This is a genomic window from Paenibacillus sp. FSL H8-0280, assembly GCF_045040665.1.
GTDB lineage: Bacteria > Bacillota > Bacilli > Paenibacillales > Paenibacillaceae > Paenibacillus > Paenibacillus xylanexedens_A.
Map to the genome: position 1 here is coordinate 2306856 of NZ_CP150296.1, position 230686 is coordinate 2537541.

At 46.0% G+C, this 230686-nt stretch carries 200 protein-coding genes (1 of these 200 running past the window's edge); 183 read left to right on the top strand and 17 right to left on the bottom strand.

Annotated elements, in window-relative coordinates; translation table 11 throughout:
- The 3 genes from MHI12_RS10425 to MHI12_RS10435 form a co-directional block, all read left to right on the top strand.
- Positions 1-484 carry the 3' portion of a polysaccharide deacetylase family protein gene (locus tag MHI12_RS10425; RefSeq protein WP_051449686.1) on the top strand. Its footprint begins 305 nt before the window's first position, so only the last 484 of its 789 coding nucleotides appear in the window; its start codon lies beyond the left edge, outside the window; its stop codon occupies positions 482-484.
- Positions 485-698: 214 nt separating this feature from the next.
- On the top strand, positions 699-905 hold the full coding sequence (locus tag MHI12_RS10430) for a YwbE family protein (protein ID WP_026081155.1): 207 nt from the start codon (positions 699-701) through the stop codon (positions 903-905).
- 20 nt (positions 906-925) lie between these two features.
- A complete protein-coding gene (locus MHI12_RS10435; RefSeq protein WP_405172321.1) occupies positions 926-1507 on the top strand; it encodes a DUF4269 domain-containing protein in 582 nt (193 codons plus the stop codon).
- 222 nt (positions 1508-1729) lie between these two features.
- Here the strand turns inward: MHI12_RS10435 and MHI12_RS10440 are convergent, their stop codons facing one another.
- The gene (locus tag MHI12_RS10440; protein ID WP_341006838.1) at positions 1730-3172 is read right to left on the bottom strand and encodes a hypothetical protein; all 1443 of its coding nucleotides are present in this window, start codon (positions 3170-3172) and stop codon (positions 1730-1732) included.
- 524 nt (positions 3173-3696) lie between these two features.
- Here MHI12_RS10440 and MHI12_RS10445 point away from each other — a divergent pair.
- From MHI12_RS10445 to MHI12_RS10545, 21 genes are all read left to right on the top strand, one after another.
- Entirely contained in the window at positions 3697-5496 is a 1800-nt protein-coding gene (locus MHI12_RS10445) for a sensor histidine kinase (RefSeq protein WP_405172322.1), read from the top strand.
- The gene (locus MHI12_RS10450) at positions 5471-7084 is read left to right on the top strand and encodes a helix-turn-helix domain-containing protein (protein ID WP_405172323.1); all 1614 of its coding nucleotides are present in this window, start codon (positions 5471-5473) and stop codon (positions 7082-7084) included. The genes MHI12_RS10445 and MHI12_RS10450 overlap by 26 nt, the downstream gene beginning before the upstream one ends.
- Positions 7085-7264: 180 nt before the next feature.
- Entirely contained in the window at positions 7265-8251 is a 987-nt protein-coding gene (locus MHI12_RS10455) for a sugar ABC transporter permease (RefSeq protein ID WP_076208980.1), read from the top strand.
- Between the two features lie 17 nt (positions 8252-8268).
- Entirely contained in the window at positions 8269-9177 is a 909-nt protein-coding gene (locus MHI12_RS10460) for a carbohydrate ABC transporter permease (RefSeq protein ID WP_017689303.1), read from the top strand.
- Between the two features lie 133 nt (positions 9178-9310).
- Positions 9311-10840 (top strand): ABC transporter substrate-binding protein, encoded by a 1530-nt coding sequence (locus MHI12_RS10465; RefSeq protein ID WP_405172324.1) that lies wholly within the window; start codon positions 9311-9313, stop codon positions 10838-10840.
- 243 nt (positions 10841-11083) lie between these two features.
- On the top strand, positions 11084-11557 hold the full coding sequence (tnpA, locus tag MHI12_RS10470; RefSeq protein ID WP_307536646.1) for an IS200/IS605 family transposase: 474 nt from the start codon (positions 11084-11086) through the stop codon (positions 11555-11557).
- Positions 11558-11779: 222 nt separating this feature from the next.
- Positions 11780-12478, top strand: coding sequence for a hypothetical protein (locus MHI12_RS10475; RefSeq protein ID WP_341006841.1), 699 nt, complete (start codon positions 11780-11782; stop codon positions 12476-12478).
- A 300-nt stretch (positions 12479-12778) separates the two neighbouring features.
- Entirely contained in the window at positions 12779-14533 is a 1755-nt protein-coding gene (locus MHI12_RS10480; RefSeq protein WP_405172325.1) for a sensor histidine kinase, read from the top strand.
- A gap of 73 nt (positions 14534-14606) precedes the next feature.
- On the top strand, positions 14607-16235 hold the full coding sequence (locus tag MHI12_RS10485; protein ID WP_405172326.1) for a response regulator: 1629 nt from the start codon (positions 14607-14609) through the stop codon (positions 16233-16235).
- Between the two features lie 123 nt (positions 16236-16358).
- Positions 16359-18050, top strand: a complete 1692-nt coding sequence (locus tag MHI12_RS10490; RefSeq protein ID WP_405172327.1) for a sugar ABC transporter — start codon at positions 16359-16361, stop codon at positions 18048-18050.
- A 190-nt stretch (positions 18051-18240) separates the two neighbouring features.
- Entirely contained in the window at positions 18241-19131 is an 891-nt protein-coding gene (locus MHI12_RS10495) for a sugar ABC transporter permease (protein WP_074094500.1), read from the top strand.
- Between the two features lie 29 nt (positions 19132-19160).
- Positions 19161-20039 carry a carbohydrate ABC transporter permease gene (locus MHI12_RS10500; protein WP_091032085.1) on the top strand — a complete coding sequence of 293 codons (879 nt, stop codon included), beginning with the start codon at positions 19161-19163 and terminating at the stop codon, positions 20037-20039.
- Positions 20040-20071: 32 nt separating this feature from the next.
- Positions 20072-21157, top strand: a complete 1086-nt coding sequence (locus MHI12_RS10505) for an arabinogalactan endo-1,4-beta-galactosidase (RefSeq protein ID WP_341006845.1) — start codon at positions 20072-20074, stop codon at positions 21155-21157.
- Positions 21158-21246: 89 nt separating this feature from the next.
- The gene (locus MHI12_RS10510; protein ID WP_338593722.1) at positions 21247-23319 is read left to right on the top strand and encodes a beta-galactosidase; all 2073 of its coding nucleotides are present in this window, start codon (positions 21247-21249) and stop codon (positions 23317-23319) included.
- 211 nt (positions 23320-23530) lie between these two features.
- Complete coding sequence (locus MHI12_RS10515; RefSeq protein WP_339300573.1) at positions 23531-24970, top strand: NAD-dependent malic enzyme; 1440 nt, start codon at positions 23531-23533, stop codon at positions 24968-24970.
- Between the two features lie 52 nt (positions 24971-25022).
- Positions 25023-25694 carry an HD domain-containing protein gene (locus MHI12_RS10520; protein ID WP_405172968.1) on the top strand — a complete coding sequence of 224 codons (672 nt, stop codon included), beginning with the start codon at positions 25023-25025 and terminating at the stop codon, positions 25692-25694.
- 300 nt (positions 25695-25994) lie between these two features.
- Positions 25995-27062, top strand: a complete 1068-nt coding sequence (locus MHI12_RS10525) for an aromatic acid exporter family protein (protein ID WP_017689291.1) — start codon at positions 25995-25997, stop codon at positions 27060-27062.
- Positions 27063-27167: 105 nt separating this feature from the next.
- Positions 27168-27659, top strand: coding sequence for a pyridoxamine 5'-phosphate oxidase family protein (locus MHI12_RS10530; protein WP_341006847.1), 492 nt, complete (start codon positions 27168-27170; stop codon positions 27657-27659).
- Between the two features lie 244 nt (positions 27660-27903).
- Positions 27904-30279, top strand: coding sequence for an RNA polymerase recycling motor HelD (helD, locus tag MHI12_RS10535; RefSeq protein WP_405172328.1), 2376 nt, complete (start codon positions 27904-27906; stop codon positions 30277-30279).
- A gap of 326 nt (positions 30280-30605) precedes the next feature.
- Positions 30606-32465 carry an adenine deaminase C-terminal domain-containing protein gene (locus MHI12_RS10540; RefSeq protein WP_341006849.1) on the top strand — a complete coding sequence of 620 codons (1860 nt, stop codon included), beginning with the start codon at positions 30606-30608 and terminating at the stop codon, positions 32463-32465.
- Between the two features lie 385 nt (positions 32466-32850).
- On the top strand, positions 32851-33771 hold the full coding sequence (locus MHI12_RS10545) for a hypothetical protein (protein ID WP_405172329.1): 921 nt from the start codon (positions 32851-32853) through the stop codon (positions 33769-33771).
- Between the two features lie 167 nt (positions 33772-33938).
- Here the strand turns inward: MHI12_RS10545 and MHI12_RS10550 are convergent, their stop codons facing one another.
- The gene (locus MHI12_RS10550; protein ID WP_405172330.1) at positions 33939-34859 is read right to left on the bottom strand and encodes a helix-turn-helix domain-containing protein; all 921 of its coding nucleotides are present in this window, start codon (positions 34857-34859) and stop codon (positions 33939-33941) included.
- A gap of 172 nt (positions 34860-35031) precedes the next feature.
- Between MHI12_RS10550 and yicI the strand changes: the two genes are divergently transcribed.
- The 4 genes from yicI to MHI12_RS10570 all read left to right on the top strand — a co-directional run bounded on the left by yicI (position 35032) and on the right by MHI12_RS10570 (position 42791).
- Complete coding sequence (gene yicI / locus MHI12_RS10555) at positions 35032-37350, top strand: alpha-xylosidase (RefSeq protein ID WP_405172331.1); 2319 nt, start codon at positions 35032-35034, stop codon at positions 37348-37350.
- A 75-nt stretch (positions 37351-37425) separates the two neighbouring features.
- Positions 37426-38436: a phosphotransferase family protein gene (locus MHI12_RS10560; RefSeq protein WP_405172332.1), complete on the top strand. Its 1011-nt coding sequence runs from the start codon at positions 37426-37428 to the stop codon at positions 38434-38436.
- A gap of 19 nt (positions 38437-38455) precedes the next feature.
- Entirely contained in the window at positions 38456-41407 is a 2952-nt protein-coding gene (locus MHI12_RS10565) for a glycoside hydrolase family 3 C-terminal domain-containing protein (protein WP_405172333.1), read from the top strand.
- An 82-nt stretch (positions 41408-41489) separates the two neighbouring features.
- Positions 41490-42791: an MFS transporter gene (locus MHI12_RS10570; RefSeq protein WP_405172334.1), complete on the top strand. Its 1302-nt coding sequence runs from the start codon at positions 41490-41492 to the stop codon at positions 42789-42791.
- A gap of 154 nt (positions 42792-42945) precedes the next feature.
- Here MHI12_RS10570 and MHI12_RS10575 read toward each other — a convergent pair whose 3' ends face one another.
- Both MHI12_RS10575 and MHI12_RS10580 read right to left on the bottom strand, forming a co-directional pair.
- Complete coding sequence (locus MHI12_RS10575; RefSeq protein ID WP_405172335.1) at positions 42946-44289, bottom strand: MFS transporter; 1344 nt, start codon at positions 44287-44289, stop codon at positions 42946-42948.
- A 30-nt stretch (positions 44290-44319) separates the two neighbouring features.
- Positions 44320-44766, bottom strand: a complete 447-nt coding sequence (locus MHI12_RS10580) for a MarR family winged helix-turn-helix transcriptional regulator (RefSeq protein WP_405172336.1) — start codon at positions 44764-44766, stop codon at positions 44320-44322.
- Positions 44767-44997: 231 nt separating this feature from the next.
- On the opposite strand from MHI12_RS10580, the gene MHI12_RS10585 reads away from it, so the two are divergent.
- The 3 genes from MHI12_RS10585 to MHI12_RS10595 all read left to right on the top strand — a co-directional run bounded on the left by MHI12_RS10585 (position 44998) and on the right by MHI12_RS10595 (position 46873).
- Entirely contained in the window at positions 44998-45471 is a 474-nt protein-coding gene (locus MHI12_RS10585) for an RbsD/FucU family protein (RefSeq protein WP_036609525.1), read from the top strand.
- Between the two features lie 245 nt (positions 45472-45716).
- Positions 45717-46175, top strand: a complete 459-nt coding sequence (locus tag MHI12_RS10590) for a GNAT family N-acetyltransferase (RefSeq protein ID WP_405172337.1) — start codon at positions 45717-45719, stop codon at positions 46173-46175.
- Between the two features lie 77 nt (positions 46176-46252).
- Positions 46253-46873 (top strand): TraX family protein, encoded by a 621-nt coding sequence (locus tag MHI12_RS10595; protein WP_237176010.1) that lies wholly within the window; start codon positions 46253-46255, stop codon positions 46871-46873.
- A gap of 115 nt (positions 46874-46988) precedes the next feature.
- Here the strand turns inward: MHI12_RS10595 and MHI12_RS10600 are convergent, their stop codons facing one another.
- Together MHI12_RS10600 and MHI12_RS10605 are read right to left on the bottom strand one after the other, a co-directional pair.
- Positions 46989-50663, bottom strand: coding sequence for an amino acid adenylation domain-containing protein (locus MHI12_RS10600; protein ID WP_405172969.1), 3675 nt, complete (start codon positions 50661-50663; stop codon positions 46989-46991).
- 79 nt (positions 50664-50742) lie between these two features.
- Positions 50743-52485: a methyl-accepting chemotaxis protein gene (locus tag MHI12_RS10605; RefSeq protein WP_264930698.1), complete on the bottom strand. Its 1743-nt coding sequence runs from the start codon at positions 52483-52485 to the stop codon at positions 50743-50745.
- A 510-nt stretch (positions 52486-52995) separates the two neighbouring features.
- On the opposite strand from MHI12_RS10605, the gene rpiA reads away from it, so the two are divergent.
- The 13 genes from rpiA (at position 52996) to MHI12_RS10670 (ending at position 67010) form a co-directional block, all read left to right on the top strand.
- Positions 52996-53667: a ribose-5-phosphate isomerase RpiA gene (gene rpiA, locus MHI12_RS10610; RefSeq protein WP_405172338.1), complete on the top strand. Its 672-nt coding sequence runs from the start codon at positions 52996-52998 to the stop codon at positions 53665-53667.
- A gap of 25 nt (positions 53668-53692) precedes the next feature.
- Positions 53693-54292, top strand: a complete 600-nt coding sequence (locus MHI12_RS10615; RefSeq protein WP_341006862.1) for a GNAT family protein — start codon at positions 53693-53695, stop codon at positions 54290-54292.
- A gap of 15 nt (positions 54293-54307) precedes the next feature.
- Positions 54308-54769, top strand: a complete 462-nt coding sequence (locus MHI12_RS10620; RefSeq protein ID WP_017689273.1) for a MarR family winged helix-turn-helix transcriptional regulator — start codon at positions 54308-54310, stop codon at positions 54767-54769.
- 286 nt (positions 54770-55055) lie between these two features.
- Entirely contained in the window at positions 55056-56144 is a 1089-nt protein-coding gene (locus MHI12_RS10625) for a B12-binding domain-containing protein (protein ID WP_405172339.1), read from the top strand.
- 15 nt (positions 56145-56159) lie between these two features.
- Complete coding sequence (locus MHI12_RS10630; protein ID WP_405172340.1) at positions 56160-57857, top strand: ATP-binding protein; 1698 nt, start codon at positions 56160-56162, stop codon at positions 57855-57857.
- 36 nt (positions 57858-57893) lie between these two features.
- The gene (locus tag MHI12_RS10635; protein ID WP_405172341.1) at positions 57894-58847 is read left to right on the top strand and encodes an alpha/beta hydrolase; all 954 of its coding nucleotides are present in this window, start codon (positions 57894-57896) and stop codon (positions 58845-58847) included.
- A gap of 68 nt (positions 58848-58915) precedes the next feature.
- Entirely contained in the window at positions 58916-59629 is a 714-nt protein-coding gene (locus tag MHI12_RS10640; protein WP_405172342.1) for a class I SAM-dependent methyltransferase, read from the top strand.
- Positions 59630-59697: 68 nt separating this feature from the next.
- Complete coding sequence (locus MHI12_RS10645; RefSeq protein ID WP_405172343.1) at positions 59698-60684, top strand: N-acetylglucosamine kinase; 987 nt, start codon at positions 59698-59700, stop codon at positions 60682-60684.
- A 63-nt stretch (positions 60685-60747) separates the two neighbouring features.
- On the top strand, positions 60748-61185 hold the full coding sequence (locus MHI12_RS10650) for a GNAT family N-acetyltransferase (RefSeq protein WP_405172344.1): 438 nt from the start codon (positions 60748-60750) through the stop codon (positions 61183-61185).
- Between the two features lie 219 nt (positions 61186-61404).
- Complete coding sequence (locus MHI12_RS10655) at positions 61405-61863, top strand: MarR family winged helix-turn-helix transcriptional regulator (protein ID WP_307413774.1); 459 nt, start codon at positions 61405-61407, stop codon at positions 61861-61863.
- On the top strand, positions 61860-65027 hold the full coding sequence (locus MHI12_RS10660; protein ID WP_405172345.1) for an MMPL family transporter: 3168 nt from the start codon (positions 61860-61862) through the stop codon (positions 65025-65027). The genes MHI12_RS10655 and MHI12_RS10660 overlap by 4 nt, the downstream gene beginning before the upstream one ends.
- Before the next feature lie 202 nt (positions 65028-65229).
- On the top strand, positions 65230-65856 hold the full coding sequence (locus MHI12_RS10665; protein ID WP_091032011.1) for an SGNH/GDSL hydrolase family protein: 627 nt from the start codon (positions 65230-65232) through the stop codon (positions 65854-65856).
- 92 nt (positions 65857-65948) lie between these two features.
- Positions 65949-67010: a phosphotransferase gene (locus MHI12_RS10670; RefSeq protein ID WP_405172346.1), complete on the top strand. Its 1062-nt coding sequence runs from the start codon at positions 65949-65951 to the stop codon at positions 67008-67010.
- A gap of 113 nt (positions 67011-67123) precedes the next feature.
- Here the strand turns inward: MHI12_RS10670 and MHI12_RS10675 are convergent, their stop codons facing one another.
- From MHI12_RS10675 to MHI12_RS10685, 3 genes are all read right to left on the bottom strand, one after another.
- Positions 67124-67801 carry a lipopolysaccharide assembly protein LapB gene (locus MHI12_RS10675; protein ID WP_026081149.1) on the bottom strand — a complete coding sequence of 226 codons (678 nt, stop codon included), beginning with the start codon at positions 67799-67801 and terminating at the stop codon, positions 67124-67126.
- Between the two features lie 14 nt (positions 67802-67815).
- Positions 67816-69804 carry a GTP-binding protein gene (locus MHI12_RS10680; RefSeq protein ID WP_405172347.1) on the bottom strand — a complete coding sequence of 663 codons (1989 nt, stop codon included), beginning with the start codon at positions 69802-69804 and terminating at the stop codon, positions 67816-67818.
- Positions 69805-69945: 141 nt separating this feature from the next.
- Entirely contained in the window at positions 69946-70821 is an 876-nt protein-coding gene (locus MHI12_RS10685; RefSeq protein WP_405172348.1) for a helix-turn-helix domain-containing protein, read from the bottom strand.
- 191 nt (positions 70822-71012) lie between these two features.
- Between MHI12_RS10685 and MHI12_RS10690 the strand changes: the two genes are divergently transcribed.
- Together MHI12_RS10690 and MHI12_RS10695 are read left to right on the top strand one after the other, a co-directional pair.
- Positions 71013-72530: a tagaturonate reductase gene (locus MHI12_RS10690; protein WP_405172349.1), complete on the top strand. Its 1518-nt coding sequence runs from the start codon at positions 71013-71015 to the stop codon at positions 72528-72530.
- On the top strand, positions 72527-74041 hold the full coding sequence (locus tag MHI12_RS10695) for an altronate dehydratase family protein (protein ID WP_340936308.1): 1515 nt from the start codon (positions 72527-72529) through the stop codon (positions 74039-74041). Before MHI12_RS10690 ends, MHI12_RS10695 begins: the two co-directional genes overlap by 4 nt.
- Positions 74042-74141: 100 nt before the next feature.
- Here the strand turns inward: MHI12_RS10695 and MHI12_RS10700 are convergent, their stop codons facing one another.
- The 3 genes from MHI12_RS10700 to MHI12_RS10710 all read right to left on the bottom strand — a co-directional run bounded on the left by MHI12_RS10700 (position 74142) and on the right by MHI12_RS10710 (position 78285).
- On the bottom strand, positions 74142-74828 hold the full coding sequence (locus MHI12_RS10700; protein WP_405172350.1) for a hypothetical protein: 687 nt from the start codon (positions 74826-74828) through the stop codon (positions 74142-74144).
- Between the two features lie 34 nt (positions 74829-74862).
- Complete coding sequence (locus tag MHI12_RS10705) at positions 74863-75819, bottom strand: helix-turn-helix transcriptional regulator (RefSeq protein ID WP_405172351.1); 957 nt, start codon at positions 75817-75819, stop codon at positions 74863-74865.
- 438 nt (positions 75820-76257) lie between these two features.
- Positions 76258-78285: a beta-galactosidase gene (locus tag MHI12_RS10710; protein WP_405172352.1), complete on the bottom strand. Its 2028-nt coding sequence runs from the start codon at positions 78283-78285 to the stop codon at positions 76258-76260.
- Between the two features lie 128 nt (positions 78286-78413).
- On the opposite strand from MHI12_RS10710, the gene MHI12_RS10715 reads away from it, so the two are divergent.
- The 16 genes from MHI12_RS10715 to coaD all read left to right on the top strand — a co-directional run bounded on the left by MHI12_RS10715 (position 78414) and on the right by coaD (position 98395).
- Positions 78414-79247: an AraC family transcriptional regulator gene (locus MHI12_RS10715; protein ID WP_341006878.1), complete on the top strand. Its 834-nt coding sequence runs from the start codon at positions 78414-78416 to the stop codon at positions 79245-79247.
- Positions 79248-79390: 143 nt separating this feature from the next.
- Positions 79391-80179, top strand: coding sequence for an alpha/beta hydrolase (locus MHI12_RS10720; protein ID WP_405172353.1), 789 nt, complete (start codon positions 79391-79393; stop codon positions 80177-80179).
- Between the two features lie 82 nt (positions 80180-80261).
- The gene (locus MHI12_RS10725; RefSeq protein WP_405172354.1) at positions 80262-80924 is read left to right on the top strand and encodes an SGNH/GDSL hydrolase family protein; all 663 of its coding nucleotides are present in this window, start codon (positions 80262-80264) and stop codon (positions 80922-80924) included.
- Between the two features lie 15 nt (positions 80925-80939).
- The gene (locus MHI12_RS10730) at positions 80940-81821 is read left to right on the top strand and encodes an SMP-30/gluconolactonase/LRE family protein (RefSeq protein ID WP_405172355.1); all 882 of its coding nucleotides are present in this window, start codon (positions 80940-80942) and stop codon (positions 81819-81821) included.
- A 403-nt stretch (positions 81822-82224) separates the two neighbouring features.
- Positions 82225-85305 carry a X2-like carbohydrate binding domain-containing protein gene (locus MHI12_RS10735; RefSeq protein ID WP_405172356.1) on the top strand — a complete coding sequence of 1027 codons (3081 nt, stop codon included), beginning with the start codon at positions 82225-82227 and terminating at the stop codon, positions 85303-85305.
- A 273-nt stretch (positions 85306-85578) separates the two neighbouring features.
- On the top strand, positions 85579-87126 hold the full coding sequence (locus MHI12_RS10740; protein WP_405172357.1) for a response regulator: 1548 nt from the start codon (positions 85579-85581) through the stop codon (positions 87124-87126).
- A gap of 18 nt (positions 87127-87144) precedes the next feature.
- A complete protein-coding gene (locus MHI12_RS10745; RefSeq protein WP_405172358.1) occupies positions 87145-88914 on the top strand; it encodes a sensor histidine kinase in 1770 nt (589 codons plus the stop codon).
- Between the two features lie 352 nt (positions 88915-89266).
- Positions 89267-90550 carry an extracellular solute-binding protein gene (locus tag MHI12_RS10750; RefSeq protein ID WP_347400007.1) on the top strand — a complete coding sequence of 428 codons (1284 nt, stop codon included), beginning with the start codon at positions 89267-89269 and terminating at the stop codon, positions 90548-90550.
- 141 nt (positions 90551-90691) lie between these two features.
- Positions 90692-91582: a carbohydrate ABC transporter permease gene (locus MHI12_RS10755; RefSeq protein WP_036610887.1), complete on the top strand. Its 891-nt coding sequence runs from the start codon at positions 90692-90694 to the stop codon at positions 91580-91582.
- Positions 91575-92405, top strand: coding sequence for a carbohydrate ABC transporter permease (locus MHI12_RS10760; RefSeq protein ID WP_036609483.1), 831 nt, complete (start codon positions 91575-91577; stop codon positions 92403-92405). The genes MHI12_RS10755 and MHI12_RS10760 overlap by 8 nt, the downstream gene beginning before the upstream one ends.
- 157 nt (positions 92406-92562) lie before the next feature.
- A complete protein-coding gene (locus MHI12_RS10765; RefSeq protein ID WP_405172359.1) occupies positions 92563-95610 on the top strand; it encodes a glycoside hydrolase family 2 TIM barrel-domain containing protein in 3048 nt (1015 codons plus the stop codon).
- Positions 95611-95779: 169 nt separating this feature from the next.
- Positions 95780-96085, top strand: coding sequence for a hypothetical protein (locus tag MHI12_RS10770; protein ID WP_017689244.1), 306 nt, complete (start codon positions 95780-95782; stop codon positions 96083-96085).
- Between the two features lie 42 nt (positions 96086-96127).
- The gene (locus tag MHI12_RS10775) at positions 96128-96412 is read left to right on the top strand and encodes a hypothetical protein (protein ID WP_101313430.1); all 285 of its coding nucleotides are present in this window, start codon (positions 96128-96130) and stop codon (positions 96410-96412) included.
- Positions 96413-96541: 129 nt separating this feature from the next.
- Positions 96542-96976: a hypothetical protein gene (locus tag MHI12_RS10780; protein WP_405172360.1), complete on the top strand. Its 435-nt coding sequence runs from the start codon at positions 96542-96544 to the stop codon at positions 96974-96976.
- Between the two features lie 302 nt (positions 96977-97278).
- Positions 97279-97887, top strand: a complete 609-nt coding sequence (gene rsmD, locus MHI12_RS10785; RefSeq protein WP_036609474.1) for a 16S rRNA (guanine(966)-N(2))-methyltransferase RsmD — start codon at positions 97279-97281, stop codon at positions 97885-97887.
- Position 97888: 1 nt separating this feature from the next.
- Positions 97889-98395: a pantetheine-phosphate adenylyltransferase gene (gene coaD / locus MHI12_RS10790; RefSeq protein ID WP_085981453.1), complete on the top strand. Its 507-nt coding sequence runs from the start codon at positions 97889-97891 to the stop codon at positions 98393-98395.
- On the opposite strand, the gene MHI12_RS10795 is transcribed toward coaD, so the two are convergent.
- A complete protein-coding gene (locus MHI12_RS10795; RefSeq protein WP_405172361.1) occupies positions 98373-99701 on the bottom strand; it encodes a nucleoside recognition domain-containing protein in 1329 nt (442 codons plus the stop codon). The two genes, coaD and MHI12_RS10795, sit on opposite strands and share 23 nt — an antisense overlap.
- 314 nt (positions 99702-100015) lie before the next feature.
- On the opposite strand from MHI12_RS10795, the gene MHI12_RS10800 reads away from it, so the two are divergent.
- Positions 100016-101056 (top strand): SepM family pheromone-processing serine protease, encoded by a 1041-nt coding sequence (locus tag MHI12_RS10800; RefSeq protein WP_405172362.1) that lies wholly within the window; start codon positions 100016-100018, stop codon positions 101054-101056.
- Positions 101057-101407: 351 nt separating this feature from the next.
- Here MHI12_RS10800 and MHI12_RS10805 read toward each other — a convergent pair whose 3' ends face one another.
- Together MHI12_RS10805 and hmpA are read right to left on the bottom strand one after the other, a co-directional pair.
- Positions 101408-102640, bottom strand: a complete 1233-nt coding sequence (locus tag MHI12_RS10805; protein WP_405172363.1) for a nucleotidyltransferase — start codon at positions 102638-102640, stop codon at positions 101408-101410.
- Positions 102641-102944: 304 nt separating this feature from the next.
- Positions 102945-104180 carry an NO-inducible flavohemoprotein gene (hmpA, locus tag MHI12_RS10810; protein ID WP_405172364.1) on the bottom strand — a complete coding sequence of 412 codons (1236 nt, stop codon included), beginning with the start codon at positions 104178-104180 and terminating at the stop codon, positions 102945-102947.
- A 462-nt stretch (positions 104181-104642) separates the two neighbouring features.
- Here hmpA and MHI12_RS10815 point away from each other — a divergent pair, with 462 nt between their 5' ends.
- The 21 genes from MHI12_RS10815 (at position 104643) to MHI12_RS10915 (ending at position 124620) form a co-directional block, all read left to right on the top strand.
- Entirely contained in the window at positions 104643-105149 is a 507-nt protein-coding gene (locus MHI12_RS10815; RefSeq protein ID WP_338593788.1) for a DUF177 domain-containing protein, read from the top strand.
- 67 nt (positions 105150-105216) lie between these two features.
- On the top strand, positions 105217-105390 hold the full coding sequence (gene rpmF / locus MHI12_RS10820) for a 50S ribosomal protein L32 (protein WP_017689233.1): 174 nt from the start codon (positions 105217-105219) through the stop codon (positions 105388-105390).
- A 372-nt stretch (positions 105391-105762) separates the two neighbouring features.
- Complete coding sequence (fapR, locus tag MHI12_RS10825; protein ID WP_047842457.1) at positions 105763-106311, top strand: transcription factor FapR; 549 nt, start codon at positions 105763-105765, stop codon at positions 106309-106311.
- Positions 106308-107303, top strand: coding sequence for a phosphate acyltransferase PlsX (gene plsX / locus MHI12_RS10830; protein WP_017689231.1), 996 nt, complete (start codon positions 106308-106310; stop codon positions 107301-107303). The genes fapR and plsX overlap by 4 nt, the downstream gene beginning before the upstream one ends.
- An 8-nt stretch (positions 107304-107311) precedes the next feature.
- Complete coding sequence (locus tag MHI12_RS10835) at positions 107312-108301, top strand: beta-ketoacyl-ACP synthase III (RefSeq protein WP_405172365.1); 990 nt, start codon at positions 107312-107314, stop codon at positions 108299-108301.
- A gap of 25 nt (positions 108302-108326) precedes the next feature.
- On the top strand, positions 108327-109268 hold the full coding sequence (fabD, locus tag MHI12_RS10840) for an ACP S-malonyltransferase (protein ID WP_076249833.1): 942 nt from the start codon (positions 108327-108329) through the stop codon (positions 109266-109268).
- 210 nt (positions 109269-109478) lie between these two features.
- On the top strand, positions 109479-110228 hold the full coding sequence (gene fabG, locus MHI12_RS10845) for a 3-oxoacyl-[acyl-carrier-protein] reductase (protein ID WP_017689228.1): 750 nt from the start codon (positions 109479-109481) through the stop codon (positions 110226-110228).
- A 152-nt stretch (positions 110229-110380) separates the two neighbouring features.
- Complete coding sequence (gene acpP / locus MHI12_RS10850) at positions 110381-110614, top strand: acyl carrier protein (RefSeq protein WP_024630176.1); 234 nt, start codon at positions 110381-110383, stop codon at positions 110612-110614.
- Between the two features lie 176 nt (positions 110615-110790).
- Positions 110791-112029, top strand: coding sequence for a beta-ketoacyl-ACP synthase II (fabF, locus tag MHI12_RS10855; protein ID WP_036609459.1), 1239 nt, complete (start codon positions 110791-110793; stop codon positions 112027-112029).
- Positions 112030-112042: 13 nt separating this feature from the next.
- Entirely contained in the window at positions 112043-112747 is a 705-nt protein-coding gene (gene rnc / locus MHI12_RS10860) for a ribonuclease III (RefSeq protein WP_036670338.1), read from the top strand.
- A gap of 217 nt (positions 112748-112964) precedes the next feature.
- On the top strand, positions 112965-116534 hold the full coding sequence (gene smc / locus MHI12_RS10865; RefSeq protein WP_405172366.1) for a chromosome segregation protein SMC: 3570 nt from the start codon (positions 112965-112967) through the stop codon (positions 116532-116534).
- 108 nt (positions 116535-116642) lie between these two features.
- Positions 116643-117656 (top strand): signal recognition particle-docking protein FtsY, encoded by a 1014-nt coding sequence (gene ftsY, locus MHI12_RS10870; RefSeq protein ID WP_091031943.1) that lies wholly within the window; start codon positions 116643-116645, stop codon positions 117654-117656.
- Positions 117657-117804: 148 nt separating this feature from the next.
- The gene (locus MHI12_RS10875; protein ID WP_017689222.1) at positions 117805-118452 is read left to right on the top strand and encodes a hemolysin III family protein; all 648 of its coding nucleotides are present in this window, start codon (positions 117805-117807) and stop codon (positions 118450-118452) included.
- 262 nt (positions 118453-118714) lie between these two features.
- Positions 118715-119065: a YlxM family DNA-binding protein gene (ylxM, locus tag MHI12_RS10880; protein ID WP_017689221.1), complete on the top strand. Its 351-nt coding sequence runs from the start codon at positions 118715-118717 to the stop codon at positions 119063-119065.
- A 62-nt stretch (positions 119066-119127) separates the two neighbouring features.
- Entirely contained in the window at positions 119128-120504 is a 1377-nt protein-coding gene (gene ffh / locus MHI12_RS10885; protein ID WP_062833767.1) for a signal recognition particle protein, read from the top strand.
- A 53-nt stretch (positions 120505-120557) separates the two neighbouring features.
- Positions 120558-120830 carry a 30S ribosomal protein S16 gene (gene rpsP / locus MHI12_RS10890; protein ID WP_017689219.1) on the top strand — a complete coding sequence of 91 codons (273 nt, stop codon included), beginning with the start codon at positions 120558-120560 and terminating at the stop codon, positions 120828-120830.
- A 23-nt stretch (positions 120831-120853) separates the two neighbouring features.
- Positions 120854-121084, top strand: coding sequence for a KH domain-containing protein (locus MHI12_RS10895; RefSeq protein ID WP_017689218.1), 231 nt, complete (start codon positions 120854-120856; stop codon positions 121082-121084).
- Between the two features lie 292 nt (positions 121085-121376).
- Positions 121377-121889: a ribosome maturation factor RimM gene (gene rimM / locus MHI12_RS10900; RefSeq protein ID WP_405172367.1), complete on the top strand. Its 513-nt coding sequence runs from the start codon at positions 121377-121379 to the stop codon at positions 121887-121889.
- Between the two features lies 1 nt (position 121890).
- Positions 121891-122658 carry a tRNA (guanosine(37)-N1)-methyltransferase TrmD gene (trmD, locus tag MHI12_RS10905; protein WP_036670343.1) on the top strand — a complete coding sequence of 256 codons (768 nt, stop codon included), beginning with the start codon at positions 121891-121893 and terminating at the stop codon, positions 122656-122658.
- 187 nt (positions 122659-122845) lie between these two features.
- Positions 122846-123220 carry a VOC family protein gene (locus MHI12_RS10910; RefSeq protein ID WP_405172368.1) on the top strand — a complete coding sequence of 125 codons (375 nt, stop codon included), beginning with the start codon at positions 122846-122848 and terminating at the stop codon, positions 123218-123220.
- Positions 123221-123372: 152 nt separating this feature from the next.
- The gene (locus MHI12_RS10915) at positions 123373-124620 is read left to right on the top strand and encodes a hypothetical protein (protein WP_405172369.1); all 1248 of its coding nucleotides are present in this window, start codon (positions 123373-123375) and stop codon (positions 124618-124620) included.
- A gap of 3 nt (positions 124621-124623) precedes the next feature.
- Here the strand turns inward: MHI12_RS10915 and MHI12_RS10920 are convergent, their stop codons facing one another.
- Entirely contained in the window at positions 124624-125589 is a 966-nt protein-coding gene (locus MHI12_RS10920; protein WP_405172370.1) for a polysaccharide deacetylase family protein, read from the bottom strand.
- Between the two features lie 348 nt (positions 125590-125937).
- On the opposite strand from MHI12_RS10920, the gene rplS reads away from it, so the two are divergent.
- From rplS to MHI12_RS10965, 9 genes are all read left to right on the top strand, one after another.
- Entirely contained in the window at positions 125938-126279 is a 342-nt protein-coding gene (gene rplS, locus MHI12_RS10925; protein ID WP_024630190.1) for a 50S ribosomal protein L19, read from the top strand.
- Positions 126280-126636: 357 nt separating this feature from the next.
- Complete coding sequence (lepB, locus tag MHI12_RS10930; protein WP_036609449.1) at positions 126637-127257, top strand: signal peptidase I; 621 nt, start codon at positions 126637-126639, stop codon at positions 127255-127257.
- 30 nt (positions 127258-127287) lie between these two features.
- Positions 127288-128151, top strand: coding sequence for a ribosome biogenesis GTPase YlqF (gene ylqF, locus MHI12_RS10935; RefSeq protein WP_017689210.1), 864 nt, complete (start codon positions 127288-127290; stop codon positions 128149-128151).
- 462 nt (positions 128152-128613) lie between these two features.
- Positions 128614-129315, top strand: a complete 702-nt coding sequence (locus MHI12_RS10940; RefSeq protein WP_091017327.1) for a ribonuclease HII — start codon at positions 128614-128616, stop codon at positions 129313-129315.
- A 30-nt stretch (positions 129316-129345) separates the two neighbouring features.
- Complete coding sequence (locus tag MHI12_RS10945; protein ID WP_405172371.1) at positions 129346-131403, top strand: DNA ligase; 2058 nt, start codon at positions 129346-129348, stop codon at positions 131401-131403.
- A complete protein-coding gene (locus MHI12_RS10950) occupies positions 131400-131711 on the top strand; it encodes an EscU/YscU/HrcU family type III secretion system export apparatus switch protein (RefSeq protein ID WP_405172372.1) in 312 nt (103 codons plus the stop codon). The genes MHI12_RS10945 and MHI12_RS10950 overlap by 4 nt, the downstream gene beginning before the upstream one ends.
- Complete coding sequence (locus MHI12_RS10955; RefSeq protein WP_405172373.1) at positions 131705-132103, top strand: YraN family protein; 399 nt, start codon at positions 131705-131707, stop codon at positions 132101-132103. The genes MHI12_RS10950 and MHI12_RS10955 overlap by 7 nt, the downstream gene beginning before the upstream one ends.
- A gap of 542 nt (positions 132104-132645) precedes the next feature.
- Positions 132646-133824, top strand: coding sequence for a carboxypeptidase-like regulatory domain-containing protein (locus MHI12_RS10960; RefSeq protein ID WP_405172374.1), 1179 nt, complete (start codon positions 132646-132648; stop codon positions 133822-133824).
- 285 nt (positions 133825-134109) lie between these two features.
- The gene (locus MHI12_RS10965) at positions 134110-134661 is read left to right on the top strand and encodes a nitroreductase (protein ID WP_405172375.1); all 552 of its coding nucleotides are present in this window, start codon (positions 134110-134112) and stop codon (positions 134659-134661) included.
- Between the two features lie 241 nt (positions 134662-134902).
- Here MHI12_RS10965 and MHI12_RS10970 read toward each other — a convergent pair whose 3' ends face one another.
- Positions 134903-136513, bottom strand: coding sequence for a YifB family Mg chelatase-like AAA ATPase (locus tag MHI12_RS10970; protein ID WP_405172376.1), 1611 nt, complete (start codon positions 136511-136513; stop codon positions 134903-134905).
- 435 nt (positions 136514-136948) lie between these two features.
- Here MHI12_RS10970 and MHI12_RS10975 point away from each other — a divergent pair, with 435 nt between their 5' ends.
- From MHI12_RS10975 to MHI12_RS11420, 90 genes are all read left to right on the top strand, one after another.
- Complete coding sequence (locus MHI12_RS10975) at positions 136949-137404, top strand: MarR family winged helix-turn-helix transcriptional regulator (protein ID WP_036609387.1); 456 nt, start codon at positions 136949-136951, stop codon at positions 137402-137404.
- Positions 137405-137647: 243 nt separating this feature from the next.
- Entirely contained in the window at positions 137648-138808 is a 1161-nt protein-coding gene (sucC, locus tag MHI12_RS10980; protein WP_036609384.1) for an ADP-forming succinate--CoA ligase subunit beta, read from the top strand.
- Positions 138809-138871: 63 nt separating this feature from the next.
- Complete coding sequence (gene sucD, locus MHI12_RS10985; protein WP_074094556.1) at positions 138872-139801, top strand: succinate--CoA ligase subunit alpha; 930 nt, start codon at positions 138872-138874, stop codon at positions 139799-139801.
- 243 nt (positions 139802-140044) lie between these two features.
- Positions 140045-141175, top strand: coding sequence for a DNA-processing protein DprA (dprA, locus tag MHI12_RS10990; protein WP_341006905.1), 1131 nt, complete (start codon positions 140045-140047; stop codon positions 141173-141175).
- Positions 141176-141291: 116 nt separating this feature from the next.
- Entirely contained in the window at positions 141292-143391 is a 2100-nt protein-coding gene (gene topA / locus MHI12_RS10995; RefSeq protein WP_124114065.1) for a type I DNA topoisomerase, read from the top strand.
- Positions 143392-143442: 51 nt separating this feature from the next.
- Complete coding sequence (gene trmFO, locus MHI12_RS11000; protein WP_370511405.1) at positions 143443-144786, top strand: FADH(2)-oxidizing methylenetetrahydrofolate--tRNA-(uracil(54)-C(5))-methyltransferase TrmFO; 1344 nt, start codon at positions 143443-143445, stop codon at positions 144784-144786.
- Between the two features lie 26 nt (positions 144787-144812).
- Positions 144813-145355: an ATP-dependent protease subunit HslV gene (hslV, locus tag MHI12_RS11005; RefSeq protein ID WP_405172377.1), complete on the top strand. Its 543-nt coding sequence runs from the start codon at positions 144813-144815 to the stop codon at positions 145353-145355.
- A 116-nt stretch (positions 145356-145471) separates the two neighbouring features.
- Positions 145472-146872, top strand: a complete 1401-nt coding sequence (hslU, locus tag MHI12_RS11010) for an ATP-dependent protease ATPase subunit HslU (protein ID WP_338593802.1) — start codon at positions 145472-145474, stop codon at positions 146870-146872.
- 980 nt (positions 146873-147852) lie between these two features.
- The gene (flgB, locus tag MHI12_RS11015; RefSeq protein WP_036670359.1) at positions 147853-148260 is read left to right on the top strand and encodes a flagellar basal body rod protein FlgB; all 408 of its coding nucleotides are present in this window, start codon (positions 147853-147855) and stop codon (positions 148258-148260) included.
- Positions 148261-148266: 6 nt separating this feature from the next.
- Positions 148267-148716 (top strand): flagellar basal body rod protein FlgC, encoded by a 450-nt coding sequence (gene flgC, locus MHI12_RS11020; protein WP_017689191.1) that lies wholly within the window; start codon positions 148267-148269, stop codon positions 148714-148716.
- Positions 148717-148774: 58 nt separating this feature from the next.
- On the top strand, positions 148775-149086 hold the full coding sequence (gene fliE, locus MHI12_RS11025; protein ID WP_017689190.1) for a flagellar hook-basal body complex protein FliE: 312 nt from the start codon (positions 148775-148777) through the stop codon (positions 149084-149086).
- A 137-nt stretch (positions 149087-149223) separates the two neighbouring features.
- Complete coding sequence (fliF, locus tag MHI12_RS11030; RefSeq protein ID WP_074094559.1) at positions 149224-150807, top strand: flagellar basal-body MS-ring/collar protein FliF; 1584 nt, start codon at positions 149224-149226, stop codon at positions 150805-150807.
- Between the two features lie 11 nt (positions 150808-150818).
- Positions 150819-151835: a flagellar motor switch protein FliG gene (gene fliG, locus MHI12_RS11035; protein WP_047842476.1), complete on the top strand. Its 1017-nt coding sequence runs from the start codon at positions 150819-150821 to the stop codon at positions 151833-151835.
- Positions 151828-152691, top strand: a complete 864-nt coding sequence (locus MHI12_RS11040) for a FliH/SctL family protein (protein WP_340020007.1) — start codon at positions 151828-151830, stop codon at positions 152689-152691. The genes fliG and MHI12_RS11040 overlap by 8 nt, the downstream gene beginning before the upstream one ends.
- A complete protein-coding gene (gene fliI, locus MHI12_RS11045) occupies positions 152678-153997 on the top strand; it encodes a flagellar protein export ATPase FliI (protein ID WP_036609365.1) in 1320 nt (439 codons plus the stop codon). Before MHI12_RS11040 ends, fliI begins: the two co-directional genes overlap by 14 nt.
- Positions 153998-154008: 11 nt before the next feature.
- Positions 154009-154461 (top strand): flagellar export protein FliJ, encoded by a 453-nt coding sequence (fliJ, locus tag MHI12_RS11050; RefSeq protein WP_405172378.1) that lies wholly within the window; start codon positions 154009-154011, stop codon positions 154459-154461.
- Between the two features lie 43 nt (positions 154462-154504).
- Complete coding sequence (locus MHI12_RS11055) at positions 154505-155446, top strand: MotE family protein (protein WP_405172379.1); 942 nt, start codon at positions 154505-154507, stop codon at positions 155444-155446.
- Between the two features lie 39 nt (positions 155447-155485).
- Positions 155486-156874, top strand: a complete 1389-nt coding sequence (locus MHI12_RS11060; protein ID WP_405172380.1) for a flagellar hook-length control protein FliK — start codon at positions 155486-155488, stop codon at positions 156872-156874.
- Positions 156875-156893: 19 nt separating this feature from the next.
- The gene (locus MHI12_RS11065; RefSeq protein ID WP_405172381.1) at positions 156894-157451 is read left to right on the top strand and encodes a flagellar hook capping FlgD N-terminal domain-containing protein; all 558 of its coding nucleotides are present in this window, start codon (positions 156894-156896) and stop codon (positions 157449-157451) included.
- Positions 157448-157831 (top strand): TIGR02530 family flagellar biosynthesis protein, encoded by a 384-nt coding sequence (locus MHI12_RS11070; RefSeq protein WP_405172382.1) that lies wholly within the window; start codon positions 157448-157450, stop codon positions 157829-157831. The genes MHI12_RS11065 and MHI12_RS11070 overlap by 4 nt, the downstream gene beginning before the upstream one ends.
- Before the next feature lie 81 nt (positions 157832-157912).
- Complete coding sequence (flgG, locus tag MHI12_RS11075) at positions 157913-158731, top strand: flagellar basal body rod protein FlgG (RefSeq protein ID WP_036609361.1); 819 nt, start codon at positions 157913-157915, stop codon at positions 158729-158731.
- 68 nt (positions 158732-158799) lie between these two features.
- Positions 158800-159021, top strand: a complete 222-nt coding sequence (locus tag MHI12_RS11080; RefSeq protein WP_017689179.1) for a flagellar FlbD family protein — start codon at positions 158800-158802, stop codon at positions 159019-159021.
- On the top strand, positions 159021-159482 hold the full coding sequence (locus MHI12_RS11085; protein ID WP_133384320.1) for a flagellar basal body-associated FliL family protein: 462 nt from the start codon (positions 159021-159023) through the stop codon (positions 159480-159482). The genes MHI12_RS11080 and MHI12_RS11085 overlap by 1 nt, the downstream gene beginning before the upstream one ends.
- Before the next feature lie 40 nt (positions 159483-159522).
- Positions 159523-160521, top strand: a complete 999-nt coding sequence (fliM, locus tag MHI12_RS11090; protein WP_074094566.1) for a flagellar motor switch protein FliM — start codon at positions 159523-159525, stop codon at positions 160519-160521.
- Positions 160511-161785, top strand: a complete 1275-nt coding sequence (gene fliY, locus MHI12_RS11095; RefSeq protein WP_405172383.1) for a flagellar motor switch phosphatase FliY — start codon at positions 160511-160513, stop codon at positions 161783-161785. Before fliM ends, fliY begins: the two co-directional genes overlap by 11 nt.
- Before the next feature lie 28 nt (positions 161786-161813).
- Positions 161814-162179 (top strand): response regulator, encoded by a 366-nt coding sequence (locus MHI12_RS11100; RefSeq protein WP_017689175.1) that lies wholly within the window; start codon positions 161814-161816, stop codon positions 162177-162179.
- Between the two features lie 11 nt (positions 162180-162190).
- Positions 162191-162727 carry a flagellar biosynthetic protein FliO gene (locus MHI12_RS11105; RefSeq protein WP_100529395.1) on the top strand — a complete coding sequence of 179 codons (537 nt, stop codon included), beginning with the start codon at positions 162191-162193 and terminating at the stop codon, positions 162725-162727.
- A complete protein-coding gene (gene fliP / locus MHI12_RS11110; RefSeq protein WP_036609355.1) occupies positions 162724-163479 on the top strand; it encodes a flagellar type III secretion system pore protein FliP in 756 nt (251 codons plus the stop codon). The genes MHI12_RS11105 and fliP overlap by 4 nt, the downstream gene beginning before the upstream one ends.
- 25 nt (positions 163480-163504) lie before the next feature.
- Positions 163505-163774 carry a flagellar biosynthesis protein FliQ gene (gene fliQ / locus MHI12_RS11115; RefSeq protein ID WP_047842485.1) on the top strand — a complete coding sequence of 90 codons (270 nt, stop codon included), beginning with the start codon at positions 163505-163507 and terminating at the stop codon, positions 163772-163774.
- A 10-nt stretch (positions 163775-163784) separates the two neighbouring features.
- On the top strand, positions 163785-164573 hold the full coding sequence (gene fliR / locus MHI12_RS11120) for a flagellar biosynthetic protein FliR (protein ID WP_017689171.1): 789 nt from the start codon (positions 163785-163787) through the stop codon (positions 164571-164573).
- Positions 164574-164596: 23 nt separating this feature from the next.
- Positions 164597-165679 (top strand): flagellar biosynthesis protein FlhB, encoded by a 1083-nt coding sequence (gene flhB, locus MHI12_RS11125; protein ID WP_405172384.1) that lies wholly within the window; start codon positions 164597-164599, stop codon positions 165677-165679.
- Between the two features lie 25 nt (positions 165680-165704).
- Positions 165705-167738, top strand: a complete 2034-nt coding sequence (flhA, locus tag MHI12_RS11130; protein ID WP_036670372.1) for a flagellar biosynthesis protein FlhA — start codon at positions 165705-165707, stop codon at positions 167736-167738.
- Positions 167735-169087, top strand: a complete 1353-nt coding sequence (gene flhF, locus MHI12_RS11135; RefSeq protein WP_405172385.1) for a flagellar biosynthesis protein FlhF — start codon at positions 167735-167737, stop codon at positions 169085-169087. The genes flhA and flhF overlap by 4 nt, the downstream gene beginning before the upstream one ends.
- Positions 169084-169971, top strand: coding sequence for a MinD/ParA family protein (locus MHI12_RS11140; protein ID WP_017689167.1), 888 nt, complete (start codon positions 169084-169086; stop codon positions 169969-169971). Before flhF ends, MHI12_RS11140 begins: the two co-directional genes overlap by 4 nt.
- A gap of 32 nt (positions 169972-170003) precedes the next feature.
- On the top strand, positions 170004-171446 hold the full coding sequence (cheB, locus tag MHI12_RS11145; RefSeq protein ID WP_405172386.1) for a chemotaxis-specific protein-glutamate methyltransferase CheB: 1443 nt from the start codon (positions 170004-170006) through the stop codon (positions 171444-171446).
- Between the two features lie 32 nt (positions 171447-171478).
- Positions 171479-173551 carry a chemotaxis protein CheW gene (locus tag MHI12_RS11150; RefSeq protein ID WP_405172387.1) on the top strand — a complete coding sequence of 691 codons (2073 nt, stop codon included), beginning with the start codon at positions 171479-171481 and terminating at the stop codon, positions 173549-173551.
- A gap of 41 nt (positions 173552-173592) precedes the next feature.
- A complete protein-coding gene (locus MHI12_RS11155) occupies positions 173593-174054 on the top strand; it encodes a chemotaxis protein CheW (RefSeq protein WP_036609340.1) in 462 nt (153 codons plus the stop codon).
- Between the two features lie 10 nt (positions 174055-174064).
- A complete protein-coding gene (locus MHI12_RS11160) occupies positions 174065-174685 on the top strand; it encodes a chemotaxis protein CheC (protein WP_091017763.1) in 621 nt (206 codons plus the stop codon).
- Positions 174678-175175: a chemotaxis protein CheD gene (locus MHI12_RS11165; RefSeq protein WP_017689162.1), complete on the top strand. Its 498-nt coding sequence runs from the start codon at positions 174678-174680 to the stop codon at positions 175173-175175. The genes MHI12_RS11160 and MHI12_RS11165 overlap by 8 nt, the downstream gene beginning before the upstream one ends.
- A gap of 4 nt (positions 175176-175179) precedes the next feature.
- Entirely contained in the window at positions 175180-175623 is a 444-nt protein-coding gene (locus MHI12_RS11170) for a hypothetical protein (RefSeq protein ID WP_405172388.1), read from the top strand.
- 15 nt (positions 175624-175638) lie between these two features.
- Positions 175639-176427 (top strand): FliA/WhiG family RNA polymerase sigma factor, encoded by a 789-nt coding sequence (locus MHI12_RS11175; protein ID WP_017689160.1) that lies wholly within the window; start codon positions 175639-175641, stop codon positions 176425-176427.
- 62 nt (positions 176428-176489) lie between these two features.
- Complete coding sequence (locus tag MHI12_RS11180; protein WP_076249810.1) at positions 176490-177899, top strand: DUF342 domain-containing protein; 1410 nt, start codon at positions 176490-176492, stop codon at positions 177897-177899.
- 52 nt (positions 177900-177951) lie between these two features.
- Positions 177952-178266: a hypothetical protein gene (locus tag MHI12_RS11185; RefSeq protein WP_339784550.1), complete on the top strand. Its 315-nt coding sequence runs from the start codon at positions 177952-177954 to the stop codon at positions 178264-178266.
- Between the two features lie 65 nt (positions 178267-178331).
- A complete protein-coding gene (locus tag MHI12_RS11190) occupies positions 178332-178916 on the top strand; it encodes a hypothetical protein (RefSeq protein ID WP_405172389.1) in 585 nt (194 codons plus the stop codon).
- Positions 178917-178919: 3 nt separating this feature from the next.
- Complete coding sequence (locus MHI12_RS11195; protein WP_405172390.1) at positions 178920-179546, top strand: hypothetical protein; 627 nt, start codon at positions 178920-178922, stop codon at positions 179544-179546.
- Between the two features lie 295 nt (positions 179547-179841).
- Positions 179842-180540: a 30S ribosomal protein S2 gene (gene rpsB / locus MHI12_RS11200; RefSeq protein WP_047842496.1), complete on the top strand. Its 699-nt coding sequence runs from the start codon at positions 179842-179844 to the stop codon at positions 180538-180540.
- A 115-nt stretch (positions 180541-180655) separates the two neighbouring features.
- Positions 180656-181306 (top strand): translation elongation factor Ts, encoded by a 651-nt coding sequence (tsf, locus tag MHI12_RS11205; protein WP_036609326.1) that lies wholly within the window; start codon positions 180656-180658, stop codon positions 181304-181306.
- Between the two features lie 232 nt (positions 181307-181538).
- Positions 181539-182267, top strand: coding sequence for a UMP kinase (gene pyrH, locus MHI12_RS11210; protein ID WP_017689153.1), 729 nt, complete (start codon positions 181539-181541; stop codon positions 182265-182267).
- Complete coding sequence (frr, locus tag MHI12_RS11215; protein ID WP_341006916.1) at positions 182267-182821, top strand: ribosome recycling factor; 555 nt, start codon at positions 182267-182269, stop codon at positions 182819-182821. Before pyrH ends, frr begins: the two co-directional genes overlap by 1 nt.
- Positions 182822-182910: 89 nt before the next feature.
- On the top strand, positions 182911-183678 hold the full coding sequence (locus MHI12_RS11220) for an isoprenyl transferase (protein WP_017689151.1): 768 nt from the start codon (positions 182911-182913) through the stop codon (positions 183676-183678).
- Between the two features lie 16 nt (positions 183679-183694).
- Positions 183695-184489: a phosphatidate cytidylyltransferase gene (locus MHI12_RS11225; RefSeq protein ID WP_047842497.1), complete on the top strand. Its 795-nt coding sequence runs from the start codon at positions 183695-183697 to the stop codon at positions 184487-184489.
- Between the two features lie 70 nt (positions 184490-184559).
- Positions 184560-185699 carry a 1-deoxy-D-xylulose-5-phosphate reductoisomerase gene (locus MHI12_RS11230; RefSeq protein WP_405172391.1) on the top strand — a complete coding sequence of 380 codons (1140 nt, stop codon included), beginning with the start codon at positions 184560-184562 and terminating at the stop codon, positions 185697-185699.
- A gap of 113 nt (positions 185700-185812) precedes the next feature.
- Positions 185813-187084: an RIP metalloprotease RseP gene (gene rseP, locus MHI12_RS11235; protein ID WP_405172392.1), complete on the top strand. Its 1272-nt coding sequence runs from the start codon at positions 185813-185815 to the stop codon at positions 187082-187084.
- Between the two features lie 62 nt (positions 187085-187146).
- Positions 187147-188601: a proline--tRNA ligase gene (gene proS, locus MHI12_RS11240; RefSeq protein WP_091031854.1), complete on the top strand. Its 1455-nt coding sequence runs from the start codon at positions 187147-187149 to the stop codon at positions 188599-188601.
- 382 nt (positions 188602-188983) lie between these two features.
- A complete protein-coding gene (locus MHI12_RS11245) occupies positions 188984-193303 on the top strand; it encodes a PolC-type DNA polymerase III (protein WP_405172393.1) in 4320 nt (1439 codons plus the stop codon).
- A 255-nt stretch (positions 193304-193558) separates the two neighbouring features.
- A complete protein-coding gene (gene rimP, locus MHI12_RS11250) occupies positions 193559-194020 on the top strand; it encodes a ribosome maturation factor RimP (protein ID WP_047842499.1) in 462 nt (153 codons plus the stop codon).
- A 123-nt stretch (positions 194021-194143) separates the two neighbouring features.
- Positions 194144-195241, top strand: coding sequence for a transcription termination factor NusA (nusA, locus tag MHI12_RS11255; protein ID WP_036609309.1), 1098 nt, complete (start codon positions 194144-194146; stop codon positions 195239-195241).
- A gap of 25 nt (positions 195242-195266) precedes the next feature.
- Entirely contained in the window at positions 195267-195572 is a 306-nt protein-coding gene (rnpM, locus tag MHI12_RS11260; protein ID WP_017689143.1) for an RNase P modulator RnpM, read from the top strand.
- Positions 195565-195894: a ribosomal L7Ae/L30e/S12e/Gadd45 family protein gene (locus tag MHI12_RS11265; protein WP_017689142.1), complete on the top strand. Its 330-nt coding sequence runs from the start codon at positions 195565-195567 to the stop codon at positions 195892-195894. Before rnpM ends, MHI12_RS11265 begins: the two co-directional genes overlap by 8 nt.
- Positions 195887-198472: a translation initiation factor IF-2 gene (gene infB, locus MHI12_RS11270; RefSeq protein ID WP_047842501.1), complete on the top strand. Its 2586-nt coding sequence runs from the start codon at positions 195887-195889 to the stop codon at positions 198470-198472. Before MHI12_RS11265 ends, infB begins: the two co-directional genes overlap by 8 nt.
- Before the next feature lie 25 nt (positions 198473-198497).
- On the top strand, positions 198498-198857 hold the full coding sequence (gene rbfA, locus MHI12_RS11275; RefSeq protein ID WP_017689140.1) for a 30S ribosome-binding factor RbfA: 360 nt from the start codon (positions 198498-198500) through the stop codon (positions 198855-198857).
- A 19-nt stretch (positions 198858-198876) separates the two neighbouring features.
- Entirely contained in the window at positions 198877-199854 is a 978-nt protein-coding gene (locus MHI12_RS11280; protein ID WP_076318527.1) for a bifunctional oligoribonuclease/PAP phosphatase NrnA, read from the top strand.
- Positions 199848-200771 (top strand): tRNA pseudouridine(55) synthase TruB, encoded by a 924-nt coding sequence (gene truB, locus MHI12_RS11285; RefSeq protein WP_036670396.1) that lies wholly within the window; start codon positions 199848-199850, stop codon positions 200769-200771. The genes MHI12_RS11280 and truB overlap by 7 nt, the downstream gene beginning before the upstream one ends.
- 70 nt (positions 200772-200841) lie before the next feature.
- Complete coding sequence (locus MHI12_RS11290) at positions 200842-201780, top strand: bifunctional riboflavin kinase/FAD synthetase (RefSeq protein ID WP_036671020.1); 939 nt, start codon at positions 200842-200844, stop codon at positions 201778-201780.
- 159 nt (positions 201781-201939) lie between these two features.
- Entirely contained in the window at positions 201940-202209 is a 270-nt protein-coding gene (rpsO, locus tag MHI12_RS11295) for a 30S ribosomal protein S15 (RefSeq protein WP_036609297.1), read from the top strand.
- A 259-nt stretch (positions 202210-202468) separates the two neighbouring features.
- Positions 202469-204571: a polyribonucleotide nucleotidyltransferase gene (pnp, locus tag MHI12_RS11300; RefSeq protein WP_315936305.1), complete on the top strand. Its 2103-nt coding sequence runs from the start codon at positions 202469-202471 to the stop codon at positions 204569-204571.
- A 175-nt stretch (positions 204572-204746) separates the two neighbouring features.
- Positions 204747-205742, top strand: coding sequence for a polysaccharide deacetylase family protein (locus MHI12_RS11305; protein WP_127543747.1), 996 nt, complete (start codon positions 204747-204749; stop codon positions 205740-205742).
- Positions 205743-205841: 99 nt separating this feature from the next.
- Positions 205842-207125 (top strand): pitrilysin family protein, encoded by a 1284-nt coding sequence (locus MHI12_RS11310; protein ID WP_076318531.1) that lies wholly within the window; start codon positions 205842-205844, stop codon positions 207123-207125.
- Positions 207085-207531, top strand: coding sequence for a dUTP diphosphatase (gene dut / locus MHI12_RS11315; protein WP_017689132.1), 447 nt, complete (start codon positions 207085-207087; stop codon positions 207529-207531). Before MHI12_RS11310 ends, dut begins: the two co-directional genes overlap by 41 nt.
- A gap of 157 nt (positions 207532-207688) precedes the next feature.
- Positions 207689-208588, top strand: coding sequence for a dipicolinate synthase subunit DpsA (dpsA, locus tag MHI12_RS11320; RefSeq protein ID WP_017689131.1), 900 nt, complete (start codon positions 207689-207691; stop codon positions 208586-208588).
- Positions 208585-209181, top strand: coding sequence for a dipicolinate synthase subunit B (locus tag MHI12_RS11325; protein WP_341006923.1), 597 nt, complete (start codon positions 208585-208587; stop codon positions 209179-209181). Before dpsA ends, MHI12_RS11325 begins: the two co-directional genes overlap by 4 nt.
- 378 nt (positions 209182-209559) lie before the next feature.
- On the top strand, positions 209560-210780 hold the full coding sequence (dapG, locus tag MHI12_RS11330) for an aspartate kinase (protein WP_036670402.1): 1221 nt from the start codon (positions 209560-209562) through the stop codon (positions 210778-210780).
- A gap of 47 nt (positions 210781-210827) precedes the next feature.
- Entirely contained in the window at positions 210828-211706 is an 879-nt protein-coding gene (dapA, locus tag MHI12_RS11335; RefSeq protein WP_036670403.1) for a 4-hydroxy-tetrahydrodipicolinate synthase, read from the top strand.
- Between the two features lie 477 nt (positions 211707-212183).
- Positions 212184-213863 (top strand): ribonuclease J, encoded by a 1680-nt coding sequence (locus tag MHI12_RS11340; RefSeq protein ID WP_076208870.1) that lies wholly within the window; start codon positions 212184-212186, stop codon positions 213861-213863.
- Positions 213864-214084: 221 nt separating this feature from the next.
- Positions 214085-214858 carry a ClpP family protease gene (locus tag MHI12_RS11345; protein WP_405172394.1) on the top strand — a complete coding sequence of 258 codons (774 nt, stop codon included), beginning with the start codon at positions 214085-214087 and terminating at the stop codon, positions 214856-214858.
- The gene (locus MHI12_RS11350; RefSeq protein ID WP_036609282.1) at positions 214855-215085 is read left to right on the top strand and encodes a YlzJ-like family protein; all 231 of its coding nucleotides are present in this window, start codon (positions 214855-214857) and stop codon (positions 215083-215085) included. The genes MHI12_RS11345 and MHI12_RS11350 overlap by 4 nt, the downstream gene beginning before the upstream one ends.
- A 90-nt stretch (positions 215086-215175) precedes the next feature.
- Positions 215176-217914, top strand: a complete 2739-nt coding sequence (locus MHI12_RS11355; RefSeq protein WP_405172395.1) for a DNA translocase FtsK — start codon at positions 215176-215178, stop codon at positions 217912-217914.
- A 198-nt stretch (positions 217915-218112) separates the two neighbouring features.
- The gene (gene sleB / locus MHI12_RS11360) at positions 218113-218940 is read left to right on the top strand and encodes a spore cortex-lytic enzyme (RefSeq protein WP_341006927.1); all 828 of its coding nucleotides are present in this window, start codon (positions 218113-218115) and stop codon (positions 218938-218940) included.
- 127 nt (positions 218941-219067) lie between these two features.
- Positions 219068-220348: an EF-P 5-aminopentanol modification-associated protein YfmF gene (yfmF, locus tag MHI12_RS11365; RefSeq protein WP_405172396.1), complete on the top strand. Its 1281-nt coding sequence runs from the start codon at positions 219068-219070 to the stop codon at positions 220346-220348.
- Positions 220349-220351: 3 nt separating this feature from the next.
- A complete protein-coding gene (gene yfmH, locus MHI12_RS11370; RefSeq protein ID WP_405172397.1) occupies positions 220352-221632 on the top strand; it encodes an EF-P 5-aminopentanol modification-associated protein YfmH in 1281 nt (426 codons plus the stop codon).
- 1 nt (position 221633) lies between these two features.
- The gene (gene ymfI / locus MHI12_RS11375; RefSeq protein ID WP_076326809.1) at positions 221634-222404 is read left to right on the top strand and encodes an elongation factor P 5-aminopentanone reductase; all 771 of its coding nucleotides are present in this window, start codon (positions 221634-221636) and stop codon (positions 222402-222404) included.
- 162 nt (positions 222405-222566) lie between these two features.
- On the top strand, positions 222567-222830 hold the full coding sequence (locus MHI12_RS11380) for a DUF3243 domain-containing protein (RefSeq protein ID WP_017689119.1): 264 nt from the start codon (positions 222567-222569) through the stop codon (positions 222828-222830).
- A gap of 197 nt (positions 222831-223027) precedes the next feature.
- A complete protein-coding gene (locus MHI12_RS11385) occupies positions 223028-223795 on the top strand; it encodes a DUF3388 domain-containing protein (protein ID WP_047842510.1) in 768 nt (255 codons plus the stop codon).
- Positions 223796-223861: 66 nt separating this feature from the next.
- Complete coding sequence (locus MHI12_RS11390; protein WP_405172398.1) at positions 223862-224923, top strand: helix-turn-helix domain-containing protein; 1062 nt, start codon at positions 223862-223864, stop codon at positions 224921-224923.
- Between the two features lie 67 nt (positions 224924-224990).
- Positions 224991-225161 (top strand): hypothetical protein, encoded by a 171-nt coding sequence (locus tag MHI12_RS11395; RefSeq protein ID WP_017689116.1) that lies wholly within the window; start codon positions 224991-224993, stop codon positions 225159-225161.
- Between the two features lie 155 nt (positions 225162-225316).
- Complete coding sequence (locus tag MHI12_RS11400) at positions 225317-225808, top strand: YajQ family cyclic di-GMP-binding protein (protein WP_017689115.1); 492 nt, start codon at positions 225317-225319, stop codon at positions 225806-225808.
- 319 nt (positions 225809-226127) lie between these two features.
- The gene (pgsA, locus tag MHI12_RS11405) at positions 226128-226715 is read left to right on the top strand and encodes a CDP-diacylglycerol--glycerol-3-phosphate 3-phosphatidyltransferase (protein WP_017689114.1); all 588 of its coding nucleotides are present in this window, start codon (positions 226128-226130) and stop codon (positions 226713-226715) included.
- 107 nt (positions 226716-226822) lie between these two features.
- Positions 226823-228079 carry a competence/damage-inducible protein A gene (locus tag MHI12_RS11410; protein WP_036670416.1) on the top strand — a complete coding sequence of 419 codons (1257 nt, stop codon included), beginning with the start codon at positions 226823-226825 and terminating at the stop codon, positions 228077-228079.
- 243 nt (positions 228080-228322) lie between these two features.
- A complete protein-coding gene (gene recA, locus MHI12_RS11415) occupies positions 228323-229387 on the top strand; it encodes a recombinase RecA (protein WP_307413638.1) in 1065 nt (354 codons plus the stop codon).
- 283 nt (positions 229388-229670) lie between these two features.
- Positions 229671-230408 (top strand): regulatory protein RecX, encoded by a 738-nt coding sequence (locus MHI12_RS11420; RefSeq protein WP_076208863.1) that lies wholly within the window; start codon positions 229671-229673, stop codon positions 230406-230408.
- The last annotated feature ends 278 nt before the right edge of the window (positions 230409-230686 follow it).

A 230686-nucleotide genomic window follows, 5' to 3' on the forward strand; every position in this document is an offset into this window, starting at 1 on the left:
GCATGAAATCGCCAACCATACGTATGCGCACACGTATGCAGTTCGATCAACACGTGCGGACAAGTACATGAAGGATATGAACGAAGCAGAAAGTTCCATTATTAAAGCTGGCGCGGAGCGTCCCCTGTTATTCAGACCACCGGGCGGCTATTACAATGACATGGTCATCCAGGCTGCCAAACAAAAAGGGTATACCATTGTACTCTGGTCTTGGCATCAGGATACACGGGACTGGGCTTCTCCAGGTGTATCGGCTATCGTTAACAAAGTGTTGAAGAACGCACGTAATGGGGATATTGTACTTTTTCACGATAAGGTGGAAGGCAAGTCGCATACGGTAGCAGCACTCAAAACGATTCTGCCGAAGTTACAGCAGCAGGGGTACCAATTCGTTACGGTGTCTGAGCTACTTGCTGTAAAGGCACGCGAAGCCGCGAAGGATGGAACTTCGCCCTCGTCTATTTTGAAGCATGTGCAGCCCTGAACATGGTAATCCAATTAGAAACCGTAGGTCTCAGTTGAAGAGACCTGCGGTTTCTTTATCTTGGTCTTCATATCAACCATGGAATCAGGCGTAGGAGGTTATTGCCGTGTCCCTTTTGTTTTGAAACCAAAACGTCTACAATAGATGGAGCTTTGAGTTTAAGGGTTATATAGTATACATGGTATGAATTACGACATAGAGGAGAGTGAACATAATGAATGGACAACAACGTGTAAATATTAAGCCAGGTCTGGAAGTGGACATTGTGCTGAAGCAGGATCAAGCTACAGGTAAGCTGACACGTGGCATTGTGAAGGATCTGTTAACCAAGTCACCTACACATCCACACGGAATCAAAGTACGACTAACGAGTGGTCAAGTGGGACGTGTGAAACAGGTCATTACAGGAGGCTCGAACTAACTGTGGTCCAAGGCGGGGAGATGAGTACTACCGCAGAAGTAATGGCACATCTGGCATCTGGTAATAAACGTCAGCAGGACGCCTATCATGTGTTACAGAGCAGTGGATTACTTGATATATTAGCTGACTATCACCCATATCCAGCAGGAACGGTGCCAATTGATATTGATATTCCGGGCAGTGATCTGGATCTGCTGTGTTATGCAGAGAATCTGGACGTGTTTGAAGCCGAGATACACAATCGAATCGGAACCGTTGCTGAGTTTGAATGTGTACGTGGTGGGGATCTTCCAGACCAACGTCCTTATGTGACTTGTAACTTGCAAGTGGGACATTGGCCTGTGGAGATTTTTGCCCAATCCGTGCCAGTTTACAGGCAGAATGCATACCTACATATGATCGTAGAGTGGAGATTGTTGCAACTGTGGGGAGATGCGGGACACCGTGAGATCCGCAGACTGAAACAGGCAGGGTGGAAGACGGAGCCTGCTTTTGCTTCTGTACTTGGATTACAGGGAGATCCATATGTGGACATGCTGCATCTGGCAGAGATGAAACGTGAAGATCTCTGGAACTGGGCGCGTTCACGCACGTGTTTTTAAAATGTCTATTTGAGATGAACTAATCATTTACACGATAACGGAGAGGACAGAAAAAACCTGAAAAAGCGAAGCGGTCGCCTAAAAGCTTTCTGAAAGAAAGCTGCATCGGAAGCATACGCTATTACCGGATTTTCCCTTGAGAAAGGGGATCAAAAAAATCTGGGAATAACAGCGATTGGAAGGTGCTTCTGTCATCGTAGTGTCAGTGTAAATAACCTTTGGTCAGATCAGAAAGATGGCTACAATTGTTGTTACCGTGAGTCCCAGCAGTACAGGCTTCAGGTTGCGTCTTGCAAGTTCAAAAGGATTCACTCCGCAGATTGCAGCAGCAGGGATCAATGCCCATGGAATCAAGGTTCCGCCACCTACCCATATGGCTGCAACCTGACCTAATGCTGTCAGTACAGGTGCGGAATCTGCCGATCCTGCAAACATGGACGCAATCGAGCCAACCAGGGATATCCCCGAGAACCCCGAACCATCCATTCCGGTCACTGCTCCGGTCACCGTCATTGTAATGGCGCCCACCGTATCATTCAGTGGCACCAGTCCAGCAAGTGCGACCCCGAGATCATTCACAATCCCGTGTGAACCTTCAGGCAGAGGGTTGATGAACAACTCCGTAATCGCAGCATCTCCCAGATAAAAAAATGCGGCTATGGGAATAACCGGTCCAAACACCTTGAAACCAAACTGAAATCCTTCTATTAAATAATTGGTCGTTTCCTCTGGTCCCGCATGTCGATGTGAGGCAAGGGTAACGGCGATCAGTATAACCACAGCGGTTCCGCCAATCAGAGCGGTTGCATCGCCGCCCTGCAACTTCAATACAAACATCAGAATCACATCAACTGCGAATAACAGAGGGATAAGCATAGCGAACGTCTTTTGCAAACGGGGCGACATGACTTGACGTTGAACAGGCTGATCAGTAGGTAGGGAGGTGGACACAGGCTCTGATGAGGAAGAAGGTTCCGTGCTCGCGGTACCTGATGTAACGTTTGGGGAATGAACAGGTGTACCTGATTTCATCTCTTTGCGCAGCATCCAGAAGGCTGTAAGTGTAGATACCGTTCCCATGACAATGACCAAAGGAATGCTGGCCGTCATGACGGAAGTAACGGGTAGACCGGCTGCATCGGCTGTAAGTTTGGGAGCCCCCTGAATAATGTAATCTCCCGACAATGCAATCCCATGTCCGAACAGGTTCATGGCAATAGCAGCTCCAATCGGAGGAAGACCTACACGCACGGCTACAGGAAGCAGTACTGCACCGACAAGTGCTACGGCTGGGGATGGCCAGAAAAATAGTGATACTACCATCATGATCAATCCGATACCCCAATACGCGACCTGAGGAGAACGGATAAACCGGGTGACGGGTGTTACCATGACCTCATTAATGCCGGTTCTGATCAGAACACGGCTCATCGCCACAATAATCGAGATGATGAAGATCGTACTCAACAATTCTTTTGTTGCATAGATAAAACTGCTGAAGATCCCGGCAACTGACCCGCTTAAGGTTTCGGTTGCCAGAAGTCCAATGGTCATAATACCTGCGACACAGATGATCGTGGTGTCCCTGCGCCGGATCATAACTGCGATGATCAAGACGATAAATGCCAGATAGACATAGTGTAACGCAGTGAGTTGAATATTCATCGAACAGGCCTCCCTACATCCTAGTGACTAACCCGAGGAGTGATATATCGTATGCATGTCAAGATCGGGCGTTCGTGGAGTCCGGGGCTTGCCGCAGCATTTATTTTTAGGGAGAAGCTTCTGAGTAATAATGAAGGATTTTTTTTACAACTGGAGAATTTATTACTACATGAAGCTTGTTACTCTTGAAATTGGAGTGGATGGAAGTCACCAGAATTGATATGTGAAGGTCACGGGACACCATAGACAATGGCAAGCAGGGGTGATTACAATAAACATGCCATCATAAGGAAGAAAATAGAAAAAACTATGTTGAAATAAAGTGTGTGTTCAAAAAGTCTGGTTTTCAGTACCGAGAAGATGGAATGAAGATAGAAATGGAGTAGCGGAGCGTAGGGAAACTACGTGAGCAACGGACATTTCGGCTGAATTTCATATTCGAAGCTGATGATGCCGCTAGGCATAATTCGTAATCAAAAGCGGACTTTTTTAACTACCTCTAAAAGGGCGGGAATCCATAATCCATGAATTTGATCCGTTCACTTCGTTTTAAATTTATAGTGGGTCTTACATTGATCATGCTACCATTATTCATGCTGCTTTATTACAACAACGTCTACGCCATGAAAGTTGTACGTGACAAAGTATCCCTCACCAATATGAATCATCTCGCCAAGAGTGTGGAACAAAATGAACGTATATTACAGGAGACGAATCGGTATTTATATAGTTTGGGCGAGCGGGACCCAGATATTATCTCTCTGTTTTTTCTGAAATACGGCAGCGGTGATTATATCATTGCAAAGCAACGGATTATGAACAAATTCATGACAGATATCGGTTTTTATAATCTAATCGATTCTTTTTTTCTATATGATGCCGTGAATGATGATCTGCTGCTCGCGACTTCAGGCAATTATGATGTCAAAAAGTCGGTTGTGCAGGAGAGTATGCCAGTCCAGATGCAGCAATTGGAAGGGGATATCCAGAAGCCGGAATGGAGCATCGTGCGTGGCGGGACGTGGAATGCACTGGTGAAAACGGTGCGAATCAACCAGCAGTTCTATGCAGGTGCACTTGTTGATATGAATGCACTGAATCATACACAACAATTCACTGAATCCGGAGATCGGGGAGGCGCAGTCATTGTTGGAACAGACGGTGGGGCACTATCGGATTCCACATTAAATACTGCACAGATTCAGCTGGCTGCAGCGCATCTTCCCGGCCTGAAGAATCCGTATCAGGTTATCTCTGAAGTTGTGAACAAGGGAGAAGCACGTCAATATTTGATGTTGGGTATTGCCTCGGCCATGTCCGAGATGAATTATATCGTGCTGCTGCCTGAGGAAGACATGATGCGTAACCTCCCGTTTTTCCAGCAGATCATTCGTCTGCTTCCCATTGGTGCGGCAGTAATTCTGGTTACTGCACTGATCTTTTTGCGACATCTGTTATTCCGCCCGATGAATGCGTTAATCCGAGGCATGAGAAGGGTCAGCCGTGGAGATCTCGATGTGAAGCTGGACCCGCCATCTTCCTCGGAACTTGAATTTATGACACGAAGTTTCAATCAAATGACCAGTGAGATCAGGCATCTCAAGATTGATGTGTATGAGGAACAACTGCGGACCCGCGAGGCAGAGTTCAAACAACTACAGATGCAGATCAATCCTCACTTTTACCTGAATTCACTCAATATTATCCATAGTCTGGCTTCCTTGCAAAAACATGAGTTGGTGCAGCAGATGGCTGGTCATCTGGCCGATTATTTTCGATTCAGTCTGCGTGCAGGCAAACGTGTTATTCGTCTGGATGAAGAGCTCGAGCACATTCGTCATTACTTAGAAATTCAAAAGCTGAGGTTTCCAAGCAGATTCGATTTTGAACTGGATGTTGAACCGAATCTGGGACATCATGTGATTCCGCCATTAACCATTCAGCCTTTTGTGGAAAATGCCATTATTCATGGATTTCAGCGCCGGACACAAGCCTTTGTCATTCGGATCGTGGCGCGCCTCAGCGAGAAGTCATTCGGTCAGGTCGATGGGACGGTGCTTCAACTGATGATTGTTGATAATGGTGTCGGATTTGATGAGGAATTGTTAGATCGTCTGCAACATGGACAATACGCTGAAGACCCGAGTGGACAGCATATCGGTATATGGAATGTGGCTCATCGGCTTTTAGTGAAGTATGGTGATCAAGCCAGTTTGCAGTTTGGCAATGAAGTGGATCATGGCGCCAAAGTCATCATTGATTTACCCGCTCAGACCGAAGAGGAAGAAGGGGGAGCCTATGCGGAACCTGTTGATCGTGGATGATGAAGTGTATGCATTACAAGCAATGGTGGAAGGAGTCGATTGGCAAGCAGCAGGCATTGACCAGATATACAGTGCTTGTGATGCCGAAGAGGCAAGAATGATTTTAAGAGCAAATGCTATCGATATCATGATCTGTGATATCGAGATGCCTGGTGAAACAGGTCTTGACCTGCAAAGCTGGGTGTTAAAACATGATCCAGGCATACTGACCATTTTCCTGACAGGGCATGCTTTATTCGATTATGCTCAGACAGCCATTAAGCTAAGCAGCTTTGATTATGTGTTGAAGCCTGCTCCAGCGGATCAATTGATTAAGGTAGTAACCCAGGCGGTGGAGAAGATCAAGGATGGGGAACAGCGTACCCGTACAAACGAAGTTTATGAGACCGTATACAAACGCTGGAAAACCCATAAACCGCTGCTGACGGAACGCTTCTGGAAAGATGCCACCTCTCAGCGTATCACGTTAACCGAACAACGGTTGCAAGAGCTGGCAGAATTGTATGGTGCCGAGATTGATCCGCAGGCTCGTGTGTTACCCATTGTGATATCGGTAGAGGAATGGGTGCGTGATTTTGATTTGCGTGACGAAGAGGTATTGGAATATGCCCTTCGTAATGCAGCCAAAGAGATGCTGCTTGGCGACAAGCCCGGTGAGGTGTTTCAGGATCAAAGTGGATTAAATATTGTGCTTGCTTACGAGCAAGATGGCATCATTCCGAGTGCGAGCGAAGTGGCACAACGTTGTCAGGGATATATTCAGGAATGTGGTACGTATTTCTACTGTCGGTTGTCCTGTTATGTTGGTGCCCCGGTTGCTGTAACTGAGTTGCAAGGTATGTTAAATGAACTGATGGATATGGAACGGCGCAATATTAAGGAGCTTGAAGAAGTTTTTGTCTATGATGAGCGGGGAAGAGATCAGGAAGATCGCTTTTTGCCTATTCCATGGTTTTCGGAATTATCTATTCTTTTTGAGACAGGTAAAGTAGGGGATTTGCGAGAACGTGTGGATGAGATTTTTGAGTTGCTTGCTGCACAGGAGGGTTTGTCTCCTGAAATGCTGCATCTCTACTATCATGCCATGCTGCATGTGGTCTACCCGTTGCTTCATCAGAAAAACGTGTCAATACGGAGTCTTTATCCGGGTGAACGGGAGCCGGAAGAGGGTATGGTGACAAGGTCGTTGCCGCAGTTGAAACAGTGGACGTCGGATCTGATTAATCGTGTTATCCCGGTGTTGTACCCGGACGATCATAGCCCCATGACCATTGTGGATCAGTTGTGCGTTTATATTGAAACTCATATTGGTGAAGAACTTATGCGAGAGGAGCTTGCAGCTTTTGCCGGATTCAATCCCGCTTATCTATCACGTCTGTTTCGGAAAGAGAAGGGGATGTCCCTATCTGAGTTTATCCTGCAGGGCAGAGTAGCCAAAGCGAAGACATTGCTGTCCCAGTCCACCGTCAAGGTGACGGATATCGCTGGCAAGGTGGGATACTACAACTACTCGCATTTCACCAAAATGTTCAAAAAGTGCACGGGTATAACGCCACAGGAGTTTCGAAAACAGTCACGTACTGTATAGTTCAGGGCGCAGCATGCTGCGTCTTTTGTTTTTTATGGATCTAAAGTCATAATTTGATGAGTCAACAGGTCACCACAGCAGATAGAGGTCTTACTCGCCCCGCCGTATACTTGAACCACAGGAGCCGCAACGGAGCTTCATCCTGAGGAAGAATTCAAGAGGAGTGAGGGAGAACAAGTTATGAAGACACAACCCCAGGCGGGTAAGGGAGTACGGATATCGGAAATACCGGGAGAAACAGTCCGAAAGCGCAAGTCTGTGTGGCACAATCTTGGCAAATTCAAGGTGCTGTATCTCATGTTCTTGCCAGGCGTCTTGTTTCTGCTGGTGAACAACTATATGCCGATGTTCGGCGTTCTGATCGCATTCAAAAATGTAAACTATGCTGATGGTATTTGGGGTAGCCCATGGAGTGGGTGGGACAACTTCAAATATTTGTTCTCAACCAGTGATGCATGGGAAATTACCCGAAATACACTCGCGTATAACACCGTGTTTATTGCACTGAATCTCTTTGTAGGTGTCGGGCTTGCTATTCTGCTCAATGAAGTGAAGAACAAGGCAATGTCCAAGTTATATCAATCACTTATGTTATTACCGTATTTCCTGTCCATGATTGTGGTCAGTTATCTGGTACTGGCTTTCCTGGGCAAGGATTCAGGTTTCATGAACTCAACGATTCTACAGATGTTCGGCGGTCAGCCGATCGATTGGTATTCAGAGCCGAAGTATTGGCCGTATATTTTGCCACTGGTGAACACATGGAAGAATATTGGATATTATGCCGTCATTTATCTGGCAGCTGTCGTGGGTATCGATGAAGAATATTATGAAGCAGCTGTACTTGATGGAGCAACAAAATGGCATCAGATACGTTTCATCACCATTCCGTTTCTCGTCCCATTAATCGTCATTATGACGTTATTGCAAATTGGCCGTATATTCTATGCAGACTTCAGTCTGTTCTATCAGGTTCCATTGGAATCGGGAGCGCTGTTCCCTGTAACGAATGTACTGGATACCTACGTATATCGTACGTTCCTTATCGGTGGAGATATCGGGATGTCATCAGCAGCCGGTCTATACCAAGCAATCGTTGGATTTGTGCTGGTTCTTGTATCCAATACCATCGTAAGGCGAATAGATAAAGATAATGCATTATTTTGAGAGGAGGCAAGTCAGCTGTGAAATCACGTGATCCACTAGCCGTATCGAAGCGTTCCGCATCCGTTATTCATGCGATGTTTCTATTCTATGCCATTGCCTGTATCGTGCCGATCCTGCTTGTCTTCGCCATCTCATTTTCGGACGAGACAACAGTCATTGCCAATGGATATAAGCTTATTCCAGAGAAGTTCAGCCTGACGGCTTATGAGTTTCTGTTCAGAGATATGGATCAGATCATTCACTCGTATGGTATATCCTTTATCGTTACCGTTGTAGGTACCATTACAAGTGTTGCGCTGACCGCATTGTATGCGTATCCGCTCTCACGGAGAGATCTGCCTTACCGGGGCTGGTTCGCCTTTTTCATCTTCTTCACGATGTTGTTCAACGGGGGTCTGGTACCTTGGTACCTGGTCTATGTCAACGTATTGGATCTAAAAAACTCCCTACTGGCACTCATTATGCCGCTACTGCTATCTCCATTCTTTGTACTGGTCATGCGTACATTCTTCGCGAACTCCATTCCGGTGTCTATTCTGGAATCGGCTCGGATTGATGGTGCGGGAGAATTGAGAACGTTTGCACGTATCGTGCTTCCGCTCTCTCTTCCCGTAATGGCAACCGTTGCGTTGTTCAGTACATTGAATTACTGGAATGACTGGTACCTTAGCATGATTTTTATATCAGATAACCGGACGATCAGCCTTCAGTACCTTATGTACCGGACGCTGCTCGATATTCAATATTTAACAACCAACTCCAACGTCTCTTCACAGATTTCGTCGCAGGGTGGATTGCTCAATCTGCCTAACAAAACTCTGCAAATGGCGATGGCTGTAGTCGGTATTGGTCCAATTGTACTGGCATATCCGTTCTTCCAGCGTTATTTCATCAAAGGTCTTACGGTTGGCGCTGTGAAGGGATAACTCTGAACCGGTTAGCGGAGTGGGCAAGGTAAATGAAGATGGACTGAAAGGGCATATACAGAAGTAGTTATCGGTTTATTTGTGAATTGGGGAATTCGGTTGAATGTTTCAACACATGACAGGAGGGGTTCAATTGGTTAGATCATTAAAGGTATGGTCACGCATGATGGCAACGGTTATGGCGCTGAGCCTGATGCTGGCAGCTTGCTCATCAGACAAGGGTGGAACAACAACACCTGGCGCAGAAGGCGGAGGAGCAAGTGAAGGTGGGGGCAAACCCTATGAAGTGACACTGTTCTACCCAGGGACACCACAGAAGGATGTCGCTCTGGTGGAAGCCGAGATTAACAAAAAGATGGAACCAAAGATCGGGGCCACGCTTAAGATCAATGCGATTGACTGGGGACAGTGGGATAACAAGCTGAATCTCATGATTTCCTCAGGTGAAAAATCAGACATTATCTTCACAGCAGCTTGGCAGAACTACACGGTGAATGTAGCTAAAGGCGCATTCTTGCCCTTGAATGATCTGCTTGATGCACATGGTCAGGATATTAAGAAAAACCTGGACCCTGCCTTTCTGGAAGGTTCCCAGGTGGACGGCGTGAATTACGGCGTTCCTACGAATAAGGAACTCGCTGCCACACGTGGTGTGTTGGTACGTAAAGATCTGGCTGACAAGTATAAGCTGGACCTGACAGCTGTAAAAACTTGGGCTGATCTGGAGCCTCTGCTCAAAACAATCAAGGAAAACGAGCCAGCCATCACACCATTCTATATGTCCAATACCAACGGTAACGGGCTGTTAGAGAATCTGGATTGGGATTATCTCGGTGATGCTTCCGTACCTGGAGTCATCTCCAAAACAGCAGGCGGAACAACGGTGCTGAATGAAGTGGAGACCCCAGAATTCAAAGAAGCGGCTGAACTCGCTCGCAAGTGGTATCAAGCGGGATATATCAACAGTGATGCTGCTACTTCTAATGTGTTCCCGAAAGACCAGGCGAAGGCTGGAAAAGCGTTTCTCTGGACAGATGGCATGAAGCCAGGCAAGGATAAAGAAGAAGAAGGGTATGTGGGTTTCCCACTCACTCAGATTGAGATGACACAGCCAACAATCACGACGGGTGATGCATCTGGAGCGATGCTTGCAATCTCCCGTTCTTCCGAGCAACCGGAGAAAGCGATGCAGGTCATTAACCTGCTGCATTCCGACAAGGAAATTAACAACTTGCTAAACTTCGGAATTGAAGGTACACATTATGTGAAAAAAGACGGACAGGATAATATCATTGCTCTCCCTGATGGCGTAGATGCCAACAGTCGTACCTACAATCCAGGTGCACAATGGCAACTGGGTAACCAATTCCTGAACTTCCTCTGGGATAATGAAGATCCACAGAAATGGGAGAAGTTCAAAGAGTTTAACGCCAAAGGTGTGAAGTCGCCAGCACTGGGCTTTACGTTCAACAGCCAATCTGTCAAAAATGAAATTGCTGCGGTCAACAACGTGAACAAACAGTTCAAGCCGGGTATGACATCGGGCGCAGTTGATCCAAATGAGATGATTCCGAAATATCTGGAGAAATTGAAAGCAGCGGGAATTGATAAAATTATTGCAGCCAAACAGGAACAACTCGATGCATTCTTGTCTAAGCAATAAATGATCGTCAGCCATGACAGAGAGACTTGTGTTATTACAAGCTCTTGTCAGCGGTGAAAATGGAGGACGTTTTCGGTGAACAACCGAAGACGTTCTTTTTATTATGGCTTTAGCCAGTTGAGTGCGTGTAACGCGCGAAACAAAAAACCACCCGCTATGCGGGTGGAGGAATCGAGGGTTTGACCACTAAGACCATTCCGATAAAATTGAGATGTTCAGGCTCAAAGAAAGGAATGGTCTTAGATGGCAAACAAGAGCTATAGCCTAGCTCACACAAAGTGGATGTGCAAATACCACATTGTATTCACCCCGAAGTATAGACGGAAAGAAATCTATAATCAAGTGAGAAAAGACTTAATCGAAATTTTTAGACGTCTATGTAAGTACAAGGGAGTAGAAATTATAGAAGGTCATATGATGCCCGATCATGTTCATATGTTGGTAGCGATTCCACCGAAAATAGCTGTCTCCACGTTCATGGGATATCTAAAGGGAAAAAGTTCGCTAATGATATTCGAGAAGCATGCCCAGCTCAAGTATAAATACGGCAATCGAAAGTTTTGGGCAGAAGGGTACTATGTGAGTACAGTGGGTCTAAATGAAGCAACGGTAAGAAAATATATTCGTGAACAAGAAGCACATGATCAAGCGTTAGATAAGCTGAGTGTAAAAGAATACGAAGATCCATTCAGCAGTAATCGGAGCAAAAAGAAGTAAAACCAGTTTAACTGGTGAGTGAAAGTGACAAACAACACTGAGCCTGAACAGCCCTGCTGTCAGGCTAGCGTCTTTAGGCGCAGTTTGGCAACAGGGGGTTATACCCCCAGAGCAAACCACCCGTTGGACGGGTGGTCCTGATTGTTGTTTTTTTGATTTGGATTGTTAATCATAAATAGGAAAAATATGATATAATAAGGTGGTTGATTAGGGGGTGTTCGTGTGTCGAGAACCAGACTTGTGTTCTCAGGGGCTTTATTGCTATTTGCTATCATCTTTACATTTAACCATCATCTTGGTTTTTCTGTTGGAGATACCATGCTGTCAGCAATAGGTATATCACCGTATACTACATCTTACTTGAGTGGAGTTCATATCACACTTTTCCTCGGATTGGGGATATTCGCGTGTGGATTCTACCTTACTCGCAAAGAGATTGGGAAATCATTCCCCGGTCTTGCAAAAGGGTTATGGATCGTAGTTATCGCTATCGTTCTCAGTTATTCGTACATGACGGATAAATTCATGTATGTAGCCAAGTGGGGAGCTTCAGGCATTAATGCGGTATCCTATGTACAGAATGCAAGCTCTTGTACCTTTAATGTGCTGAAAACGGGTGAGACCCGAGCAACCTGTGACCTGACACTCAAAAATTACGGCAGAGATTCCGTATCCGCCGTGTTATTGCCTGATCTCGCACGCAGTTATAAGTTTAAGGACGATCCACTATTGGAAGCCTTGCAGTCTGTCCAATTAAGGCCCGTACATGTTGAGATTGAACGCCGAGGAACGTTTACAGGTAAGTTGGAGTTTTACGGGAAAGCGGAGTCCCCTCTGTTCGTCAATGGGAAACTTATGGATATTGTGCTGGATGTAGGCGTGGATGGAGCGAATACGGTATTTGATTATGATATTCCATAGTTGATATTTTCATAGAAAAAAAGAATAATTACATAAACAAAAGTGGAATAAAGTTTGAGTTGAATAGAACGATTAAAGATATATACTGAAATTAGATAGAGAGCTGGCTAATCGCTGGCTCTTTTTGTGCGTGGAAGTTGCATTTAGTGCAGAAATATTGGTTTTATCTCCTTCCCCCTTGAATTGGTAACGCTTACGCTAGATAATGAATCGGTTTGTCTCAAAAAAAATAGTTTGTCTTTACCGCTTACATCATTACAATTAATGTCACGACAAATTAAGACAAGGTGAGATGAAAAGATGTCATATCGGACAAACCTGTTTTCCAAAATGGTCATTCTTATTCTGATTATGCTGATTCCTGTAGTGCTTTTGTACTGGTACTCCAATCACAAAACAACAGCTGTTCTCAGAGATGAGTTGAATCGATCGAATAGTAACCAGCTTGAATTTTTCCAAAATCAAGTGAACACACACATCGAACTGTTATCCTCATGGCCGAATCTGCTCATACATGATCCTGATATTGCCAGCTTCAAGCGAATCTATGCGGACAGTAACTACTTTGATCTGGATGCGATCAACCTGGTCAAACGTATTCAGAATAAGCTAAGTATTCAGGAAAGCTCATCCAATTGGGCCACAAAGTTATATCTGTACTCTCCTTCGCTGGGCAGGGTGGTTTCCGAAAGGGACGCACGTTCTTACGATAAACAAGCGCTAAGGCAGAATATCAGTTCCGGCTGGGATGTACGCAAAATTCAGGATGGGGACGATGATCGGTTCATGTTTAGCTGGATTACGGTATCTCCATACGGTATTAAAGACCCGGCTAATAATGCGGAAACGATTATTAAACTGGAATTTGATAGTGATAACATTCGGGATATGCTCGACAAATTCAAGGACGATGGCAGGCATGATCCCTTCTATTTCCGAGAAGAGTCGGGGGTTATCTACAACCGGACTTCAGATCGTTCATTAACGAATCAGTTGATGGAAGAACTGTCCATCCATAAAATTCAGGACGTTGATAATCGTACAGTGGTGATCGGGAACGAGCCTTACATGGTCAACACTGTGAAATCCAGTACAACAGGCTGGTATTTGGTGGACTACATGCCCCTGTCAGATATTCTGAAGCCCATTCATCAATCCAATATGCTGTTTTATTCTTCCATGATTTGTTTGTTGTTAATGAGTTTTGGTGTGGCGTATTTGTTCTATGTTCAGGTGCAGGTACCAGTGAAACAACTCATTCGTGGGTTTCAGCGGTTGAAGCAGGAGGATTATTCCGTGAGGATTAAGCCAAAGGGCCGCAATGAATTCAGTTTCCTGTCCGAACGTTTCAACTTGATGGTGGAGCAGATCCAGCAGTTATTTGAACACGTTTACCTGGAACAGATTCATGTGCGTGAAGCCCGGTTGAAGCAGCTGCAATCGCAGATTAACCCGCACTTTTTCTATAATTGTTTCTCCTTCATTACGAGTATGGCGAAACTCAAGCGTATGGACGCTGTTGTAGCGATGTCGCATAACCTATCGCGATATTATCGGTATACAACAAGGCAGGAGCGGGACGTGGTACCGTTGACAGAAGAGATTGAATTTGTCAGCTGTTATCTGGAGATCCAACGGATGCGTATGGACCGCATTCATTACAAAATTGATCTGTCTGATGAGATGTTAAGACAGGAGGTACCGCCACTCATCGTGCAACCACTAGTGGAGAATGCGGTGATTCACGGTATCGAAGCGGACGCGGAAGCCGGAGAAATAAGAGTATCCGGGGAAAAACAGGGCGGTGTCATGGTTCTTGTGGTTGAAGATGATGGACAAGGCATGACACAGGAGGCACGTGAGGCGCTTCTGAATAAGCTCAGGGGAACTATGGATCAGGAGATGGGCTGTGGCCTGTGGAATGTGAATCAGAGACTCCAGCTTCGATATGGGGAGCAGGCAGGGCTTGATATAACGGAATCGGAACTTGGTGGATTACGGGTTACACTGTCATGGCCTGCTGAGCGGGAGTTTCTTCTGGAGAATGAAGGATAAGCACTTGGAATGTGTAGCGCATGATGAACGATGGAATCCATTTGCAGAATGAACGAAATAGGGAGTGAATCACTTGATTGATATATTACTGGTAGATGATGAGACATACGTAACAGAAAGTCTGGAACTTACGATCCCCTGGGGAGAGCTTGGAGTAACGACCGTGCTGCGTGCCGCATCCGGTAAGGAAGCGTTGGAGATTATGGAGGAAAATGCAGTAGACATCGTAGTTACCGATATTCGCATGCCTGGCATGTCCGGACTGGATCTCATTGCAGAGGTAAGCAAGCGCTGGTCTCATATTCGCTGTATTTTACTAACGGGTCACAGTGATTTTGATTATGCTAAAAAAGCCATTCAATTGCAGGCAGCGGATTATATCCTGAAACCCGTAAACGATGATGAGTTTATGGGATCGGTGTCGGCAGCCATCACGTCTCTTCGTGATGAGTGGGATGAATTCGATAAATATCATCGGCTTTTATACAGTCGGAAGTCTGACTATAAAATTTTACGGGAAAATCTCATGCATGATCTGCTGTTGGGGCGTGAGATCACGGTGCGGGCACTTCGGGAACAACTGCAACAATATGAGATTCATATTGACCCGGAACAATCGGCTGTGATGATGCTGATTCGCCTTACAGGACGTTTCTCATCAATGGACCAGCAGTCTCTGGATCTGATGGATTTTGCGGTAGGTAATATTGCAGAGGAAGTACTCGGAGAGCAATTTAACGTGTGGTTTGGTCGCGGACCCCATGAGTGTCTGGTTATGTTCTTGCAGAATCAAGATCAGATCGAAGCTCCACAGATGGACTTGGAGACGTTGAGAATCCCAGCTGAAACTTTCCGTGAACATGTCATTCGATATTTGCAGGGAGACCTGTCCATGGTAGTTACACCGTCATTTCCCTTTAATGAATTGACAGTAGCTTATCGAAAAAGTTTGGGTTCGCTTGTCCTTTCAGGACCAGAAGAACACAAGATTATATATATGGACATGGATCAGGCACTCGGCAAAAGACCGGAGAATGATGCAACGCAGGCGCTCGAAGAGCTGTACAAACCACCTGTACTTCCACAATTGCTTGAGACCAAGCAATGGGAAGCGGCGGCGCGTAAGCTGAACACGGTTTTTGACGAGGCAGAACAGGTGCGATTGTCCAGAGAACACGTGTATGAGATGTATCTGTCGGTAACCAATGCATTTATGTATATCGCCCATAAACAGGGGCATCTGGTGCATGAGATTGACCATGCGGGATTCGATCTGCTCCTTGCTCATCAGTTGATTCAATCCCCCGAGAAGCTGCGGCGCTGGGCAACCGAGATGCTGGCGAAGCTTCAGGAAGAGTTGTCCGATCAGGAAGGTGTGCAGAGCCGCAGACATGTGATCAAGCAGGTTCAGGAGTTGGTTACAAGAGATACAGGACAGGATCTGTCAGTGAAGATGATTGCGGACAAGGTATATTTACACCCCGTATATCTATCGAAAATTTACAAGGCAGAGACAGGGGAAGGTCTTGGGGACTACATGATTCGTATGCGCATGGAGCGTGCTCTGTATCTGCTTAAGAATAGCAACAAAAAAATATACGAGATTACGAGTGAACTTGGCTATCAAAATCCGCAATATTTCAGCAAAATGTTCAAAAAACATTATGGTATGACACCAAATGAATTTCGGGATCAGGCATAATTACAACAACATTCCAGAATATAGGTTGGCAAAGGTGCAGAAATCTTGATTTCGTATCATAGGCTCAAAGGCCTGGTCAGCCTATAATGAAAGGGTAACCAAAACGATTTAAGGGGGAACAACATGAGAGCGCAATCAACGAAAAAGAGATTCTTGACGCTTCTCGCTACAACGCTGAGTCTGACTGTCGTTCTTGCAGGATGTTCAGGCGGCAGTGGGGGCGGAGATAGTGCAACACCAAGTACATCTGGAACCCAAAACGAATACAAAGAAAAGTATGATCCGGAAGTAACCATTACAACAGCATGGGGAATCGATCCTGAGCTGAAGTTTAAAAATGGCGAATCCATGGAAAATAACGTGGCAACCAAGTGGGCCAAGGAAAAATTCGGGATTAATGTCAGCGCGCTCTGGTCAGTAACAGACACAAACAGTGCGTTTGCAACTAAACTTCGTCTGGCTATGTCCTCTGGACAGGAAATGCCAGATATCGTGACGATTGGTAGTGCGGACAATCTCGTTGCTCAAGACTTGATCGACTCTGGCATGTACGAAGAAGTCGGTCCACTGTTCGACAAATATGCTTCAGACACATGGAAAAAAGCGATGGAGCAAGATCCTAACGTTTGGAACCAATATAGTCGTGATGGCAAAAGAATGGGTATCCCTGTTCTGGACTACGCATACAACAATGATTACTTGCTCTGGATTCGCCAGGATTGGCTGGACAAGCTGAATCTGAAAGCACCAAAAACAATCGATGAGTTGGAAACCGTTATGGAAGCATTCAAAAACAATAACCCGGACGGCTTGGCTCCTGATAAAGTCACTCCGCTCAGCGTTGGTTTCAAAACATCCATGAACACATGGATGGGAGATGTATCCTGGATCTTTGGTGCATATGGCACCTTACCTCAACAATGGAATCTGGCTTCAGATGGCAAGCTCGAGTATGGCTCCATTAATCCAGGCATGAAGCAAGGTCTGACCAAATTGAGCGAATGGCTCAAAAAAGGATATATCCCGCAGGAAGCAGCTCTATGGGATGAGAACAAAACAGCAGAGCCAGCAGTTGCAGGAACTGCCGGCATTATTCCAGGACCTTACTGGATGAGTGGGTGGCCACTTCTTGATACAGTGAAAAATGTACCGAGTGCGGTATGGAAACCGATTGAAATTCCTACCGGTCCTGAAGGCAAAGCGATGCGTCACGGAACACAGTTCGTTAATGGTGTTACATTGATCAAAAAAGATATGGCACACCCAGAAGCATTCTTTACGTACCAGAACTACCTGTTTGACAATTATGCAGACCCGGCACCAGGTAGCCCTTATGATAACGGTCTGTTTGCAGGCTATGACTATCAATTGGATGCAAATGGAAAACAAATGCCGATTGACCAAATCGAAGGCGGATACGTGAACGTTGTACGTTATTTGCTTGTTCGCGACGGTGCTCGTATTCCAGATGCCCAGATGAAAGCACTTCTGAACTTAGCGGACGGCAAAGAGCCTGAAACGAAGCTTGAAAAAGATGTTGCTGTCAATTACGGTAAAGAAACTCCAGCAGCAGCGAAAGTGTTGTTGAGCCAAGAAGAAATTTCCTTCAAGAACATGTTCACAGGTCCGACAACACAGACGATGAAATCCAAGTTGGACTATCTGAACAAAATTGAGAATCAGGCATTTAACGAAATTATCTATGGCAAAAATCCGGCTGATGCGTTTGATACCTTTGTACAAACGTGGAAATCGGGCGGCGGTGACCAAATCACCCAAGAGGTCAATGATTGGTATGACAGTGTGAAAAAATAGTTTTAAGTAGCGCTCAGACGACTAACGTCTGAGCGCTTTTTTGTGTTTATTCAAGCTGAGGCAAAGTGGTTGAATTTGTGCCATTTATATTGCTTTTATGTGCTGTTTGGACCCCGTAAAAGGTTGATATAATCGCATTATAAGCCACTCAGGGAGTACTTGAGTAGGAAGAAATACAGGGGGAGCAATCATGAGAACTTTGAAACGCACTTGGCCATTCCACGTTATGCTGTTGCCAGCCATTATCTTTCTGATTATCTTCAGTTATGTGCCTATGGGCGGGATTATTATGGCATTCCAGAACTACAAGCCATGGCTTGGGATTAGCGGTTCTGAATGGGTTGGGCTGGACAACTTTAGATATTTGTTTGAACGTGAAGACAGCTTACAGGTTATCTGGAACACATTGATTATTGCTGTACTTAAACTGATTTTTAATTTATTTGTTCCATTTGTTTTTGCCATTCTTTTGAATGAGGTTCGCAAGATGGCTATACAGCGAACGATTCAAACACTTGTCTATTTACCTCACTTCTTGTCCTGGGTCATTCTGGGCGGGATTTTGATAGATCTGTTGTCAACAGGCGGCTTGGTTAACCGGGTTCTGGGAACCTTTGGACTCGGGCCATATTTCTTCCTGGGAGACAACAGTTGGTTCCGATCTACGGTCATTCTGACAGATGTGTGGAAAGAATTTGGCTATAACATGATTGTCTTTCTTGCTGCCCTTGCCGGAATTAATCCAGCTTTGTACGAAGCAGCGGAAATTGACGGAGCAGGACGCTGGAAACAGACACTGCACATTACAATTCCTTCGCTTGTGCCGATGCTGATGGTTGTAGGAACACTGGCACTTGGTAACGTACTGAATGCCGGATTTGACCAGATATTTAACTTGTATAACCCGCTCGTATATCAAACGGGTGACATCATTGATACATTCGTCTATCGTTCCGCAATGCAGAATGGTGAGATGGGCTTTGCAACCGCGATCGGATTATTCAAATCGGTCATTAGTATGATCTTGATTCTTGTATCGTACAGCTTAGCCAAAAAATACGCTGGATATCGGATATTCTAAACGAATGAACAGAGAAAGAAGGGACCACGATGTATCATAAATCATTGCCTTATCGCGTGTTTAATATAGTCAATACCTGCTTTCTGATTTTGATCGCCATTATGTGTATCATACCGATGGTTCATGTACTGGCTGTATCCTTTAGTACAAAGGCAGCTGCCGACGCCAATCTGGTCAATCTCTGGCCCGTAGGATTTTCACTTGAGGCTTACAAAAAAACGATGAACAATCCAATTTTCTTGAACTCGCTCTGGATCTCACTTCTACGTACGGTAATCGGTACAGCTATTACCTTGCTGATTACGTTCCTGGCGGCGTATCCGTTGTCCAAAGAAAATAGTGAATTCAAAGGCAGAACGATCTACTCCTGGATTTTTGTGTTCAGTATGATTTTCAACGGGGGACTGGTGCCATTCTACATGGTTATCCAGAAGATCGGGTTGATGGATTCCTTCTGGGTACTGGTACTCCCTGGGGCAGTTAACACATTCCTTGTCATTCTGATGCTGAACTTCTTCCGCGGTATTCCAAAAGAGCTGGAGGAAGCGGCACTGATGGATGGAGCTAACCATTTCAGAACATTGTTCAGTATCTTCCTTCCCATCTCGATGCCGTCCATTGCAACAATTGCATTGTTCAGTATGGTGTTCCACTGGAATTCCTGGTTTGATGGATTGCTCTACATGAATAACGCCAAGGATTACCCACTTGCTACATTTATGCAAACGGTCATTATTGGACGTGATATGAGTAGCATGAGCATGAATCCAAAAGAAATGGAAGCTCTCTCTCAAACCACGGTAAGGGCAGCTCAGATCTTCATCGGAAGTGCACCGATCTTGATTGTGTATCCTTTCCTGCAACGTTTCTTTGTTAAAGGTATGACATTGGGCTCAGTTAAAGGCTGAGCCTGTACCCCAAATTAATGGAGGTTGATACAGTGAGCAACTTGACGGAAAAGACATTCATTCTGGGAATGGATGTGTCCTTTATGGATGAAATCGAACAGCATGGCGGGAGTTATAGTGATGTGGATGGCAAGGAACAAGACTTGCTGTCCATCCTGAAGATTAATGACGCTAACGCGATACGACTTCGAATCTGGAATGATCCTGTTGGTGGATTCTGCAATCTGGAGCGGACGGTGGAGATAGCCAAACGGATCAAGGAACAGGGCTTGAAATTTTTGCTTGATTTCCATTATTCTGATCGCTGGGCTGATCCAGCCAATCAGTGGAAGCCGAAAGCATGGGAGCATCTGTCCTATGAAGAGCTTCAACGTGCGGTATGCATGTATACGGCTGACGTTCTGAGAACCTTGAAGGAACACGATGCGCTTCCGGACATGGTGCAGGTGGGCAACGAGATTACACCAGGCATGTTATGGAGTGAGGGACGTGTTGGTGGAGAAGAGCATGATACGGATGAACAGTGGGAGCGTTTTGCAGGCCTTGTGAAGTACGGAATTGCTGCGGTCAAATCCGTTGACGCGGATATTCAGATTATGATACATATTGATCGCGGTGGAGATAACGCCGAGAGCCGCAAGTTTTACGATCGCTTTGAAGCACTGGGTGTTGAGTTTGATGTCATTGGTCTCTCGTATTACCCTTGGTGGCATGGCACACTCGACGCGTTACGTGACAATCTTCATGATCTGGCTGAGCGTTATGGCAAACCGATCAATGTAGTTGAAACCGCTTATCCATGGACGCTGGAGCAGCCGGAAGGCATTGAATGGATTTTGAATCAGGAAGATATGTTGTTACCAGGATACCCTGCAAGTGTAGAGGGACAGACCAAATATCTGAAGGATCTATTGCAGATTATTCGCGAAGTTCCTGGTGGTTTGGGGCACGGATTCTATTATTGGGAACCTGCCTGGATACCAAGTAAAGAAGAATGGTCCGTCGGTCATCCGAATAACTGGGGCAACCTCACCATGTTTGATTTTAAAGGTCGCAAGTTGGAATCGTTTACAGCACTTGCTACTGTTGAAGAATCAGATGTCGTGACATACGTGTAATCTAGCGTAATACGTATCGTTCTGTAAAGTCGTTGTTATCGTATATAAACTAAAAAACAGTAATTAATTAATGCAAGGGAGTTGTCCTTATGACATACAAATTTCCACCTGTAAGTTCCAAAGCCCCGCACATGTTGCATGGTGCAGACTATAACCCGGAACAATGGCTCCGCTATCCTGAAGTTCTGGAAGAAGATATTCGCTTGATGAAGCTTGCCAAGTGTAACGTGATGTCCATCGGTATCTTCTCATGGGTATCCCTTGAGCCGGAAGAGGGCGTATACACGTTTGAATGGCTGGATCAGGTGTTGGATCGTTTTGCAGCAAACGGCATCTATGCATTCCTCGCTACACCAAGTGGTGCCAGACCTGCCTGGATGTCCGCGAAGTACCCGGAAGTGCTCCGCGTATCCGAGAAGCGTGTCCGCAATCTGCATGGTTTCCGTCACAACCATTGTTATACTTCCCCGGTATACCGTGAGAAGGTTACTGCGATCAACACAAAACTGGCAGAACGTTATTCGGATCATCCGGCTGTAATCGGCTGGCATATCTCGAACGAGTTCGGCGGAGACTGTCATTGTGATTATTGTCAGGAAGCGTTCCGTGGTTGGGTTCAGAAGAAGTATAAAACACTCGATGAATTGAATCATTCGTGGTGGACGACATTCTGGAGCCATACGGTTACAGACTGGAGTCAAGTGGAATCTCCGGCTCCACACGGTGAGACACAGGTACACGCGATGAATCTGGACTGGCGCCGTTTCGTTACGGATCAGACAGCTGATTTTATCGTGCATGAAACAAAACCGTTGAAAGCTAAGAATCCCGATCTGCCAGTCACAACAAACCTGATGGAATTCTATGGCGGTCTGAACTATTGGAAGTTCGCTGATATTCTGGATTTCCTCTCTTGGGACAGTTATCCGACTTGGCATGATGCAGATGACGACGCGAAACAGGCATCCCGGATCGCCATGATGCATGATATCGTTCGTTCCATCAAAGGCGGTCAGCCGTTCTTGCTGATGGAGAGTACTCCAAGTTCGACGAATTGGCAAGATGTCAGCAAGCTGAAAAAACCTGGCATGCATCTGCTCTCTTCTCTTCAGGCTGTGGCACACGGTTCCGATAGTGTTCAGTACTTCCAGTGGAGAAAAAGCCGGGGGTCCAGTGAGAAACTTCATGGTGCGGTGGTAGACCACGTAGGAACGGAACACACTCGAGTGTTCCAAGATGTCACCGACGTAGGAACGGCTCTTGAAGGCATGGAAGCTATTGTAGGAACAGCGGTTCCGGCAGAAGTTGCAATCATTTTTGATTGGGAAAACCGCTGGGCCGTTAATGATTCCCAGGGTCCGCGTAATATCGGTGTGAAGTATGAGCAGACCGTGGAAGAGCATTACGAAGCGTTTTGGAAAAAGGGAGTCGCTGTAGACGTTATTGATATGGATGCAGATCTGTCCAAGTATAAGTTGCTGATTGCGCCAATGCTCTATCTGGTACGTGAAGGTGTCGGGGAACGTATTGAGAAGTTTGTAGAACAAGGTGGTACGTTTGTAGCAACTTACTGGTCTGGTATTGTTAACGAAAACGATCTGTGTTTCCTGGGTGGATTCCCAGGCCCGCTGCGTAAGACACTTGGCATCTGGTCCGAGGAAATTGACGGATTGCATGATCGTGATCTGAACGGAATCATTCCGGAGAAGGGCAATGAGCTTCAGCTCAATACAGCGTATGATGCAATTGAACTGTGTGATCTGATTCATCTGGAAGGCGCGAAGTCCCTGGCTACGTACCGTTCTGACTTCTATGCCGGACGCCCTGCATTGACGGTTAACCAGTTGGGTTCAGGGAAAGCATATTATGTAGCGACACGTCTGAAAGCACCATTCTATGATGATTTCTATGCGAAACTAATCGCTGACCTGAACATTGAGCGTGGACTTGAAACCGAGTTGCCTGCCGGAACAACGGCACATACACGTACAGATGGTACAGCAGATTATGTGTTTGTACAGAACTACACGCCAGATGAGAAGCTGGTTGAACTAGATGGACAGTCCTATACCGATCTGCTCAGTGGTGATGCTGTGGAAGCAAGTCTCAGCTTGAAGCCATATGACATTTGTGTTCTGCGCAGACCGGCTGCTCGAAAATAATATAGGTTCTATATGTTACTAAATAAATGAAGTTAGTAATTAGAAGAGAGTGCCCTGAACGCCTGCATTGGTGTTCAGGGCATCTTTTTTATTTTATGCATTTGGGCTGTTGAACCACTTTTTCTGGACAAGATAAAGGATAAACGTGTCCGCGTAGCGAAGACAAACACGTAACATGTAACTCAAGACTTTCAGTCTGGGAGGAATGGAAATGAATCAAAGGAATCTGGATGGTAACAGCATTATTATTCGACTGGAAATGACAACTAAGGATATCAAGTTTGGCGAAGTGGCTTCGGCCATCTCGGAAGCTGGGGGAGACATCATTGCCATCGACGTGATTTCCACCAATCAGGATGTAAGCGTGCGCGACTTGACGGTCGCAGTTACAGATGCACAAGATAACAGTAAAATTATAGAAGGGGTACGCCAGCTTAAAGGTGTGTCCATTATTAATGTATCGGATCGGACGTTCCTGCTTCATCTGGGCGGTAAGATCGAAGTAACACCAAAGACCCCGATTCAAAACCGGGAAGATCTGTCACGTGTGTACACTCCGGATGTGGCTCGTGTATGTTCAGCCATTTCAGAAGAACCCGGCAAAGCCTTCTCATTGACAATTAAACGGAATACAGTGGCCGTCGTATCTGATGGCAGTGCAGTGCTTGGGCTTGGTAATATTGGGCCTCGTGCAGCGATGCCTGTCATGGAAGGTAAAGCGATGTTATTCAAACAGTTTGCAGGTGTGGATGCTTTCCCAATCTGCCTGGACACACAGGATACCGAGGAAATCATACGTACTGTGAAAGCGATATCACCTGGTTTTGGCGGCATTAATCTGGAGGATATCTCGTCACCGCGTTGTTTCGAAATTGAGCGTCGTCTGAATGAGGAATTGGACATTCCTGTATTTCATGATGACCAGCATGGCACAGCGGTTGTATTATATGCTGGTCTGATCAATGCGCTCAAACTGGTGGGCAAGTCCATTGAAGATGTGAAGATTGTGGTCTGTGGCATCGGTGCAGCAGGTGTAGCATGCAGCAATATATTATTGTCCGCGGGAGCCAGCCGGCTTATAGGTGTCGATCGTGAGGGTGCGATTGTACGGACACAAACCTATGAGAATGAAGTCTGGAGTGATTATGCAGCTCGTACTAATCCCGAACTGGAGACTGGCTCACTGCGTGATGTCATTCGTGGAGCCGATGTGTTCATTGGCCTGTCCCGCGGGAATCTGTTAACTCGCGAAGATGTTCAAACCATGGCAGAAGATCCAATCGTGTTTGCAATGGCAAACCCGGTACCTGAGATTATGCCTGCCTTGGTGGAAGATATTGTAGCGGTAATGGCAACAGGACGATCCGATTATCCGAATCAGATCAACAACGTTTTATGTTTCCCAGGCATCTTCAGGGCAGTTCTGGATTGCCGAGCCACCGAAATTAATGAAGAAATGAAGCTGGCAGCCGCTCAAGCGATTGCTTCGGCCATAACGGATGAAGAGCGTACACGTTATTACATTATTCCGAGTGTGTTCAATGATAAAGTGGTCAAATCGATGCGCAGTCGCGTGATTGAAGCAGCTGTTAAAACGGGTGTGGCACGACGTATTCCGCGTGAACAGGCCCGTGAAGGCGGGGAATCGTAAGATGTCAGAGAACCCTCTTCAACCTGGTGGGAATCTGCAGGAATTAGGGCACATGCATAAAATAGATGGAATAACGGCAGGAGAGGCTATTCTGCGCGCCGCCCGATCCTTTGTTCAAGGGGACTCATCCAAGCATAGTGATGGTCATGACTGGCCGCACATTGAACGGGTAACGGCACTTGCGGTTGAACTCGCTCACCGCATGGGTGCAGATCCATTTGTCTGCGAACTGGCTGCATTATTACATGATGTACCGGATGAGAAGCTGAATGAGAGCTTGGAAGCCGGGATGGCCAAACTGAATGACTGGCTGGATACCCAGCCTCTTGACCCGGATATACGTAACAAGGTTGTGGGTATTATTAGTACCATCTCATATGCGGGAGGACAGCGTCCTGCGGTCAGTTCGCTTGAAGCACAGGTTGTTCAGGATGCGGATCGACTGGATGCACTGGGTGCGATTGGGATCGCGCGAACCTTTGCCTTTTCAGGCGCCAGAGGGCGCGAGATGTACGATCCGTCCCTTCCCCCACGGGAGCAGATGACCCGTGAGGAATATCGCAATGGGCGTAGCACAACGATAAATCACTTTTACGAGAAGTTGTTCAAGCTCAAGGATCTGATGAATACCTCCTATGGCAAGGAGCTGGCGGAGCTGCGTCATGATTATATGGTGCAGTTTGTGGACCAGTTCAAAAGGGAATGGGAGGGTACGGACCGTTAGGCAGGCATAATAAGCATGAGCATTCCACAGAAGTATCATAAGTAACAGAGGCGAATCTTTGAAGTGGCGAAAATCCATTTTGAAGATTTGCTTCTTTTTGGGTTAATAATGTGTATTAACATACATAAAGAAATCAATTTCATAATACCTCTGACTTATGACATGGCAACGGAAGACCTTACATGGTACAATAAATCGTTCTCCTGAATGAATTCAGGCAAAAAAAGAAATATGGGGTAATAATGAACATGATTATCAAATGTAAAATTTCAGGTTCGGTAAAGAGGAGGGGTCACCACCATGTCGTTTGGTGCACGTGTACTTAAGACGGGGATCGCGGTCACGCTTGCCTTGTACCTAAGCAGCCTGTTCTTGAACCCGCAATCTCCCGTGCCTGCCGCAATCGCGGCTATATTCGCCATGCAGCCTTCCATCTATCGTTCCTGGAAATACTTCCTGGATCAATTGCAAACGACCACGCTGGGAGCTATTGTGGCCTTGGTGGGAGGCATGGTGTTGTCTAATGAGCCAATCGCCGTTGGATTAATTATTGTACTTGTCATCATGATCTGTCTTAAATTGAATATGGGTGAGACGGTTGGCCTGACACTGGTCACGGTTGTATCCATTATGGAAGCCTCGGGTGACTGGCATTTTGCACTCAATCGTTTTCTGTTGACACTGGTTGGTATTGTATCGGCGTTTCTCATCAACATTACCGTATTTCCTCCGAAACCTAAGGTTCAGTTCGTGAAGCAGATCCATAGTGTATTCAGCGGTATGTCGTTGCTTCTGCGAACTTCGATCTCGGATGAGATCAAGGAAGTTGTATTCCGGGAGGAGAAAAGCAACCTGGGCGGTTCCATTAAGTCTTTGTCCGACAAGTATAACTTGTTCGAAGAGGAACAGAAAAAGATGAAACGTTCGAAATTCAGCGAAACTCGTCAGATGGTGGTCTACAAACAAATGCTGCTGAGTCTGCAAAAAGGGTATGAGGTGCTGGATTCGGTGGAACGCCACTATTTCCAGGCACCGAGGACAACGGCCATGGATCAGTTTTTTGACTCACATCTTGAACTGGTTATCAAATTCCATGAGCATGCACTGCTCAAGTTCGAGGATAAGCTGAAACCTAATGGGGAAGAGGCCGCACAGTTTGTATTGGATAATGACCGTTTCATGGAGCAGGCGATCACCCAATTTGATATCGACAAGGAAGGGATGTTACGATTGTCCATCGTGGCTGCTGCCATTTATGATTACGGATATCAACTGGAACGTCTGAATCGACTTGCCGAACATGTGCATAGCGCCAGTGAAGACAAAGAATCACAGGACAAAATTTTGAATTGGCTTAAGTGGCCTTGATAACGAATTGCGCACCTGGTTGGCGATCATATACAATGTAGTTACAACATAGCCCGGACAATCGTGTCCGGGTTGTTTTGTCATACATATGGCTGAAGGGCATGAATGAATATTAACGAACTGAGGGATAGAGACATGATTATAGAGGAATTGGACGCTGAACTAATGGAATGGTTGAGTGGGACAAATCTGGAGCATAAACAGCATGAAGCCATGCAACTGCTGACCGTATCTGAGGATCAGTGGCCGCATCAGGCGATGATCAGTATGGGGGAAGTGATTGCGATAAATCCGCATAAGCTCAGACTTGCTTTATGGCAAGGAACACAGACCAGTATGAACATGAGCAAAACAGGCAAGGCTACCTTGATTGCGGTTCAAGGACATCGATTGTTGCATATCCGTATAGAAGTAGAACGGCTGCCTGAGATGAAGGGGGCTGTTCATCCGAGAGATCGTTTTGAAGCACAAGTGCTCCAGGTACGTGTAGATCACGCGCCATATGCGGAGATCACTTCAGGAATAACCTTTCAATTAAAAGATGAACTTGGAGCAATTACACGCTGGAAAGAGACGATTGAAGAATTACGAAAGTAGGCAGGAGTAGCCAGGTCAGTTGAGGACCCGGTGATTGGGTAATAATGAAGAAGAAAACAACAAAAAACGCCTCCGCTTGCATCGGGACGTTGTCACTGGTACAATAAAAAATGGTTTTCAGAAAATTAGAACTAATTAACATATAATTAAAATGTTTACTTTCTAATAATTATACCATTGCCTTTTCGGGCTTGTCAAATGGGATTTTGAGGACACAATCCGGGGAAAGAGGGGCTATTAACATATGAGTACAGATCAGCAATGGAATGAGGAACAACAACGGGTCAATACCGTGACCGATCAGATTGAACGCAAGATCACAACGCTGGAAGATGAAGTTGGTTCCTTCCGTGACGAAGTGGTTGGCATGAGAAAAGACTTCTGGGACGAAGTCACGATGAACTTTAGCGAAGCGGATGATGTCGGGGAGACTTCAACCAGCATGCGGCAGCAGTCACAGGTATTGTCCGATCGGGAGCGTAGCCATCTCAATACAGCGGCTGCGTTGGATAAAATGAAACGACTGCATCATTCACCGTATTTTGGGCGCATTGATTTCAAAGAAGATGGGTATCCAAATGCAGAACGTATTTATCTCGGCATTGCATCGTTGCTGGATGAGAAGGAAGAATCTTTTCTGGTCTACGACTGGCGTGCGCCAATCTCCAACCTGTATTATGACGGAGCACCGGGTCCAATCACGTATCATACACCAAGCGGGGAGATCAGCGGTGATATAGAGATGAAGCGGCAGTTTGTCATTCGGGACGGTCGTATCCGGTTTATGTTTGACACAGGGGTTACGATTGGTGATGAGTTGTTGCAGGCCGTGCTCAGTCGAACTTCGGATGCACAGATGAAGAGTATTGTAGCGACCATTCAGAAGGAGCAAAACCGGATTATCCGTAATGACCGGACACGTATGCTCATTGTGCAAGGCGCAGCCGGCAGTGGCAAAACATCCGCGGCGCTCCAGCGTGTGGCATATCTTCTCTATAAATACCGCGAGCATCTGCAAGCGGATCAGATGGTTCTTTTTTCACCAAATCCAATGTTCAACAGTTATGTCTCCACGGTACTGCCTGAGCTTGGGGAGGAAAACATGTTGCAAACGACCTTCCAGGAGTATCTGGAACGCCGTTTGGGTCGTGAATATCAACTGGAAGATCCGTTTATTCAGCTTGAATATGTACTTACGGGGACGGAAGATCCCGATTACGATGTTCGCATGTCCAGCATTCGCTTCAAGTCGTCCGAAACGTTCCTCAAGGTGATTACACGTTATAAGGAAAGTATGTTGTCAGGTGGCATGAAATTCAAGCCGGTTCGCTTCCAGGGCCGAGCGATTGTCACGTCAGAGGCTATGGCTGAGAAATTCTACAGCTTCGAGTCATCCGTTAAGCTGGTGAGTCGACTGGAGCTGTTACGGGACTGGATGCTGAAAGAACTGTCTGCCTTTGGTAAAGGTGAACTGGATGCGCCTTGGGTTGATCAGCAGCTTGATCTGATGGAGCCGGAGGATCTGCAACGTGCGTATCAACGGTTGAAGCGTAAGCAAAAAGGAAAGACCCATACGTTTAATGACTTTGAGCAGGAAAGAGAAATTCTGGCACGTATGGTGGTCAGTGACCGACTCAAACCATTGCGGAAATGGATCAAGTCCTTACGATTTGTTGATATAAGACAATTATATGCACATCTGTTCAACGATCAGGCTCAGATGGAGCGATTGCTGGGTGACGAAGCGCTGCCTGCTCAATGGGATGAAATCTGTAAGATGACTTTACGCAGATTGAAGCTTCAGGAGTTGGCATATGAAGATATTACGCCATACTTGTACTTGCGTGAGCTTATGCTTGGATTCCATATTAACTCCAATATCCGCCATGTCATCATTGATGAAGCTCAGGATTATTCCGCGTTTCAGTTGGCATTTATGAAGAGATTGTTCCCACGGGCGAAAATAACAGCACTTGGTGACTTTAATCAGGCCATCTATGCCCACTCTTCAGTACTTAGTGGAACAGGACCCTTGACTAACCTGTACGGACCAGACAACACGGAAGTCATTGAGCTGACCAGAAGTTATCGATCTACCCGGGAGATCGTGGAGTTTACACGTGGCATGGTGCCTGGTGGGGAAGAGATTATTCCATTTAACCGCAGCGGTGAGAAACCTAAAGTGATCGTTTCTTCTGATTCAGAGCGTCATATGAATGTCATCACGACAGACTTGAAGCACTTGATTAAGGAAGGGTACGAATCGGTTGCAGTTATCTGCAAGACCGCAGAAGAGAGCAGAGACGTCCATGCTGCATTGAGTAAGGCGCTGCCCACAGCACCGAAGTTAATCAAGAAAACAACGCTGGCTTTTGAGCAGGGTGTTCATGTGATCCCGGCGTATCTGGCCAAAGGTGTGGAATTCGATGCTGTCCTGATCTATGACGGCTCTGCGGAGCAGTATGCTCAGGAGCATGAACGCAAGTTGTTCTATACGGCTTGCACACGAGCGATGCATCTGCTGCACGTTTACTGCGTGGGCACACCGAGTCCGTTCATTACCGCCCAGTCGGAAGAACAGTATGATCTTGGCAAGGTGTCTACTGCGCAAGTGGACTGACATATCACTTCATATGCATGAGGAAGGCTTCCGTTCAATGGAACGGGAGTTTTTCTGTATATGATACATATATCGGGAAGAAGCTAGCATTGCGAGGGAATTATACGTGATGAGGTTACAGCCATATAGGTGATCGTATTAAATGAAAACGTATTGAATGATAATACCTAACGTGAATTCGTAAGGATTGGGTCCCGTGGATAAATATGACTTGATAATTTGTATTCAAGCACAATGGATGTGATTTTTCTTTACACATGAGGTCTGGACTCATATAATCGTAACAATATATTTTTTTTGGATCGTTTATTAAAGGAGGCAACCATATGAACAAATCATCTTTTGAACGGCCACTTATGGCCGATTGTGTACCTGACCTGGTCGCTACAGCACGGGGAGATTTGCCAGCGACTTTGGTCATTCGGGGAGGTACGCTGGTCAACGTGATATCAGGTGAGATTTTGCCTGAGATGTCCATAGCTGTACAGGGAGCTCGAATCGCTTATGTCGGCAAAGATGTAAGTCACACCATTGGAGAACATACCCGGATTATAGAAGCAAACGGCAAGTATATCGCTCCTGGTCTGCTGGATGGACACTGCCATATCGAAAGTACACAGATGAAAGTAACCGAGTTTGCGAGAGCGGTATTGCCTTCAGGCACGACCGGAGGTTTCTTTGACCCGCATGAGATCTCTAACGTGCTTGGTCTCAAAGGTCTGAGACTGATGCTGGATGAAGCGCGGACCACACCGATGGCAGCTTATATGCAGGTGGCTTCCTGTGTGCCTTCCACACATCCAGGATTGGAGACAACAGGTGCTTATATCGGGCCTGAAGAGGTAGCTGAGGCTCTTTCCTGGGGTCCGGACATGATTGGCCTTGGTGAAGTGATGAACTTCCCTGGGGTAGTCTATGGGGACGAGACGATGATCGGTGAGATACAGGCGACCCTCCGGGCAGGTAAAGTGGCAGATGGTCACTTTACCTGGGCAGCAGATGACTGGCGTCTGCCAGCTTATGCAGCGAGTGGTGTTACAGGGGATCATGAATGTGTGACCAAGGAAGATGTGGTCGAACGTCTGCGACTCGGGATGTACGCGAAGATGCGCCAAGGTTCGGCATGGCATGATGTGGCTGAGACAATCAAAGCTTGTACCGAGCTTGGACTGGATACACGCCGGATGATGCTGGTGACCGATGACCGAAGCTCTGAATCCCTTCTCAAAGAAGGACATATGGACTTTGTTGTTCGTCTCGCAATCTCCCAAGGTGTGAAGCCGGTCACGGCTTTCCAAATGGCTACCATTAACACGGCTGAGCGCTTCGGGGTTGCGCGCGACATCGGTGCGGTTATTCCGGGCAATATAGCTGATATTATTCTGCTGGACGGCCGTCTGGCGGATGTACGTGTGGGAATGACGATTGCTGCCGGGCAAGTTGTGGCCGAGAATGGGAAAATGACGGCGGTCTGGGACAGCTTCACGTATCCTGAGGAAGCACTGAACACGGTGAAGTTGGAAGCTAATATTCAGCCAAAGGATCTGGAGCTGGCTGCACCCATCACAGAGGGTACGATTGGTGCCAAAATCATTCATGTGACAGAGAACCATGTGGATACGAAGGAGAAACACCTGCCTGTTACCGTAGAGAACGGCAAGGTTGTGGTTTCAACTTCAGGGGAAGTATGCAAAATTGCGGTATTGGAGCGTCACAAACAAACCGGGAATCGGGCGGTAGCGCTTGTTGGAGGCATCGGCTTCACATCACCTGCGGCGATTGCGATGACAGTTGCTCATGATAGTCACAACCTGTTGATTATCGGTAATGATGATGCGCTAATGGCTGAAGCCGGTAATCGCGTCATTCGTATGCAGGGCGGGGTCGCGGTGGTAACGGCGGAAGGTGTAACCGAATTCCCGCTGCGGATTGCAGGTTTGATGTCAACCGAGCCCTTCGAAGTCGTTGCAGCCCAATCGGCAGCAGTCAGTGAAGCTTTACAGTCGGCAGGATGCACGTTGAATAATGCGTTCATGACGCTTTCGTTGCTCGCGCTGGTTGTGATTCCAGAATTACGTTTGTCCGACAAGGGGCTTGTGCGGATCTCGGCAGAAGGTATTGAACTGGTGTCTCTTTTCGATGAAGTGGTTGACAATACACCGGTAGCTACATCGGGTAATGAATGAACGGAAATGTCGACTAGACATCATTAAATAGGGTTCCATATAAAGCCGCCTTAGGGCGGTTTTTTGGTGTGTTTTGAGAGAAAACGCTTTCTAGGTCTTCTGGAGCTTGGTGTACATATGGCAATAATGACTGAAGTCATGCTGAAATAAGGGATAATTTAGAAAATAGTGAATAATTGTGACTTTTGAACTATACATACAGAACTATGAATTCCCGAAATATAGTTATATGATTCTTTCGTAGTGAGTCTTAAAGATGATATTGCATATAGAAGCAATCCAAATTCGTCGTACCTAATAAATATCCATTAAATGAATATGAAACGACACAATTTCATCCAGATTTGCACGTCAGAGCTGATAACTTCAGAGGGAGTGTACAAATATGAAAAGCAAAAGGGGTTACCGTTTTATCTTATTATTGAGTTGTTTGATCCTGTGTGCGAGTACAGCCTGTTCTTCCAAAGCCATAGCGGATGGTTCGGTCGACAGTTATGCAACGATTCATGGAAAACTTGATGTACCGGTGAGAGCGACTTGGGTGTGGGATACCACCCAGATCCGAAGTAATCCTCAAGAGGTGTTAAATTACGCTACAGCGAACAAGATCAATACGATCTATCTGCAGATGAACCGGGATATAAAAATTCCTGAGTATAAAAGTTTTATCCGCCAGGCGAGAGCTAAGAACATTGCAGTTGACGTCATGGATGGAAGATCAGCCTGGGGGTTGACGGAAAGTCGGGAGCAGATTGCATCTTTCCTGGACTGGGTCGAGGCATATCAGGCACAGGCGTTGTCCAATGAGAAATTTGCTGGTATTCATCTGGATATTGAGCCACATGTGCACCCGCAGTGGAAAATCAATCAGGCCAGTGTGATTACCCAGTGGCAAGGAAATGTGGAGTACATTGTTGAGCGAGCATCACGGATGAAAATGCCGGTAGCGGCTGATCTGCCTTTTTGGCTGGATAACTACAAGATTCCGAATTCCACGATGGCCGTAAGCAGCTGGATGATTCGCAAGTTTGATTCCATCACCATTATGGCTTACCGCGATACAGCTGCTGCAATCTATAGTGTAGCGAAGGATGAACTTGCAGAAGCAGCTCTGCTTGGCAAGACGATCTCGATCGCCGTGGAAACAAAGCAAAGTAAGGAAGGCGATTTCATTACTTTTTATGAAGAGGGATCTGCTTATATGGAAGCACAATTAAAGTTGGTCGAAAAAATGGCTTCAGTACATGCGTCCTTTAACGGTTTCTCCGTACATGAGTACACTTCATGGAAGACGCTGAAAAAGTGAGGCCAATGTTAAGCTTCAAAGCGTAAGACTGATAGCAGCGAGTGAGATGATTTCTAACTGAGCCAATGTGGCTCAGATCAGATCGTTACCTCACTCGTTAGCAGGAAAGTTGATGAAGAAGATAAAGAAGGTGCTTGCAGCTGAATAGCTGTGAGCACCTTCTTCTTTTACACCTGAACTAGGGCAGACTCCATTCCTACGTTCTCATAGAACATTCTGCGATACTGTGAAGGTGTGGTGGCTTTATGCTTTTTAAATGTAGTGATGAAGTAGCTTAGATGCTCAAAACCCACATCCATGGCAATATCTACAATCTTGTGATCCGTATTCTCAAGCTGAACGCAGGCCTGTTGAACACGGTAATAGTTAATGTAATCAACAGGTGTTTTCTGCACCATCTGTTTGAAGAAACGACAGAAGTGCCCTTCACTCATATTGGCCTCATCAGCAAGTTCTTTCAGCTTTAATGGTTCAGGATACCGTTTGTGAATATAACCGAGCACGGATTTCAGGCGCTCTACCTTGTCATGACTCCCTGTAGCCACAGTGCCTTTGAGCGGAGCAGGTCTCATATGTTCGAACATTCGGGCAAATATGAGGTACAGGTAGGCTTTTGTTGACATTTCACACGTTTCGGTTCGGCTAGCATGGTCTGCAAATATACGTTTCAGGAGATCCAGAATTTCTTGTCCCCAATCTTCATCTGCCTTGATATGGCTGGGGGGAATCACCATTTTGCGTACCAGTGGACCGATGAATTTCTCTTGGACCGTATCAAAGGTACGGCTGCCAAGCAGCTCGGGATTAAATACAATGGAAGAGAATACGCAGGGCACATCGCCCTTCAGATACCCCGCATGAATCTCACCTCGATTGATGAAAATGGCTTCTCCAGCTTGAACTTCAACGGTGTTCATATCAATCTGAAAGACGGCGCAGCCCTGGGTCACCATGGTGAACTCCATCTCATCATGCCAGTGGCAATCGAGAATGCTATCCCCGTTCAGTTGTTGAATATCCGGGTACACACTGACGGGATACATGGCATTGCCGTGAATCCGGTCTTCCCGTAATCGTTCACGTTCCATATCAGATTCTCCTTTTGTATCATTATTAATGTAATCGTTTCCATAGATTGGTGATGATGTTCAAGAATCGGATGTTTATTATCAAAATAGTGATATATTTAGTCAAAATAAGAGAAGAAATTCGTTATTAATATCAATATTATTATAATATAACCAAAGGGGGAAAGAAAACATGAAATTTACTGATGGATTCTGGATGACTCGTGAAGGGTACCAGATTCAAAACCCGACTGACATTCGTGATATTGTGCAAAAAGAGAATTCTGTGACCGTATATGCGGCAACTAAATATATTCGCAGCAAAGGCGACACGTTGAACGGTACATTGTTGAAAGCAACGTACAGCTCACCAATGCCTAACGTTATTCGTGTAACTCTGAATCACCATAAAGGCGGAGTGAAAAAAGGGCCTGAATTTGAGCTTAACACACAAGAAGCCAACGTTGAGATCTCAAAACATGAACAAGGTGCTGTTTTGAAAAGTGGTAATCTGGAAGTTCAAATCGACAAAACAAACGGTTGGGACATAAGCTTCCTGTATGGAGGAAAACGGATTACAGGTAGCGGTCAAAGAGCGGCTGGTTATATTACAGGTCCAAGCAAGGAAGCATACTTCCGCGAGCAGCTTGATCTCGGTATTGGTGAATACGTTTACGGACTCGGTGAGCGCTTCACACCGTTTGTTAAGAATGGCCAAATCGTCGATACCTGGAATGAGGACGGTGGTACAAGCAGTGAGCAGTCCTATAAAAACATTCCATTCTACCTGTCCAATAAAGGATATGGCGTATTTGTAAATCATCCTGAACGCGTATCGTATGAGATTGCATCCGAGAATGTATCTAAAGTGCAGTTCAGCGTAGAAGGCGAGACGTTGGAGTACTTCATTATCGGCGGTGACAATCCAAAGGATGTACTTGATAATTATACGAAATTAACTGGTAAACCAGCGCTTCCACCGGCATGGACTTTTGGTCTGTGGCTGACAACGTCATTCACAACGGATTACGACGAAGCAACGGTTAATCATTTCGTAGATGGTATGGCTGAACGTGATCTGCCACTTTCTGTATTCCATTTTGACTGCTTCTGGATGAAGGAATACCAATGGTCTGATTTTGTATGGGATGAAGCGATGTTCCCGGATCCAGAAGGCATGCTTGCACGTCTGAAAGAGAAGGGCCTTAAAATCTGTGCTTGGATCAATCCATATATCGCAGAAAAATCCTATTTGTTCGATGAAGGTATGGAGAACGGTTATCTGGTGAAAACAGCCGATGGCAGCGTATGGCAATGGGATATGTGGCAAGCAGGTATGGCTCTGGTTGACTTCACAAATCCGGATGCTGTGAACTGGTATAAGAGTAAGCTGGAAGTCCTGCTGGATCAAGGTGTAGATTCCTTCAAGACCGACTTCGGTGAAAGAATTCCGACAGATGTTGTGTACTTCGATGGTTCTGATCCGGTTAAAATGCACAACTATTATACACAGCTCTATAACAAAGCTGTATTTGAATTGCTCGAAGAGAAGATTGGCAAAAACGAAGCTGCCCTGTTTGCACGCTCTGCAACAGCAGGTGGGCAACAATTCCCGGTTCACTGGGGCGGTGACTGCTCTTCCACGTATGAATCCATGGCTGAATCGCTTCGCGGTGGCCTCTCGCTCGGACTTTCCGGTTTCGGATTCTGGAGCCATGATATCAGTGGTTTTGAAAGCACAGCGAGCCCTGACGTATACAAACGCTGGGTACAATTCGGACTGTTATCTTCACACAGTCGCCTGCACGGAAGCACTTCGTATCGTGTGCCTTGGCTGTTTGACGAGGAGTCCGTGGACGTTGTTCGTGACTTTACCAAACTCAAAATCAGCCTGATGCCGTACCTGTACAATTCTGCGGTAGAGTCAACGGTAAAAGGTATTCCGATGATGCGCGCTATGCTGCTGGACTTCCCAGAGGACCCAACAACATATAGCCTGGATACGCAATACATGTTCGGTGATTCAATTTTGGTGGCTCCAATCTTCAACAAGGAGGGTGATGTTCGTTATTACCTGCCTGAAGGAACTTGGACGAACTATCTTACAGGAGCGAAAGTACAAGGTGGACGCTGGATCAGTGAAAACCATGACTTCAAAACACTGCCAATGATGATTAAGCCAAACAGTCTGATCGCTGTGGGTGCGGTGGATAGCAAACCGGATTACGACTTTGCAAATGATGTGTCCTTGCACTTGTTCGAACTGGCTGATGGCCAAACGGCTCAAGCGGTCGTTGTGAACCAAGCGGCAGAGAAGGAGCTGACAGTTAACGTTACACGTAATGGATCAGTGCTGGATGTTCGTGCTGAAGGTGCAGGTAAACCTTGGAACATCGTGCTTCGCGGTATTGAAAGTGTATCCAGCGTTGAAGGTGGTTCCCAAGTGTCTGGTGCAAATGGTGTCGTTGTTACAGCAGCCACAGGCGCAAGCGCGCTTACAATCCAACTTTAAAATGATATAGTAAAAGAAAAGGACGGTGCCGAAAGGTGCCGTCTGTTTGTCTACGATGATAGGAGATTGAATGAAATGAGTACAATGAATTCCGGTTTGCATTGCACGATATCAGCAGAGAAGCTGCATCATCTGGTAGAAATTAATTTTGGAAGCGATACCAAAGTGAAGCAGTTTGGTCTCCTGCAAGGTGGACTTTTTAATACAACCTATCGGATTCAACTTGAACATACATCCTATACGGATGTGATTTTACGTTTGGCTCCAGAGCGGGGAGAGATGGCGGCTGGTTCTGCGAGTGATCCCCTATTTTCGTTCGAACGTACAATGATGGCGGCTGAACCGAGTGTGTATGAATATTACCGTAAGGCAGGTATTCCTGCTCCCAACATTATCGCCTGTGATGACAGCGGATCCATCATTCCAAGAACGTACATGTTTATGGAGTTTATCCCGAGTAAGCAACTGGATCACGAATCGATTTCAGATATAGACAAAGAGCGATTGTACCATCAGCTTGGCGTCTATACCGCCATCATGCATCAGATCGAGGGTGCAACGTTTGGCTGGCCGCAGGTGGACGGTTCAATTAAAGGCTCGGATCAATGGTCTGAGGTGCTGCACTCTTTTGCAGAAGAAACGGCACTTAAAGCGGCACAAGCCAATTACATGTCAGGTGTGGGAGAAGAGATCGCTGCTATTTTCATCCAAAATAAAGACTTATTTGATCAAGTGACCCGTCCGGTACTCGTTCATAATGACCTGTGGGAAGCAAATGTACTTGTTCATCAGGAAAATGGTGAGCTAAACATTGCGGCCATCATTGACGGAGATCGTTCCATGTTTGCCGACAGGGAGTTTGAAGCCATATTGTCAACAGAATCAGCGGCTTTTCATGAAGGATATGATCGTCCACTGGACTCATCCGCTGAAGGACAGGCACGCAGGCTTGCGTACCGAATACTGTCTTCGTATTTTAATGCCTACGTTCATGAACATCAGGTCAATCAACCTGAAGATGGTCAGAAGTATCACCAGCGCACGCTGGATTTACTGGAGCAATGGAAGCAACTTGGACTTAACTAATTCGCAGGGGGAATGAAGGATGAAGGAGTATCATCAATACCCGATGTGGGATGCGTCACTTTCACTTGAGGAAAGATTGGATGACCTGATTGCACGATTGACAACGGAAGAGAAGATCCGACTAATTCCTACACGCGAAGCAGCTATACCAAGACTGGGCATTCCAGCCTACAACGTTGGGGGCGAAGCTGCCCACGGGGTTGCATGGAAAGGGGAGGCAACGGTATTTCCGCAACCGCTCGGTCTATCAAGTACCTGGAATACAAGGCTCATGTGGGAGATTGGTTCCGTCATTGGCGATGAAGCGAGGGCATACCATCACCGTGATCCTGAGGTTCACGGGTTAACATTATGGGCACCAACGGTTGATCTGGAACGTGACCCACGCTGGGGCAGAACGGAAGAGGGGTATGGCGAGGACCCAGTCCTCACGGGAGAAATGTCGGCAGCTCTCGTCAAAGGTATGCAGGGAAATGATCCTTTTTATCTGAAAATGGTCGCGACCTTGAAACACTTTTTTGCCAATAATAATGAGAAAGATCGGCTAAATTGTTCATCCAGCATCGATCCGCGCAATCTGCGGGAATATTATTTAAAAGCATTTGAGACACCATTTGTGGAAGGTGGAGCCTTGTCCATGATGACAGCTTACAATTCCATTAATGGTACACCTGCCATTGAAAGTCCATATGTGAATGATGTGGTTAAGGGTGAGTGGGCGATGCCGGGTTTCATTGTATGTGATGGTGGAGACCTGTCACAGACGGTGGACTATCATGGTTATCATACCAGTCATGCCGAGTCAGCAGCAGGTGCGTTGAAGGCAGGAGTGGATTGTCTTACAGATGAAGTTGATCTTGTTGTATCTGCTCTGGAGGGGGCTCTTGACCGGAATCTGTTGGAGGTCGCTGATTTGGACCGAGCAATCCGTAACATCTTTGGTGTGCGAATGCGACTTGGACAACTGGATCAGTCCGGGCTCAATCCATATGCGTCTATTCCCGAGTCGGTATTATGTGCACCGGAACATGCCAAACTTAGTTATCGTGCCGCTGCCGAATCGATTGTTTTGCTCCAAAATGATGGATTGCTTCCGTTGCAGCCAGAAGTGTTGCAGAAAATCAGTGTGATTGGACCACTTGCCGATGTTGTCTATACCGATTGGTACAGTGGCACACTGCCTTATCGTGTATCCGTCCTTGATGGACTGCGTAATCGACTACCCCAAACAGACGTAACGTATACAGATGGGAATGACCGTATTCAGTTGAAGACAACAAACGGTCAGGTTATAACCTTGGGTGCGGAAGGTACACTCGTTGCTATACCGGAGGGCAGTGCATCCACAGCCGCCGAATTTATACATCAGGATTGGGGTTGGGGAAGTCATACGCTGAGAAGTGTGTACAATAACCGTTATGTTAGCTTAACCGAGCAAGGCATCTATCAGGCAAACGCACCGGAGATTGGTGGCTGGTTCGTGAAGGAAGTTGTTCGTATAGATCCTCTAACGGATGGAAGTAACACCTTGCGAACGTGGAACGGTACCCCTGTTGGACTGAGCGAATATCAGGGACAGTCTGCTGTATCACCACTCCGGCCACAAGGAGAACAAACTACAGCTACAGATACAAACCCGAATGATATTGGTGACTCTGGACACGCAAGTCAATCACCAGGCAATACACAGATACCTTCTGCATTCAATATTGATATTGTGACCAGCGGAATACAACAAGCCGTAGAAGCTGCACGTAGCAGTCAGGCATCTGTCGTTGTTGTTGGCAACAGCCCATATATCAACGGCAAAGAAGAAATCGATCGCCCAAGTCTGCTGCTTCCGCCGAGTCAGGTCGAGCTGGTCAAAGCTGTGTGTGAAGCCAATCCCAATACGGTAGTTGTGATTATGGGCAGTTATCCATTTGCTTTGCAGGAGTTGAAAGGTATTGCCCGCGCAATCGTGTATATGACACATGCAGGTCAGGAATTGGGGAACGCTCTTGCAGATGTGCTGTTAGGTCATTATGCCCCGGCAGGCAGATTAAACATGACATGGTATGAAGATGAATCACAGCTTCCTGACATGATGGATTATGACATTATTCAGAGTGGCATGACCTATATGTATCATGAAGGACCTGTTCAATATGCATTTGGTCATGGCCTGACGTATTCCGAATTCGAATACGAAGCGATTCGTGTAAGTCGCAGTGCTCCGGCGGAAGCCACCACCACAGATCAATTGAAGATTGAAGTGGAGGTACACAATACAGGTGAACGTGACAGTGATGAAGTTGTACAGATCTATGGATCTTCACATACCTCGCGTGTGAAACGCGCTCAGAAGCAGCTGCTTGCTTTTCGTCGTATCCATGTGAAAGCAGGGACGCGTGTTACGATACGTTTCGAGATTCCTGTTCAGAAGCTGGCGCTATGGGATGTTACCCGAGATCGATACTGCCTGGAGACAGCGACCTGGGCCATTCTGGCAGGGCGTTCTTCCGCAGATATACGCCAGTCGGCTGATATTGAGATTGAAGGTGAGACGATCCCTGATCGTCCGCTGCACGTGCTTACCTTTGCCGAGAATTATGATGCTTGTGCAGGTGTTCTGTTGGATGAATGTCTGGAAGGACGTTCGGCAGTTCGGGCATTCACTCCGGAGGAACCTTTATATCGAGAGGGTCAGTCATCCTGGATCGCTTTTCACCATAATGCTGTTCAGGAAGTAAAAGGATTTGAAGCCAGAGTGGCAGCTTTTGGGGAAGAGGGCAGACTGGAGATTCGTTCCGGAGGACTGGAGGGCGAACTGCTCGGTGTGTGTGAAGTTTCTGGACCTGCAGGCAGTGTGAATGGAAAAGATATCAAGTGGACAACGGTCCAGTGTTCGCTTGAGGCGTCACATAAGGTGAATGAGCTATATATTATTTTCAAAGGTGGAGCAGCGTTACGGCACTTTAGATTGTTGTAGTTGTAGCATGTCCTGCATAATCAACCTCCGAAACAAGCACAATAATGCTGTTGTGTGTAGAATCTGTAAAGGTGGTTGTGGTATGAACGATAAAAAGTGGGACCTCGTCGCACTTGCTTCCATCCCTTTAATTATGACCTTGGGTAATTCCATGCTTATACCGATCCTGCCACAGATTGAACGTGAGTTGAAGGTATCTGCATTTAAGGTCAGTATGCTCATTACAGTCTACGCTGTAGTTGCCATCCTGCTTATTCCTCTTGCAGGGTACTTGTCGGATCGTTTTGGCAGAAAAGCAGTTATCATTCCCAGCCTCGTTATTGCAGCCGTCGGAGGTGCTGTCGCTGGTGTGGCAGCATGGATGATGAACGGAAACATAGCCTACTGGACCATTCTGGGTGGCAGGTTATTGCAGGGAATAGGTGCTGCCGGCGCATTTCCTATCGTTATCCCGTTGGTTGGGGACATGTTCAATGATGAAAACGAAGTTAGCAAAAGCCTGGGTATCATTGAGACCTCAAATACGTTCGGTAAAGTCATAAGTCCGATTCTGGGTGCAGCGCTGGCGGTCTGGTTGTGGTATGCGCCATTCATGGCTATTCCTATACTTTGTGTGCTTTCGCTGGTTCTTGTTATTTTTCTGGTGAAGACTCCCCGGAAAAAAGAAAAGCCTCCCACCTTTCCTGAATTTGTGGCATCGATTCGTGACGTATTGAAAGAAAAGGGACGCTGGTTGTATGCGTTGTTTGCAATCGGCGGTATTTGCATGTTTGTCATCTTTGGTGTGTTATATTATCTATCCGAGACGCTGGAGAGCGAATTTGCCCTGAAAGGTGTTCTTAAAGGACTTGTCCTTGCGATTCCGCTGGCAGCGTTATGTCTGTCTTCTTTCCTGGCAGGGAAGTGGATTGGCAAGAACAAAACACGAATGAAATGGCTTGGCTTCACAGGACTTGCGCTTCTGACGGTATCCCTTGGCGTTATAGGTTTATTCGATAATATCTATGTTGTAGTAGGTCTTTTCACATTGGGAAGTGCCGGAATAGGTGCCACGTTACCATGTCTGGATGCCTTGATTACAGAAGGCGTGGACAAAAAACAGCGGGGCACAATCACGGCTCTGTTCAGCAGCATGCGATTCATTGGGGTATCTCTCGGTCCACCTGTCGTTTCTTTGCTGATCGGTTCTCATCATTTTTTGCTTTTTGGTGTGCTCGCTGCGTCTGGCGCAGTGGGCGGATTGCTCACATTATTCGCAGTTAAGCCGGATAAGGGAGACCAACCTACTTCAGGAAGCAAGCAGAAACAGGATGAAACATCTATGGATGTGATCGAGACGAGTAGAGGGTATGCTTCCATAGGTCGCAAGAGAAGTCCATTTTAGATAGATGGTGCTGTATGCTACATTCATTTCCATGGTGTCTTCACTTTAACATTCAGATCTGTTCCAATAAAATAACGCGTTTACGCCTAAGAAAGCGGATGAATTTGCTTTCTCGGTGTAAACGCGTTTTTATGTTCAGAATGACGTTAACCAATCATTCGTGTTTGCTTATATTCGACTGGCTAGTTTCGGTGTTGCCGGCTCCAGATTCTGAATTCTTGGATTGATCTTGAGGTGGTTCCGTTGCAGTGATATGAGTATGAGCGAGCAGAGCATGAGGTTCAATGGAGAAGCTACCGCTTCGTTTTCCCTGAATCAGATATATAAGCAAGAACAGAATCATAAACATTACGGAATATCGATACATATCGGTGTAACTGGTTATGGCCGCAATGGCGCCAAGAAGAAGGGCGCCGGTTGCAATACCCAGATCCAGCGAGTTCAAAAACATACCGTTAGCCATACCCCGCTGAGTAGGAGATACAACTTGAATCATCCAGGTCTGCAGAGACGACTGCATGGAACCATAACCGATCCCGTAGACAAAGGCAGCAATGAACAAGACGGACATGGAGGTTGCATACGAGAGCAGAATAAGGCCGACAGCAACGAATATTGCCCCTGGAATGAGCAGTGCTTTTGGACCTTTATTGTCATAGATCCGTCCTGCAAATGGTCTAACCAATAACACGGCGAGTGCATTGAACAAAAAGAACAGCGCAGGATTGGCCAGATTGGCTTCCTTACCATACAAAACGATGAATCCGACAAGTCCACCATAGGTGATGGATAACAGGCAGTTCAGCACACTTGGCAGAATCAGCTTACGATTGAAAGGTGTCTTCTGTTTTGGATTGGACCCTGAAGCACTTGTTGTAGCTTGTGGCATGATATTTTCACTGTTATCGGTTCTGACTGCTTTTTTGCGTGTCAGCGAATAACTCAGTGGATAGATCACAGCGAGGACACCCGCAGTACATAACATCAAGGTTACAAAACCAGCACCCTGTAGCAGAGTGACCCCAATGATTGGTCCCATAGACATAGCCAGGCTAGTCGATAGACCAAAGTAACCCATACCTTCACCCATTCGTTTGACGGGCACAATGTCCGAGGCCATCGTTGGAAAAGCGGTACTGCTCATACCAAACCCGATACCAAACAACATTCTCAGCAACAAGAGCACAGCTATACCAGCAGCAAAATAATAGCCGAGTGTTGCCAGCAGGGCTACGGACAGGCCTATATAGATCATGGCGTTACGAAGACCCTTCTCCAGTGCTTTCGCGGAATAGAGACGGGCTGCAATGGCACTTAGTGCAAACAGACAGGTGAATAAACTTACTTCAAACGCATTGGCGTGAAATCGCTCCTGAACGTAGGACGGAAGCGGAGAGACAATCATGTGCAGCTGCAAGAACAACAAGAAGTTGCACAGCATCAGTAGTATAAAATCGGTAGTCCATAGTCTAACTTGTTGTGTAGATTGTTCTTTCATGATGATGTATTCCCCCTGAGTTGTGATTCATTACAAGTTGCGGTTAATGAGGGAAAGAGTATGTTTAAATGCTTCCATCTGGTCTTCGGATATACCTTCAGCAAGTTCTTTATTCATTTCTCTTTCAATCGGAACGAGGATATCAATTAACGCTTTGCCTTCCGTGGTGAGATATAACAGATAGGCTCTGCGATCCTGTTCGCTGGTCCGGCGTTCTACCCAGCCTTTTTTCTCAAGCAGATCAATAATCCGCGCAGTGGTGGGTTGGTCTTTGAAGACACGTGCAGCGAGCTCCTTCTGATTCACACCTTCACCGCGGTCAACATTAAAGAGAACAGAAAATTGCTCTGTCGTAATATCATAAGGTTTGAATCGCGTTGCAAGTAAAGCTACTGCTTTACGATGTGTGAAACCCAGCATGAATCCAACAGATTGTTCCAGTGTATAGTCCATGTGATTGCTAGACCTCGTTTCCATAATAAAATGTCCCAATTAATTAGTTGTTACAACAACTATATGTCAAACAAGTATTTTTGTCAAAATGAAATATTCTCATATCGAACGTACATGTGCGCTGTGCAATGATCCAAAAATACTGTTAGAATAGTGATGAAACCGCTTTTATATAATCCATGTCTAGCGTGCTTGAAGAATGGAGAAAACCAATTTGCTCTAACTGATGTTGGAGATGACCAAGGAGAGCTGTGTATGCTAAAGAATATACCCGCAATAATACCTCCAGAGTTACTCAAAATCATGTCCGAAATGGGCCATGGAGACGAGTTGGTTCTGGCGGATGGCAATTTCCCCGCAGCCAGTCATGCCAAGCGACTGGTACGCTGTGATGCACTGGGAGTCGTTGAACTGCTGGATGCCATCCTGCAATTATATCCACTGGATACCTATGCTGAGCGTCCCGCTGCTGTCATGCAGGTTGTGAAAGGGGATCAGGTGATCCCGATCATATGGGAAGACTATCGCCGGTTGATTGAAGAATACGAAGGCATTACGGATGCTTTTGATCATGAAGAGCGATTTGATTTTTATAAACGTGCTTCGAATGCCTATGTGATTGTTGCAACTGGTGAGCGAGCGCAATACGCCAATCTGATTTTGAAGAAAGGTGTCATTTTCCCCGATGCTGATCCTGGTCAGGAACAGCAGAATGCTGAATCGAACTGAATAATTACGGCGACGGAGCAGTGGATGCTTTGGTCGCCTTTTTATTTTTGCCAATACGAAGTAAATATAACAAAACGTACAGAATTGGTATGGACTAGATAAGCAAGATGCAATCTGGAAGCGCGCATGAACGAATGTCAGCTCACTGCTCAAGATACTACAAACTTTGATGCAGATGATGAATGGGGAAAAGGAAAGGACTGTTTTACAATTGAAGAAAAATATAAACGAAGGAGTTGAGTGAAATGCAGCACCGCATCAGACAAGCAGGTCTTCCTGATAGTAACGAAGTGGGACAATTGTTCAATGAGTACAGGATGTTCTACAACCAAAATGCTGACATTGAGGCAGCACGTCAGTATATTAGAGAACGAATGGAACGCCATGAATCGGTGATTTTGGTAGCAGAAAAGCCAATCTCGAATGGCTTAATTTGCACCGGATTCGTTCAGCTGTATCCCAGTTTCAGTTCAGTATCGATGGGGCCTGTCTGGGTGCTAAATGATCTATATGTGCATCCGGATTATCGTCAGCAAGGCATTGCCAGGAAGCTCTTGCAAGCAGCCAAGCAATTGGCATCTGAGCGAGGAGTTCTTCGTATATCACTCTCAACTGAGTTAAGTAACAAACAAGCGCAGTCTTTATATGAATCCGAAGGATATGCACAGGATACCAAATTCATGTATTATGAACTTAATGTATAAGAGGTTGCTCAAAAAGACGCACTATATGAATGAATGGCACACTCGTGTCGTCGGCAACAAGGGAGGGGAGTCGCAACATGATGCAGTGGATTGCCATGATCACGATGTTAATTGATCATATAGGGGCTGTCTTTTTTCCACATATTATAGAGTTGAGGATCATAGGTCGTATCGCCTTTCCAATCTATGCTTTTGCAGTGTATATCGGTTATAAACATACACGAGACGTACAAAAATACATATGGCGGCTGTTCTGGATCGCGATCATATCACAGGTGCCGTTCATGGCTGCGTTTAATCATTATTCTCTAAACGTGGTGTGGACATTGTGGTCAGCCCTGTTGGTATTATTCGTTATCGATAAATTGCCATCCAAACTACTGGGGATTCCGATTGTAATTGGAGCAGGTTGGTTCATGGAAATTAGCCAAATGGATTACGGGATGTACGGGTTGTTATTGGTTCTGTTATTCCGTTATTTCCAGGGTCCTGTGCTTGTCGTGGCACATGTCTTGTTAAATGCACTATATCTTCTGCTGCATAACAGCTCTGTGCAAATGTATAGTGTGCTCGCAACCGCCGGCATTGCTATTGCTCAGTATTACCAGGCGGGATTCCGTATGAAGGGGCCACGTTGGGTCTGGCGTTATTTCTATCCAGCTCATCTTGCCATCATTGCAATTATCCGATGGGTCTAAAAAATGATTCAGAAATGCGAAGTAAAGAAGCCATCTTATCGTCAGTGAATGACGATAGATGGCTTCTCTTTGTGTGACCTTATTTATTAATTAATTGTTAATGACAGAGTGAACTTTATTCCATTGCTGTAGAAGTGCCCTTATGGTCCCGAATTGCGGCGGGGAAGTACCCAATCTGAACAGCGTAGTCTAACATGGCGGAGATGAAGCGATCATCTGTTCTCGCACATGAGATACCGGCTGGTTCCACATAAGCCGTTGTGACAGGGCAGGCATAGACATAAGCTGAATCCTTCGCACCGTCGCCTTCAAGCTGTGCAATAGCCAACTGAAGAGCCTCAGGCTCCTTGCTAATGCTTGCATCGAACAACCAACGTGTGTAATCCGCAAAAGGTAGCGTTTCGACTTCATAACCAGCCCGATTTACAGAACGGATCAGCTCATCATAGCGGATGGGCTCTGGATTACAGATGTGGAATACACGGCCAGCTGTATCCTGACGTAAGGCCAGATGAACGATAGCTTCACTCGCATAGTTAATCGGTGTAAAATCAACCATCCAGTCAGCCGCAGGAGCCTTGCCGAGCAATAACATCGCTTTGATCATACGATAGAAGGCGTTGCTATCAATATTGGACTGGAAACGTCCAGTTTCGGAGTGGCAAGTGAGATTACCTGCACGATAGATGCTCACAGGTACACCTTGCTCGGCGGCAATCATGAGCACTTTCTCGGCTTCAAGCTTGCTGTCCGAATACAGGTTGTCCACATGCAAGTCAGCCGGGAACCGATCATATTGCAGGGAGGATTCCCATTGTCCGCTGAGTGCGAGGTCTTCCGGAATCCCCATCGTGGATACATGGTGGAAGGAGGCCCCAGGTTTGCTGCGAATCAAGTCTAGCAATGCGACCGTTCCTTCCACGTTTGTTTTGGCGAACTGATCGGCATCTCCGAAATGACGTACGTCTGCAGCGCAGTGGATGACACGGTCAATTCGTTCTTGGACATAAGCCCTTTGTTCAGCAGACAGACCGAGATTAGGTTGTTCGAGATCCCCTTCAATAATCTCCAGGCGAGTGGAGAGTTGGTCAGTCAGTTGTTTGCCGAAATAACCTTCAAGCACGTTAGTCAAACGTTCCATTGCAGTTATTCCATTGGATGGTCGACGAACAAGGGTGTAGATTCGTGTACTGGAATTCAGAATTAACTGTTGCAGCACATGAGAGCCCAGATAACCGGTTGCTCCAGTCAGCAACACATGCTCAGGTTCACGAATGAGCGGATACCCCAACTGGGATGTTAGCTCCACAGGGTGTTCGGATAATTGTGTAATCATACCTTCGGTCATCACTGAATCCGTAACTTCTGCAGCACTGAGAGACAATACTTCCACACGACGAGCGAGAGCACGGACTGTTTTCTCGGCAAAGAAGTCGGCAATTTTCAGTTGCGGATAATGTGGCTTCAGAATGACCAGTACATGAATGACCCGGAGTGAATCCCCACCGATATTGAAGAAGCTGTCTTCGACACCGAAGTCATCGTGCTGAAGGATTTCTTTCCATGCGTCCAGGATAATGGATTCCGTCTCCGTCTCAGGCATGACCCGGTCAGGGCGATCTTCATGTCGTTCCACATGAGGCAGGGATACCATCGCTTTGCGATTGATTTTTCCAGTCGGTGCAATTGGCATTTCATCCAGCTGACAGATCCACTTCGGTACAAAATAAGAAGGAAGTTTCTCCGTCAGTTCAGCCTTGATGTCCGAAACAGAGAGGGTACTGCCATCTTTCGATGTAAAGTAACCAACCAGCATATTTTGTCCATCGGATTCTTTCTTCGGAATGACGGCAACGTTCTGGATCTGATCAAGCCGTGCAAAGTGATCTTCAATCTCCCCGATCTCAATCCGATGACCACGAATTTTTAGCTGAGAGTCACTGCGACCAACATATTCGAGCAACCCGGTATCCAGCAATTTGGCAATATCGCCAGACTTGTAGATTTTCTCACCTATCGCAAACGGGTTCTCAATGAATGCTTGCTCAGTACGTTCTGGTTGATTCAGATAACCTTTGGCCAGTGCAGGGGTAGCAATATATACCTCACCAGGTACACCTGCCGGACAGAGCTGTTGTTCTTCATTCACAATGTATACTTTGTAGTTATGAATCGGCTTACCGATAGGGATGTTCACCACATGTTCGGGAACTTGCTCACTGATGCGGTGAGTAGTTGTGGCTACCGTACATTCGGTAGGTCCGTACACATTAACAATATCAATCTGGTTTCCAAACTTGCGCTGGAAGGCACGAACTTGTTCACCATAGAGTGCTTCTCCGGCTACAGTAATGATTCGGACTTTGGCCAGCTTGTGGAAACCTTCATCGGATAAGTAGGAAGCAAGTTGATTGAAGAAAATCGTAGGCAGTATCGTAATGATGTTTGTTCCTGTTCGTTCAATTGCACTTGCGAATTCTTCAACGGATACACGTTCTTCCGCAGACAACAGATATAATTCTGCTCCATAGAACAAGGCGCCAATGGTATCCCACACGGATGCATCAAAGCTGTATGTAGCAAACTGGGTTAATACATCACCTGGTTGAATGTCACAATCACGCTGAACCACACTGCCAAGATTGGTTACACCCCGGTGGGCAATCAGTGCACCTTTGGGTTTACCGGTCGACCCTGACGTGTAGATAATATACGCAAGATCGTCTGGCTGAATATCCAGATTGGGGTTACTTGCTGCAAAGCCGGCTAAACGACCATCCACAGCGAGAATCTGACGGACCGTAGCTATACTGGAGAACAAGCTAGAAGCTTGGGCATAAGAAGCCTCCGTTGTCAGCACGAAGGAGGACGCCGTATCTTCCACGATATAACTGTTACGTTCTTGTGGATGCTCAGGGTCGATCGGAACATATGCACCACCTGCCTTCAGAATACCAAGCAGGGAGATGATCGTCTCCAGACTTCGATCCATAAAGATACTGACGAATTCACCTTTCTGCAATCCATTGGATAACAGAACACGTGCAACCTGATTAGCTCGTTCATTCAATTCCCTGTACGTATAACTTTTGGATGGCGATGTTATCGCCGGTGAATCCGGATATGCCGCGGCCGTTGCTTCGAACCAGCCATGAACCGTTTGATTCTCTGGTTCGAGAACAGAAGTATCATTCATTTCACGGTAAAGCAATCGATCTGAGGCGGAAAGTATATCTACCGTACCGATTGCTTTCTCACCGTCACGCACAAGGGCGAGTAGAAGAGTCTGATAATATTCTGCATATCTCAGCACGGTAGACTCTTTTAACAGTGAACTATCATAGAACAGATCGAGGATGAGCATGTTCTGATCATCTCGAACGTTCCAATTTAATATTTGAGGAGCTTGAGGCAACTGTACACTATTCAGCATAAAAAACGATTCAGGGTATCCACCGTTTTGCAACGTGTATTCAATCTTGAGCTGCTCTGAAACCAGATGACATAGTTGGCTGAAGGTCAATTTCCCATGAATCTGTAATGAAAGGTAGGAAGCTGCCTGATCGGGGGAAAGTATACCTATGGCAAGTTCCTGTTCAGCTGACAATCGGAATAACAAGGCTGCATAAGCTGAGAGGAGTACCGGGTACACCATCTGTTCTCCATACTTCTGTTTAAGTTCACGGCTCAGAGAAGCATGTAATGTGATTTGAGCAGACTGATAAGAGAATGATTGTTGACGTCGCCCAAAATCCAGTGGAATCTGCAGAACTGGCAAGCTAGATTCCATGGAATGGGAAGAAGATGGTTGGTTTTCAATCACTTCAGTTATTCCTCCTTGGTTCAAACCGAATGTTTGTGGATTTGAATTATTGTTTGCTTACATTGAAATGAGAGATCAGTTCTTGGAGTTCCTCAGACATGCTGTTAAGGCGTGTGGAGGAGTCTACCAGTGTAATCAAAGATGCTTTTTGCTCATCAACAGATGAGGAAATTTGTTCACTGCTGTTTGCTGTCTTACTTACGCTTGAAGACAAGTCATCTGCTGTAGCGGTCATTTCCTCCGTACCCGCAGAGATTTCTTCCGTCGCGCTTGATACTTCCTGAATCTGATTAGATACTTTTTTCGCTGCTTCTAAAATATCTTCGAACAGTTGTCCTGTTTGATCGGCTACGCTGAGTCCTGTATCTACTTCTGACGTACCTTGTTCCATTGCACGTACAGCTTGTTTAATTCCAGCTTGAATCTCTTGGATCAATACGCCAACCTGGCTCGTTGCTTGTTCAGACTGCTCAGCAAGTTTGCGTACTTCACCTGCAACAACTGCAAATCCTCTTCCTTCTTCACCAACACGAGCTGCTTCAATGGAAGCATTAAGAGCAAGCAAGTTAGTCTGGCTAGAGATTCCCGAGATGATATTGAGAATATCTCCGATTTCCTGTGAACGACTCTCCAGAACCTCAATGGCAGAAGCGGTATTCTTAACCGATTCCGTAATCAGATTCATCTGTTCAGATACCTGACGGACAACGCTGTTACCTTGTTGCGAACGACGTTCCATCTCATAGGCTTCATCCGCTACACTTGCCGAGCTGCTGGCAATCGTCTGGATTACGGTAGCCATCTCGGACATGGCACGTGCACTATCCCGGGTTGCCTGTTCCTGTGAACGAATGTTGGAAGTGATTTGAGTCACATTATTATTGATAGAATCTGCATTCTCACTGTTGCGCTCGGAAACTTCATATAGCTCTTTTGCAGACTGATTTACTTCTTGTGATGTGATTTGCACTTTAACGATAGTGTCGTTGATTTTGCGAACCATGGTGTTGAACTTCTCGTTAACGAGTCCCAGATCGTCTTTGCCTGTCGGAATGTTGACATTCAAATTGCCCCGACTTACGTCATCAATTCCTTTGATCAAGTGACGGATAGGGGAAAGTGTGTTTTTAACTACAAGGTATTGAATAATCAGGAATAACAGCAAGAAGGCCACAAGGATGATAATTCCGTTTTTGAGCAAGGAGTTTAGTCCCGCAGGTACGGCTGATGCATCTGCATCAATGGCAAAATATGAGAAAATCTTTCCGTTGCTGTCTTTGATTGGATATGCAATGGTTGTCCATGTTCCGAAATCATCGGAATAAAATGTTGTGAATGTTGGGCGATCCGTATTAAGCATTTCTTTCAGTGCATTGGCTACAACGACCGGCTGCTCATACATGTCACCAATATTTACGTTCTCACTTTGAAAAGCCTCTCTTAGGTTGGTCGGCATCGCTACAAGGGAAGTTAATCTCTTGTTATCGCCACCGAGCTCAACACCGAAGATGTAGGCTTGTGCAATGTTAGGATAATATTCTTGCATCTCATCGAAATACGCTCGTAATTTCGTTTGTGTTGCTCCATCATAGCTACCTTCCGCAATAGCAGCTTGTACCTCGGTAGGATTGATATCTTCAGCCCACTTTTTGGTAATTTGTTCCACCTGTCCATGCAGCTGATCAACAAGAACTGTTTTTTGAAAGTAGTAACTGCTTGCGATAAGTGCTACCCCGATGATGATGATATTAGTAAATGAGAGTAACAAATTTTTGGAGAAAAACGACATGCTTTTCCAACTTAATGATTTCACTAAATTCCACTCCTGATCTTCTTTAAATTAAGAAACTTTAGGGTTGCTTTGGTACAGTGAACTAGATCATTCCGTGATCCCCTCCAAAGGAAATTTATGCGACCATGGTCTTGGTTTATCAGTCGCTTTCGTAGAGACTTATGTACCGTATGAACCATAGGTGTCTAATTATTAAAACACATCTATAATTAATATGTCGTATAAAATGTCGTTAAATTGAATAGTATCGTTAAATTTTTTTTAATATTTTACGTATTTATGGACATATCAGATGGTTTATAGGTATTTAGAACTGTTTATTTTAAAATTTCCCATTTTTTAGCTTCATTCTGTATTCTATAACATGGTGGGTAAAAATACATCCTTCAACAAAACAAAAATATGATGGAAAAGATGCAACAGAAGGCACGGATATACATCGGAAGCGGTTTTATCTATAATAACTACATATGCATTTCTCAAATTATGAGCAGCGGGGGTTTATAGATGAATCTTAAACAGATAGCAGCAGAGCGTGCGGCAGAATATGTTGAAGATGGAATGAAGGTTGGATTGGGTACAGGTTCAACAGCTTATTATGCCATCTGCCGAATCGGTGAGCGGGTACGTGATGGATTGAACATTCAAGCGGTTGCCACTTCAGAGGCTTCGGACAAGCTTGCCCGTGAATGGGGGATTCCCATCGTCCCATTTGACCAGATTGGACGTCTGGATCTGACCATTGATGGCGCTGATGAAGTAGATCCCGATTTTAACCTGATTAAAGGGGGGGGCGGGGCTCTTTTGCGTGAGAAAATCGTAGCAGCCAATAGTGACAAATTGATTATTGTAGCGGATGGCAGCAAAGCCGTGCAAAAGTTGGGAAAATTCCCGCTTCCAGTTGAGGTGGTTCCATTTGCTTCTGAGTGGACCTTCCAGGCGCTCGAAAAATTGGGGTGTCAACCGCAATGGCGGATGGATGGACAGCAACGTTATCTGACAGACAACGGAAACCTGATAGCAGATTGCCACTTGGAGGCGATTGATCACGCTGCGGATCTTAATGTTCGATTGAACATGTTACCAGGTGTTGTTGATAACGGACTATTTGTGGATATGGCTAGTACACTCATTCTTGCCAATTCGGACGGAAGTATCGAAGAGCTTCATCGTTCTTAATATGGAAGAGGGTGCTTTGCATCGTATGAAAGAACTGCCAATCGTTGATGGTGAACTTGTACTCAGGTGTGTGGAGAAACAGGATCTGAAAGAACTCTATGAATTGATCTACAGTGATGACGTACCTGAATGGAAGCAATGGGATGCACCCTATTACCCACTTAAACACGAAAGTTATGAAAGTTTTGAACAAGGTATGCTCAAACGTATGAACGTTGATCCAGGCGATTCCAAACCCGTATCAATCCGTATTATTGAATCCGACAGACAAATTGTGGGTACAATCAGCTATTACATAGAAGATGAGTTATCCATGTGGCTGGAAATGGGGATTGTAATATACAGATCTGTCCAGTGGGGACGCGGGGTTGGCACACGCTCACTTGTCATGTGGTCAAGTCATTTGTTCGAACAGATGCCTTTGGTTCGGGTTGGATTGACTACTTGGTCTGGGAATGAACGTATGATGCGTGCGGCTGTGAAAGCAGGATTACAGGTGGAGGGGCGAATGCGGAAGTGTCGTATCGTTCGCGGGCAGTACTATGATTCAATTCGTATGGGGATGCTCCGTGAGGAGTGGGAGCAGAAGCTGGCCTCTCATACGAGCCGAAATGTAAACAACTGATGGAGGATTATTGAAATGCTGAACACGGAGGACAACCGGGAACTGTCTTTACAATTATTCGTGGTTCTTGTTCGGGCCTACAATTCTGTGACCTCACGTTCCAATCGGGACATCCAGAGTCACGGACTGAATACGACAGAATTTGGTGTGCTTGATTTGTTATATCATAAGGGACCGCAGGCATTGCAAAAGATTGGTGAAAAGGTGTTAATGTCCAGTGGTAATATTACGTATGTTGTAGATAAGTTACAAAATAAAAATCTGCTATTTCGTCGACCATCCAAGGAAGATCGGCGTGTCATTTACGCTGAGTTAACCGAGGAAGGAAGAGAATTATTCACACAGATATTTCCTCAACATCATCAGGTCATCATTGATGCTTTGGAAGGACTCGACCCTTCCGAGAAAGTGGATGCGATTAAGATGTTGAAGAAGCTGGGATTGGCGGCAGAAGGGAAAACTGACTTGCGTTCATAACGCAGGTCAGTTTTTTTTGTGGAACTCGAAAAGTACAGGCATATACTGGCTGACTGACTTGCAAGGCCCTCCATAATATAGGAAGATTGTTCTATACATTCATCGTGTGTAAAACATGATCATCGAAAGTTCATGTATAATGGAACAGAACGATTAAGAGCGGAATGGATGGATTGGATCAAGTAGAAGAACCTATCCCGATTGCAAGTTAGCTAACATCGATCTCATTCTGGATTATTCACGAATGATGATGGAGATGTGATGCGGGTAGAGGAGAGGTGCATCTATGAGTCATCAAGAAGCAGGAGAACGTTTGCTCCAAGAATCTGCGAACTTAGCTGATAAAATAACGGAGAAACAGTATCTCAGACAGCCCGATTTACTTGAGCGATTTGGCGAGAATGGAAAAATGCGCACCAAACAGGATTCGGAGTATAGCTTGAACTATTTGGCAGAAAGTGCGCTCGTACAGAGTCCAGGTCTGTTTACTCAGTATATTGCCTGGCTGAAAGTTCTACTTGAGGGTTACAAGGTATCACCAGAAGACCTGGTGATTAATCTCAATCTGATCAAAGAGACATTGGAAGAAGAATTTGACCATCCGTCAAAGGCACTTCTGCTCGAGTATCTGGAGATGGGAATATATAGAACAACACATATGGAGTCACAGGCGGGTTACATCAACGAATCCATGCCATATGGAGATGCCGCGCAATCGTACTTACAGTGCTTGCTTGAGAATAAACGGAAAGAAGCCTTTGAGATCATTGAAGCCCAGTTAGAAGCCGGGGTGACGATTCGTGATATTTATCGATATATCTTTCAGCCTACCCAATATGAAATTGGACGATTGTGGCAATGCCATCGTATCAGTGTGGGGCAAGAACACTTTTGTACGGCAGCGACCCAGTCATTCATATCACGTCTTTATTCCCGCTGGCTGATTCATACGGGTCAGGATAAAAAACTAGTGGCTACCTGTGTAGGTAGTGAGCAACATGAGATCGGACTGCGTATGCTCACAGATGTGTTCGAGATGGAAGGTTGGGATACGCACTATCTGGGAGCCAATGTTCCCAATGGAAGTGTCATAGAGGCTATAGAGCTGCATCAGGGCGATGTTGTTGCGATATCGGTTACGATGACGTATCACCTTCATCTGGCCAAAGAGTTGATTCATCTGATCCGTCATCATCCGGCAACGGCACATGTGAAAATTATGGTTGGGGGATATCCCTTTAATATTGATCAGGAGTTGTGGAAAACGATAGGAGCAGACGGTTATGCTCCAGGAGCCGATGAAGCGGTAGCGGTTGCAGAACAATTACTGGCTCAGCCAGCTACATGCAATCAGCTTGATATGGTTAGGGATTAAGAGAGGGATGATGTGATGTCTAATGAGAGCGGAGAGATACAGAGGCTACGCAGAACGATTGAGCAGTTATCGGATCAGATGATTCGGAGTAAAGAGCAAGAGGAACGGACACTTGCAGAATTCTCGGATATGAATAATGAACTGGTGACACTCCAGCGTCTGCTTGCAAAAAACAATAACAGTCTTGAAGCTGCACGTCAGCAAGCAGTAGATGCAGGTGATTCAAAAATCGCATTTATTGCAGGCATCAGTCATGATTTTCGTACGCCATTAAATGGCATATTGGGGATGGCTGAGATGCTGAAGTTGTCTCCCTTGTCTGAAGAACAGGAGAATTCAGTTTCCGTTATACAGGATGCTGCCAAACTGCTGCTTAAGCTGATTCAGGATCTTCTGGATCTGTCCAAACTTGAGGCGGGTCAGATGCGACTTGAACTGGGAGAAGTGGATCTGCAAGAGACGATAAACTATATTGTTCGTTTGCTCGAACCCCAAGTCAGAAAGAACGGAAATCAGTTATCCATAGACTGTGACCCCAGAATCTCTACTCCTCTTGAAGGGGATCCAACGAGGATTACACAGATACTGATCAATCTAATTCAGAATGCGAACAAATTCACATCAGAAGGTACGGTGCGGATACGAGTCGCCCTTATGAAAGATGATGAGATTACACAAATGATCCGATTTGAAGTCGAAGACACGGGCATTGGTATCTCGGAAGAAGATCAGAACCAGTTATTTCAACCCTACGTGCAGACTGAACGAGGACGCTCAAGTGAGTATGGAGGAACGGGCCTTGGATTATCGATCTGCAAGTCGCTCGTTACACTGATGGAAGGTCAGATTGGAGTAGACAGTCAGGAGGGTGAAGGATCAACATTCTGGTTCGAACTTACACTTGGTAAGAAAGACGGTAACCAGTCTGTTGCTTCCGCTCAAGAGCATCAGGGGCAGGATACGGATGATGAAGCTCCTTCTGTATCTGTATTGCTGGCCGATGATAATGTCATCAACCGACAGCTTGTTATGTTACAGCTCAAAAAACTGGGAATAACCCAAGTGGACGCTGTAGTGAATGGGGAAGAGGCAATAGCTGCTTTTCTCAGCAAAAAATACAGTTTGGTTCTCATGGACTATATGATGCCATTGATGGACGGTTTGGAGGCAACACGCAAAATCCGCTCGATAGAAATGGATGAAATGCGCCATACCACACCCATTATTGCAATGACAGGTAATGTCATGCAGGGAGAGAAAGACAAGTGTATGGAAGCCGGAATGAATGACTTTATTGGCAAACCCTTCACACTGGAAATTCTGAGTAAGATGATCGAGAAGTGGCAGCAATCCTCCGAACCGACAGAGGTACTAAATATGAGCATCGTACATGAGATTGCGGAATTAAACACCGATGGCGATCGTACACTCCTTGGTATGTTGTTGGATATGTATCGTACCGAGACACCCGGCAAGATTGAGGTGCTGCGCAGACATATTGTCTCTGGTGACCATGTTGCTGCAACCGAGGTAGCTCATGATCTGAAATCAGGGAGTCTGAGTCTGGGGATTCGTTATTTATCAACTTTATTTGCCCGGATAGAGCAGTTCGCGAAGGAAGGTCAATCACGGAAAGCAGAACCTTTGCTGGATGCTTTGTTACCCGCCTATCAAGCAGCATGTGCATCACTGCAACGAGTAAGTAAAGAATGAACATATCTTAATAAGGAAAGAGGGTAGGGCTCGTTCATGTTATTCTACGTACTTGCAGCACTGGTACTGATCGTTCTTGCTCTTCTGTGGGCAGGAGGGCTTTATTTTTTCAAAACGGCCATTCGCCGTACACCAAAAACGTTTTTGGTAGATAATCCAAATCTGATGCCTGAACCGGACAATGAAATCATTAGCAGTGCTTCTGACCTGAAGTGGCTGGATGCTCAGCCTACAGAAGAGATATCTCTTCAATCACATGATGGATTAAAACTGTATGGTACATGGCTCGGTTCCAATAAAGGGTCGGATCAGACGGTTATTCTGGCACATGGTTATTCGGGTAGAGGCAGAGAAATGGCTGGATTTGCCCGGTTTTATGCGGAAAAGCATGGTTATAACGTACTCATGCCAGATGATCGAGGTCATGGACAGAGTGAAGGTGATATCATCGGTTTTGGCTGGTTAGATCGGAAGGATTATGTCCAGTGGACCAACTGGGTGCTTGAAAAAGTGGGTACACAAGGGGAAATCATTATGCACGGCATATCCATGGGAGGAGCAACCGTACTGATGACAGGTGGTGAAGCCCTGCCGACTCAGGTTAAAGCGATTGTGTCTGATTGTGCGTATACATCCGTGGAAGAAGAACTGACGTTCCAGTTAAAGCAATTATACAAGCTACCTGCATTTCCGTTTATACCTGTCACAAGTCTGATCTCCCGGTGGAAAGCAGGGTATTCCTTTAGAGAGGCTTCGGCTCTCAAGCAGCTTGCCAAAGTTAACGTTCCCGTGTTATTCATCCATGGAGAGGCTGATACGTTTGTACCAACGAAAATGGTGTACAGGTTGTATGAAGCCTGCCCAACCGAAAAGGAATTGCTGACCGTCCCCCGTGCGGGTCATGGTACAGCGTTTCAAGTCGATCGCACCGGATATGAGGCGGCACTGGAATCCTTTATGAAGAAAAATCTGTCACCTGCTTTTAATTGATTTTTTTGTGACAATCTGGGTATTAAGTAGAAGATGCAAATCATTTACTAAACGATGGGGGTGTTTTAATGGGAAACGAACAATTTGAGGCTGCGCGAAAAGCAGAGGCAGGTTATCATTCCAATTTCTATCAGAATAATGAATTATTCGCCTCCGGTACCTGGATGTCGAGGCCCATGCCTATGGTGATGGATATGCTGGAACGTCTACTTGCTCACAAGGAGGAGTTGCGTGTCCTCGATCTGGGATGCGGAGTGGGAAGGCACACGATACCGATTGCACAGCGCCTTGCAAAAACGAACAGTGAAGTCATCGGTGTGGATTTACTGGATGAGGCCGTAGACGGACTTCGCAAGTATGCGAAAGAATATCAGGTTGATCATATCGTACAGGCAGTGAAAGCAGATGTTGAACATTATGCTGTGGAGCCAAACTATTTTGATTATATCGCTGCTTGTTCTTGTCTGGAACATGTCTCAAATAAACAAGCCTTCATGGAAGCGATAGACCGGTTACAGGCCGGAACTCGCACAGGGGGCATTCATTGTATTACGATGAGTACCAATGTGGAGGAAAAAGAAATCAATTCAGGCAAGGAGATTGAACCATTAATTGAACTGAACCTGCCCACAGCCGAGGCGATTGCTATACTGGAGGAAGCCTACAAAGGCTGGAATATTCTGCTTCAGGAACATGTTACACAGACGATTGAAGAGGAAAAGTATGATGAACCGACACAATTTCGTTGTGAACTGCTTCGTTTTGCTGTACAAAAGCAATAAACTCTCTGCCGGGACCTGACAATGGACCCGGCACTCTTAATGTGTGGTCTGAAGGGAGATGGTTAAGGATGAATACATATGTAATAGGGATGGATGGAGGAGGGAGCCACACGCGTGTGGCTGTCGCAGATCAGAACGGGAAGATTTTATCCTATGTGCAAAAGAATGGTTGCAACCGCTATCACGATACTAATGCTGAGCAAAATGTGCTGGAGGGTATCGCTGAAGCGATAACTCAAGCCGGGCTCAAGTCGAGTCAGATCGCCTCCATTCAGGCAGGAATGGCGGGTCTGAATCGGCCTGAAGATACAGTTTGGGCGGAGGCATTACTCGCTCGTACGGGGATTACAGGCAGGATCAGTGCGGTAAACGATACACACATCGCACATACAGCGGCCTTCGACGGTGAGCCAGGCATTGTCGCTATTGGAGGAACAGGATCTCTGATCCTTGGCAGAACCGAACAGGGAGCTTGGCTCCGCAATGATCAGTTCGGACATTACGCGCCTACAGCAGCACGTTTTTTAGCTTACGACACAGTTCATTCCATCCTCGCGGGACGTTATGAGTTGCAGGATGAAGAATGGATTGAGCAGGTTTTAACGTATTGGAATGTTGCCTCAATTCGAGAGCTCGCTGCGCTGGGGATAGCCGGTTTTGCCGAAGATAAACAGGCGACCAACCGGAAATTTGGTCAGATGGCGTCTATGGTGACTGAAGCTGCTGATCGGAATATTCCCCTCGCAATTAGGGTGTGCGACTCGGCTGCTGACACGGCCGTTGTGGGCATCCTGATGCTGGCATCCTGTTTCGATCAGCCCACAGTGTCCATGACGCTTACCGGAAGCTGTCTGAGTTCACCATATATGGTGGAGGCTGTTCAGAAAGGACTGGATGCTGCCTATATGCGCGAAGGCAGAAGAATTCAATACATAACCAGTAACTTGCCGGCAGTTGGGGGCGCACTGCTGGATGCCTATCATTTGGCGCAGATCAACGTATCGGATAACGTCTTAACTGTGCTTCAATCGGAGCTGAATCGGCACACGACTTGAACTTTTAGAGGCTAACGACTACAATACGATAACGGAAACAAGCAAGGTATAGGAGGAATCAAGGTGTTAATTAATCTGAAAACACGCATACAGGAGCCGGAAGTACAGGAACTATTGTCCTACTCGGTCTTTCCTGATCCGGATCACTTGAACCGTGCGTTGCAACAATATGTAGAGAAAGACGAATTGCAAATGGGCGGTTACGAAGATGAGGGACAATTGATCGGTCTGATTGGATATGAGAAGACAGGAACAAGTGAGGTTACCATTCATCATATCTCGGTTTTGCCTGAGAACCGCTTTAAAAATTATGGACGTGGTATGATCTCACAACTGTTGGCAACATACAATCCTGATAGACTGATTGCTGAGACCGAGCTGGAAGCCGTCGAGTTTTATCGGAATACGGGGTTTGTGGTATATAGTCTGGGTGAATTATACCCAGGTGTGGAGCGATTCCGTTGTGTGCTTGAAAAAGAGGAAGATACGGACGAAGAGTAGCACAGAGACCTTTTATTACTTTAAGAAATATATGGATTATCATCAGTACAGGATGTTGGATTTGGCAATGAGCTGAGTCGGACGTCCTGTTTTTTTGTCGTTTTCATCAAAAAAGCAGGAAAAAAGTATTGCTTTGTAAGATTGTTTCATTATAGAATAGTTTCACAGAAGAATAGTTCGTTAAGTGAACTATGTAGATTCGGGAAAGGAGAATGAAGAATGAATACACCGGATGCAAAAAGTTTGGTGAACCGCTATTTGGATGCTTCCTTTATGGTCAATAAGCGGTTTGATACGCGGATACGCGAACAAGTGGGGCAGACCATAACGACCGATCAGTTCTGCGCACTTCGTCTGATTGAAGAGAAACCTTCCTGCACGCCCTCTGATCTGGCAGAGCTTTTGTGCATAGGCAAGAGCAGCATTACCGCTTTGGTCAACAAGCTGGTGGATCGCGATCTGGTTCATCGGGCCGGAGATGAACGTGACCGCCGCGTTGTATATCTGACACTGACGGATACCGGACGACAAGTATACAGGGAAACAGAACAGGAAATACAGCAGATTCTGGAGCCGTACCTGGTTCATTTTAAACCGGAAGAAGTCCGAATTTTCATTGAATCTTTTGAGAAGCTTGCAGCTTTGCTATCGCATGAAGGAGGACGGGAGAACGAATGAGAACGATACTAAAAGCAAGATGGTGGTTAATGGGGCTATGGGTTGTTGTAGCTGCCGTGTTGATGTTTACCGCCCCTAACATGAGTGAACTGATTCGGGAAAAGGGACAGTTTTCGGTTCCGGAAGGGTACTCTTCCACCCAAGCAGCAGCAATTTTGAATGAAGCTGCAGCACAAAAGGGAGAGCAGCAAGGCAGCCAGATCGCTCTTGTATTTTATAATCCGGATGGTCTGGGTACCACGGGAAAACAAGAGGCAGAGAAGGCTATTAAAAACTTGGAGGCCGACAAGGAGAAGTTGGGCATTCTGTCCATTCTGGAACCTTTCTCTCAGCCTGAATTGTCCGAGAAGATGATCTCAGCTGATGGCAAAACGATTCTAACATCGCTATCCATTGATCAGGGAGATCGTACGGTCAAGGAAATGCGGGAAGACCTGAATGAAGCATTGAAGTCCGTCAATGTGGAGCACTACATAACCGGTAAAGGTCTGATTGATGAGGACACCATTGAAAGTTCCCAAGAGGGGCTTAAGAAATCGGAATATATTACAGTTGTCTTTATTTTACTCATTCTGTTCCTGGTCTTCCGTTCGTTTGTAGCTCCGTTTGTACCGCTGCTGACGGTAGGGATCAGTTACATTGTATCGCAACAGATTGTTGCATTCCTGGTGGATGGGCTGGACTTCCCGATATCCACGTTTACACAGATCTTTATGGTCGCCGTCATGTTTGGGATTGGTACGGATTACTGCATCCTGCTGATCAGTCGGTTCAAGGAAGAACTGGCTCATCATGAGAATACGTGGGATGCCATCATTGCTACCTATCGTACTGCCGGTAAAACGGTACTCTTCTCAGCACTAGCTGTGCTGGTTGGATTCATTGCGATTGGCTTTGCCCAGTTTATGTTGTACCGTTCTGCGGTTGCCGTAGCTGTAGGTATTGCAGTGATGATGCTTGCCTTGGTGACCATCGTACCATTCTTCATGGCAGTGCTGGGCAAGAAGTTATTCTGGCCGTCGAAGGGTTCACTTGAACATGCGGAGAGCAAGATCTATGGTGCAGCTGGTCGCTTTTCACTTAAACGTCCATGGGCTGCGCTGCTCATCGTTGCAGCTGTCTGTGTGCCTCTTCTGGCAACCTACGATGGCAAACTGTCGTTCAATAGTCTCGATGAGATTGGTGAGAAATATGATTCCGTAAAAGCGTTTAACATTATCTCTGACAGCTTTGGTCCGGGTGAATCGCTGCCGGGTCAGATCGTTATCCAGAACGATGAAGCGATGGATAATGCGAAATATATGGCCGTTGCCAAGAAAATTAGCCGGGAAGTAGAGAAGGTAGCCGGAGTCTCTGGTGTCCGTAGTATGACACGACCTACGGGTGATGAGATTAAAGATTTTGAAGTTACACAGCAAGTGGGAACATTATCGGATGGACTGGGTGAAGGCAAGACGGGTCTGGACAAAATCCGTGATGGCCTGAGTGAAGCCAGCAGTCAGCTAAGTAAAAATGAACCACAGTTAAAAGAAGCTGCTGATGGAGCAGGTGAACTTACCAAAGGAACCTCCCAGTTGCAATCGGGTATCACGCAACTCAGTGAGGGACTAGGGCAGATTGAAAAAGGTATTCGAGATGGTTCCGCAGGTGCAGGGGATCTGAAAGCCGGACTTCAGCAAGCGAAAACGAGTGCAGATCAGCTTGCGCAGGCGAACAATCAGTTGCTTGAAGCCTATCGTCAGGCGGGAGCAGGGGTCGCTGCACTGGGGGATGGAACCCGCGAACTGGAACAACAGCTGAACGGGGTTTCAGCAGCTCTAACCAGTCTGTCCGAATCCTTCACAGCACTTGAAGAGCGTTATCCTGAATTGCAGCAAGATGCTGATTACCAGCGTATCAAAGGCACGATTGGTGAAACAGGTTCTGGCACAGCGCAGCTTGCTCAAGGTTTGGGTCAGATTAAGACCAAGCTGGGAGACGCCGCTGCTGGAATTAATCAGGCCAATGAAGGGTTTGCCTCCGCAGCAGCCGGACAAAAGGCGCTTGCCGATGGCCTGGGCCAGATTGTAACGGGAATCGGTCAGTTGCAATCCGGTCTCAAACAGGCTGCGGATGGTCAGGGCAAAGTGATTAGTGAAATTCCTTCCATTCAGGATGGACTTGGCCAGCTTCAGGGTGGTCAGAAGAAAATCCAACAAGGCTTCTCGGATCTGAGTGGTCAGCTGACACAACTGACAGATGGCTTGAATCAAAGTGTCGATGGTATTAAACAGGTATCCGGGGGGCTGGATTCAGCGCAGGACTACCTGACGCAATTGCAAAATTCACCAGATTCCGATCTGGCAGGCTGGTACGTTCCTGATGAAGCACTGAACAGCAAAGACTTCACACAGGTATTTGATACGTATCTGTCTGAAGATCGGAAAACGATGACGATTGATGTTATTTTCGCCGAAAATCCATACGGAACAGAAGCCATTGATCGTGTTCCTGACATTGAGGCGGCAGTACATCGCGCGGTACAAGGCAGTACGCTTGAAAAAGCAGACATCGCCATAGGTGGCGTTACGAGTACGTTTGCAGATTTGCAGGAGATCTCGAATAACGACTATACACGTACTGTAATGTTGATGTTGGCAGGTACATTCATTATTCTGGTCGTGCTGCTTCGCTCGGTCATTATGCCATTGTATCTGATCGTTTCCTTATTACTGGCTTATTTCACATCGATGGCGTTAACCGAAGTGATCTTTGTTAATATCCTCGGATTTGCAGGCATTAGCTGGGTTACTCCGTTCTTCGGATTTGTTATGCTGATTGCACTTGGTGTGGATTATAGCATCTTCCTGATGGACCGTTTCAATGAGAACAAAGGCATGAAAGTACAGGATGCGATGTTGTACGCGATGAAGAACATGGGCACCGTTATTCTATCTGCCGCGGTCATTCTGAGCGGTACATTTGCTGCGATGTATCCATCCGGTGTTCTCTCAATGATGCAGATTGCCACAGTAGTCCTTAGCGGACTGATCTTGTACTCTCTGCTGTTCCTGCCATTCTTCGTCCCAGTGATGGTGAAGATGTTTGGCCGGGCCAACTGGTGGCCATTCCCGAACAAGGAACAATCAGATTCCGTTGATTCGGATCGGACCATAGGCATGTAATGCATTGCAATGGATTAGGCTCTGCCGCGTTATACGGCAGGGCTTTTTTCTTTTTTTACCTCTACAGAGAAGAAATATGGTTTTATGCAAAAGAAAGGTACATGCCTAAGGACACCATCCCGCGCCTTGTCTTGCCACTCATCATAAGATATAGAGCAGTTCATTATTGTTCAGAGAAATCACAGCAGAGAGGGGCGACGGGATGGTATATCGATATGTGGCTATAGGAGATTCATTAACGGTAGGTACAGGAGCGTTGCTGGGCACCGGCTTTGTTCCTTTATATCGGCGAATGGCGGAAATGAATGTTCGTACGTTTGTATCCATGGAAAATATGGGCGTGAATGGACTGACGTCGGGGGAAATGTTGCAGATGATCTCTTCGCATCCCCGAGTGCGGCAATCGCTCCGTGAAGCGGATATCATTACCATATCTATTGGCGGGAATGATCTGATTCGTACGTTTAAAGCAAGTAATGGCATTCCAAATGCCAGCAAAATGACACAGGTGCTCGGAGAAACCCGCAGTAATGTATCCCAGATCATGCGGCACATTCGGCAGTTAAAGCGCAACAATGAGTATATGGTCCGATCCATCGGATTGTACAACCCGTACCCACAAGCGACGGAAGCTGCGTACTGGGTGCGCCAATATAATTCGTTTCTGAATGGAGCGGGATCGGGCAACTATGCGTGTGCTCAGGTGTATGACAGGTTTGAAGGTCGTGAGCGTGAACTGTTGTTCTGGGACAGAGTACATCCCAATGCAAGAGGATATCGTGTCATTGCAGAGCAGCTTAATCGGACTGGATACTATCCATTCTCTTGATAGTTTCGGAACTGAACTAGACCGAGCGATGGACTTCCTTTAAGATAAATAGAAGACAGTTCCATTTTGTGAGATAAAGGGGTTAATTTTTGGTGCAAAACATCGATTCCGGTTCCCTCCATCCTTCAGAGCAGCAGCGTATATCCGAAGTGTTGGCCTTATATGGTTTCACATCGGACTGGAAAGGCGAGCGTGGAAAGGGTGGGATGAATAATTCTACTTACATGCTCCATGTAGACGGGACTAATTACGTCATGAGACAATATGAAACACATAATGATCCGATGAAAATCACCTTTGAACACGAGGTGCTGGCAGCCCTCCAACGTTCGAACTTTAAGCTTGATACACCTTCACCTGTAAGGCGGTTATCTGGTGAGGGAGGTACATTCCTCCCTGTAAAAGAACCCCTCACAGGTCATACCAAAATCGTGACTCTGTTTCATTATAGGGAAGGTGTCAATCCCATCTGGCTTACACCAGATCAATTGATAGGGCTCGGTAAAGCGGCGGGGGCCCTGTCTTCTGTTATGGTTACGTTGGATATACCACTTGAACCTGTATACCCACCGTACTATCGAATTCAGGATGCGTATCCGCTCTGTTCACCAGAACGATTATTACAGCTATGCACATCGCCGCCGGAGCAATTGGCCGCATGTGCGAATGAGCTGAAGCAACTGAGAGATGAGCTGCCAGATCTGTTTGAAGCCCTGCGGGGTATGGAACATCTGCCGCATCAATTGGTTCATGGGGACGTGAATGCCTCGAATGTATTGGCCGATCAGCAGGATGGTGAAATCTGTGCCATTTTGGATTTTGAATTTGCGACATGGGATTTGCGGGTAATGGAGCTGGCTGTTCCGATGTCTGACCTCCTTACCATGGACAAGAGTGAAGATTGGATGTGGCAGGCACAGGAGGGACTGATCAGGGGATTTCGGGAACAGGTCAGCCTGAAACCGGAAGAGTTGCTGGCCATACCTCGATTGATTTTACTGCGTAGTCTGGATGTGGTCATGCATTTCATCAGTCGGATGTTCGAGGGTACAGATGAGCCGAAAGTGGCTGTGGAGCAGATTGTGAAACTCAAACAGCGGATTGACTGGATGCGTCTTCATGAAGAACGACTGCGTGAGATATTGGTGTATTAATATCGTTGTTAAGAATAAAGTGCACTGTTTCTGCTCATACGAGGGCAGAGATCAGTGCACTTTTATTGGTTAGAAAAGTGATATATGAAGATTACGGCGTATAGCGGATGACATTACAATCCACGTTTGCGGAACCAACTGCGGACAGCCCAGCGGCGCTCCTGACGTTTTTTGTATTTGGGTAACGAACGATAAACGTTCAAAGATTGCTCGTATGCCTGTTTTGCATCAGCATTGCGCCCAAGGGAACGGTGAACCGAGCCGAGCAGATAATAAGCTTCACTGGAAGAGGAATGAATCTCCTGAAACTGATGCACATAATCCAGCGCTTTGTCCTCATGCGTATCTTTGAAGGCTCCAGCAAGGGTTAGGTACGGGCGTCCGTACTTAACTCTGGGGTTGATCTCGAGGGCTTGCAAAATATGACGTTCGCCTTTTTCGATGTTACCCAGATGAAGCTCAGTTGTCCCTAATGCCTCCCAGTACTCAGCCGATTGTTCGTATGGGCGCTCCAGTTCAAGCAATAAGGCATGTGCCTCACTGTAACGCTTGCGCTCAATTAACAGGCGAGCCAGTTCCAGCTTGGAAGAAACTTCATTGGGACTCATGGCAAGCTGTTGCCGAAGCCGTGAGATGTTACGCATACGTTTGAGAGGTTTCGTGAAGCTTGGGAACACCCCAACGTAACGACGATCCAGAAAATACAGTATAACGAGTAAAATGAGGATGGCAATGAACGGATTACCTACAATCCGCCATAAAAGGCCAAAGATAAGAAATTTAATAAGCACAGGTTCAACTCCATTTATGATGTAATCGCGTTTCGTACACTTAAAATATATTTCGACTGATCCAGCGGGTTAACTCCTCTGCGTTTGCGAGTATGATTCACATCCGCAGGACAATCTTGGTATCCGGCAAACGAAGTCGTAAGCACTCCGCGGCCGCTTGTCTCGGAACGCAGTTTCACCGGATAATCCATTGAGGTAGCAAGAGGCATAACTCCTTCAATAATACAACGTCCGCTACCAATGACGGGGGCTTCGAAGGTTGCCCGCATATGTACCAGATCGCTAAGGGCCTTACCGCCGTATTCTTCCGGGACCGTCAGCCGGAACTGAAGAAGGGGTTCCAGCAACGTGGTACCTGTTCTCGACAATCCATCCATGATTCCCATAGGCGTGGCTACAACAAAATCCAGCGGATGTGTATGCCAGACATGATGTTCCCCTTCTACCAGCGTGATGCGCAGATCGGTTACTTCCCAACCGAGCATACCTTGAGACAAGGCTTCCGGAATTCGTCGTTCAACTTCATTCTGATAACGTAACAGCAGATCATCTGTCCTTACGGTTGAGGCATAGATCAGACCGCTTCCGCGAGGCAAAGGTTCAATCTTGAAGCGGAGGATGGCCCAGCAGGGCTTAGGCATCGTATAGGCGATGTAACCTTCTCCGGCTGTACGGGGTGTCTCCTTATAGATGACGGATGGCGGATCGAATACAACATCCAATCCGAAACGACTCAGCAACAGGCTGGATAAAATCTCAAGCTGAATGGTTCCCATGACCTTGAGATGCAGTTCTCGTTCCTCCGGCAACCATTGCAGGTCGAGTAAGGGGTCTTCATCCGTCAACTCTTGCAATGCTGCGACAAGATCGGGGTAACGTGCCGGGTCCTTGCCATGTACTTGTACGGTCAGCAAAGGCACAGCCATCTGTGGCAGAGGAGGTACGCCTTCAGGATTGCCGATAATGTCACCCACATGGGTGTCACTCAGTCCATACAGCACAGCAATCTGCCCCGCGTGAACGGCACCGGTATCCGCCCATTTCGACCCATCCATGCGGCGAATCTGCGTCACTTTCTCTTCAAGCTCCCGCGTCGAATTACGGATGGTATCCCGATTGTGTAAGCTGCCACCATACATACGGACGTAAGCCGTACGTCCCATCGTGCGATCACGTTCAATTTTGAACACAACACCGGATACGGGAGAATCCACTGGTTGTGCAGGTGGGGGCAGGAATGCAAGGACTGCGTCCAGCAATGCCGTGACGCCAATTCCTTTGCCGGAAGCACCATAACACACAGGGAACATCTCACCCTGATGTACATACCGCAGGAATGCTTCATTCAGATCCCTTTGCGATAACGGAGTCTCCTGGATGTAGGCTTCCATGACCTCTTCGTCCAGCTCGGCAAGTATCTCGACCAGACCTGGAATGGAAGGTGTGCCATTTGACAGAGAATCTTGATTCGGGTTCCATAGGGAGTCGATGCCATGAAATGAATCTTCATGGAGCTGATACGCTTGGATTTCGCATGCGAAAGGGGACAGGGTGGAACGAATCTGCTCCATTACCGCTGGTGCAGACGCGCCAATCCGATCCATTTTATTGATATAGATGATGGTAGGAATGCGAAGTGAACGAAGTGCATGCCAGATGGCTTCACTCTGGGACTGAATGCCTTCAACAGCCGACAGAATGAGAATAGCGCCATCCATTACCCGTAGCGTTCGCTCTACTTCGGAGCTAAAATCAATGTGACCAGGCGTATCAATGAGGTCAATGATGGTGTTCTTCCAGATCAGAGAGGTCATGGCTGCCTGAACGGATATGCCACGTTCTTTCTCAATGTCCAGGGAGTCTGTGGCTGTTGTTCCGTCATCTACACGTCCCGGACTGCGGACGACACCACTCTCAAATAACATATGCTCGGTGGTGGTTGTTTTCCCCGCATCCACATGGGCGAAGATGCCAATATTCCTGCGATTCAATTCGTTTAACATGGAATGCTAAGCTCCTCTGACAACGGAATGCAATGTTTCCGACAAGTAATAATCCAGATTATCATACCACATCTTCCATATGGAAGAATATGTGGATATATATGATTAGACCCAGGAACCTACGTCCAGTCTGGTTCTATTTTAACGAGAACTGTTCATGGTTCTGCGGTAAGCTGCGGGCGTTGTACCAGTTAATTTTTTGAATTGACGGTAAAAGTGGGGCAGGCTGTCGAACCCGCAAGCATCGGCAACGGCTGCCATCGTCTCATCACTTTGCACCAGATGCTCTTTCGCCATAATGACCCTTCGCGCTAATGCGTAATCCGTTAGAGTCATACCCGTGTATCGTTTGAAGGCACGACTGAAATGGGCAGGGGATACAGAGGCGTACTGCGCCAGTTCAGGGAGGGAAAGGCCATTCCGAAGGTTATCGTCAATATGAGAGATCGTAGAAGAGAGCCATGAGGGACCCGGAGCGGATTTACCCGGATTCGCAGGTCCTGCTGCTTCCAGACGTTCCAGAAAAATGAGTAACAGTTGCAGCCTTAACAGGGCCGCATGTGCGCTTAGATGATGACCGAGCTGGAATTCGGACTGAATATCATCAATGAGGGCGGCGACCTGTGATTGCTCCTCTGTGTTCAGATGCCTCTTATACACGCGTTGTTTACGACAACGTTCAAACAGGCTTAGCAAAGAAGAAGAAGCACCTCCGGCGGTGGATGCCAGCAATCCCGGGCTGAAGAACAATGCGGAAGATGTGACAGGATTGCCTGCATCCGGCAAGGCTCGATGAACCGTGCTCCCCGGTATAATGAACAGATCTCCTTCTTGCATATTCTCAAGTCCCGTATCAATAAAGATGCTTCCCTGTCCACGATATACATAGATAATTTCATGCCAGTCGTGAAGATGATCTGGCAATTCGTTCTGAGGGGATTTGGTGTCGCTGTACACCAGGCGGAATGGAATACCGGATTCTGCCTGAATAGTCGTACGAACAGGTGAACGTTCCATAAAGCTCCTTTCCAGACGATCGTCTTCAACGAGATGTTAAGCCTGGTCATTAGAGAGTATATTTACCGCAATATAAGCAATTTAATTTCCTTTTATTGATGATACAATGAATTTAAAGCGTTTACAATAAAAGGGTGCAGAGACTATGAGCTGCATTCCGACAGTACAAATAATCGATGAGGTGAGTGTCCATGTCGGCAAGCACAAAACGGCCAAGGTTGAAGCTGAATTTACTGGGGAGCGATGGTCAGCGCAAGTGCAAGGAGATTATGGAGCGTCCCGTGAAGGTTTTGCAGATTGGAGAAGGTAATTTCTTGCGGGGATTTGCAGACTGGATGCTTCATGAGAGTGCCAGACAAGGCAAATTCCATGGAAGTGTAGCTGTTACCCAACCACGACCAGGAGGCAAAGCCAAGCTGGAGCAGATTCGCGATCAGGACGGATTATATACGATGATTACGCGAGGGCTTTCTCAAGGGAAGCCAGTTGAGCGGACAGAGTTGATCTCCATTTTTTCACAGTGTATCAATCCGTATGAGGAATGGGATGCCTTTCTGAACTTGGCGGAACTGCCTTCACTTGAGTTCGTTATTTCCAATACAACCGAATCAGGATTGAAATATACGTATGCGGACTATATCGAGGGTGAACCCGTCCAATCATTTCCGGGGAAATTAACGGTTTTCCTGCATCAGCGATATTTGAAATTTGATGGTGATCCATCCAGAGGTTTGATTCATCTGCCATGCGAGCTGCTTGAAGGCAATGGTGATGTACTTCGCAGTTGTGTTCTCCGTCATAGTGAGGATTATGGGTATTCGGAAGGCTTCCGCTCATGGATCGAGAACCATAATTACTTCTTGAACAATCTGGTAGATCGAATCGTCACAGGTGCGCCGACCCAGGAGGAAGCCGATTCCATGACGAATCGCTGGGGGTATGAGGACCAGTTGATTAATACGGCAGAGCCATATCATTTCTGGGCCATTCAGGGTGATGAATCATTGGACAAAAAACTTCCTCTCAAGCAGGCAGGTCTCAATGTACATTGGGTGAAAGATCTGAAGCCTTTTCAGGTACGCAAGGTTCGTATTTTGAATGGGGCACATACCTTAATGTCATCCCTCGGCATTCTGCAAGGCAAGCAGCATGTGAGAGAAACGATGGAAGATACACATTTTGGCTCATGGATCAGGGAAGCTGTGCATCAGGAGATCGTGCCTGCTCTTGATATGCCCGATCATCAGCTGGACCAGTATGCAGAAGAAGTGTTCGAACGGTTCCTTAACCCGTATATTGATCACAAATTGCAAGATATTGCTTTGAATACGATCGGAAAATTCAAGGTTCGTGTGCTGCCAACACTTTTGTCTTATGAGCAAAATCAGGGAAGTTGGCCAGAACGTTTAATTCAAGGGTTTGCTGGATTATTGTGTCTCTATCGTCCGGTAAATACGCCAGAAGGTTACAAGGCACAACGACTGAATGGAGAGGACATTTTGCTGCGGGATGACCCGGATGTCCTGGCTGCTTTGGCTGCACACTGGGACGGTTATGACACGCTTAACAGGGATCAGAACCAATTGGATGACCGGGTAGCGGCTGTGTTGTCGGATACCTTGATCTGGGGCGAAAATCTGGATGCAAGAGAAGGGCTGCGTGCAGCTCTTGTTCGTGAAATCGGATTGTTGGAAGGTGAAGGGAAATGAACACAACAAGTACAATCAATGACTGGATTGCCATTCAACCACAGGATGATGTCATTATAGCGCTTCGGGATTATGCCAAAGGAGAACGTATTACATTGCCAGACGGTGTTTCCTTTACATTGCTCGATGACGTGCCGAAGGGGCATAAGATTGCTGTGCATACGCTGGCACCAGGTGATGATGTAATGAAGTATGGTTTCTCCATCGGGATTGCCCAAGAGCAGATCGAGCAGGGAAGCTGGATTCATAGTCACAACCTGAAGACGGGGCTGCACGGATTGCTTGAATATGAGTACCAACCGGGAGCCCAGGTTCAGACAGACATGCCTCCGGAACATCTGCGCTCATTCGATGGATATTTGCGCCCCAATGGTGACGCAGGTATTCGTAATGAGATCTGGATTGTGAATACGGTTGGATGTATCAATAAAGTGTGTGAAGCATTGGCACGTATGGGGCAGTCCCAGTTTGGAAGCCGGGTAGATGGTGTATTTCACTTTCCACATCCATTCGGGTGTTCACAGCTTGGTGATGATCTGAAATATACACAACAGTTGCTGGCCTCCTTGGTGGAGCATCCGAATGCAGGAGGCGTGCTCGTCATCGGTCTGGGCTGTGAGAACAATCAGGTCGATGAATTCCGTGAGTGTATTGCTCCGGAATACCGCGGTAAAGTACGGTTTCTCAAAGCACAGGAAACGGATGACGAGCTTGAGGAAGGGCTTCGACTGATGGAAGAACTTGTGGAGATCGCTGAACATGAACAACGGCAGCCGCTTCCGCTCAGCAAACTCAAAATTGGTTTGAAGTGTGGCGGTTCCGATGGTTTATCTGGCATTACAGCCAATCCACTGGTCGGTGCAGTTGCTGATATGCTGGTTGCTGCCGGGGGTACGGCTATTCTGACGGAAGTTCCGGAGATGTTTGGTGCGGAGACGATCTTAATGAACCGGGCTGCCAATGAACAGGTATTTCACGATTTGGTGGACCTTGTGAACGGATTCAAGCAATATTTTGTGAACCATGGCCAGAACATCTATGAGAATCCTTCACCTGGGAATAAGGCTGGTGGCATCACAACGCTGGAGGAAAAGTCACTTGGATGTACGCAAAAGGGAGGACGTTCTTCCGTAGTCGACGTTCTGCGTTATGGCAAACGTGTGACTCAAACCGGTCTGAACATTGTAGAAGCACCGGGTAATGACCTGGTATCTGTAACGGCACTGTCTGCGGCGGGTGCACATATTGTGCTCTTCACAACAGGGCGGGGGACTCCCTTCGGAGGTCCGGTACCTACCGTCAAGATTGCAACCCAATCCGATCTGGCGAATCGCAAAAAACACTGGATTGACTTCAACGCAGGCCAGCTGTTGGAGGGGCAGACGATGGATGAGGTGAAAGTACAGCTGTTCAGCCAACTGATTGATATTGCTTCAGGACGGTCACACACACTCAGTGAGCAGCATGGATTCCGGGAGATTGCCATATTCAAGGATGGCGTAATTCTCTAAATCGTTCTGGATGGAGGCTGTTTATCGTCTGGGTTACATTATATGGTGAACCACAGCCAATTCCGGTTGAAATTTGCACTACAACCGGGATTGGCTTTATTTAGATTCCACGGATGCCAAGCGCTTTGGCGATGCTTGATAATGCGGCTGGTGAGGCATGTTGTTGCAGTTGTGCAACCAGCAGTTCACGCGCCGCTGCAACGCTACCTTCAAACGGCTTAATGCCGTGACGTTCCATCCAGTGACCAGCAGTCTCGTATGCGGAGCTGTTCCATGCAACTTTGCCTTCTGCTAGCCCTTCTTTTTCTTTGGTGCCACTGATCACAATGGCTGCACAGCCCTGAAGGTCCAGAAGTCCACGTTCAAAAGTTTTTTTGTCCTCTTTTGCCCCGAAACCAGCTTGTGATCGCAAGGCACGTCCATCGATGCCTTCCTGTTCTGCAACTAACGCATGGAGTTTGAACGCTTCACGGGAGAGCAGACCCGCTTCATACTGTTCCTTGATGGTTCTGGAATCGGCAAGCAGTCGGTGTACCCAAGGGAAGTACTCAGATGAGACAAGAAGCGCTTTCTTTTTGATAAACTTTCCATAAGCAGCAATGCCCTCTTCAGCCAGACGTGAGCGCCATAACCAGGGATCCAATTCATCATCCTTGTGCCAATGTTCTTTGGGGGTTAGCGATGACAGTGAAGGGTATTCGGCAAATAGTGGTGCCAGAGGCAGCAGCCCTATAGACTGGATACGCTGTACTGCTTCTTCGTACGTTATAACGGCTTCATATGTCATGATATCAGTAGGCTCCTTTTTGTGTGCAGTCATGCTACGACTTGGTTGATGCAAGGTATCTCCGGCTCACTTCCTCGGCATGCTGACGAATCTCACTGCGAAGTTGGAGGGGTTCGATCACTTCGGCTTCACGTCCCAATCGGTAAAAGAATCGTACGGCCCAGTCCCATTCCCCTGGTGGACAAAGGAATGACAATTCCCAGAGATCAGGGGCAATTTCAGTCATCTTTTCGCCAATATGCTCGTCCTGTTCAGCTTCAATCATTCCCCGATAACTCAGTTGTGCCTTAACCAGGGTTGGCGGCTGTTCTGGAGGGATCGGCTTGCTCTGCTGTTGCTCCGCCTGTTCGTGAAGCACCAGTGCATCCTGTGGTTCGATCACTTTGACTTCGATAATTCGGTCAACCCGGAACAGACGTTGTTCACCATGTTCGAGGGAATATGCTTCACAGTACCAGAAGCCAGAGGAAGCATATACCCGTGTGGGACAGATATGCAACCATCGCTGACGTGATGCGGAGCGATACAGCACACTAAGCCACCCGTGTTCGGGTATACATGCCAGCAGTTCGTCCAGATGAGGAAGAATGTAATTGCGGTCTGGAATATGATGATACAGCTGTTTGAGCATGGGATCCATTCGCGACATGATATCATCCGGAATGATGGCCTTAACTTTGTTCATCAGGGTCCAGCGTTTCTCATGAAAGGGTGTGTCGGCGTAGCGACTTAGACCTTCAAGAGCGAATAGGAGCGTCGCTGCTTCTACCGGGTCCAGCTGTAATGGGGGTAATACGTAACCCTCCATAAGACTGAAACCGCCTCCCGGACCGGAAATGGCAATAATGGGCACATTCATCTCGGAGAGGGACTGAATATCCCGGAGAATCGTGCGACGGGAAACCTCAAATTTCTCGCCTAATGAGTGTGCCGTTTCGTGACCATGCTGTAATGCCATTACAATGGCAGCAAGCCGATTTGTTCTGTTCATGTCAGCCACTCCGTTTCGATCTGCGCCGCCGGAAAGTGATGTCGTAGTTATATTTCTATTGTAACAACGATTAAGTGACATCATGAGTGTCACCAATATTTCAACTGTTCATTAATTTATAATGGATCAGCATCAGGATTCACAAGCGTGTTCCGGCAGGCTTTGTTAAAATGTGTTTCTCGTCCAATTCGCTTTCCATACTGATATTTCCTTCTATCAAAAAGACCACAGATCATGCCAAAAACCCGTATCCGGTGTAGACGGATACGGGAAGTAGCAGCTTTTGGCTTACAGAAGACGATAAAGGTCTGAAATCTATACCAATATCCTCGCTGAAGACAATAACAAGTATAAAAGGAATGAATATGTGACACTTTGTATCACGGGTATTTCTATTACATTATATTATTCCGAATGATTCCAATTAAGCGAAATCGCTTATTTCATTTCGAGCAATTGCACTCCACGGGCTTCAATCTCAACACTTCCCAAAAGCTCACGATTGGTGAGCAGATCATGTGCCTTAGCTGTTCCCAGATCATAGGATTGTGTGGTTGCGTTATGGTTCATGACAAACAGGTAGGGTTTGCCGTCTTTGGTTCGTGCGCTTACTTCAACACCTTCTGGTGTCTCAAGCAAGGATTCTACGTTCTTGGCTGCTGCAAGCTGTCCCAGCAAACCATCCAGGAAGCGCTCATCCGGGTCGGATGCAACGTACCAAGCTTCACCTTGGCCAAAGGTATTACGTGTCACAACAGGCATGCCTTTATAAAAGTCATCTCCATACTCCGCGATGACTTCGGCTCCTTCACTGTGCAGCAGGTCACACAGCATGCCGCAGCCATACTCTCCTTGAAGATCACCGTAGGTTTCTTTGAGGACAATGCGGTTCTTTTGCTCAGGTAGCAGGGCATCAATCTCTTCCACCCAGATTCCGAGCAGTTTACGGAGTTCTCCCGGATATCCACCTGTAGTCACGAGGTCGTTCTCGTTGACAATGCCACTGAAGAAGGTCGTCAGGAATGTTCCACCTGCTTCAACATACTTCTCCAGTTTGGTGGCAAACCCTGGTTTAACCATGTAAAGAACAGGGGCGAGGACAATGTCGTATTTGCTCAAATCCGTATCCACACTGACGATATCTACCTGTATGTTGCGACGGAAGAAGGCTGCGTAGTATTTATGGATCTGATCCACATAGTTCAGGGCAACCGTTGGTCCGCTTGATTTTTCGATGGCCCACCAGTTATCCCAGTCGAACACAATGGCTACTTTGGATTCAACAGATGCATCCAGCGTGGTATCTCCAAGGATCTGCAATTCCTTGCCCAGCTCAGCGACTTCGCGGAATACACGTGTATTCTCATGCCCAGCATGCTCAATAACTGCACCATGATACTTCTCACAGGCACCGATGGAGCGACGAAGCTGGAAGAACATGATGGTATCGGCTCCGTGCGCAACAGATTGATAACTCCACAGACGCATAACACCTGGACGTTTCAGTGAGTTATATGGCTGCCAGTTCTGCTGACTTGGTGTTTGCTCCATCAGCATGAACGGTTGACCATCCTTCAGTCCGCGCATAAGGTCATGAGCCATTGCCGTGAAGCTGACAGGAGTGGCGAGACCAGGATAACTGTCCCAGGAGACAATATCCAAATATTTTGCCCATTTGAAATAGTCCAATTGCTTGAAGAATCCCATCAGATTGGTAGTCACAACGGAGTCCGGAATATGTTTTTTGATTGCATCGTATTCCAACAGATAACAATCCAGCATGCTGTCGGAGTTGAAGCGAGAATAGTCCAGCGAGATTCCCTGGAAGGTTGAATTGTTGTTACCCCAATGCTCGCTCAGGTTGCTCGGTAATACAATCTCGTCCCAATCGTAGAAGGTATGCCCCCAGAAATTCGTGTTCCATGCTTTGTTGACCTGTTCCAGAGTCTGATAGCGTTCTTTCAGATACACGCGGAATGCTTTCTCACAGTTGTCACAGTAGCACTCACCGCCATATTCGTTGGAGATGTGCCATACGAGAACCGCGGGGTGATCCTTGTATCGTTCGGCCAGTTTATCCGCAATCTTCTCAGCGTATTTGCGATAGGTCGGGCTGTTGGGGCAGGAATTATGGCGCCCACCGAATTTGCGTTTGTGTCCATCGGCATCTACACGAAGCACGTCTGGATATTTCTTTGCCATCCAGGCCGGATGGGCAGCAGTGCTTGTTGCAAGGCATATATAGACACCGTTTTCATATAAACGATTAATTAGTTGGTCGAGTTCTTCAAAACGGTAAGTAACTTCATCAGGCTGAATCAGTGCCCATGAAAATACGTTGATTGTGGCAATATCAATGCCTGCCAATTGGAACATGCGCAGGTCTTCAAGGTGGGTTTCGTGATCCCACTGTTCCGGGTTATAATCGCCCCCGTAGAACATTTTGGGGAGTTTGCTACTAATCAATGTGTTCACCTCTTGTATAAGAATAATCCTATACTATATGATACATATGACTTTTAAAATATAATAAAAGTAATGACTCATATAAGAATACGGAAGTGTATTTCAGCTTATATCCAAGGAGGCATCCCATGTTTATCTCACCCCGACATCAACGATATTTCATGACATCACGTGATCAGCCGCTGCCCCTTTATATTGAGAGCCTAGGTTATAACGGCAATCAGGAGAAGGTGTCCAGACCTGTGGGGTATCCCTGTTACCATTGGCTTCAGACAGTAAAGGGAGCCGGAGAATTCAAGTTTGCCGGGTCCACGGTCATACTGGGGGAAGCATCCGGTATTTTGCTGCCGCCGAACGAACCGCATGAATATGTGCGCGCCCAAGGAGAGTGGGAGACATTCTATATTACATTTGGCGGTTCCCAGTGTCCGGCAATCTTGGAGTCACTTAGTCTGGGTGAAGCAGCGTTGCATCAGTGGGAGCAGAGCAGTCCGTTCAATGATTACGGCCAGGAAGTGCTGGATTCGATCAGAAGTGATCAGGATTTGTCGGGACTCGAGGCGTCAGCGGATATATATCGATTTCTGATTTTGCTCAAAAAACATGGCATGACGGGCAATCGTTCTTCCATCTCACATGCCGTGGAGAGACTCGCTCCGCTCATTGCATTCATGGAACAGCATTATGCGAATCCCGAGATTGGTCTCGAACATATGGCTGTCGTAACGGGGATCTCATCCAGACATCTGAACACCTTGTTCAAACAATCCTTTGGCATGACAGCCTATAGTTATTTCATTCTGCTGCGTATCCGCAAAGCCAAGGAAATCATGACCGGGGATACCGCACTGACGATTAGGGAAACTGCAGTTAGGGTAGGGTTTCGAGATGCAAGCCATTTTGTAGCAACCTTTCGCAGGATTGAGGGGGTGACTCCTGAACAGTTTCGTAATTTGTACTAACATGTACCCAAATGAACAAAAAGTGATGCCAGGAAGGTATTGATGCGTTAGGGTCATTACCGTTATGATGGTATCGATTCCTGAGATTCGAAAACGTTTAAACGGACCCATGGTTCCGTTCTACTTGGAGAGGATGATTGAAGATGACAACAACTATACCTTTATGGGATCATGCTGCACCTTATGCAGCCCAGGGCCATGAAGACGAAATGCCACATTTGATTCCATTTATTCAGCCCGGTTCCGAGAGCGCTGTCATTGTATGTCCAGGGGGCGGTTATGGATTTTTGGCTGATCATGAAGGTGCTCCAATAGCCGAATTGTTGAACCGTGCAGGTATAAGTGCATTTGTCCTGAAATATCGGGTGGCGCCTCACCAGCATCCTGCACCGATGACAGATGGTCAGCGTGCCATACGTTATGTTCGTGCTCATGCTGAGCAGTACGGCATCAACCCTGCCAAGATTGCAGTACTTGGTTTCTCCGCAGGCGGACATCTCACAGCAACACTGGGAACGCTGTATGACGAGGGACAACCGGATCATGAGGACCTCATTGAACGCCAGAGTTCACGCCCGGACCGAGTTATTCTCTGTTATCCGGTCATTACGATGGAGTCCTACGGACATGCTGGTTCCCGTGAGAATTTGCTTGGGTCTGATGCGTCTGCCGAGCAGATCAAGGCTTTCAGTGCGGAACAGCAGGTAAGAGCGGATGCTCCTGAAGCGTTCATCTGGCATACCAGCGATGACCAGGCAGTGCCTGTAGAGAATAGCTTGCGCTACGCACTTGCATTGGGCGCGCATGGCATTCCCTATGACTTGCACGTTTTTGAGAAAGGCTCACATGGACTTGGATTGGCTGAGGACAACCATGCGGTTCGGGTATGGTCAGATCTGTGTCTCACATGGCTCAAGAATCAAGGCTGGTAATCACTGATTGGATAACAACTTAACGGTCCTGATTAATCAATTATTCTTATATTAGCGCCTTGGAGCGAAGGAGAAAATAACGATGAAATTGCAAAAAAATGACAAGCTTTTGTTTATCGGTGATTCGATTACAGATTGTGGCCGGGAACATCCTGTAGGCGAAGGCAGTTCAGGTCTCGGCCATGGTTACGTAGCGCAAGTCTATGCCCTCTTGCGGTCCATCTATCCGGAATTGATGTTGCGTGTCCAGAATGTGGGTAATGGTGGAAATACGATTCGTGATCTGAAACAGCGCTGGGATCGTGATGTGCTGGACCTTAAACCGGACTGGCTGACGATCATGATTGGCATTAACGATGTATGGCGTCAGTTCGACAACCCATTGTCAACAGAATCACATGTGTTTCTTGAAGAATACGAATCCACATTGCGTGAACTGGTGGCTTCGGTTCGTCCCAACCTGAAAGGTCTGGTACTGATGACACCTTATTATCTTGAGGCCAATCCGGAAGATCCGATGCGGGCAACGATGGATATCTACGGAGAAGCGGTACGCAGGGTCGCGGGTGAGTATGATGCGGTGTATGTGGATACACAGGCTGCATTTGCTCCATTTTGGGATCATTTCTATACGTCTGTGCTGACTTATGATCGGGTACATCCGGATGCAACGGGCCATATGGTACTGTCCAAAGCATTCTTGGATGCCATCGGATTCGAATGGTCAGGCGGCGTCAAATCTTAATAAGGACGTGATGGCATGAGCAACGTAACTGTAGCAGTACAAACCCCGGCATTACTGGGGGAAGGTCCAAGCTGGGATACGGAGAACAATCGATTATTGTGGGTAGATATTGAAAGCTTCAAGGTACATGTGTATGATCCGGCTACAGGGCAGGACCAGGCTTATGATGTCGGTGAACATGTCGGCGCTGTTGTTCCTTATCGTGGTGACGAAGTTGTGGTTGCTTTGCGCAGTGGATTTTACACGTATAACTTGCTTACGGGTGCGCGTCATGCCATTGAGGACCCTGAACAAGAGAAGGATACCAATCGATTTAATGATGGCAAGTGTGATGCGCAGGGCCGCTTCTGGGCAGGCACGATGAGCATGAATAATGAAAGCAAAGCCGGATCGTTGTATTGTTTGGAGCAAGGGCAACCCGTTCGCACAATGGTACAAGGTGTATCTACATCCAACGGCTTGGGCTGGAGTCCGGATCGGCAGACCATGTATTACATTGATACCCCGACACGTGCTATTGACCGATTTGATTTTGATCTGACGGCAGGTACGATACAGAATCGGACAAGTGTCATTCACATACCGGAGGAATTTGGTTTTCCGGATGGGATGACGGTAGATGCTGAGGGCATGCTGTGGGTTGCGCACTGGGGCGGAGGAAGAGTCACGCGTTGGAACCCGCATACATCAGAACTGTTGCAACAGATCGAGGTGCCGGCAGATCAGGTAACATCCTGCTGTTTTGGTGGACCGGATCTCGAAGAGTTATACATTACAACAGCACGTATAGGGATTAAGGAAGAACGTCTGAAAGAGACACCGGATGCGGGCTCACTTTTTGTCATCAGACCGGGAGTTAAAGGGCAGGAAACTCACGCTTATGGTAGCCAGAAATAAACAGGTGCCAATCATGTAGTGAACCTTAGTGAACCTCTGTCTGGTTTGTCAGGTAAGAAACGATTCCATTTTTTAATCTTATATAAACCGTCGAAAGGTGCTGTTCTAACAGCATCTTTTTTTGTTGCATAAACGAGTTTAAACACTGAAAATATTTTACAAAAATCGGAATTTCGACAGAGGGGTTTGGAGATTGCCAGCGAATGTTATTTATTTAAAGTATTATCCAGATAACCGCGAATCAAGAACAATTATGTAAGCGCTTAACAATATGACTGGAAGGGGGTGAGGCTTCTTGTATCAAAAGATGCATTGATTCGTCTGGCACGCCATCATCAGCACGATGAGACAGCGGGGATAGACCGAAATGCAGTAACGAAGTAGAAGAGGAGGATAAGTTGATATGAGAACGTTTATGGGGAAATTACGAATGATGAGCCTGACGGTTGCCGTAGTAACCGCCTCGCTGGGAGGACTTGCTGGAACGACAGCGGCGGCACCAAGTGAAGCCTATGAGTGGAAAAATGTGGTGACGGGTGCAGGAGGCGGGTTTGTACCGGGCATTATTTTCAACGAGTCGGAAAAGGATCTGATCTATGCCCGTACGGATATCGGGGGAGCCTATCGCTGGAATGCGGCTGACGAGAGGTGGATACCCTTAACGGATTTTGTCGGCTGGGATGACTGGAACAAGAATGGTGTGGACGCACTGGCTACGGACCCGGTTGATCCCGATCGGGTGTATATGGCAGTTGGGACGTATACGAATTCGTGGGACCAAAATAATGGCTCCATCTTGCGCTCTACGGACCGGGGAGATACATGGCAGACCACAACACTTCCGTTCAAAGTGGGCGGCAACATGCCGGGACGTTCAATGGGAGAACGCCTGACCGTGGACCCAAATGATAACAGTATTCTGTATTTCGGAGCACGAAGTGGTCATGGGTTATGGAAAAGTACCGATTACGGTGTGACCTGGAACGAAGTCACAAGCTTCCCGAATCCGGGAAATTATGTGCAAGATCCTTCGAATGAATATACCAGTGACATCGTAGGTCTGGCATGGATTACGTTTGACAAAACAACAGGTTCGGCAGGGCAAGCAACCCAGACAATCTATGTGGGTGTTGCGGATAAAGCTCAAAGCGTGTATCACAGCACAAATGGCGGCCTGACCTGGTCAGCTGTTGCTGGTCAACCTACAGGTTATATCCCGCATCATGGTGTGTTTGATTCAGACGGAAGCCTCTATATTACGTACAGCGATGGTGTTGGACCCTATGATGGGGAAAAAGGTGACGTTTGGAAACTGAATACATCGACAGGTGTCTGGAGCAACATAAGCCCTATTCCAAGCAGTAGCACGGATAATTATTTTGGATATGGCGGATTGGCTGTTGATGCACAGAATCCCGGTACATTGATGGTTGCGACATTAAATTCCTGGTGGCCGGATGCTACCTTGTTCCGCAGTACAGATGGCGGAGCGACGTGGACACGCATATGGGAATTTGAAGGATATCCGAACCGGAAGTTACGTTATACACAGGATATTTCGGCAGCGCCATGGCTCACATTTGGCACCAATCCTGCCCCACCCGAAACAACCCCAAAACTGGGCTGGATGATTGGTGATCTGGAGATTGATCCGTTTGATTCGGATCGCATGATGTATGGAACAGGTGCTACGATCTATGGTACGAAGAACCTGACAGACTGGGATGATGATGAAAAAATCAATATTTCAGTGATGGCGAAGGGGGTTGAGGAGATTGCCGTACTGGATCTGATCAGCCCGCCAAGTGGTGCACATTTGATAAGCGGAGTGGGAGATGTCTCCGGATTCCGTCATAACAATCTGGACCAGGCTCCAGCTACCATATTTACGAGCCCGAACTATCCTTCCACAGAAAGTCTGGATTTTGCAGAGTTAAGTCCAAATACGATGGTTCGCGTAGGTAAAGCAGATTATGCTGCTGATCCAAATGCAAAATCCATTGGTTTGTCCAGTGACGGAGGCACTACGTGGTATAAGGCCAATGCAGAACCTGCCGGCACAACCGGAGGGGGGACCGTAGCCATCTCTGCGAATGGTAACCGACTCGTATGGAGCACGTCAGATAAAGGCGTACATTATTCGACTGGCGGCAATTCCTGGACGGCAAGTACGGGCATACCTGCACAGGCGAAAGTGATTTCGGATCGTGTCAATCCAAACAAATTTTATGGATTTGCAGCAGGTAAAATCTATGTGAGTGTGAACGGTGGTGCTACCTTCACGACATCATCTGCGACCGGACTTCCGATGGAAGGAAATGCCGATCTGGATGCCGTTCCAGGTGTTGAAGGCGAACTCTGGTTTGCAGGTGGTAGTGAGGAAGAAGGTCCTTACGGATTATGGCATTCCACAGATTCAGGAGCAACATTCACAAAGCTTGCCAATGTTGAGGAAGCAGACAGTATCGGATTTGGTAAAGCGGCCCCTGGGCAAAACGTTGTTGCGTTATACACGGTTGCACAGATCGATGGAACACGTGGATTCTTCCGCTCCGATGACGGTGGTGCCAATTGGGTTCGTATCAATGATGATCAGCATCAGTATGCTCGTGTAACCACAATTACGGGTGATCCGCGTTTGTATGGAAGAGTATATCTCGGAACAAATGGCCGCGGAATTTTGTATGCTGATCGTGTTGGAGGTAACAATGGCGGAGGAGACGGCGGGGGTACTCCAGTGACCAACTCTGCGATTACACCGGTTACAGCGGAATTTGATCGCAAAGCAGGCAATCAGGTTAATATTCCAGTCACGTTAACACTTAACGGCAATACACTTGCATCCATTCGCAACGGGAATGCAACGCTGGTTTCAGGTACAGATTACACGTTGACAGGCAATGAGGTCGTATTAAGTAAAAACTACCTGGCTTCACTGCCAAATGGCGCAGCGACGCTAACCTTTCAATTCAGCGCAGGCGCTCACGCGACCTTGAATCTGCTCATTAAAGACACGACAGCTGCACCTGTTGGAACCATACGCATTGAGATGTTTAACAGCAATACCTCGGCGACGGGCAGTTCGATTAGCCCCAAATTCAAACTGACAAATACGGGTACTACAGCCTTGAATCTGTCTGATGTAAAAATCAGATACTATTACACGATAAACGGTGAACAGCCTCAGAACTTCTTCGCTGACTGGGCGACTGCCGGCAGTGCGAATGTGACAGGCACGTTCAGTGCACTCAATCCGGTACGGACAGGTGCTGATCACGTGCTTGAGATTGGATTCACAGCTTCAGCTGGAACTCTGAATGCGGGACAAAGCACGGAAATCCATACGCGCATCTCCAAGAACAATTGGACCAACTATACGCAAACGGATGATTATTCTTTTGCAGGTAGTCAGACTTCCTATACGGACTGGTCCAAAGTCACTGGTTATATCGCGGGAAGTCTCCAATGGGGAATTGAACCATAAGTGAGTGATTTAACGAAATAAAGGATTGAAATAGGGGTCCTGATTCGCCAGATGATCAAATGGCGAATCGGGGCTTCTTATTTTGTCGAAATATAGTGTAAACTATAGATAGTTACCATTGCTTAAAGGATCGTTTTAGGATATAAAAAGATGTACAATTAATTTAGAATTAATGTAACCGCTAACACTGGAAAGTGTTTATAACCGATATATATAATAGTTGGTATAGCCTATACAGATATAGAGGAAAGATTAGACAAGGGGGTCGCGATCATGAACCGGTTGTGCAAGGTGCTGATTGTTGACGATGAGTTTCTGGTAAGACAGGGCATAAAGCACCATATGAACTGGGAAGCGGAAGGATTTATCATTGTGGGTGAAGCTTCCAACGGTGAAGAAGGATTACAGCAGGTGAACCTGTTAAAACCGGATATTGTGATCACCGACATTGTCATGCCTGTCATGGATGGCGAAACGTTTGTCCGTACACTAAAAGCCAGTAATCCGCAGATTGAAGTTATTGTACTTAGCAGCTTCAGTGAATTCGAGTATGTACGTTCAACGCTTCAGCACGGGGCAGCCGATTATATACTGAAACCCAAGCTGGATACAAATGAATTATTGCAGGTCCTTCAACGCACAGCGGGTAAAATTCCGGAGCTACAGTTCGAGCCGTCGCACGATGGCTGGAGACTTGGGCAACTGATGGAGAAGATGCTGTCCGGATTTACATTGGATGAAGATAGCGAAATGTCGATCATCCGAGATACCTTTCCGTATGAATCCTTTCGCTTGCTTGTGTATAAACCCGTGGGTGCTGGAGGGAATCCACTGAAGCTGGATCAGGAACAGATTGAAACCAAGCTCCGCAGTGATCTGCCTGAAGTAGAATGTGCAATGCTTCCTGCAGAGGGTACATTACCTGTGATGCTTCTTAATGTCGATCCTGCGAGAGATGAATGGATGCTTGAACGGATCAGACAGTTGGCCAGTGAAAATGCAGCAGGAGAAGGCAGTCCTGGTTGGGTGCTTAGTGAAAGCTTTACTTCATTTGAACAGATGGGTGTTGTTTACCGGGAACATCTGATTAAGCTGATTGAATATCGCTTCTATTATAAGGATCGACCAATCCTGGTGTATGGTGAACTCCCTCCAATGCATCCCGCAGGTTACCAGTTTAATGTGAATATGTTTTTGCAGCATGTGAAGCGTAACCGGGTCGAAGCGGCAAGGGAATATTTACAGGATCATGCAAAAACACTTGGACGGGATTATATTGCCGATGTGTTTGAGATCAAATCATTTCTCGGTAACTTGATCTTCAACGTGACCATTACCCTCGCGGATATGGATGTCCAGTCTGCCGGGCTGGAAGAGAGCAAATATACGTATTTTAAAAATGTGGACGGGGCTTCAAGCCTGGACGAAGTCATGACTGTGCTTGACCAATTCATGACGGAAGTTCAGGAGTGTACCGTTGGTGCGGGTGGAAAACGAAGTGATCCCAACATGAAGATGCTGCTGGATTACATGCATGAGCACTTTGATCAGCCGCTCGGGCTTGCTGAAGTAGCCAAGCACTTTCATTTTAATCCATCGTATTTATCCAGTTATTTCTCATCTCACAAAAAAGAAGGATTTAATGAATACTTGAACAAAATTCGGATTGAAAAAGCCGAGGAACTGCTCCGATCCGATAATGTAACGATCTCTGAGATTAGCAGTATGGTAGGTTATTCCGATCATAGTTACTTTTGCAAAGTGTTCAAAAAATTCACCGGACTATCACCAAGCCGATACCGGCGCAAATTCTGGGCATAAAGTCAGAAGGATAAGATCATGAAGAAATGGATGAACCAATTATCACGTCTCGGATTGTTTCCCAAGTTGTTTCTGGTTATGGTGGTCAGTATTGTCCTCGTTTCTGTACTCATCTTATGGACGACCATTCACATGTCAACCAATCTGTTTACTGAGACGTTCAGTATCACAAACTCCAAGGTGCTTAATCAGATCAAAACAAATTTTGAATCCTTTAATGAGGCCATTGCTGCCGTATCGAATAATGTGACGCAGAGTGGATCGATCCGAGGATTCCTGTCCGAAGGAGATGCCGATTCCCTCACGATGGCCAAATCCTTCTATAACATGAGGGAAACGATGGATCGAGTTCAATCCATCACAGAATCCTACGAAGTCGGGATAACAATTATGGGGATTAATGGACGGAGCTATTCCACGAATCGTGCTCACCTTCAGTTGTCCGTGGATGAATTGAAGCAGGAGCCAATTACGATGGAAGCCGCTGAGACGCCGAGTCGTCTTATCTTTGATGTTTACCAAAACGAGGCAACGCTCGGGAGTCAGCAGATGATCTCTGCGACGAAAGCATTGACGGACCGAACACGCAGCCGGATATACGGTACGCTCTATGTCACGATGAGAGAAGACATATTCCGGCAATTTTACAGCAGCTTTACAAGTCGTGGCAATGATGTGGTCATTATGAATGAAAAAGGTGAGATTGTATCATCGAATCGTGAAGACTGGATCGGAACAACTCAGCTGGATTTGCTATCGTATGCCCGGGATATGAACAACAACTCTCCGAGAAGTATTAATGCTCGTGTGATGGATCAGGATAGCGTTGTGTTATCCGAGTATTTACCGTTTTATCGGTTTTATATTGTCAATGTAGTGGATAGGGATCTGGCGATGGGTCAACTTATCGACATGAAGACGGTTGCCCTGATCTGTGCAGCTATCGTTGTGGGGGCACTCATCCTTGTGTTTCTCATCACCAGCCAGATTACCAAGTCACTGCGCAGACTTGTGAAACAGATGTCCAACATTACAAAAAGTGATCTGGACAACTATATTCCAGTGAGCGGAAGCTACGAGAGCAGGCAGCTTGGTCATGCTTACAATTACATGCTTGATGAACTGCATGATTATGTGGATCAGTTAGTACAGACACAGCATGAACAACGGAACGCAGAGCTTGCGGCATTACAGAGTCAGATTAACCCTCATTTCTTGTACAATACACTTGCATCTGTCAAAGTTCTGGTGCAACAAGGCAACAAAGACAGGGCTGCGGAGACGATTAATGCATTAATTGGATTGTTGCAAAATACGATCAGTGATGTGAGCCAGACTGTTACAGTGGAACAAGAAGTCGAGAATTTGAAAAATTATGTCTTCATTAATCACGTCAGATATGGTGGCCGAATTAAAGCAGCTTTCTACGTGGCTCCGGATTGTACACACTATCATGTACCCAAACTGGTAATCCAGCCGTTTATCGAGAATGCATTTTTCCATGGATTCATCAAGAAAGAAACGGGTACGATTCATGTCATGGTTTCCAGAGCGGGAGAATCACTCATCTGTGAGATTATGGACAACGGGGATGGAATTGAAGGGCTTGTCATGGGAGAAACGTTGCCCAATCCAAAGAACAATCGTCAACTATTCAGTGGGATCGGTATTCGCAACGTACATGACCGTATTGAGTTATTATATGGTTCACCTTATGGTGTCACCATTATGAGTACGGTTGGGGAAGGAACGAGAGTCACCGTTACACTACCTTTAATCACGAGTTGAATCGAAACCCGATTCGATTGAATACACTTAAAATCGAGATCCCTCGCTTCTGTTTTCTACAGAGGCGGGGGATTTTCACGTGTCAGAGGTAAAGCGGGTGAAATCATTTTTGTACTATTTCAAGATCAAGAAATTACAAAATCAAAAGAAATTACAAAAAGCCAAATTTAATGCAAACGGTTTCTGTAAAGGTTTTCATTGTGGCAATAAGATGACAAATCCGTACAAAATTATTACTAACGAATGGAGATATGGGAATGATAAGATGAATACATCGAAAGCAACCGCTTTCAGAAAACGCAAACAAATTACACACAAAGAGGTCGAAGGGGAGTTGAATATTTTGAAAAAAATGTGGGTATTGATGCTCGTTACAGTACTGCTGTTGTCCGCATGTTCATCCGGTGGCGGAGGTAATTCCGCTAGTGGTGGTGACGAAAAAACAAACGAAATTACGGTCTGGGCTTGGGACAAAGCTTTTAACGTAGCTGCAATGGAAACAGCAAAAGAAGCATATCAAAAAGCAAATCCTGATGTGAAAATCAACATCATTGAATACGCTCAAGCTGATATCATTCAAAAACTGAACACAGGTCTTAACTCCGGAACTGCCAGTGGTCTTCCAAACGTAGTTCTGATTGAAGACTATCGTTCACAAAGCTTCTTGAATGCATATCCTGATGCGTTCAAAGATCTGTCTTCCAGTATCACGGCTTCCGATTTTGCAGATTACAAACTCGGACCAACAGCGTTTGATGGCAAACAATACGGAGTTCCATTTGACTCCGGCGTTGCTGGTTTGTACTACAGAACAGATCTGCTGGAGCAAGCTGGCTACAAAGCAGCTGACCTGCAAGACATCACTTGGGATGACTACATCCAAATTGGTAAAGACGTAAAAGCTAAAACAGGTAAAGAGCTTCTTTCTCTTGACCCGAATGACCTTGGTTTGATTCGTATGATGATCCAAACTGCAGGTAAATGGTATTCCGCAGAAGATGGTAAAACACCTGACATTGCTAATAATGCTGCTCTGAAAGAAGCGTTTATTACTTACAAAGCAATGATGGATGCCAACATTGTTAAATTGCACTCTGACTGGAGTCAATTCGTTGCCAACGCCAATAACGGTAGCGTAGCAACAATCCCTACAGGTAACTGGTTCTCACCATCTGTACGTCAAGAAGCTTCCCAATCCGGTAAATGGGCTGTAGCTCCAATACCGAAAATGGCTGGTCAAGCAAACTCTGTTCACGCATCCAACTTGGGTGGTAGCTCTTGGTATGTTATGAACAACGTTCCTGGTGCAGATCAAGCAGCTGATTTTGTAGCAAAAACATTTGGTTCTGACAAACAATTGTATCAAGATCTGTTGAACAACATCGGCGCAATTGGTACGTACAAACCAGCAGTTGATGGTGACGCGTATGCCAAAGCAGACGAGTACTTCGGCGGACAAAAAATCTTCACAGACTTTGCAAATTGGACGAAAGAAATTCCAAGCGTAAACTATGGTATCAACACATATGCCATTGAAGATATTCTGGTTGTAGAAATGCAAGCATTCCTGAACGGTAAATCAATCGATGACGTTCTGGCTGATGCACAAAAACAAGCTGAAGCACAATTAAACTAAGATACCCAAGGTAACTTATAGAACCCTAGGAAACATCGGAGCCGTCTCCCATGTCCGGCGCAAGTCGAACCGGATATGGCGAGAGGCTCCGTGGGTTCTACCCATGTTCCATGGAGAGAGAGGAGCCATACTGTGAAAGCCATGAATACAGGAGACAGTCTCCAAAAGAAAAATAATTTGACTGGATGGGCTTTTGTTTTGCTGGCTGTTGTCGGGATTGTTGCATTTTACTTCTACCCGATGATCCAAGCGCTGCTCTTATCGTTCAAGTCTGGTGTAGGAGCCAATCTTGAATTTTCGGGCCTTTCTAACTACAAAAGATTGTTAGTTGATACAACGTTCCGTACAGCATTATCGAATACATTTATCTACTTGATTATTCAAGTGCCTGTAATGATTATCCTTGGTTTGTTTATTTCCGTATTGCTGAATGACAGCACACTGCGCTTCCGGAGTTTCTTCCGTACAGCGATTTTCTTGCCTTGTGTAACTTCATTGGTAGCGTACTCTGTTGTATTCAAATATTTGTTTGCACCAGATGGAATGGTGAATCAATTCCTTATGGGCTTGCACATTATTGGCGATCCAATTCAATGGATCACAGACCCGTTCTGGGCTAAAATTACGATCATAATCGCCGTTACTTGGCGTTGGACCGGATATAACATGATTTTCTATCTGTCATCCCTGCAAAACATCGATCAATCGATCTATGAAGCTGCAAGAATTGACGGAGCGAATGCTTTTACACAATTCTTCAAAATCACTGTACCTTTGCTTAAACCGATTATCCTTTTCACGTCCATCACATCAACGATTGGTACATTGCAAATCTTCGATGAGATCATGAATATTACCAAAGGTGGTCCAGGTAATGCGACCATGTCGATTTCACAATACATCTACAACCTTTCGTTCAAATATTCACCGGACTTCGGTTATGCAGCAACAGTGTCGTATTCCATCGTAATCTTGATTATTGTATTGTCCATCATCCAGTTTAAAGTGGCAGGTGATAATAAAAATGGCTAAAGCTAAAGCAAAACGGATTTTCACGTATGTGTTCCTATCCATCGTCGCCTTTGTATCCATTTTCCCTTTCTTCTGGATGCTGGTCAGTTCAACAAATGCATCAGTCGATGTCACCAAGGGTAGACTGCTGCCCGGTTCAGCTTTTATTGATAACTTCAACAAACTGATTGATTCGACAAATCTGGTACAGGCTCTTGGAAACTCGGCGATTATCTCTGTGGTTTCCACTCTCTTGGCACTGTTTATTGGTTCCATGGCAGGTTATGGTTTCGAGGTATATCGCACGAAGTCCCGTGATATCGTGTTTAATATCCTGTTGTTATCCATGATGATCCCGTTTGCAGCGATTATGGTACCACTGTATCGTATGTTTGCAACAATCTCGGGAGTTGCACCGGTTATCGGTATTAACACGATGGCAGCAGTGATCTTGCCAACCATCGCAACAGCGTTCCTGATCTTTTTCTTCCGTCAGAACACCAAAATGTTCCCGAAAGATTTGCTGGAAGCTGGACGTATTGATGGTTTGAGTGAACTCGGCATCTTCTTGAAGATCTATATGCCAACCATGAAAACAACATATGCAGCGGCAGCAATCATTACATTCATGAGTAGCTGGAACAACTATCTGTGGCCACTCATTGTATTGCAAACACCTGACCAACAAACGATTCCACTGTTGATCTCAAATCTGGGTGCTGGTTATTCTCCGGATTACGGAGTAATCATGACAGCAATCGTGATTGCAACACTGCCTACAGCAATCGTTTTCTTCATCATGCAGAAACATTTTGTTGCAGGTATGGTAGGTTCCGTGAAGTAATGAAAACAGCATAATCCGTGCAAATGACGGATGCAGGAAAGAAGAGAGGGCGCTGTTATGGCGTACCTCTGTCTTTTTTGTTTATGTAAAGCAAAAGGAAATCCAGAGTAAACCTTGAATAAGTCAAACTATAACGTTTTAAAGGGAGAGAGAGCCGATGAAAGCAACAAAGGCAGATATCAACTGGTTGGGGGACGTAAGTGTATTTGAGGTGAACCGTCTTCATGCCTATTCCGATCACCGTTATTACCAAACGATGGACGAGGCTGTAGGTTCAGGCGCGATGTCCATGCGTTATGATCTGAATGGTACGTGGAAATTCAACTATGCAATTCGTCCAGACAGCCGTTCTGAGTTTCTCTATACATCCGATTTTTCCAGTGAAGGCTGGGATGATATTGAAGTTCCGGGGCATATCCAACTTCAAGGATACGGACAGATTCAATATGTAAATACACAATACCCTTGGGATGGCTTGAACGACATTCGTCCACCAGCATTACCACAGGATAAAAATCCGGTTGGAAGTTACATTCGCACATTCCACCTGCCAGCAGGTTGGGAGTCTAATCCGGTATATATTTCTTTCCAAGGTGTAGAGTCTGCATTTTATGTATGGCTTAACGGACAATTCGTAGGATACGGGGAGGACAGCTTCACGCCATCTGATTTTGACCTGACGCCATACCTTCAGGATGGAGAGAACAAACTCGCAGTTGAGGTGTATCAACGCAGCACAGGCAGCTGGCTGGAAGACCAGGATTTCTGGCGTTTCTCCGGCATTTTCAGAGATGTATATCTGTATACCGTCCCAGCTGCACACGTACGTGATGTTCATGTTCGCACAGATCTGGACAAGTCCTATACCAACGGTACGTTGCAACTAGATTTGAAACTGGAAGGAAAAGCGGTTGCTGGAGCGCGAGTAGAGGCTGAACTTCGTGATCGTGATGGCAATACCGTTAAAACGTTTGAGTCCAAAGTTAACGATGGACAAGTAAGTCTTCGTGAAGACATCGGCACAGTGAACCTGTGGAGCGCAGAGATTCCATACTTGTACCGTCTCTATATTCGTGTATATGATGCTGCGGGTGCACTGGTTGAGGTTGTTCCTCAAGCCGTTGGTTTCCGTACATTTGAAATGATTGATAAAGTGATGCACATCAACGGTAAACGTATCGTATTCAAAGGTGTGAATCGTCATGAGTTCAACCCGCGTCGTGGACGTGCGGTTACGAAGGAAGACATGCTGTGGGATGTTCGTACCATCAAACAGAACAACATGAATGCCGTACGTACGTCACACTATCCAAACCAAAGTCTTTGGTATGAGTTGTGTGATGAATACGGACTATATGTTATTGACGAGATGAACCTGGAGACACACGGATCTTGGCAGAAACTTGGTGCTGTTGAGCCTTCATGGGTTATTCCAGGTGACAAACCGGAATGGCATGATATCGTTATGGACCGCGCTGTATCCATGGTGGAGCGTGACAAAAACCATCCGTCCATTCTGATCTGGTCTTGTGGTAATGAATCACATGGTGGTGAAGTCATCTACAAAGTATCCCAATACTTCAAATCGGCTGATCCAACACGTCTGGTACATTATGAAGGTGTATTCCATGATCGTCGTTTCGATGAAACAAGTGATATGGAGACTCGCATGTATGCCAAACCGGCAGACATTGAGGAATTCCTGAATGCAAACCCGACCAAGCCTTATATTAGCTGTGAGTACATGCATGCCATGGGTAACTCTATTGGTGGTATGCACAAATATACGGAGTTGGAAGACAAATATCCGATGTATCAAGGTGGATTCATCTGGGATTACATCGACCAATCCATTTATAAAAAAGATCGTTACGGCAAAGAATTCCTCGCTTATGGCGGAGATTTTGGGGATCGTCCATCAGACTATTCGTTCTGTGGTAACGGTATCGTCCATGCTGACCGTAAAGTAACTGCGAAAATGCAGGAGGTTAAATTCCTGTACCAGAACATCAAGCTGTTCCCGGATCGTGAAGGTATTAAAATTGTGAACGGTAATCTGTTCGCAGATACGTCTGCGCTGGAACTGGTATACAGCCTGGAGCGCGAGGGACATGAAGTGCTGCGTGGAACATTGGAAGTCAACGTGGATGCCCAAAGCGAGACGGTAGTGAAACTTCCGCTTGGTGCAGAAGCTCTGGCTGGCGGCGAGTACGCTGTGAACACTGCATTTGTGTTAAAAGAAGCTACAATGTGGGCTGACAAAGGCGAAGAAGTGGCATTTGGACAGTTTATTTTCACACAGGATCAGGTCAATGATGTAGTTGAAGTCGACTTGAACCTTGTAAGTGATGTACAAGTTATCGAAGGTGACGTTAACATCGGTGTTCGTGCCGGCAAGACACATGCGCTGTTCTCCAAACAGTTTGGGACACTGGTTTCCCTGAAATTGTCTGGTCGCGAGACGATTGCTGTACCACCTGCACCGCTCTTCTGGCGTGCAATGACGGATAATGACAAAGGTATGGCGATGGGCTTCGAACTGGGAGCCTGGTATGCAGCGAGCCTGATGCCACGTTCTGTAGAGTGGAAAGCGGAACAGAAACCGGATCAATACCGGATCGAGTTCACGTACAAGCTCAACATTTCGGAGGATGTACAAGTGAAAGTGGTATATACCGTTCATGCAGATGGAAGCGTACGTGTGCATAATGCGTACAAAGGTACAGCCGGATTGCCAAACCTGCCAATTCATGCATTGTCCTTCAGAACATCACCTGACTTCGAAAACGTGGAATGGCTCGCAATGGGACCCGAAGAAAACTATGCAGACCGCGCATTTGGCGCACGTCTCGGTATCCACGGCAGCAAGGTAGTTGATACTGTAGCTCCATATCTTGTACCACAGGAATCAGGCAACCGTACTGGCGTGCGTTGGGCCAAATTGACGGACAATGCAGGACGTGGCTTCAAAATCGAAGCTTCTGGAGCTCCGGTTGAGCTGAATGTCTCACCATATACGGCATTTGAGCTGGAGAACGCACAACATGCGTACGAATTGCCACCTGTGCACTATACGGTCGTGACTGTAGCAGGTAAACAAATGGGTGTTGGCGGTGATGATAGCTGGGGTGCTCCGGTTCATCCGGAATACCTGATCCCTTCAGACGGCGAACTGACATTTGAATTTGTCATTCGTGCACTGTAAGTAAAAAAATCGTACAGAATAAAGAATGTATTCTATAAAGAACAGAGGTCTTCGCTATCGGAGGCCTCTGTTTTGTTATGTCAACGAACAGCTTGAGAGGCTTGGTATGAAACCGTTCTCTCTCCAACCTCGTAATGTACGAGACAGGAAACATAAGAGGGGGTTCAAGATGAGTAAAAAAGCAAAGACAGGTATATGGGTGACGGTGTTGGTCTTCTTGGGTATCATAGTTGGATGTTTCATATGGTATTTCAATACCGCTTCGGGTGAACGTGCACTCAAAACGATGAGGTCCAATAACTCGGGTGGCCTGGAGAGGGTTGTTAAAGTGTACAGCAATAACGGTGAATTGATTCAGACCTATGATGGTAAGATTGACGTGGAAGATACGGAATACGGCAATAAAGTATTATTTGATCTCAATGGGAAACGTGTTGTGATCTATAATGCAACGATTGTTGTTGAAGAGAAGTAAAGCAAAATTAAGGAAATGATATAAGGGTCGGGTGAGATTTTTATGGTGGATATGTACCTCATAATCCTAGTTGCTATCTTGGGAATGATCCTGTTCTATAGCTTGATTGCTTATTTCTTGATTCGTTTCATTTCGAAAAAAGCATTCAAGCTGACGTTAACCAAATATGAAATGATGGAGATTATGACTTGGCTCGCCGTGTTGTTTATTACCTTCATGATGATTAAGAATGGTTCGGTGAATCTTCTCTTGCCGGTTGTTTTACTTATCATTCCATTGATCAATTTGCGACTTTCCAATCGGAAACATAGAGAGCTGAACTCGTAAGCTCTTGCTACGTTGGGGTAAGGTACAAGAAGGATGAACATAGGAAAGGTTGACGGAGATTACATCACTAGTCAACCTTTTCTAGTTGTATGATTATGAATGGTGAAAATGAACGGGAGGATTTCAATAATGATCTTCGGAAAATCAACGGATACTTCAGGTGTAACGCAGGTTGCCAATCTTTCGGATGAGTTGCAGTCTGTTTTTGATCAAGCAGAAAGCAAATATAAAATAGTTGATATTGAACTCTTCTTTGTTTTCAGGTGTCTTCCTGAAGAATATGAGAGGAAGTCGACGGTCAGACATGTGAAGAAGGAGAATGTCATCTATTTTGATCTGGTGGTCAGCGAGGATCGTTATAAGACATTAAGCAAAAGCAAACAACGGTATGTCTTAAGCCATGAGTTTTATGCTTTTTTAAGTGAAAAGATCCAGAAATACAAGATTGAACATTTAAAAGTGAATGAGTTTATTGCAGATATGGGCATGTGGCTGAGGGAGATTGAATGGTTGCAGACCGAAGAGGAAGCAGAAAAAAGTGAATTTGAAGAAAAGTATATCTAGTAAAATAAATTAAAACATAAACAACAAAAAGAAGCCCTCTTTCGAGAGCTTCTTTTTCATGGGAGAGGAGAAACCGGACGAAGAGCTTATGGGGAAACGTAAGTCTTCTCCGCGGTTGTCTACGACACTTGTGATGTCGATAATTATAGAATCGCCTGATTGTTTCCTTTTTATACATATGCGTCAATAATTCGTAAACAATTTTCCAAGGAAAATGAAGACCGCACATTTTTCAAACTGAACCCGAGTGTGGTACGATAGTCGTATCAATAAACTTACATAGAGAAAAGGTGACTCGTCAAGTGAGAGTGGTATCTGGGAGTGCAAAAGGCAGGCCGCTGAAGGCTGTTCCTGGCACGGGTACGCGGCCAACCACCGACAAGGTGAAGGAAGCGTTATTTAGCATGGTTGGTCCTTATTTTGAGGGCGGCACAGCATTGGATCTGTTTGCAGGCAGTGGAGGTCTCGGTATTGAGGCGCTGAGCCGCGGCATGGACAAGGCTGTTTTTGTTGATTTGGAATCAAAAAGTATTGAAGTCATCCGCATGAATCTGAAGGCAACCAAGCTGGAAGACCAGGCGGCCGTATATCGTAATGATGCAGGTCGGGCATTGAAGGCACTCGCCAAGCGAGGCACAACGTTTGATCTGGTATTTCTCGACCCGCCATATCGCATGAAGAACGGGCACGAGTTGATGCTGACCATGCACGAATTGGAACTTCTGGAACCCGAAGCAACCATCGTGCTTGAATATGAATCCAAACATGATTACCCTGAGCAATTCGGCCCGTTTGAACAAACGCGCAAGGCTTTGTATGGGGAGACGGCAGTATCCATCTATTATTATGCGCCAGAAGCAGTTGAAGATGGAGAATCCATTACACCGGAAGAGGAGGCTCCTCATGACTGAAATGATACACCGACAGGAACGGATCGCCGTATATCCTGGAAGTTTTGATCCCGTAACGATGGGGCATCTGGATATTATCGCCAGAGCGTCGAAGCAATTTGATCGCGTCATTGTGGCTGTGTTGAACAATATGAGCAAAAATCCGCTGTTTACGGTGGAGGAACGCAAAGAACTGATTACGGAAGTAACCCGCCATCTACCGAATGTCGAAGTGGACAGTTTCCGCGATCTGACAGCCAATTACGTCCGGCAAAAGGAAGCTCAGGTCATCGTTCGTGGTATACGTTCGGTAACTGATTTTGAATACGAGTTGCAATTGGCATCGACCAACAGCAAGTTGAATCCGGATGCGGAAACGATATTTATGATGACAAATCCCAAGTATTCCTATTTAAGTTCCAGCATCGTCAAAGAAATCGCTCATTATCATGGAGATGTTACAGATCTTGTCTCACCTGAAGTGGAAGCTGCGCTCCGTCAGAAAATCAGCGAGAAAACCGGCGGTTAAACCAGAAGGTAAGACCCGATAGACTAATCATCACTGCAAGAAGTAAGGCAAGACCTATGCATGCAGCAGGGAAGATACTCCAAATGGTGTTGATCGGGTATGTGTTACTTGGACTATGTATGAATAACCAACCGAATGGTGTCGAGAGGTCTTGCTCTGCATTCGTCTGTAATGTGGTCCAGACTTCTGTGCTATAACGGCTGAACGGCATCCATAGGAACAGACTGATGAAAAAGGCAATTAATCCATGAGTCAGACGAACTCCGGCAAAGTACAACATCGATTTGCTGCTTGGACCAGTTGTTTTCAGGACAGCAGAGACTTGCAGATGGGAGCATAAACCACCCCATCCAAGAACGGCTGCAAGTAGAGACATGAGCAGTGCGGGTGTAAGTGAAGTCTGGCTCAAATGGTAGGTGCCCAGATGAAGCTCAAAGAAGGCTGGCCACAACGCAGCAGAGGACCCGGGGGTCAGATAAAGGGAGACCAGCCGGATAAATACGGCAAAACCGATCATGTATCCACCAGTCATCATCAAGGTCTGTACAGCCTGGGATACGGTGTCACCGAGCAGTTTGCCAAATCCTCTTCCATCACGACGATGGGCTTCTCTGGCTGCGATCATCATATCAGACCATATACTGCGTCGTTTGAACGTTGCGTGGTGGGGTGCAGATGAGCGACTTGTGGAACTTGCAGGCTGAGAATCAAGAGAGCTCTTGTCTGCTTGTACGGCGGTCGAGCCAACCCTGTCTTTCTGGTTACCCGGTGCGGGCAGGAGACGCGTGGCAAGAATGGCAGCAATCCAGCCGCTGATCCAGTGGACCATGAGTAGAAAATATCCGGCCGCTGGCTGGTGGAGAAAAGCAGCACCAACGACCAGTATGATCATCATTGGATTGGCAAAATGAGATGCCGCCGCAAGGACAACCGCCTGCTTGGCGGTAATTTGTCTATCCTGAAATAAACGGGATACCGCATCTGCTCCTGCAGGGAATCCGCCGCACATGCCAACGGCAATTGCCAGACCTGCGTTGCCTGGGAGTCTAAACCAGCGTTGCATTAACGGTCCGAGCAAGGCGCCGATCGCGTGGGTGAAGCCAAACGCAGTGAGCATTTGGGATAACATGAGGAACGGGAGCATGGCAGGGAAGATGATTTTCCACCATATATCCAGACCTTGAATAGAGGCGTCAAACGCTTCTTTGGGGGAAGCAACTACCGCAATGACCAACATTAAAGCGCCGGTACTTAGGATTATCGTTCGTAACGGGCCAGAATCTCTAACCTCGCTCTGTAATGTCATCGTTTCACCTCATATCAGATAACGCCGATTCGGCATCTGAATCGTTATGGACGGCCGAATGACGCCCGAAGGGCGGTTCGGCCTTGACCGGACAGGCTATTGTATACAGCGGCCTATCCGGCCTGTACCATTGTATGCACAAGGACCAGAGTGTTAGACTTGAAAAAAATGATTCAACAAGATGAGCTGAGTATCTGCATGACAAAGAGCGTGAATTTAACCGACGAATGGAAGTATTCACAAGGTGGAATTACGATTGCTGATTAGTGTAGAGTTCAGCTTATATAGAGATACAAAGAACGGAGGCTCATGCGATGAATCGGATTCGGAAATCTGGCGGATTCAGAGCTTCGATCTTTGTGATCGTGGTGGCTCTGGTCGTCTATGTTGCCGTGTACATGCCAACGCCGTATATCATATATTTGCCTGGCAGTGCAGATGAAGTAAAACCAATGGTGACCGTTAAGGGTGGGGACCAGGAAGAACGCGGTGTGTTCATGATGACAACCGTGTCGGCAACATATGCCAATGTGTTTTTGCTAGGAACCTCTCTGTTCAATAAAAATGCTCAAGTGGATAAAAAGGAAGACCGACTGCGCGGCAAAAGCGAAGCGGAATACTCTGCCGAACAGGTGTGGTTCATGAGTGACTCACAATCCTCCGCAATGGAGGCTGCATATGAGCAGGCTGGTGTGACTTACTCTATTGTACCTGAACATATCTTTGTATTTGGACTGTCCGAAGACCCAAAACCGGAAGGAGACATTGCTCCGGGAGATATCATTCTGGGAGTGAACGGAACAGCTACGCCGGATAATACGGTGCTTTCTGCCCAGTTAAAAGATAAAAAGGTCGGGGATACGGTCGAAATGCAATTGGAACGTGGTGGAGAGACCATTAGCCGGGACGTGAAACTGATCCAGGTAAAAGACAATAAAACAGGTGAAACCCGCCCGGGACTCGGAGTAATGATTGGTGCGGTTCAGAAGGTGAAAGCTGAAGATCCGGACAAACAGATCTCCTTCACCGATACTCAGGTTGGTGGTCCGTCTGCCGGCTTGATGTTTACGTTGGAGATCTATAACCAGTTAACACCTGGAGATCTGACCAAGGGGCATCGAATTGCGGGTACAGGTACCATTACCAAGGACGGTGTGGTGGGTGCCATTGGTGGTGTAGTGCACAAGATTGTAGCTGCTGATCGAAAAGAAGCGGAGATCTTCTTTGTACCCAAGGATAACTATAAGGAAGCAGCAGCCAAGGCTGAACAGATCGGCACCAAAATGAAACTTGTGCCTGTGAGCACGGTGGATGATGCGCTGGCTTATTTGAAAACCTTGTCCGTAAAATCATAGGATTTTAAATGGGCGGGAAGAGATCGAGCCAACGTTGAACCGGATAGATAAAGAACGGATAAAATCGGAATAATTGATTACAGTGGAATGAAGTGTGATCAAGAGATTTGAGAAGATCAACAGACTCACTAGACCCAAAGGGGTAGAGATACCCAAAAGATTTAAGAGAAAAAGAATTAAGAGAACAAGAGAAGTGAATAAGGAAATCCCCTTGTTGCGAGGTGCTTGAGAGGCGCGCAGCAAGGGGATTTTTTAATTGTATATTTGATTAACGAATAGTGGATATCAATGATCAGTTTGATGATGGAATAAAAAGCTCTATAGAGATGAAGCCTTATGGTCAAAAGCGGATTACAGTCTGACAGGTGACTCATAGTAGTCACTGAACATCTTGCGTGTGTCCCTATGCTCGCAAGCGAGCCCATACGCAACCTGAGCTTGTATATCCAGTTCCAGCTGATTGTGTGTGAACGTCGACGGTTTCAGCACAACAGGCAGTGACGCGGTTTTCTTCATTTGTTTAAGCAGGCTCTGCCCTTGAGCATTAAATCCGAGGACTCGGAGATATCCAGGTCCGGCAGCCAATTGCTCTGGTGAACACTCGGCTTTGGTGTGATTCAGGAGCAGGTGGGCGAGCATACGCTGGAGTTTGGTGCGTGTGTATCGTTTGGTCTTCAGTGCATTCAGGAGTGTTTCGACTGAAGGCTCCGGGAGCTGAGCGAGTGCACGGCTCAGCCGGTGTTCCAGGCCTTCCGTGACTTCGGCGATGCGTTCCAGCTCGGAGGCACGGCGGGTGGCCGCAAGGTGCAACAGCGGCTGTGCAAAGCGCTCCCAGTGTATGGGAGCGTGCCCTTCCTGCCATTCGCGATGCAGAATGGCAAGGGTTGCCGCCGGCACGTATGGCGCGGCGGCGTTGGGGCCGTCCGCCATCAAAAGGCGGCGGACGGCTGTTGCACTGGCGATCGCCCCCGGCCCGGGCGTCGCCTCATGATACGCGGCACCGGTACGCGCCGCCGTAAAGGGCTGGATCGCGCTGCCAAGTCGTTGCAGCGCGATCAGGTAGTGCAGCCCAAGCGAATTGTTGGGCTGCTCCAGCAGTGCAGCGGCGTCGTGAGCATCGACGCCGCCGGGCGCCAGTGCCGCCGCCGCGCCTGCGTACGCGGCGGGGTAGCTGGCGCCTTCCCGCAGGCGGCGCGCGATGTCCTCGCGCATCCCTGCGGGCTCCACAGCCAGCACGCGCGCAATGCGCTGCAGGCTGTCCAGGTCGCCGGACTCGCTGCCAAAGCACAGCGAGTCCACAACGCCGGTGCGGTGCAGCAGCGATACCGCACCGAAGGCAAACCACTCCGCCGGTTGTACCGCGTACGCAACCGGCAGTTCAAGCACGAGATCGGCGCCTGCGTGCAGCGCCATCTCGGTGCGCGCCCTTTTACCCACGATGGCGGGCTCGCCACGCTGGAGAAAAGGGCCGCTCATGACCGCAACAACGGCGTCTGCACCGCTTAGCCGCCGAGCTTCTTGCAAATGATAAACATGCCCATTGTGCAAGGGGTTATATTCAACAATGACGCCTACGGCTTTCATGATTAGACGTACTCCTTTCAATTGGATAACCGAGTATGTATAACATCCATTCCATCATAGGGGATGTCATGTATTAGATCAAATCATGCACCAATTCAGACAAGAAAAAGGCACAAATCCAACATCAACGGATGTCAGACTGTGCCTGCAAATCTATTGTATATTACACATTTTCGATATATGGAGAACGACCTCTTCATCATAATAAATCATCTTAATAAATCATCATAATAGGACACTTACCCATACACTTATATACATTAGGAAGAAGTTAGGCTAATCACATCTCACAATCTCAGTACGTTTAGACACTCTCCGGCACGGGAGAAAGACTTGCTTTAGGCCCGAAAAATTCATAATGAATGTTGTCCGCTGCCACACCAAGCGCCAAAAGCTCTGTATACACTACCCGCATGAACGAAACCGGTCCACACAGATAATAGGTGGCATCCAGTTCATCAATCACCTGGCGAAGCCAGACCGCATCCATATAACCTTCCTTATGAAAATACTCATTTTCATGATCAGAATCCTCAGGTTGAGTATAACAATAATAAGCTTTAACGCCCTGATTACGTTTGGCCAGACTGTTCACATGATCACGGAACGCGTGCGATTGACCATTGGGACTTGCATGCAAAAATGTAATGGTACGATTCTCATTCAAGTTAACCAGCGTATTTAACATGCTGATCATAGGCGTTAAGCCAACACCACCACTCAGGAGAACAACAGGTCGTTTATCGTCTGCATTCAGCGTGAAGTCACCAGCAGGAGCGGATAGCTCCACCAGACTACCTTCTTCAATGTGATCGTGGAGATACGTGGATATAACTCCGTCAGGGCGCTCTAACACACCTCGCTCACGCTTAACGGAAATGCGATAGTAAGGTTTACCCGGGGTGTCTGAAAGGCTATACTGACGAATCTGGGTAAATGTCTGTGCCTCCGGCTGGATTTTGATACTGATGTATTGTCCCGGTTCATAACTGGCAATGGGCTGACCATCCTCTGGAACGAGGTAAAAGGACGTGATGATTTCACTTTCCTGCACTTTCTTGGCAACCTTGAAGGTACGAAATCCTTCCCAGCCACCCGTCTGGTTTACCGCTTCCGTGTACATGTCCTGCTCGATCCCGATAAAGGCGTCTGCAATGACATTATAGGCTTCGCCCCACGCGGTGATAATCTCATCCGTTGCCGCGTCTCCGAGTACATCTTTGATGGCTCGAAGCAGATAGGTGCCGACAATCGCATATTGCTCGGGAACGATACCCAGGCTGCGATGTTTATGTGCAACTTGCCGGACGGCAGGCAGGATGGAGGACAAATTATCGATATGCAAGGCAGCGGTGTATACCATATTGGCGAGAACGGCTTGCTGTCGTCCCTGTTTTTGATTTGCGTGATTGAAAATATTCAGCAGTTCCGGATGTGCTGTAAACATCGTTTCATAGAAATGGCGTGTGATCGCTTCGCCGTGGACTTCAAGTACGGGTACTGTAGACTTAATGACTCTAATGGCGTGCTCACTTAACATACATTTTCCCTCCCGATATGATATGAAATAGTTGGATAATAAACAGTTATGGAGCAGATCGTGCTTTGGTTTATAGCAAGTATAGGTAGGGGGCAAAAGGGTCTGTGTGATATAGATCACACTAAACGTTAACGAAATGTGACCGCAGTTTGCAAGGAACTGCAACTAAAATGACGACTTGTGATTTATCTTGAAGTGAGTCTATAATAGACCAGATGGAGTAAACGTCTGTGCGGTCAGTGTTTTTAAAAAGGGTGTAAAGTTAAAAGTGTTGACAAACGTCTTGAAAAATCGGTATAATGATTTTTGTTTGTTAAGTCAATTTCATAATACTTTTAACGATGAATCGTCAGAATACATACAGTCAGGATATATTGCTTTACAAAAGCAGGCTTGACCTGTATAACTGTCGTGATACGTTTGACATGAATTATGAAATTGGTTTCGTTTGGAGTGATGGAAATGTTAATGCCATTTCGCAAAGTGGCTACCAGTGATGGTCCCCTGAAGTTTAACGAACAGTGGGATATCAAGGAACTGGTTTCTAACCGACAAGATATCACAGCCGTTACCCCGCTGACTGCGGACTTATCTGCAGAATTCAGAGAAGGTGACGTTGTGGATGTTCATGGCAAGCTGACAGTAGGAATGGACATGTTGTGCTCCCGTTGTCTTAAGCCGATCAATGAACATTTTCATATTGATTTTCATGAGCAATTCAAGCAGGGAAAACAGCCAGAGGAATTACATGAAGACGACGATACGCTCTATGTGGATGGGGATAGCGTTGATCTGAAAGGTTATGCCGAGGAAGCTTTTCTGCTGGATCTTCCGTTTATACCGCTATGTAGCGATACATGCAAAGGGTTATGCCCCAAGTGTGGCCATGAGCTGAACGAAGGTGACTGCGGTTGTGATAACCAGGTTATTGATCCGCGGCTTGCAGGGCTCAAGGATTTTTTTAAATGAGCATGATTGAAAATCGAACATTTTAAGACTACCTGCAAAGGTTGATTTTGATAAGGAGGTGGGAATAATGGCAGTACCTCAACGGAGAACGTCCAAGACGCGTCGCGACAAACGTCGCACTCACTTTAAATTGGCTGTACCGGGCATGGTGAAATGTGAACAATGTGGCGAACTTAAACTTAGTCACCACGTGTGCAAAGTGTGCGGAACGTACAAAGCAAGAGAGATCATCTCTCAATAATAGTTGGACATTAAGTAGCACTTCATTTCGATGAGGTGCTACTTTTTTTGGATTAGAGAGTGTAGGTAGAGTGAGCTAACTAGCATGGAATCCTTGCTCCACAAGGGTGAATTGTTTTTGTTAGGCCAGTCTTTCTTTTTGACACGGGATGAGATATACTATAGTTTAGTACCAGGTTCTAAGATTTGACGTTACATATAGAAGAACCATAATCCGTTTGAGAACGACCCTGGTGACCAGGGATGCAACTATAGAAGCAACACGAAAGAATGGTTGAACTGGCCGGACGGGACGGTTCCGTAAACGATACAGCGGGGGGTGTCAGGCATCGAACGTGTACCGAAGAGACAGAGGCAACAGCAGTTAACCAAAATGATAGAAGAGAACCCGTTTGTGACGGATCAGGAACTTACACGCCAATTGAAGGTGAGTATTCAGACGATTCGTCTTGACAGGCTGGAACTTGGAATACCCGAACTTCGGGAGCGGATGAAACTGATGGCAGAGCTCTCGTATGATCAGGTACGCTCGTTGCCCTTGCATGAGATAATCGGTGATATTGTGGATCTGCAACTGGACAAAAGCGGGATTTCCCTGTTTGAGATTAAGGAAGAACACGTGTTTTCCAGAACAGGCATTGCACGTGGACACTATGTCTTTGCGCAGGCTAACTCCTTGGCTGTAGCGATTATTAATGACGAGATCGCGTTGACTGCATCAGCAGACATTCGCTTTGTCCGTTCGGTTCATTTGGGAGAGAAATGTATTGCAAAGGCTTATGTGCGATCGATTCCGGGTCAAAAGGGCAAAGCCAAAGTGGAAGTATTCACTTATGTAGGTGAAGAAATGGTGTTTCAAGGCAACTTTGTAATCTACCATTCAGGTGGAGAAGACAGCGGAGAAGGAGGTCATTTGGAATGAAAATCGTCATTGATGCCATGGGAGGCGACAATGCACCTGCATCAACGGTAGAAGGTGCGATTGCCGCAGCCACGGAATGGGCGGATACACAGATCGTCCTGATCGGCGATGAAGCCAAGCTGGAGCCTCTTTTGAGTCAGTCAGGTGTGAGACCTGCCAATCTTACGGTCCGGCATGCTTCCGAAGTTATTGGTTCGGATGATGAACCCGTCAAAGCAGTGCGTCGCAAGAAGGATGCCTCCATGGTGGTCGCTGGCCGCATGCTGAAAGAGGGCGAAGCGGACGCGATGATCTCGGCGGGAAATACTGGAGCGTTGATGACAGCGGGTTTGCTTGTTGTAGGTCGCATGGAAGGCATTGAACGTCCGGCGCTAGCGCCTATGATTCCAACGATTGATGATGTAGGTGTGCTTGCGCTGGATCTTGGAGCGAATATGGATGCCAAACCGGAGCACCTTGCACAGTATGGCCTGATGGGCAGTTTGTATCGGCAAAAAGTACAGGGCATTGAGTCCCCGCGAGTGGGCTTGCTCAATGTAGGAACAGAGCCAGGCAAGGGAAATGAGTTAACCAAACATGCATATCCTTTACTGGAACAACTCCCAATTCGTTTTGTCGGTAATGTTGAGGCACGTGATGTGCTGACTGGTGCTTGTGATGTGCTTGTATGTGACGGTTTTGCAGGAAATATCCTGCTGAAGTCGCTGGAAGGCACAGCAGGTGCCATTTTCGCCTTGCTTAAGGAACAATTTTCATCTTCTCTCAAAAGTAAACTGGCTGCAGCTGTACTAATGCCTGAGCTGCGTGGGTTGAAACGAAAGCTGGATTATACGGAGCATGGCGGAGCGCCACTCCTCGGTTTGAGCAGACTGGTTGTGAAAAGTCATGGATCTGCTGATGGCAATGCCATCAAAAATGCTGTGCGCCAAGCTCGGATTGCAGTGCAGAATCAGCTGGTAGAGAGCATATCTAAGGAAATTAGCGGGAAGTGAGTGACGATATGAATAATTTGCGCCCAGTAGGGATTATTGGTACAGGGAAATATGTGCCTGAGAAAATTTTGACAAATAGCGATCTGGAGAAAATGGTCGATACCAATGACGAGTGGATCGTCAGTCGTACAGGAATCAAAGAGCGTCACATCGCCGCACCCGATCAGGCAACTTCTGATCTGGCTTATGAAGCGGCTATTAAAGCCCTTGAATCTGCAGGTATGACAGGCAGTGATCTTGATCTGATTATTGTTGCAACCATTACCCCGGATTCTTCGTTCCCATCGACAGCCTGCATCTTACAGGACAAATTGGGTGCAAAAGGTGCCGCGGCATTTGATCTGTCGGCTGCTTGTTCCGGATTTGTATACGGTTTGGCTAGTGCTACGAGTTTCATCCAAAGCGGTATGTACAACAATGCACTTGTGATTGGTGCGGACTGCTTGTCTCGTATTACGGATTATACAGACCGTAACACTTGTGTCCTCTTTGGTGATGGAGCAGGGGCGGTAGTCGTTGGTGAAGTTCCGGAAGGTCGCGGATTCAAAGCGTTCGATCTCGGTGCCGAAGGTTCTGGCGGTAGTCTTCTTCAGATGGAAGGCGGCGGTTCCCGTCTGCCTGCTACTGCAGAGACCGTTGAAAATAAAAAACATTACATCAACATGAACGGTCGTGAAGTGTTTAAGTTTGCGGTACGTGTCATGGGGACGGCTACCATTGAGGTATTACGCAAGGCTGGTATGGAGCGTACGGATGTGGATCTGTTTGTTCCTCACCAAGCGAATATTCGGATTATTCAATCTGCGATGCAGCGACTTGAACTTCCTGAAGAAAAGGTTGTAGTCAACGTGGATAAGTATGCAAACACATCTGCTGCTTCCATACCGCTTGCTCTGGTAGAAGCAGCGGAGGAAGGTCGCATGAAAGCCGGAGATACCGTTCTGATGGTTGGATTCGGTGGCGGTTTGACATGGGGGGCATCGGTACTCGTTTGGTAAAATAGACATCTGGGAGATGAATGAGATGGGTAAAATAGCATTTGTATTTCCCGGACAGGGATCACAGGCTGTAGGCATGGCCAAGGACGCGTATGAGTCCGTGCCTGCGGCAACCGAAATTTTTCGCACAGCAGATGAAACATTGGGTTTCTCGCTGAGTAACCTTGTATTTGAAGGACCGGAGACCGAGTTGAAACAGACATCAAATACACAACCGGCTCTGTTGACAGCAAGTATTGCCTTGCTTGAAGCTTTCAAAGAAAAAGGAATTCAGCCTGACTATACGGCTGGACACAGTCTGGGAGAATACAGTGCACTGGTGGCAGCGGGCGTTCTTTCGTTTGCTGACGCAGTGAGCACTGTGCGGGCGCGTGGTCAGTATATGGAGCAGGCAGTACCGGGTGGACAAGGAGCGATGGCTGCTGTGTTGGGTGCGGATCGGGAAGCGCTGGGGGTGCTTTGCCGTGACGTATCTGAAAGTGGTCATGCGGTTGAACTTGCCAACATTAATTGTCCGGGACAAATCGTCATTTCTGGTGTGAAGGAAGGCGTAGCTGCTGTCGCGGAACGAGTGAAAGAAGCAGGCGGTAAACGCGCCATTGCATTGGAAGTAAGCGGTCCGTTCCACTCTTCATTGATGAAGGGTGCAGCTGAGAAGCTGGCAGAGAAACTGAAAACCGTTACGTTCTCACCGGCAGCGGTCCCTGTAGTCGCTAATGTGACTGCAAGACCTGCAGAGGATGGACAGGTTCAGGATTTGTTGACAGCTCAGGTCTATTCTCCTGTATTATGGGAAGACAGTGTGACATGGCTTATTGAGCAAGGCGTGGATACGTTCATCGAGATTGGATCTGGCAGTGTATTGACCGGTTTGATTAAAAAAACAGATAAAACCGTAAAACTGTACAATGTGAACAGTCTTGAAACGCTCGAAGCAACGGCAAGTGAATTAGAAGGAATTATATGAGTTAAACTAAACTTTTTACACGAGAACGGAGAGGACAGAAAAAACCTGAAGAAGCGGAGTGTTCGCCTTTATCACCGGATTTTCCCTTTAGAAAAGGGAATCAAAAAATCTGGGGATAACAGCGATCGGAAGGTTATTCTGTCATCGGAGTGGCAAGTGTAAACATTCTTTGGTTGAACTGATATAGATTTGGGGAAAGGAGGAATGATTATGTCTAAACCATTAGAAGGTAAAAATGCACTCGTTACCGGGGCATCCCGGGGCATCGGGCGCAGTATTGCACTGGCACTTGCAGAAGCTGGAGCGAACGTAGCCGTGAATTATGCGGGTAGCCAAGCGGCAGCTGAGGAAGTGGCGGAAGCGATTCGTGCCAAAGGAGTCAAGGCGATTACACTTCAAGCCAATGTTGGCCTGATGGATGAAGCTGAACAAATGGTCAAAGCTACACTCGAAGCATGGGGCAACGTTGATATTCTGGTGAACAATGCTGGAATTACCCGTGATAATCTGATCATGCGTATGAAAGAGGAAGAATTCGATCAGGTTATTGAAACCAATCTCAAAGGTGTGTTTAACTGCCTTAAGGCGGTTACACGTCCAATGATGAAACAACGGTCGGGAAGAATTATCAATATCTCCTCGGTTGTAGGTGTGCTCGGTAATGCTGGACAAGCGAACTATGTTGCTGCCAAGGCAGGAGTCATTGGCCTGACAAAGGCATCTGCTCGTGAACTGGCTTCTCGTGGAATCACAGTTAACTGTGTTGCACCAGGTTTCATTGAGACAGATATGACAAAAGAGTTGTCCCAGGAGCTGGTGGACGGTATGCTAAGTGGTATTCCGTTGTCCCGTTTGGGTCAGCCGGATGAAATCGCTGGTGTAGTCACGTTCCTGGCTTCACAGGCTTCATCTTATATGACAGGGCAGACACTGCATGTCGATGGTGGCATGTACATGTAATTCTTCCCGGACTTGAACAATAGTCGGGGAACAGGCGCTGGACGATCCGAAATGCCGGAAAAAGGCCGGGTTCCCCGGCCGGGAGCCGCATATGTCTTCTATGGCATTTTGCCTGCGATTCTCGTATAATACCAAAGAAGGAGGTGAACCGGATGTCCGATGTATTGGAGCGTGTAAAACGCATCGTCGTCGACCGCTTGGGCGCAGACGAAGCTGAAGTTACACTTGAAGCATCTTTCAAAGAAGATTTGGGTGCTGATTCTTTGGATGTAGTGGAATTGGTCATGGAATTGGAAGATGAATTTGATTTGGAAATCTCTGATGAAGATGCAGAAAAAATCACGACCGTAGGTGAAGTTGTAAACTACATACAATCTCATACCTAAAGTCATTTTAGTCCCGCACATGTTTTCGAACAGGCGGGACTTCTCATCATTCATTGGTTTTTCTCATTCCGCAAGCAGCTCTACTCAAGCAAGCCTATCTTGGTTGAGTAGATGTCTGTTTGCGGATATTCCCACAAAATACTTGCGTAATGCAGTCGATATAGAGGTGACTCGGTTTGAAACAAAGAGTAGTAATTACCGGAATGGGCGTAATGACATCGCTCGGAAAAGATTTGGAAACGTTCTGGGGCAGTTTAATGGCAGGAAAGTCCGGAATTTCTCAGATTGAGGCGTTTGATGTTAGTGAATACACGACACAGATTGCAGCCGAGATCAAGGATTTCAACCCGGAAGAATATATGGATCGCAAGGATGCTCGCAAAATGGATCGTTTTGTACAGTTCGCTGTGGCAGCCGGCTTCAAAGCCGTTGAAGACAGTGGTCTGAAAATTAACGAGAATATTGATGCAGAGCGTTTCGGTGTATCTATCGGATCAGGTATTGGTGGATTGGGTACGTGGGAGGACCAACATAATGCATTGTTGCAAAAAGGTCCAAAACGGGTAAGCCCATTCTTTATTCCCATGATGATCTCGAACATGGCTTCAGGCCAAATGTCCATTTCCCTTGGCGCCAAAGGTCCTAACATTAACGTTGTTACTGCTTGTGCAACAGGTACACACTCCATCGGAGATTCCTTCAAGCTGATTGCCAATGGTGATGCAGATGCCATGATCTGTGGTGGTGCGGAAGCAACAATCAGACCAACGGGTCTTGCAGGGTTCTGTGCGATGCGCGCAATGTCTACACGTAATGATGATCCTGCGAAGTCAAGCCGTCCTTTTGATACAGAACGTGATGGTTTTGTTATGGGCGAAGGCGCTGGTGTTATGATTCTGGAATCCCTGGAGCATGCTCAAAAACGTGGTGCACGCATTTATGGTGAAGTGATCGGTTACGGTCTGACAGGCGATGCACATCATATGACAGAACCAGATCCGGACGGAGCAGCACGTTGCATGAAGATGGCACTTCGTAATGCGGGCATTGAGCCTGAAGAAGTGGACTACATTAATGCACACGGAACTTCGACGCCTGTAGGCGACAGATCCGAAACGCTTGCGATCAAAAAGGCGTTTGGTGATCATGCGTACAAGCTCGCCGTGAGTTCCACTAAATCCATGACGGGCCACATGCTTGGCGCTGCTGGTGGTGTAGAAGCGGTTATCTGCGGATTGTCACTGACACATCAGACACTGGCTCCTACGATTAACCTGGAAAATCAGGACCCGGAATGTGATCTGGATTATGTACCAAATGTTCCACGTCAAACCAAAGTTAATATTGCCATGTCCAATTCATTTGGATTCGGCGGTCACAATGCCACCATTATTCTCAAAAAATTTGAAGCATAAGGGGCTAGTTCGTTTGAGTGAAGATCTGAAGCAGTTACAACATAAACTTCAAATCAAATTTGACAACAGGCAGCTTTTAAAACAAGCGTTTACCCATGCTTCTTATGTAAACGAACACCGGTTCAGTCAGCATCAGGACAACGAGCGCCTGGAGTTTCTGGGCGATGCCGTGCTGGAACTGACTGTATCGGAGTACTTGTATCATTTGTATCCTAACCGTCCGGAAGGTGAATTAACTAAGCTGCGGGCATCCATTGTCTGTGAGCCTTCCCTCGTCAAATTTGCTGAAGCGTTGGGTTTTGGGCAGTATGTACTTCTTGGTAAAGGTGAGGAACTAACTGGAGGACGGACACGACCGGCTCTGCTGGCGGATGTGTTTGAATCTTTCATTGGTGCATTGTATCTGGATCAGGGGCTTGCGCCTGTTCGGACATTTCTTGATCAGCATGTCTTCCCATTAATCGTATTGGGCAGCAAGCTGCAAATGAGTGATTACAAAACGGAACTGCAGGAACTTACTCAGCATCACAATATGGGAGCTTTGGAATACCGTATCGTTGAGGAACGGGGACCTGCCCATGAACGTGAGTTTGTCTCGGAGGTCCATATGGGTCAAGAAAGGCTTGGCAGAGGTACAGGACGTTCCAAAAAGGAAGCGGAACAACAGGCTGCATCTGCAGCACTTGATCGACTGAAGCTTCCGGAAGCCGGAGCTTAACCGATAGCGCATAGACAAACGAAGAGCAAAGAGCAGCCCGCGGGTCCGCCCCGGCGGAAGTAATCGGCCGGACTGCTTTTTGCTCTTTTTTTGTAAAGAGGTTCAGGGGGAGTTAGCCTGATCGTTAACTAAATAAGTGAACTTTATTTTAGTTCAATTTATTTAGGCGCTTGAATGCAATACTTGAAATTTGCAAGAGGAGGTGACGAGAAACCCTATGTTTTTAAAACGGATTGAATTGGGTGGATTCAAGTCATTCGCCGACAAAACGGAGATGGAGTTCGTTCGTGGCATTACGGCTGTTGTAGGTCCGAACGGAAGTGGAAAGAGTAATATATCGGACGGAATCCGTTGGGTTCTGGGTGAACAAAGTGCCAAGTCGCTGCGTGGTGGCAAGATGGAAGATATCATCTTTGCAGGCAGTGACGCACGGAAGGCCGTTAATTTCGGTGAGGTGTCGCTAACGCTTGATAACGAGGATCACGCACTTGCATTGGATTTCGGTGAGGTGACAGTGACTCGTCGTGTACATCGCAGCGGAGATAGTGAATATTTTATCAACAAACAATCTTGTCGTTTGAAGGATATCACGGAGTTATTTATGGATACCGGCATCGGTAAGGAAGCCTACTCGATTATTGGACAGGGGCGAATCGAAGAGATTCTGAGTACCCGTTCAGAGGATCGCAGAGGTATCTTTGAAGAAGCTTCAGGTATCGTTAAATATAAATCCCGCAAGCGGGATGCGACGCGCAAACTGGATGAGACAGAGCAGAATTTGCTGCGTATTCATGATCTGGTGACCGAACTGGAAGATCAGATTGGTCCGCTGAAGGAACAATCGGAGAAAGCGATCCATTATAAGGAACTTCGTTCTCAGCTCAAATCGCAGGAAATTTCCATGTATGTGTACCAGATCGAACAGATTCATGCGTCCTGGAGTAAGGCGAACGAGCGCCTGCAATCGCTAAAACAGGAAGAGGTTGGACTCGCAGCGATTGTCTCTACGCATGATGCCAAGCTGGAAAATGATCGGAATGCGCTGCGTATCCTGGAAACAGAGACAGAGCAACTGCAAGCCGCTTTATTACAATTCAGTGAAGCGACAGAGAAAAGTGAAGGGCTTGGAGAATTGCTCAAGGAGCGCTCCCACCATCTGCAAACAAATCAGGAGCAGCTCAAAGTAACGCTTGCCGCCAGTGAAGAGAGACATCGCGAACGGGAAAGCGAACTGCTTGCACTGCGTGAGAAGTTTGGCAAACTTGAGCATGAACTGAATGATGTGAAAAATCAGTTGTCTCAGGAAGAAGCCAAACTCATCGGTGTTACAGGCGGCATTAGTCAGCAGCAAGAGGAAAGTCTCAAAGGAAACTTGCTGGAACTGATGAATCAGATGGCTCAGACACGCAATGAAATTCGTTATGTGGATCAGCAGAAAGAAACGCTGGAGCGCAGAATGAATCGCGCTGCTGAGGAATCGGGCAAATGGGAAGATCAAAAAGAGACACTGGAAAGTCGTAAAGCGGACATTGAGAAAAAAGTTGTTCGTTTGGGCAAAGAAATCAGTGATCTACGTGGTGGATATATTACGGAAAGTGAACGACTCCAGTCGCTGCAGAAGCTGCTCGAAGAAAGTCGGGGTACGGTCCGTAAATGGGAACAGAAGCGTGAAGCTCAAGTTTCCCGCCGCGATACGATGAAAGAGATGCAGGATGATTTTGACGGATTCATGCTGGGTGTCAAGGAAGTCCTCAAGGCTTCACGTAAAGGTACGCTGAGCGGTGTTCATGGAGCTGTAGCTGAACTCGTCAAAGTTCCCGAGAAGATCGAACTTGCGGTAGAAACAGCAATGGGAGCATCCTTGCAGCATGTAGTCATGGAAAATGAATCAGTTTCCAGACAGGCAATCGCTTTCCTGAAGCAACGCCAGTTGGGGCGTGCAACGTTCCTGCCTCTGGATGTCATTCGTCCTCGTGCCATTGGAGCAGCTGAACGTTCCATGATCGAAGGTATGGAGGGTTTTGTGGGGATCGGTGCTGATCTCGTTCAATTCGAATCCAAGTACGCTTCGATCATTGGTAGCTTGCTCGGTAATGTTATTATTGCCGAAACGCTGGAGGTCGCCAATAAAATTGCGGCGCGCTGCCAGTATCGTTTTCGGGTTGTGACACTTGAAGGTGACGTGGTCAATGCGGGTGGTTCCATGACGGGTGGTAGCCAGCACAAGAAAAATGTGAGTCTGCTCAGTCGGAAACGGCAGCTGGACCAGCTCGATCAGGATATTTTGGATACGGAAAATCAGATCGTGAAACTGCATCGCAGTGTGGATGAGGTAAAAGTTCAGCTGAAGCAGTGTCAGGACAAACTGGATGAACTTCGTCAGTCCGGTGATGATACCCGAAATGCAGAACAGCAGGCTTCGATGGAAATGAAGCAGGTAGAGCATGAGCTTCGCCATGTGCTTGAACAGGTTGCTGTTGCGGGGCAGGAGAAGAGCGGCTTTACCGAAGAGATCAAAGAGCTGGATACGGCTCGCATCGTCGCTGTGAAGAAGCTGGAGCAGCTTGAAGAGGAAGAAAAAGCGACTCATCGTGCCATTCATGCAGCTGAGTTTGCTCGGAAAGCCAATGAATCCGCGAAGGAAGAATTGCAGAGCCAACTCACCGAATTGAAAGTGCGCGAAGGTAAGCTCGATCAGGAGCGATTCTCCAATGGGGAACAATTGCGACGTCTGGAGCGAGAAGTGGAGTCGTTGGTGAAAGATCTTCGTCAGAATCGCACGTTGCTGGCTTCGATGGAAGCAGATCTCAAGAAAACACAGACCGAGAGTGTCAAGCAGATTGAAGATCTGAACCAGTACAAGCTGAAAAAAGCGGAAGCTTCCCAAGAGCTGGACTTCAAACGTGCTGCACGAAGTGAGTTGTCGAAAAAGCTTGAGCTTGCAGAGAGCGAAACGAAGGAACAGCGCACGCAGTTAAAAGCTGTGGAAGAGCAGATGCGACAGACGGAAATTTCCGTGAACCGGCTGGATGTTGAGCTGGAAAATATACTGCGGAAACTGACGGATGAATACGAACTGGGCTATGAACTGGCCAAAGAGCGTTATCCTGTGCCGGAAGATGTGGAGCATACACAGGCAGAGGTACAGAAGCTGAAGCGCAGTATATCCGCCCTGGGTGATGTTAACCTAGGAGCGATTGAGGAGTTCCAGCGAGTCAATGAGCGATACGAGTTCCTGAGTGAACAGAAGAATGACCTGGTGGAAGCTAAAACAACGTTGTATCAGGTTATTCGGGAAATGGAAGACGAGATGGCGAAGCGATTCAAGATTACGTTTGATGCCATCCGCCGTGAGTTCGGTACCGTGTTTACCAAGCTGTTTGGCGGGGGACGTGCTGACCTTGTTCTCATGGACCCGGAGCGCTTGCTTGAAACGGGAATAGATATTGTGGCTCAGCCACCAGGCAAGAAACTGCAAAACCTGCAACTGTTATCCGGTGGCGAGCGGGCTTTGACGGCGATGGCTTTGTTATTTGCTATTCTGCATGTCAAACCGGTACCATTCTGCGTGCTGGATGAAGTAGAGGCAGCACTGGACGAAGCTAACGTGGTACGTTTTGCTCAGTACTTGCGTGAATTCTCCGAACAGACACAGTTTATCGTTGTTACCCATCGTAAAGGTACGATGGAAGAGGCTGATGTGCTGTACGGTGTTACAATGGAAGAGGGCGGAGTATCCAAGCTCGTTTCGGTTAAATTGGAAGATGAGGAAGCAGTAATTGCCTGATCTGATCCAAACCTGCGAGACAAATGAACTCATTGTAATCATTGAAAATCATTCAGATTGAGCATTTTTGCAAAAACGCTTAGATTATGTACACGATGGAGGGGCTTTATGAGTTTTTTTAAAAAGCTTAGAGACAGCATTGCAAGCAAAACGGAGTCGGTCACCAAACAGTTCAAAGATGGATTGGAAAAGACACGTAAAGGGTTAGTGGAAAAAGTGTCGGATCTCGTAATCCGCCGCAAAAAAATCGATGAAGAGTTCTATGAAGAACTGGAAGAGATTTTAATCGGAGCAGACGTTGGCGTGAATACAGTCATGAATCTGATCGAAGACCTGCGCGTTGAGGTGAAAAAACGCAAAATTGAGGATGCGGCTGAGCTGCAGCCTGTATTGTCCGAGAAACTGACGGATCTTCTTCGCGGTGAACAGAACAATGAATTGAAAATGAATCCGGATGGCATTACCGTCATTTTGTTCGTTGGTGTTAACGGTGTGGGTAAAACAACAACGATTGGCAAGCTGGCACATCGATTTAAACAACAAGGTAAAAAAGTCATCATGGCAGCTGGAGATACGTTCCGTGCCGGAGCCATTGAACAGCTGGAAGTATGGGGGCAACGTGCCGGTGTTGATGTGATCAAACAGCAATCTGGTTCTGATCCAGCAGCGGTTATGTATGATGCGGTACAGGCAGCGAAACAACGGGGTGCGGATGTTCTGCTCTGTGATACAGCAGGTCGTCTGCAAAACAAATCTAACCTGATGGACGAGCTTAACAAGATCTATCGTGTCATTCAGCGTGAAATTCCGGATGCTCCGCATGAAGTACTGATGGTACTGGATGCAACAACAGGTCAAAATGCTTTGAACCAAGCCAAACTTTTCGGTGAGAAAAGCGGTGTAACTGGCCTCGTACTGACGAAACTGGATGGAACAGCCAAAGGGGGGATCGTTGTTGCGATCCGTCAGGAGCTGGACTTGCCTGTGAAGCTCGTAGGACTTGGTGAAAAAATTGATGATCTGCAGCCGTTTGATTCGGAGCAATTTGTGCATGCTTTGTTCGCCGGATTGATCCAGGAACAGCCAGCGGAAAGTGCTGAAGAAGAGGAAGCTAATTCCTAGAATCATTAATAATAGAATGAATTAATATAATGTTAACCGTATTGCCAGTGATATACGTGATAAGTGTCACGTGTAATGTCACTGGCAATACGTGTATAATGGAGGAATAAAGAAGGCAATGTTAAAGGGTTAGAAAGGACGGTTGAAAATGGCCAATACGTATACCTATTCTCGCCGTGAAGAAGTCGCCAATGCGGTGACACATGGAATCGGCGCTGCACTCAGTGTAGCTGCACTGGTGATATTGATTGTATTTTCAAGTATGAAAGGCACGGCTTGGCATGTGGTCAGTTTCACGATCTACGGAATCACCATGCTGCTGCTCTATACAAGTTCTACACTCGTGCATGCATGGAAAGATGGAAAAGTGAAAGATTTATTTGAGATTTTCGACCATTCTTCCATTTATTTGTTTATTGCGGGATCGTACACTCCGCTTTTGTTTATTGCTGTTCGCGGTACACTTGGATGGACCCTGTTTGGTATAATCTGGGGTATCGCATTATTCGGCGTGATCTTTAAGGCATTTTTTACGAAAAAGTTTCTATTCATGTCCACGATTTTTTATATTGCGATGGGCTGGCTGATCGTTATTGCCTGGCAACCGCTTATGGCTGCCATTCCTACAGGCGGTATTGTGCTGCTGGTTGCTGGAGGCCTGATGTATACACTGGGTACGCTCTTTTATGTATGGCGTGGATTTCCGTACCACCATGCGATTTGGCATCTCTTTGTGTTAGCAGGCAGTATTCTTCATTTCTTTATGGTACTGCTGTACCTGACACCACTTCGTTAGAACACCATAAACGGATGCATCTCCACGGACTGAGACGCATTCGTTTTTTCTTCTACATAGAGGTGAATCGCAGAGATACAGACAGGATTTGCTTGTTGTAAAAAAGGGTATAAACCACCCGTTAAACATCGAAATAACATATCATCAGAGCTGTTTTTATTGTGACAAGTATTTTTGCTTGACAACCTGATTTGTTTTAGGTATTATTAGGAACGTTGCAAGAGTGTAAAGTGTTTTTCCTTGACGAAGGGAGTGCCCCGATGTGAGTCAAGAAAATCGGCTTGAGAAGACAAACCGGATTAACTTGCTGTTTGCTTTTTATGAATTGTTACTTACCGAGAAACAGCAGACTTTTCTAAAGTATTACTTTCATGACGATTTCTCACTTGGTGAAATTGCAGCCGAGTTTGAGATCAGCCGCCAGGCGGTATACGAGCATATCAAGCGTGCCGAACAAGTGCTTGAAAATTACGAAAGCAAGCTGGGCTTGCTGGAAAAGCATGAACGGCGTAATCGCAATCTTGAAGATTTGCAAAATGCATTGGAACGCGCAGGCGTCTCCATTGATAACAACAAACAAATACACGATATCGTTGCTCAGCTTAGTGAATGAAAATTGGCTGAGCGGAACGTATCGGTCTTGAAAACAGTATTAAAGCTTAAGGAGGTGGGATCATGGCATTTGAAGGATTAACGACCCGATTACAGAATGTATTCAGCAAGCTGCGCGGCAAAGGCAAGGTGTCTGATGAAGATGTAGCCGAGGCTATGCGCGAGGTACGTCTGGCATTGCTCGAAGCGGATGTAAACTTCAAAGTGGTCAAGGAATTCATCGCCAAGGTGAAAGAGAAGGCTGTTGGCAAAGAAGTGATGGAGAGCTTCACGCCAGGAATGGTCATCATCGACATCGTTAACAAGGAACTAACGGATTTGATGGGTGGAAGCCAAGCGAAATTGGCTAAAGCGAACAAACCGCCTACGGTGCTGATGATGGTTGGTTTGCAGGGTGCTGGTAAAACAACCACATCGGGTAAACTGGCTAAAATGCTGCAAAAGCAAAACAGCAGACCATTGCTTGTTGCAGGCGATATTTATCGTCCGGCAGCGATCAAACAGTTGCAAGTACTTGGAGAGCAGATCAAAGCGCCGGTATTCACACTGGGAGATCAGACAAGCCCTGTTGAGATCGCACGTCAAGGTCTACAACATGCCAAAGATAATGGTAATGACTATGTTATTATCGATACAGCTGGACGTCTGCATGTTGATGAAGAACTGATGGAAGAACTTCGCCAGATTCACAGCGTAGTGAATCCGGATGAAGTACTGCTTGTTGTAGACAGCATGACAGGTCAGGATGCGGTTAACGTAGCAGAACACTTTAACCAGCAGCTTAATCTGACCGGGGTTGTCCTGACCAAGCTGGATGGAGATACTCGTGGTGGTGCTGCGCTTTCCGTCAAAGCAGTTACGGGTTGTCCAATCAAGTTTGCTTCCCTTGGAGAGAAACTTGACGCGTTGGAGCCGTTCCACCCGGAACGTATGGCTTCACGGATCCTGGGTATGGGTGATATGTTATCTCTGATTGAGAAAGCACAATTAAACATTGATACCGATAAAGCCAAGGAAATGGAACGGAAGATGCGTAATGCAGAATTCACGTTTGAAGATTTCCTGGAGCAGATGGATCAAGTGAAAAAGCTGGGACCAATCGATCAGATCATGGATATGATCCCCGGCATGGGCAAGATGAAACAAGCCAAGGATCTGAAGGTTGATGATAAACAGATGGGCCGGATCGAAGCGATCGTTTACTCAATGACGACCGAAGAGAAACGTAACCCGGACATGATCAACCATAGCCGTCGGAAGCGTATTGCTACCGGAAGCGGAACATCTCTGGCTGAAGTAAATCGTCTGATCAAACAGTTTGATGAGATGCGCCGCATGATGAAACAGTTCTCGGATATGATGGGACCTAAAGGCGGTAAAAATAAAGCGATGAAGCAGCTTAAAGGTATGGGTAAAGGAATGAAGTTTCCTTTCCGTTGATTTAAGCGAAGCTGGATCATATACAGATTTCATTGAAGGAGGTGAATTTTCAAATGGCAGTTCGTATTCGTCTGAAACGTATGGGTGCTCACAAAGCTCCTTTCTACCGCGTAGTGGTATCGGATTCCCGTTCCCCACGTGACGGTCGTTTTATCGAGGAGATCGGTTACTACAACCCGGTTGAACAACCGGCTGTTGTTAAGATCGATGAAGATAAAGCATTGGCATGGCTTCAAAACGGTGCACAAGCATCTGACACTGTCCGCAACTTGCTTAGCAAAGCGGGCGTGATGAAGAAGTTCCACGAGTCTAAATTATCTAAATAAAGTGCTGATTCGGAGGGTCATCTATGGAAGAATTAGTAAGCATAATTGCTAAGGCTTTAGTCGATCATCCGGAAGATGTGACGGTTCGGACGGTTGAGAAAGACCGGCTTGTCGTTTATGAGTTAACCGTTCATCCTGACGATGTCGGGAAGGTAATTGGTAAACAGGGACGAATCGCGAAATCACTTCGTACGGTCGTCACATCAGCAGCAGTTAAGATGGATAAACGGGTTACCGTTGATATCATATCTTAAAGATATACGAAAGGGGGTTAGGATGCATGTCCTAGCCCCTTTTCGTGCATGCTGAAACTTAAATAATATGATTGAAATAGCTCGTTAAGTATGATTATTTGCGGAAGTAGTGAAGGGTACGGAATCGATTCTGAAGAAGCGTCAGCGCTCGCCTTTATCACCGGATTTTCACCTTTAAAAATAATTAAAAAAATTAGGGGATAACAGCGATCCGAAGAACGATCCGTAACCGGAACGGTCGCATGGAGATCATCAAATATGAGTACCATATGAATGGATTTTAGGAGGATTTATGGCAGAGTTTATGAATGTAGGTAAAATCGTTAATACGCATGGAATTCGTGGTGAGGTGAGAATCATGCCTATAACGGATTTCCCAGAAGTGCGTTTCGCGAAAAATGCAGAGTTGTTTTTCTTTACACCAGATAATCATCCAGTCATGGTTAACGTGGAATCTGCACGTTTGCATAAAAATATGTATATTCTTCGTCTGAAAGAGTATGGTAATATTAATGAAGTAGAGAAGTTTAAGGGCGGCATGGCCAAAGTGTTGAAAGAGAATCTGGCTGAATTGGAGGAAGGTGAATACTACTTCCATCAAATCGTTGGGTGTTCGGTTATCACCGAAGAGGGTGAAACGCTTGGAACCATCTCTGAAATTTTGACTCCGGGTGCCAATGATGTATGGGTTGTCAAAACGCCAGCAGGTAAAGAAGTGCTGATTCCCGTTATTGATGATGTAGTACTTGATGTGGACATCGAACAAAAGCAAGTGAAGATTCACCTGATGGAAGGGCTGCTGTAACATGAAAGTGGATGTATTAACACTCTTCCCGGAGATGTTTGATGGCGTATTCGGAGCAAGCATTCTGGGTAAAGCCCAAACGAAGGGGCTGGTGTCCCTCGGTGCAACCAACTTCCGTAATTATGCGACAAATAAGCACAATACGGTCGATGATGCTCCTTACGGTGGGGGTGGAGGCATGGTGCTGAAACCAGATCCGATCTTTGCTGCTGTTGAAGATGTACTAGAGCAACGCGGAGAAGCCGCGGCAACCATGAAAGCTCCACGTATCATTTTAATGTGTCCGCAAGGTGAGACGTTTACACAGAAAAAAGCAGAAGAACTTGTACAGGAAGATCATCTGATTTTTATATGTGGACATTATGAAGGTTACGATGAGCGAATTCGCGAATTTCTCGTGACGGATGAACTATCCATTGGTGATTACGTGCTCACTGGTGGGGAATTGCCTGCTATGGTTGCGATCGACAGCATCGTACGCCTTATTCCCGGTGTGCTTGGCAATGAGACAAGTGCTGTGACGGATTCATTCAGTACTGGACTCCTCGAATATCCACACTACACACGTCCACCCGAGTTTAGGGGCATGAAAGTACCGGATATGCTGTTGTCGGGACATCATCTGAACATTGAGGCATGGCGCAGAGAACAGTCGTTGCTTCGTACGCTGGAGCGCAGACCGGAGATGTTGGAAACCGCTGATTTGACGGATAAAGAACGTATTTGGTTGAAAAAGATACGCTCAAACCGTAAACATAGCACAGAATAAGTATATGTATCGTATAAACACGTAAATATATCTTTTTATAGAGTTTGAAAAAGCCAACCTTGATACCAAAGGTTGGCTTTTCTTATGTGTTTTGTAAAGAAAGCTGGATATTCATTGGGTAATTCTATAAAATGGAGGTATATTTTAAAACTCAGTTTCACTAAATGAAACTAAAGGCGGTGTAAGAATGAATTACAATATTATTGGTCTTGATCATATTCAGCTCGCAGCACCAGAAGGCTGTGAAGAGGAGGCACGTCATTTTTTCAATAAAGTACTGGGCTGGACGGAGATTCCCAAACCTGAAATTCTGAGAAAACGGGGTGGTGTATGGTTTGAGTGTGGTGGACACCAAGTGCATATTGGCGTACAAAAAGATTTTATTCCCGCCACAAAAGCTCATCCGGCTTTTTATGTACAACATTTGGATCAGTTGCGTGATCATCTCATTCATAACCAAATTCATATTGTCGATGACGAAGCAAGGGCAGATGAAGGTGTAAGGCGTTTTTATATAAATGATCCTTTTGGCAATCGTCTTGAGTTTTTAGAGTGGGCTTAAATCATTCATTTAAATCGTTTAATTACGTAGGCACTTTTTTGCAGCTTTGAACATTTTTGCATGAGCACATAATAGGGTTGTAAAAAACAGGGGTTTTCTTTATGGTGAACTCAGCTGGAATTGAATAATAAAGATAGCTGAGGAGGAAGGTTATGAATCATCAGCCTTATGAAATCGCCAGAGTAGATATTAGCGAGGCCGGAGAACGCTGCAAAATGCTTTTGGGAGATCTGAACGGGGATGGCAGACTTGAAATGTTGCTTGTACAGGCAGATGGGGGTATAGACGATCGGTATGTACCGCATCAGGTATGCTGTTTGACTGCGTTTGATCTGGAAGGAACATTACTATGGCAGGTCGGAACTCCCGATCCCGATGCAGGTGGTCCGGGTTCAGACTATCCCGCTCAGATCGCAGATTGGGATGGGGATGGAATTAATGAAGTATTGTGTGTCATGGACAAACAATTTCTCGTGTTGGATGGCCGGACCGGAGAGATCAAAGAAACACGTGATCTGCCAGGTGATGAAGCACATGACTGCATTATTCTCGCCAACCTGACTGGTAACCAGCAGAGAATGGACATTATTCTGAAAGACCGCTATAAGACGTTATGGGCACTTGACCATGATTTTAATTTGTTATGGAAGCATGAAGGGAACCCAGGACATTTTCCATGGGTATATGACATCGATGGAGATGGGAAAGATGAAGTGATGGCCGGATATGACATGCTGGATCATGATGGGACGTTGTTATGGTCTTGTCATAATCTCGAGGATCATGCCGACTGTATATGGTTTGGCGACGTTGACGGTGATGGGCAAGTCGAGGTTGTTATCGGTGGCAGTGTCACGGTCATGATGGACCGATATGGTAATGAGAAGTGGCGTTATGAAGACTCGATTGAATCACAGCATATTGCGTTAGGCCATTTTTGTACTGGAATGGAAGGTTTACAGATTGCAGGTCTGGACCGGATTGTCCGGGGGGATGAGCATGGTAAGGATGGAATGTTCATGCTGGATAGCGCTGGGAAGGAAATATGGAAAGAAAACCGCACGACTCGTGGCTGGTTAACCATTATAGAGCCTGTATGTAACTGGGATGAGGGTGGACTCGATTATATTTTGGCGTATCGCCGAGGTGGAGATGTGTTGCCTTCTTTGGTAGATGGAGATATGAAAACGGTTACTGAATTCCCGAAAGAGGGATATGCGGTGCATGCAGACTTGGTTCAGACGGGGAAAGAACAGATCATCATCTATGACGCAGAGGAAGCAGTGATTTATTCCAGCTCTCCGATGACATTATCACTTACCGATGCAAAAAGAGCCAAGCCACAGCTCAAAAGGCTGTATAGCTCGACTCTGTATCCAGGCGGTGAAGTTACAATCTAGGTTTCACTGGTCATTCTCCGATGCAGATGATTCGTTCTGTGGACTGGATTCGGGTTGAAGCAAGGTCGCCAAATCAGTACCTGTCGTGACCGTCAAGCGAGGCAGCTTCATGGGATAATCTCCTGGATGCACAAATCCAGACTTTACGGTAAAGGCCATGCGATATCCATGTTGCTGTAACTTGTAGATCATCTGTGTACTGGTATAACCAAAAGGATAGGCCAGATAAGGTGTGTCTATTCCGGTTTGCTTCATATGCTGGATATCATCATCCAGAAGACTGGTGTCCAGACCGACAGGTACGCTGTTCCCACAGCGCATAAATCCTTTATGATGCAGGTTATAGGTATGGCTGTTGAATTCAAATACGTCGGTTGCTGCCTGCATCTCTGGTTTGGAGATGAAACTGTTGATGGCGGGCTCAAATACCGAAGGTTGATCTTGAATTTTACTGCCTATGACAAACAGCGAGGCATGAAAATTATATTTTTGAAGCACAGGGTAAGCTAATGTATAATTGTTCTGGTATCCATCATCAAAGGTAATCACAATGGACTTCTGTGGTAAAGATAACTTTCCTTTAACATATTGTTCAAGCTGATCCAGTGTAATCGTTTGGTAGCCTTCATCATGCAGGTATTTCATATTTTGCTCAAAATCCTCCAGATTAATGATGGATTTATTATCTGTCTCGTGATTATTCAGTTTGGGCTCTATGTAATGATACATCAGTACAGGAACTTCTGTAGCAGTACCTTGTTCGATCTTGAAGGTAGAACGATCCAGCGCAGATTGGTTAGAGAAGTCAGTGTGTGACAGCTCGAATGCTTTGCGTTTGACTATGTCCCAGGATGTGCAGGCTTTATGTGACATTGCATTCGTTGGATGAGTTACGGCATATGCATACAATGTAATGGAGCATATGAGCATGGCGAGTAGGGCAAGTGTGATCTTTCTCCAATATTTCATGAGTCTTGGGATTCTCCTTTTAAAGTGGTCAATAAGTTATATCATAGACGATATTACTACATCGGAAGTTACAGTATTTTTTCCTGTATCAGGTTGACTTGCAGATGAGAGCGTTGATTCACGGTCCATATGAGAGAATGTATTTTAGAATGAAGTCAACATGTGATGGATGAGTATCAGCGATGCTGATGATCAATAGGCATTTGTTTAATTTCTCTTGTGTTTTGATATGCTGCGTGATACAATAAATCTGTTATGTGGAATACGGCGGTCCTCTATGGATAATGAAGGAGACAAGGTGATCTCTGGAAGAAGTATGAACGCCTGTACGGAAGGAGGGAGTCATAGATGAATATCGTTCAAGCGATTACACAAGAACAACTTCGTAAGGATATTCCGAGTTTTCGTCCTGGTGACACTTTGAAAGTGCACGTTAAGGTAATCGAGGGAACTCGTGAGCGTATCCAATTGTTCGAAGGTGTTGTGATTAAACGCCGTGGTGGTGGAATCAGTGAGACTTTTACAGTTCGTAAAATTTCTTACGGTGTAGGTGTGGAAAGAGCTTTCCCGCTTCATTCCCCTAAAATCGATAGAATCGAAGTGGCTCGCCGTGGTAAAGTTCGTCGTGCGAAGCTTTATTATCTTCGTGAACTACGCGGTAAAGCAGCGAGAATTAAAGAAATTCGTTAATATAACGGATACCGGGAAGGGCTTGGAGACAAGCCCTTTTCGTTTTTGTCCGGGAAAAGTTGAACCGGAGGTACACTTCCGAGTAAAATGGTATGGCAACACATGCGGTGAATAGTCCGGGAGGCTTGTAAAATCAGTTATTGAAGTGCGTGTTCAAAAGACCGGTTTCAGTACCGACTTTTTGAACAACCTCTTGAAGGCATTTGAATTGTGGATTAAATGTACTGTAATGCTTGGTGTAAGATTACATAACTGATGTGAATGTTTTGTATCCATCCATTGAGTTACTGGAACGATACAGAATGCTGGATGTGTGTACTGCTATAAACATGTACTGTGAAGAGAGGAAGATCTTGAATGGAACAAGAAGTTCAACATGACCGGGGCAATCCTGCCGAAGAGAAAGACAGTCGATCCAAAAAAGCCAAAAATGAAATTGTTGAATGGCTTAAAGCCATTGTTATCGCATTAGTTCTCGTCATTCTGATTCGGTGGTTGCTCTTCAAACCGTTTGTTGTGGACGGTCCGTCCATGCAGCCGAACTTTGAAACGGGTGAACGTGTGATCGTCAACGAGATCTTATATGATATCAGAGAACCGAAGCGCGGTGAAGTTATCGTCTTCCACGTACCATCCGAAGGTCGAGATTTCATTAAACGTGTTATTGCTGTAGAAGGTGATACAGTTGAGGTTCAGGACGATACCGTGATGGTTAACGGTAAAAAGGTTGATGAAACGTATATTCAAGGAGCCATTGATGCAGCTGAAGCAAATGGTGGAACCTATAACGTGAAAGATTTCCCGAATGAACAGTTCCCTGATGGCAAAGTGCCGGCAGGTCATGTGTTTGTAATGGGAGACAACCGTCCAAATAGTACAGACAGCCGTATGATCGGTTATGTTTCGTTAAAAGATATTATTGGTCGTGCAGATGTGATTTTCTGGCCGATTGGTGAGATTAAGTGGATCAACCACTGAAATTGAAGTAAATAATGAGGTGAAGACAAGTTGACGATACAATGGTTTCCAGGTCATATGACTCGAGCCAGACGCCAGATTCAGGATAAGTTAAAGCTCATCGACGTGGTCATCGAACTATTGGATGCCCGTCTGCCTGTCTCCAGCCGTAATCCGATGATTGACGAAATATTGCTGGATAAACCCCGGATGATTTTGTTGAACAAATCGGATTTGGCAGATGCTAAAGTGACGCAAGAATGGATTGAATATTTCAAAAAAGAAGGAATTACTGCTTTTCCTGTAGATGCTTCGACGGGAACCAATGTTAAAGATATTCCCGTGCAGGCCAAGCTTCTTCTTAAAGAAAAAATTGACCGTCAAATTGCTAAAGGGATTAATCCTCGTGCGGTTCGCGGGTTGATCGTAGGGATTCCCAATGTAGGTAAATCAACACTGATTAACCGACTTGCTGGACGGAGTATTGCGTTAACAGGAGATCGTCCTGGTGTGACGAAGGGGCAACAGTGGATCAAGGTAGGCAAAGAAATGGAGTTATTGGATACTCCGGGTATTCTTTGGCCTAAGTTCGAAGATCAAAACGTAGGTTATCGTCTTGCTGTAACAGGTGCAATCAAAGAGGAAATTCTGAATGCAGAGGATATCGCCTTTTTTGGAATCAGTTACCTGATGCGTTATTACTGGGACGCTTTGGAAGAGAGATATGGACTTCAGGAGTTCTCCAAGGATGCAGATGATTCAGACAGTGTTATTGCGATTATGGAGCAGGTCGGCCGTATACGTGGTTGCATTGTAAGCGGTGGACGCATTGATCTGGAAAAGGCATCACGAGCATTTCTGCGTGAACTGCGAGCTGGTAAAATGGGACGTTTTTCTATGGAAGCTCCCTATTAAAAAATGGACTCTACATGATGAAGATCATTATCTTCATTTGTTCATTTCATATATACAAGTGCCGAAAGAAGCGGCCGTTACCGGATTACCGGGAGCGGTCGTTTTTTGTGTATACAAACGCGGAAGTAGAGCTGGAACATACGTCGAAAACGATAAAATGGAAGAGGTTTGAAGAACAGTACGCTTTATGGAATTGGCTGACCCATATATCAGGTGTATCTAAATCGTGCTATGATGAATGGTGGTGCAATTTAAATTAGACGAGGTCTGATATATTCAATTTAAACCATCAAATACCGATAAATGAAGACATCACTATCTTTATATTGTAAATCTCAAGGAAAAGTTTTGTTGAGAGTGACAGGTTGTACAGAACAAAAGACAGAGAATCTACGTCTATATTATAAAAAAGTTGTAAGTGATACGCATGCTGAAAAAGCGTGGGTAGAGGAGATGAGTATTATGTTTGAAAATAATGAAGAGATCGGGTTGAATCTACTGGATACCCCGATTGGACCAAAGAAGAAAAAAGAAGCCAGTGAACCTCGAGACCTGTTGCTCTACGAGCGGGAGTATTGGGACAGTGGATTTGAACGTATTGCTGGCATTGATGAGGTAGGGCGGGGCTGTTTGTTTGGGGATGTTGTTGCAGCGGCGGTTATTTTACCGAAGGATCTCATCCTGGAAGGTGTGAATGACTCCAAGAAATTAACGGAGAAAAAACGTGATGCATTATATGACATCATTATGGAAAAAGCGCTGGCGGTAGGTATCGGGTACGCGGATGCAGAGACAATTGATCGGCTTAACATCAAACAGGCTGCGAGACTTGCGATGAAACGTGCTGTTGAAGCATTGGGAGAAACGCCTGATTATATGCTGGTGGATGCCGAGAAGGTGGATGTGAATGTACCTCAGCTGTCCATTATTAAAGGTGACGCCAATAGTCAATCGATCGCAGCGGCATCGATTATTGCCAAGGTAACGCGAGATCGACTATGTAAGGAAGAATGGGATACGTTATATCCGGAATATGGTTTGTCGATACATAAAGGATATGCAACAAAAGTTCATCGGGAGCAAATTATGGCGTTGGGGGCAACCCCGATGCATCGGCGCAGTTTTCTGGGCAACCTGCTTGGAGAGCAGCAATCTTTGTTTTAACACAGGTTTGAAGGAAGGAGGGGGAGAGATTTGAATATCGGTTCCATGATTAAGGGGTTAATGGGAGATAGTAAGCCCGGCAATGCCAAACCGCTTGAATTAAAGGAAGGTCAGGTGGTTCGTGGCTCCGTCGTTAGTGTGTCCGATGATGGAGGAGAAGCAGTTCTGCAGATTCAAGGTGTGCAGGTGCGCGCCAAGTTGGAGACTCCACTCCGTCCGGGTGAGACCACGTTGCTTCAAGTGCAACCTCCAGGTGAAAATGGCATTACGGTAATGAAACCTATGGCTGGAACACTTGCTGAGCTGCCACAAGCTTCGCTGAACAACCTGCTTAAGGATGTAGGACTGCCGGATACAAAAGGGAACCGGGAACTGTTACTTGCCATGCAGCGTAGCGGTTTGCCGCTCACGAAGGATAATGTGGCTATGGTCCAGAATATGATGACTGCCAAACCTGCACAGGTCCCTGTGGAAGAATGGGTGCAGGCGACAGGGATTGCTTTTCAACGTGGGCTTCCGGTTACGGCGGAAACAGTAAAAGGATTACACCAGACGGTGTTTGGCCCCCCTCTGCATCAGTTGTTAAGCGGGTTGGCTGACCAGTTGGAAACGATGCTTACTCAAACAACAGGTAAACTGCTATTGCCTGGAGAACAATCTGCTACGTTGAAACCAGCAGTCATGGCTGGTGCACCTGTTGTACCGAATGCTTCACAGACGGAAGAAGGATTGGCTGCATCAGGCAATGGTCGTCAGGTGACTGGAACCGGAACTCCTGCTTTGTCAACGCAACAAGGACAAGCGGTATTGGCAGGAGCTATATCCATGACGGATGGCGGGGCAGAGGATGCAGCTAATGCGGTGAAAGGAAACCTGCAGACCGGCGGAGGAGCAGGAAATGCTGAAGCCGCGACGAAGGCAGTTGCCAGCAACGTTGAAACGGCTGGCAAAGGGGGCGCAGGTATTCCGTCTGGAACCGGAATACCTGGAGAGGGTCCGCGCGGGGCTGACGCGGGCCAAGCCGGGAGCCGCCCGGGTACACTAGGGGCGGCGGCAGAATCAGTGGCTGGCCGTGTAAGTGCGGGCCAGCCTGAAGCAGGCGCGGCCGGTCGGACTGACGGTCGCGCTGAAACGCCTGCTGCTGCGGGGACTCCGTCCGCAGCAGGCCAGGCGGCGCCAGCAGCGCCTACGGCAGCGCAGCTGGCGCCCAAGCTGCTGGCGCTGCTGGACGCCTTGCGCAGCGCGTCCACTGCCGCACCGGCACAGCCTGGTGCGGCAGCACAGGCCGCCCCTGCATCGCAGGGCGGCCAGGCGGCTGCGGCTGCCGGAGGCGTGCCGCAGCCGTTGCCAGCCGGCGCTGATGCGCCGCCGGCTGGCGGTAGTGCAGCAGCAACTGCGGGAGCTGCTGCAGTGCCTGCGCCTGTCACCCACGAGGGGGACCCGTGGGTGGGGCGCGTGCTGAAGCTGCTCGGTGCGGAGCACGAGCAGCAGGCCGTTCACGGCGCGGCTGCGCAGCCGCGCGTGGGGGATGCGGCGAGTCCGGCAAATGCGGACACGCTGAAGGGCTTGCTGCTGCAGCTTGCCAGCAGCGAAGGTGCACCGGCGGCGCTTAAGGATGCCGCCGGACAGGCTGTGCAATATCTGACAGGTCAGCAGTTATTGCTGACAACAGATCGCAGTGCTACATTTGCACAGATGCACTGGTTTATTCCGATCACTGGACCGGACGGGGAAGAAACGGCGTCTGTTCAGATTCAATCACGTCGTGGATCTCGTGGAGAGCTGGATGCGTCCAACTGCCGTCTATGGTTTGATCTGGACATGAAAAGTCTTGGGCCTACTCTGGTAGATGTCCATGTGGTTAATAATATTGTCAGTCTGCGTGTATTGAATGATCGCGAAGGGATGGGACCGCTCCTGGAGAGCGGACGAGAGGTAATCCATCAGGCATTGGACAAGTTGGGTTATCAATTGCTGACCTTCAAGGCGGAACCGTGGCCTGCGGGCCAGGAGCCGGGCGCGGAACGAAAAACGAGGGCCTCGGACTATAGTCCTGAACGATACAAAGGGGTGGACTTGAAGGTATGAAAGACGAGTCGTCACAACCGGACCTGCTCTCCAAAAAGGCGGTTGCCCTAAAATATGTCCCTGGAGAGAGCGAAGCGCCTGTTGTTGTAGCCAAGGGGCGCGGCAAAGTGGCAGAAGCCATTCTGGATAAAGCCAGAGAAAACGGCGTGGCTGTTCAGGAGGATGCAGCACTTGTGGAGGTGCTCTCCAAGTTGGATCTGGATGAACAGATTCCAGCTGAACTGTATCAACTGGTCGCAGAGGTGCTAACGTACGTCTACCGTGCAGATCGCATGGCCTCAGGACATGAGGAAAATGAGTCATGGTAGAACGTAGATTGGGCCGGGGGCCGGATCTGAAGCTCACACGACAGCAGAAGGGTCAATTAGGTGAAGAGGCTGCCTGTCAATGGCTGCGAGAGCACAATTATCGAATCATTAGACAGAACTGGCGTTGCCGTAGTGGTGAGATTGACATCATTGCTTCCTGCGAGGGCCTGATTGTCTTTGTGGAAGTAAGAAGCAGAAGTGGAGCCGCTCAGTACGGTACACCTCAGGAATCGGTGGATATGCGTAAAATGCAGCAGGTACGTTCAACCGCATCCGTGTATTTGCAAATGACGGGAGAGACGGAACTTCAGATCCGTTTTGATGTAATTGCCGTAATGCTTGATCAAGCAGGAGAGACTGTCTCTGTGAATCATATTGTTAATGCTTTTTAAGAATTACACTAGAAGTTATTGTTGTATTATGTGATACGAAATGTATCTTTTTAATGTGGGTTGGTCAGTAATTTCGAAGTACAAGTTTAATTATGTCTTATCTTTTCATTTGTTTTAGTTTTGAAATTAGTTAATATACTAAAGCCGTAGTTCCTATTTATACAGGAGCTGCGGCTTTTTTTGATTTAACTATGAAATCACTAAACATAGGATAGAGCATTGATAATAAAATCATTGTATTTCAGAAATTTATAGATACAAAATGTATCATTTGTAATAAACTAAGAAAGTTGAAATTTAAAGAGAGGTTGGTGGGATGTATGAAAGAGCTTCAGAATACTTCGAACAACACAGTAAAACAAGTATGGGAGTGCCCTCGGATGGATGTGCTGGATATCAGCGAGACCATGAACGGTGGACAGGGGATTTGGCAATATGTTTGGGACGGAGAATTCTGGAAGCTTGAACTTATGGTCAGTTAATTTAAGAGGCTAAAGAGGAATATTTGATCAATAAAATAAATGGTGAGGTGTAGTGAGAAGATGCAGACAAGTATCAAATGGATCATTCGACTAAGTGTACTATCTTTATGTTTCATTTTGTTTGGAATCATGTATTCCGGAGTTTCTTATGCAGCCGATCCGTCTACACAGACAAAAATATCAGGTAAAGTTACTGATCTTGAAGGCTTTCCTATCCAGGATGCAACCATCAAGTATTCCCTTAGATATCAAGGGGAAGAAACTGAAAATAGCGTAAAGACAGATGGCACTGGAAGTTATTCTATACTTGAGTCTGTCCAGGATTACACGGAAATTAGTTTTATAATTGAAGCAGAGGGCTATGTGACAGACAGGCACCGTAATACCTACTATTTGTCAGAAGGGGAACAGATTCTGGTTAATTTCGAGCTATATGAACCTTCTACGATTGTAGGGTCTGTAACCGATCAAACAGGCAAACCGATTCCAGATGCCTTGGTCAAAGTAACAGGAGCCTTGGATCGCCCCGTTAAAACAGATCAGCAAGGCCGGTATGCCGTTACTGGGCTTGATTTTGACTACAATCCAAACATTGCGATCTGGGTAGATTCTGCGGATTATATGCTTTATGAACAGGATCGTTTGAATGTTCAGGCTGGAAAAACCTTGATCGTAGATGTTGTTTTGACAGAAGCGGCTCACGTGCGAGGAAAAGTCGTAGATGAGGCGGGCACTCCAGTATGTGGAGCTAAAGTTAATGCTGGAGGTTCGGCAACAACAACGGATGCTCAAGGAAATTATTTCATAAAACGCGTGCCAACAGGTACCAAAACAATAACGGGGGAAGCAGCAGGATACTTAAAATCGACTCAGAACGTTACCCTCGTACAAGGAGATCATAATACGTTTAATATCGTACTTAAGAAAGATGCAGATATTACACCTCCAGTAACCAAGTACAGATTAGTTCCTATTACAGATACTGTGAACGGGAAAATATACATCAAAGGATTTACATTCAGACTTCAGGCAACAGACGAAGTCAAAGGTTCGGGCGTAAAAACAACGCAATATCGAATCAATGGGGGAGAATGGAAGAACTATGAAGGACCCGTAAAGTTTTATGCTCCCGATGTCAAGGTGGTAGAGTACTACAGTACAGATGTTGCAGGTAACCAGGAGAAGTACAACAAAATGGATTTTGTTAATGGCACATTTGAAGGCGCAGGTTCATATTGATTCATCATTGATATGATAGTGTGCTTTGTATAAGATGCTAATCTAATTAGACGGCTCCGACATGATGATCGCCCTCGGTAGATCAGGATTCGGAGCCGTCTTTACCGTTTTTAATGCCTGTAACCCTAGTAGTCGACGCCTTCCCTTTGAATCTCGTGAACAGAAGGGTGTATAATCAAGGATGTAATCTGGAGGTTTAATCTTTTGATTTGTCATAAACGAATTGTTCCAGACCTAAACCATCGTTAGGGTTACAAATCATATAATATACAGGAGGTACGGCCGATGAGTAAAACTACGAAAACAACAAATGAAGTCAGAAATGCGATTCAAAACCGTCGTACGGTGAAAAAATTTAAAAAAGAAGCTGTTCCTACACAGCAGATTATAGAATTGCTGGACACCGCAGTCTGGGCTCCTAACCATAAACTGCGTGAACCTTGGAGATTTTTGTTGTTTACCGGAAATGGACGGAAGAAACTGGCTGAGGCTATTGATGCAGAAATGGGAGAAGACAACAAATTCTCAGCCAATATTATGCAAGTTCCATCCGTTATGCTTGTTGTTCTGGAAGAAGATCCCAGACAGAATATCTGGGACGAAGACTTCGCTGCGGTCAGTGCATTGGTTCAGAACTTTATGCTTGCAGCCTGGAGTGAAGACATTGGAACGTTCTGGGTGACCAAGCCATTTTTGTACGCTCCCAAATTCCGCAAACCGCTTGGAATAGAGGCGGGAGAGAAGATTGTAGGTATGATTTATATGGGATACCCTGATGTTATTCCTTCTGCCAAAGAACGCACACCAGCCAAGGAGAAACTCACTCTTTTTGAATAATATATTATTGTAGACCTTAGCTATATACGATCCCTTATGTTTCAGGGAGATCCACGTACAAGTACCTTTCTTCACAGAAGAGAAGGGCTTGTACGTTTTTTGTCATGTTGGCGTATCCGCATTGTAGAATCTGCATAAGAAATCCTTCTCGATCTTCCTCTGCTGTCTGCAGTTTCATGCCCATTTCACTGCCTTTGGGTAAATCGGCCTGTTCTTTCCTCCATATGCTTCTAAAATAGCTTCAAAATAAATTAAGATCCAATTGACGATACTGGATGGCTTCAGCCACATGAGCGGTCACAATTTCACCTTCATGGTCCAGATCGGCAATGGTCTGTGCCATCTTGATAATCCGATCATGTGCACGCATGCTCAGGTTTAACGTTTGCAGCGTTTGCTCTAACAGTTGCTCTGCCTCTTGGGGGAGATGGATCGTTCGTCGCAAAAGCGTGCCAGAAAGCTGGCTATTCCAACGAACCGAACTTTTGGCATAACGTGTAGCCTGAATTTGATGAGCGTGGATCACTTTTGACTGCATTTCTTCAGAGGAAGGGGAAGCAGCAGACTTGCGCCACTCGCCTGGTGGAGGAACCTCAACCTGAAGATCAATGCGGTCCAGCAGTGGTCCTGAAATTTTGGCTCGGTACGCGGCAACACGGGCTGGACTACATATGCAGCGTTGCTCCTCCGAATGAGCGGACAAATATCCGCAGGGACAGGGATTCATGGAACATGCAAGCATGAACTGGGCCGGAAAGGTGAATGCAGCGCGAGCCCGACTAATTGTCACTGTGCGATCCTCTAACGGCTGCCTTAATACCTCAAGCACTTGGCGCTGGAATTCAGGTAATTCATCCAGAAACAATATGCCCCGGTGGGCAAGACTTACTTCACCCGGTTTTGGGATACCACCGCCTCCAATCAGACCAGAGGTGGATATCGTGTGGTGAGGCGAGCGAAAAGGTCTATCTGCAATCAGGCCTTGAGGAGCTTCTTTCAATTTGCCTGCGGCACTTAATACTTTGGTTACTTCTAACGCTTCATCTTCTGACAAAGGTGGAAGGATGGAGGGTAGACGTTTGATTAACATCGTTTTGCCCGTGCCTGGCGGTCCAACGAGCAGTATATTATGCATGCCAGCTGCAGCAATCATAAGCGCGCGTTTTACATGGTGCTGCCCCAGAACATCACTATAGTCATCTGCAAATAATAGTGTTTGTCTTGGCTTCCTATCCGCCATCTTATGAGTCTTATCTTTTATAGGAGCAGCGAGGTGAGCATAATTTTTCAACACGACTGGTCCTGCATTTGTATTATTTGGTATTCCCACTGAACTAGCGGGTTGATCTGGATTTTTCGGAGTAATATCCTGTAAATGACGAATGCCAAACACCTGGATACCTCGAATCAGTGACGCTTCCTCCACGTTATCCAAAGGCAGGAGCACGGAAGTAAAGCCTTGTCGTTTGGCCAGATCCACCATGGATAAAATGCCCGGCACGGACCTGATCGAACCGTCCAACGCCAGTTCGCCAACCACTAGTGTTCGTTCCCGGGGAGGAAGTACAAGCTGGCCGCTTGTCATAAGTAAACCAATAGCGATGGCTAGATCAAAGGAAGATCCTTCCTTGCGTAGATCAGCGGGGGCCAGATTGATTGTGATCCGCTGTAAAGGATACTGATATCCGCAGTTTTTAATCGCTGCACGGACACGTTCAACGGCCTCACGAATGGCTGAATCCGGTAAACCGATGATGGATGTCTGTGGCAGACCATTGGATAAATCGGTTTCCACCTCGATCAGAACACCATCGATTCCGTACAAACACGCACTGTGTAATTTTCCGTACATAACAAAGAAACACCTCACTCGATTCTTGACTCCGCATAATACGGGCCAGTCTACGAATTAAGGTGCTTCCTCAGCTTCTACTAAGCATTTTATATAAAAGGAATCATGGAGTCAACCTGTCATTATCATTGCTGTAGTCATCTTTCCTGATCCCTGAATTTTATTTCTGGAAGGAAATCATTAAATAATTTTGGAGAAAATGGTGCGTGAATCTGTTCGATGGACTTATCTATTATTGTTGTTAAATCATGGGGATGAACTACTGATTATCTACCTATGTTTATATTTTACACAATCTAATTTATCATAATTAAATTGAATAGTAAAATCATTTGTGCTCAATTATTCTGTTTTTTTTCTATTTTGTGATAGTATAGATCTATAGTTCCTGTATTATTAGGAATAGATTGCACAATAGGCAGGTGAGAAAGACATATGCAGACTGACAGTTTGAAGCTGGATAACCAATTATGCTTTGCCATATATGCTTGTTCACGTGAGATTACGAAGATGTACCAGCCTTATCTGGAGGTACTTGGCGTAACGTATTCCCAGTATTTGGTGTTAATGGTTTTGTGGGAACGTGAAGAATGTACGGTTAAGGAGATCGGGGAGGCTCTCTATCTCGATTCGGGAACGTTGACACCACTTCTCAAACGTTTGCAGTCAGCAGGACTTATTAATCGCGAACGCTCGGCTCAGGATGAACGAAAAGTATTAATTACATTAACCGACTCCGGCCGTGAGTTACGGAACAAGGCATTATCCATACCTGAATCCATTCAGGGAGATGCGTGTTTGAACAGTACAGAGTTTGAAACATTGCTGGGTCAGTTCAAAGGATTACTGGAGAAAGTTCACGAAACCAACACTAACGCAGCCAAAAAATAAAATGTAGTTTTACATCAAGAAAACCTCAGTTTTTAGCTGAGGTTTTTTCCATATATACCCAAGCATTCACAATATGGGATCATACTCATATCAAAATACTGTCTATTAAACATTAATTTTTTAAGGAAAGCGTTTTAAAAACGTGTTACAATGAATTGGGTTTAAGTGAAAATAGTCAACATTTGTCTTTTGTTAGTCTACCAACCCGCCTTGTTGCAGTCATGTTGATAGGAGGATTCGAGAATGAATATCCATGAATATCAAGGAAAAGAAGTACTGAAACAGTATGGAGTTACCGTTCCAAACGGAAAGGTTGCTTATACAGTCGATGAAGCGGTTGCGGCCGCAGAGGCACTGGGCAGTCCGGTGACTGTTGTTAAAGCGCAAATTCACGCAGGTGGCCGGGGTAAAGCCGGCGGCGTAAAAGTGGCAAAGAGTACGGATGAAGTTCGTGCCTATGCTTCCGAAATTCTGGGCAAAGTATTGGTAACACACCAGACTGGACCAGAAGGTAAAGAAGTGAAACGTCTTCTGATTGAAGAAGGATGCGATATCCGCAAAGAGTATTACGTGGGTGTTGTTGTGGACCGTGCCACAGGCCGTGTAGTTATGATGGCTTCCGAAGAAGGCGGTACTGAGATTGAAGAAGTAGCTGAAGCTACACCTGAGAAAATTTTCAAAGAAATCATTGACCCTGCCATTGGGTTGCAAGTGTTCCAGGCCCGTAAACTGGCTTACAGCATTAAGATTCCGAATGAACTGGTGAACAAAGCTGTTAAGTTCATGCTGGCGCTGTACACTGCATTTGTCGAAAAAGATTGCTCTATTGCCGAGATCAATCCTCTCGTTGTTACCGGAGATGGAAACGTTATCGCGCTAGATGCGAAATTAAACTTTGACTCCAACGCCCTGTTCCGTCATAAAGACATTTTGGAACTGCGTGACTTGGATGAAGAGGATGAAAAAGAAATCGAAGCTTCCAAATACGACCTCAGCTACATAGCACTTGATGGCAACATCGGCTGTATGGTCAATGGTGCGGGACTTGCGATGGCAACGATGGACATTATCAAATACTACGGTGGAGACCCGGCCAACTTCCTTGACGTTGGGGGCGGTGCGACAACGGAGAAGGTGACTGAAGCATTTAAGATCATCTTGTCCGATGCCAAAGTAGCTGGAATCTTTGTTAACATCTTCGGTGGCATCATGCGCTGTGATGTTATCGCCAATGGTGTTGTTGAAGCCGCGAAGCAGCTTGGCCTGACCAAACCGCTGGTTGTTCGTCTTGAAGGAACTAACGTGGAGCTTGGCAAACGTATTCTGGGTGAATCTGGCCTGAATATCGTTCCTGCTGATTCCATGGCCGATGGTGCACAGAAAATTGTTGCCCTCGTAAAATAAGTTCATTCCTTAGTACCGGAGCTGTCCGGGAATTGAAAAATAACCGTAAGGATGTGAAGCAACGTGAGTATTTTGATCGATAAAAATACAAAAGTCATTACGCAAGGCATTACGGGTTCAACGGGAATGTTCCACACGAAGGGCGCATTGGACTACGGAACCCAGATGGTAGGCGGAGTTACACCGGGTAAAGGCGGAACTAATGTGGATATCACGTTGGAAGACGGCACAGTAGCTAGTCTGCCGGTGTTCAACACTGTGCAGGAAGCGAAGGAAGCTACAGGCGCAACAGCGAGCGTCATTTACGTTCCTCCTGCATTTGCAGCAGATTCCATTATGGAAGCTGTTGATGCTGAGCTGGACCTCGTAATCTGTATTACAGAAGGTATTCCGGTTCTTGACATGATCAAGGTTGACCGCTTTATGGAAGGTAAAGATACTGTCCTGATCGGACCAAACTGTCCAGGTGTCATTACACCAGGAGAATGTAAAATCGGTATCATGCCTGGTTATATCCATATGGCAGGGCACGTAGGCGTTGTTTCCCGTAGTGGAACACTTACCTATGAAGCCGTTCATCAACTGACGACACGTGGCATTGGACAATCTTCTGCTGTAGGAATCGGGGGAGACCCTGTAAAAGGCTCCGAGTTCATTGATATCCTCAAACGGTTCAATGAAGATCCACAGACTCATGCGGTCATCATGATTGGTGAGATTGGTGGTACAGCTGAAGAGGATGCTGCAGATTGGGTACGTGAAAACATGACCAAACCGGTTGTTGGCTTTATCGGTGGCGTAACAGCGCCTCCAGGCAAACGGATGGGCCATGCTGGCGCTATTATCTCTGGCGGTAAAGGTACAGCCAAAGAGAAGATTGCGAAGCTGGAATCATGTGGAATCAAAGTAGCACCAACTCCTGCTGAGATGGGTTCGACTTTGGTGAGTGTACTTGAGGAACGCGGTATTTTGAATTTGTGCACGACACATTAATTCTTTTTCGTTATAATAGAAGAAACGGCTCGGAAATGATTTATTTCTGGTAGACCGACTATTATGGTTACGGAAAAGGTAAGCAACCTTTTGTCCTTAAACAGGGCGAAGGGTTGCTTTTTTGCGTTTTTTTACGGGAAAAGGGGGAGGAATTGTCCCTCATCTGCGTAAACGCTTGCATTCCGTGGTCACTTAACACACAATATGAGGGAAGATCTCTTCCCGCTTTGGGAGGTTTATGGTATGGAAGAAAGATGGATCTTGTTTGGGTTACATGAGATGGAGGGTATTGGCAAGAAAACAATCTCGAAACTTATTCTGGGACAACATGAATTACCCGATCTATTGAATTATGGGGAAAGCGACTGGGTCGCAGCAGGCTTGCGCAAAGATCAAGCTGCACGTTTGACTAGCCAATTTACTATCGACTGGATTGAGAGTAAAAGAGAACACGTTTACAATCAGGGGATAGAGGTTATTACTTATCTGGATCAGAATTATCCCATATTAATGAAGGAAACCGTTCAGCCTCCCTGGGTAATGTATGCTCGAGGGGATGTTAGTTTGCTACACGATTCGTCTATTGCCATGGTGGGAACTCGTATGCCGACCGTGTATGGACGCAAAGTTGGAGAAAAGCTGGCAGAGCAATTATGCAATGCAGGACTGACGATTGTAAGCGGGCTTGCCCGCGGTATTGATAGCGTATGTCATGAGGCAGTACTACGTGCTAAAGGAAAAACGATTGCAGTATTCGGAACAGGGATTGATAATATATACCCACCCGAAAATACAAGCCTTGCTGAGCGAGTTGCGGAGACGGGGTTGCTTTTGTCGGAATATCCACCAGGTACGAGAGCGCGCCAAGGATTATTTCCGGAACGGAATCGAATCATTGCTGGCCTGACACTGGGAACATTGGTTGTTGAGGCTGACATTCGCAGTGGTTCACTCATTACAGCAGATGCTGCGCTTGAAGCAGGCAGGGATGTATTTGCAGTCCCTGGACCTATTACATCGCCGAAAAGTCGGGGAGCACACAATCTTATCCGTCAAGGAGCCAAATTGGTCACTTGTGCAGCAGATGTATTGGAAGAGTATCGATTGGGCTTGCCAAATGCAGAACAACTTCCTTACAATAGAGGACGTTCGACCGAAACAACCGAGCCTTCCGAGCGAGGGATATTCGCTGAGGTTAAGCTCTCTCCAGATGAACAACGCGTAATTTATCTGTTGGAACAGGGAGAACAATCATTGGATCAACTGGTTGAGCTGCTTGGTTGGGATTTTGGACATTTGCATTCAGTTCTGTTATCTTTAATCATAAAAAAGCAGATTAGCCAATTACCAGGCACCAAATACGCGAGGGTATGACGAAGCTACAACCTACGTAGTGCGTGGAAATATATAATTAGCAGAAGTTATTAACTATGCATAAGCTTACAGAAACAGTTTCATGACAGTTTCATGACTGAGAGGAGGATGAACCTATGGCGGATGCACTCGTAATCGTGGAGTCGCCCTCAAAGGCGAAGACGATAGGCAAATATTTAGGCAGCAAGTTCATCGTAAAAGCTTCGATGGGGCATGTTCGCGATTTGCCAAAGAGTCAGATCGGCGTTGAGGTAGAGAATGATTTTAATCCGAAATATATTACGATCCGCGGCAAAGGTTCAATCTTGAAAGAACTGAAGGATGCACGGAAGAAAGTGAAAAAAGTGTATCTCGCAGCTGACCCGGATCGCGAAGGTGAAGCTATCGCATGGCATTTGGCCCATGCCCTTGAACTGGACGATACGGCAGATTGCCGGGTTGTATTTAATGAAATTACAAAACAGGCGGTCAAAGATGCGTTCAAAACGCCGCGGAAAATCAATATGGATTTGGTTAACGCGCAGCAGGCAAGACGTATTCTGGATCGACTCGTTGGATATAAAATTAGTCCGTTATTATGGAAGAAAGTGAAAAAAGGTTTGTCTGCAGGCCGGGTTCAGTCCGTGGCTGTTAAAATCATTTTAGATCGTGAAAATGAAATTGATGATTTTGAGCCGGAAGAATACTGGAGCATTACCGCCAAACTGACAGCAGACGGCAATCCGTTTGAAGCCAAGTTTCATAAACTGAACGGGGCCAAAACAGAGCTGGGCAGTGAAGCGGAAGTGCAAGCGATCCTGAAACAGATCGAAGGTGCAGACTTTACGATTAAGGAAGTTAAAGAGAAAGAACGGAGCCGTAACCCGTCCGCCCCGTTTACGACGAGTTCTCTGCAACAGGAAGCGGCGCGTAAATTGAATTTCAGAGCTTCCAAGACGATGTCGGTCGCCCAACAACTATATGAAGGTGTAGACCTTGGAAAAGAAGGCACAGTAGGTCTCATCACGTATATGCGTACGGACTCCACACGAATTGCAGCATCTGCACAAGAAGAAGCCAAAGAATATATCGTTGGTAAGTATGGTGAGCCATTTGCACCTGAGACTCCACGAAACTATTCCAAAAAAGCAGCTAATGCTCAGGATGCGCATGAAGCGATTCGTCCAACTTCAATTCTGCGTGACCCTGACTCAATCAAGTCGTTCATGAGTCGTGATCAGTTCCGGTTGTATAAACTGGTATGGGAACGTTTTGTAGCGAGCCAGATGTCTTCGGCTATTCTGGATACACTCTCTGTCGATATTGCTGCGGGGGACACCATTTTCCGTGCAGCAGGTTCGAAGGTACGATTCCAAGGTTTCATGAAGGTATATGTTGAAGGAAACGACGATGGTACAACCGATGAAGATCGTCTGCTGCCTCCGTTGAAAAGTGGAGATGTACTTGAGAAACAGGAGATTGAGCCAAAACAGCATTTTACACAACCGCCACCCCGTTATACGGAGGCAAGGTTGGTTAAGACGCTTGAGGAATTGGGTATAGGGCGTCCGAGTACATATGCGCCAACACTGGAGACCATTCAGAAGCGCGGATATGTTGCAATTGAGGAAAAGAAATTCATGCCGACCGAGCTGGGTGAACTGGTCATCGAACAGATGGAAGAGTTTTTCCCTGAAATCCTGAATGTAGAGTTCACCGCAAACATGGAAGGTGATCTTGACCATGTGGAGGAAGGTTCCGAGGATTGGGTCAAAGTACTCGCAGAATTCTATGAATCTTTTGAGAAACGGCTTGAATTTGCGGAAGAAGAAATGAAAGAAATCGAGATTGAAGACGAAGTATCGGATGAGATCTGTGAGAAGTGCGGCAAACCGCTGGTTTATAAACTCGGACGTTTTGGCAAGTTTCTTGCGTGCTCTGGCTTCCCTGATTGCCGGAATACCAAACCGATTATCAAGGATATCGGCGTGACTTGTCCGAAGTGTAAGGAAGGTCATGTTGTTGAGCGTCGTAGCAAAAAAGGACGTATTTTCTACGGTTGCGACAAATATCCTGAATGTGATTTTGTCTCATGGGACAGACCTTCAGCCAAACCATGTCCAAGTTGCGGATCGCTAATGATTGAAAAGCGGAACAAAAAGGGAGCACGGTTGCAGTGTACTTCATGTGATCATCAGGAGCCGGTGGATGAACCGGATGACGAATCAGCAGATTAATATATATGCGAATCAAATTTAGTGAATTTTGAAATTGTTTTATGGGGGTAAATGATTTTGACGAATGAACAACAAGTAACCGTTATTGGTGCCGGGCTGGCAGGAACAGAAGCGGCCTGGCAGATTGCAAGTCGCGGCGTACGCGTGAAATTATACGAGATGAGACCTGTTGTGAAAACGCCAGCTCATCATACGGATAAATTTGCAGAACTGGTATGTAGCAACTCACTGCGTGCGAATGGATTGACCAATGCAGTAGGTGTGTTAAAAGAAGAAATGAGAATGCTCAATTCTCTCGTATTGTCAGCAGCAGACAAACATGCAGTTCCCGCAGGTGGGGCGCTTGCTGTGGACCGGGATGGATTTTCAGGTGAGATTACATCCACGTTGCACCAGCATCCGCTCATCGAAGTGGTGAATGAGGAATTAACTTCTCTGCCGGAAGATGGCATCGTTGTTGTTGCAACGGGGCCGCTGACTTCACCAGCATTGTCTGAGCAAATTAAGGCATTAATGGGGGAAGAGTATTTCTACTTCTATGATGCAGCTGCACCGATCATCGAAAAAGATTCAATTGATATGAACAAAGTGTATCTGGCTTCACGTTATGATAAAGGCGAAGCGGCATATCTGAACTGTCCGATGACAGAAGAAGAGTTTGATGTCTTCTATGAAGCTCTCATTACTGCTGAAGTCGCTCAATTGAAAGAGTTCGAGAAAGAAATCTACTTTGAAGGCTGTATGCCAATCGAAGTGATGATGAAACGCGGAAAACAGACGGCTCTGTTTGGTCCAATGAAACCGGTAGGTCTGGTTAACCCTCATACAGGGGAGTTGCCACATGCGGTTGTTCAGCTTAGACAGGACAATGCAGCTGGAACCCTGTATAACTTGGTGGGCTTCCAGACGCATCTGAAATGGGGAGAACAGAAACGTGTCTTTTCCCTTATTCCTGGACTTGAAAATGCAGAGTTCGTTCGTTATGGCGTAATGCACCGTAATACATTTATTAACTCTCCTAAACTACTTCTTCCGACGTATCAGTTTAAAGAGCGTCCAAACCTGTTCTTTGCAGGTCAGATGACGGGTGTAGAAGGATATGTGGAATCTGCTGCATCAGGGCTGATTGCCGGTATGAACGCAGCCAAAGCAGCACTTGGGCAGGAACTGGTAGTATTGCCGGTAGAAACAACACTTGGCAGTATGGCTCAGTATATTACAACTGCTGACTTCAAGCACTTCCAACCAATGAACGCAAACTTTGGTTTGTTGCCGAAGCTTGAAACAAAGATTCGTAACAAAAAGGAAAAAAATGAAGCTCTTGCACAGCGTGCCCTGGATGGCATCACCAGTTTTGCTGCGGCAGAAGGTCTAACTGTTCCGGAACGCGTATAAATTATTCGTGGGAGGATGCTGATATCATGGATATGTCATTTCATGCTACAACGATCTGTGCTGTTCGTCATAATGGTAAGGCTGCAATCGCAGGAGATGGTCAGGTGACCATGGGCCAAAGTGTTGTGATGAAGAATACAGCCAAGAAGGTAAGACGTTTGTACCGCGGACAGGTTGTTGCTGGCTTTGCTGGTTCTGTGGCGGATGCGATCACCCTGTTTGAGAAATTCGAAGGTAAGCTGGAGGAGCACCATGGTAACTTGCAACGTGCTGCTGTAGAGCTTGCCAAGGATTGGCGTCAGGATCGGATCTTGCGTAAGCTTGAGGCACTGTTGATTGTGATGGACAAATCAGGTATGCTGCTCATTTCAGGCGGTGGGGAGATTATCGAACCGGATGATGACGTTATTGCTATCGGATCAGGTGGAAACTTTGCCTTATCTGCTGCGCGTGCGTTGAAACGTCATGCAGTAAGCCTGGAAGCGAAAGATATTGCGCGTGAATCACTTCAGATTGCCTCGGAGTTATGTGTATATACCAATAATAATATTATTGTAGAAGAGTTATAAGCCAAAGAAATCTCCCGTAGTGGAGCATGATTCTGTAATCTGCTCCAGGACGTCTAGGGGATTCTTTGTCCTTGTTAGGAAAAATAAATTCAACATACTGGTAGGAGGGAAGCAATATGAATACTCAAGCGTTAACACCGAGACAGATTGTTGCAGAGCTTGACAAGTATATTGTAGGTCAAAAGAAAGCTAAAAAATCGGTAGCGGTAGCTCTTCGTAATCGTTATCGGCGTAGCCTTTTGCCTGAGCACACTCAGGACGACATTGTGCCCAAAAATATCTTGATGATTGGACCTACCGGTGTGGGTAAAACGGAAATCGCCCGTCGCCTCGCTAAACTGGTAGGTGCGCCATTTGTGAAAGTGGAAGCTACCAAGTTCACTGAAGTAGGTTACGTTGGCCGTGACGTTGAATCGATGGTGCGTGATCTGATTGAGACATCACTGCGGATGGTGAAGCTGGAGCGGACTGAAAAAGTGAAAGACAAAGCTGAAGAAGCTGCCAATGAGCGAATTGTACATATTTTGGCTCCTTCACAGTCTAAGTCCAAGAATCAGCGTAATCCCTTTGAAATGATCTTTGGTAATAATGGCAACAACGTTCAGGAACAGGATGAGCCAGAACCGGATACTGGGGTTGCCGAACGCCGCCGTAAGATCAAGTTTGATCTGTTGTCCGGCAAGTTGGAGGATGACATCATTGAGATTGATGTCGAAGACACTGCGCCTAACATGATGGACATGTTTGCTGGACAAGGTAATGATCAGATGGGCATGAACATGCAGGAGATGTTTGGCAGCCTCTTACCTCGTCGTACGAAAAAGCGCAAGCTCGCCATCAAAGAAGCGCGCAAAGTGTTGACCCAGGAAGAAGCAGGCAAATTGATCGATATGGATGATGTTACCCAAGAATCCATTCGCCGGGCGGAGCAGACAGGTATCATTTTCATAGATGAAATTGACAAGGTCGCCAGTCAAGGGCGCGGTAGTGGTCCTGATGTATCCCGTGAGGGTGTGCAACGTGACATACTGCCTATCGTAGAGGGCTCTACAGTAATGACGAAATATGGCCCTGTCAAAACGGATTATATTCTGTTTATGGCAGCTGGCGCATTCCATGTCGCCAAACCCTCTGATTTGATTCCTGAGCTTCAGGGACGCTTCCCAATTCGTGTGGAACTAAGCAGTCTAACACTGGAGGAGTTTGTATCCATTCTGACTGAACCCCAAAATGCACTGACCAAGCAGTATGTTGATCTGTTACGCACAGAGAATATTGAGATTGAGTTCTCGGATGAGGCCATTCGCGAGATTGCCAAATTGGCTGAATCCGTCAATCAAAATACAGAAAATATAGGTGCACGTCGATTGCATACGATTCTTGAAAAGCTTTTGGAGGATTTATCCTTTGAGGCACCTGAGCTTACACTGGAACGTATGGTGATTACTCCGGAGTATGTCCGGGAGAAATTAAATGATATTGCGCTTGATCGTGATTTGAGTCAGTATATCCTGTAAAATGCCGCTAGCCATGTAGTTGTTAAAATGATGTTATAAATGAACGGTATGCAAGAGAGTAGAGAGCATTTGTGTGATCCACAAAGGGAAGCAATCCTTTAGCGAATCACAAACGCCCTCTACTTAACGCATATCGTTTATTTTTGTTTCTATCTAAAGGATTTTGATGTTACAACCGATAAAAGATGTGTGGTTGTTATACGGATCGACAAAACCTAGGACTTGTGCCGCATGTATACGGAGTTAAAACCTATCGGAGTGGTAGTTACTCTTCCATTCCATACCCAATGATTTCCATTAAAAGAATTTTCCTTATTCCAAGTCTGGTCATCGGTTTAGTCGATAGATTGGTAAATGTTGCGTAAATGCGCAAAATGATGAATTGTTGAAAAGTGTGAAGCCACTAATTGTTTTCTTAAAATTAAAATATATAGACTCCACTTAATTGTTAAGAAAGTGTTGTGTGGGAAAGACGAGTTTCCTTCATTCTTGAAAGATTACTTGTCAATTGATTAATATACAGCTTTGTATGTATACCTATCATAATGTCCATAAACCCTTAGTATAACGGCAAAAAATTCTAACATTATCAACTATGAAATATTCGGAAATATACATAATTACGTGCGGTATAAGCTCATGTTGAGACTTGAAAGTTTTTTTTTATTTTAAGAATGTTTAAGAACAATAAGGAAGAGTATTAACATACTTTTGTTTTGGGCCCGAACATTTACGAAAAAATTCATAATTTGCAGAAAATACACAAAAAGCCCTGTCTTTCAGAAAAGATAGGGCTTTTTTCTTATTGTAATAAATCCCAAACTCGAAGAAACTTATGTTATACGACAACATCAGAGTTAATTCTACTTAAGTCCTAGAAAACCGTGTAAAGACGAATGTTTTTGTCGAAAAAAACATAAGAATTTTCAAGGGAAAAGATACAATCTTTTTCCATAACTTCTAAAGAGAGGAGGGGGATTGTGAATCTTTTAAACGATATCAGCTTTAAAAGATTGCAAGGTGCACTCGATGCGTCCAATATCAGACAACGAACAATTGCTGACAACATCGCGAACGCCGATACCCCGTATTTCAAGCGCTCGGACGTTTCTTTTGAAGAAATGTTGCAAGGGCAAATGAATGGAGATATGCCTGTTCTTAAGGGGAAAGTAACTGATGCAAGGCATTTTGTCATAGGTCCTTCCTCTTCCGTACCCACGCCAGTAGTTAATATGGACCAGTCAACCTCCATGAATAACAACGAAAACAATGTCGATATAGACAGAGAAATGAGTCTTCTGGCGGAGAATCAGTTGCGTTATAACGCTTATATTCAGCAAGTGAATGAACAAATTAAAATCATGCGTGTTGGCGTGGAAGGGAGATAACCTAAATTGAACATTAGTAATAGTTTTAGTATCAGTAGCTCAGCTCTGACAGCCCAACGGTTGCGGATGGACGTTATATCTTCCAACATTGCCAACGCAGAGACGACGCGCGCGAGCGTATCCAATGGTGAAGCGGTCCCTTACAAACGTAAAATGGTTGTGCTTGAGCCGAATAAAACGTCATTTGGTACGATGCTGCAAAATCAGATGAGAGGTAGCGGTTCAGGAGATGGCGTAAGAGTAACGGAGATTCGCGAGGATCAGTCACCTTTGAAGCCTGTGTATGACCCTTCTCATCCGGATGCCAATGCAGAAGGATATGTATTTATGCCTAATGTGGATATTGCGAAAGAAATGGTCGACATGATCTCTGCTTCGCGTTCATATGAAGCAAACGTAACAGCACTGAATTCAACCAAAGCGATGATCTCCAAAGCTTTGGAGATTGGAAGATAATCTGCTTAGAAATGAAAATAAGAAAAATACAAACCAGGGATGAAGGGGAGGGACATTAATGATTCAGAACAACATGTTTAGCACACAGGGGATACAACCGCTACAGATGAAGAGTGCAACCGAAAGTAAGCCTTCTACACCAGCCGAAACCATTCAGAGCTTCGGTACATACTTACAGAATGCATTAGGGTCCGTTGCAGCACAGGAGGCTCAATCGCATGAAATGTCGAATCAATTTTTGGTCGGCAAAGCGAATGTGGATCAGGTGATGATTGCCTCCGAACAGGCCTTGTTAAGCCTACAACTCACAACTCAAGTCCGAAACAAAGTGGTCGAAGCATACCAAGAAGTTATGCGAACGCAGTTATAAAATAACCTACTTGCGCTTCGATAATAGCGCTGATCATTACAACAAAGCAGCTGCGATGCTGCTCCTGATCGTCAACCTATGAAACGGCTAGGGTTGAGTAAGGACAGACTAAGCAAAGTTTCGGATGGGGTGACAGAGTGAATGAGAGAATCGCCCAGTACAGGGATAAGGCATCCCAGTATTGGAATAGTTTTAGCAAAAAGCAAAAAATATTATTTATATCCACCTTCCTGTTCCTGATTTTGGCTGCAGTTGTACTCACGATGCAATTGTCCAAGACAGAATATGAAGTTGCTTTTACAGATTTGAATGCAAGTGATTCAGCGGGCGTGATCAGTTATCTCGATTCATCTAGCATTCCGTACAAATTAAGTTCAGATGGCAAGACCATATCCGTACCGAGTACAAGTGTTGCAATTGCAAAGGTGAACGTTGGATCTCAAGGGATTATTCAGAATGGTTCATTAGGGTATAAGTCATTCGAGGAGTCATCATCCCCCATCGGGATGACGGATAAAGAGTTTGATGTAAAGTACAACAACGCTATAAACGGAGAAGTTGAACAGTTACTTCAGCGGATGCAAGGGATACAGGATGCTAAAGTACTCGTGAATATGCCGAAAGATAACATCTTTGCTGGTTTAGAAGAACAAGACAAAGCATCAGCGTCGGTAGCTCTCCAATTCAAACCGGGTTATCACCCAAATCAGGCAGCGGTAGATGGCTACTTTAACTTGGTCAAAACTGCAATTCCTAATCTGCCTGTTGAGAACATCACGATTACAAACACAGATGAAGCAGAATTGATTCCAACTGCCCGAGGTGGCAGTGGCGGGTTGTCTTCCGAAGTTCAAGAGAACATGGCACTACAGAAAAAGTTTGAGAACGATGTCCGTAATAACGTAAAGCAATTCCTTTCTCAGATTGTAGGCGAAGACAAAGTTAATGTTTTGGTAGCCTCCAAGCTTAATTTTGACAAAGAAACACGTAAGGAAAATCTGGTCACACCTGTTGATGTAGATAATATGAAAGGCATCGAGATCAGTGTGCAGGAGATTCAAAAGAGCTACACTGGCGCAAGCAATCCAACAGGTGGTGTTGCTGGCACAGGACAAGAGGAAGTTCCGGGTTACCCATCATCTGATGCAACCGGTAACTCTACCTCCGAAGAATCATCAAGCACTATAAACTATGATGTTAATCGAATCGCCAAGGATATTATTTCCAGTCCGTATACTGTAAAAGACTTAACCATTAACGTTGCGGTTGAACCACCGAATGGAGAAACAGAATTACAGGGACCGGTTCAGGACGCAATTGAGAATATTTTGGTTAACATTGTTCGTGCTTCACTGGCAGACTCAGGCACTGTAATAAGTGACGCCGATCTGACAAAGAAAGTTTCAGTCATGTCACAAGGCTTCCAGACTGCCTCTGCAGACAATACAGGTTTCCAACTTTCCTCAACGATGATGTGGGGTGGAGGCGCACTCATAGCGGCATTGATCGCAGCGGTAGTTATTTTGTTAGTACGCCGTCGCCGCAAACAAAACGAAGTCGAAGAAGAAGAGATTCCTCTTCCAATAGCAACAGAGTTCCCGTCCATTACGCTGGACAGTGTAACGAACGAAAGTCAGGTGCGCAAACAATTGGAGAGTTTGGCCAAGAAAAAGCCAGACGAATTCGTCAATCTGCTGCGTACATGGCTGGCTGACGAATAGAGGTGAGCGCATTGGCAAAGGCAAGCAGTCAAGGTTTGACTGGCAGACAAAAAGCAGCAATATTGTTGATTACATTAGGTCCGGAAGTATCGGCTCAGATTTTCAAACATCTGCGTGACGAAGAGATCGAGCAACTTACGTTGGAGATTGCCAACGTTCGCAAAGTTGATTCTTCCGAAAAGGATATGATCATGGCCGAGTTTCACCAGATCTGTCTGGCGCAGGAATATATCTCTCAGGGCGGTATCAATTACGCCAGAGAAATCTTGGAGAAAGCTCTGGGTTCATCAAAAGCACTTGAAGTCATTAATCGTTTGACAGCTACGCTGCAAGTCAGACCATTTGACTTTGCGCGCAAAGCAGATCCGAACCAAATTTTGAACTTTATTCAGAATGAAAGCCCGCAAACGATTGCCCTGGTTCTGTCTTACCTGCAATTCGAACAGGCAGCAGCGATTCTATCATCCTTGCCGCAAGAGAAACAGGCAGATGTCGCTCGCCGGGTGGCTGTTATGGATAGTACTTCGCCGGAAGTCATCTCTCAAGTGGAGCGGGTTCTGGAACAAAAACTATCTTCTACCGTAACGCAGGATTACACCAATGCGGGTGGTATCGAATCGATCGTTCAGATTCTGAACGGAGTCGATCGGGGGACAGAGCGTACCATTTTGGACTCACTCGAGATTCAGGATCCGGAGCTTGCAGAGGAAATCAAAAAACGCATGTTTGTATTCGAAGATATCGTCAATGTGGATGATCGTTCGATTCAGCGCATTATTCGGGATATCGACAACGCAGATCTGCAACTCGCACTCAAAGTGGCAAGCGAAGAAGTTCGGGATGCCGTGTTCCGGAATATGTCGAAACGGATGTCGGAGACATTCAAAGAAGAGATGGAATTCATGGGACCTGTGCGATTGCGTGATGTTGAGGAAGCTCAGACACGTATCGTAGGAACGATACGCAGATTGGAAGAAGCCGGTGAGATCATTATCGCACGCGGTGGAGGAGATGATATCATTGTCTAATTTGATTAAGTCTTTCCAGTATGTACCCGTTGATGACCGTAAAAAACTTGAAAATCATCATCATTATGGTGGTACTGAGGAGTCTGAAACGGAATTATACGGTGATAGTGCTGAAGGTTCTGAAGCAGAAACGCTTCAAGCACGCGTGGACGAAGAAACACAACGTCTCACCGCAGAGATGCTGGAAGATGCCAAGGAGTTTGCAGAAAAGCAAGTACGTGAAGCTTCAGAAGAAGCGGAGCGCATGCTTCAAGAAGCCCGTGAACAGATCGATAGCTGGTGGCAGGAACAACGACAACAGGATGAACATCTGACCGAAGCACTACGTTCACAAGGTTTCCAACAGGGTTTTGAAGAAGGCAAAGTACAAGCTGAACTGGATCTCCAGGTGCAGATCGAAAAGATGATGAATGAAGCCCAAGAAGTGCTCAAGGAAGCTTATGTAGCTAAAGATCAGATCATTCAGGAAGCCGAACCGTTCCTCGTGGAACTCGCTTGCGGGATCGCTGAGAAAGTCATTGATAAGCAACTTACCATTGAACCCGATCATACATTGGAACTGATTCGTCAGAGTTTGTCACGTAAGCGGGAGCAGGGTTTGATCACACTTTGTGTGGCACCTGATCAGTTTACATTTGTACAGGCAGCTCGTGAAGAATTGTCTCTTTCCATTGACTCTCAGGCAGAATTGCAGATTTTGCCTGATTCAACGGTCAAAGATAAGGGATGTGTCATTCGTTCTTCGTTCGGAAGTGTAGATGCGAGAATTGATACACAGCTTGCTGAGATTAAAAAAGAACTGGTCCGCATAGCACTTGAGGATGAGGAGCGAAAAAATCAACATGAAGGTTCTTAGTTCACAGCGATATATGGAACATTTGCGCCAATTCGATCCTGTTCGTATTAACGGCAAAGTTACTCAGGTCATTGGTCTTATGGTGGAGTCAGAAGGGCCAGATGCAAGTATCGGTGACGTATGTTATATCTATCCTGGTAAATCGGCCAAGCCTCTTCAGGCCGAAGTTGTTGGGTTTCGAGATAACAAAGTGCTGCTTATGCCACTGGGTGAACTTCAATCCATCGGTCCTGGTTGCGATGTAGTAGGTACGGGTAAACCACTCGGCGTTCAGGTAGGCTCCGAATTGCTCGGTAAAGTATTGGACGGACTTGGACAACCGCTGGACGGTTCCCTCCTTCCATCCAGAATGCCGATGTACTCTACCTCCAATACACCGGTTAATCCAATGGATCGTCCGCGTGTACTTGAAACGATGGGTGTTGGTGTAAGAGCTATCGACGGATTGTTGACCGTAGGTAAGGGACAGCGTGTAGGTATTTTTGCCGGTTCTGGTGTTGGTAAGAGTACATTGATGGGCATGATCGCTCGTAATACAGCAGCAGATGTCAATGTCATCGCGCTTGTGGGTGAGCGTGGACGTGAGGTACGCGACTTTATTGAACGGGATCTGGGTCCGGAAGGACTGGAACGTTCAGTAGTCATTGTTGCAACATCAGATCAGCCTGCCCTGATTCGGATTAAGGGAGCAGTTATTGCGACCACTATTGCAGAGTATTTCCGAGATCGTGGAATGAACGTGATGCTCATGATGGATTCGGTAACCCGATATGCGATGGCACAAAGGGAAGTGGGTCTTGCCGTAGGTGAACCTCCGGCAATGAGAGGATATACGCCATCGGTTTTTGCAAGTTTGCCCAAACTGCTTGAACGGGCGGGTACAGGGCCTACCGGCTCGATTACAGCCTTTTACACCGTTCTGGTCGATGGGGATGACATGAATGAACCGATTGCGGATGCGGTAAGGGGTATTTTGGATGGACACATTGTGTTAAATCGATCCATTGCAAATAAAGGTCATTTTCCAGCGATTGATGTGTTAGCCAGCATAAGCCGTGTTATGAAGGATATTGCTCCAGAAGAGCAGTTGGAAGCCGTTAATAATATGAAACGTTTGATGGCTGTGTACAAAGAATCGGAAGATTTGATCAATATTGGAGCTTATCAGCGAGGTTCAAATGCAGCGATTGATGAATCAATAGACCAGATTGATAGTATATGGAACTTTACCAAGCAGAAAGTCGACGAGAAAGTCACTTTAAGTGAAGTACAGGAACGTTTGATTCTTGAATTTGCAAGGAGATGAATGGTTAAGCGATGAAATTTCGATATCATTTCCAGAAAGTTGTTGACCTGAAGAGTAATGAAAAAACACAGGCAGAATGGATGTTATCCACAGCGATCGGTAAACTTCAGACGGAGGAAGAACATCTGATACAACTTCTGAACGATAGAAATAATCTGATCGGCATTATCCAATCTGCTACGGAAAATACAGCGTCTGTAAACAGTCTGCAGGAAATGCAGCGTTATGTACATCACCTTGACGAGTGCATTTCACGTAAAAACAATGATGTTAAACATGCTCAGGTCAATGTGCAGCGGAATCAGACGTTTCTGAACGGTAAGATGGTTGATGAAAAAGTATGGCTTGGAGCGAGAGACAAGGCCAAGATCAAATTTCAGCAGGAGATGCTCCTCCGGGAACAGAACGATCTGGACGAGATGGCTACTGTACGCTTCGCTGCCAAAGCCGGACGCGCGAATTGATGTGAGCCGGACGCGAAGTTGTCTCGTGAAGGAGGAATGAACGATGGCTGTTAAAGACGATAGCGACATGGAAAAAGAATCGGGAGGCGGCTGGGAAAAATTTCTCATGATTTCCATCCCAATTGTGTTCACCGTAGTATTGCTGGGCGTATTGCTTACGCTTTTTAATGTAGATATTCGTAATAATTTGTTTGAATTCGCCAACAAGATCCCGGTAGTCAAGGAATGGGTACCTGATCCTGTGCTGGACCCTGAGAAAGATAAGCTGGAGAAAAGTGAGCAGCAGGTTGAAAGTGCTGAAGCCACAATCGAAAAGCTGAAATCCCAAGTAACTGCCAAAGAAACAGAGCTCAAGGCAGCACAGGAAGCGACAACAACCGAAGCAAAGAAGGCCACGGACCTTCAGAAAAAGTTGGATGATGCGGAAAAAGCGGCTGAAACGGCTACAGCAGCAACGCCCGAAACGGAATCTGATTATCAGAAACAAATCAAAGATTTGGCTAAAATGTATGCTGACATGAGCCCAAGCAAAGCTGCACCGATTTTGCAAAATATGACGAATGAGGAAATGGTACTGTTGTTGAATGCCATGCAGTCATCTGCTCGGACCAAGGTACTTGAAAAGATGGACCCGAAAACAGCAGCCGATGTCACCATGATGATGAAGGATGCTAAACCGTCCGGAGATCTGGCACTGGATGCGCTGCAATCCAGATTGAAGAAAGAAACCGCAGCAACTTCAACTGCATCCACAACCACAAGCAAAAACCTAGATAAAAACCAGCTTAGTCAAACATTTGCTTCGATGTCTGCTTCAAGTGGTGCCAAGCTTTTATTGGAAACATACAAGTTAAGTCCTGACAAAACATTGACCATCCTGAATTCAGTAGATGATGCAACACGCTCTCAATTGCTTGAGAACATGTCTTCAGAGGATTCGGTTGAAACTGCAAAAATTTTGAACAGATTAATGGGTAACAAGTAGAGCTGATTACACTGTATAACCGAGAGGAGGTGAAAATAAATGTCGATTGTATATCAAATGGCATCCACAGCATCTGCAAAAGCAACGGGAACAGGTCAGACAACCGGAGCACAATCGAAAGGTTCAGCTGCAGGTGCTAGCGGTGAATTTCTCCAAACTCTTGCACAATCGTTATCTGGAGGAAACACAGAAGGTGATAGTTCAAGCGCTACTGGAAGTTTAACTGCCAATCCGTTGGTTTTTTCCTTTGCTACAAGTGAAGAAGGAGAAGCGGCATCAATCACAGATATACTGAATTCGTTGTTCACGGACTTGGATTCACTTGACGAAGCTTTGGAAAATGACCCAGCTCTACTTGCAGGTTTGCAAACTCTGATACAACAGATGTATACACAATTAAGTAATCCTTCAGGTACTAATGCAGAAGGTTCCGACGAGTCTTCGAACGGAGCGGAAAGCGTAAAAACAGTACCCGCAATTGAACTGTCGCAGCATCCGGCAGCAGTACGTTTTGTTCTGCAAGATATGCTTACACAATTAGTAGCTGGAATGAATGATCCTGAGAGTAACGTTGCGAAGAACGCTCCTGAATTCAAACATTTGTTACAATCTCTGCAGAGTCAGCTTCAAGAGGCTGGAGTGGATACCACTAGTAACAAAGGATGGACTGAACTGAAATCCATACTGGATACATTGACTGCAGTTAAGGATCAGACTGCACAAGTCGCTCCAAGTACTTCGCTTCAAACATCCAAACAGGATTCGGTCGTACCACAAGTTCTTGTTGCGGCAGTGGCGAATTCTGGAACCCAGGTGAAAGCTGAGGCTGAGACAACATCTGCTTCAAATGCAGGTGGAGAAGTGGAACACTCAACCATCATTACTGCAGGAGAGCTATCCTTGCGTTCATCAGGTACAACAGCAGGAAAACCGGCTGAACCTGTAATGCAAACATCACAGTTTGCCAAGGAAATGACACAGTTTGTTGTTAACAAGCTGGATATTGTCCAGCAAAAAGGATTTTCCGAGGCGACCATCTCACTTCGGCCTGAGCATCTAGGTAAATTGGATGTTCAAATTACCTTGCAGAACGGGCAGTTGGTTGCACGGTTTATGACTGAGCATACGATGGCTAAAGACATGCTTGAACAACAAATGACGCAGCTGCGTTCTTCACTTCAAGCCCAGGGAATTCAAGTGGAACGACTTGAGGTTACCCAGAACAGTTCAATCGGATCACAGATGTATCAGGACGGAGGCCGTCAGCCGGGAAGTAACTCTCAGCAACAACGCCGTTCGCGTGAACGTGAGGAACAATCAGATGATGCTGTAGCTACAGCAGGAATTCAAGAAGAATTGCGTAACTGGCGTAGCGAGCAAGTCGAAGGAAACGAATTACAGAGAGATACGTTTAGTGCTGAGGCTTAAACAGAAATGAGGTGAGTAAATGGCTAATGAAAATGTTTCAATGAATAATACCTGGCCGAACTATTCGGCAGCCAATAAAGCAACCACAAGTGCTGCAACAAAAGAATTGGGTAAAGATCAGTTTCTAAAAATCCTGATTACCCAGCTGCAAAATCAAGACCCGATGCAGCCGATGGAGGATAAGGAATTTATCGCTCAAATGGCACAGTTCAGCTCAGTGGAACAACTGGTCAATATTTCTACGCAGCTTAAAACATTGAACCAGTCCCTTGGTGCTGTATCCGGTATGATTGGCATGGAGGTAAGTTGGCTTTCTTCTAATAAAGATGATAACGGAACTCTTCGTCAGGGTATTGTAGATTCCATCATTGTAAGAGATAGTGTTCAATACGCAAAAGTGGGCAACGACGAGATTAAGCTGGATGAGATCATTCAGGTGAATTATCCAAAACAGGCAGAAGAGAGTCAAACTCCGGTACAGAACGTTCAGGATGTAACCCCTGAAACGAACGAGAGCCAGGAAGTTGAAACATCCGCTGAAACGGGTGATCCGGAAGATAGCGGGAAAACGATATGAGTGATCGCATAACAGTTGGACAATTATACGCAGGCCCGATTACACCGAATATGCTTCAAAGACCCAAAACGGGAGAAGCTTCGGCTATACCCGAAAAACCTTTTGCAAAAGTGCTGGAAGATAATCTTCTGAAATTGAGCAATCATGCTGCCAAACGATTGGAACAGCGTGGTATTGAACTCAAGACCGAGCAAATGGAACAGATTGGTTCTGCTTTGGACAAAGCTGCTGCCAAAGGAGCCAAAGAGTCATTGATTTTAATGCAGGATATGGCTTTTATCGTCAATGTCAAAAATCGTACTGTGGTTACAGCTATGGATACTGAGAGCATGAAGGATAATGTGTTCACTCAGATTGATAGTGCCGTAATCATTTCTTGACCGGCTGGCCCTTCTCGGGAGCCGGAATGCCGCTGACCGACTGATGCGGTAACCAAATGAAGACTGGGAGGATTTTTAAAAATGTTGAAATCAATGTACTCAGGCGTTTCCGGGATGCGGGGTTTCCAAACAAAACTCGACGTAATTGGTAACAATATTGCGAACGTAAACACGGTTGGCTTCAAAGGCAGTCGGGTTATGTTCAAAGATATTATGAGCCAAACAACGGCAGGGGTAACTGCCCCAACTGATGCTCCATCTGGTGGTGTGAATGCAAAGCAAATCGGTTTGGGTGTATCTGTGGGATCTATAGATACACTGCATCTCGCAGGAAGCCCAATGACTACAAACAATCCGACAGACTTGCGTATTAACGGAGATGGCTTTTTTCTTGTCTCCTTGGGTGGAGATCAGGAAATTCCTTACTTGACACGTGCAGGGGATTTCCATGTTGATGCTGCTCGAAATCTTGTAACTTCAGATGGTTTGTTCGTCTTAAGTAGTGAGGGAGAGCCCATTACAATTGGGGATGATGTTGTTTCATTCACTATCGGACAGAACGGTATGATTAATCAGACAATGGCTGATGGAACAATCGAAGGCGATACTCAAATTGGAATAGGGAAGGTAGTTAACCCTGAAGGATTGGAAAAAATAGGGGGTAACCTATACCGGATGACAGCTAACGCAAATCCTGACGGTACTCTTGATCCTTTAACAGCGAACAGTGCTGAGGACGGAACAGGAGCAATCATTGCTGGACAGCTCGAGATGTCTAATGTGGATCTGACAGGAGAGTTTACTGAGATGATCGTAGCTCAACGTGGATTCCAGGCAAACTCCCGGATCATTACAACGTCGGATGAAATACTTCAGGAAGTTGTTAACCTGAAACGTTAATAACTGATTAATGAGTTTTTAAAACGTGGGGGAGCTTGCTCCTCCCACTCTGATTAAGGGGGCTTAGCATGATTTCGGTTACGCGGTTAAATGGTTCTCCCATGTGGTTAAATGCGCTGATGGTTGAAATTGTGGAAGAGACGCCGGATACGTATATTACTCTGGTAACTGGAAAGAGACTGATTGTGCTTGAAAAAGCCGCTGACGTTATTTCCAAGATTAAAGATTACAACCGTGAAATCGGGGTTCAGGCAGCCACTATTAAAGTGCAGCAAACGGAGGAATCCTGATGAAAAAAATGATGCCCTGGCTTGCAACAATGTTGCTGGCGATAACACTCATTGTGGTGGTTGTGTTTGTATTTATGCAAGGACAGAACGGGAATAAGGACGACACACATACGGCGGCAGCTGCTGAAGAAAAAAAAATGACTGCGGATGAAATTGTAGAAGTATCGTCAGAGCTTGCACAGATTAAAACGAATCTGGCCGATCCGGATCGTATTATTATGGTTAGTTTTTCTTTCAAGTTATCTGACAAAACAGCCAAAGAAGATTTTGAAAAAATCAAAAGTATTACGGTGAAGCCCATTATTATTCAGGCACTTGCAGACACCAAGGCTGAGGAACTGAGTTCGGCCAAGGGTATGAAACAATTCAATGAGAAACTGACAGGTCTAATTAATGAGGCATTGCCTGAGCCGAAATTGAAAAGCACTAGTTTTTCAGACATTGTTATAGCACCAATGTAAATGAACAGAACACGCTGTAGACCTGTAAGGGGGTGAGAACATGGTGGATGTATTATCACAAAATGAGATTGACGCCCTATTAGCAGCCCTTTCTTCTGGTGAAATGGACGCAGAAGAATTGAAGAAGGAAGAAACTCAGAAGAAAATCAGATCGTACGATTTTAAGCGGGCAGTGCGTTTTTCCAAAGACCATATCAGAAGCTTGACTCGTATTCACGAAAACTTTGCACGCTTTCTCACCACTTATTTTTCAGCCCAACTGCGGACGTTCGTTCAAATCAATGTCGTTCAGGTCGAACAGTTGCCTTATGATGAGTTTATCCGTTCTATTCCTAAGATGACGATATTGAACATTTTTGAAGCGGAGCCACTACAGGGACGAATGGTGATGGAAGTCCATCCAAACGTGGGATATGCGATGTTGGATCGCCTTCTTGGTGGAACCGGAACTGCTCCAACCAAGATCGCATCCATGACGGAGATTGAGACGACCATCATGGAGCGGATATTCAGCCGAGCATTTGAAAGTTTGCAGGAAGCATGGAAGACTGTGTTGGATATTTCCCCAAGGATGGAAGCGCTCGAGACCAATCCGCAATTTATGCAGATTGTATCTCCCAATGAGACCATTGCTCTGATCTCGCTCAGTACCAAAATTGGTGACACGACAGGCATGATCAATCTATGTATACCGCATGTCGTTCTTGAACCTATTATGTCACGGTTGTCAACTCATCAGTGGTTTGTTTCGGAGAAGAAAACGAGAGCTCCGGAGGAGTATGATGCTCTAAAAGAGCGTGTGAACAAAGCCAAGTTACCAATCGTTGCGGAATTGGGAGAATCGAGAATTTCAATTGCAGAATTTCTGGGTCTGTCCGTTGGTGATGTCATTACATTGAACAAACCAGTTGATGAGGGACTTTCCATTAAAGTGGGTGACAAACTGAAATACATGGGCAGTCCGGGGACAATCAAAGACCGTGTGGCTGTGCAAATAGACAAGATTGTCACCGAAGGAGTTGAAGAATTTGACGAGTAAGGATTATTTATCCCAAGAAGAAATCGATGCTTTGCTCAGGCAATCGGAATCGATAAACAGCTCGGAACCCGCTGAAAAGACGGTTGATGATTTTTTGACCGAGCTGGAGCAGGATGCCTTGGGGGAGATTGGTAACATTACATTTGGTAGCGCGGCAACAGCCTTGTCCACGCTATTAGGCCTCAAAGTAGATATTACAACACCTAAAGTTTCTATCATTAGTCGAACGCAGTTTGAAGAAGCTTTTCCTAAGCCGCATGTTGCCGTTCATGTGAATTACGTGGATGGATTCGAAGGCATTAACTCACTTGTTATCAAGAAGAGAGATGCTCAAGTCATCGCTGATTTGATGCTGGGTGGCGAAGGAAATCCGGTCGATGAAGAACTGAATGAAATCCATATTAGTGCAGTACAGGAAGCGATGAACCAGATGATGGGTTCCTCTGCAACCTCAATGTCCACGATTTTTAATCGTTTTGTGAATATTTCCCCTCCGGGAATCGATATTCTCAATCTGGAGAGTGGAGAGGGTGTAAGTAATCTTCCAGCAGATGAGACCCTTATCCAAGTTTCATTTCGTTTGTTAATCGGGGATCTGATCGATTCCAATCTGATGCAGTTGCTTCCAGTACATTTTGCCAAAAACATGGTAGATATGCTGATTGGAGGCGCTCAGGAGTCAACTGCCAGCGCACCAGTGGCATCAACACCTGAACCTGCGCCAGCAGCTGTACCAGCAACGCCACCACCGGTTGCGGAGCAGCCGCCCGTTCAGCACCAACAGGCTCCACAGGCTCCACAACAGCCTGCTCAGGACTATAACGGATATGGACAGGCCCCGATGGGTATGCCGCAAGGAATGCCGCCACAGCAGCCGTATGGCATGCCACCGCAGCAACCTTATGGTGCACCTCAACATTACGGTGGAATGCCAAATAGGAATGTTAACGTACAACCAGTTCAATTCGCCAATTTGCAAAATGGGGCGTATGGTCAGGTAGACGAAAACAATTTGAATTTATTGATGGACATTCCCCTTAAGGTCACCGTAGAATTAGGAAGGACCCAGAAGCAAATTAAAGATATTTTGGAAATGTCACAGGGTTCGATTGTCGAACTGGATAAGTTAGCCGGAGAACCTGTCGATATTTTGGTGAATAACAAACTGATCGCCAAGGGAGAAGTTGTCGTTATTGACGAAAACTTTGGTGTTCGTGTTATAGATATCGTTAGCCAATGGGACCGAATTCAGAAATTACAATAAGCACAATTTAGGGAGGACTTGAATCAAGATGGCAAACCGAATTTTAGTCGTAGACGACGCTGCATTTATGAGAATGATGATCCGGGACATTTTGTCCAAAAATGGATATGAGGTTGTTGGTGAGGCACAGGATGGCTCACAAGCAATTGAGAAATTTAAAGAGCTTCGTCCGGATCTGATCACAATGGATATTACGATGCCTGAGATGGACGGCATTGCAGCTTTGAAAGAAATCAAGAAGATTGATGCTAACGCTAAAGTAATTATGTGCTCCGCGATGGGTCAACAAGCGATGGTAATCGACGCTATCCAAGCAGGTGCCAAAGACTTTATCGTTAAACCGTTCCAATCTGACCGGGTTATCGAAGCGATCAGCAAGACACTGGGCGTTTAAGAGACATGATGATGGCTCAGGGTGATATTCCAGGAGGAGCTGGCGTGGGAAGTAATTATTATTTACAGCTTGTATGGGTGATTGTTGTCCTGGCCGTCATTCTGGCCCTTATTGTTTATCTGATCCGTTTTTTAAACAAACGGAATCAGCAAATGTTCCGGCACGGCACAATTCGTACCCTGGGCGGAGTTGGATTGGGGCAAAACAAGTCGTTGCAAATTATGGAAATTGGTGGATGTGTATATCTGCTTGGTGTAGGTGAAGACATCCAGTTGATAGATAAGGTTTCGGATCTGGAAGAGGCCCAAAGAATCATTGATTCCTTCGAACGAGATGCTGCTGCACAACAAGGAAATCTCTCACCTCTCATTGCCAAGCTCACAAAACGTTTCCGTAAAGAAGAACCGCCGCGGGAAATGGAACTAGAGGACACAACTTCTTTTCACGAAATGTTTGAATCCAAACTTCGGCAGATGCCTAACCGTAAAGAGAAGATGGAAAAGCTCCTGGATAAAGACAATACTACAGATCGGTCGAGGGATTCATGAAGAAAAAGATTTGGTTAGCGTGTTGTTTATTAGGACTTATCAGTCTGGCATCTGTAACGGTTGCCTTTGCCGAACCCATTCCGAATATTGATATTCAGATTGGAAACGGTGATGGAGGGACACCAAGCACGAGTTCACTGTCCATCATTCTGTTAATTACGGTGCTTAGTATTGCTCCAGCAATGCTTGTACTGATGACCAGTTTTACTCGGATTGTGATTGTGCTCGGTTTTATACGTACATCTTTGGGTACACAACAAATGCCACCCAATCAGGTGCTGGTCGGGTTGGCGCTATTTCTGACACTTTTCATTATGTCGCCGACGTTGTCTTCCATAAATCAGGTAGCGCTTCAGCCCTATCTTCAGGGAGAGCTTACGCAAACCGAGGCACTTGAAAAAGCAGCGGATCCCATGAAGAAATTTATGTTTAGTCACACCAGAGAAAAAGATCTTCTGCTGTTTATGAAGTACAATCAGACTGAACAACCAAAGACCTATCAGGATATCCCAATTACTGTTATGGTGCCGGCATATGTAATCAGTGAGTTGAAGACAGCATTCCAGATGGGGTTTATGATTTTTATTCCGTTTCTGGTTATAGACATTGTTGTCGCGAGTACACTCATGGCAATGGGGATGATGATGCTTCCGCCGGTCATGATCTCATTACCTTTCAAAATACTGCTCTTTGTCCTTGTGGACGGGTGGTATCTGGTTGTCAAGTCACTGTTACTGAGTTTTAACACTTGATCCGGAAAGTTAAAGGAGGACGGTCATGACTTCGGAATTTATTATCGGTCTGGCCGGGAAAGCGGTATACACGTCATTGCTGGCCAGCGCACCCATGCTTATACTAGCTCTGGTTGTAGGACTTGCAATCAGTATTTTTCAAGCGACAACTCAAATTCAGGAACAAACATTAGCTTTTGTGCCCAAGATTGTTGCCGTACTTCTGGCAGTACTTTTGTTTGGACCTTGGATCTTAAATATCTTGGTCGATTTCACGTTTAACATTCTCGATAATCTATACAGATACATAGGGTAGGCTTTAGCAGATGGAGACATTGTTGCAAAGTTTCCCTGTCGCTCTGCTTATGTTTTGTCGAATCACATCATTTTTTGTAACTGCGCCAGTTTTTTCGGCTCGAAATGTGCCGACTTCAGTTAAAATAGGTATCTCTGCATTTGTCACCTTATCTGTCTATCTGATTTACGGAATAGACCAGACCGTACCCACAGACCTGAGTTATGTCTTATTGATCATCAGAGAGATTCTAATTGGCCTGCTTTTAGGTTTTGTGGCTTATCTGTTGATGACGGCAGTTCAGACTGCGGGGACCTTTATCGATCTACAGATTGGTTTTGGTATGGCCAATGTATACGATCCAATGACAGGTGCTTCAGCTCCACTTACGGGTAACTTGAAGTATGCATTTGCTATGCTTCTGTTTCTGACGATGAATGGTCACCATTATTTGCTGGATGCGATAGTTTACAGTTACCGGTGGGTACCATTATCTAATGTGTTTTTCCTACGGTTGGCAGATGGAAGTATTGCTGAATTTTTGATTCAGACCTTAGGTCAATCATTTATGCTGGCTTTTCAGATGTCGGCTCCGATTGTAGTTGCGTTGTTTTTGACGGATGTTGGATTGGGTTTTTTGGCCAAAACTGCTCCTCAATTTAATGTATTTGCAGTTGGGTTGCCGCTTAAGTTACTCGTTGGTCTTGCTATTTTGCTTTTGCTGGTTCCCAGTTTCTCCTTTGTATTTAGTCAATTGTTCGAAGCAATATTCAGATCGATGGAAAAATTGCTTGGAACCATTGGACAAAGGCCCGGCTGAGTGAAACGGAGGAAAAGACACGGATGAAATTTCAACTCGACCTCCAGTTGTTTTCAGGGGAGAAGACGGAGAAAGCTACCCCGAAAAAGAGACAGGATACACGAAAAAAAGGACAGGTTGTAAAAAGCGCTGAACTATCTGGCGCATCCATTCTCCTAATCGTGTTTTTGATCATGATGGTATTCAGCAATTTCTATAAAGAACGTATAGTTCGTCTGTTTACAGATATCTTCATCAATCGATTGAGTATGGATATCACCGGAGAGAATGTGATGGCGCTTATGATGCGCTATGGCATTGAAGTTTTGTTATTGATCGCTCCCATTTTGCTGGGTGCGTTCCTGGTTGCTTTGATCGTTAACTACATGCAAGTCGGTTTTCTTCTTGTAGGGGAAGGATTGAAGCCAAAACTTGAGAAACTGGACCCCATTAAAGGTTTCAAAAATATATTCTCTCTCCGCTCATTAGTGGAATTTGCTAAATCCATTTTGAAAATGTCGATTATCGGTTATCTCGTTTACAGTACAATTAAAGGCTACCAGTCAGATATTGCTTCACTTTCTCATTTTTCATTGGATGCTATTTTACATTTTGCTGCGTCGATCACTTTAAGTCTTGGTATCAAGATTGCAGTGGCATTAATGATACTTGCGATATTTGATTACATGTATCAGAAGTATGACCATGAGAAGAAGATTCGTATGTCCAAGCAAGACATCAAAGACGAGTACAAGAAAATGGAAGGTGATCCGCTGATCAAAGGTAAAATCCGGGAACGCCAGCGTCGTATGGCTATGCAGCGTATGATGCAGGAAGTGCCAAATGCGGATGTAATCATCACGAACCCGACCCACTTTGCGGTTGCACTAAAGTATGAAGGTTCCGAGATGGAGGCACCACAGATTATTGCCAAAGGTCAGGATTATGTCGCCTTGCGTATTAAGGAAATAGCCAAAGAAAACGGTGTTATTACGATGGAAAACAAGCCGTTGGCACGGGCATTGTTCCAGAGAGCCGAGATTGGTGACGCTATACCGGCCGATTTGTTTCAAGCGGTAGCTGAAGTGCTGGCTTATGTATATAAACTAAAGGGCAGAACGAAATAAAAGGGGATCGGAGGCCGTACATTCATTGAAGATTAAAGATATAGCTGTCCTTGCGGGTATCATTGGCATTGTGTTGATGATGATTCTTCCGATCCCGACCTGGCTGTTGGACTTGTTGCTGGTCGTCAATATTTCAATTGCACTGATGATACTCCTTGTTGCAATGAACAGCAAAGAAGCGTTGCAGTTTTCTATTTTTCCAGCTTTGCTGTTGATCACTACACTATTCCGACTGGCTCTGAACATTTCGACTACCAAGCTAATTCTTGGTGAAGGGGATGCTGGAGCTGTAGTTGCTACCTTTGGTAGCTGGATTGCTGGAGGGCAAATTGCGATTGGATTTATCGTGTTTTTGATCCTCGTTGTTGTTCAGTTTATCGTTATTACAAAGGGGTCTGAGCGCGTAGCTGAAGTTGCTGCCCGATTCACCCTCGATGCGATGCCTGGTAAACAAATGAGTATTGATGCGGATCTGAATGCGGGTCTGATCAACGAGCAACAAGCTCGTGAGCGTCGTTCCAAAATTGAACGTGAAGCCGATTTCTATGGAGCGATGGATGGAGCAAGTAAATTCGTAAAAGGTGACGCAATTGCAAGTATTATCATCCTCCTGATCAATCTCATTGGTGGATTTATAATCGGTATGACTGTGCATGGGATGGCTTTTGCAGATGCAATGTCAACGTACTCTGTACTGACTATCGGAGATGGATTGGTAAGCCAAATCCCTGCTCTGCTTATTTCCACAGCAGCAGGACTTATCGTCACCAGAGCGTCTTCAGAAGGAAACCTGGCAGATGATATTACGGGGCAACTGTTTACATATCCAATACTAATTTATATCGTAGCTTTCGTTATTGCCATGCTCGGTTTCTTCACACCAATTCATGTTATTACTACGCTTCCGTTGGCAGGTGTGTTGGCATATGCCGCGTGGCGTATGCAGAATAATCTGAATTTGAAACAAGTAGCGGAAGAACAGCTGGAAGAAGAACAGCAGATTGAAGAGGTTAGAAGTCCTGAAAGTGTAATTAACCTGCTTCAGGTGGACCCTATTGAGTTTGAATTTGGTTATGGTTTAATCCCGCTTGCTGATAATCAGCAGGGTGGGGACTTATTGGATCGGATCATTATGATTCGTAGGCAGTGTGCTCTTGAACTGGGGTTGGTCGTTCCGGTCATACGGATTCGAGATAATATCCAGCTCAGACCCAATGAGTATGTTATCAAAATCAAGGGTAATGTGGTAGGCGGCGGAGAACTGTTGTTGAATCATTACCTTGCCATGAGTCCTGGCTATGATGAGGAGTCTGTGACAGGTATTGAAACGACAGAACCTGCTTTTGGACTTCCGGCACTATGGATTGATGAAGTAACCAAAGACAGAGCCGAACTTGCAGGATATACGGTCGTTGATCCGCCTTCCGTAGTGGCTACACATCTGACGGAACTGATTAAGAAACATGCGCATGAGTTACTTGGAAGACAAGAGACAAAAGCACTTGTGGATAATCTCAGAGAGAACTATTCTGCCCTTGTGGATGAACTGATCCCTTCTCTGCTTTCCATTGGTGATGTACAGAAAGTGCTTGCCAAGTTATTGCGTGAGAAAATATCTATTCGGGATATGGTGACCATCTTCGAGACACTGGCTGACTATGGTACGTATACGAAAGATCCTGATGTGCTGACTGAATACGTCAGACAATCCCTCTCACGTCAGATTACTCAGCAGTTCTCACAGAAAGGTGAGACACTTCGAGTAATCACGGTTGGACCTGGTCTTGAGAAGAAAATTGCTGAAAGTGTGCAACAATCGGATCAAGGCAGTTACCTTGCGCTAGACCCTGTATCTACACAAAGTGTATATCAGAAGCTCAGTGAACAAGTGAACCGTTTGATTCAATCAGGTCAACAACCTGTTGTATTAACTTCTCCAACCATTCGGATGTATCTGCGTCAGGTTATTGAACGTACTATGCAGGACATTCCTGTGCTTTCCTACAGCGAGTTGGAGCCGAATGTTGAAATTCAAAGTATCGGGGTGGTGAACTTATGAGAGTAAAACAATACGTTGTTGAGACCATGCCCGAAGCTATGCTTCAAATTCGCAAAGACCTGGGAAGTGATGCCGTTATTCTGTCCACCAAAGAGATTAAGGTGGGCGGTGTAATGGGAATGTTTCGCAAAAAACGGATCGAAGTTGTAGCTGCAGTGGATAAGGAAGAAAACAAGCAAACAACAAAGCCAGTACAAAATCAATTCACACCTGTACCTCGTGCATTTGTACCTGAGGCTTATCGGCAAACAGCTCGTTCGTTTGTTGCGGCTTCTGATGAGTCGGTGACAACGAATACAGCTGATCAAAGTGTACAGGACCAATCTGCGGCTGCACCGTCTGTGTTTGAATCGCGTAATATCGGTTCAAACATAGACAGCGGCTCAGGTTCTTCAAGCACGGATCATAAACCGCGACCGCAAGGGGCGGATTTTTCGGGTTCAACAACTGGTCCTAAGCCAACAGGGTCAGACCTGCAGCAGGATAAGTTGATGACTGAATTGCAGGATCTTAAACAGATGGTGACCAGGCTTTCAAAGCAAGGTACTTCTGCAGACCCTGTGCCAGAGGAACTGCATACGATCCGAGAACGTTTGACAGAACAAGATGTTTGGCCTGAAGTATGGGAATCCTGGTTTGATTCAATTCAAGCAAAATCGTCTGAGAATGGATTAAAAGAACAGGATGTTGAGCAAATAGTGAAGCTTGAGGTCATGCACTTTTTGGAGCAACGTATTGAAGAAGGCATTCTTCCTACCACGCGAATCGTCTATGTAGCTGGACCAACCGGTGTAGGGAAAACTACGACAATTGCAAAATTGGCTGCTGAACAAATGTTCAAAAAACAGCGTAAAGTTGGATTCATTACATCAGATACGTATCGGATCTCGGCGGTAGAACAGCTTAGAACGTATGCATCTATACTGAATGTTCCACTTGAGGTGGTACAATCGCCCGGTGATACACAACGTGCCATTTCTCGATTAGAGAATTGTGATTTGATCTTTATGGATACAGCGGGTAGAAACTACAGAAATGAATTACTTGTTTCAGAACTGCAAAGTTTGCTTGCTCCTGTAGAGAATAGCGAAACCTTTCTGGTCATGAGCATGACTTCCAAAAGTGCTGATATGGTTCAGATCACGGAACATTTCAGTAAATATGGACTGGATAAGGTGATTTTCACCAAAATGGATGAGACTGGGAGCTGCGGTCCGCTATTTAACTTGTTACACCGTTTTCCACTCAAGCTCGCATATGTGGCAAATGGACAAAATGTTCCGGACGATTTGTTGAAACCAGATGCAGATTCGTTGTCTAAACAGTTGCTGGGAGAATGGTCACAATGAAGGATCAGGCAGCTGCACTTCGAAGTATGGTCTCCGCGCCATTGGAATTGGAAGGCATTGAGCGAGATATTCGATCCTCGAAAATCATTACTGTGGCCAGTGGCAAGGGAGGTGTTGGCAAATCCAATTTCACACTGAACTTTGCCTTGGCATTGCAGGCTTTGGGGCAAAAGGTACTTGTATTTGATGCCGATATTGGAATGGCTAATATTGATGTTCTTATGGGTACGTCTTCTTCCTATAATCTTTACCACCTGTTGTACCGACAAAAATCCATAAGGGAAATCATACAACTGGGTGCCAGTGGCTTGCCTTACATTGCTGGAGGATCGGGCATGAAAGAGTTGTTCTCATTGTCTGATCGTGATCTGGAGTTTTTCGCCAGTCAAGTCGAGGATATTGCCCAGGAAATGGATTATGTCATCTTTGACACTGGGGCAGGACTCTCCAGAGAGAATATGAAGTTCATCGGTGCTGCTGATGAATGCCTGATTATAACTACACCTGAACCGACTTCAATAACCGATGCTTATGCTTTAGTCAAAGTTATGCACGGCCAGGAAAATGCTACGCCCTTTCGAATGATCGTTAACCGGGTGGAAGACGAACGAGAAGCGGAACGGGTGGCAGAAAAAATAGCTGGAGTGGCGAGGCGGTTTTTGCAGACGGATATTCCGCTGCTTGGGTATATTTCAGAAGACGCCCAGGTAGTCAAGGCGGTTAAAAGGCAAATGCCCTATAGTCTGGCTTATCCGAATGCCAAAGCCTCCAAAGATATAGAGAAACTTGCTCTTCGTTATCTGGCTGTACCTGCAACTCCGGGATCCGGAACCTTGACAGGAATCAGGGGATTTATGAATAAGTGGCTTAAACGGACAACATGATTTCTGAATAAAGGAAACAGGGGTGACACAACATGGCGGCGTATCAAGTATTGGTTGTCGATGATTCCGCTTTTATGCGTAAGATTGTTACGGATTTGATCCAAGCGGATCCGGAATTCAAGGTTACGGCAACGGCATCAAACGGTAGAGAAGCGATTCAAAAATCACTAGAATTGAAACCCGATATTATTACAATGGACGTTGAGATGCCAGAAATGAATGGGTTGGATGCATTAAAATCAATTATGAAGGAATCTTTCGTTCCTGTGATTATGCTCTCTGGTATCAATGAACAAGGCATGAAAGAAACCATTATGGCGCTTGAAGCTGGGGCATTTGACTTCATTCGCAAACCATCTATTTCACATGACCAGGATATTGCTCAAGTTGGTAAAGCCTTGGTTGAGCGCATGCGTGCTGCGATGAATGAGATCAAAAGAAAAGCTGATCGTGAGTTATCCATGAGAAATAGAGACATGTTGCGAGGAGCAGTTGCTCCCCCAACTCAGCCAGTGCAGAAAGAACTGCCGGCTAGGGATCGAGCGGAGCCTGTGAAAAAAACGATCGAACCTGTCGAGACGATTCAACGCTCTCTTCGAGAGCGGACTGAAGCCTTTCAGGCCAAAGCAAAGAAACCAATTGAACCATTGTCACCTTCAAAACCAGGTCGCGTAGAGAATAAACCGGAGCCTTTGCCAAAGGCTGAGCGTAATTTGGGGACGAAGGCAGAAAAAGCAGTGAGGTCAGCTAATCCAGTACAGACTCCAAAGGAAGTTCGACTACCTAATGCAGCTAGAGTGGCAGCTGATCAAATAGCGGCAACTTCTGCCTCTGCAAAAGCCAAGGATGTAATCAAGCCTAATCCTGTTCCCAAAGGTGGAGGGGGGCTGGAAGGACCATTCAACAAACTTGTGGCAATAGGTTGTTCTACGGGTGGACCGAGGGCTCTCAAGACATTGCTCGAGCAGTTGCCTGCTGATTTGCCTGCACCGGTCATTATTGTACAGCATATGCCGCCCAATTTCACACGTTCTCTGGCTCAACGATTGAATACATTCAGTCCACTGCATGTGGTTGAAGCTGAAGAGGGCATGGTTCTGAAAAAAGGAACCGCCTATATAGCACCCGGCGGATTCCATGTGAAAGTTAACAAAACAGCAGACGGGAAGTTTATCGTGAAGTTGACTGAAGATCAACCAGTGAATGGACATAGACCTTCAGTGGATACGATGTTTGAGTCACTTCTGCCGTTTACATCTTTACAAAGGCATCTTGTTTTGCTAACGGGAATGGGAAGTGATGGAGCACGTATGATGAAGAGATTATACGAAGCTGGAGTTACATCAACCTTTGCCGAGAATGAAGAAACATGTGTTGTATATGGTATGCCGCGTTCTGCTGTAGAGCTGCAATGCGTTCGTCATCTTCTGCCATTGCAGGAGATTGCTTCTAAACTTGTTCAAGCAGTGAAATAACGGAGTGTAACTCACGGAGGAGGTGCCTCACAATGGACATGAACCAATATTTATCCATGTTTATTGATGAGTCTAATGATCATCTGCAATCGCTTAACGAAAACATGCTTCAACTTGAAGGCAATCCGGAAGACCTGGGCATAGTTCAGGTTATATTCCGCTCTGCTCATACCTTGAAGGGTATGGCAGCAACTATGGGCTTTGAAGATTTGGCATCACTGACACATAAAATGGAAAATGTGTTGGATCTGGTTCGTAATGAGAAGTTGAAAATGCAGGATTACATTTTTGATACCATGTTCAAGAGTCTGGACGCTTTGGAAACCATGGTTCAGGATATTACCGAAGGTGGACAAGGTAAAGCAGATGTGTCGTCAATCGTAGCTTCACTCCAGGCCATTGAAAATGGTGAAATGACAAACGGAGATGGACCTGCTAAAGAAACAAACAAGCCGGCTAACGCTTCAATCTCTTCGGCTGTGGAGCTGGATGAATTCCAATATTCAGTGCTGGATCAGTCGATCGCCGAAGGTCATCGTGTGTTCTACGTGGATGTGCTTGTTAGCGAGCATAGCCAGTTAAAAGGTGTACGGGCTTATATGGTCTTTGATATGCTGGAACGTTCAGGTGAAGTCGTTAAGGCTTACCCATCCGTTCAGGATATTGAGCAGGAGAAGTTTGAGCGCAGTTTCTCGTTGTATTACATAACAACTAAAGAGGCGCACGAACTGGAAGAAGGCATCATGAGTATCTCTGAAATTGAAAGTGCAAAGCTCATTCAACTGGATCAGGAGACTCTTCAGCAGATGGCCAATCAGGTAGCAGCTACAGTTGAAGCGCCACCCGCACCAACAGCTGTAGCTGAGGTTGCTTCGCCGGATAAGAATTCTGTACCCAAAGAAGAAGCCACAACGGCACCAGCTAAAACAGCTGCACCGAAGCAAGCTGCTGCACCTTCACGTACCATTCGTGTGGATATTGAACGTCTCGACGTATTGATGAACCTGTTCAGTGAATTGTTGATTGACCGTTCACGTCTGGAGCAACTGGCCAGTGAAACAGGCAACAATGATTTATCCGATACAGTAGCTCATTTAAGTCGAGTTAGCACAGATTTGCAAAACATTGTACTGAAATTGCGGATGGTTCCGGTAGATACCGTATTTAATCGATTCCCGCGTATGATCCGTGATCTGGCTAAGACACTTGATAAAAAAATCGATCTGGTGATTACAGGTGCTGAGACGGAACTGGATCGTACGGTAATTGATGAGATTGGTGATCCGCTTGTTCATTTACTGCGTAACGCGGTTGACCATGGTGTGGAATCCATTGCAGAGCGTGTAGCTGCAGGTAAACCAGAGATGGGTACAGTAAACCTGCGTGCCTTCCACAGTGGAAATCACGTATTTATCGAGATTGAAGATGATGGTAAAGGTATCTATCGCGACAAGCTTTTGAAAACCGCGATCAAACGTGGTGTTGTAACCGAAGAGCAAGGTGCCAAAATGAGTGACGATGAAGTGAATCAACTGTTGTTCGCACCTGGTTTTAGTACTGCTGATATTATCTCGGATATCTCTGGCCGGGGTGTTGGCTTGGATGTAGTAAAATCGAAGATCACTTCGCTTGGCGGTAATGTAACGATTCATTCAACTCCAGGCAAAGGCACGAATTTCTCTGTTCAGCTTCCGTTGACTCTATCTATTATTGCTGCAATGCTTGTACGACTTGGTTCAGAGAAATACGCTGTTCCGTTGTCCTCCATTGTAGAGACGGCCATTGTACAACGTGAGCAAGTTCGTAATATTCACGGCAATAAAATGATCACGTTCCGTGAGTCACTGATTCCGTACTTGTCTTTGAGCGAAGTTTTCTCGGTACCGGATTTCAATGACGCTGATGAGCAAGAAACAGAAATTGTCGTGATTCGCAAAGGCGACCGTCTTGCAGCCGTAGCTGTTGAAGAATTTATTGGACAAAGTGAGATTGTTCTCAAATCAATGGGAACCTATCTTCCTGCTATTGAAGGAATCTCTGGAGCAACCATTCTCGGAGATGGACAAGTAGCCCTGATTCTTGATCCTAATGCATTTATTAAATAAGTATAGAGCTAAGTCTTACATTTAATAGGGAGGTTTTTTACATGGAAGAAGAGTTGAAAGTCATCGTCTTTAAATTGGGTTCCGAAGAGTATGGTATTGAGGTAGACAAGGTTCAGACGATTGAGCGCATGATGCCAATTACCCGTGTTCCCAAGACACTTTCCTTTGTAAAAGGAGTTATTAATCTACGCGGTGTTGTCATTCCGGTCATTGATCTACGCGGTCGTTTCTCCCTTCCGGAAACGGAATACACGGATCAGACTCGTATTGTTATCGTAGGTGTAGACGACATGCAAGTTGGCTTTATCGTAGATTCTGCCAATGATGTTATTGATATCAAGAGCAGTGCGATCGATAGCCCACCAGAAGTGGTTGGCGGCGTCAAAGCGAGATACCTGCGAGGTGTTGCTAAATTGGAGGATTCACGCTTGTTGATTATGCTAAACCTAAACGAAGTATTAAATAAAAGCGAGATTGTACAGCTGGAAAGTGTTGAGGGCTAGTACCGTGGAGATGTTCAACCGATTTGAGGTATTCCAGATGGATGTGCTCAAAGAGGTCGGTAACATTGGAGCAGGCAACGCCGCAACGGCGTTGTCTCAACTCCTCAACAGACCGATTGACATGGGTGTACCTACAGTACAAATGCTCCCTTTTGAAGAAGTTGCCGAAAAAGTGGGCGGAGATGAACGCATCGTGGTTACCGTGTTTCTTCGTGTAGAAGGCGAAGCACCGGGAAATCTTTTCTTTATGATGACACCAGAGGCTGCTAAAATGTTGTTGAATAGACTTGCCGGGTTTGATCTGAAAGAAGGACTCGATTTTACAGATATGGAACAATCAGCGCTTTCCGAGATTGGAAATATTTTGGCTGGATCCTATCTTTCTTCTCTGGCAGATTTCACGAAGTTGTCTATGTATCCAACTGTCCCTGGGCTTGCCATCGACATGGCAGGTGCCATTCTAAGTTATGGCTTGCTGCAATTTGGCGAGATGGGTGACGCTGCATTGTTGATTGACACATCATTCTTTGAAGGTGAAGATCAAGTTGAGGGTCAGTTTTTCCTCATTCCGGATCCACCATCCTTTGCAAAGATATTTGAATCGCTAGGGGTGCCACTGAGCCATGATTGAGGACAAAAGCGTCGTTAAAGTCGGTATGGCGGATTTAAACATCGCTCATCTTCCTGGTGTAATCCGTACGACTGGCTTGGGTTCGTGTGTGGGATTAACAATGTATGACCCACATTTGAAGCTGGCTGGAATGGCGCATGTCATGCTTCCTACTTCAGAGATCGCCCGTGAAGGGAAACTGAACACTGCGAAATATGCGGATACGGCGTTGCCTGAGCTTTTGGAAAAGATGATTAAACTAGGCGCTTCTCACTCACGTATTGTGTCTAAAATGGCCGGAGGCTCTCAGATGTTTGCCTTTGCTGGCGCTGGAGATACAATGCGTATTGGACCAAGGAATGCAGATTCTTGTCGAGAGTGGCTTCAAAAACTCAATATCCCTCTTCTAGCAGAAGATACGGGTGGGAATTATGGACGAACGATTGAGATGGATTGTGAAACTGGACTTTTGACTATTCGAAGCGTACAAATGGGTGTAAAGGAACTATAAGACTATGATAGGAAACTACCGCATTAATCTTGGAGCAGGCATCGTTGGGTTTATTCTTACTTTTTTTGTAGCATACAGCAGCAATGTGCTGATGACCAGTTTAATTCGCGGATTGATCGGATTCGTAGCCTGGTTTGTCCTTGCATATGGTTTACGCTGGGGATTGGGATTGCTGCTGAACCCTCAGATCGAGGGAAATGGGTATGGTTATGATTCACCAAGTGCTCAAGATCAAAGAGGTTCACAGGTGGACATTAAAATCGAAGACGATGGACAAGAGCTGAATGATTTGCTCAAGAATGGACCGAACGCTTCATCTGGGGACGATCTTCCGCCATCTGAGACGAAAGCTCCAACGGGATTCGCCCCTTTGGATCCGCCTAAACTTGTCCGGACCAAGGATCCGGAGGAATTGGCGCAGGCCGTTCGTCACCTGACAGACAAATAAGGAGGGTGAAAGCAATTGAACGAGCGTAAAGCTTCACATTTGAACCATTCTGATCTGTGGGAAAAGTGGAAAGAACATGGAGATCTTGAAGCCAAGAAAACTTTGATTGAAAAGTATCTTCATATTGTAAATTATGTATCCGGTCGACTGGCTGTTGGTTTGCCCAAAAATGTTCCCAAGGATGACTTGGAGAGCAATGGCGTTATGGGGTTAATTGATGCATTGGAGAAGTTCGACTATGAACGTGGTCTGCAATTTGAAACTTATGCATCATGGAGGGTCCGCGGAGCCATTCTTGACGGTCTACGTCAAGGTGATTGGGTTCCGCGTTCTGTGCGGGAGAAGGCCAAGCGAATTGAAGACGCCTACCAACAGCTGGAACAAAGTTATCTCAGGTCTGTTAGTGATGAGGAAATGAGCGAGTACTTGGACGTATCCACTAAAGATTTTCAACATATGCTTCAGGAAGTGGCAGTCATGTCACTTTGCTCGTTGGAGGACCCAATTCGTGAGGAAGAGTCTGAGACTCGTCTGTCTTTGATGGTGGATGAGAAAGCCAAAAATCCGGATTATAAAGTGAATGAGTTTTATTTGAAGGAAGCTTTGGTGCAAGGGCTTGACAAGTTGACGGTAAAAGAGAGAACGGTTGTTTCACTCTTGTATTACGAAGATCTTTCTCTTAGTGAAATTGCTGAGGTTATGTCTCTTTCTCCGTCTCGTATATCCCAGTTACATTCCAAGGCAATATTACGATTACGCGGCACGTTGGACAAACAGAAAGATTTGTTGATGCGTAAAGATTAATAGAGAGAAGTAATATCATTGGAGTTTGGGGAGTGGAAAGTCTAAAAGGGGGAAGAATTGCGGTGACACAGCGGACTGCTTTGGAACAATGTTTAAACATTGTTTTATCGGACGACAAATGCACAGCCTACCTTGAATTTTCCAAAGAGGAAGAAGGCTTTGCCTGCACGATCGATGAACTTGAACAATTTGTGGCAAACAAGGGCATCAAACAAGGTGTATCGCGAGAGGCATTATTACTTTTTGTGAACAACCCTGAAACCTATTTGAAAGATAAATACAAGATTGCAGAAGGTGTCGCTCCCATTCAAGGAACAGATGGCTTCATCAAGGTTCTGGTTGGAATGGACGATACGAATGAACGACGACCACTGGAATCGGAAGATGGAACTGTCGATTACAAAGAAGTGACCCGGTTAAACAATGTCCGTAGTGGTCAGATTATTGCAGAGCGGATCGCTCCTAGCGATGGCATACCAGGCAGGGCAGTAACGGGTGAGGAAATTCCTTATCGACCGGGAAAAGAAGCTCGGTTTAAAGTTGGGAAAAACGTTGTGATTAACCCGGATGGTTCTGCGATGTATGCTGCACTGGATGGGCTGGTTACCAAAACGGACGGTAACAAACTGAATGTGTTTCCGGTTTATGAAGTCAATGGTGACGTTGACTACAATAACGGTAATATCGACTTTGTAGGCACAGTTGTCATACGAGGCAATGTACTTACCGGATTTAAAGTAAAAGCAGCAGGTGACATTCGTGTCGTCGGAGGTGTCGAAGGAGCTGAACTGGAAGCAGGCGGCTCAATCGAAATTACCGGTGGTATTATTGGTTATAACAAAGGACTGGTACAAGCAGGCCATAATGTTAAATGTACTTTCATTCAAGAAGGCAACGTAGATGCCGGTGAAGATGTTCTGGTTTCCCAAAGTATTATGCATTCCAATATTCGTGCTGGCCATGGTGTCATCTGTGCGGGAACCAAGGGTCTTATCGTTGGTGGCTCGATCCAGGCTGGTCAGAACGTCTCAGCGCGTGTTGTGGGCAACAGCATGTCCACGGTCACTTCCATTGAAGTTGGTGTGCTGCCAAAGCTGCGTAACGAACTCAATGATTTGCGCAAGGAAGTCAGAGAGCAGATGGATTCCTTGGACAAAACGAAGAAAGCTTTGACATTGCTGGATCAATTAGCTGCCGCTGGACAACTAACTCCAGATAAGATGTCGATGCGAATCAAGCTGAATGCTACGCAGAAATCTGCTCTTCGTATAAGTGAAGAAACGAAAATGCGTATCTTTGAAATTGAAAAGGCACTTGAAGATACAAGTAATGCTCGTGTTGATATTCTGAAGATGATTTATGGAGGCTCTAAAATAGTTATCGGCAGATACACGAAATTTATTAAAGATCCAGTGAGTCGAATTTCATTTTATTATCACGATGGTGATATTACGATGGTTCCATACGTTTAAGTACAGCATTCAGGCACAGGAAGAAATCCATTCGAAACCGTGAGGTGAGCGTATGAGTTTCAAAGCAGTGGAGTTGCAGATTGCGGTACCACGAACAAGTGAAGCGGGACGTTATCAAAGTGAAGCCCAGCAGCGACCGATTACGGATCAGAATCTTTTGGCAGAGCAAACGTCGAAAGAAGCAAATGAAGCAAGGCAACGAAGTGAAGCAATGGACGAAACTTCACAGACTTCGGTGCGTGATGGTCATACCCATGATGGGGATCAGCAGAGTGGTTCCGATGGACAGGAGACTGCTCAGGCTCAAGAAACTGTTAAACCTGCAGAGCACCCGTACAAAGGAAAACACATAGATCTGTCTTTATAATAAATGGTTGTTATGGACATGCAGTCTTTCGCACCGATGGTTGAATCAGAAGGAGAGAACCCAATTTGTCACCATGGATCATTATTGTCATATTAGGGGCTTGCGCCATCGCCTACGCTTATATCATGCCTCGTAAAAACAAGGCGCAAGAGCCTGGACATCAACTGGTGCAGGAGATGGAATCTACGCTTGAACACTACATGACCGAGATCGAAAATGATAATGATGCTCTTATTCAACGTGTGGCTGAAATGAAGGGAGAAGCGACAGCAGCCGATCAACGTATGCAATTGCAACTTCAGGAATTACAGCAGCGGTTGGATCAGCTGGAGCAGAGCAAAAAAAACGAACCTGTTGCATCACCTGTGCCATACTCAGGTAGTGTACCGGTACAAGCTTCCGAAGGTTTGCAAGCACAAGCGCTCGTTAAAAGTGTACAAGCAGAGGCTGCCCAGCAGGCGTTAGAAGCAGACGTACAGACCAGTGAAGTCGAATCTTTGCCTGGGCGTGAGTCGATTAAAGATCGATATGCAGAACTCTTTACTCTACATGCTGAAGGTAAGTCGATGGATGCCATATCCAAGCAGACAGGCATTCAGCGTGGTGAGGTACAGTTAATACTGCAATTGGCAGAACGGGAGGAAAGCTAAGTCATGGACAAGCGATCCTTATGGATTGGTCTGGGGAGCGGCATGATTATTGGTGCAGTTTTGCTTCAACTGGCCACAGTCGGACAAAATGCATTATCCGATAGTAATCTGGACCCCGATCAGACTGCCAATATGACCAAAGAACAGCTTGAAACGGCCGCAAAAGCCTTGGATATGAAGTTGGTCGGTTCTGAAGAGGAACTATACACAGAAGCAGAGTGGGTAGCAAAGAAAAAGCAGGAGAGCAGTGAGTTGCAGGGGAATACAGCAACGCCACCTGAGACAGTAACCTCTACGGAGACACCTGCAGAGCCTGAGAAGCCACAAGAGCCTGCTGCAAGTGAAGTTGAAGGGCAGAAAGAGATAACTGAGCCGAAGACAACAGAACCTGTAACGCCGAGCAATCCGAAAGGCGCAACAGTATCATTCAAAGTACGTTCAGGCAATAGTCTGGCGATCGTTGCAGCAAATCTAAAAACCGCGGGAATCGTAGATGATGCTCAAGCATTCATAAAGGCTGGCAAAGCTGAGCGAATCAATACCAAAATCCAAGTGGGTACTTATGCGCTTGAAAAAGGTGAAAGTTTCAAATCCATTATCACAAAAATTACGAAAGAACCGTCAAACTGAGCATGCTCGGACAGGGCGGTTTTTGCGTATTAAACGGTGCATTTTCAAAGCTTGATAATAATTAGTGTTGATTTACATATCAAGTTTAAAATGATTCGATACTAGCAAAAAGTAAAAAGTAGATTTTAGCTTCAAAGACTGTTGCATCAGACAATCAGTTGTGATATATTAGATAACGGTGTTAAAACACACGCATGTGCTAATTTTGTTGAGGGTGCTTTCCTTATGGAGAGTCTTGGCGAAAAATGATGCCGGCGGAGGACACAATAAAAACCATATTAGGAGGTGTGTGAAGATGGCAGTAATCTCCATGAAGCAGCTTCTCGAAGCTGGGGTACACTTCGGTCACCAAACTCGTCGTTGGAACCCAAAAATGGATCGTTATATCTTCACTGAAAGAAACGGAATTTATATCATCGACTTGCAAAAGACGGTGAAAAAAGTCGAAGAGGCTTACAACTTCGTTAAAGGAATCGCAGGAGAGAATGGTACAATTCTTTTCGTGGGTACTAAGAAACAAGCTCAAGATTCCGTTAAAGAAGAAGCTGAACGTGCTGGTCAATTTTACATTAACCAACGCTGGCTTGGCGGTACCCTGACTAACTTCCAAACTATTCAAAAACGTATTGATCGTTTGAAACAGTTGGAAGCTTGGGAAGAAGACGGTACATTCGCTGTATTGCCTAAAAAAGAAGTTATCTTGCTTCGCAAAGAAAAAGATCGTCTGGAGAAATTCTTGGGCGGTATTAAAAATATGAAAGGCCTGCCAAGCGCCCTGTTCATCATCGATCCACGCAAAGAGCGTATCGCTGTTGCGGAAGCTCGCAAATTGGGTATCCCAATTGTTGGTATCGTTGATACTAACTGCGATCCGGATGAGATCGATTATGTTATCCCAGGTAATGACGACGCGATCCGCGCTGTTAAATTGCTGACAGGTAAAATGGCTGATGCTGTAATCGAAGCTAACCAAGGCGAAGAAACTTCCGCTTAATAGATTCGAACATATGTTATAAACTAAATGAAAAGGGTGGTTGGCAGGTGGATAACCTCTCACTGCCCTTTTTTTAGAGTGTACGTACAATACTTAATGTTGGAGGGAATTTATAATGGCAGTTAATGCGAGTGCAGTAAAAGAACTTCGCGAAAGAACGGGCGCTGGTATGCTCGATTGCAAAAAAGCATTGGAAGAAGCAAACGGTGATGTAACAAAAGCAGCTGAATTGTTGCGTGAGAAAGGTCTTTCTGCAGCAGCAAGCAAAGCAGGCCGTGCAGCAACTGAAGGCGTTGTTGAATCTTACATCCACGCTGGTGGACGTATTGGTGTCTTGGTTGAAGTTAACTGTGAAACAGACTTCGTTGGTAAAACGGATCAATTTAAGGATTTCGTTAAAGATGTAGCTATGCAAATCGCTGCAGCTAATCCTAAATTCGTTACACGCGAAGAAGTTCCTGCAGATGAGCTGGAAAAAGAAAAAGAAATCCTGAAAGCTCAAGCTCTTAACGAAGGTAAACCAGAGAAAATCATTGAAAAAATGGTTGAAGGCCGTATCGGTAAATACTACGAAGAGTACTGCCTGCTGGAACAAACTTTTGTTAAAGATCCAGACAAAACGATCTCTCAATTGCTGAACGAAAAAATCAGCCAAATTGGTGAAAACATCTCCATCCGTCGTTTCGTTCGTTACGAACTGGGTGAAGGTCTTGAGAAAAAAGTAGACAACTTCGTAGAAGAAGTAATGTCCCAAGTAAACAAATAAGACGGTTTCTATAAACCGGCGAGCAGAATTGATTTTCGAAGATATAAGAATGATGAAACTTCGAAGCGTAAACTCCCTTATATCTCAGGAAAACAGTGCCTTACCGGTTAAACGTTTTTCCTAAAAGAGCGGAACACAACTGTGTTCCTTTCTTTTTAAGCAGGAGGCCATGCGCGAGAAGTTTTGTTGGTTGAACACCAAGCGTGTTCGATTCAAAGTGGAGGGTGAATAATTGGAACAGCCAGTATTTAAACGTGTTGTCTTAAAGGTCAGCGGAGAGTCTCTTTCCGGTCAAAACGGCTACGGTATTGATGCAGATACGATCTCGTCGATTGCCCAACAGGTAAAAGAGGTTGTTGCACTTGGTGTACAGGTTGCTATTGTATGTGGCGGCGGAAACATCTGGCGTGGAATTGCCGGTAGTGAAAACGGCATCGATCGTGCAACTGCCGATTATATGGGTATGCTGGCGACAGTAATGAACTCGCTGGCACTGCAGGATGCTTTGGAACAGATTGAAGTGCCTACGCGTGTACAGACATCTATTGCAATGCAACAGATTGCAGAGCCTTATATTCGTCGTAGAGCTATTCGCCATCTGGAAAAAGGCCGGGTCGTTATTTTTGCAGCAGGTACAGGTAACCCGTTCTTTTCCACGGATACAACAGCAGCACTGCGCGCAGCGGAGATTGAAGCAGAAGTTATCTTGATGGCCAAAAATAAAGTTGATGGTGTATACTCAGCAGATCCGTTTAAGGACAGTACAGCTGTGAAATTTGATCAGTTGACTTACATGGATATTCTTAACAAAGACCTTGGTGTAATGGATTCAACGGCATCCTCGCTTTGTAAGGACAACAACATCCCGTTGATCGTATTTGCCATTACGGAACAAGGTAACATCAAACGTGTTGTTCTGGGCGAACGTATCGGAACAATCGTTAAAGGGAGTGTAGATTAATGCCACAAGCGGTTAAACAACATGCCGAAGAGCGTATGGAAAAAGCAATTCAAGCATTGCGTCGTGACCTGGCTACTTTGCGTGCAGGCCGTGCAACTCCAGCTCTTCTGGACCGAATTCAGGTAGAGTATTATGGAGCAATGACGCCATTGAATCAACTCGCTAATATCAGTACTCCGGATTCCCGTACACTGATGATTCAGCCTTGGGACAAATCCTCCATGGGTGACATCGAGCGTGCCATCATGAAATCAGATCTGGGTCTTACTCCAGCCAATGATGGTAGCATGATCCGTTTGTCTATTCCGGCATTGACGGAAGAACGTAGAGCGGAACTTGTTAAGCTGACGAAGAAGTTCGGTGAAGAAGGTAAAGTAGCGATTCGTAACATTCGCCGTGATGCGAATGATGACATCAAAAAATTGGAAAAGTCAGATATTTCCGAGGATGAATCGCGGAGACATCAGGATGATATCCAAAAATCGACCGACAAGTTTATTGCTGAAGTCGATAAGGTACTCGCTGCCAAAGAAAAAGAAATCATGGAAGTGTAAGACAAGCGCAGCCCCTCCAATACGGTGGGGTTTTGTCTCTTTTTCCAAGCTTCAGATAAAGAAACTTCAGGGATTTTGGAGGAACAGGAATGATCAAACGGGTTCGGTCGTGGTGGAATGGGGCTGACAAGCAGGAAACGCTGACTATATCCGAGGACAATATCCCGCAGCACGTCGCCATCATCATGGACGGCAATGGACGATGGGCCAAACGTTTGGGACTCCCGCGTATAGCCGGGCACCAAAATGGCATGAAGGCGGTCAAACGTGCGACCATCGCGGCGGATGAACTGGGCATCAAATATCTGACGATGTACGCTTTTTCGACAGAAAACTGGACGCGTCCAAAAGAAGAAGTGGATTTTCTGATGCGACTTCCGCAAGAATTTCTAGCCATAGAGCTGGATGAACTTATAGAAAAAAATGTGCGCATTCGCATGATGGGTCAAGAGGAACATTTACCTTCTCATACCATTAATGCCTTGCGGGAAGCCATTCGTCTTACGGAACATAATACAGGTCTCGTTTTGAATTTTGCAATGAACTATGGAAGTCGTCGTGAAATGACGGACTGTGTTAAACAGATCGCTCTGCAGGTGAAATCGGGGGAACTATCGGCAGAGGATATAACACCTGAACTCATCGATAGACATATGCTGACGGTTGACATGCCTGATCCGGATCTGCTGATCCGGACGAGCGGAGAGTTGAGATTAAGCAACTTTATGCTTTGGCAGCTTGCATATAGTGAATTATGGTTTACGGATATATACTGGCCCGAATTTGGCAAAAAGCATTTGCTTGAAGCAGTAGCCGAATATCAGCGCAGAACAAGGCGTTACGGCGGTTTGAAATAGATGGAGGATGAAGCCGTTGAAACAGCGACTAACGACAGGAATCATAGCAGGTGTGTTGTTTTTAGGTTTTTGCATGCTGGGCGGACCCTGGTACCATGGTTTGGTATTGCTTATGGCTCTCATCGGTTATTATGAATTTGTTAAAATGACCGGGGTGATGCCTTTTTCAGGTGTGGCCCTGATTGGATATGCTGGTGTGTTTGCCATTGTGTTTCCTTGGGAAATGCTTTGGGAGGCAAGACCGCTATCCTTATTTCAGGTCATCTGGATAGTAATGCTTGTACTGATGACAGCTTCGGTTGTCACCAAAAATAAGGTTCCCGTGAATACAGTAGCGATGCTTTTCCTTGGCGTATTGTATATAGGGATCGGTTTCTATTACATTGCAGAATCCAGACATCTGCTTCATGGGTTGTTCTGGACGTTCCTGTTGCTGGGCTCCATATGGGCCAGTGATGCAGGAGCTTATTTTGTAGGGAAACTCATTGGTAAAAACAAACTGTGGCCTTCCATCAGTCCAAACAAGACTATAGAGGGTGCACTGGGTGGCATCGTAATTGCAATTGTTACTTCTGTTATTTTTGCATTAGTATCAGATGGTTTGCTTTCCTGGCAGAGAGCGATTGTGATCGGAATTGCCTGTGCAGTTGTAGGTCAGATGGGTGACTTGATCCAGTCTGCATACAAACGTGTATATAATATCAAGGATTCAGGCAGTCTTCTCCCTGGGCATGGAGGCATTCTTGATCGGTGCGACAGCTGGATTGTTGTTTTTCCATTCGTACATATACTAATGCTACTGCCCTACTAAAGAAGAACATGAGTCTGAGATAACAGCATTGTTCGCCGTAGGCATTGGATAATTAAAGATGAGGTGCAGCATGAAAAAAATTGCGATTCTCGGGTCAACCGGTTCCATTGGAACCCAGACACTGGATGTAGTTGACATGCATCCAGAACTCTTTCAAGTGGAGGGACTGGCTGCCGGAGTCAATACAGACCTGCTGATCGAACAAACCAAACGTTACCGGCCGAAGAAAGTATCAGTGGGGTCCAAAGAACTGGCGGAGAAGATAGCTCCACATTTGCCAGCAGGAACGCAACTATTTTATGGCAACGAAGGACTCGTAGAAGTTGCGGCAGGAACCGATGCGCATACGGTTGTTACAGCGGTGGTGGGCAGTGTTGGATTGGAGTCAACGCTTGCTGCCATAGATGCAGGCAAACAGATCGGACTGGCCAATAAGGAGACATTGGTTACAGCGGGGCATATCGTTACGACAAGAGCGGCTGCCAAAGGAGTCTCTTTACTGCCCGTTGATAGTGAGCACTCTGCGATATTCCAATGTTTAAATGGTGAAAACAGAGAACGCCTGACAGGCATCACGCTCACCGCTTCAGGTGGATCATTCCGTGATCTTACCCGTGAACAGTTGAAGAACGTGACTATAGAGGATGCACTTAAACATCCAAATTGGTCAATGGGCTCCAAAATCACGATAGATTCGGCAACAATGGTTAACAAGGGTCTCGAGGTCATTGAAGCACATTGGTTATTTGGTCTTCGATATGATCAGATTAATGTATTGCTTCACCCAGAGAGTGTTATTCATTCATATGTGGAATTTGATGACACAAGCATCATCGCACAACTGGGGAATCCGGATATGCGAGTTCCAATTCAATATGCACTGACTTACCCCGACCGCTTGCCATCACCGGCACAGCGTCTGTCTCTTGCTCAAGCTGGGAAATTACATTTCCGTGAGATGGATATGGAACGGTTCCCGTGTTTAAGAATGGCGTATGAGTGTGGTAAAATGGGAGGAACCGCAACAACGGCTTTTAATGCAGCCAACGAGGTTGCTGTAGCCCGTTTCTTGCGTAAAGAGATTTCATTCCTTAAAATAGAAGATATTATTGCTTCTGTGCTGGAAGCACACCACAATGTGGACGAGCCTGATCTGCAGGAGATCGCACGTTGTGATCAAGAGAGCCGTAAGCTTGCGGCCAGTCTGTAATCTCTTTTTTCATTACAAATTGGAAGAAGTGATTCTCTTGTGCGGCATCAGAGAATAATGATAATCTAGAGGGACAGACTGCGGTATGTGCCGTGAAGGAGGATGGATAGGGATTGGAAACCATACAAGTGGTATTTCTAACGGTGCTCATGTTCTTTGTCATCGTGACGGTTCATGAATGGGGGCATTATTATTTTGCCAAACGCGCCGGTATTCTTGTACGGGAGTTTGCGATCGGTTTTGGTCCCAAATTGTTCTCATATAAAAGAAACGAGACCCAGTTTACATTGCGTTTGTTGCCTTTTGGTGGATATGCACGGATGGCAGGGGAAGATCCGGAACTGGTAGAGATCCAGGAAGGACAGACCATTGCGGTAAGATCAGCGGATGACCAGGTGAAGATGATCTATCTGGACCAGCTGGATAACCGTAAAAATGTAATACGTGGTGAAGTCATCTTCATTGATATGGAGAGAGCGCTGAAGCTTCAACTCGATGTAGATGGAGAGATTCAGGAGTATCGTATTCATCCTCAAGCAATGTTGGTAAGTCGTGGTAAACAAACGCAGATTGCACCGAAAGATCGTCAATTCGGCAGCAAAACCGTTGGACAGCGTGCATTGGCTATTTTTGCGGGACCTCTGATGAACTTTATTTTGGCCTTTGTGCTGTTTGCTGTATATGCGCAGATGGCAGGAGTTCCAGTGGAAAATCCAAAAAATCTTGTAATTGGTGAAGTGCTTGAAGGTGGGGCAGCCGATCAGGCGAACCTGCAAAAGGGCGATATTATCGAAACCATCAATGGTACTGCAATTGGTACGGATTCACAAAAAATGGTGTCGATGATTGCCGATTCCAAAGACAAGCCGATGGAATGGACGCTGCGCCGGGGTTCGGATACGTTTAATATAACGATTACTCCACGTGCTGTAGAAGGACAAGAGGGCGGTAAAGTGGGAATCGTACCTACGTTACCAACCCGATCTGTTGGATTTGTAGAGACATTTAAAGTCTCAGGCGTGGCTATGGTTGATACAACCAAAATAATATTTGAAGGTTTTAAACATCTGATCAATCAATTCAACATGGATGATATTGGTGGCCCAGTTCGTACATTCGAAGTGACAGGGCAAATTGCTAAACAAGGGATTGAACAGTTAACGAGATGGGCAGCAATTTTGAGTCTGTACCTTGGGATTTTCAATCTGCTACCAATACCTGCACTGGACGGCAGCCGTCTGGTATTTTTGGGAATTGAAGCGCTGCGCGGCAGACCTGTTGATCCCAATCGCGAAGGCATGGTGCATTTCATCGGATTTGCGATGTTGTTTGTGTTGATGCTGGCAGTAACTTACAATGATATATTACGTTTAATTAACGGATAATTACGGTTGGACTACGCTCTGTACATTCAGAGATAGTCGTTATGGGAGGACGCTGGAGTCTTATGTCAAAGGAAAATGATAAACAGTTCGTGACTGAAATCACACCACAGGGTGAGGATTTCTCGCGCTGGTACATTGATGTTATCAAAAAAGCTGATCTCATGGATTATGCACCCGTACGCGGTTGTATTGTGTTCAAACCAGACGGATTTGAAATCTGGGAACATATTAAGGATGAGTTGGATCGTCGTTTTCGGGAAACGGGTCATCGCAACGCATACTTCCCGATGTTCATTCCTGAGAGCTTCTTTCAAAAGGAAAAAGAGCACGTGGAAGGTTTTAACCCTGAATTACCATGGGTTACGGAAGCTGGCGGAGAGAAGCTGGAAGAACGTCTGGCAATCCGTCCTACATCCGAAACGATTATTGGTCACATGTATTCCAAGTGGATTCAGTCTTATCGGGATCTTCCGGTACTGATCAACCAGTGGGCTAACGTAGTTCGTTGGGAAAAAAGAACGTTGCCATTCCTTCGCACAAGTGAGTTCCTGTGGCAGGAAGGTCATACAGCGCATGAGACGGAAGAAGAAGCACGTGAAGAAACGATGAAAATGCTGGAGATTTATCGTGAAGTGGTTGAGGAATACTTGGCTATTCCTGTAATTGTGGGTCAGAAAACCAAGTCCGAGAAGTTTGCGGGTGCGGTGGATACCTACTCGATCGAAGCCATGATGAAGGATGGACGTGCTGTACAAGCAGGTACATCTCACTACATGGGGACGAACTTTGCAAAAGCATTTGAAATCCAGTATCTTAGCCGGAATAATGTGCTCGAGCTGGCTTACACCACTTCATGGGGAGTAAGCACACGTTTGATCGGTGCATTAATTATGGTTCACGGAGATGACCGTGGTCTCGTACTTCCTCCTAAAGTCGCACCAACACAAGTGGTCATGATTCCAATTGGACCTCCGAAAACACGTGATGCTGTTGTTGGGCGTGCAGATGAGTTGTTCACTGAGTTGAAAAAAGCTGGAGTTCGTGTGAAAATGGATGATCGCAGCGATGTTCGCCCAGGTTGGAAATTCAATGAATACGAGATGCGCGGTGTTCCCATTCGTCTGGAGATTGGTCCACGTGATATGGAAAATGGCGTTTGTGTGCTCGTATCACGGATCACAGGTGAGAAGAAAGTGGTAGAACAAGCGAACCTAGTAGAAGAGATCCAGGCTATGCTGACACAGATCCAGGTAGATATGTTAGAGCGTGCTCGCACATTTATGTCGGATAACTTCTATTCCGTGGATACACTCGATGAGATGAAAGAACTGATGGAAAATAAACGCGGGTTTACACTGGCCGGATGGTGCGGTTCAGAAGCTTGCGAAGATAAAGTAAGAGAAGTTACAGGTGCAACAAGCCGGAACATTCCGTTCCAGCCTGCGGAAGAAAAGCATACGTGCCTGGCTTGTGGTGAACAGGCAGAACACACGGTTGTGTTTGCAAGAGCATACTAAGTCAGGATAACCTGACTATATACATTGAACTAAACATTTACATGAGAACGTAGAGAACAGAAATAACCTGAAGAAGCGGAGCTAAAAGCTTTCTGAAAGAAAGCTACATCGGAAGCATACGCTGCGCCTTTATCCCCGGATTTTCCCCTTTGTTAATGGGAATCAAAAAATCTGGGGGTAACAGCGATCGGAAGGTTGTTCTGTTATCGGAGTGGTAAGTGTAAATATCTTTTTGTTCAATGTATATAACGGCACGTACGGACTGTAAGAGTAATGAATGGAGAGCTTCTGTCGGATAAAATGAGTCGGTGCGAGTTCGGATCGGTGACATTTTTGAATGCAGGGGCTTTTCATGCTTTAAGGGGGTACAAGGAGGAACACGATGAGCGGATTCGAGGAGAAAAGAAAACGGTTTGAGTTGTTGATGAAACAGGCAGAGCTTCCGGCTGGTCTGTTAGAGCCCTATTTTTTGGATGGATGGATTGAACAAGTAGAGACCAATCGAAGTAATCGGGAATGGAATATTCTGATTGCAAAGGATACGTTGGTACCCGCTCCAATCTATCGCACATTTTGCCTGCATATTCAAGAGAAAATGAATCATATCGCCAAAATTTCATTTGGCTTCAAATACACGGACCGAGTACAAAATGGTGATATCGTCAGTGAATATTGGAATCTGTTTCTGGAGTGGGTTACCCGTGAGATTCCATCTGTAAATGGTTGGATGAACCGGACAACCTTTGAATGTGAAGAGGATCTCCTACAACTGACAATGAGTGATGCAACGTCGATGGAATTGGCTCGTAAGAAACAGATTGATCAGGCGATTACAAAATTCTATGAAACATACTTTCATCTACCTCTTCGCATCAAGATGCAAGTGGGTGAAGTGGGCAGTAATAAAGAGGCCATGGAACAGTTCCAGGCCCAAAAACGTGTAGAAGAACTTGAGGTCATCGAGAAGATGATGAGTGAAGTGGACACAGAAATCCCGGTGGATGAGGAGCAGGGTGATCTGCGTTTGCAAATGGGTTATGACATCAAGGAGCCGGCAGTACCCATGCAGGAAATCCAGGATGAAGAGAAAAAGGTTACGCTTCAAGGTTCGGTGTTTGGACTGGATCGTAAAGAACTGCGAAACGGAAATACGTTGTTTACCTTCTACCTGACCGACTTCACGGACTCCATGCAAATGAAGATGTTTGCCAAAACAAAAGAGGACGTTAAAATTCTTAGTTTGCTGGCTAACGGTAAATGGGTAAAAGTGCGTGGTCGTGTAGAATATGACCGGTTTATGCAAATTCCTGAACTGGCCATGATTCCATCGGACCTGATTGAAGTTAAAGCACCGCCGTCTCGTAAAGATAATGCACCAGAGAAACGGGTGGAGTTCCATTTGCACTCTACGATGAGTACCATGGATGCTGTAACTTCAATCGACAAATACGTGAAAATGGCAGCGGAGTGGGGACATAAAGCGATTGCTGTCAGTGATCATGGTGGGGTGCAGGTATATCCCGAGGCTTCCAAGGCTGCTAAGAAAAACGGGATTAAAATGATCTACGGCCTTGAAGCCAATGTAGTGAATGACTCCGTTGCGGTCGTAATGGCTCCACAGCCGTTGGATCTCCAAACAGCGACATACATCGTATTTGATATCGAGACCACAGGTTTGTCGGTAACACAGAACAAAATCATTGAGATTGCAGCCGTGAAGATGCAAGATGGTAAAGAAATCGACCGATTTGCAACGTTTGTGAATCCGCATGAACGCATTCCCTACAACATTCAGCAATTGACCAATATTAATGATGACATGGTAAAAGACGCACCTGAGCTGGAGCCTGTCATTCGTGAGTTTGTGCAGTTTGCTGGTGATGGTGTGCTTGTTGCGCATAATGCACGTTTTGATATGGGCTTTATCCAGGCTTCCCTGAAGCAAATTGGAATGCCAGAGCTTCCTAACCCTGTCCTTGACACGTTGGAACTGGCGCGATTGTTATTTCCAAAAAATAAGAACCACCGTCTGAATACGATGGCAGATAAATATAAGGTTGGACTTGAAAGTCATCACCGTGCCATTGATGATACGATTGCACTCGCGGGTATACTGATCGGATTATTAAATGATGCTGCTCAGATGAAAGGTTTAACGAGGCTTGATCGCTTGAACGATTATGTAGGTGTCGACTTGTCGAATACAAGACCTTTCCATTGTGGAATCTATGCATTGAATGATGTCGGTAAGAAAAATCTATACAAGCTGGTATCTCTCTCTCATACGGAACATTTCAAGCGGGTACCGTGCATTCCCAAATCAAAACTGATTAATTTGCGTGAAGGCCTTGTTATTATATCGGGCTGTGAAAAAGGGGAGTTTTTCGAAGCGGTGCTTAACAAATCGCTCGAAGAAGCGGAAGAGATCGCTGAGTTTTATGACATACTGGAGATTCAACCACTTACCATGTATATGCATTTGGTGGATAAAGGGTTGGTGGCTACACCCGAAGAAATCAAAACAGCGATCCGTAAAGTCATTGATATAGGTGCAAAATTTAATAAACCAGTTATAGCCACAGGTAACGTGCACTATTTGGAACCGCGTGACAAGTTATATCGGGATATCACCATTCACGGAATTACAGGTTTTAGTCCACTCAAAGATCAACGTAAACCGGATGCACATTTTAGAACGACAGAGGAAATGCTGGAAGAGTTTCAGTTCCTGGGCCAAGATAAGGCTTACGAAGTCGTTGTTACAAATACGATACAGTTATCTGATCGTTTTGAGGAAATTAAGTTATTCCCGGACAAACTGTTTACTCCGATTCTGGAAGGTGCGGACGAAGAAATCCGTAATACCTGTTATGACACTGCCAAGTCCATCTATGGCGAGGAATTACCAGAAGTAATCGTGGCACGACTAGAAAAAGAGCTCATTCCAATTATTAAATACGGTTTTTCTGCCAACTATCTGATCTCGGAACGCTTGGTTAAAAAATCGAATCAGGATGGTTATCTCGTAGGTTCGCGGGGATCGGTAGGCTCCTCTGTTGTTGCTACATTTTTGGGTATATCCGAGGTTAATCCACTACCTGCTCATTATATTTGTGTGAATTCAGAATGCAAACACAGCGAGTGGTTCCTGGACGGCAGTGTTCGGAGTGGATTTGACCTTCCAGAGAAAGAGTGTCCGGATTGTGGTGGCACACTTAAAGGAGAAGGCCAGGATATTCCGTTTGAGACCTTCCTTGGATTTAAGGGAGATAAAGTTCCCGATATTGACTTGAACTTCTCTGGTGATTATCAGCCTCATGCTCATAACTATACGAAAGTACTATTTAGTGAGAAGAGTGTTTTCCGTGCGGGGACCATCGGTACGGTGGCTGAGAAAACAGCATTTGGTTTTGCCAAGAAGTACGAGGAACATCATCAGAAGAAATGGCGTGGAGCTGAATTGAATCGTTTGGCCTCTGGCTGTACTGGGGTGAAACGGAGTACTGGACAGCATCCCGGCGGTATTGTCGTAGTACCTGATTATATCGAGGTCGAAGACGTTACACCTGTTCAGTTTCCGGCTGACGACGTTAATGCGGAGTGGAAAACGACACACTTTGATTATCATGCTTTTGAAGAAAACTTGCTGAAACTTGATATTCTGGGGCACGATGACCCAACTATGATGCGGATGTTGCAGGATTTGACAGGTGTCGATCCAACGACCATTCCGATGAATGATCCGAAAGTCATGAGCATGTTTAACTCAACCGAAGCTCTGGGTGTTACACCGGAACAGATTAGGTCGCCAGTCGCAACGTTTGGCGTGCCGGAGATGGGAACGAAGTTTGTACGTCAGATGCTTGTTGAATCCCAGCCGACGTCTTTTGCCGATTTACTGCAGATTTCCGGATTGTCCCATGGTACAGGGGTATGGCTTGGAAACGCTCAGGATCTGATTAAGAACGGAACGTGTAACATTAAGACGGTAATTGGTTGTCGGGATGATATCATGTTGTTCCTGATCTATAAAACGGGAATGGACGCAAGTCTGGCATTTAAGATTACCGAGAGTGTTCGTAAGGGACGAGGTCTGCCACAGGAATGGATTGACGAGATGAAGAATTGTAAAGTGCCTCAATGGTACATTGATTCGTGCCTCAAAATCCAGTACATGTTCCCGAAGGCTCACGCGGCCGCTTATGTTATTTCCGCAGTACGTACGGCATTCTTCAAGCTATATCATCCGATTGAATATTACGCAACCTACTTTACGGTACGGGCGGATGAGATCGATATCGAACTGATGTGTCAGGGATATGACGCAATCTACCGGAAAATTACGGAGATCGAGCAATTAGGTTTCCAGGCACCGCCGAAAGAGAAAAACATGCTCCCTGTCCTTGAAATGGGTCTGGAAATGGCAGCTCGCGGATTCTCGCTGAAACCTATTGACTTATATCGTTCGGAAGCGACGAAGTTCATCGTTGACGGAAAATCACTAATCCCTCCATTTTCAGCTTTGGCAGGAATCGGGGATAACGCTGCTCGCAATATCGCTGCGGCAAGAGATCATGGTGAATTCCTGTCGGTGGAAGACTTCCAGCAGAAGTCGAAAGCAAGTAAGACCATTGTTGAACTCCTGTCGAATATGGGATGTTTCCGTGGCTTGCCAGAGAGCAATCAGCTTTCCCTTTTCTAGGATTGAATTTGGATCTAACCTTAGCGATTGTTGGGGGACGTAATTTTTCCTTCATTAGTAAGTAAACTGCCTGAAGCATCGCTTACTTGTCACTATTACCAGACTATGTTATAATTTTTGAAGTGAACGAGATAGTACGAATTTCTAAAGAGTGGGGAAACCCACTCTTTAGTCTTTGGTATACAAGAATCTTGGGTATTGAATAATCTGCCAGTGCTTTTTTGCTGGTGTAACCTAAGTTGGAGGTTATTGGTTTTGAGCACAACGAACATTAAATCTACCGTGGAAGAAATGATCCAACCCTACTTGAACGAACAAGGCTTCGAGCTGGTTGACATCGAATACGTCAAAGAAGGCAGCAACTGGTTTTTACGGGTGTATGTCGACAAAGAGGGTGGCATCGACATCGACGATTGTGTCTTGATCAGCGAAAAGCTGAGCGCCAAGCTGGATGAGAACGATCCGATTCCAACCATCTATTTCCTTGAAGTGTCTTCTCCCGGTGCGGAGCGTCCCCTGAAAAAACCTGAGGACGTTACCAAAGCTGTAGGCAAAAATGTTTTTGTTACAACCTACGAGCCGGTGAACGGATTGAAGGAATTTGAAGGCAAGCTGCTTTCCTTTGATGACGAGGAACTCGTGATCGAAGCAGGCAAAAAACAGCATGCCATTTCTTATGATAAGGTTGCCAGTGCGCGCCTAGCTATTTTGTTTTAAGTGCCTTGTTCACTTTATTAATGAAAAAGACACATCTCACGATAACGGCAAGGTGCTCATGAGTTCAGAGCCTTTCGCCGTTTTACGTATGAGATGCCATGTTTGAAAGGGGGATCAACATTCATGAGTACGGATTTTATTGAAGCAATGAATGAATTGGAACGGGAAAAAGGGATCAGCAAGGATGTGCTGTTTGAAGCGATCGAGGCTGCACTAATTTCCAGCTACAAGCGGAATTTCAACACGGCCCAGAATGTGCGTGTTGACATGAACCGTAATACGGGAGTTATTCGGGTGTATGCCCGTAAATTGATCGTGGAAGAAGTCCTGGATTCACGTACCGAAATTTCATTGCCTGCTGCACGAGAAATCAACCCACACTTCCAGCTGGAAGATATTGCGGAGATTGAAGTTACGCCGCGTGATTTCGGACGTATCGCGGCACAAACTGCCAAACAGGTAGTGACCCAGCGGATTCGTGAAGCCGAACGCGGCCTGATCTACAACGCTTTCGTAGATAAGGAAGAAGATATCGTTACGGGAGTGGTGCAGCGTCAGGATTTGCGCAATATCTACATCGATCTGGGCAAAATCGAAGCGGCTTTACCGCTGACCGAATTGATGCCGAACGAGAAGTTTGTTCATGGTGACCGTATTAAGGCGTATATCACCAAGGTCGAGAATACGACAAAAGGGCCGCAAATCATTTTGTCCCGTACCCATCCGGGCCTCTTGAAACGTCTCTTTGAACTGGAAGTGCCTGAGATCTTTGACGGTGTAGTTGAAATTCGCTCCGTCGCTCGCGAAGCAGGGTTCCGCTCCAAGATTGCCGTTCACTCCCGCAACGAGGAAGTTGATCCAGTTGGATCTTGTGTAGGTCCTAGGGGAATGCGCGTGCAGACCATTGTGGGTGAGCTGCGCGGTGAAAAAATCGACATTGTTCGTTTCTCCGATCAGGTAGACGAATATGTTGCTAATGCACTGAGTCCTTCCAAAGTATTGGAAGTTCATGTATTTGAGGAAGAAAAGATGGCTCGGGTTATCGTTCCGGACTATCAACTGTCGCTCGCAATTGGTATCAAAGGCCAAAATGCCAGATTAGCAGCCAAATTAACCGGCTGGAAAATCGACATTAAGAGCGAGAGCCAGGCGGAACAGGAATTCGGCAGAGAAAAAGATTCTTCTTCTGAAATGCATCAGGATTCCGTCTCCGTCGACTAAAGTAAAGTACGGGGGGCGCTGACGTATGAAACCAAAAAAAGTGCCGCTGCGCAAATGTGTGGCATGCCAAGAAATGATGCCCAAAAAGCAGCTGATTCGCATTGTTAAAACGCCAGAGGATGAAGTGCTGATCGATTTGACTGGCAAAAAATCCGGACGTGGTGCCTATTTATGCGGCAAAGAGTCCTGTTTTAAGCTCGCACTCAAAAACCGGGCTTTGGATCGGGCGTTAAAAGGCAAAGTCTCACCTGAAATTTACGAGCAATTAGCAGCTGATTTCATCGCGGTTGAGGATGAATTCAAAGCAGCACAGGAGCGTGAACATGACTAATATTAAAACGCTGTCTTATTTGGGACTCTCTATGCGTGCAGGTAAACTTGTAACAGGTGAAGAAATTGTACTTAAAGCGATCCGTTCTTCCGAAGCTAAAATGGTTATTGTTGCGGGTGACGCCTCAGCCAATACACAAAAGAAATTTCGCGATAAATGCGGAACTTATAAGGTTCCTCTGTTGATCGGATTTGACCGGGATAGTCTGGGTTCAAGTATCGGTAAAGACACGCGTGTTGTTCTTGCAGTAACGGATCGAGGGTTTGCAAAAATGATCTCCAAGCAAGTCGGTATAATGTCGGAGGTGGAGTATATTGAGTAAACAGGAAAACAAGGATAAATTGCGAGTTTATGAATATGCGAAGTCCCTTAATATGAGTAGTAAAGAAATTATAACCATTCTTAAAAAGCTGGAAATTCCCGTAAACAATCATATGAGTGTCATGGAGAATGGTTCAGTCGGTAAGGTGGAACAATTTTTTAAAGATATAAAATCCACTGCTGCTTCGAAACAAGGCAACGATGCAAAACCAGTTGCTACTTCGGCAGTGCGCAGTGACAAACCAGTGGACAGCAACAAGCCGGCCGGCGGAGTGAACACGCCGAAGAGCAGTAACCCATCCGGTAGTCCCGTACAAACAAAAATACAACAGGAAAAGCAGGTAGGTATGAACAATAGACCAAATTCCAACAATAACAATGGCACCCAAAGACCCAGCGGCCAAGATAGCCGCAACAGAACGAACTCTTCCCAAGGCTCAAGCCAAGGAGGACAATCAACTAACCGTCCAAGACCAGCTCAAGGTGGACAAAGCAGTACTGCATCCCGTCCGCAAGGAACGGGTCAACGTCCGAATAACAGCGGTGGCGGTCAAGTAAGAACTTCAGGCCCTAACAGCGGTGGTAATACAGGTACTGCTGGCAACCGTAGTGGTGGCCAAGGTCAGAGCCAAGGACAAGGCCAACGTAGAAGCGGCCCAGGTGGTACTACTGGCAGCAACAACAATAGTGGTAACCGTTCGAACAGCGGTGGCGGTGGACGTCGTTATGATGACAACCGTGGCGGCAACTTCCGTGGTAACCGTGGTGGCAAGAATAACCGCAACAGAAATCAACAACAGTACCAACAACGTGAGAAAATTGATAACACACCTAAGAAAATCATCGTTCGTGGTGATATGACCGTTGGTGAAACAGCGAAGTTGCTCCATAAGGATGCTTCCGAAGTTATCAAAAAGCTTATCGCTATGGGTGTTATGGCAACAATCAACCAAGAGCTTGATATCGAAACGATCCTTCTGCTTTCAGGTGAATTCGGTGTTGAGGTTGAAGTGAAGATTGTGCTTGAAGATGACCGTTTCGAAACACTGGAAGAGAATGATGATGCTGCTGACTTGCAGGCTCGTCCACCAGTAGTTACGATCATGGGTCACGTTGACCATGGTAAAACTACTTTGCTGGATGCGATTCGTTCCACGAATGTATCCGATGGCGAAGCAGGCGGAATCACGCAACATATCGGTGCATATCAAGTTGAAATTAACAACAAAAAGATCACGTTCCTGGATACTCCGGGTCACGAAGCGTTTACAGCGATGCGTGCACGTGGCGCACAAGTTACGGATATGACGATTATTGTCGTAGCTGCGGATGACGGTGTTATGCCACAGACCATTGAGGCGATTAACCATGCCAAAGCTGCTGGGCTACCAATCATCGTGGCTGTCAACAAAATTGACAAGCCGGGCGCTGATCCAGACAAAGTGAAACAAGAATTAACCAGCTATGAACTCGTTCCTGAAGAGTGGGGCGGAGATACCATCTTTGTTAACGTGTCAGCAAAACAAAGAATGGGTCTGGAAGGTCTGCTTGAAATGATTCTGCTGGTTGCAGAAGTGAACGAATACAAAGCGAACCCGGACAAACGTGCCCGTGGTACAGTGATTGAAGCCGAGTTGGATAAAGGACGTGGCCCAGTTGCACGTATCCTCGTACAGCACGGTACATTGAAAGTCGGCGATGCTTTCGTTGCAGGTAACTGCTTCGGTCGTGTTCGTGCGATGGTCAATGACAAAGGTCGCAAATTGAAAGAAGCTGGACCTTCAACACCTGTAGAAATCACAGGTCTGACTGAAGTTCCAGGTGCGGGAGATCCATTCATGGTGTTTGAAGATGAGCGCAAAGCGCGTTCCATCGCTGACAAACGTTCGATCACGCAACGCGAATCCGATCTGGGTACGCATACTCGTGTGACGTTGGATGATCTGTTCCAGCACATCAAAGATGGCGAGATCAAAGATCTGAACGTAATCATCAAAGGTGATGTACAAGGTTCGGTTGAAGCATTGAAAGGTTCCCTTGCGAAGATCGAAGTTGAAGGTGTACGCGTGAAAATCATTCATAGCGGCGCTGGTGCAATCACAGAATCCGACATCATTTTAGCTGCAGCATCCAATGCTATCGTGATCGGTTTCAACGTTCGTCCTGATAACCAGGCGAAATCAACTGCAGATCAAGAGCAAGTAGACATTCGTCTGCATCGCGTGATCTACAGTGTTATCGAAGAAATTGAACAAGCGATGAAAGGTATGCTTGATCCGATCTACAAAGAAAAAGTTATCGGTCATGCTGAAGTTCGGAGCACGTTCTCCATCAGTAAAGTGGGTACCATCGCTGGTTGTATGGTTACCTCGGGTAAAATTACGCGTTCTGCGGAAGCACGCCTGATTCGTGATGGCATTGTCCTTTACGAAGGTAAGCTGGATTCCCTGAAACGTTATAAAGATGATGCCAAAGAAGTAGCACAAGGTTACGAGTGCGGTATCACACTTGATAAATATAATGATCTCAAAGAAGGCGACGTTATCGAAGCTTTCATTATGGAGACCGTACAACGATAAGCAAGGAAGCATGAGGTGAACAACAATGGCTAAGATTCGTACAGGTAGAGTGGGCGAGCAGATCAAGAAAGAAATAAGTCTGCTCATCCAGTCTGAACTGAAAGATCCACGTATCGGCTTTATTACGGTAACGGGAGTCGAAGTGACAGGAGACTTGTCGCAAGCCAAAGTTTATCTGAGTGTCTTCGGTGAACAGGAACAAAAAGATAACACGCTGAAAGCTCTGGCAAAAGCAAATGGATTTTTGCGTTCGGAGTTGGGCAAACGTATCCGGTTCCGGCATGTTCCCGAGTTGATATTTAAGATTGACGAATCCATCGCTTATGGCAGCCGAATTGAGAAGCTGCTTGGCGATATTGGTTCCGACAAGAACGAATCCCAGTAACAGAATAGAGGAGACGGCAATGCACACTTATGAACAGGCGCTCCAGGCCGGAAAGCAATTTCTGCTGGAGCATGATGATTACCTGGTCGTGTCGCATGTACAGCCGGACGGTGACGCAGTCAGCTCGACGGTAACGGTGGGCTGGCTGCTGTCATGTCTGGGTAAGACATTCACGATGATTAATGAAGGTGAAATCCCCGGGCGCATGCAATTTTTGTGGGAAGCAGGCAACATTGTGAACATGACCGAACAACCACCGCAGCGAAAATATAAAGCTGTTATCTGTGTGGATTGTGCTGACTTTGCCAGAGTAGGTTTGACACGTCATTATTTTGAAGATGATGCTGTTATCTTGAATATTGATCATCACCCTACAAATGACGGTTATGGTACAGTCAACATCATTAAGTCTGATGCTGCTGCAACGGCTGAAATCTTGTTCGATTTTCTTAACCTGTTCCAAGTAACATGGGATAAAGATGTTGCGACGGCAGTTTATACAGGATTGCTTACCGATACAGGTGGATTCCGCTATGCGAACACCAGCCCAAATGTAATGACAACGGCCTCCAGACTGCTTGAACATGGCGTGGATGGACCCTATCTCGCCCAGACCTTGTTGGAGCAGGTGACCCTTCCGCAAGTTCGGATTTTGAATCAGGCACTATCAAGCCTGCAGATGACAGATGATGGTAAGATAGCCTGGGTTGTTATCACACCAGATGATATGGTGGCTTGTGGAGCAGCTAATGAAGATCTTGAAGGGGTAGTGAACTATCCGCGCAATATTCAGGGCGTGGAAGTTGGTATCTTTTTCAAAGTCATCAACGAGAATGCAGTCAAGGTTTCTTTGCGTTCAGCTGGTAAGATTGATGTTGCTGCACTAGCACAGACCTTTGGCGGAGGCGGGCATGTGCTCGCAGCCGGATGTCGTCTGGAAGGCAGACTTGATGATATTATCGCAAAAGTACTGAAGCAGGTGAATTCACAATGGTAAAGCCATTTGAAGGTGTACTTCCGGTATATAAACCGGCGGGATTTACTTCTCATGATGTTGTAGCCAAAATGCGTCGCATTCTCAAAATGAAGCGCATTGGGCATACGGGCACACTTGACCCACAAGTTACAGGGGTTCTGCCGCTCTGTCTTGGACGGGCGACACGTGTGGTGGAGTACATGCAGGAGCTTCCGAAGGAATATCTGGCTACGCTGAGATTGGGACTGTCTACTGACACAGAGGATATGACAGGGGAAGTCATTGAGCGGGCTGAGACGACTGTGGAAGTAACACAGGAACAGGTTCAACAGGTGCTTGAGCAGTTCCTGGGCACGATCTCACAGGTACCACCCATGTATTCTGCGGTAAAGGTAGACGGCAAACGTCTTTATGAGCTTGCTCGTGAAGGTAAAACGGTAGAGCGTAAGAGCCGTGAGGTCACAATCTATGAGCTCGAACTTACAGGGATTGAGACTCAGGGTGAGACCACCGATATATCCTTCCGGGCCTTATGTTCAAAAGGTACTTATATTCGGACATTGTGTGTAGACATTGGCCGGCAACTCGGATATCCATCAACCATGGTTCAACTGGAGCGTACGATATCGGCAGGTATCTCTGCAGATCGTTGTCTTCGTATTGAAGAAGTGGAACAACTTATGGCTGACGGGACTTTGGCGGAGGCGCTGATTCCTGTTGACGAGGCTATTGCTTCAATTCCTGCCCATAAGGTTGGAGAAGAACAGACCAAAGGAGCACTTCAAGGTCAGAAACTGTCTGCACGTCTTCTGGAACCGCCTGTAGAGCAACCTGGTTTATTGCGGTTGTATGCTCAGGATGGTACGTTTCTGGGGATATTTGAACGGGATGAACTAAAACCAACGGTGAGGGCAGTTAAAGTCTTTTTGCCGGAATAAAGAGGTTTCGGGCTTGGAGTTGTGGTGATGCTCTAGCTTGGCCTATCTAGTGAAATGCAGGTGAATGATTGTGAAAACCGTAATGCTAACCTATCCGCAGACGTTACATTCGACTGAGCTGAGCACACTGCCCCAAGTGCTTGCGATTGGTCAATTCGACGGACTGCATCTCGGACATGCAAGTGTCATTTTATCAGCTGTCCGCATTGCGCGGGAAACGGGCATGCAGGCAGCGGTCATGACCTTTCATCCACATCCGAAGGAAGTTATGCGCAAAGGGGATTACGAGGGTTATTTAACTCCCTTGAGAGATAAAGAAGACATCTTGGCAGGAATGGGCGTTGATGTACTCTATGTGGTGGAGTTCAATGAAGATTTCTCACGGTTGACGCCGCAACAATTCGTACACGACCTGTTGATTCCTCTTCAGACAAGAACAGCGGTGGTTGGTTTTGACTTCCGTTTTGGTCACAAGGGTGCAGGGGATGAACAACTTCTTCGTACTTTGGGAGAAGGAGAGATGACGGTGGAAACCGTTCCTCCTTTCTTGTTAAATGGTGAAAAAGTGAGCAGTTCTCTCATTCGTGGCCTGTTGAAGCGTGGGGAGATGGATGAGGCCAGTCAGTGGCTTGGCCGACCTTACAGCATCAGAGGAACCGTCATTCACGGGGAGAAGCGTGGACGAACGATTGGATTTCCTACAGCGAACCTTGAACTCACGGATCATTACGTTACCCCGTCGAAGGGTGTTTACGCTGTTCGTGTGCAGTATGGCGAACAGGAACTGCATGGCGTAATGAATCTCGGTGTGAAACCTACGTTTCATGAAAGTGGGATGAAACCTACGTTTGAAGTGCATCTGCTTGATTTTGATGGACACTTGTATGACCAGGAACTAAAGGTTGAGCTCGTTCACTATATTCGTGCAGAACGAAAGTTTGACTCCATTGAGGCATTGATTAGCCAGATTCGTGAAGATGCATTAACTGCCGGCCGCCTGTTATCTTAAAGGTTCAGGATTAAATGCATGTTTACATTTACTTTAACTAGGCAATTATGATATACTGTACTACGTTGTCGATTGAGGCAACATTAACCTTGGCTTGGTTGCTTGCTCTCACCGGCGGTGACGAGGCTAATGGCGATTATATTGAAGGAGGTGAACAGGATGGCATTGACTCAAGAACGTAAACAACAACTGATCGACGAGCACAAAACTCACGAGTCCGATACAGGATCTCCAGAGGTGCAAGTTGCTATCCTTACGGAAAACATCACAAGTTTGACAAACCACTTGCGTACGCATAAGAAAGACCACCACTCACGTCGTGGACTTTTGAAAATGGTAGGTCAACGTCGTAAGCTTTTGGCTTACGTGAAAAACAAAGATGTTAAACGTTACAGCGCACTGATCGAAAAACTCGGATTGCGTCGTTAATTATCGTACATGTTTTCAAAATCAACCTGGCTGTTATCCGTCATTCTTTTGTCTAAAAGGACAAGCGGAACTTACAGCCGGGTTGTTTTGTAGATGAACATGTTGCCATATATTTGTAGATGGGGCTCCGTGAGGAGCTTTTGTTGTGCAGGTTAGCATGTTGAAAGTTCCATACATAGCTAATGAATGCAGGACAAGCAGGAAATACTGTGAATATGCAGAATCCATTGAATTAGGAACGAATAAAAGGAGGGGTTTCATGGAACAGCGTGTTGAAATGCAGCTTGGTGGAAGAAAGCTTACGCTTGAGACCGGGCGTTTGGCCAAGCAGGCTAATGCTGCCGTTAAGGTAACATACGGGGATACCGTGGTATTGTGTACCGTGACAGCATCAAGTGAGCCGAAAGATCTGGACTTTTTCCCATTAACGGTGAACTATGAAGAAAGATTGTACGCCGTAGGTAAAATCCCGGGAGGATTTATTAAACGTGAAGGCAGACCGAGTGAGAAAGCGATTCTTTCAAGCCGTCTGACAGACCGTCCAATTCGTCCTTTGTTCCCGGAAGGCTTCCGGAATGATGTACAAGTTCTGAATATCGTTATGAGTGTGGATCAGGATTGCGAACCGCAAATCGCTGCAATGATTGGTACATCAGCAGCATTGAGCATTTCGGATGTTCCATTCAGCGGACCGATTGGTGGCGTGAAAGTGGGACGTATTGATGGCGAGTTCATCATTAACCCAACGATTGCACAGCTTGAAGTCAGTGATATTGAACTGGTCGTTGCAGGAACCAAAAATGCCATCATGATGGTTGAGGCCGAAGCAAACGAAGTGCCGGAAGAAGTGATGCTCGAAGCAATCATGTTTGGACATGATGAGATCCAAAATATTATTGCTGTAATCGAACAACTTGTGCAAGTTGCTGGAAAAGAAAAAATGGCTGTTAAGTTGCGTACCGTTAATGCTGAAGTTAACAGCAGTGTGCGTGAATTCGCCAGCGCTCGTCTGGTCGAAGCGGTTAAAATCGCCGAGAAGCATGCTCGTCAAGATGCAATCGATGTAGTGAATGACGAAACCGTTGCTCACTTTGAAGAGAAATATATTGAAAGTCCGGAATTGTTCAAAGACGTGAAGGAAGTTCTGCACGATATCGTCAAAGAAGAAGTGCGTCGTCTGATCACGCATGATAAAGTTCGTCCGGATGGACGTGGACTTGCTGAAATTCGCCCAATTGAATGTGATACATCTCTGTTGCCACGTGCACATGGTACAGGACTGTTTACGCGCGGTCAAACGCAAGCACTTAGCGTTTGTACACTTGGTGCACTGGGTGATGTTCAGATTTTGGACGGAATCAGTCTTGAAGAAACGAAACGATTCATGCATCACTATAACTTCCCACCATTCAGCGTAGGCGAAGCGCGTCCATTGCGTGCTCCAGGTCGTCGCGAAATCGGACATGGTGCTCTGGGTGAGCGCGCGCTTTCCAAAGTGATTCCTTCCGAAACGGATTTCCCATACACGATTCGTTTGGTATCTGAAGTTCTGGAATCCAACGGCTCATCATCTCAGGCAAGTATCTGTGCCAGCACTTTAGCCATGATGGATGCAGGTGTACCAATCAAAGCTCCAGTTGCGGGTGTAGCTATGGGTCTGATCAAAGATGGAGATCATGTATCCATTCTGAGTGATATTCAAGGTATGGAAGATCACCTCGGTGACATGGACTTTAAAGTAGCTGGAACACCTGAAGGTGTAACTGCAATCCAAATGGACATCAAAATTGCTGGTATTAATCGTCAAATTTTGTCTGATGCATTGGCGCAAGCCAAAGAAGGCCGTATGCACATTTTGGGCAAAATGAACGAAATTTTGAAAACTCCACGTGAGCAGTTATCACAATATGCGCCTAAAATTACAACGATGCATATCAATCCGGACAAAATCCGTGATGTTATCGGTGCAGGTGGTAAAATTATCAATAAAATCATCGAAGAAACCGGTGTTAAAATTGATATTGAACAGGATGGACGTGTCTTTATCGCTTCTTCTAACCAAGAGATGAATGATAAAGCCAAAGCGATCATCGAAGGTATTGTGCGCGAAGTATTGGTCGGCGAGATTTATGTCGGCAAAGTAAAACGCGTAGAAAAATTCGGTGCATTTGTTGAAGTACTTCCGAACAAAGAAGGTCTGGTACACATCTCGCAACTGTCAACTGAACGTGTTGCCAAAGTGGAAGATGTTGTAGCTATCGGTGATTCCATTACGGTAAAAGTAACGGAAATTGACCCACAAGGTCGAATCAACTTGTCCCGTAAAGCAGTTTTGACTGCTGAAGCTCCGGCTCAATCCTAGGATACCGAAGCGACAGGTTATAAATGGATAGATTGAATGAAGAGACAGAATGTGAATTTCTGGCTCTTTTTTTAACGTTTAAATACGTAAAGCAAGGATGAAACCATGGCTTAGCATTCATATTTTTGCCCTTGTCCTCATATGATGGGGACAAAGACGGCGGGAGGATGGAGCTGTGGGAAACCAATCCAAAAAGCTGGCGGCTGTTCTGGCGGGTGTGACTGCGGTCATATTGATCGGACAAGTTGGCAGTGTACGTACATACATTACGGAGATCCGTGATGGGCCAGGTACGCAAAATGCTTTTGACATGTTTAAGGAGGCAACTGGAGAAGATGCGCTGTTGTCTGCGATTAGGGATAAAGCGGCTGAAACGAAAATTGCTCCGGTAAATGCCAGAGTGGATCGGGTATGGAAAGCGATTCCTGGTTATAATGGCATGGAGATTGATGTGGAAGCGACATACCGTAAGGCGCTTAGTGGAACGTTGAATACCAAAATAGCGTATGTCTACCGTCAGATTGAGCCGGAGATCCAGCTTAAGGATTTGGGTGCACATCCGATCTATCGGGGGAATGCAAACAAACCGATGGTTTCTTTTATGATTAATGTGGCCTGGGGGAACGAATACATTAAACCGATGCTGGATACGCTCGATGCCGAGAAAGTGAAGGCTACTTTTTTTCTGGATGGAAGTTGGTTAAGCAAAAATGTTGAACTGGCCAAAGAAATTCAGAAGCGTGGGCATGAGATGTCCAACCATGCATATTCTCACCCTAATATGAGTCGACTGAGCGCAGAACGGGCCAAGCTGGAAATTAGCAAAACCCAGGATCTGCTCCATAAAACACTGGGCGTAGAGAATCGTTGGTTTGCTCCGCCTTCCGGTGACTTTAATCAGAAGACCGTTGACATTGCTTCATCCATGGGACTGCACACCGTGTTATGGACAGTAGATACTGTGGATTGGCGTAAGCCAAGCCCGGATGCCGTTGTTGCCAAAATTGCAAAAAATACCGAGGCTGGAACGTTAATTCTAATGCACCCTACAGCTGCTTCTTCGGGAGCTTTAAAGGGCATGATTCAATCCATACGGGCCAAAGGTCTTGTGCTCGGAACAGTAAGTGAGACGCTGTCTTCGGAACGTGTAAATACCTCTGCGGTTGAGTGAACGTTGTTTTTTTGTTAATATCAAACAGTTGGAACCAAATGTCGATTTCAATTTCAAGGTTGAGATCAAGGCAATTATAGAGATGTAGGAGGGCCAACCATGAAAAAAATTCAGCTGGGCAATGGCCTCAGAGTTGTCATGGAACAGATACCGACCTGCCGTTCTGTGTCTTTCGGAATATGGGTCAAGACAGGTTCGCGCAATGAGCAACCTGCAAGTAACGGAGTATCACATTTTATTGAACACATGTTATTCAAGGGAACAGATCGTTATGATGCCAAGGCGATTGCGGAGCAGTTCGATGCGATTGGTGGTAACGTGAACGCGTTCACTTCCAAAGAATACACGTGTTATTATGCTAAAGTATTGGATGAACATTTGCCGATTGCGGTTGATGTATTGTCTGATATGTTTTTCCGCTCCAAAATGGATGATGGTGAATTGATCAAGGAGAAAAACGTCATTCTGGAAGAAATCTCGATGTATGAAGATACGCCTGATGATATGGTACATGATCTGATGGCCTTGGCCGCCTATGGTGAGCATCCACTCGCATACCCAATCCTGGGTACGGAAGAACGTCTCAAAGCGATGGATTCCAGCCATCTGCGTGCATATATGAAGGAGCACTACACGATTGAGAACACGGTCATTAGTATCGCGGGTAATATTGATGACAGTGTAATCGATCTGATGGAGAAGCATTTTGGTGCTTTTGATGTAAATGGAGTATCGGAAGCAGTCACGATGCCAGCCTTCCAAAGCGGACAGCTCTTTCACAAAAAGAAAACGGAACAGAATCATATCTGTATCTCGTTCCCGGGCTGTAAAATCGGAGATCCGCTGCAATTTGCTATGGTTGTTCTGAATAACGCCATTGGTGGAGGCATGAGCTCCAGACTGTTCCAGGAAATTCGTGAGAAACGGGGCCTTGCGTACTCCGTGTATTCCTATCATAGTTCTCATGCGGACAGCGGACTTTTCACGATATATGCGGGTACAGCACCGAAACAGACCAAAGAAGTGCTCGATCTGACCAAAGAGGTTCTGCGAGACCTGGCTGTTAACGGCTTGTCCGAAGATGAACTTCGTAAAGGAAAAGAACAGCTGAAAGGTAGCCTGATTCTTAGCTTAGAAAGCACAGGCAGTCGCATGAATCGTCTGGGTAAAAACGAGCTTATGCTGGGCAGACACCATACGCTGGATGAGATGATCACCAAAATTGAGCAAGTTACCATGGACGATATTAACGCGGTACTAGATCTGATGTTTGCTGAACCTTTTGCACTTGCTATGGTTGGCGCTTCAGATAAGACGATCGCTGGATTGAGAAGGGATGATTTTGTTGCATTACGTTCAAATACAGAAACTGCCGGGCAATGAAGATATTAAACTGCCTCAAAAAATGTCGGAGCTGGCATCCGGCTTTGATGTAGTAGCTGCACTTCAGGAAGATGTTGTATTGCAGCCGGGTCAGCGTACGCTGATCCCTACCGGACTTGCGATGGCAATGCCAGCTGGATTGGAGGCACAGATTCGTCCTCGGAGCGGACTGGCTTTCAAACACGGAATTACCTGCCTCAACACACCGGGGACCATTGATGCGGATTATCGCGGAGAAGTTAAAGTGCTGTTGATTAATCTGGGTCAGGAACCGTTCACGATTGTACGGGGAGAGCGCATCGCACAGATCGTCTTCCAGACCGTGCCTGCGGTTGAATTGACTGAAGTGAATGAACTTTCGGAAACGGTACGTGGCGAAGGTGGATTCGGTCATACCGGGAAATAAGCAACGTAAATATACTCATTCTTTAGAGTCGTCCCTGACAGGGGCGGCTCTTTTTTACATTTGAGAAACGGATGGTGGAATGCAATTATTGTTTTCACCCCCCTGTGGGCCCCTGCATACGATAAGGCATACATGTGGTGAAAGGAGTGACGTCCCGATGCTGACCGGAGTCCGGATTGTAGTCCTGGGCGGAGATGCGCGGCAGCTTGAAGTCATTCAAAAGTGCGCTGAGCTGGATGCAACGGTAAGTGTGGTGGGTTTCGATAAAATAGAGCGTTCCATTCCAGGGATCGAGCACCAGGAACTGGAGGATGAAGTGTTTGCTTCCGCAGATGTACTCGTACTGCCTGTTGTCGGTTGCGATGAGCAGGGAAAAGTAAGTACTTCATTCAGTGACACACCGATCTATTTGAAAAAGGAACATATTGCAGCATTACCAGAGCATTGTATTGTGTTCACAGGTATGGCAAAGCCGTTCTTGCGTGAACTTTGTCTTGAAAATGGGCTGCGACTTGTTGAAGTACTTGATCGTGATGATATTGCACTTTATAACTCTATTCCAACAGCTGAGGGAGCCATCGCCATAGCTATTCGGGAGACGGACTTCACAATCCATGGTTCGGAATGCATTGTGCTTGGCATTGGTCGAACAGGATTCACAATGGCCAAAACACTGCAGGGACTTGGAGCAAATGTACGGGTGGGAATCAGGCGGGAAGAGGATGCTGCCCGCGCTACAATAATGGGCTGGAAGCCTTTCATGACAACGGATTTGGCCGCTCAGACCGGGGAAGTTGACTTGCTTTTTAATACGATACCGACTATGATAATCACAGCACAAATCCTGTCCAGAATGCCGCAAAAGGCTGTCATTATCGACCTCGCATCCGCTCCTGGCGGCTGTGATTTCAGGTATGCCGACAAACGCGGTATCAAAGCGCTACTTGCGCCTGGCCTCCCCGGCATTGTTGCTCCCAAAACGGCTGGCGGCATTATTGCCGACGCGTTGATCCGTTTGCTTTTGGAAGAACAGAACGCACGGGAGGTTAAATCATGAACTGGCAGGGAAAAACGGTAGGTTATGCAATTACGGGTTCTCATTGTACGTTTGAAGAGGTTATGCCGGTAATTAGCCGCTTCGTAACTGAAGGTGCCAACGTCATTCCGATTATTTCGAATTCGGTTCTGACGACGGATACACGCTTTGGTACGGCGCAAAATTGGCAAAAACAGTTGAAAGATATAACAGGTAATGATATCATTTCTACAATTGTTGAAGCGGAGCCATTAGGGCCTTCCAAGCTGCTTGATGTGCTGGTTATTGCTCCATGCACAGGGAATACAACAAGCAAGCTGGCTAATGCGATGACCGACAGTCCAGTGCTAATGGCAGCCAAAGCGCAGATGCGCAATCAGCGTCCGCTTGTGCTCGCGATTTCCACGAATGACGGTCTGGGCTTGAATGCTGCGAATATCGCCAAATTGCTTGTGGCTAAATACTTGTATTTTGTGCCATTTGGGCAAGACGATCCAGTGAAAAAACCAAACTCGTTAGTCGCCAAAATGGAATTGATTCCAGAGGCTTGCTGGAGTGCTCTTGAGGGCAAACAGTTGCAGCCGATGATTGTGGAGCGTTCTTCACAGGCTTGATGGAACAATGATTTGGTGACAACGTTTATGCGCTTGGAGAAATGAAGAAGGGTTCGAGAGACAAAGAAAATCATGGGGGACAATATGCTGGATTGAACAGCTACTATGTCCACGTTCCTGTCTATAAGGCATTCCTGCTTGCGGGCAGTACAGGTTAAGCAAGCGGGAGAGGTCTATTGTGAATGTATGCATCATGACCTCGATAACAACCGCGACCTTTGATTTGCGATTGTCCCAGACAATTACAAAAAAATAAGGAGCGGCATGGAATGCCGTATAAAATGCTGAAATTATCGCATCAGAACGCTCCCTAGAGTGATCCATTTGTTGATTTGACCCGTGTCCAGTCTTCTTGCGTACACAAATGGAGGAATAAAGATGCGTATCATGGTACAGAAATTCGGAGGCACGTCTCTCTCCACTGTTCAGGCGAGAGAGCATGTGCTCCGTCATGTTAAACGTGAACTTGAAGCAGGATTGAGTCTGGTCATCGTTGTGTCTGCGATGGGGCGCCGCGGCGAGCCATATGCGACCGATACGTTGCTGGACTGGGCTGCACAGAACGGAAACGCACTATCCGCACGCGAAAAGGATTTACTGCTGTGCTGTGGTGAAATCATATCGGCGACAACGTTGAGCAGTTTACTCGAACATGAAGGCATTCCAACTACAGTGCTGACCGGTGCACAAGCAGGTTTTGTGACGGACGACAATTTCGGGAATGCCCGGATATTGGATGTCCGTCCTGTTCGTGTGTTGGAGCAGCTTCAGCTTGGCCGTGTCGTTGTTGTAACCGGATTCCAGGGGCAGACAGAGAACGGAGACTTCACGACATTGGGTCGTGGGGGAAGCGATACGTCTGCTACAGCTCTCGGTGCAGCATTACGTGCTGAAATGGTGGATATCTACACAGATGTGAACGGGATACTCACCGCTGATCCGCGAATTGTTGAGGATGCACGTCCACTGACTGTTGTGAGTTATGCAGAGATCTGTAACATGGCCCACCACGGGGCCAAGGTAATCCATCCACGTGCGGTTGAGATTGCGATGCAATCCCAGATTCCAGTGCGGGTAAGATCTACTTTTGCAGACACGGAAGGAACGCTGGTTACGCATCCGGAAGGATTCCAGGATGTGCAGACAGGCATTGTTGACCGTTATGTAACAGGCATCGCCTACGTGAGCAATGTAACGCAAATTACGGTGGATGTGCCTGGTGGTGGTGCAGATCGATTGCAACTAAAAGTGTTCAAAACCATGGCTGAGAATTCAATCAGCGTTGATTTTATTAATGTTACCCCCTCGGGAGTTGTCTATACGGTTTTTGACAGTGATTCCGAGAAAGCCATACAGGTATTGCAGGAGATAGGTCTCAAGCCACAAAGTCTGTCCGGTTGTGCCAAAGTGTCCGTCATTGGCGGAGGCATTAATGGTGTACCTGGAATCATGGCTCGAATCGTGGAGTCCTTGACACTGGCAGACATTCAGATCCTGCAATCGGCAGATTCGAATACAACGATCTGGGTACTCGTAAAAAAAGAAGATATGGTTCAGGCCCTGAGGGCACTTCACGCCTCATTCGAACTTCATTTGTAAATAACTGAAGTTAGAGGAGCCAAACCTGTTTTGAAGGAGGAATCGAATTGGACTTTGGAAGATTGATTACAGCAATGGTCACTCCGTTCAATGAACAAGGAGAGATTCATTGGGAGGAAACGGCACGTCTAATCGACTATCTGATTGTAGATCAAAAGTCGGAGACGCTTGTGGTTTCTGGAACAACAGGGGAGTCTCCAACACTTAGTGATACTGAGAAAGTTCAATTATTCGAATTTGCAGTGAAACATGCGGCCGGTCGGTGCAAAATTATAGCCGGAACGGGAAGCAATAACACGGCACATTCCATCCATTTGACACAGGAAGCTGAACGTGCCGGAGTGGATGGCATTTTGTTGGTTGTTCCGTATTACAACAAACCTAGCCAAGAAGGTTTGTTCAAACATTTTGAAGCGATTGCAGGCTCCACCAAGCTGCCAATTATGCTCTACAACGTGCCTGGGCGTACAGTAACCAGCCTGTCAGCAGAGACAACGCTTCGTCTTGCACAGATTCCTAACATCGTCGCTACGAAGGAATGTGCGTCTATGGAGCAGGTGACGCTGATTGCAGCAAGTGCTCCAGAAAATTTCAGAGTTTATTCCGGTGATGATGCTTCAGGCTTACCAGCGATTGCGGTTGGAGCACATGGAATTGTCAGCGTGGCCAGTCATGTCGTAGGGGCAGAAATGAAGAAAATGATTGACGCCTTCTATGGCGGAGCACCTCTTCAGGCTGCTCAGATTCATCAGCAGTTGTTCCCAGTGTTCAAAGGCCTGTTTGAGTGTCCACAGCCTCTACCAAACCCCGTAGCGGTGAAATATGCGCTGACATTGCGTGGTCTAGACGTTGGTTCCGTACGGTTGCCCCTTATTCCGCCAACGGAAGAGGAGCAGGTTTATATCAAAGGTTTACTTAATTTGTAATCATTTTGGTTGTATATGGCACTATTTTATTAATCATGGGAATATCCTTCAGATCAGCAAAAGAACCGCTCCTCTTCCTAGAGGCTGCGGTTCTTTTTTTTACGAGTAATGTGAGGTTTCTTTTCCACGGCTAAGGGGAAACCTACAGGTTAACGAGAGAGTGACTTGTTTTTTTTGTTTTTAATCATGTATAATGATGTCAAGTGACTGGGTGCGGTATTTTTTTGAAATTGAAAGCGACATCGTTTCGTGGTGTAGCTTTGCGGTGAAAAAGGAAGGAACGGCTAAGAGGGAATTTCAAATCCAACTTGTTGGTCAAAGGGAATAACTTCGAAGAACTTCTTCCAAATATCGTGAATAAAGGTGTTCTTTTGCATTCATCCCGATAGGTGGGTATGTGATGTATGGACTACTTTTCTTAACTTACAATAAATAATAAGGTACGACGTCCAACTACCATAGGAGGTTTAGATTCATTTGTCTAAGAAAAATAATAACGATAAACTGATGATTTTTGCTTTGGGCGGCGTAGGCGAGATTGGTAAAAATATGTACGTCATCCAATACGCCAACGACATTGTAGTCGTAGATGCTGGTCTTAAATTCCCGGAAGAAGATATGCTTGGTATTGATATTGTCATCCCTGACATTTCTTACCTGACTGAGAACCGTGACAAAGTAAGAGGAATCATCCTTACTCACGGACATGAGGATCACATTGGTGGTCTGCCATATGTTCTCAAACATCTGAATGTTCCTGTATACGGAACAAGACTTACGCTTGGACTTGTAGAAAACAAGTTGAAAGAAGCGAATTTGCTGGGTGAAACAAAACGTATTCTGATTGATGCTGATTCTGAGATCCAACTTGGATCTGTTCTGAAAGCATCGTTCTTCGCTACTAACCATAGTATTCCGGATTCTGTTGGTGTATGTGTCGAAACACCGGAAGGTGCAGTTGTTCACACAGGTGACTTCAAATTCGATCATACTCCAGTCAATGGTCAATATGCAGATCTTCAGCGTATGGCACAGATCGGAACAAATGGCGTGTTAGCGCTGTTGTCCGATAGTACGAACGCTGAGAAACCTGGATTTACACCATCGGAGAAAAATGTGGGTATCGTTCTGGAAGATATCTTCCGTAAAGCTAGTCAACGTGTTGTTGTAGCGACATTTGCTTCCAACGTACACCGTATCCAACAGGTGATCAATGCAGCAGAAGTGACTGGACGTAAAGTTGCAGTTATCGGACGCAGCATGGTGAATGTGGTTGGTATTGCTTCAGAACTGGGTTATCTTGAGATTCCGGATGGCATGATCATTGAGCCTGAAGAAGTAGGCAAGATGGCAGCTGATCGTGTCGTGATTCTCTGCACAGGAAGTCAAGGAGAGCCAATGTCAGCATTGACACGTATGGCTCGTTCCACACACCGTAAAGTGGACATCCTGCCAGGTGACACCGTCATTATCGCAGCAACACCTGTTCCAGGTAATGAAAAATATGTAGGCCGTACGATTGATGAACTGTTCCGTCTGGGTGCTAACGTGCATTACAGCGGTGCTAACAGTGGCGTCCACGTATCTGGTCACGGTAGCCAGGAAGAGCTGAAACTGATGCTTAACCTGATGAAACCGAAATTCTTCTTGCCAATTCACGGTGAATTCCGTATGCAGCGTCGCCACGCGGTTCTTGCTGAATCTGTAGGGGTAGAACCTGAGAACATTTTCATCACGGATATCGGTGAAGTGATTGAAATTCAAGGTGGAGCAGCACGTAGAGCAGGTAAAGTTACTGCAGGTAATGTGTTGATCGATGGCTTGGGTGTAGGCGATGTGGGTAACATTGTACTTCGTGACCGCAAATTGTTGTCACAAGATGGTATCCTTGTTGTTGTGGTAACACTGAGCAAACAGGATGGAAAAATTGTTTCCGGTCCTGACATCATCTCTCGCGGATTTGTGTATGTACGTGAATCGGAAGGACTACTGGATGAGGCCAACCGGATCGTTAGCAGCACATTGCAGAAGTTGATGAGTGAGAACGTTAACGAGTGGGCTTCACTCAAAACAAATGTTAAAGATGCACTGGGACGCTTCCTGTATGAGCAAACTCGTCGTAGACCGATGATTTTGCCAATCATTATGGAAGTTTAAAATAAGCTAAACAAAAACATATATTCAGGCACACAGTCGCCCCTTCTCTACGAGTAATATTGGACGGTTCCTCGTAGAGAAGGGGCTTTTTTTGCGTTTTCGGGAAGATCTGCAATAGCGTCAATATGTGAAGCAATTTGATGTAGCGGGTATAAGGCGGTTGGAAAAATCCCCATACTAAGGAAATACATTAAATGTTTCTGGAGAAGGGGATTATTGAAATGAATGAACGTATGAATGACAAGCAGGCGTCAAGATCCAATCAACCGGATGTTGAAGCGCCGGAAATTCCGATTCAGGAGGAAAAGGCCATCTCTCCCGTGACAGAGACTATTCAGCAATTTGGGCAGACACAGTCTCCTGCAGGTGAGTCGAATATTTTCTGTATGACCATTATTGGACAGGTCGAAGGGCATTTGATTTTGCCGCCACAAAATAAAACAACAAAGTATGAGCATATCATTCCACAGCTGGTGGCCGCAGAACAAAATCAGCGTATTGAAGGTATTCTGATCATTTTGAACACGGTAGGTGGAGATGTAGAGGCGGGTCTGGCCATTGCAGAGATGATTGCTTCTCTAAGCAAACCTACGGTGACTGTGGTCATTGGAGGCGGGCATAGCATTGGAGTACCGATTGCTGTAGCTTCAACATATTCCCTGATTGCGGGAAGTGCAACGATGACGATCCATCCGATTCGGATGAACGGCCTTGTCATTGGTGTACCTCAAACGTTTGAGTATATGGAGAAAATGCAGGAGAGGGTTGTTCGATTTGTGACTTCTCATTCGAATATCTCTGAAGAGATGTTCAAAGAACTGATGTTTAAGACCGGTGAGTTGAATCGGGATATTGGTACAGCTGTAGGAAGCGCAGATGCAGTGAAATATGGATTGATGGATGCAGTAGGCGGAATTGGGCAGGCTATTGCTCAGTTAAATCAGCTCATAGGAGACAAGAGACAGACTCTGCAGGCGGGAGGTTATACCCAATGACACTATATACCGTGATGCCTCCTGAACAACTCTGGTCGGGAATGTGGAAAGAGGGCGAAGATACGAGGGAGATCAAAATGAATGGTTTGTTAATGCAGGTGAGACCTGTTAATGACAATGAAGCCGTTATTGTACGTTTGCTGGATTGTCCACTTGAAGCCTATCTCAATCCTGCTAATATGCCTGGTTCGACCATTCCGCTTTCGGGTAACTTGGGATCAGCATAACGCGACGAATTCAGACAAATTGAGCAGAAAAAGAACATATGTACGGATTATATTTGTATGGTATAATATTCTTCTGGGGGTGACCTGATTTTGGCCAGAAGAAAAAAGAGGAAAAAAAAGGGCGCTGGTTTTAGTGGCGTTTTAAAATATGAAATTTACGGGATTGTGCTTATTACCCTTGCTGTCATAGCATTATCGGGTGAAGCCACCGTTGGACGTTCGCTTTCCAAGATGTTCGGACTGATGCTTGGTAAGTTTTATTTTGCGATTCCACTTGTTGGTATTTATTACGGTCTCATGGTGATGATTCACCGGAAATGGCCGAGTGGCTGGACCACACGCAAGACAGGACTTGTTTTGCTGGTCTTTGCCTTAACTCTCATGAGTACTGTCTCTGCAATGCACCAGAAGCTCATTCCAGTTGGTGCGCTTGAGCCTGGTGCTGTAATTACGCAGGTACATAATGATATGCAAACCGAGTTGCTAACCCCTGCTGCGCCAGGTGAGAGGGACTCCATGCTTAACAAGGACATCAGCGGTGGTTATCTCGGAGCTGGGCAATTTGCTCTTTTCCTGTGGCTGTTCGGCAGCCTTGGGGCGAGACTCATCATGATTGTCATGTTTATCATCAGTTTTATGCTGATTACGAGTCTATCTTATGTGGATTTAATTCGAATATTCCGTACAAAGATTTGGGATGCCGGGAGTTCGATGTACAAGAAGCTGGAGTCGAGACCGTCTGCACGTTCTGCTTCAACTTCTGATGCCAGGAAGAAAGGTAACGCCCGTAAAGTGGTACCTGTTCCTGTTGAAGATGACGAAGACGAGTATGAGGATGAATTAGAGGAACAGCATCTGCCAAAACGAAAAGCGCCCATATTCTTCCAACTTTTCGGAAAATGGGGAGCTAAACGAGAACAGGCGACATCAGGACGTGAAATGGATGAGGTCGATTCGGAAGAAACAGAACAAATTTTATACCGCGCCGAACAAGATCGCAATCCAGAGGCGTGGCAGGATGCAACCGAAGACGTAGCGAACAAATCAGCTTCATCACGTGTTCCTGTTCAGGCTAAACCTAATTCAGCGCCCATCATTCGAGACTTTTTCGAGCACGTCAGAACAGAAGAGGCAAGCATTGAAGATGATCTGGACGATGCTTATCCTTTCCCGGATAATCTGGCCGATCCAAACGTAGTACAACAGGGTGAGCATGCCATTAAAATAACGGATGAACTGGTAGAGACAGAGTGGTCTGCATCCGATGCGGGTACAAACGGGATGAATGCTGTGGATGAGATTCAGAGTGGAGAAGAAGTACCTAATGATGCAATGCAGGGAACAGATACTCCAACTCCTGAAGGGCAGGACACACAACCGGTGAAACCACCACCGCCACCTCCTAAGCCGTACAAGCTGCCATCATTCCGTCTCCTTGCCAAGCCAAACAATGGGGGCAAGGCGGGTGACCAGAAGGATTATATGCAGACAGCACGAAAGCTGGAAGCTACACTGGAGAGTTTCGGTGTTCGCGCCAAGGTGCTTGAAGTGGTCCGGGGCCCTGCCGTTACAAGGTATGAAATTCAGCCTGATATTGGTGTTAAGGTCAGCAGAATTGTCAGCCTAACTGATGATATCGCGTTGGCTTTGGCGGCAAAAGATATTCGGATGGAAGCACCGATTCCTGGAAAGTCTGCTATTGGTATCGAAGTACCTAATGGCGAGGTATCGGTTGTAACGATGCGTGAAGTAATGGAGACAGCAACGTTCCAGGATGCAGAATCCAAAGTGACCATTGCATTTGGCCGAGATATCTCGGGTCAGACGATTATTGGTAACTTGGCTCGTATGCCCCATTTGCTGGTCGCGGGTGCTACAGGTTCCGGTAAGTCGGTGTGTATTAACGGAATTATTACCAGCATATTGTACAAAGCCAAGCCGGATGAAGTGAAGTTCCTGATGGTCGATCCCAAGATGGTTGAGTTGAACGTATATAACGGAATTCCACATCTGATGGCACCAGTAGTAACTGATCCTAAACGAGCGTCACTTGCTCTCAAAAAGATTGTAGTTGAGATGGAGAAACGATATGAACTGTTCTCCAAATCAGGCACGCGTAACGTCGAGGGTTACAATAATTTGATGAAAGATAATCCTGCGGCTGTTCTGCCTTATATCGTTGTCATTGTGGATGAGCTTGCAGATCTGATGATGGTTGCAGCCGGAGATGTGGAGGATGCCATTGCACGACTTGCTCAGATGGCTCGTGCAGCCGGAATCCATCTAATTATTGCCACACAACGTCCATCTGTTGACGTTATTACCGGGGTAATCAAGGCTAACATTCCATCGCGGATTGCCTTCGGCGTATCCTCCCAAGTCGATTCCCGAACGATTCTGGATATGGGTGGGGCTGAGAAACTGTTGGGTCGTGGAGACATGTTGTTCATGCCAATGGGCGCATCAAAACCGGTTCGTGTACAAGGTGCATTTATGAGCGATGAAGAAGTCGAGAATATTGTAAACTACGTACGTGGTCAAGGTGAAGCGCAGTATGATGAATCCATTGTACCTGAAGTGGATGATTCCATTCAGGCAGCAGATGAAGTACAGGATGAGTTATATGAGCAAGCTGTACAGATTATTTTGGAGGCAAAACAAGCTTCAGTCTCCCTGCTGCAACGTCGTATGCGGGTTGGTTACACACGTGCAGCGCGTTTAATTGACTCCATGGAAGCCCGGGGTGTAATCGGTCCTTACGAGGGCAGCAAACCAAGGGAAGTACTGGTTTCACTTGAACAGTATCAGCAGAATAAAATAAGCTCGTAGTGTAACATGTAACATGGTTACAACGAATCGTTTAAGCCCTCAACCGTATTGGTTGAGGGCTTTTTGCTTGCTCAGCAGACTGAAGTTTTGCCATCTACTCCAAAGATCGGATGATTTGGTGCATAGGAAACAAGCAGGCTTGTCATAATAACCTTAGCGATTCTGTTAATCCCACAAGAGAAAGGTAGAGCACAGTCGATGCGAAAAATGAACCTATGGCTTTTCACTGCTATTTTGCTGATATCCGCATTGGGAATTCGTTATTTGCTTCCTGGGAATGCAGCAACTGAAAGTTCAGCCGAGCGTACACCGCAGGTAGAAGAAAAGGCCTTGCCTACGTTTAGCAGCAATACAGTGAAATATGGAAGTTACGGTCAGGATGTATATGAGCTTCAGGGGCGTCTGAAGTACCTGGGATTTTACAATGGTAAAATCGACAGTAATTTTGGCAGCAGCACACTGAAATCCGTTAAATGGTTTCAATCCGAGTTTGGCATGAAGGCAGATGGTGTGGTTGGAGCTGAGACCAAGCTCAAGCTGTACAATGCGTCAACCAAATGGTCGCCAACAGAGCCGCCGCTACACAAGGAATCCTCAGGTGGGGGTGGAGGCAGCAACAATACGGCAGATAAAGAGCAAGACAATATGGGATCTGCCAATGCCCTTGGTCTCTCAGAGAATGAACTCAAGATTATGGCAAACGCTGTATATGGTGAAGCCCGGGGTGAACCGTTTGAAGGTCAAGTCGCAGTAGCAGCAGTAATTCTGAATCGCGTAAATTCACCAAGTTTTCCAAGCACGCCTTCTGGTGTAATTTTTCAACCAGGTGCATTTACGGCTGTAGCGGACGGACAGATCTATCTGGAACCAAACGCACAAGCCAAAAAGGCAGTTGAGCAGGCCCTGAATGGATGGGATCCGTCCGGTGGATGTCTCTATTATTTTAACCCGAAGACAGCAACATCCAAATGGATCTGGACCCGCCCACAAGTGAAAACAATCGGACAGCATATCTTTTGTATGTGATGATGTTGGAAGCAACCAGAAGGCGTGACTTCGGTTGCTTCTTGCCTTTTGAATGGGTTAAAATGGTTGTTACGTTTAAGCTTAATATGATTGCATGATAAATGACGCCGTAAAGGGGTTTTAACATTTGAATACATCAGGATTCGAACGAGGTAGTAAGAGAGAGTTTCGTATACATGTGCTTCCGACTAAACGTTTTAAAACGTTTGCTATATCGTTATATGCAGGAGTTCCCTTACGGGAAGATACAGTAACCAAAGTAGCGCTGACACCTTTTGTTCTGCGACGCGGCACGGAGTCCTATCCGGAAACAACGCAATTTCGTGAACAACTGGAGCATCTGTATGGAGCAGGTTTTGGTTTTGACGTTTATAAACGCGGGGATTACCAGATTGTACAGTTCCGAATGGATACCATTAATGATTCCTTTGTTGGAGGGGATGAACAGCTACTGGATCGTTCATTTGCCTTCCTAGGAGAGGTTCTTACCCGACCTGCACAGGAGAATGGACATTTCAGGACGTCTTATGTACAAGCAGAGCGAGAGACTGTTCGTAAAAAGCTGGAGTCCATCGTGAATGATAAAATGCGCTATGCCGCTGAACGCAGTATTGAGGAAATGTGCAAGAATGAGCCGTACCGTCTTCATCCATTGGGTGAGCGAAAGGATCTGCCCGGGATTGAGCCCGACACACTGACTGCGTCTTATCAGGAGTGGCTGCAGCACTCGAGTATGGATCTGTACGTGGTAGGGGATACGACACTGGAGGAGGTCGAGAACCTTGTTCAGCGTCATTTCAATGTAGATCGAACGTCCTCTTCTGATTACCAGACACAGGCAGCGGTTCGAGGAGATAAGGCAGTGGAGACCGTTGTTGAGCGACTGAATGTGAGTCAGGGAAAACTTAATATGGGACTCCGTACATCTATCACTTATGGAGATCCTCAGTATGCCGCAGCACTAATGTACAACGGGATTCTCGGTGGTTATCCTCATTCCAAACTGTTTGTCAATGTTCGTGAAAAAGAAAGCCTGGCGTATTACGCGTCTTCACGATATGACGGACATAAGGGCATTGCAACGATTCAATCCGGGATTGAAATCCCTAATTATGAGAAGGCTGTCACGATCATCAAGCAGCAGCTGGAAGAAATGAAAAGCGGTACAATCAGTGATCTGGAAATGTCTCAGACCAAAGCAATGATCCGTAACCTGCTTAAGGAAATGCAGGATTCTGCTTTTGAGATGATCGCTTATGACTTCAATCGACAGTTGTCTGGCAAAGAGAGAACGGCTGAAGAACTGTTGGCTCAGGTAGAACATATTAGCAAGGAAGATGTACGTGAGGCGGCAGAACAATTCCGTCTTGATACGATTTATTTCTTGCGGGATGAGAAGGAGGAATAATCGGTGGAGAGCATTCGGTATGAGCATTTGCAGGAGACACTATATTACGAAGTAATGGATAACGGACTGCATGTCTATATTTTGCCTAAACCGGGGTTCCAGAAAACGTATGCTACGTTTGCAACCAAGTATGGATCGGTGGATAATCATTTTCAGGTTGAAGGACAGGAAGAAGTAAAGGTTCCGGATGGGATTGCTCATTTCCTGGAGCATAAAATGTTTGAAGAACCAACAGGCGATATTTTTGCAACATTTGCGTCTCACGGTGCCTCAGCTAATGCATTTACGAGCTTTGATCAGACGGTTTATTTGTTTTCAGCGACCGAACATGTGAATGAAAATATACAAACATTAGTCGACTTTGTGCAAAATCCTTACTTCACGGATCAAAATGTGGAAAAGGAAAAAGGCATTATCGGACAGGAAATTGACATGTATGCTGATAATCCGGATTGGCGTGTTTATTTTGGGCTTATTGAAGCCTTGTATCAGAAACATCCGGTGCATATCGATATAGCAGGAACGGTGGAATCCATCCGTACGATTACCAAAGAGATGTTATATGAGTGTTATAACACCTTCTATCACCCGAGTAATATGCTCTTGTTTGTGGTGGGTGGTGTAGATCCACAAGAAGTCATTGATATGGTTCGATCGAACCAGGAGCAGAAGGATTATAAGCCACAGGGGAGCATTCAACGTTTCTTCGAACCGGAGCCTGAGCAAGTAGGAGAAGCCAGACGGGAAGCGAAACTGGCTGTTTCACTGCCCAAATGTCTGTTTGGATTCAAGGAGACGGACCTTGGACTTACCGGAGAAAAATTGTTACGGCGAGATATGACAACGCAGCTGATGATGGACCTTTTGTTTGGTTCAAGCACACGATTATTTCAGAAGCTCTACGATGAAGATCTGATCTCGGACAGCTTTGGGCATGAGTATAACAGTTCGCCGCAATATGCGTTTTCAGCCATTGGTGGTGATACAAAAGACCCGGATCAACTGCTTGCGCGTATACGTGAAGAAGTGGATGCCATTGTAGAAAAAGGGTTCGAATCCACAGATTTTGAACGTGCACGCAAAAAGAAAATAGGCGGATATTTGCGTATGCTCAATTCACCAGAGAACATTGCGCATGAATTTACACGTCAGCAATTCCGTGGCGGTGATTTTTTCAATATGCTCCCGCTCTATGAATCGATTACACTGGAAGATGTAAATCTCAGACTGAGAGAGCATATTCGCTGGGATCAACTGGCTGTATCGCTAGTCGTGAGTCCTTGATATGGAGAGGGGAACAGGACAATTGAAGGCAATCGGGGAAATGACTGTACTGGTAACTGGCGCAAGCGGTGGTATTGGAGCGGCTATCGCAGAACGCTTCGCCAGAGTGGGAATGAATGTTGTTATACACTATATGAAATCGCATGAAGCAGCGAATGAAGCCGCCAGGCGGTGCATGGAACAAGGCAGTGGAAAAATCATGACTGTGTCTGCGGATCTTCGCAGCCGGGAACAGATTGAGCGCATGCGTGAGAAGCTGGAGTCGCACAATCTCATGCCAGATATCCTTGTGAACAACGCAGGAATCTCGCACTATGGGATGTTGGCTGATGTTACAGAGGAGATCTGGGATGAAGTGATGGCGATTAACCTCAAAGGCACGTTTATGTGTACACAGGAAATGATGCCTCACATGATCTCCCAAAGGTATGGCCGAATCATTAATGTATCGTCAATCTGGGGACTGTCTGGTGCTTCTTGTGAGGTGCTGTATTCCACAACCAAGGGTGGGGTGAATGCATTCACCAAAGCGCTTGCGAAAGAACTCGCACCTTCCGGAGTAACCGTAAATGCCGTTGCTCCTGGCGCCGTTCAGACATCCATGCTGAACCATCTGGATCAGAGTGAACTGAAGATGCTGGAAGAGGAAATTCCGGCAGGAAGACTTGCTCAACCTGATGAAATCTCATCACTGGTTTATTTTCTGGCCCTCCCTGAATCGGGTTATATCAATGGGCAGATTATTAGTCCGAATGGCGGTTGGTTAACGTAAAACAGCAAGAAAACTTGACTGGTTGTAGACGAAACAGGTGAAGATTGCCTGGAAGTAACCGTTTCTAGATTATTTTCAAATTGCTCGTATATAAAATGTCTCGAAAGCACATATTACAACTGTTGATTTTAAATCTCATGCGTCATCTAAGGAGGATTTATCATGTCAACAGAAAAAACAGTGCTCTCCAGTTTTGACACATGGAAGAAGTTCCTGGGTGACCGCGTACTGCAAGCAGAGAAGATGGGGATGAGTGAAGAAACCATCAACAAACTTGCGTATGAAATCGGCGACTTCCTTGATGAGAAAGTCGATCCGGCGAACCATTCCAACCGGGCATTGAAAGAGTTATGGGATGTCGGCGATGCAGATGAGCGTCGTACGATTGCGTGCCTGATGGTCAAATTGGCCAAACAAAACGCATAAGATTACAGATGAAGAGCTCCCGCAAGGGGGCTTTTCTCTAATGATTACAAACGGATTACAGAGCTGTTCTTGTAATTCATTTTCATTTTATATATCATTAACGTGACCCATTTTTAGAAGATGTCTCAGATTGTTGTCCAGTGGACACGTTCTGTTGCTGTCGAATAATGTGGAATAATGCATTACGGGGTGTTGAAATGGAATCTAAACAATGGTATATGGAATATAAAATACATAAGAACAGACCTGGTTTGTTAGGCGATATTGCCTCTATGCTGGGGATGCTTGAAGTGAATATATTGACCATTAACGGTGTTGAAGGCAAAACTCGAGGCATGCTGCTTGAATCGGATGATGATGAAAAAATCCGTTTGCTTGGTGAAATGCTTGGCAAAGTAAACAGCATCACCGTATCGGCTTTGCGGCAACCTAAATTGGTGGATATTTTGGCCGTGCGTCATGGCAGATACATTGACCGTGACTCGGATGATCGCAAGACATTTCGTTTCACACGAGATGAACTTGGGTTACTTGTGGACTTTTTGGGTGAAGTATTTAAGAGGGAAGGCAATCAGGTCATCGGTTTGCGCGGAATGCCTCGTGTTGGCAAAACGGAGTCCATTATTGCGGGCAGCGTATGTGCAATGAAGCGATGGACGTTTGTTTCCTCCACACTTCTTCGTCAGACGATAAGGAGTCAAATGTCCGAAGACGAATTGAACCCGAACAATGTCTTCATCATTGACGGAATTGTAAGTACGATTCGTTCCAGTGAGCGGCATTACAATTTGTTGCAGGATATTATGTCCATGCCTAGCACCAAAGTTATCGAACATCCGGATATTTTTGTGCAGGAATCCGAATATGATTTTAATGATTTTGATATTATTATTGAACTTCGCAACAATCCGAATGAAGAAATTATTTATGATACGTTTACGGCTAGTTACACCGACGAATTGTAAGGAACCGTACGGAATCATGAAATAGATTAGCAACAACTCAAGAGATAAACATAAGGAGGAGATGGCATGTCTGAACTGGGTCAGCAGTTAAGGGAGGCCCGGCTGCAAAAAGGGATGAGTCTTGACGATGTACAGGAAATGACAAAAATTCGCAAGAGGTATCTGGAGGCCATAGAAGCAGGAGACTATAAAGTGCTGCCGGGCAGCTTCTATGTGCGAGCTTTCATCAAAACCTATGCGGAGACCGTGGGACTGAACCCTGATGAGCTGCTGGAGGGACACAAAAAAGACGTACCCGCAGAAGAGACGGAAGCAACGATGGAACCGGTTATTCAGAAGCGTTCCAGCCGTCCGGTTGAGCGTAGTAATCGGTGGATGTCTGTCGCGTTGATGTGGACATTCCCTGTTTTGATCGTAGTACTGTTGTATGTATATGTGGTGTATAACAATGGTGATGAATCAGATAATCCGGGGCTTGATTCAGTCAAAATTACAGACAGTCAACAACAGCCTGAGGATAAACCGGATCAACCTGCCGACAACGGACAGGCATCTAATCCGCCTGCGACAGATTCAGGTACTGACAGTACTGGTGAGGGCGACGCTGGTGGTAACGGTGGCGGTACAGACACGGAAGGACAGACGGACGGTCAAACTGACGGTCAAACTGATGGCCAAACGGACGGACAGACGGATGAAACTGAGGAAAAACCAACTGACAATTCACCGTCTAATGTGACTGTTGCAGAAGATGGGAAATCAGGAAATATTACGAACTTTAAAGTTAACGGTAGTGCAGGGCAACCTGTAACGGTTACGATCAAAGCAACAGGTCATAGCTGGCTGGAAGTGTACAAAGGCGAAAACTCCAGTGGAGAGAAGTTGGAGTATGGTAACACAGCCGAAGGTGACAGCTATACCTTTGAGCTTGATAGTACAGGCATGTATATTAAGTCTGGTTACGCTGCAGCGACCACGATTGAGGTTGGCGGGCAAGTTGTAACGGATGGCAAGGCGACCAATCGGATCCGTCTGAAGCTTGGTGAAGACAGCAGTAACACTACTTCTTCCACAGGTGTTGAAAATGGATCAACGGACAGTACAGGGGGTACCACGGGTAGCGAATAACCGGGTCAACTGCAGGAGACAATAACCGTGTCTTAACTTGCAGTTAACTTTTGGTGAAGTGAGGTGGATGGCTGTGACAGTCAGCTGGATCGTAACAGGTTTAGGGATCATTGTCAGCCTCCTGGGTTATTACCTGACTCCAAGTGCTTGGGGTTACGGAATATTGGGTTTTGGACTTGCACATGTACTTTTGGGTGTGCTCGATATGTTCAGACAGCCCAACCGCAGCCGCTATTAGGTTGGAAGCTGGACCAGCAAGCATTTTTGGCAGCCACTTGAAGTGGAAGCCAAAAATGCTTTTTTCTTTGTGTAAAACAGCTTGAAATTAGACTTTTGCTTAAGGTATCCTCTATAATGTTACAGAACATACGATTAACTGAAAGGGTGACTGGTTTGAGCTCAGAAAATTCATTTGATATCGTGTCCAAAATGGACTTGCAAGAACTGACAAATGCCGTTACACAAACCGAGAAAGAAATTGGCACTCGTTATGACTTCAAGGGCAGCAAGAGCAGCCTGAAACTGGATAAGGATGCGTTAACGATCGTATCTGATGATGAGACCAAACTCAAGGCTGTCATTGACGTGCTGCAATCCAAAATGGCGAAGCGTGGTCTACCATTGAAAAACATTGATTACGCAAAGGTAGAGCCAGCGTCTTCTGGTACAGTCCGCCAGCGTTTGAATTTTAAACAGGGGATTGATCAGGACATCGCCAAGAAAATCAATATCCTGATTCGGGATTCCAAGATGAAGGTGAAGAGTCAGATTCAGGGAGATCAACTTCGGGTAACTGGTAAGAGTAAAAATGATTTGCAAGCTGTCATGCAGCTGCTAAATGGTGCTAACCTACCTTTGGATTTGCAATATACAAATTTCAAGTAATATGGCCTTTTTGTAGCAAAAGTGTTTTTTGACACGGTATTGGGCGTATATTATACTAAGTGTGCATTGCTGGCAGTCAAGCATCAAGTCCAGTCCTCATCGTTTGCTGACTTTGTGAAAAGCAGTACATCTTCTGGAAGTCACCGGAACGTTTAAAGCGTTTTGCTTTTGAGCGGTTGACTTTATTTTTTGCGTTTCTACATAGTGGGATCATGTTAATATGGATTGACATTGAAACTGTACATTTCATGTTCCGGATGATGATAACGGGATTATGATGATTGTTTGGAGTAATGGAGGATATGAGGGAGGGCGTCTTGTGAATTTACCCAACCGGATTACGCTTGCACGAATTTGCTTAATCCCTTTTTTGATGGTGTTCCTGCTCGTGGATTTTCCATTTTATCCAGAGCCGTTGCAGCTTGGAAGCTTGTCGCTTCCGTATAATCAACTGATTGCTGCTGTTATTTTTATCATCGCCGCAAGCACAGATGGAATTGACGGATACCTTGCGCGGAAAAATAACATGGTTACCAATCTGGGGAAACTGCTCGATCCACTCGCAGACAAGCTGCTGGTTACTGCAGTTTTGATCTCGCTTGTGGAGATGGGCAAGCTGGATTCCTGGATTGCAGTTGTGATTATTAGTCGTGAATTTGCAGTTACCGGCTTGCGTCAAATTGCATTGCTGGATGGTTCGGTTGTTGCCGCCAGTGCTTGGGGCAAGCTGAAGACTGTAGTGCAGATTGTGGCGATTGTGCTGTTGCTGTTGAACAATTTCCCGTTTTCATACACGGGTATTCACGTCGATATTATCGCGGTATGGGCAGCAGCGCTTATTACCATCTGGTCGGGTATCGATTACTTTATCAAAAACAAAAATTTGCTTCATTTAACAAAAGCATAATGGTTTGTTCTTAAATGGGTAATCATGAAGGAAGCATTGGGTCAGGGGCAATAGGAAATTATCCTATTGCCCTTTGATCACTCACCACGTGTACAGGAGGATGCTCAATGAAGGCAGAAATCATTGCAGTTGGCACAGAGCTACTGCTTGGACAAATCGTCAATACCAATGCCAGATATCTATCCCGTGAATTGGCTGCGATGGGGATCGATGTATATTTCCAAACGGTGGTTGGGGATAACCTGAACCGACTTAGTGAAGCTATTCGCATTGCGCAGAGCCGTGCAGACGTTATTTTATTTTCCGGTGGCATCGGACCTACCCAAGATGATCTGACCAAGGATGCGCTCGCAGCTGTTCTTAACCGGAAACTGCATACAGATCGAATGGCAATGGACAAAATTGAGAGCTTTTTCAGAGATCGTAATGTGGATATGACAGAGAATAACCGACGTCAGGCGATCGTTATTGATGGCGGAACACCTCTGGCCAATGAAACGGGCCTTGCGGCAGGAAATGCGATTTCTGACAATGACAAATATTATGTTGTGATGCCTGGACCACCTAAAGAGTTGATTCCAATGTTTGAACAGGAAGTCAAACCTTGGCTGTTCCAGCATGTACTCACAGAAGAGATGCCGATCTATTCCCGAATGCTCAAATTCGCAGGTATTGGTGAATCTGCTCTGGAAGATCGACTTCTGGATCTGATTGACGCGCAGACAGACCCTACGATTGCTCCTTACGCGAGCGAAGGCGAAGTTACGGTACGTGTCTCCACAAAGGCTGCGAGTGAGGGAGAGGCGAAGCTGAAGCTGGATGCGATGGAGGTTCAGATTCGGGAACGTTTGACAGAACATCTCTACGCGAACGAGGATGTGCCTATAGAGTACACGATTGTAACCATGATGTCTGACATGGGGCTGACGCTCAGCGCTGCTGAGAGCTGTACAGGGGGGCTTGTCATGCAAAGTCTGACCTCTGTACCCGGAAGCGCGTCAATGCTCAAAGGTGGAATTGTTTGTTACTCCAATGAAATTAAAGAAAAGCTGCTGAATGTGCCTCATGATTATCTGGAAGGTGAAGATGCACCTGGGGCGGTGAGTCCTGAGGTTGCAAAAGTGCTTGCTGAGCAGATCCGCATGATTGGCGATGCTGATTTTGGCTTGGCTGTTACCGGTGTAGCTGGACCGGGATATTCGGAACGTAAGCCACCCGGACTTGTCTTCATCGCTCTTGCTGAACGTGGAAAAGAGACGGAAATTCATGAGCTGCGTATTAATGGTAATCGCGAGACGGTTCGCATTCGTTCAGCCAAAGCGATTCTCTATCGCTTATGGCAAAAACTTGTGGCGATGGATTGATTAGTTAATAGCTTCGATTGCATTTACAGTTCCAAGCAAGTATAATTAAGGAAGACGGAAGAACCGTAGAATTAGGCTTTACAGCCTTGTTTACGGTTCTTTTTTCTGTTTAATGGAAAGTTTCCTTGAGGAAGAGGCGCCTCGGCCTTTACAAAAAAAACGAATGTATGTTCGAAAAAAAGCTTGGCAAACGTGTTAAAACAAGGTATCATTATCTTATAAACAGTAAAGGGTGTGAGCTTATTGTCAGACCGTCGTGCCGCGCTTGATATGGCGCTCCGTCAAATAGAGAAGCAATTTGGTAAAGGATCCATCATGAAACTGGGTGAGTCCACTCATATGAATGTGGAAATTATTCCCAGTGGTTCCTTGGCTTTGGATATTGCATTAGGAACAGGCGGCTTGCCTAAAGGCCGTATTGTTGAAATATATGGACCTGAATCCTCTGGTAAAACAACCGTAGCATTGCATGCTATCGCTGAAGTACAAAGAGCGGGTGGACAAGCTGCATTTATCGATGCCGAGCATGCTCTTGACCCACAATACGCAAGCAAACTTGGTGTTAATATTGATGAATTGCTTCTGTCTCAGCCAGATACGGGTGAGCAAGGGCTGGAAATTGCAGAAGCTCTTGTGCGCAGTGGTGCAGTAGATATCGTCGTTATTGACTCTGTAGCCGCATTGGTTCCAAAAGCAGAGATTGAAGGCGAAATGGGTGATTCACACGTTGGTTTACAAGCGCGTTTGATGTCTCAGGCGCTGCGTAAACTGTCTGGTGCAATCAGCAAATCCAAAACAATCGCAATCTTCATTAACCAGCTTCGTGAGAAAGTCGGCGTTATGTTTGGTAACCCGGAAACAACACCTGGTGGTCGTGCTCTGAAGTTTTATTCCACAGTACGTCTGGATGTGCGTCGTATTGAGAGTATCAAATCAGGCAATGACATGATTGGTAACCGTACTCGTATTAAAGTTGTGAAAAACAAAGTGGCACCTCCGTTTAAACAAGCGGAAGTGGATATCATGTATGGTGAGGGTATTTCGAGAGAAGGCAGTATCATTGACATTGGTACAGAGCTGGACATCGTTAATAAAAGTGGTGCATGGTACTCCTACGAAGGCGAGCGTTTAGGACAAGGCCGTGAGAACGCAAAGCAGTTCATGAAAGAGCATAAAGATATTGCTGACATCATTGAACAAAAAATTCGTGTAGCCAGTAACTTGGTTACTGCAGTTCCTGCGCCAACTAGTGAAGAGCAACAAAAAGAAGCAGAAGAAGAACAAGAATTGTTTGAAATCAACGAGTAATCTCTCAAAACCTCCCTTGTAGGGAGGACCCTGAGGGTGTTCCCCATTGGACTCCGTAAACTTATCTGATTGAGCTTGGATCAATCTGGATAATGGATTGTAGTGGGAGTACTCGTGCTGTCTAACAGCCCCTGTCCCAATGGACAGGGGCTGTTAGCACGCTAACTGTGAAGTAAAGGGCCGGGCAGAGTTCCCGGTCTTTTGTATTATTAGTGTTCTTTGTCTTATGTGAAGGTGTGTTTGGCGTAGTCAGAATGAAAATGTTATGAAAGGGGAGACCAGAATGGATCAACATGACGAGGATTTATATGAAGAAGCAGAACAGGATGGCCTATCCCAATTTCCGGACAACGAAGAACTTATTATTACACGTGTAGAACGAACGAAGAGCAGGCAAGCTCGTTATCGAATCACTTTTGGCATCCACTCCATTACGGTTCTTGAAGATGTGATGATTAAATACAGGATGACTCAAGGTAATACGTTTATGAAGAAGGATCTGGAGGAAATCATTGTAGCTGACGAGCGACAGCGGACGTATGCACAGTCTCTGCGTTTTTTGGAGCATAAGCCACGTACGCGCCATGAATTAAGTCAGAAACTTCGTCAGAAGGAGTTTGCTGCACCTTTGATTGAAGAGGCGCTGGATCGGCTTGAGCGGGAGAACCTGGTGGATGACGATCTATTTGCGAAGGAATGGACAAGACAGCGTATGGAGGGCAAGCGGAAGGGAAAACTGTGGATAAGGCAAGAGCTGCGTCAGAAGGGCATTGCCAATGATCTCATTGTTGAGGCACTAGAAGGGATCAGTACAGATGCGGAATTTGAGACTGCCTTGAGTGCAGGACGCAAAAAATGGAATCAGGTCAAAGGGGACGTCAAAGAGAAGAAAAATAAAACGCTTCCCTTCCTAATGAGACGTGGTTTTTCAATGGATATGGTGCGCCGGGTCGTGAATTGTTTAATTGAAGAAGATGAGGCTGGGGACCCTGAAGATGACGAAGCGTTGTTATGGGATTAGCAGACTAGAGTCTCTATACTGCATTCTCTTGACAATTTCTTTCGTCAAATACTAAAATGGACATGAGTCTGTAAGAAATGGACAACCCTTTTTCCTTCCAAAAAAGCGGTTTCGGTTTCTTAAGATTTATACCATTCTTAATTATGGGTTCGCTGGAAACAGTGAATAGTACGTGGAAACATGTACATGTGAAATGAAAATCGGCGGGGGATCGCCGTGAGTATTCGTTATTCCCAAACATATGTAAGGTTTGAAAACTGCAAATTGACCCAAGGAAT

Coding starts and splice junctions, on each gene's coding strand:
- MHI12_RS10430 (WP_026081155.1), top strand. CDS start 699: ATGAATGGACAACAACGTGTAAATATTAAGCCAGGTCTGGAAGTGGAC.
- MHI12_RS10435 (WP_405172321.1), top strand. CDS start 926: ATGAGTACTACCGCAGAAGTAATGGCACATCTGGCATCTGGTAATAAA.
- MHI12_RS10440 (WP_341006838.1), bottom strand. CDS start 3,172: ATGAATATTCAACTCACTGCGTTACACTATGTCTATCTGGCATTTATC.
- MHI12_RS10445 (WP_405172322.1), top strand. CDS start 3,697: ATGAATTTGATCCGTTCACTTCGTTTTAAATTTATAGTGGGTCTTACA.
- MHI12_RS10450 (WP_405172323.1), top strand. CDS start 5,471: ATGCGGAACCTGTTGATCGTGGATGATGAAGTGTATGCATTACAAGCA.
- MHI12_RS10455 (WP_076208980.1), top strand. CDS start 7,265: ATGAAGACACAACCCCAGGCGGGTAAGGGAGTACGGATATCGGAAATA.
- tnpA (WP_307536646.1), top strand. CDS start 11,084: ATGGCAAACAAGAGCTATAGCCTAGCTCACACAAAGTGGATGTGCAAA.
- MHI12_RS10480 (WP_405172325.1), top strand. CDS start 12,779: ATGTCATATCGGACAAACCTGTTTTCCAAAATGGTCATTCTTATTCTG.
- MHI12_RS10490 (WP_405172327.1), top strand. CDS start 16,359: ATGAGAGCGCAATCAACGAAAAAGAGATTCTTGACGCTTCTCGCTACA.
- MHI12_RS10495 (WP_074094500.1), top strand. CDS start 18,241: ATGAGAACTTTGAAACGCACTTGGCCATTCCACGTTATGCTGTTGCCA.
- MHI12_RS10500 (WP_091032085.1), top strand. CDS start 19,161: ATGTATCATAAATCATTGCCTTATCGCGTGTTTAATATAGTCAATACC.
- MHI12_RS10510 (WP_338593722.1), top strand. CDS start 21,247: ATGACATACAAATTTCCACCTGTAAGTTCCAAAGCCCCGCACATGTTG.
- MHI12_RS10515 (WP_339300573.1), top strand. CDS start 23,531: ATGAATCAAAGGAATCTGGATGGTAACAGCATTATTATTCGACTGGAA.
- MHI12_RS10520 (WP_405172968.1), top strand. CDS start 25,023: ATGCATAAAATAGATGGAATAACGGCAGGAGAGGCTATTCTGCGCGCC.
- MHI12_RS10525 (WP_017689291.1), top strand. CDS start 25,995: ATGTCGTTTGGTGCACGTGTACTTAAGACGGGGATCGCGGTCACGCTT.
- MHI12_RS10530 (WP_341006847.1), top strand. CDS start 27,168: ATGAATATTAACGAACTGAGGGATAGAGACATGATTATAGAGGAATTG.
- helD (WP_405172328.1), top strand. CDS start 27,904: ATGAGTACAGATCAGCAATGGAATGAGGAACAACAACGGGTCAATACC.
- MHI12_RS10540 (WP_341006849.1), top strand. CDS start 30,606: ATGAACAAATCATCTTTTGAACGGCCACTTATGGCCGATTGTGTACCT.
- MHI12_RS10545 (WP_405172329.1), top strand. CDS start 32,851: ATGAAAAGCAAAAGGGGTTACCGTTTTATCTTATTATTGAGTTGTTTG.
- MHI12_RS10550 (WP_405172330.1), bottom strand. CDS start 34,859: ATGGAACGTGAACGATTACGGGAAGACCGGATTCACGGCAATGCCATG.
- yicI (WP_405172331.1), top strand. CDS start 35,032: ATGAAATTTACTGATGGATTCTGGATGACTCGTGAAGGGTACCAGATT.
- MHI12_RS10560 (WP_405172332.1), top strand. CDS start 37,426: ATGAGTACAATGAATTCCGGTTTGCATTGCACGATATCAGCAGAGAAG.
- MHI12_RS10565 (WP_405172333.1), top strand. CDS start 38,456: ATGAAGGAGTATCATCAATACCCGATGTGGGATGCGTCACTTTCACTT.
- MHI12_RS10570 (WP_405172334.1), top strand. CDS start 41,490: ATGAACGATAAAAAGTGGGACCTCGTCGCACTTGCTTCCATCCCTTTA.
- MHI12_RS10575 (WP_405172335.1), bottom strand. CDS start 44,289: ATGAAAGAACAATCTACACAACAAGTTAGACTATGGACTACCGATTTT.
- MHI12_RS10580 (WP_405172336.1), bottom strand. CDS start 44,766: ATGGAAACGAGGTCTAGCAATCACATGGACTATACACTGGAACAATCT.
- MHI12_RS10585 (WP_036609525.1), top strand. CDS start 44,998: ATGCTAAAGAATATACCCGCAATAATACCTCCAGAGTTACTCAAAATC.
- MHI12_RS10590 (WP_405172337.1), top strand. CDS start 45,717: ATGCAGCACCGCATCAGACAAGCAGGTCTTCCTGATAGTAACGAAGTG.
- MHI12_RS10595 (WP_237176010.1), top strand. CDS start 46,253: ATGATGCAGTGGATTGCCATGATCACGATGTTAATTGATCATATAGGG.
- MHI12_RS10600 (WP_405172969.1), bottom strand. CDS start 50,663: ATGGAATCTAGCTTGCCAGTTCTGCAGATTCCACTGGATTTTGGGCGA.
- MHI12_RS10605 (WP_264930698.1), bottom strand. CDS start 52,485: ATGTCGTTTTTCTCCAAAAATTTGTTACTCTCATTTACTAATATCATC.
- rpiA (WP_405172338.1), top strand. CDS start 52,996: ATGAATCTTAAACAGATAGCAGCAGAGCGTGCGGCAGAATATGTTGAA.
- MHI12_RS10615 (WP_341006862.1), top strand. CDS start 53,693: ATGAAAGAACTGCCAATCGTTGATGGTGAACTTGTACTCAGGTGTGTG.
- MHI12_RS10620 (WP_017689273.1), top strand. CDS start 54,308: ATGCTGAACACGGAGGACAACCGGGAACTGTCTTTACAATTATTCGTG.
- MHI12_RS10625 (WP_405172339.1), top strand. CDS start 55,056: ATGAGTCATCAAGAAGCAGGAGAACGTTTGCTCCAAGAATCTGCGAAC.
- MHI12_RS10630 (WP_405172340.1), top strand. CDS start 56,160: ATGTCTAATGAGAGCGGAGAGATACAGAGGCTACGCAGAACGATTGAG.
- MHI12_RS10635 (WP_405172341.1), top strand. CDS start 57,894: ATGTTATTCTACGTACTTGCAGCACTGGTACTGATCGTTCTTGCTCTT.
- MHI12_RS10640 (WP_405172342.1), top strand. CDS start 58,916: ATGGGAAACGAACAATTTGAGGCTGCGCGAAAAGCAGAGGCAGGTTAT.
- MHI12_RS10645 (WP_405172343.1), top strand. CDS start 59,698: ATGAATACATATGTAATAGGGATGGATGGAGGAGGGAGCCACACGCGT.
- MHI12_RS10655 (WP_307413774.1), top strand. CDS start 61,405: ATGAATACACCGGATGCAAAAAGTTTGGTGAACCGCTATTTGGATGCT.
- MHI12_RS10660 (WP_405172345.1), top strand. CDS start 61,860: ATGAGAACGATACTAAAAGCAAGATGGTGGTTAATGGGGCTATGGGTT.
- MHI12_RS10665 (WP_091032011.1), top strand. CDS start 65,230: ATGGTATATCGATATGTGGCTATAGGAGATTCATTAACGGTAGGTACA.
- MHI12_RS10680 (WP_405172347.1), bottom strand. CDS start 69,804: ATGTTAAACGAATTGAATCGCAGGAATATTGGCATCTTCGCCCATGTG.
- MHI12_RS10685 (WP_405172348.1), bottom strand. CDS start 70,821: ATGGAACGTTCACCTGTTCGTACGACTATTCAGGCAGAATCCGGTATT.
- MHI12_RS10690 (WP_405172349.1), top strand. CDS start 71,013: ATGTCGGCAAGCACAAAACGGCCAAGGTTGAAGCTGAATTTACTGGGG.
- MHI12_RS10695 (WP_340936308.1), top strand. CDS start 72,527: ATGAACACAACAAGTACAATCAATGACTGGATTGCCATTCAACCACAG.
- MHI12_RS10700 (WP_405172350.1), bottom strand. CDS start 74,828: ATGACATATGAAGCCGTTATAACGTACGAAGAAGCAGTACAGCGTATC.
- MHI12_RS10705 (WP_405172351.1), bottom strand. CDS start 75,819: ATGAACAGAACAAATCGGCTTGCTGCCATTGTAATGGCATTACAGCAT.
- MHI12_RS10715 (WP_341006878.1), top strand. CDS start 78,414: ATGTTTATCTCACCCCGACATCAACGATATTTCATGACATCACGTGAT.
- MHI12_RS10720 (WP_405172353.1), top strand. CDS start 79,391: ATGACAACAACTATACCTTTATGGGATCATGCTGCACCTTATGCAGCC.
- MHI12_RS10725 (WP_405172354.1), top strand. CDS start 80,262: ATGAAATTGCAAAAAAATGACAAGCTTTTGTTTATCGGTGATTCGATT.
- MHI12_RS10730 (WP_405172355.1), top strand. CDS start 80,940: ATGAGCAACGTAACTGTAGCAGTACAAACCCCGGCATTACTGGGGGAA.
- MHI12_RS10735 (WP_405172356.1), top strand. CDS start 82,225: ATGAGAACGTTTATGGGGAAATTACGAATGATGAGCCTGACGGTTGCC.
- MHI12_RS10740 (WP_405172357.1), top strand. CDS start 85,579: ATGAACCGGTTGTGCAAGGTGCTGATTGTTGACGATGAGTTTCTGGTA.
- MHI12_RS10745 (WP_405172358.1), top strand. CDS start 87,145: ATGAAGAAATGGATGAACCAATTATCACGTCTCGGATTGTTTCCCAAG.
- MHI12_RS10750 (WP_347400007.1), top strand. CDS start 89,267: ATGTGGGTATTGATGCTCGTTACAGTACTGCTGTTGTCCGCATGTTCA.
- MHI12_RS10755 (WP_036610887.1), top strand. CDS start 90,692: ATGAATACAGGAGACAGTCTCCAAAAGAAAAATAATTTGACTGGATGG.
- MHI12_RS10760 (WP_036609483.1), top strand. CDS start 91,575: ATGGCTAAAGCTAAAGCAAAACGGATTTTCACGTATGTGTTCCTATCC.
- MHI12_RS10765 (WP_405172359.1), top strand. CDS start 92,563: ATGAAAGCAACAAAGGCAGATATCAACTGGTTGGGGGACGTAAGTGTA.
- MHI12_RS10770 (WP_017689244.1), top strand. CDS start 95,780: ATGAGTAAAAAAGCAAAGACAGGTATATGGGTGACGGTGTTGGTCTTC.
- MHI12_RS10775 (WP_101313430.1), top strand. CDS start 96,128: ATGGTGGATATGTACCTCATAATCCTAGTTGCTATCTTGGGAATGATC.
- MHI12_RS10780 (WP_405172360.1), top strand. CDS start 96,542: ATGATCTTCGGAAAATCAACGGATACTTCAGGTGTAACGCAGGTTGCC.
- coaD (WP_085981453.1), top strand. CDS start 97,889: ATGATACACCGACAGGAACGGATCGCCGTATATCCTGGAAGTTTTGAT.
- MHI12_RS10795 (WP_405172361.1), bottom strand. CDS start 99,701: ATGACATTACAGAGCGAGGTTAGAGATTCTGGCCCGTTACGAACGATA.
- MHI12_RS10800 (WP_405172362.1), top strand. CDS start 100,016: ATGAATCGGATTCGGAAATCTGGCGGATTCAGAGCTTCGATCTTTGTG.
- MHI12_RS10805 (WP_405172363.1), bottom strand. CDS start 102,640: ATGAAAGCCGTAGGCGTCATTGTTGAATATAACCCCTTGCACAATGGG.
- hmpA (WP_405172364.1), bottom strand. CDS start 104,180: ATGTTAAGTGAGCACGCCATTAGAGTCATTAAGTCTACAGTACCCGTA.
- MHI12_RS10815 (WP_338593788.1), top strand. CDS start 104,643: ATGTTAATGCCATTTCGCAAAGTGGCTACCAGTGATGGTCCCCTGAAG.
- rpmF (WP_017689233.1), top strand. CDS start 105,217: ATGGCAGTACCTCAACGGAGAACGTCCAAGACGCGTCGCGACAAACGT.
- fapR (WP_047842457.1), top strand. CDS start 105,763: ATGATAGAAGAGAACCCGTTTGTGACGGATCAGGAACTTACACGCCAA.
- plsX (WP_017689231.1), top strand. CDS start 106,308: ATGAAAATCGTCATTGATGCCATGGGAGGCGACAATGCACCTGCATCA.
- MHI12_RS10835 (WP_405172365.1), top strand. CDS start 107,312: ATGAATAATTTGCGCCCAGTAGGGATTATTGGTACAGGGAAATATGTG.
- fabD (WP_076249833.1), top strand. CDS start 108,327: ATGGGTAAAATAGCATTTGTATTTCCCGGACAGGGATCACAGGCTGTA.
- fabG (WP_017689228.1), top strand. CDS start 109,479: ATGTCTAAACCATTAGAAGGTAAAAATGCACTCGTTACCGGGGCATCC.
- acpP (WP_024630176.1), top strand. CDS start 110,381: ATGTCCGATGTATTGGAGCGTGTAAAACGCATCGTCGTCGACCGCTTG.
- smc (WP_405172366.1), top strand. CDS start 112,965: ATGTTTTTAAAACGGATTGAATTGGGTGGATTCAAGTCATTCGCCGAC.
- ftsY (WP_091031943.1), top strand. CDS start 116,643: ATGAGTTTTTTTAAAAAGCTTAGAGACAGCATTGCAAGCAAAACGGAG.
- MHI12_RS10875 (WP_017689222.1), top strand. CDS start 117,805: ATGGCCAATACGTATACCTATTCTCGCCGTGAAGAAGTCGCCAATGCG.
- ffh (WP_062833767.1), top strand. CDS start 119,128: ATGGCATTTGAAGGATTAACGACCCGATTACAGAATGTATTCAGCAAG.
- rpsP (WP_017689219.1), top strand. CDS start 120,558: ATGGCAGTTCGTATTCGTCTGAAACGTATGGGTGCTCACAAAGCTCCT.
- MHI12_RS10895 (WP_017689218.1), top strand. CDS start 120,854: ATGGAAGAATTAGTAAGCATAATTGCTAAGGCTTTAGTCGATCATCCG.
- rimM (WP_405172367.1), top strand. CDS start 121,377: ATGGCAGAGTTTATGAATGTAGGTAAAATCGTTAATACGCATGGAATT.
- trmD (WP_036670343.1), top strand. CDS start 121,891: ATGAAAGTGGATGTATTAACACTCTTCCCGGAGATGTTTGATGGCGTA.
- MHI12_RS10910 (WP_405172368.1), top strand. CDS start 122,846: ATGAATTACAATATTATTGGTCTTGATCATATTCAGCTCGCAGCACCA.
- MHI12_RS10915 (WP_405172369.1), top strand. CDS start 123,373: ATGAATCATCAGCCTTATGAAATCGCCAGAGTAGATATTAGCGAGGCC.
- MHI12_RS10920 (WP_405172370.1), bottom strand. CDS start 125,589: ATGAAATATTGGAGAAAGATCACACTTGCCCTACTCGCCATGCTCATA.
- rplS (WP_024630190.1), top strand. CDS start 125,938: ATGAATATCGTTCAAGCGATTACACAAGAACAACTTCGTAAGGATATT.
- lepB (WP_036609449.1), top strand. CDS start 126,637: ATGGAACAAGAAGTTCAACATGACCGGGGCAATCCTGCCGAAGAGAAA.
- MHI12_RS10940 (WP_091017327.1), top strand. CDS start 128,614: ATGTTTGAAAATAATGAAGAGATCGGGTTGAATCTACTGGATACCCCG.
- MHI12_RS10950 (WP_405172372.1), top strand. CDS start 131,400: ATGAAAGACGAGTCGTCACAACCGGACCTGCTCTCCAAAAAGGCGGTT.
- MHI12_RS10955 (WP_405172373.1), top strand. CDS start 131,705: ATGGTAGAACGTAGATTGGGCCGGGGGCCGGATCTGAAGCTCACACGA.
- MHI12_RS10960 (WP_405172374.1), top strand. CDS start 132,646: ATGCAGACAAGTATCAAATGGATCATTCGACTAAGTGTACTATCTTTA.
- MHI12_RS10965 (WP_405172375.1), top strand. CDS start 134,110: ATGAGTAAAACTACGAAAACAACAAATGAAGTCAGAAATGCGATTCAA.
- MHI12_RS10970 (WP_405172376.1), bottom strand. CDS start 136,513: ATGTACGGAAAATTACACAGTGCGTGTTTGTACGGAATCGATGGTGTT.
- MHI12_RS10975 (WP_036609387.1), top strand. CDS start 136,949: ATGCAGACTGACAGTTTGAAGCTGGATAACCAATTATGCTTTGCCATA.
- sucC (WP_036609384.1), top strand. CDS start 137,648: ATGAATATCCATGAATATCAAGGAAAAGAAGTACTGAAACAGTATGGA.
- dprA (WP_341006905.1), top strand. CDS start 140,045: ATGGAAGAAAGATGGATCTTGTTTGGGTTACATGAGATGGAGGGTATT.
- topA (WP_124114065.1), top strand. CDS start 141,292: ATGGCGGATGCACTCGTAATCGTGGAGTCGCCCTCAAAGGCGAAGACG.
- trmFO (WP_370511405.1), top strand. CDS start 143,443: ATGATTTTGACGAATGAACAACAAGTAACCGTTATTGGTGCCGGGCTG.
- hslV (WP_405172377.1), top strand. CDS start 144,813: ATGGATATGTCATTTCATGCTACAACGATCTGTGCTGTTCGTCATAAT.
- hslU (WP_338593802.1), top strand. CDS start 145,472: ATGAATACTCAAGCGTTAACACCGAGACAGATTGTTGCAGAGCTTGAC.
- fliE (WP_017689190.1), top strand. CDS start 148,775: ATGATTCAGAACAACATGTTTAGCACACAGGGGATACAACCGCTACAG.
- fliI (WP_036609365.1), top strand. CDS start 152,678: ATGAAGGTTCTTAGTTCACAGCGATATATGGAACATTTGCGCCAATTC.
- fliJ (WP_405172378.1), top strand. CDS start 154,009: ATGAAATTTCGATATCATTTCCAGAAAGTTGTTGACCTGAAGAGTAAT.
- MHI12_RS11055 (WP_405172379.1), top strand. CDS start 154,505: ATGGCTGTTAAAGACGATAGCGACATGGAAAAAGAATCGGGAGGCGGC.
- MHI12_RS11060 (WP_405172380.1), top strand. CDS start 155,486: ATGTCGATTGTATATCAAATGGCATCCACAGCATCTGCAAAAGCAACG.
- MHI12_RS11065 (WP_405172381.1), top strand. CDS start 156,894: ATGGCTAATGAAAATGTTTCAATGAATAATACCTGGCCGAACTATTCG.
- MHI12_RS11070 (WP_405172382.1), top strand. CDS start 157,448: ATGAGTGATCGCATAACAGTTGGACAATTATACGCAGGCCCGATTACA.
- flgG (WP_036609361.1), top strand. CDS start 157,913: ATGTTGAAATCAATGTACTCAGGCGTTTCCGGGATGCGGGGTTTCCAA.
- MHI12_RS11080 (WP_017689179.1), top strand. CDS start 158,800: ATGATTTCGGTTACGCGGTTAAATGGTTCTCCCATGTGGTTAAATGCG.
- MHI12_RS11085 (WP_133384320.1), top strand. CDS start 159,021: ATGAAAAAAATGATGCCCTGGCTTGCAACAATGTTGCTGGCGATAACA.
- fliM (WP_074094566.1), top strand. CDS start 159,523: ATGGTGGATGTATTATCACAAAATGAGATTGACGCCCTATTAGCAGCC.
- MHI12_RS11100 (WP_017689175.1), top strand. CDS start 161,814: ATGGCAAACCGAATTTTAGTCGTAGACGACGCTGCATTTATGAGAATG.
- MHI12_RS11105 (WP_100529395.1), top strand. CDS start 162,191: ATGGCTCAGGGTGATATTCCAGGAGGAGCTGGCGTGGGAAGTAATTAT.
- fliP (WP_036609355.1), top strand. CDS start 162,724: ATGAAGAAAAAGATTTGGTTAGCGTGTTGTTTATTAGGACTTATCAGT.
- fliQ (WP_047842485.1), top strand. CDS start 163,505: ATGACTTCGGAATTTATTATCGGTCTGGCCGGGAAAGCGGTATACACG.
- fliR (WP_017689171.1), top strand. CDS start 163,785: ATGGAGACATTGTTGCAAAGTTTCCCTGTCGCTCTGCTTATGTTTTGT.
- flhB (WP_405172384.1), top strand. CDS start 164,597: ATGAAATTTCAACTCGACCTCCAGTTGTTTTCAGGGGAGAAGACGGAG.
- flhF (WP_405172385.1), top strand. CDS start 167,735: ATGAGAGTAAAACAATACGTTGTTGAGACCATGCCCGAAGCTATGCTT.
- MHI12_RS11140 (WP_017689167.1), top strand. CDS start 169,084: ATGAAGGATCAGGCAGCTGCACTTCGAAGTATGGTCTCCGCGCCATTG.
- cheB (WP_405172386.1), top strand. CDS start 170,004: ATGGCGGCGTATCAAGTATTGGTTGTCGATGATTCCGCTTTTATGCGT.
- MHI12_RS11150 (WP_405172387.1), top strand. CDS start 171,479: ATGGACATGAACCAATATTTATCCATGTTTATTGATGAGTCTAATGAT.
- MHI12_RS11155 (WP_036609340.1), top strand. CDS start 173,593: ATGGAAGAAGAGTTGAAAGTCATCGTCTTTAAATTGGGTTCCGAAGAG.
- MHI12_RS11160 (WP_091017763.1), top strand. CDS start 174,065: ATGTTCAACCGATTTGAGGTATTCCAGATGGATGTGCTCAAAGAGGTC.
- MHI12_RS11165 (WP_017689162.1), top strand. CDS start 174,678: ATGATTGAGGACAAAAGCGTCGTTAAAGTCGGTATGGCGGATTTAAAC.
- MHI12_RS11170 (WP_405172388.1), top strand. CDS start 175,180: ATGATAGGAAACTACCGCATTAATCTTGGAGCAGGCATCGTTGGGTTT.
- MHI12_RS11185 (WP_339784550.1), top strand. CDS start 177,952: ATGAGTTTCAAAGCAGTGGAGTTGCAGATTGCGGTACCACGAACAAGT.
- MHI12_RS11195 (WP_405172390.1), top strand. CDS start 178,920: ATGGACAAGCGATCCTTATGGATTGGTCTGGGGAGCGGCATGATTATT.
- rpsB (WP_047842496.1), top strand. CDS start 179,842: ATGGCAGTAATCTCCATGAAGCAGCTTCTCGAAGCTGGGGTACACTTC.
- tsf (WP_036609326.1), top strand. CDS start 180,656: ATGGCAGTTAATGCGAGTGCAGTAAAAGAACTTCGCGAAAGAACGGGC.
- frr (WP_341006916.1), top strand. CDS start 182,267: ATGCCACAAGCGGTTAAACAACATGCCGAAGAGCGTATGGAAAAAGCA.
- MHI12_RS11220 (WP_017689151.1), top strand. CDS start 182,911: ATGATCAAACGGGTTCGGTCGTGGTGGAATGGGGCTGACAAGCAGGAA.
- MHI12_RS11230 (WP_405172391.1), top strand. CDS start 184,560: ATGAAAAAAATTGCGATTCTCGGGTCAACCGGTTCCATTGGAACCCAG.
- proS (WP_091031854.1), top strand. CDS start 187,147: ATGTCAAAGGAAAATGATAAACAGTTCGTGACTGAAATCACACCACAG.
- MHI12_RS11245 (WP_405172393.1), top strand. CDS start 188,984: ATGAGCGGATTCGAGGAGAAAAGAAAACGGTTTGAGTTGTTGATGAAA.
- nusA (WP_036609309.1), top strand. CDS start 194,144: ATGAGTACGGATTTTATTGAAGCAATGAATGAATTGGAACGGGAAAAA.
- rnpM (WP_017689143.1), top strand. CDS start 195,267: ATGAAACCAAAAAAAGTGCCGCTGCGCAAATGTGTGGCATGCCAAGAA.
- MHI12_RS11265 (WP_017689142.1), top strand. CDS start 195,565: ATGACTAATATTAAAACGCTGTCTTATTTGGGACTCTCTATGCGTGCA.
- rbfA (WP_017689140.1), top strand. CDS start 198,498: ATGGCTAAGATTCGTACAGGTAGAGTGGGCGAGCAGATCAAGAAAGAA.
- MHI12_RS11280 (WP_076318527.1), top strand. CDS start 198,877: ATGCACACTTATGAACAGGCGCTCCAGGCCGGAAAGCAATTTCTGCTG.
- truB (WP_036670396.1), top strand. CDS start 199,848: ATGGTAAAGCCATTTGAAGGTGTACTTCCGGTATATAAACCGGCGGGA.
- rpsO (WP_036609297.1), top strand. CDS start 201,940: ATGGCATTGACTCAAGAACGTAAACAACAACTGATCGACGAGCACAAA.
- pnp (WP_315936305.1), top strand. CDS start 202,469: ATGGAACAGCGTGTTGAAATGCAGCTTGGTGGAAGAAAGCTTACGCTT.
- MHI12_RS11310 (WP_076318531.1), top strand. CDS start 205,842: ATGAAAAAAATTCAGCTGGGCAATGGCCTCAGAGTTGTCATGGAACAG.
- dpsA (WP_017689131.1), top strand. CDS start 207,689: ATGCTGACCGGAGTCCGGATTGTAGTCCTGGGCGGAGATGCGCGGCAG.
- MHI12_RS11325 (WP_341006923.1), top strand. CDS start 208,585: ATGAACTGGCAGGGAAAAACGGTAGGTTATGCAATTACGGGTTCTCAT.
- dapG (WP_036670402.1), top strand. CDS start 209,560: ATGCGTATCATGGTACAGAAATTCGGAGGCACGTCTCTCTCCACTGTT.
- MHI12_RS11345 (WP_405172394.1), top strand. CDS start 214,085: ATGAATGAACGTATGAATGACAAGCAGGCGTCAAGATCCAATCAACCG.
- MHI12_RS11350 (WP_036609282.1), top strand. CDS start 214,855: ATGACACTATATACCGTGATGCCTCCTGAACAACTCTGGTCGGGAATG.
- sleB (WP_341006927.1), top strand. CDS start 218,113: ATGCGAAAAATGAACCTATGGCTTTTCACTGCTATTTTGCTGATATCC.
- ymfI (WP_076326809.1), top strand. CDS start 221,634: ATGGAGAGGGGAACAGGACAATTGAAGGCAATCGGGGAAATGACTGTA.
- MHI12_RS11380 (WP_017689119.1), top strand. CDS start 222,567: ATGTCAACAGAAAAAACAGTGCTCTCCAGTTTTGACACATGGAAGAAG.
- MHI12_RS11385 (WP_047842510.1), top strand. CDS start 223,028: ATGGAATCTAAACAATGGTATATGGAATATAAAATACATAAGAACAGA.
- MHI12_RS11390 (WP_405172398.1), top strand. CDS start 223,862: ATGTCTGAACTGGGTCAGCAGTTAAGGGAGGCCCGGCTGCAAAAAGGG.
- MHI12_RS11395 (WP_017689116.1), top strand. CDS start 224,991: ATGGCTGTGACAGTCAGCTGGATCGTAACAGGTTTAGGGATCATTGTC.
- MHI12_RS11410 (WP_036670416.1), top strand. CDS start 226,823: ATGAAGGCAGAAATCATTGCAGTTGGCACAGAGCTACTGCTTGGACAA.
- MHI12_RS11420 (WP_076208863.1), top strand. CDS start 229,671: ATGGATCAACATGACGAGGATTTATATGAAGAAGCAGAACAGGATGGC.